This is a genomic window from Salinimicrobium catena (assembly GCF_900102915.1).
In the GTDB taxonomy this organism is placed as follows: Bacteria; Bacteroidota; Bacteroidia; order Flavobacteriales; family Flavobacteriaceae; genus Salinimicrobium; species Salinimicrobium catena.
The window spans coordinates 1-230,686 of record NZ_FNGG01000002.1 but is presented as its reverse complement, the minus strand read 5'-3'; the positions used below and the strand labels follow the sequence as shown (position 1 = coordinate 230,686).

Annotated in this window: 211 protein-coding genes, 2 tRNA genes, 2 other RNA genes and 1 pseudogene (1 of these 216 cut by a window edge); 118 read left to right on the top strand and 98 right to left on the bottom strand. The window is 44.2% G+C overall.

Annotated features, from left to right (window positions below):
* The 4 genes from BLS64_RS05700 to BLS64_RS15180 form a co-directional block, all read right to left on the bottom strand.
* Positions 1-424 carry the 5' end (the start) of a phytoene desaturase family protein gene (locus BLS64_RS05700; RefSeq protein ID WP_093112552.1) on the bottom strand. 1,010 nt of this gene lie to the left of the window's left edge, so only the first 424 of its 1,434 coding nucleotides appear in the window; it begins with the start codon at positions 422-424; its stop codon lies beyond the left edge, outside the window.
* A complete protein-coding gene (locus BLS64_RS05695) occupies positions 424-1,290 on the bottom strand; it encodes an NAD(P)H-binding protein (RefSeq protein WP_093112551.1) in 867 nt (288 codons plus the stop codon). The genes BLS64_RS05700 and BLS64_RS05695 overlap by 1 nt, the downstream gene beginning before the upstream one ends.
* 84 nt (positions 1,291-1,374) lie before the next feature.
* The gene (locus tag BLS64_RS05690; protein ID WP_143019279.1) at positions 1,375-1,599 is read right to left on the bottom strand and encodes a hypothetical protein; all 225 of its coding nucleotides are present in this window, start codon (positions 1,597-1,599) and stop codon (positions 1,375-1,377) included.
* A 193-nt stretch (positions 1,600-1,792) separates the two neighbouring features.
* On the bottom strand, positions 1,793-1,936 hold the full coding sequence (locus BLS64_RS15180; protein ID WP_176763435.1) for a hypothetical protein: 144 nt from the start codon (positions 1,934-1,936) through the stop codon (positions 1,793-1,795).
* 227 nt (positions 1,937-2,163) lie between these two features.
* On the opposite strand from BLS64_RS15180, the gene BLS64_RS05680 reads away from it, so the two are divergent.
* Positions 2,164-3,528 carry an MATE family efflux transporter gene (locus BLS64_RS05680; protein ID WP_093112548.1) on the top strand — a complete coding sequence of 455 codons (1,365 nt, stop codon included), beginning with the start codon at positions 2,164-2,166 and terminating at the stop codon, positions 3,526-3,528.
* 119 nt (positions 3,529-3,647) lie between these two features.
* Positions 3,648-3,929, top strand: coding sequence for a hypothetical protein (locus BLS64_RS05675; RefSeq protein WP_093112547.1), 282 nt, complete (start codon positions 3,648-3,650; stop codon positions 3,927-3,929).
* A gap of 58 nt (positions 3,930-3,987) precedes the next feature.
* Here the strand turns inward: BLS64_RS05675 and lpdA are convergent, their stop codons facing one another.
* The gene (lpdA, locus tag BLS64_RS05670; RefSeq protein WP_093112546.1) at positions 3,988-5,394 is read right to left on the bottom strand and encodes a dihydrolipoyl dehydrogenase; all 1,407 of its coding nucleotides are present in this window, start codon (positions 5,392-5,394) and stop codon (positions 3,988-3,990) included.
* Between the two features lie 87 nt (positions 5,395-5,481).
* Positions 5,482-5,943, bottom strand: coding sequence for an Lrp/AsnC family transcriptional regulator (locus BLS64_RS05665; RefSeq protein WP_093112545.1), 462 nt, complete (start codon positions 5,941-5,943; stop codon positions 5,482-5,484).
* Between the two features lie 162 nt (positions 5,944-6,105).
* Here BLS64_RS05665 and BLS64_RS05660 point away from each other — a divergent pair, with 162 nt between their 5' ends.
* The 13 genes from BLS64_RS05660 to ribB all read left to right on the top strand — a co-directional run bounded on the left by BLS64_RS05660 (position 6,106) and on the right by ribB (position 18,735).
* A complete protein-coding gene (locus BLS64_RS05660; RefSeq protein ID WP_093112544.1) occupies positions 6,106-7,305 on the top strand; it encodes an aminotransferase class I/II-fold pyridoxal phosphate-dependent enzyme in 1,200 nt (399 codons plus the stop codon).
* Between the two features lie 268 nt (positions 7,306-7,573).
* On the top strand, positions 7,574-8,224 hold the full coding sequence (gene deoC / locus BLS64_RS05655) for a deoxyribose-phosphate aldolase (protein ID WP_093112937.1): 651 nt from the start codon (positions 7,574-7,576) through the stop codon (positions 8,222-8,224).
* Positions 8,221-8,919 carry a purine-nucleoside phosphorylase gene (deoD, locus tag BLS64_RS05650; RefSeq protein WP_093112543.1) on the top strand — a complete coding sequence of 233 codons (699 nt, stop codon included), beginning with the start codon at positions 8,221-8,223 and terminating at the stop codon, positions 8,917-8,919. The genes deoC and deoD overlap by 4 nt, the downstream gene beginning before the upstream one ends.
* A 172-nt stretch (positions 8,920-9,091) precedes the next feature.
* Entirely contained in the window at positions 9,092-10,588 is a 1,497-nt protein-coding gene (nhaC, locus tag BLS64_RS05645; RefSeq protein ID WP_093112542.1) for a Na+/H+ antiporter NhaC, read from the top strand.
* A gap of 141 nt (positions 10,589-10,729) precedes the next feature.
* Positions 10,730-11,368, top strand: coding sequence for a peroxiredoxin (locus BLS64_RS05640; protein WP_093112541.1), 639 nt, complete (start codon positions 10,730-10,732; stop codon positions 11,366-11,368).
* A gap of 15 nt (positions 11,369-11,383) precedes the next feature.
* Positions 11,384-11,695, top strand: a complete 312-nt coding sequence (locus BLS64_RS05635; RefSeq protein WP_093112540.1) for a thioredoxin family protein — start codon at positions 11,384-11,386, stop codon at positions 11,693-11,695.
* The gene (locus tag BLS64_RS05630; RefSeq protein WP_093112539.1) at positions 11,676-11,924 is read left to right on the top strand and encodes a DUF6952 family protein; all 249 of its coding nucleotides are present in this window, start codon (positions 11,676-11,678) and stop codon (positions 11,922-11,924) included. The genes BLS64_RS05635 and BLS64_RS05630 overlap by 20 nt, the downstream gene beginning before the upstream one ends.
* 133 nt (positions 11,925-12,057) lie before the next feature.
* The gene (gene tpx, locus BLS64_RS05625) at positions 12,058-12,558 is read left to right on the top strand and encodes a thiol peroxidase (RefSeq protein ID WP_093112538.1); all 501 of its coding nucleotides are present in this window, start codon (positions 12,058-12,060) and stop codon (positions 12,556-12,558) included.
* Complete coding sequence (locus BLS64_RS05620; protein ID WP_093112537.1) at positions 12,559-12,927, top strand: diacylglycerol kinase; 369 nt, start codon at positions 12,559-12,561, stop codon at positions 12,925-12,927.
* Between the two features lie 143 nt (positions 12,928-13,070).
* Entirely contained in the window at positions 13,071-15,446 is a 2,376-nt protein-coding gene (locus tag BLS64_RS05615) for an FtsK/SpoIIIE family DNA translocase (protein WP_093112536.1), read from the top strand.
* A 19-nt stretch (positions 15,447-15,465) separates the two neighbouring features.
* Positions 15,466-16,110 (top strand): LolA family protein, encoded by a 645-nt coding sequence (locus tag BLS64_RS05610; RefSeq protein ID WP_093112535.1) that lies wholly within the window; start codon positions 15,466-15,468, stop codon positions 16,108-16,110.
* A gap of 2 nt (positions 16,111-16,112) precedes the next feature.
* A complete protein-coding gene (locus BLS64_RS05605; protein ID WP_093112534.1) occupies positions 16,113-17,567 on the top strand; it encodes an LptF/LptG family permease in 1,455 nt (484 codons plus the stop codon).
* 31 nt (positions 17,568-17,598) lie between these two features.
* Positions 17,599-18,735, top strand: coding sequence for a 3,4-dihydroxy-2-butanone-4-phosphate synthase (ribB, locus tag BLS64_RS05600; protein ID WP_093112533.1), 1,137 nt, complete (start codon positions 17,599-17,601; stop codon positions 18,733-18,735).
* On the opposite strand, the gene BLS64_RS05595 is transcribed toward ribB, so the two are convergent.
* Positions 18,732-19,361 (bottom strand): NAD(P)H-dependent oxidoreductase, encoded by a 630-nt coding sequence (locus BLS64_RS05595; protein ID WP_093112532.1) that lies wholly within the window; start codon positions 19,359-19,361, stop codon positions 18,732-18,734. The two genes, ribB and BLS64_RS05595, sit on opposite strands and share 4 nt — an antisense overlap.
* Before the next feature lie 509 nt (positions 19,362-19,870).
* Between BLS64_RS05595 and BLS64_RS05590 the strand changes: the two genes are divergently transcribed.
* Entirely contained in the window at positions 19,871-20,893 is a 1,023-nt protein-coding gene (locus BLS64_RS05590) for a helix-turn-helix domain-containing protein (protein WP_093112531.1), read from the top strand.
* 12 nt (positions 20,894-20,905) lie between these two features.
* Here BLS64_RS05590 and BLS64_RS05585 read toward each other — a convergent pair whose 3' ends face one another.
* The 3 genes from BLS64_RS05585 to ku form a co-directional block, all read right to left on the bottom strand.
* Positions 20,906-22,108, bottom strand: coding sequence for a GAF domain-containing sensor histidine kinase (locus BLS64_RS05585; protein ID WP_093112530.1), 1,203 nt, complete (start codon positions 22,106-22,108; stop codon positions 20,906-20,908).
* 94 nt (positions 22,109-22,202) lie between these two features.
* Complete coding sequence (gene ligD / locus BLS64_RS05580) at positions 22,203-24,626, bottom strand: DNA ligase D (protein ID WP_093112529.1); 2,424 nt, start codon at positions 24,624-24,626, stop codon at positions 22,203-22,205.
* Positions 24,627-25,406, bottom strand: coding sequence for a non-homologous end joining protein Ku (gene ku / locus BLS64_RS05575; RefSeq protein WP_093112528.1), 780 nt, complete (start codon positions 25,404-25,406; stop codon positions 24,627-24,629).
* A gap of 251 nt (positions 25,407-25,657) precedes the next feature.
* Between ku and BLS64_RS05570 the strand changes: the two genes are divergently transcribed.
* From BLS64_RS05570 to BLS64_RS05560, 3 genes are read left to right on the top strand one after another with little or no spacing between them, the layout of a single operon-like run.
* Positions 25,658-26,515: an SDR family NAD(P)-dependent oxidoreductase gene (locus tag BLS64_RS05570; protein WP_093112527.1), complete on the top strand. Its 858-nt coding sequence runs from the start codon at positions 25,658-25,660 to the stop codon at positions 26,513-26,515.
* Between the two features lie 26 nt (positions 26,516-26,541).
* Entirely contained in the window at positions 26,542-27,201 is a 660-nt protein-coding gene (locus BLS64_RS05565) for a flavodoxin family protein (RefSeq protein WP_093112526.1), read from the top strand.
* Positions 27,202-27,235: 34 nt separating this feature from the next.
* A complete protein-coding gene (locus BLS64_RS05560; protein ID WP_093112525.1) occupies positions 27,236-27,592 on the top strand; it encodes a phage holin family protein in 357 nt (118 codons plus the stop codon).
* Here the strand turns inward: BLS64_RS05560 and namA are convergent.
* Positions 27,582-28,655, bottom strand: coding sequence for an NADPH dehydrogenase NamA (gene namA / locus BLS64_RS05555; protein ID WP_093112524.1), 1,074 nt, complete (start codon positions 28,653-28,655; stop codon positions 27,582-27,584). The genes BLS64_RS05560 and namA overlap by 11 nt on opposite strands.
* 107 nt (positions 28,656-28,762) lie before the next feature.
* Between namA and BLS64_RS05550 the strand changes: the two genes are divergently transcribed.
* The 3 genes from BLS64_RS05550 (at position 28,763) to BLS64_RS05540 (ending at position 31,725) form a co-directional block, all read left to right on the top strand.
* Positions 28,763-29,920, top strand: a complete 1,158-nt coding sequence (locus BLS64_RS05550) for a PQQ-dependent sugar dehydrogenase (protein ID WP_093112523.1) — start codon at positions 28,763-28,765, stop codon at positions 29,918-29,920.
* 69 nt (positions 29,921-29,989) lie between these two features.
* On the top strand, positions 29,990-31,360 hold the full coding sequence (locus tag BLS64_RS05545) for a short-chain fatty acid transporter (RefSeq protein WP_093112522.1): 1,371 nt from the start codon (positions 29,990-29,992) through the stop codon (positions 31,358-31,360).
* A gap of 98 nt (positions 31,361-31,458) precedes the next feature.
* Positions 31,459-31,725: a hypothetical protein gene (locus BLS64_RS05540; protein WP_093112521.1), complete on the top strand. Its 267-nt coding sequence runs from the start codon at positions 31,459-31,461 to the stop codon at positions 31,723-31,725.
* Between the two features lie 2 nt (positions 31,726-31,727).
* Here BLS64_RS05540 and BLS64_RS05535 read toward each other — a convergent pair whose 3' ends face one another.
* The 6 genes from BLS64_RS05535 to dinB form a co-directional block, all read right to left on the bottom strand.
* Positions 31,728-32,834, bottom strand: coding sequence for a sensor histidine kinase (locus BLS64_RS05535; RefSeq protein WP_093112520.1), 1,107 nt, complete (start codon positions 32,832-32,834; stop codon positions 31,728-31,730).
* A 1-nt stretch (position 32,835) separates the two neighbouring features.
* A complete protein-coding gene (locus tag BLS64_RS05530; RefSeq protein WP_093112519.1) occupies positions 32,836-33,600 on the bottom strand; it encodes a LytR/AlgR family response regulator transcription factor in 765 nt (254 codons plus the stop codon).
* A 126-nt stretch (positions 33,601-33,726) separates the two neighbouring features.
* A complete protein-coding gene (locus BLS64_RS05525) occupies positions 33,727-34,281 on the bottom strand; it encodes a hypothetical protein (RefSeq protein WP_143019278.1) in 555 nt (184 codons plus the stop codon).
* A gap of 340 nt (positions 34,282-34,621) precedes the next feature.
* Positions 34,622-35,287, bottom strand: a complete 666-nt coding sequence (locus tag BLS64_RS05520; protein WP_093112517.1) for a DNA-binding response regulator — start codon at positions 35,285-35,287, stop codon at positions 34,622-34,624.
* Positions 35,288-35,449: 162 nt separating this feature from the next.
* The gene (locus tag BLS64_RS05515; protein ID WP_093112516.1) at positions 35,450-38,467 is read right to left on the bottom strand and encodes a DNA polymerase III subunit alpha; all 3,018 of its coding nucleotides are present in this window, start codon (positions 38,465-38,467) and stop codon (positions 35,450-35,452) included.
* Between the two features lie 16 nt (positions 38,468-38,483).
* Positions 38,484-39,704 (bottom strand): DNA polymerase IV, encoded by a 1,221-nt coding sequence (gene dinB, locus BLS64_RS05510; protein ID WP_093112515.1) that lies wholly within the window; start codon positions 39,702-39,704, stop codon positions 38,484-38,486.
* Between the two features lie 280 nt (positions 39,705-39,984).
* On the opposite strand from dinB, the gene BLS64_RS05505 reads away from it, so the two are divergent.
* The 4 genes from BLS64_RS05505 (at position 39,985) to BLS64_RS05490 (ending at position 43,967) form a co-directional block, all read left to right on the top strand.
* Complete coding sequence (locus BLS64_RS05505; RefSeq protein WP_093112514.1) at positions 39,985-40,347, top strand: response regulator transcription factor; 363 nt, start codon at positions 39,985-39,987, stop codon at positions 40,345-40,347.
* On the top strand, positions 40,344-41,561 hold the full coding sequence (locus BLS64_RS05500; RefSeq protein WP_093112513.1) for a YaiO family outer membrane beta-barrel protein: 1,218 nt from the start codon (positions 40,344-40,346) through the stop codon (positions 41,559-41,561). The genes BLS64_RS05505 and BLS64_RS05500 overlap by 4 nt, the downstream gene beginning before the upstream one ends.
* Positions 41,561-42,391 (top strand): hypothetical protein, encoded by an 831-nt coding sequence (locus BLS64_RS05495; protein WP_093112512.1) that lies wholly within the window; start codon positions 41,561-41,563, stop codon positions 42,389-42,391. Before BLS64_RS05500 ends, BLS64_RS05495 begins: the two co-directional genes overlap by 1 nt.
* Positions 42,392-42,512: 121 nt before the next feature.
* On the top strand, positions 42,513-43,967 hold the full coding sequence (locus BLS64_RS05490) for a glycosyltransferase family 2 protein (RefSeq protein ID WP_245693378.1): 1,455 nt from the start codon (positions 42,513-42,515) through the stop codon (positions 43,965-43,967).
* 53 nt (positions 43,968-44,020) lie between these two features.
* Here the strand turns inward: BLS64_RS05490 and BLS64_RS05485 are convergent, their stop codons facing one another.
* Positions 44,021-44,425 (bottom strand): hypothetical protein, encoded by a 405-nt coding sequence (locus BLS64_RS05485; RefSeq protein ID WP_093112511.1) that lies wholly within the window; start codon positions 44,423-44,425, stop codon positions 44,021-44,023.
* 173 nt (positions 44,426-44,598) lie between these two features.
* Between BLS64_RS05485 and BLS64_RS05480 the strand changes: the two genes are divergently transcribed.
* From BLS64_RS05480 to BLS64_RS05465, 4 genes are all read left to right on the top strand, one after another.
* Positions 44,599-45,708, top strand: a complete 1,110-nt coding sequence (locus BLS64_RS05480; protein ID WP_176763433.1) for an alanine racemase — start codon at positions 44,599-44,601, stop codon at positions 45,706-45,708.
* A 50-nt stretch (positions 45,709-45,758) separates the two neighbouring features.
* Positions 45,759-46,439, top strand: coding sequence for a hypothetical protein (locus BLS64_RS05475; protein ID WP_143019277.1), 681 nt, complete (start codon positions 45,759-45,761; stop codon positions 46,437-46,439).
* Between the two features lie 98 nt (positions 46,440-46,537).
* Positions 46,538-47,290, top strand: a complete 753-nt coding sequence (locus BLS64_RS05470) for a LytR/AlgR family response regulator transcription factor (protein WP_093112508.1) — start codon at positions 46,538-46,540, stop codon at positions 47,288-47,290.
* Positions 47,268-50,255: a sensor histidine kinase gene (locus BLS64_RS05465; RefSeq protein ID WP_093112507.1), complete on the top strand. Its 2,988-nt coding sequence runs from the start codon at positions 47,268-47,270 to the stop codon at positions 50,253-50,255. The genes BLS64_RS05470 and BLS64_RS05465 overlap by 23 nt, the downstream gene beginning before the upstream one ends.
* A 380-nt stretch (positions 50,256-50,635) precedes the next feature.
* On the opposite strand, the gene BLS64_RS05460 is transcribed toward BLS64_RS05465, so the two are convergent.
* The 4 genes from BLS64_RS05460 to BLS64_RS05445 form a co-directional block, all read right to left on the bottom strand.
* A tRNA-Ser gene (locus tag BLS64_RS05460) sits at positions 50,636-50,720 on the bottom strand.
* A 306-nt stretch (positions 50,721-51,026) separates the two neighbouring features.
* Positions 51,027-51,974, bottom strand: coding sequence for a cation diffusion facilitator family transporter (locus tag BLS64_RS05455; RefSeq protein WP_093112506.1), 948 nt, complete (start codon positions 51,972-51,974; stop codon positions 51,027-51,029).
* The gene (locus tag BLS64_RS05450; protein WP_093112505.1) at positions 51,971-52,402 is read right to left on the bottom strand and encodes a transporter substrate-binding domain-containing protein; all 432 of its coding nucleotides are present in this window, start codon (positions 52,400-52,402) and stop codon (positions 51,971-51,973) included. Before BLS64_RS05450 ends, BLS64_RS05455 begins: the two co-directional genes overlap by 4 nt.
* An 83-nt stretch (positions 52,403-52,485) precedes the next feature.
* On the bottom strand, positions 52,486-52,908 hold the full coding sequence (locus BLS64_RS05445) for a CBS domain-containing protein (protein WP_093112504.1): 423 nt from the start codon (positions 52,906-52,908) through the stop codon (positions 52,486-52,488).
* A gap of 191 nt (positions 52,909-53,099) precedes the next feature.
* Between BLS64_RS05445 and BLS64_RS05440 the strand changes: the two genes are divergently transcribed.
* On the top strand, positions 53,100-54,131 hold the full coding sequence (locus BLS64_RS05440) for a M28 family metallopeptidase (protein ID WP_093112503.1): 1,032 nt from the start codon (positions 53,100-53,102) through the stop codon (positions 54,129-54,131).
* 406 nt (positions 54,132-54,537) lie between these two features.
* Here BLS64_RS05440 and BLS64_RS05435 read toward each other — a convergent pair.
* The 3 genes from BLS64_RS05435 to BLS64_RS05425 all read right to left on the bottom strand — a co-directional run bounded on the left by BLS64_RS05435 (position 54,538) and on the right by BLS64_RS05425 (position 56,607).
* Positions 54,538-54,613, bottom strand: a tRNA-His gene (locus BLS64_RS05435).
* A gap of 63 nt (positions 54,614-54,676) precedes the next feature.
* Positions 54,677-55,393: a bacillithiol biosynthesis deacetylase BshB1 gene (bshB1, locus tag BLS64_RS05430; RefSeq protein WP_093112502.1), complete on the bottom strand. Its 717-nt coding sequence runs from the start codon at positions 55,391-55,393 to the stop codon at positions 54,677-54,679.
* Positions 55,394-55,434: 41 nt separating this feature from the next.
* Entirely contained in the window at positions 55,435-56,607 is a 1,173-nt protein-coding gene (locus BLS64_RS05425) for a trans-sulfuration enzyme family protein (protein ID WP_093112501.1), read from the bottom strand.
* Positions 56,608-56,727: 120 nt separating this feature from the next.
* Between BLS64_RS05425 and hutI the strand changes: the two genes are divergently transcribed.
* The 8 genes from hutI to BLS64_RS05385 all read left to right on the top strand — a co-directional run bounded on the left by hutI (position 56,728) and on the right by BLS64_RS05385 (position 65,880).
* Entirely contained in the window at positions 56,728-57,963 is a 1,236-nt protein-coding gene (hutI, locus tag BLS64_RS05420) for an imidazolonepropionase (RefSeq protein ID WP_093112500.1), read from the top strand.
* Positions 57,964-58,953: a formimidoylglutamase gene (locus BLS64_RS05415; protein WP_093112499.1), complete on the top strand. Its 990-nt coding sequence runs from the start codon at positions 57,964-57,966 to the stop codon at positions 58,951-58,953.
* Positions 58,954-59,304, top strand: coding sequence for a DUF1622 domain-containing protein (locus BLS64_RS05410; protein ID WP_093112498.1), 351 nt, complete (start codon positions 58,954-58,956; stop codon positions 59,302-59,304).
* Between the two features lies 1 nt (position 59,305).
* Positions 59,306-59,764: a GNAT family N-acetyltransferase gene (locus BLS64_RS05405; protein WP_093112497.1), complete on the top strand. Its 459-nt coding sequence runs from the start codon at positions 59,306-59,308 to the stop codon at positions 59,762-59,764.
* A 64-nt stretch (positions 59,765-59,828) separates the two neighbouring features.
* Positions 59,829-60,647, top strand: a complete 819-nt coding sequence (locus BLS64_RS05400) for an MBL fold metallo-hydrolase (protein ID WP_093112496.1) — start codon at positions 59,829-59,831, stop codon at positions 60,645-60,647.
* 96 nt (positions 60,648-60,743) lie between these two features.
* The gene (locus tag BLS64_RS05395; RefSeq protein WP_093112495.1) at positions 60,744-62,042 is read left to right on the top strand and encodes a DUF2254 domain-containing protein; all 1,299 of its coding nucleotides are present in this window, start codon (positions 60,744-60,746) and stop codon (positions 62,040-62,042) included.
* 152 nt (positions 62,043-62,194) lie between these two features.
* Positions 62,195-65,260, top strand: coding sequence for a ligand-binding sensor domain-containing protein (locus BLS64_RS05390; protein ID WP_093112494.1), 3,066 nt, complete (start codon positions 62,195-62,197; stop codon positions 65,258-65,260).
* Between the two features lie 26 nt (positions 65,261-65,286).
* Entirely contained in the window at positions 65,287-65,880 is a 594-nt protein-coding gene (locus BLS64_RS05385) for a response regulator transcription factor (protein WP_093112493.1), read from the top strand.
* 67 nt (positions 65,881-65,947) lie between these two features.
* On the opposite strand, the gene ettA is transcribed toward BLS64_RS05385, so the two are convergent.
* From ettA to BLS64_RS05370, 3 genes are all read right to left on the bottom strand, one after another.
* Positions 65,948-67,639: an energy-dependent translational throttle protein EttA gene (ettA, locus tag BLS64_RS05380; protein ID WP_093112492.1), complete on the bottom strand. Its 1,692-nt coding sequence runs from the start codon at positions 67,637-67,639 to the stop codon at positions 65,948-65,950.
* Between the two features lie 121 nt (positions 67,640-67,760).
* Positions 67,761-68,237, bottom strand: a complete 477-nt coding sequence (locus tag BLS64_RS05375; RefSeq protein WP_093112491.1) for a DinB family protein — start codon at positions 68,235-68,237, stop codon at positions 67,761-67,763.
* A 1-nt stretch (position 68,238) separates the two neighbouring features.
* Positions 68,239-68,412 (bottom strand): CAL67264 family membrane protein, encoded by a 174-nt coding sequence (locus BLS64_RS05370; protein WP_407690094.1) that lies wholly within the window; start codon positions 68,410-68,412, stop codon positions 68,239-68,241.
* Positions 68,413-68,660: 248 nt separating this feature from the next.
* On the opposite strand from BLS64_RS05370, the gene BLS64_RS05365 reads away from it, so the two are divergent.
* The 3 genes from BLS64_RS05365 to BLS64_RS05355 all read left to right on the top strand — a co-directional run bounded on the left by BLS64_RS05365 (position 68,661) and on the right by BLS64_RS05355 (position 72,441).
* Positions 68,661-70,289, top strand: coding sequence for an acyl-CoA carboxylase subunit beta (locus BLS64_RS05365; protein WP_093112489.1), 1,629 nt, complete (start codon positions 68,661-68,663; stop codon positions 70,287-70,289).
* 14 nt (positions 70,290-70,303) lie between these two features.
* The gene (locus tag BLS64_RS05360) at positions 70,304-71,938 is read left to right on the top strand and encodes a M1 family metallopeptidase (protein ID WP_093112488.1); all 1,635 of its coding nucleotides are present in this window, start codon (positions 70,304-70,306) and stop codon (positions 71,936-71,938) included.
* 83 nt (positions 71,939-72,021) lie between these two features.
* Entirely contained in the window at positions 72,022-72,441 is a 420-nt protein-coding gene (locus BLS64_RS05355) for a DoxX family protein (protein WP_093112487.1), read from the top strand.
* A 9-nt stretch (positions 72,442-72,450) separates the two neighbouring features.
* On the opposite strand, the gene BLS64_RS05350 is transcribed toward BLS64_RS05355, so the two are convergent.
* Genes BLS64_RS05350 through holA form a run of 6 tightly spaced genes read right to left on the bottom strand, consistent with a single transcriptional unit; the run spans position 72,451 to position 78,235 of the window.
* Positions 72,451-73,548: an AMP-binding protein gene (locus BLS64_RS05350; RefSeq protein ID WP_093112486.1), complete on the bottom strand. Its 1,098-nt coding sequence runs from the start codon at positions 73,546-73,548 to the stop codon at positions 72,451-72,453.
* 57 nt (positions 73,549-73,605) lie between these two features.
* A complete protein-coding gene (locus BLS64_RS05345; protein ID WP_093112485.1) occupies positions 73,606-74,562 on the bottom strand; it encodes a CPBP family intramembrane glutamic endopeptidase in 957 nt (318 codons plus the stop codon).
* Between the two features lie 8 nt (positions 74,563-74,570).
* The gene (locus BLS64_RS05340; RefSeq protein WP_093112484.1) at positions 74,571-75,605 is read right to left on the bottom strand and encodes an o-succinylbenzoate synthase; all 1,035 of its coding nucleotides are present in this window, start codon (positions 75,603-75,605) and stop codon (positions 74,571-74,573) included.
* Between the two features lie 5 nt (positions 75,606-75,610).
* Complete coding sequence (locus BLS64_RS05335; protein ID WP_093112483.1) at positions 75,611-76,291, bottom strand: metal-dependent hydrolase; 681 nt, start codon at positions 76,289-76,291, stop codon at positions 75,611-75,613.
* A 34-nt stretch (positions 76,292-76,325) separates the two neighbouring features.
* Positions 76,326-77,228 carry a 1,4-dihydroxy-2-naphthoate octaprenyltransferase gene (gene menA / locus BLS64_RS05330; RefSeq protein ID WP_093112482.1) on the bottom strand — a complete coding sequence of 301 codons (903 nt, stop codon included), beginning with the start codon at positions 77,226-77,228 and terminating at the stop codon, positions 76,326-76,328.
* Positions 77,229-77,230: 2 nt separating this feature from the next.
* Positions 77,231-78,235 (bottom strand): DNA polymerase III subunit delta, encoded by a 1,005-nt coding sequence (gene holA / locus BLS64_RS05325; protein ID WP_093112481.1) that lies wholly within the window; start codon positions 78,233-78,235, stop codon positions 77,231-77,233.
* A 68-nt stretch (positions 78,236-78,303) separates the two neighbouring features.
* On the opposite strand from holA, the gene BLS64_RS05320 reads away from it, so the two are divergent.
* From BLS64_RS05320 to BLS64_RS05310, 3 genes are all read left to right on the top strand, one after another.
* The gene (locus BLS64_RS05320; protein ID WP_093112935.1) at positions 78,304-78,747 is read left to right on the top strand and encodes a type I restriction enzyme HsdR N-terminal domain-containing protein; all 444 of its coding nucleotides are present in this window, start codon (positions 78,304-78,306) and stop codon (positions 78,745-78,747) included.
* 29 nt (positions 78,748-78,776) lie between these two features.
* Positions 78,777-79,769, top strand: coding sequence for a glycosyltransferase family 2 protein (locus tag BLS64_RS05315; protein WP_093112480.1), 993 nt, complete (start codon positions 78,777-78,779; stop codon positions 79,767-79,769).
* 92 nt (positions 79,770-79,861) lie between these two features.
* Positions 79,862-80,695 carry an OmpA/MotB family protein gene (locus BLS64_RS05310; protein WP_093112479.1) on the top strand — a complete coding sequence of 278 codons (834 nt, stop codon included), beginning with the start codon at positions 79,862-79,864 and terminating at the stop codon, positions 80,693-80,695.
* 67 nt (positions 80,696-80,762) lie between these two features.
* Here the strand turns inward: BLS64_RS05310 and BLS64_RS05305 are convergent, their stop codons facing one another.
* From BLS64_RS05305 to BLS64_RS05295, 3 genes are all read right to left on the bottom strand, one after another.
* On the bottom strand, positions 80,763-81,383 hold the full coding sequence (locus tag BLS64_RS05305) for an L-threonylcarbamoyladenylate synthase (RefSeq protein ID WP_093112478.1): 621 nt from the start codon (positions 81,381-81,383) through the stop codon (positions 80,763-80,765).
* Positions 81,384-81,452: 69 nt separating this feature from the next.
* Positions 81,453-81,665 carry a hypervirulence associated TUDOR domain-containing protein gene (locus BLS64_RS05300; protein WP_093112477.1) on the bottom strand — a complete coding sequence of 71 codons (213 nt, stop codon included), beginning with the start codon at positions 81,663-81,665 and terminating at the stop codon, positions 81,453-81,455.
* A gap of 110 nt (positions 81,666-81,775) precedes the next feature.
* A complete protein-coding gene (locus tag BLS64_RS05295; protein WP_093112476.1) occupies positions 81,776-84,100 on the bottom strand; it encodes an ATP-dependent helicase in 2,325 nt (774 codons plus the stop codon).
* Positions 84,101-84,241: 141 nt separating this feature from the next.
* Here BLS64_RS05295 and BLS64_RS05290 point away from each other — a divergent pair, with 141 nt between their 5' ends.
* The 4 genes from BLS64_RS05290 to BLS64_RS05275 are packed head-to-tail and all read left to right on the top strand — an operon-like array spanning position 84,242 to position 88,206.
* Positions 84,242-84,772: a DsrE family protein gene (locus BLS64_RS05290; protein WP_093112475.1), complete on the top strand. Its 531-nt coding sequence runs from the start codon at positions 84,242-84,244 to the stop codon at positions 84,770-84,772.
* A gap of 9 nt (positions 84,773-84,781) precedes the next feature.
* Positions 84,782-86,056 (top strand): amidohydrolase, encoded by a 1,275-nt coding sequence (locus tag BLS64_RS05285; RefSeq protein ID WP_093112474.1) that lies wholly within the window; start codon positions 84,782-84,784, stop codon positions 86,054-86,056.
* A 1-nt stretch (position 86,057) separates the two neighbouring features.
* The gene (locus tag BLS64_RS05280) at positions 86,058-87,677 is read left to right on the top strand and encodes an FMN-binding glutamate synthase family protein (RefSeq protein ID WP_093112473.1); all 1,620 of its coding nucleotides are present in this window, start codon (positions 86,058-86,060) and stop codon (positions 87,675-87,677) included.
* A 7-nt stretch (positions 87,678-87,684) separates the two neighbouring features.
* Positions 87,685-88,206, top strand: a complete 522-nt coding sequence (locus BLS64_RS05275) for a DUF7935 family protein (protein WP_093112472.1) — start codon at positions 87,685-87,687, stop codon at positions 88,204-88,206.
* Between the two features lie 4 nt (positions 88,207-88,210).
* Here the strand turns inward: BLS64_RS05275 and BLS64_RS05270 are convergent, their stop codons facing one another.
* A complete protein-coding gene (locus BLS64_RS05270) occupies positions 88,211-90,295 on the bottom strand; it encodes a M1 family metallopeptidase (protein ID WP_245693377.1) in 2,085 nt (694 codons plus the stop codon).
* Between the two features lie 92 nt (positions 90,296-90,387).
* On the opposite strand from BLS64_RS05270, the gene recG reads away from it, so the two are divergent.
* The 4 genes from recG to pheT all read left to right on the top strand — a co-directional run bounded on the left by recG (position 90,388) and on the right by pheT (position 97,016).
* Positions 90,388-92,493, top strand: a complete 2,106-nt coding sequence (recG, locus tag BLS64_RS05265; protein WP_093112470.1) for an ATP-dependent DNA helicase RecG — start codon at positions 90,388-90,390, stop codon at positions 92,491-92,493.
* Positions 92,494-92,601: 108 nt separating this feature from the next.
* The gene (locus BLS64_RS05260; protein WP_143019276.1) at positions 92,602-93,327 is read left to right on the top strand and encodes a hypothetical protein; all 726 of its coding nucleotides are present in this window, start codon (positions 92,602-92,604) and stop codon (positions 93,325-93,327) included.
* Positions 93,328-93,548: 221 nt separating this feature from the next.
* Positions 93,549-94,466 carry a tetratricopeptide repeat protein gene (locus BLS64_RS05255; RefSeq protein ID WP_093112468.1) on the top strand — a complete coding sequence of 306 codons (918 nt, stop codon included), beginning with the start codon at positions 93,549-93,551 and terminating at the stop codon, positions 94,464-94,466.
* A gap of 123 nt (positions 94,467-94,589) precedes the next feature.
* Complete coding sequence (pheT, locus tag BLS64_RS05250) at positions 94,590-97,016, top strand: phenylalanine--tRNA ligase subunit beta (protein ID WP_093112467.1); 2,427 nt, start codon at positions 94,590-94,592, stop codon at positions 97,014-97,016.
* Positions 97,017-97,084: 68 nt separating this feature from the next.
* Here pheT and BLS64_RS05245 read toward each other — a convergent pair whose 3' ends face one another.
* A complete protein-coding gene (locus BLS64_RS05245; protein ID WP_093112466.1) occupies positions 97,085-97,678 on the bottom strand; it encodes a DUF4136 domain-containing protein in 594 nt (197 codons plus the stop codon).
* 197 nt (positions 97,679-97,875) lie between these two features.
* Here BLS64_RS05245 and BLS64_RS05240 point away from each other — a divergent pair, with 197 nt between their 5' ends.
* The 3 genes from BLS64_RS05240 (at position 97,876) to BLS64_RS05230 (ending at position 99,110) form a co-directional block, all read left to right on the top strand.
* Entirely contained in the window at positions 97,876-98,601 is a 726-nt protein-coding gene (locus BLS64_RS05240; RefSeq protein WP_093112465.1) for a hypothetical protein, read from the top strand.
* A gap of 74 nt (positions 98,602-98,675) precedes the next feature.
* The gene (locus tag BLS64_RS05235) at positions 98,676-98,915 is read left to right on the top strand and encodes a putative signal transducing protein (RefSeq protein ID WP_093112464.1); all 240 of its coding nucleotides are present in this window, start codon (positions 98,676-98,678) and stop codon (positions 98,913-98,915) included.
* Positions 98,916-99,110: a hypothetical protein gene (locus BLS64_RS05230; protein WP_093112463.1), complete on the top strand. Its 195-nt coding sequence runs from the start codon at positions 98,916-98,918 to the stop codon at positions 99,108-99,110.
* 45 nt (positions 99,111-99,155) lie between these two features.
* Here the strand turns inward: BLS64_RS05230 and BLS64_RS05225 are convergent, their stop codons facing one another.
* A complete protein-coding gene (locus BLS64_RS05225) occupies positions 99,156-100,781 on the bottom strand; it encodes an ABC-F family ATP-binding cassette domain-containing protein (protein ID WP_093112462.1) in 1,626 nt (541 codons plus the stop codon).
* Between the two features lie 170 nt (positions 100,782-100,951).
* Between BLS64_RS05225 and BLS64_RS05220 the strand changes: the two genes are divergently transcribed.
* Entirely contained in the window at positions 100,952-102,385 is a 1,434-nt protein-coding gene (locus tag BLS64_RS05220; RefSeq protein WP_143019275.1) for a TlpA family protein disulfide reductase, read from the top strand.
* A 57-nt stretch (positions 102,386-102,442) separates the two neighbouring features.
* Here the strand turns inward: BLS64_RS05220 and fsa are convergent, their stop codons facing one another.
* From fsa to ffs, 3 genes are all read right to left on the bottom strand, one after another.
* Entirely contained in the window at positions 102,443-103,096 is a 654-nt protein-coding gene (gene fsa / locus BLS64_RS05215) for a fructose-6-phosphate aldolase (RefSeq protein WP_093112460.1), read from the bottom strand.
* A gap of 61 nt (positions 103,097-103,157) precedes the next feature.
* Entirely contained in the window at positions 103,158-103,964 is an 807-nt protein-coding gene (locus BLS64_RS05210) for an SDR family oxidoreductase (RefSeq protein WP_093112459.1), read from the bottom strand.
* Between the two features lie 39 nt (positions 103,965-104,003).
* Positions 104,004-104,102, bottom strand: an RNA gene (gene ffs, locus BLS64_RS05205) — signal recognition particle sRNA small type.
* An 87-nt stretch (positions 104,103-104,189) separates the two neighbouring features.
* Here ffs and BLS64_RS05200 point away from each other — a divergent pair.
* The 3 genes from BLS64_RS05200 to BLS64_RS05190 all read left to right on the top strand — a co-directional run bounded on the left by BLS64_RS05200 (position 104,190) and on the right by BLS64_RS05190 (position 107,194).
* Positions 104,190-105,257, top strand: coding sequence for a glutaminyl-peptide cyclotransferase (locus BLS64_RS05200; RefSeq protein WP_093112458.1), 1,068 nt, complete (start codon positions 104,190-104,192; stop codon positions 105,255-105,257).
* Positions 105,258-105,665 (top strand): acyl-CoA thioesterase, encoded by a 408-nt coding sequence (locus tag BLS64_RS05195; RefSeq protein ID WP_093112457.1) that lies wholly within the window; start codon positions 105,258-105,260, stop codon positions 105,663-105,665.
* 80 nt (positions 105,666-105,745) lie between these two features.
* Complete coding sequence (locus BLS64_RS05190) at positions 105,746-107,194, top strand: choice-of-anchor Q domain-containing protein (protein ID WP_245693376.1); 1,449 nt, start codon at positions 105,746-105,748, stop codon at positions 107,192-107,194.
* A gap of 57 nt (positions 107,195-107,251) precedes the next feature.
* Here the strand turns inward: BLS64_RS05190 and glyA are convergent, their stop codons facing one another.
* A complete protein-coding gene (glyA, locus tag BLS64_RS05185; RefSeq protein WP_093112455.1) occupies positions 107,252-108,526 on the bottom strand; it encodes a serine hydroxymethyltransferase in 1,275 nt (424 codons plus the stop codon).
* 110 nt (positions 108,527-108,636) lie between these two features.
* On the opposite strand from glyA, the gene fahA reads away from it, so the two are divergent.
* Positions 108,637-109,926, top strand: coding sequence for a fumarylacetoacetase (gene fahA, locus BLS64_RS05180; RefSeq protein WP_093112454.1), 1,290 nt, complete (start codon positions 108,637-108,639; stop codon positions 109,924-109,926).
* Between the two features lie 70 nt (positions 109,927-109,996).
* Here fahA and BLS64_RS15175 read toward each other — a convergent pair whose 3' ends face one another.
* Both BLS64_RS15175 and ytxJ read right to left on the bottom strand, forming a co-directional pair.
* Positions 109,997-110,167, bottom strand: coding sequence for a hypothetical protein (locus BLS64_RS15175; RefSeq protein ID WP_176763432.1), 171 nt, complete (start codon positions 110,165-110,167; stop codon positions 109,997-109,999).
* Positions 110,168-110,293: 126 nt separating this feature from the next.
* Entirely contained in the window at positions 110,294-110,689 is a 396-nt protein-coding gene (gene ytxJ / locus BLS64_RS05175) for a bacillithiol system redox-active protein YtxJ (protein ID WP_093112453.1), read from the bottom strand.
* Positions 110,690-110,909: 220 nt separating this feature from the next.
* Between ytxJ and clpB the strand changes: the two genes are divergently transcribed.
* Positions 110,910-113,507, top strand: coding sequence for an ATP-dependent chaperone ClpB (clpB, locus tag BLS64_RS05170; protein ID WP_093112452.1), 2,598 nt, complete (start codon positions 110,910-110,912; stop codon positions 113,505-113,507).
* 61 nt (positions 113,508-113,568) lie between these two features.
* Here the strand turns inward: clpB and BLS64_RS05165 are convergent, their stop codons facing one another.
* A complete protein-coding gene (locus BLS64_RS05165) occupies positions 113,569-113,754 on the bottom strand; it encodes a CsbD family protein (RefSeq protein WP_093112451.1) in 186 nt (61 codons plus the stop codon).
* A 103-nt stretch (positions 113,755-113,857) separates the two neighbouring features.
* Between BLS64_RS05165 and BLS64_RS05160 the strand changes: the two genes are divergently transcribed.
* Complete coding sequence (locus BLS64_RS05160; RefSeq protein WP_245693375.1) at positions 113,858-114,958, top strand: esterase-like activity of phytase family protein; 1,101 nt, start codon at positions 113,858-113,860, stop codon at positions 114,956-114,958.
* 5 nt (positions 114,959-114,963) lie between these two features.
* Complete coding sequence (locus tag BLS64_RS05155; RefSeq protein WP_093112450.1) at positions 114,964-115,473, top strand: phosphoglycerate mutase family protein; 510 nt, start codon at positions 114,964-114,966, stop codon at positions 115,471-115,473.
* Position 115,474: 1 nt separating this feature from the next.
* Here the strand turns inward: BLS64_RS05155 and BLS64_RS05150 are convergent, their stop codons facing one another.
* Positions 115,475-116,215, bottom strand: coding sequence for a DUF6503 family protein (locus BLS64_RS05150; protein WP_093112449.1), 741 nt, complete (start codon positions 116,213-116,215; stop codon positions 115,475-115,477).
* 109 nt (positions 116,216-116,324) lie between these two features.
* Here BLS64_RS05150 and smpB point away from each other — a divergent pair, with 109 nt between their 5' ends.
* Positions 116,325-116,786: an SsrA-binding protein SmpB gene (gene smpB / locus BLS64_RS05145; protein WP_093112933.1), complete on the top strand. Its 462-nt coding sequence runs from the start codon at positions 116,325-116,327 to the stop codon at positions 116,784-116,786.
* 2 nt (positions 116,787-116,788) lie between these two features.
* Here smpB and BLS64_RS05140 read toward each other — a convergent pair whose 3' ends face one another.
* On the bottom strand, positions 116,789-117,433 hold the full coding sequence (locus BLS64_RS05140; protein WP_093112448.1) for a protein-L-isoaspartate(D-aspartate) O-methyltransferase: 645 nt from the start codon (positions 117,431-117,433) through the stop codon (positions 116,789-116,791).
* Between the two features lie 137 nt (positions 117,434-117,570).
* Between BLS64_RS05140 and BLS64_RS05135 the strand changes: the two genes are divergently transcribed.
* From BLS64_RS05135 to miaA, 7 genes are all read left to right on the top strand, one after another.
* Positions 117,571-118,533, top strand: a complete 963-nt coding sequence (locus BLS64_RS05135) for a Gfo/Idh/MocA family oxidoreductase (protein ID WP_093112447.1) — start codon at positions 117,571-117,573, stop codon at positions 118,531-118,533.
* Between the two features lie 6 nt (positions 118,534-118,539).
* On the top strand, positions 118,540-119,430 hold the full coding sequence (locus BLS64_RS05130) for a 3-hydroxyacyl-CoA dehydrogenase family protein (protein ID WP_093112446.1): 891 nt from the start codon (positions 118,540-118,542) through the stop codon (positions 119,428-119,430).
* Between the two features lie 3 nt (positions 119,431-119,433).
* Positions 119,434-120,669, top strand: a complete 1,236-nt coding sequence (locus BLS64_RS05125; RefSeq protein ID WP_093112445.1) for a DUF1015 domain-containing protein — start codon at positions 119,434-119,436, stop codon at positions 120,667-120,669.
* Positions 120,670-120,695: 26 nt separating this feature from the next.
* On the top strand, positions 120,696-121,355 hold the full coding sequence (locus BLS64_RS05120) for a YggS family pyridoxal phosphate-dependent enzyme (RefSeq protein WP_093112444.1): 660 nt from the start codon (positions 120,696-120,698) through the stop codon (positions 121,353-121,355).
* 17 nt (positions 121,356-121,372) lie between these two features.
* Positions 121,373-122,746, top strand: a complete 1,374-nt coding sequence (locus BLS64_RS05115; protein WP_093112443.1) for an exonuclease domain-containing protein — start codon at positions 121,373-121,375, stop codon at positions 122,744-122,746.
* A gap of 65 nt (positions 122,747-122,811) precedes the next feature.
* Positions 122,812-123,642 (top strand): ion transporter, encoded by an 831-nt coding sequence (locus tag BLS64_RS05110; RefSeq protein ID WP_093112442.1) that lies wholly within the window; start codon positions 122,812-122,814, stop codon positions 123,640-123,642.
* Positions 123,635-124,546, top strand: coding sequence for a tRNA (adenosine(37)-N6)-dimethylallyltransferase MiaA (miaA, locus tag BLS64_RS05105; RefSeq protein WP_093112441.1), 912 nt, complete (start codon positions 123,635-123,637; stop codon positions 124,544-124,546). Before BLS64_RS05110 ends, miaA begins: the two co-directional genes overlap by 8 nt.
* Here miaA and BLS64_RS05100 read toward each other — a convergent pair.
* The 16 genes from BLS64_RS05100 to BLS64_RS05025 form a co-directional block, all read right to left on the bottom strand.
* The gene (locus tag BLS64_RS05100) at positions 124,543-129,783 is read right to left on the bottom strand and encodes an HYR domain-containing protein (protein WP_176763431.1); all 5,241 of its coding nucleotides are present in this window, start codon (positions 129,781-129,783) and stop codon (positions 124,543-124,545) included. The genes miaA and BLS64_RS05100 overlap by 4 nt on opposite strands.
* Positions 129,784-129,916: 133 nt before the next feature.
* On the bottom strand, positions 129,917-130,639 hold the full coding sequence (locus BLS64_RS05095) for a response regulator transcription factor (protein ID WP_093112439.1): 723 nt from the start codon (positions 130,637-130,639) through the stop codon (positions 129,917-129,919).
* A gap of 3 nt (positions 130,640-130,642) precedes the next feature.
* On the bottom strand, positions 130,643-132,214 hold the full coding sequence (locus BLS64_RS05090) for a sensor histidine kinase (RefSeq protein ID WP_093112438.1): 1,572 nt from the start codon (positions 132,212-132,214) through the stop codon (positions 130,643-130,645).
* A 72-nt stretch (positions 132,215-132,286) separates the two neighbouring features.
* Positions 132,287-132,871 (bottom strand): dephospho-CoA kinase, encoded by a 585-nt coding sequence (gene coaE, locus BLS64_RS05085; protein WP_093112437.1) that lies wholly within the window; start codon positions 132,869-132,871, stop codon positions 132,287-132,289.
* The gene (locus tag BLS64_RS05080) at positions 132,868-133,827 is read right to left on the bottom strand and encodes a YbbR-like domain-containing protein (protein WP_093112436.1); all 960 of its coding nucleotides are present in this window, start codon (positions 133,825-133,827) and stop codon (positions 132,868-132,870) included. The genes coaE and BLS64_RS05080 overlap by 4 nt, the downstream gene beginning before the upstream one ends.
* Positions 133,787-134,827: a glycosyltransferase gene (locus tag BLS64_RS05075; RefSeq protein WP_093112435.1), complete on the bottom strand. Its 1,041-nt coding sequence runs from the start codon at positions 134,825-134,827 to the stop codon at positions 133,787-133,789. The genes BLS64_RS05080 and BLS64_RS05075 overlap by 41 nt, the downstream gene beginning before the upstream one ends.
* 100 nt (positions 134,828-134,927) lie before the next feature.
* On the bottom strand, positions 134,928-135,752 hold the full coding sequence (locus BLS64_RS05070) for an enoyl-ACP reductase FabI (RefSeq protein WP_093112434.1): 825 nt from the start codon (positions 135,750-135,752) through the stop codon (positions 134,928-134,930).
* A 49-nt stretch (positions 135,753-135,801) separates the two neighbouring features.
* Positions 135,802-137,454: a DNA repair protein RecN gene (recN, locus tag BLS64_RS05065; RefSeq protein ID WP_093112433.1), complete on the bottom strand. Its 1,653-nt coding sequence runs from the start codon at positions 137,452-137,454 to the stop codon at positions 135,802-135,804.
* Positions 137,455-137,509: 55 nt separating this feature from the next.
* A complete protein-coding gene (gene porD, locus BLS64_RS05060) occupies positions 137,510-138,400 on the bottom strand; it encodes a type IX secretion system protein PorD (RefSeq protein ID WP_093112432.1) in 891 nt (296 codons plus the stop codon).
* Positions 138,393-139,604, bottom strand: coding sequence for a bifunctional phosphopantothenoylcysteine decarboxylase/phosphopantothenate--cysteine ligase CoaBC (gene coaBC, locus BLS64_RS05055; RefSeq protein WP_093112431.1), 1,212 nt, complete (start codon positions 139,602-139,604; stop codon positions 138,393-138,395). Before coaBC ends, porD begins: the two co-directional genes overlap by 8 nt.
* A gap of 3 nt (positions 139,605-139,607) precedes the next feature.
* Positions 139,608-139,934, bottom strand: coding sequence for a DNA-directed RNA polymerase subunit omega (locus BLS64_RS05050; RefSeq protein ID WP_407690093.1), 327 nt, complete (start codon positions 139,932-139,934; stop codon positions 139,608-139,610).
* Positions 139,935-139,936: 2 nt separating this feature from the next.
* The gene (locus tag BLS64_RS05045) at positions 139,937-140,764 is read right to left on the bottom strand and encodes an outer membrane protein assembly factor BamD (RefSeq protein ID WP_093112430.1); all 828 of its coding nucleotides are present in this window, start codon (positions 140,762-140,764) and stop codon (positions 139,937-139,939) included.
* A gap of 116 nt (positions 140,765-140,880) precedes the next feature.
* On the bottom strand, positions 140,881-141,756 hold the full coding sequence (dapA, locus tag BLS64_RS05040) for a 4-hydroxy-tetrahydrodipicolinate synthase (RefSeq protein ID WP_093112429.1): 876 nt from the start codon (positions 141,754-141,756) through the stop codon (positions 140,881-140,883).
* Positions 141,756-142,277: a DUF6913 domain-containing protein gene (locus tag BLS64_RS05035; RefSeq protein ID WP_093112428.1), complete on the bottom strand. Its 522-nt coding sequence runs from the start codon at positions 142,275-142,277 to the stop codon at positions 141,756-141,758. The genes dapA and BLS64_RS05035 overlap by 1 nt, the downstream gene beginning before the upstream one ends.
* A gap of 57 nt (positions 142,278-142,334) precedes the next feature.
* Positions 142,335-143,033 carry a hypothetical protein gene (locus BLS64_RS05030; RefSeq protein ID WP_093112427.1) on the bottom strand — a complete coding sequence of 233 codons (699 nt, stop codon included), beginning with the start codon at positions 143,031-143,033 and terminating at the stop codon, positions 142,335-142,337.
* A 97-nt stretch (positions 143,034-143,130) separates the two neighbouring features.
* Positions 143,131-143,790 carry a hypothetical protein gene (locus tag BLS64_RS05025; RefSeq protein WP_093112426.1) on the bottom strand — a complete coding sequence of 220 codons (660 nt, stop codon included), beginning with the start codon at positions 143,788-143,790 and terminating at the stop codon, positions 143,131-143,133.
* 226 nt (positions 143,791-144,016) lie between these two features.
* Between BLS64_RS05025 and BLS64_RS05020 the strand changes: the two genes are divergently transcribed.
* A complete protein-coding gene (locus tag BLS64_RS05020; protein ID WP_093112425.1) occupies positions 144,017-144,778 on the top strand; it encodes a 5'-nucleotidase C-terminal domain-containing protein in 762 nt (253 codons plus the stop codon).
* 42 nt (positions 144,779-144,820) lie between these two features.
* Here the strand turns inward: BLS64_RS05020 and BLS64_RS05015 are convergent, their stop codons facing one another.
* Together BLS64_RS05015 and BLS64_RS05010 are read right to left on the bottom strand one after the other, a co-directional pair.
* Positions 144,821-145,255: a response regulator gene (locus tag BLS64_RS05015; RefSeq protein WP_176763430.1), complete on the bottom strand. Its 435-nt coding sequence runs from the start codon at positions 145,253-145,255 to the stop codon at positions 144,821-144,823.
* Positions 145,224-148,319 (bottom strand): PAS domain S-box protein, encoded by a 3,096-nt coding sequence (locus BLS64_RS05010; RefSeq protein ID WP_093112423.1) that lies wholly within the window; start codon positions 148,317-148,319, stop codon positions 145,224-145,226. The genes BLS64_RS05015 and BLS64_RS05010 overlap by 32 nt, the downstream gene beginning before the upstream one ends.
* Positions 148,320-148,560: 241 nt before the next feature.
* On the opposite strand from BLS64_RS05010, the gene BLS64_RS05005 reads away from it, so the two are divergent.
* Entirely contained in the window at positions 148,561-149,472 is a 912-nt protein-coding gene (locus BLS64_RS05005) for a metallophosphoesterase (RefSeq protein ID WP_093112931.1), read from the top strand.
* Between the two features lie 178 nt (positions 149,473-149,650).
* Positions 149,651-151,699, top strand: coding sequence for a hybrid sensor histidine kinase/response regulator (locus BLS64_RS05000; protein ID WP_176763429.1), 2,049 nt, complete (start codon positions 149,651-149,653; stop codon positions 151,697-151,699).
* 9 nt (positions 151,700-151,708) lie between these two features.
* Here BLS64_RS05000 and ligA read toward each other — a convergent pair whose 3' ends face one another.
* The 5 genes from ligA to BLS64_RS15170 form a co-directional block, all read right to left on the bottom strand.
* Positions 151,709-153,700, bottom strand: coding sequence for an NAD-dependent DNA ligase LigA (gene ligA, locus BLS64_RS04995; RefSeq protein WP_093112421.1), 1,992 nt, complete (start codon positions 153,698-153,700; stop codon positions 151,709-151,711).
* Complete coding sequence (locus tag BLS64_RS04990) at positions 153,697-154,359, bottom strand: VOC family protein (RefSeq protein WP_093112420.1); 663 nt, start codon at positions 154,357-154,359, stop codon at positions 153,697-153,699. The genes ligA and BLS64_RS04990 overlap by 4 nt, the downstream gene beginning before the upstream one ends.
* Positions 154,349-155,206, bottom strand: a complete 858-nt coding sequence (prmC, locus tag BLS64_RS04985; RefSeq protein WP_093112419.1) for a peptide chain release factor N(5)-glutamine methyltransferase — start codon at positions 155,204-155,206, stop codon at positions 154,349-154,351. Before prmC ends, BLS64_RS04990 begins: the two co-directional genes overlap by 11 nt.
* 32 nt (positions 155,207-155,238) lie before the next feature.
* Entirely contained in the window at positions 155,239-155,724 is a 486-nt protein-coding gene (locus tag BLS64_RS04980) for a GNAT family N-acetyltransferase (RefSeq protein ID WP_176763428.1), read from the bottom strand.
* A gap of 117 nt (positions 155,725-155,841) precedes the next feature.
* The gene (locus BLS64_RS15170) at positions 155,842-156,012 is read right to left on the bottom strand and encodes a hypothetical protein (RefSeq protein WP_176763427.1); all 171 of its coding nucleotides are present in this window, start codon (positions 156,010-156,012) and stop codon (positions 155,842-155,844) included.
* A gap of 159 nt (positions 156,013-156,171) precedes the next feature.
* On the opposite strand from BLS64_RS15170, the gene ribD reads away from it, so the two are divergent.
* From ribD to BLS64_RS04960, 4 genes are read left to right on the top strand one after another with little or no spacing between them, the layout of a single operon-like run.
* Complete coding sequence (ribD, locus tag BLS64_RS04975; RefSeq protein WP_245693392.1) at positions 156,172-157,221, top strand: bifunctional diaminohydroxyphosphoribosylaminopyrimidine deaminase/5-amino-6-(5-phosphoribosylamino)uracil reductase RibD; 1,050 nt, start codon at positions 156,172-156,174, stop codon at positions 157,219-157,221.
* Positions 157,214-157,822: an HAD family hydrolase gene (locus tag BLS64_RS04970; protein WP_093112418.1), complete on the top strand. Its 609-nt coding sequence runs from the start codon at positions 157,214-157,216 to the stop codon at positions 157,820-157,822. The genes ribD and BLS64_RS04970 overlap by 8 nt, the downstream gene beginning before the upstream one ends.
* A complete protein-coding gene (locus BLS64_RS04965; protein WP_093112417.1) occupies positions 157,819-158,700 on the top strand; it encodes an EamA family transporter in 882 nt (293 codons plus the stop codon). The genes BLS64_RS04970 and BLS64_RS04965 overlap by 4 nt, the downstream gene beginning before the upstream one ends.
* The gene (locus BLS64_RS04960) at positions 158,688-159,308 is read left to right on the top strand and encodes an IMPACT family protein (protein ID WP_093112416.1); all 621 of its coding nucleotides are present in this window, start codon (positions 158,688-158,690) and stop codon (positions 159,306-159,308) included. The genes BLS64_RS04965 and BLS64_RS04960 overlap by 13 nt, the downstream gene beginning before the upstream one ends.
* Here BLS64_RS04960 and BLS64_RS04955 read toward each other — a convergent pair.
* Positions 159,302-159,700 carry an acyl-CoA thioesterase gene (locus BLS64_RS04955; RefSeq protein WP_093112415.1) on the bottom strand — a complete coding sequence of 133 codons (399 nt, stop codon included), beginning with the start codon at positions 159,698-159,700 and terminating at the stop codon, positions 159,302-159,304. The two genes, BLS64_RS04960 and BLS64_RS04955, sit on opposite strands and share 7 nt — an antisense overlap.
* Before the next feature lie 214 nt (positions 159,701-159,914).
* Here BLS64_RS04955 and dnaA point away from each other — a divergent pair, with 214 nt between their 5' ends.
* From dnaA to BLS64_RS04940, 3 genes are read left to right on the top strand one after another with little or no spacing between them, the layout of a single operon-like run.
* Positions 159,915-161,342 carry a chromosomal replication initiator protein DnaA gene (gene dnaA, locus BLS64_RS04950; RefSeq protein ID WP_093112928.1) on the top strand — a complete coding sequence of 476 codons (1,428 nt, stop codon included), beginning with the start codon at positions 159,915-159,917 and terminating at the stop codon, positions 161,340-161,342.
* Between the two features lie 9 nt (positions 161,343-161,351).
* Positions 161,352-161,819 (top strand): low molecular weight protein-tyrosine-phosphatase, encoded by a 468-nt coding sequence (locus BLS64_RS04945; protein ID WP_093112414.1) that lies wholly within the window; start codon positions 161,352-161,354, stop codon positions 161,817-161,819.
* Positions 161,812-162,540, top strand: a complete 729-nt coding sequence (locus tag BLS64_RS04940) for an SAM-dependent methyltransferase (protein WP_093112413.1) — start codon at positions 161,812-161,814, stop codon at positions 162,538-162,540. The genes BLS64_RS04945 and BLS64_RS04940 overlap by 8 nt, the downstream gene beginning before the upstream one ends.
* On the opposite strand, the gene BLS64_RS04935 is transcribed toward BLS64_RS04940, so the two are convergent.
* The 4 genes from BLS64_RS04935 to dapF all read right to left on the bottom strand — a co-directional run bounded on the left by BLS64_RS04935 (position 162,518) and on the right by dapF (position 165,752).
* Positions 162,518-163,198 carry a peptidoglycan-binding protein LysM gene (locus BLS64_RS04935; RefSeq protein WP_093112412.1) on the bottom strand — a complete coding sequence of 227 codons (681 nt, stop codon included), beginning with the start codon at positions 163,196-163,198 and terminating at the stop codon, positions 162,518-162,520. The genes BLS64_RS04940 and BLS64_RS04935 overlap by 23 nt on opposite strands.
* Before the next feature lie 205 nt (positions 163,199-163,403).
* Positions 163,404-164,447, bottom strand: coding sequence for an endolytic transglycosylase MltG (mltG, locus tag BLS64_RS04930; RefSeq protein ID WP_093112411.1), 1,044 nt, complete (start codon positions 164,445-164,447; stop codon positions 163,404-163,406).
* Positions 164,437-164,970, bottom strand: coding sequence for a GNAT family N-acetyltransferase (locus tag BLS64_RS04925; RefSeq protein WP_093112410.1), 534 nt, complete (start codon positions 164,968-164,970; stop codon positions 164,437-164,439). Before BLS64_RS04925 ends, mltG begins: the two co-directional genes overlap by 11 nt.
* The gene (gene dapF, locus BLS64_RS04920) at positions 164,964-165,752 is read right to left on the bottom strand and encodes a diaminopimelate epimerase (protein WP_093112409.1); all 789 of its coding nucleotides are present in this window, start codon (positions 165,750-165,752) and stop codon (positions 164,964-164,966) included. Before dapF ends, BLS64_RS04925 begins: the two co-directional genes overlap by 7 nt.
* A gap of 134 nt (positions 165,753-165,886) precedes the next feature.
* Here dapF and BLS64_RS04915 point away from each other — a divergent pair, with 134 nt between their 5' ends.
* The 7 genes from BLS64_RS04915 to BLS64_RS04885 all read left to right on the top strand — a co-directional run bounded on the left by BLS64_RS04915 (position 165,887) and on the right by BLS64_RS04885 (position 174,782).
* Positions 165,887-167,248, top strand: a complete 1,362-nt coding sequence (locus BLS64_RS04915; protein WP_093112408.1) for a S1C family serine protease — start codon at positions 165,887-165,889, stop codon at positions 167,246-167,248.
* 131 nt (positions 167,249-167,379) lie between these two features.
* Positions 167,380-168,828, top strand: a complete 1,449-nt coding sequence (locus tag BLS64_RS04910; protein WP_093112927.1) for a glyceraldehyde-3-phosphate dehydrogenase — start codon at positions 167,380-167,382, stop codon at positions 168,826-168,828.
* Positions 168,829-168,944: 116 nt separating this feature from the next.
* Entirely contained in the window at positions 168,945-170,018 is a 1,074-nt protein-coding gene (locus tag BLS64_RS04905; RefSeq protein ID WP_245693374.1) for a DUF748 domain-containing protein, read from the top strand.
* A 188-nt stretch (positions 170,019-170,206) separates the two neighbouring features.
* Positions 170,207-170,791, top strand: coding sequence for a hypothetical protein (locus BLS64_RS04900; protein ID WP_093112406.1), 585 nt, complete (start codon positions 170,207-170,209; stop codon positions 170,789-170,791).
* A 70-nt stretch (positions 170,792-170,861) separates the two neighbouring features.
* Positions 170,862-171,542, top strand: a complete 681-nt coding sequence (gene trmD, locus BLS64_RS04895; protein ID WP_093112405.1) for a tRNA (guanosine(37)-N1)-methyltransferase TrmD — start codon at positions 170,862-170,864, stop codon at positions 171,540-171,542.
* Between the two features lie 124 nt (positions 171,543-171,666).
* Positions 171,667-172,017, top strand: a complete 351-nt coding sequence (rplS, locus tag BLS64_RS04890) for a 50S ribosomal protein L19 (RefSeq protein WP_093112404.1) — start codon at positions 171,667-171,669, stop codon at positions 172,015-172,017.
* Between the two features lie 539 nt (positions 172,018-172,556).
* Positions 172,557-174,782, top strand: a complete 2,226-nt coding sequence (locus BLS64_RS04885; RefSeq protein ID WP_093112403.1) for an NADP-dependent isocitrate dehydrogenase — start codon at positions 172,557-172,559, stop codon at positions 174,780-174,782.
* A gap of 71 nt (positions 174,783-174,853) precedes the next feature.
* Here the strand turns inward: BLS64_RS04885 and BLS64_RS04880 are convergent, their stop codons facing one another.
* From BLS64_RS04880 to BLS64_RS04855, 6 genes are all read right to left on the bottom strand, one after another.
* On the bottom strand, positions 174,854-175,426 hold the full coding sequence (locus BLS64_RS04880) for a YceI family protein (RefSeq protein ID WP_093112402.1): 573 nt from the start codon (positions 175,424-175,426) through the stop codon (positions 174,854-174,856).
* Positions 175,427-175,513: 87 nt separating this feature from the next.
* Positions 175,514-175,948, bottom strand: a complete 435-nt coding sequence (locus tag BLS64_RS04875) for a MarR family winged helix-turn-helix transcriptional regulator (RefSeq protein WP_245693373.1) — start codon at positions 175,946-175,948, stop codon at positions 175,514-175,516.
* Positions 175,949-176,033: 85 nt separating this feature from the next.
* Positions 176,034-176,642, bottom strand: a complete 609-nt coding sequence (gene wrbA / locus BLS64_RS04870) for an NAD(P)H:quinone oxidoreductase (RefSeq protein ID WP_093112400.1) — start codon at positions 176,640-176,642, stop codon at positions 176,034-176,036.
* A 156-nt stretch (positions 176,643-176,798) separates the two neighbouring features.
* The gene (locus BLS64_RS04865) at positions 176,799-178,058 is read right to left on the bottom strand and encodes an aminotransferase class I/II-fold pyridoxal phosphate-dependent enzyme (RefSeq protein ID WP_093112399.1); all 1,260 of its coding nucleotides are present in this window, start codon (positions 178,056-178,058) and stop codon (positions 176,799-176,801) included.
* A 224-nt stretch (positions 178,059-178,282) separates the two neighbouring features.
* A complete protein-coding gene (locus tag BLS64_RS04860) occupies positions 178,283-179,323 on the bottom strand; it encodes a PLP-dependent cysteine synthase family protein (RefSeq protein WP_093112398.1) in 1,041 nt (346 codons plus the stop codon).
* Between the two features lie 88 nt (positions 179,324-179,411).
* A complete protein-coding gene (locus tag BLS64_RS04855; RefSeq protein WP_093112397.1) occupies positions 179,412-181,481 on the bottom strand; it encodes a S9 family peptidase in 2,070 nt (689 codons plus the stop codon).
* 92 nt (positions 181,482-181,573) lie between these two features.
* Here BLS64_RS04855 and BLS64_RS04850 point away from each other — a divergent pair, with 92 nt between their 5' ends.
* A complete protein-coding gene (locus BLS64_RS04850; RefSeq protein ID WP_256325191.1) occupies positions 181,574-181,933 on the top strand; it encodes a YbaB/EbfC family nucleoid-associated protein in 360 nt (119 codons plus the stop codon).
* A gap of 70 nt (positions 181,934-182,003) precedes the next feature.
* On the opposite strand, the gene BLS64_RS04845 is transcribed toward BLS64_RS04850, so the two are convergent.
* Positions 182,004-183,032: a threonine aldolase family protein gene (locus BLS64_RS04845; protein ID WP_093112395.1), complete on the bottom strand. Its 1,029-nt coding sequence runs from the start codon at positions 183,030-183,032 to the stop codon at positions 182,004-182,006.
* A 16-nt stretch (positions 183,033-183,048) separates the two neighbouring features.
* On the bottom strand, positions 183,049-185,448 hold the full coding sequence (locus BLS64_RS04840; RefSeq protein ID WP_093112394.1) for a zinc-dependent metalloprotease: 2,400 nt from the start codon (positions 185,446-185,448) through the stop codon (positions 183,049-183,051).
* Between the two features lie 94 nt (positions 185,449-185,542).
* Between BLS64_RS04840 and prfB the strand changes: the two genes are divergently transcribed.
* From prfB to BLS64_RS04820, 4 genes are all read left to right on the top strand, one after another.
* Positions 185,543-186,641 (top strand): peptide chain release factor 2 gene (prfB, locus tag BLS64_RS04835; protein ID WP_143019274.1). Its coding sequence is split into 2 segments (ribosomal slippage): positions 185,543-185,605 and positions 185,607-186,641, totalling 1,098 coding nucleotides; the frame shifts between segments, so codons are not numbered across the junction.
* Between the two features lie 57 nt (positions 186,642-186,698).
* Positions 186,699-187,043 carry an arsenate reductase (glutaredoxin) gene (gene arsC, locus BLS64_RS04830; RefSeq protein ID WP_093112392.1) on the top strand — a complete coding sequence of 115 codons (345 nt, stop codon included), beginning with the start codon at positions 186,699-186,701 and terminating at the stop codon, positions 187,041-187,043.
* Between the two features lie 88 nt (positions 187,044-187,131).
* Complete coding sequence (locus tag BLS64_RS04825; protein ID WP_093112391.1) at positions 187,132-187,518, top strand: hypothetical protein; 387 nt, start codon at positions 187,132-187,134, stop codon at positions 187,516-187,518.
* 72 nt (positions 187,519-187,590) lie between these two features.
* Positions 187,591-190,137 (top strand): outer membrane beta-barrel family protein, encoded by a 2,547-nt coding sequence (locus BLS64_RS04820; RefSeq protein ID WP_093112390.1) that lies wholly within the window; start codon positions 187,591-187,593, stop codon positions 190,135-190,137.
* A 111-nt stretch (positions 190,138-190,248) separates the two neighbouring features.
* Here BLS64_RS04820 and BLS64_RS15165 read toward each other — a convergent pair whose 3' ends face one another.
* Positions 190,249-190,422: a hypothetical protein gene (locus BLS64_RS15165; RefSeq protein ID WP_093112389.1), complete on the bottom strand. Its 174-nt coding sequence runs from the start codon at positions 190,420-190,422 to the stop codon at positions 190,249-190,251.
* 196 nt (positions 190,423-190,618) lie between these two features.
* On the opposite strand from BLS64_RS15165, the gene fumC reads away from it, so the two are divergent.
* On the top strand, positions 190,619-192,016 hold the full coding sequence (fumC, locus tag BLS64_RS04810; protein ID WP_093112388.1) for a class II fumarate hydratase: 1,398 nt from the start codon (positions 190,619-190,621) through the stop codon (positions 192,014-192,016).
* Between the two features lie 127 nt (positions 192,017-192,143).
* Complete coding sequence (locus BLS64_RS04805; protein WP_093112387.1) at positions 192,144-192,545, top strand: hypothetical protein; 402 nt, start codon at positions 192,144-192,146, stop codon at positions 192,543-192,545.
* Here BLS64_RS04805 and hutH read toward each other — a convergent pair.
* Both hutH and BLS64_RS04795 read right to left on the bottom strand, forming a co-directional pair.
* Positions 192,515-194,020 (bottom strand): histidine ammonia-lyase, encoded by a 1,506-nt coding sequence (gene hutH, locus BLS64_RS04800; RefSeq protein WP_093112386.1) that lies wholly within the window; start codon positions 194,018-194,020, stop codon positions 192,515-192,517. The two genes, BLS64_RS04805 and hutH, sit on opposite strands and share 31 nt — an antisense overlap.
* 28 nt (positions 194,021-194,048) lie before the next feature.
* Positions 194,049-195,578: an NAD(P)H-hydrate dehydratase gene (locus BLS64_RS04795; RefSeq protein WP_093112385.1), complete on the bottom strand. Its 1,530-nt coding sequence runs from the start codon at positions 195,576-195,578 to the stop codon at positions 194,049-194,051.
* Positions 195,579-195,720: 142 nt separating this feature from the next.
* Here BLS64_RS04795 and gcvT point away from each other — a divergent pair, with 142 nt between their 5' ends.
* The 7 genes from gcvT (at position 195,721) to BLS64_RS04760 (ending at position 201,404) form a co-directional block, all read left to right on the top strand.
* Positions 195,721-196,803, top strand: a complete 1,083-nt coding sequence (gcvT, locus tag BLS64_RS04790) for a glycine cleavage system aminomethyltransferase GcvT (protein WP_093112384.1) — start codon at positions 195,721-195,723, stop codon at positions 196,801-196,803.
* Between the two features lie 5 nt (positions 196,804-196,808).
* Positions 196,809-197,627, top strand: a complete 819-nt coding sequence (locus BLS64_RS04785) for a sugar nucleotide-binding protein (RefSeq protein ID WP_093112383.1) — start codon at positions 196,809-196,811, stop codon at positions 197,625-197,627.
* Between the two features lie 81 nt (positions 197,628-197,708).
* Complete coding sequence (locus BLS64_RS04780; protein ID WP_093112926.1) at positions 197,709-197,999, top strand: 4a-hydroxytetrahydrobiopterin dehydratase; 291 nt, start codon at positions 197,709-197,711, stop codon at positions 197,997-197,999.
* Positions 198,000-198,064: 65 nt separating this feature from the next.
* A complete protein-coding gene (locus tag BLS64_RS04775; RefSeq protein WP_093112382.1) occupies positions 198,065-198,784 on the top strand; it encodes a YebC/PmpR family DNA-binding transcriptional regulator in 720 nt (239 codons plus the stop codon).
* A gap of 38 nt (positions 198,785-198,822) precedes the next feature.
* Complete coding sequence (locus tag BLS64_RS04770) at positions 198,823-199,719, top strand: cation diffusion facilitator family transporter (protein WP_093112381.1); 897 nt, start codon at positions 198,823-198,825, stop codon at positions 199,717-199,719.
* A 93-nt stretch (positions 199,720-199,812) separates the two neighbouring features.
* Positions 199,813-200,538: an NYN domain-containing protein gene (locus BLS64_RS04765; RefSeq protein ID WP_093112380.1), complete on the top strand. Its 726-nt coding sequence runs from the start codon at positions 199,813-199,815 to the stop codon at positions 200,536-200,538.
* Between the two features lie 11 nt (positions 200,539-200,549).
* Complete coding sequence (locus BLS64_RS04760; RefSeq protein ID WP_093112379.1) at positions 200,550-201,404, top strand: pirin family protein; 855 nt, start codon at positions 200,550-200,552, stop codon at positions 201,402-201,404.
* 33 nt (positions 201,405-201,437) lie between these two features.
* Here the strand turns inward: BLS64_RS04760 and ccsA are convergent, their stop codons facing one another.
* Complete coding sequence (gene ccsA / locus BLS64_RS04755) at positions 201,438-204,728, bottom strand: cytochrome c biogenesis protein (protein WP_093112378.1); 3,291 nt, start codon at positions 204,726-204,728, stop codon at positions 201,438-201,440.
* Positions 204,729-204,856: 128 nt separating this feature from the next.
* Between ccsA and BLS64_RS04750 the strand changes: the two genes are divergently transcribed.
* From BLS64_RS04750 to BLS64_RS04715, 8 genes are all read left to right on the top strand, one after another.
* Complete coding sequence (locus tag BLS64_RS04750; protein WP_093112377.1) at positions 204,857-205,621, top strand: Rossmann-like and DUF2520 domain-containing protein; 765 nt, start codon at positions 204,857-204,859, stop codon at positions 205,619-205,621.
* Positions 205,605-206,114, top strand: coding sequence for a KdsC family phosphatase (locus BLS64_RS04745; protein WP_093112376.1), 510 nt, complete (start codon positions 205,605-205,607; stop codon positions 206,112-206,114). Before BLS64_RS04750 ends, BLS64_RS04745 begins: the two co-directional genes overlap by 17 nt.
* Positions 206,115-206,441: a DMT family transporter gene (locus tag BLS64_RS04740; RefSeq protein ID WP_093112375.1), complete on the top strand. Its 327-nt coding sequence runs from the start codon at positions 206,115-206,117 to the stop codon at positions 206,439-206,441.
* A 2-nt stretch (positions 206,442-206,443) separates the two neighbouring features.
* Positions 206,444-207,364: a geranylgeranylglycerol-phosphate geranylgeranyltransferase gene (locus BLS64_RS04735; protein WP_093112374.1), complete on the top strand. Its 921-nt coding sequence runs from the start codon at positions 206,444-206,446 to the stop codon at positions 207,362-207,364.
* Between the two features lies 1 nt (position 207,365).
* Positions 207,366-207,953 (top strand): Maf-like protein, encoded by a 588-nt coding sequence (locus tag BLS64_RS04730; RefSeq protein ID WP_093112373.1) that lies wholly within the window; start codon positions 207,366-207,368, stop codon positions 207,951-207,953.
* A 36-nt stretch (positions 207,954-207,989) separates the two neighbouring features.
* Positions 207,990-208,529 (top strand): mechanosensitive ion channel domain-containing protein, encoded by a 540-nt coding sequence (locus BLS64_RS04725; RefSeq protein WP_093112372.1) that lies wholly within the window; start codon positions 207,990-207,992, stop codon positions 208,527-208,529.
* Positions 208,530-208,584: 55 nt separating this feature from the next.
* The gene (locus tag BLS64_RS04720; protein WP_093112925.1) at positions 208,585-211,098 is read left to right on the top strand and encodes a PIG-L family deacetylase; all 2,514 of its coding nucleotides are present in this window, start codon (positions 208,585-208,587) and stop codon (positions 211,096-211,098) included.
* 108 nt (positions 211,099-211,206) lie between these two features.
* A complete protein-coding gene (locus BLS64_RS04715; protein WP_093112371.1) occupies positions 211,207-212,907 on the top strand; it encodes a sodium:solute symporter in 1,701 nt (566 codons plus the stop codon).
* 45 nt (positions 212,908-212,952) lie between these two features.
* On the opposite strand, the gene BLS64_RS04710 is transcribed toward BLS64_RS04715, so the two are convergent.
* The 3 genes from BLS64_RS04710 to BLS64_RS04700 all read right to left on the bottom strand — a co-directional run bounded on the left by BLS64_RS04710 (position 212,953) and on the right by BLS64_RS04700 (position 216,072).
* Positions 212,953-213,798 (bottom strand): DUF2911 domain-containing protein, encoded by an 846-nt coding sequence (locus BLS64_RS04710; RefSeq protein WP_093112370.1) that lies wholly within the window; start codon positions 213,796-213,798, stop codon positions 212,953-212,955.
* Between the two features lie 78 nt (positions 213,799-213,876).
* Positions 213,877-214,620 carry a 3-deoxy-manno-octulosonate cytidylyltransferase gene (kdsB, locus tag BLS64_RS04705; RefSeq protein ID WP_245693372.1) on the bottom strand — a complete coding sequence of 248 codons (744 nt, stop codon included), beginning with the start codon at positions 214,618-214,620 and terminating at the stop codon, positions 213,877-213,879.
* 27 nt (positions 214,621-214,647) lie between these two features.
* Entirely contained in the window at positions 214,648-216,072 is a 1,425-nt protein-coding gene (locus BLS64_RS04700; protein WP_407690095.1) for an ATP-dependent DNA helicase, read from the bottom strand.
* Between the two features lie 123 nt (positions 216,073-216,195).
* Here BLS64_RS04700 and BLS64_RS04695 point away from each other — a divergent pair, with 123 nt between their 5' ends.
* Genes BLS64_RS04695 through BLS64_RS04680 form a run of 4 tightly spaced genes read left to right on the top strand, consistent with a single transcriptional unit; the run spans position 216,196 to position 218,582 of the window.
* A complete protein-coding gene (locus BLS64_RS04695; protein ID WP_093112368.1) occupies positions 216,196-216,846 on the top strand; it encodes a hypothetical protein in 651 nt (216 codons plus the stop codon).
* On the top strand, positions 216,830-217,660 hold the full coding sequence (locus tag BLS64_RS04690; RefSeq protein WP_093112367.1) for a DUF3822 family protein: 831 nt from the start codon (positions 216,830-216,832) through the stop codon (positions 217,658-217,660). The genes BLS64_RS04695 and BLS64_RS04690 overlap by 17 nt, the downstream gene beginning before the upstream one ends.
* Complete coding sequence (locus BLS64_RS04685) at positions 217,657-218,190, top strand: RsmD family RNA methyltransferase (RefSeq protein WP_093112366.1); 534 nt, start codon at positions 217,657-217,659, stop codon at positions 218,188-218,190. The genes BLS64_RS04690 and BLS64_RS04685 overlap by 4 nt, the downstream gene beginning before the upstream one ends.
* 8 nt (positions 218,191-218,198) lie before the next feature.
* Positions 218,199-218,582 (top strand): hypothetical protein, encoded by a 384-nt coding sequence (locus BLS64_RS04680; RefSeq protein WP_093112365.1) that lies wholly within the window; start codon positions 218,199-218,201, stop codon positions 218,580-218,582.
* 48 nt (positions 218,583-218,630) lie between these two features.
* Here the strand turns inward: BLS64_RS04680 and BLS64_RS04675 are convergent, their stop codons facing one another.
* On the bottom strand, positions 218,631-221,333 hold the full coding sequence (locus tag BLS64_RS04675) for a cation-transporting P-type ATPase (protein WP_218124598.1): 2,703 nt from the start codon (positions 221,331-221,333) through the stop codon (positions 218,631-218,633).
* A 134-nt stretch (positions 221,334-221,467) separates the two neighbouring features.
* Positions 221,468-221,788, bottom strand: an RNA gene (gene rnpB, locus BLS64_RS04670) — RNase P RNA component class A.
* 159 nt (positions 221,789-221,947) lie between these two features.
* Here rnpB and BLS64_RS04665 point away from each other — a divergent pair.
* Together BLS64_RS04665 and miaE are read left to right on the top strand one after the other, a co-directional pair.
* Positions 221,948-223,801, top strand: coding sequence for a DNA polymerase III subunit gamma/tau (locus BLS64_RS04665; RefSeq protein ID WP_093112361.1), 1,854 nt, complete (start codon positions 221,948-221,950; stop codon positions 223,799-223,801).
* Between the two features lie 3 nt (positions 223,802-223,804).
* A complete protein-coding gene (gene miaE, locus BLS64_RS04660) occupies positions 223,805-224,386 on the top strand; it encodes a tRNA-(ms[2]io[6]A)-hydroxylase (protein ID WP_093112359.1) in 582 nt (193 codons plus the stop codon).
* Here the strand turns inward: miaE and BLS64_RS04655 are convergent.
* The 4 genes from BLS64_RS04655 to pdxH are packed head-to-tail and all read right to left on the bottom strand — an operon-like array spanning position 224,373 to position 228,517.
* Positions 224,373-225,281 carry a Ppx/GppA phosphatase family protein gene (locus tag BLS64_RS04655; protein WP_093112357.1) on the bottom strand — a complete coding sequence of 303 codons (909 nt, stop codon included), beginning with the start codon at positions 225,279-225,281 and terminating at the stop codon, positions 224,373-224,375. The genes miaE and BLS64_RS04655 overlap by 14 nt on opposite strands.
* A gap of 3 nt (positions 225,282-225,284) precedes the next feature.
* A complete protein-coding gene (gene ppk1 / locus BLS64_RS04650) occupies positions 225,285-227,381 on the bottom strand; it encodes a polyphosphate kinase 1 (protein ID WP_093112355.1) in 2,097 nt (698 codons plus the stop codon).
* A gap of 3 nt (positions 227,382-227,384) precedes the next feature.
* Positions 227,385-227,870 (bottom strand): SixA phosphatase family protein, encoded by a 486-nt coding sequence (locus tag BLS64_RS04645; RefSeq protein WP_093112353.1) that lies wholly within the window; start codon positions 227,868-227,870, stop codon positions 227,385-227,387.
* 2 nt (positions 227,871-227,872) lie between these two features.
* The gene (gene pdxH, locus BLS64_RS04640) at positions 227,873-228,517 is read right to left on the bottom strand and encodes a pyridoxamine 5'-phosphate oxidase (protein WP_093112351.1); all 645 of its coding nucleotides are present in this window, start codon (positions 228,515-228,517) and stop codon (positions 227,873-227,875) included.
* A gap of 604 nt (positions 228,518-229,121) precedes the next feature.
* Between pdxH and BLS64_RS04635 the strand changes: the two are divergent.
* Positions 229,122-230,686: pseudogene (locus BLS64_RS04635) on the top strand (hypothetical protein); the annotation flags it as partial.

Sequence of the window (230,686 nt, the reverse complement as noted above, 5' to 3'; positions counted from 1 at the left end):
GAGGTCCTAAAAGATCATTGTTGAGCTTGTCCCAATCGCGCACCAGCGGCTTAAAAAGTTTTAAATAAGCCCGCTCATCTTCCCCCAGCTGGGATGCTGTTTTGGCCAGGTCTTTATAGCAGGCGAAAGCCGTTCCGTCATCGAAGGGATGAGCATAAGCAACTTCAGGATAGATCCATTCAAGGCCGTAATCCTGCAAAGGAAGATCTCTGAAAAACGGTGAGGCCAAGCCTAATGGCAGAATAGCCGACCCTACATCATGTTTAAAACCTGGAAGGGTTAGCTCCCGGGTACGTGTCGCACCGCCCGGAGTTGCTGCCTGTTCAAAAATGGCAGTCTGCAAGCCTTTTTGCTGAAGCCTAATAGCGGCTGCAATACCGTTACTTCCACTTCCAATTATTATGGCGTCATACTTTCCAGGCATTAGGGCAAGTCTTTAAGATCAAGGTTCTCAAGGTATTCTTCGAACGTGAGGCTACCGTGCTTTTCTCCTATCATGTCGTGGGTGGTGATGTATTTAAAATACTTCAGTTTGGCTGAAACATCTTCATTGACCAGTTCGGGCAGAAACATTCCCCATTCGGCTACTTTTTCAGGCACCTTTACGATCTTTCCTCCTATTTTCTTTTCGATCATTTCAGCCATTTCCAGGCGGGTATGAATTAATGGCCCTCCTACTTCGAGTATTTCGGAACCTTCCTTAAGATTCTGAACCACTACATTTGCCAGGTCTTTTTGATGAATACTGTTGGTACGGGCACTACCATCTCCTACTATAGGAATGGCTTTTCTTTTGGCCATAATGGCCAGATCATGCAAGCCAGAGAAAAATCCTACTGGTCTAATTATGGTGTGATCTATTCCTGAGGCCTTAAGGGCATCTTCGAACATTTTATGGGCCTTGGTAATCTCATATTCAGGTGCTTCCTCTACGCCCTTTATGGAGACGTATACAAACCGCTTGACACCATTTTTGAGTGCATCATCAAGAATATTGCTGTTGGCGTAGAAATCATTCTCTAAGAAGGAATTACCCCGGTTGGTAAATAGGCTCACGCTCTTTCCCAGGGCAGAGATCACCATGGAAACATCTTTGGTGATGCCTTTTATCTCCAGATTGCCTTTACTGGCATCTGCTTCCCAGATATCATCGGTATATTCAGCAACCTTATCTGCTCCATCCTTTGAAAATACGAGCCCTCTTAAGGGGAAATTCTGCTCATGCAGCAGTTTCATCACTTCCAAACCGAGGGCGCCAGATGCCCCCGCAACTAAAACACGTTCTTCCATAGCTATTTATTACACACCTTAAAATAGTGGAATTTCAGCTATTAGAAATACTAGTTAAACTGATTAACAAAAGTTTATGGGGAATTAGGAAAGGGTCATTTTCTTTTCCTGCTTTTCGCGTTCCATTTCTCGGCTACACATCAGCTTTAATTTTTCTTTAGCTTTTGAAAGGGAGATGACTTTTCTATGGTGACAAGAAACTTTGTTTGGCGGCAGTTTTGTGATCAATTGTGAAAGCGTCCTTTTTTCAGATACGTTTAAACGGTTAAGGTGAGGTTTCATCAAGTTGTAGATCGTTCTGGCATCCATAATATAGATTTTTGGTTTACTGAACAACGGTAATTTAATTAGCTGTCATTCAAGATACTAAAAAATTATTAAATAGACCTGGAATGGAAAAGGGTGAATACGCTAAAACTACTAATTTTGGAAGGAAAATATTGGCACAAGAAAATATGGGACTCTTCGAAAAGAGCCTTAAAATACACCTATTCTCGACTTTTTATTTAGCGAATTCCATTATCACCAGCACAATTGCGGTCAAAGCAATGATCACTATCGCTCCCAGTACGATACCGACGATCACCTTTTGTACTGTGGAGAAGTCAGTGGTATAGTTGTTCCATAAATTCGTTAATGCGCTCATTGGTTAAGGTATTTAGGCGGAAATCAATTTCCTCTCATAATTTAAGAAAAATATAAGTATCTCACAATCAATAGACAGCACAAAACGATGAGAAGGTAAAATATCCGGATAAAGAACCTTTTTTCCCTATTATTGAATCATTCTTTGGGTAAACTGAAGAAGCAGCATCTTCGAATTATTACTTTTTTAGGATTAATTCCTGTCGTACTGCCTTACTTTTGCAGGGAATGAAGCAAAAGAACAAATACACCGAAGGCAGGATCTTTAATTCCCTTTTCAGCCTCGCAGTACCCATCATTCTGGCAAATATTCTACAAACCGCCTATCAGCTTATCGACACCTTTTGGCTAGGGCGGCTTGGTGCTTATGCCGTTGCCGCAGTGAGTCTTAGTTTTCCGGTTTTGTTCCTGGTGCTTTCTTTAGGTTCTGGACTTACTCTAGCCGGAACAGTTCTGGTTTCCCAGTACAAAGGAGCGGGAGACCAGAAAATGGTGGATTTCAATTCCTCCCAGACCATCTCCCTTATCTTTTTCATTTCCCTGTTCTTGTCGGCCCTTAGTTATTTTTCGGCAGAACCTCTTATGAAATTGATAGGGGCGGGACCTGAGATCCTGGCGCCCTCTGTGAGCTACTTCAAGGTTTCTTCCCTTGGCTTTGTATTCCTGTTCATGTTCTTTTCCTTTCAATCCCTTATGCGGGGGATCGGAAACGTGATGCTTCCGGTTTACATCATCTTGTTCACGGTTTTCCTTAACCTGATCCTGGACCCATTGTTCATCTACGGATATGGTCCCATACCGGGATACGGCGTGGCAGGCGCAGCCGTAGCCAGTATCGTGACCCAGGCACTATCCGCAGCCATTGGATTGTTTATCCTTCACAAAGGCAGCAGCGGTATCAGGATCAATCTAAAGGAGATGCAACCTCATTTAGGTACCTTAAAAAGCATTGTGAAACTCGGCATCCCAGCCAGCATTGAGCAATCAACCAGAGCCCTGGGAATGACCATGATGGTAGTACTGGTTACCGGATTCGGAAGTGAGGTTGTGGCCGCCTACGGAATTGGAGCTCGAATCCTGAGTTTTATAGTGATCCCTGCTCTGGGTCTGGCCATAGCAACCACCTCTTTAGTGGGACAAAATATTGGAGCCATAAAGATAAAACGCGCGGAAAAAGTGGCACGTTTAAGCAGCCAGATCGCCTTTTTTGGATTAACCGGAATGGGCCTGCTCATGTTCCTATTCGCTGAACCACTCACCGCCTTCTTTATTCCGAACGATCCAGAGGTTATTGGAGACGCCTCCCTCTTCATCAAGATAATGGCTCCAAGCTTTGGCTTATTGGGTGTGCAGCAGGTGCTAAACGGAGTTTTTAATGGGGCAGGTTTTACGAAGGCCTCCATGCTAATTTCGATCCTCAACTTATGGATCATCAGGTTTCCCCTGGCCTATCTGCTGTCTCATAAAACCTTTGTTGGATATGAAGGCATCTGGTGGTCGTTCCCCGTTTCAAATGCGATTGCCGCCATTGTTGCTTTCATCTATTTCAAACAAGGCTACTGGAAATTGCGACTATTCAAGGGCCGTCATTAAGTCATTTTCGACTTGATTCACACAGACTTAACAATAAAAAATAAATGTTGTTAAAGGTCTTTAGCATTTCTAACAAAAAAGGGAATTTAGTTAGACTGTAACCGTAAAATCAATTAGAAATGGCAAAATCAGATTCCATAACCACAAAAGATCATTCTGTCATAAAAAAATGGACCGAAGCCCGAAACGGAAAACCGGCTGTTGTTGAAAGCACAGCTAACAGCAGTGAAGGCGGTGGTTTACTAAGGATCAACTTTCCCGGTTATGCTGAAGACAACCTGAAAAACATTTCCTGGGAGGAATTTTTCGAGATCTTTGACGAGAATAATCTTCAATTCCTTTACCAGGAGGAAACCAAAGACGGAAAAGAGAGCCGGTTCTTTAAATTTGTGAGCGACTAAAAATAAAAAGCCTGAAAAATCGAATTTTCAGGCTTTCATATTTTGAGTGCTTTTTCGCTTACATATGAATAGGTCGGTTATCGGTTGCAGCAAGAGCTGCTTCTTTCACCGCCTCGGCATAAGTAGGATGCGCGTGACTCATTCTTGAGATGTCTTCAGCAGAAGCGCGGAATTCCATGGCCGTTACGGCTTCAGCAATAAGATCGGCTACACGGGCTCCAATCATATGTACTCCCAGCACTTCGTCTGTCTTGGCATCGGCAAGGATCTTTACCATCCCGTCTATATCACCACTGGCTCTTGAGCGGCCAAGTGCACGCATTGGGAATTTACCTTCTTTATATTCCACTCCTTCTTCTTTAAGCTGCTCTTCGGTTTTTCCTACTGCGGCAACTTCTGGCCAGGTGTAAACCACCCCAGGGATAAGGTCATAGTTGATGTGCGGTTTTTGTCCGGCGATGGTTTCAGCTACAAAAACACCCTCCTCTTCGGCTTTATGAGCGAGCATGGCTCCTTTTACCACATCTCCTATAGCATAGATGTTCTTTACAGAAGTCTGCAGGTGGTCGTTCACCTCTACTCTTCCGCGGTCATCGATCTTCACCCCGGCAGCATCGGCATTGAGTCCTTCGGTATAAGGTCTTCTTCCAACAGAAACCAAACAATAATCTCCTTTGAACTCTACTTCCTTGCCTTTTTTGTCTTCAGCTTTGATCACGATTTCCTCCCCATTGCGCTCAACAGAACCAACTTTGTGAGAAACGTAGAATTTCACTCCCTGTTTCTTCAGGCTCTTGGTAAGCTCTTTTGAAAGAGCTGAATCCATCGTAGGAATGATCCTGTCCATATATTCTACCACAGAAACCTCAGCACCTAAACGCTTGTATACCTGACCCAATTCCAGGCCGATCACTCCCCCGCCAATAACGATAAGGTGTTTAGGCACTTCCTTCAGTTTTAAAGCCTCTGTGGAGGTAATGATGCGTTCTTTATCAATATTGATGAACGGAAGCGAAGAAGGTTTTGAACCTGTCGCGATGATGGTGTGTTTAGCTTCAATGGTTTCAGACTCACCTTCAGTTTTATCTATGGTAATGTGAGTGGCGTCTTTAAAAGATCCCACACCCTGGATAACATCGATCTTATTTTTGTTCATCAGGAACTTTATCCCGTCTACGGTTTGATCAACCACCGACTGCTTGCGTTCGATCATTTTTTCCAGGTTCACTTTGACTTCACCCGGAATTTCGATCCCGTGCTCTTCAAAATGCTTCACGGCATCATCGTAGTGGTGAGAAGAATCAAGCAGGGCTTTACTGGGAATACACCCAACATTTAGACAGGTTCCTCCAAGACTTGAATATTTTTCTATAAGTGCGGTCTTCATCCCAAGCTGGGCGCAGCGAATCGCCGCCACATAGCCCCCGGGACCTGAACCTATAACAGCAACATCATATGTGCTCATAAATATGGTTTTTGTGTTGAATTTAAATTAAGAAAAACAAAAGTACGACTATTAATTACAATGTCCAATGCGGTTTTTGGAGACTATTTAATCGGTGCTCAGGGCCGTGGTATTTTTCACCGGACTTATCACGAAAGTACTCTGGGTACTTCCAATATGATCAAGCGCGGTGAGTTTATTGACCATGAAATAGCGATAAGCCTCCATGTCTTTCACCATTACCTTAAGGATGTAATCGTATTCCCCGCTCACGTGATATACCTCGAGCACTTCCGAAAGTCCGGCCACCTGCGATTCGAATTGGGTCACATTGCCTTTGGTATGCTGCACGAGTTTGATCTGGCAAAAAGCGGTGAAGGCCCTTTCCACTTTATCAGGTTTCACCAGTGCCACATACTTAGAAATGACCCCCGCCCGCTCCAGTTTCCTGATCCTTTCATAAACGGCGGTGACCGAAAGTCCTAATTTGTTAGACAGTTCCTTATTGGTCTTTTTACTGTTATCCTGTAGCAGGCCAAGCAGCTCCTTATCTTTGGCATCAAGCTTCATATCTGTAAATTTTTCTGAAAAAGTATTGCTTCGACAAAGTTAAAAGAAAATACATCTGCAGGATATCATAAAAACAGTTTTATTTTCAGCTTTCTGAAGCAATCATTGATTAATATTCTTTAATGTCTTTATTTTGGGTAAAACCGAAAAAATAGAATCACCATGAAATTTAAACCGGCAGACAAGATCCAGGACCTTCAATATTTTGGAGAATTTGGAGGCGTAAATCCAAGTATTTCCGACTCTTCAACTTACACCTTCCTTTCAGCCAAAACAATGTTTGACACCTTTGAAGGCAATGCTGAAGGTTGTTACCTGTACTCGCGCCATTCCTCTCCTTCTAACTTATACCTTGGAGAAGCTTTGGCCGCTATGGAAGGTACTGAAGCTGCTAATGTTGCTGCCAGCGGAATGGGCGCTATCACTCCTGCTTTGTTGCAGCTTTGCCAGGCCGGTGACCATATAGTTTCCAGTAGAACCATTTACGGAGGAACCTACGCGTTCCTGAAGAACTTTGCTCCACGGTTGAACATCAGCACTGCTTTTGTAGACATCACCGATCTTGAAAAAGTGGAAGCCGCTATCAATGAAAACACCAAAGTTCTGTATTGTGAAGCGGTAAGCAACCCGTTGCTGGAAGTAGCCGATATTCCTGCGCTTTCAAAGATCGCGAAAAAACATGGCCTACAATTGATCGTGGATAACACCTTCTCTCCCCTTGCAATTTCCCCAAAAGAACTGGGAGCCGATATCGTGATCCACAGTTTGACAAAATTCATTAACGGAAGCAGTGATACAGTAGGCGGCGTTACCTGCGCCAGCCAAGAATTCATCGACTCTCTTAGAAGCGTGAACGATGGTGCCAATATGCTTTTGGGCCCAACCATGGACAGTTTTCGCGCTGCCTCTATACTTAAGAACCTGCGTACCCTGCATATCAGGATCAAGCAGCACAGCAAGAACGCGCTTTACCTGGCTGAAAAATTTGAGGCAGACGGGCTTCGTACAGTTTATCCAGGGTTAAAAAGCCATCCGAGTCATGAGCTTTACAAGAGCATGATGAACGAGGAATATGGTTTTGGCGGAATGCTGGTAGTTGATGCCGGATCTCTTGACAAGGCCAACGCACTTATGGAACTGATGCAGGAAAAAAACCTGGGTTACCTGGCGGTAAGCCTTGGTTTCTACAAAACCCTTTTCAGTGCGCCGGGCACCTCTACTTCTTCGGAAATTCCAGAGGACGAACAAAAAGAAATGGGACTTACAGACGGGATCATTCGTTTTTCAATAGGGCTTGACAATGATGTTGAGCGAACCTATGAAATGATGAAGGGCTGCATGAAGGAACTTAACATCCTGTAATTCCGAAGTAGCTTACCAAAGGCTGTTCAAAAGTTTTTCCCTGCTTCAGGATCACCTGAAGTCAATTTGCACTGAGTGTCAGGCAATAAGGTTGAAAAATGATATTTTGAACAGCCTTTTTTATTTTTTCCGCAGCAAAAAGGGCCATTTTTAGTTATATTTGCGAGGTTTTGCCTTTTAGAAATGTGCAAAATCAGAATGCTATGACCAGAGTCATTTCAGAAGGTATTTTCTTATCACATTTTTGTAAATCAATAATATATCTATGATAGAAATTAATAAATATATAGACCACACCCTGCTGAAAGCCACCGCGACCGAAGCCGACATTTTGGAGCTTTGCAAGGAAGCGCGTGAAAATGAATTCTTTTCTGTCTGCTTGAACAGCTGTTATGTGAAACTGGCCGCGAAGAATCTTACCGGTTCAAATGTAAAAGTATGTACCGTTATTGGATTTCCTCTTGGTGCCATGTCTACGGAAGCAAAGATCTTTGAGGCCGAACAGGCGTTAAAAGACGGCGCGGAAGAAGTGGATATGGTGATAAATATTGGGGAGCTAAAATCGAAGAACCTGCAAAAAGTGGAAGATGAGATCCGCTTAATAAAGCAGGCCATTGGAGATAAGGTTCTAAAAGTGATCATTGAAACCTGTTATTTGACTCCGCAGGAGATCGTCATCGCCAGTGAGATCGCTGTAAAAGCGAAAGCCGATTTCGTCAAGACCTCTACCGGATTCGGAACTGACGGGGCTAAAATGGAGAACATCGAACTTATGAAAGGTGCGGTAAATGGAGAAGCCAAGATCAAAGCCTCTGGCGGAATAAAAAATCTTGACACAGCGCTTTCTTATATAGAAGCGGGTGTAGAAAGAATAGGAACTTCTTCGGGAGTATCAATAATAAAGGAACTTAAAGGATGAGCATTCATATAGAAGCCAAAAAAGGCGAAATAGCAGAAACAGTATTATTACCGGGAGATCCACTCCGTGCGCAATGGATCGCAGAAACATACCTTGAAGACGTTCAATGTTATAACAGGGTGAGGAACATGTTCGGGTTCACAGGAACCTATAAGGGCAAAAAAATATCTGTCCAGGGAACAGGAATGGGAGTGCCTTCCATTTCCATCTACGCTCATGAATTGATCAACGATTATAATGTAAAGAATCTCATTCGCGTTGGCAGCGCGGGTTCTTATCAAAAAAGCATAAAATTAAGGGATATCGTTGTAGCCATGGCAGCTTCGTCGACCTCAGGGATCAACCAGGCCAGATTTGAAGGAGCTGATTTCGCACCTACCGCCAACTTCGGACTATTCCAGAAAGCCATTGAAACAGCCAACGCAAAAGGTATTGAAGTGAAGGCCGGAAATGTGCTCACCAGCGATGAATTCTATGCAGATGAATTCGAGTCTTATCAAAAATGGTCAAAATTCGGAGTGCTTTGCGTGGAGATGGAAACTTCCGGACTGTACACCATCGCCGCCAAGCACCAGGTGAATGCCCTCTCTTTGCTCACTATTTCTGATTCTTTGGTGACAGGTGAAAAAACCACTACCGAAGAAAGGCAGAACACCTTTAGTGAAATGGTAGAGATCGCCCTGGAACTGGGATAGAAGATCTGCTCTTAATCGTTTAAAGAACCGGATAGCTTTAAAATGGAGCTATCCGGTTCTTTTTTGGTACAATATCAAACCAAAACCAGGCATTGGTTCAAAATGGGATTCCGGCTTTTAACTCTTTCTGAAAAATCGTATCATTACAGGCTTAAAATTATACCCCCGTTACATGGAAGACGAAAAGTTCATTAAAGACACCGAAGAAATTACTGAGAATAAAGAACTTAACATATGGGAGGCGCTTTTCCCCGTTTTTGCCCTCATAGCCATGCTCGCTTATAATGTTTTTGTCTATGGAGATGACGCCCTGAGCGGCTCCAACCAATTCATCCTCCTAATGGGTGGTGCTGTAGCCGCCATCGTAGGAATCTTCAATAAGGTTTCTTTTGACAAAATGATCGAAGAAGTAGCCCTTAACATCAAATCTACCACCGGGGCCATCCTGATCCTGTTAATGGTGGGATCTCTTGCAGGAACCTGGCTGGTGAGCGGGATCATTCCAACCATGATCTATTACGGACTTCAGATACTTAATCCTACAATATTCCTGGCCGCGACTGTAGTGATCTGTTCGGTGATCTCTGTGGCAACAGGAAGCAGCTGGACCACCTCGGCGACCGTGGGGATCGCCTTGATAGGTATTGCCGATGCACTGGGAATTTCAGTAGGAATGACAGCGGGAGCCATACTTTCGGGTGCTTATTTCGGCGATAAAATGTCCCCGCTGAGTGACACCACTAATCTGGCTCCAGCCATGGCGGGAACAGATCTTTTTACGCATATCAGGTACATGGTCTACACGACCGTACCCACGATCACCATTACACTGATCATTTTCATAATCCTTGGATTTACTTTAGAGCCTTCAGGAACTGCCGATACGGCTTCTATCCTCAATTCTATTGAAGCTGCTTTCAACATTAGCGGGTGGCTCTTTGTAGTTCCGGTTTTGGTCATCGTACTGATCATTAAGAAGACTCCGCCATTGATCGCCCTGCTGCTGGGAACTCTGTTAGGGGCCTTAGCAGCTCTTATCTTTCAACCGGGAGTGGTCGCTTCTGTAGCAGGTGCCGAAAACCTCACTTTTCAGTCTGGTTATAAAGGACTTATGAATGCCATTACCGTTGACACTGCCATCACTACGGAAAATGAACAACTGAATGACCTTTTCTCCTCAGGAGGAATGGCGGGAATGCTTGGAACGATCTGGCTTATCATTTGTGCAATGGTCTTTGGAGGAATAATGGATGCCATCGGCGCCCTGGCCACCATCAGCCGCGCCTTATTGAACCTGTTCCACACCACTTTTGGGCTGTTCTCAAGCACCGTATTGAGTTGTTTAACCCTCAATGCTACCGCATCAGACCAATACCTGGCGATCGTGGTTCCGGGGAAAATGTTTTCAAAAGCATACCGGGATAAAGGCCTCGCTCCTGAGAACCTGAGCCGCTCTTTAGAGGATTCAGGAACGGTTACTTCTGTGCTCATTCCGTGGAATACATGCGGCGCTTATCACAGTGGGGTGCTTGGGGTACCTGTGGCATCTTATTTTGTATATGCTATTTTTAATTATCTGAGTCCTTTCATGACCTTACTATTTGCGGCTTTCAACATTAAGATAAGGCAGCTCAGAGAGCCTGAGAAAGCACCGGCTTATGCTAAATAATAATTATTTATTGTTTACTTCTTATCAAATTGACAAAACCTATAGTAAAATAAAAAATAAAGATATGAGCGCCCTGTGCAGGCGCCTTTAGTTTTTATCTTTGCACCTGAAATTAATTAATAATCAAAAACAGATAATTATATGGCTTTAGTAGGAAAGAAATTCCCGAGTTTAGAGGTAAACGCTATGAACGACATGGGTGACACCTTTAAGATCAATGTATTTGAAGAAGCAAAAAAGAACGGTAAGAAAGTGTTGCTTTTCTGGTACCCAAAAGATTTCACTTTTGTGTGCCCAACAGAGCTTCACGCTTTCCAGGAAGCACTTGGTGAGTTTGAGAAAAGAAATGTAATGGTGATTGGTGCTTCTTGTGATACTGCCGAAGTTCACTTTGCATGGTTGAATACTCCAAAAGATGAAGGCGGAATTGAAGGAGTTACCTACCCTATACTTGCAGATTCAAACAGAAATCTCGCAAACCAATTAGGGATCCTTGACATCTCTAACGAGAAATATGATGAGGAAACCGGAGTGTACACTGTAGAAGGTGACAACGTGACTTACCGCGCCACTTATCTTATCGATGAGGAAGGGGAAGTCTTCCACGAAGGTATCAACCACATGCCACTTGGAAGAAACGTAAAAGAATATTTAAGATTGATCGATGCTTATTCTCACGTACAGGAGAAAGGTGAAGTTTGTCCTGCAAACTGGGAAGAAGGTAAAGAAGCGATGAACGCCAACCGTGCAGGAGTTGCTACTTACTTAAGCTCTAACTAAGAAAAGCGCACAGCGATGAGAGAATTGACAAATGATAATTTAGCAGAAGTAGTTTCTGATAATGAGACTGTGGTAGTACAATACATGGCTAGCTGGTGTGGAAACTGCAGGGTAATGAAGCCTAAGTTCAAAAAACTTGCTGCTGAAAATGAAGATGCGACATTTCTCCTGGTTGATGCAGAAAAATTCCCTGAATCAAGAAAACTGGCGAAAGTTGATAATTTACCCACTTTTGCCACCTTCAAGAATGGGGCACTGGTGAACCAGGTGCAGACCAATAAATTCGAACTTTTAAAAGACCTAGTTAATGAAGTTACCAGTAATTAGACATCTACAAAAGAACAACGAGCCGCAAAAGCTGGAAAGCACCCTTGAGGTTCTGGAATCTTTTTGTGATCACCGTTCCGTATCAGACGAAGAGATGGATGTGATTGGGGAACTTATCAGTAACATTTGCGGGGCTCTTGAAGTTCAAAAAATGATTGAAGACGGTATGTCCGAAAGAGACGCGGCAAACAGCTTCATGCAAAAAGTTCTGGGTTCTATAGATAAATAAGAATCCCTTTAAACTCAGTATCCGGAGGCTGCTTTATTAATTTAAAGCAGCCTCCGGTGTTTTATGATAATTTTAGTAAAAGCCAGTCCGTAATATTATAAATTTAATAGCTCAACCACCAATCAGCTAACATATGTCACAAATTACGTTCAAAGGAAAACCTATTACCACTTATGGACGGCTTCCTGAAAAAGGAGAAAAAGCACCACATTTCGAGTTATTAAACTCCGAACTTAACATAGCTACACTTCAGGATTTTAAAGGAAAAAGGGTGATCATGAACATCTTTCCCAGTATTGACACTCATTATTGTGCTACATCTGTAAGGAACTTCAGCGAACGTGCCAACGAAATGGACAATGTGACCGTGCTGAACATATCACGCGACCTTCCCTTTGCCCAGGAACGCTTCACCCGGGAGGAAAAAATTGCGAATGTGGTGAATTTATCCGATTTTCGTGAACGTAATTTCGGCAAAGACTACGGGCTGGAAATGATCGATGGCCCCTGGGAAGGCCTCCTGTCAAGGGTGGTGATCGTTCTGGATGAGAACGGAAAGATCCTCTACACCCAACAGGTAAAAGAAATCAATCAGGAACCCGATTATCTTGAAGCTTTAAAAGTCCTCTTATAAATGTATGATTTCATCACCGGCCGAATAAAAGGAGGTGGTTATGCTATAAAAGGTGCGTGGCTGCTGCTTAAACATGAACACAGCATACAGCTGCAGTTCGTCATAGCCATTCTGGTGACCATTGCCGGTTTTTACTTTGACATTACCACCACAGAGTGGATGATACAGCTGCTGGCCATTGGAATGGTCATGGGTGCCGAAGGTCTGAACACCGCAGTTGAGAACATTGCCGATTTTGTGCATCCCGATTTTCATGTAAAGATAGGAGTGATAAAAGATGTCGCCGCAGGCGCGGTATTCTTTGTTGCCCTCATAGCTGTCATTGTGGGTATCATTATCTACTTTCCTTACATATTCTACACCCTTTAGCTTAAAAGCTTTTTCTGCGGAAGATTTCCCGACCAGGCAGCACATGCTGCTCTGGAAGTGAACAACTTTATGAATAGATTTTTCCTTTTCTTTATATTAGATGGTCCTAATTTGTATTTTTGCTCCAAACCCGAAGTTGCACTATGGCTAAGAAGAAAGCTCCCCAGAAACAGAAACAGCCCCGTTTTACCAAGCCTTCCCTTACCCTCTCACCTAAGAACAAGATCATTTTAGGCAGCTTTTTATTCTTGTTTGGGCTGGCACTTCTTATAGCTTTTATATCCTTCCTTTTCAACTGGCAGGCAGATCAAAGCGTGCTTTCCCAACTTGGGGACAGGGAAACCCAAACTCAAAATTTGCTTAGCAAGTTCGGTGCAGGCATAAGCCACTTTTTTATTTATGACGGTTTTGGGATCGCTTCTTTCGCCCTGGCTGTACTCACTGTAACTTCAGGTATATATTTCTTTTTCAATCTCAATAAGAATGCGCTGAAAAATTTCTGGTTTTGGGGTATCCTGGTAATGATCTGGTTATCGGTTTTCTTCGGATTCTTTTCCGGTTCCAATTCACTTTTGGGAGGCACCATTGGGTATGAAATGAATGATTACCTTCAGGATTACCTGGGCTTCACCGGAACCATTCTTCTCCTTACATTTTTACTTGTGGTCTATCTGGTGGCACGCTTAAAGGTCACTCCTGAAAAAGTTCTGGCAGTATTCAGAAACACAAAACAGGAGATATCTGACGATTTTAAAGCCCCGGAAAATCGTCCTGCTCCCGCAGTGCAAAAAACTGAAGCATCTTTTAAAGATCCTTCCGAAGAGAAGCAGGAACCTTCCGAAGTCATTATAGAAGAAGAGGAAAAAGAAGAACCTTCTAAGCCACAGGCCGCAGCCGAAAAAGTGGTAATTCGCTCTGAAGAAGATCCGGACGATCTGGAAATGGAAGTCGAAACAGCCACCGAAGAAGAAGAGGTGGAAGACAATTTGAGCACCAAACTGGTGCAGGATTATGGGGAATTCGATCCTACACTGGAACTTAAGAATTTCCAGTTCCCTACCCTGGAACTGCTAAAAGACTACAATGCCAATGGCGGCGGCATCACTATCAATCAGGAAGAGCTGGAGGAGAATAAAAATCGTATTGTAGACACTCTTAAGAACTACAAAATTGATATCGCGCAGATCAAGGCGACAGTAGGGCCAACCGTTACGCTTTACGAGATCATTCCTGAAGCCGGAATTCGAATTTCAAAGATCAAAAGTCTGGAAGACGATATCGCGCTTTCGCTGGCAGCCCTTGGCATCAGGATCATCGCGCCAATCCCCGGAAAAGGGACCATCGGTATCGAGGTACCTAACAAGAATTCGACCATGGTCTCGATGCGCAGCGTGATCGCTTCGCCCAAGTTCCAAAAAGCCGAAATGGAGCTGCCAATGGCCCTGGGAAAGACCATTTCAAATGAAACCTTTGTCGTAGACCTTGCAAAAATGCCTCACCTGCTCATGGCGGGTGCAACAGGACAGGGAAAATCTGTAGGACTCAATGCCATTCTCACTTCCCTGCTCTACAGCAAGCATCCTGCGGAAGTAAAATTCATCCTGGTAGACCCGAAAAAGGTAGAACTTACCCTTTTTAACAAGATAGAACGCCATTATCTGGCCAAACTTCCTGATACGGAAGACGCGATCATTACAGACAATACCAAGGTGATCAACACCCTGAATTCGCTGTGTATCGAAATGGACGAGCGTTACGAGCTGCTCAAGGAGGCCATGGTGCGAAATATTAAGGAATACAATGCCAAGTTCAAGGCCCGTAAGCTTAACCCTGAGAATGGCCACAGGTTCCTGCCATACATCGTATTGGTGGTGGATGAGTTCGCCGATCTAATCATGACCGCGGGAAAAGAAGTGGAAGCGCCCATTGCCAGGCTGGCACAGCTTGCCCGGGCTATCGGTATTCACCTTATCATCGCTACCCAAAGACCTTCGGTAAACGTAATCACGGGTATCATCAAAGCGAACTTCCCGGCAAGGATCGCCTTTAGGGTAACTTCAAAGATCGACTCAAGAACTATTTTAGACAGTCAGGGCGCCGATCAGCTTATTGGAAAGGGAGATATGCTGTTCACCCAGGGGAACACTCTGCTGCGTTTGCAGTGTGCTTTTGTGGACACTCCCGAAGTGGAAAAGATAACCGAATTCATCGGGTCTCAAAAAGCCTATCCGGACGCCTATCAGCTGCCCGAGTACAGCGGAGAGGAAAGTGGCACAGGTCTTGATATTGAAGTAGGCGATCGGGATAAGCTCTTCCGCGAAGCCGCTGAAGTGATCGTCATAGCCCAGCAAGGCTCGGCTTCTTTGCTTCAGAGAAAATTAAAATTAGGTTATAATCGTGCAGGAAGGATCATCGATCAACTGGAAGCCGCAGGAGTGGTAGGACCCTTTGAAGGCAGTAAGGCAAGACAGGTTCTGGTACAGGATCTTGAAGGCCTCAACCAGTTACTGGATGAGTAAAAAACTATAAAAAGATAAAATGAAAAAGTTAGGATTGTTAGTGTTCGCATTTTTAGTAACCATGATGGCAAAAGCCCAGGCGCCTAATGATGCCGAAGCACTACTGGATGAAGTCTCTTCTAAGGTGGAAAGTTATGACAACATCCTCATTGATTTTAAGTACTCCCTTGAGAACACTGCAGAAAATGTGAAGCATGAGACCCGCGGAGATGTGAGCCTGAAAGGTGAAAAGTATCTTTTGAACATCATGGGTACCACCAGGATCTTTGATGGAAATAAATTGTACACCATTATTCCTGAAGATGAAGAGATCAACATCTCCTCATACGACCCAGAAGATGAGCAGAACATCACTCCCTCAAAAATGCTTACCTTTTACAATGACGGGTATAAGTCTGAAATGGGAAAGGTTGAAGACCTGAAAGGAAGAAAGATACAATATGTGAACCTTACTCCTATTGACTCCAATGCCGAAATTAAGAACATTCTTTTAGGAATTGACAAGCAAACGAAGCATATTTACAACCTGATTCAAACGCAGGATAACGGCACCAAGATCACTATTACTGTGAACAGTTTTAAGACCAATCAACCCCTGCCGGAATCATTGTTCCAATTCAGGGAAGACAGGTATAAAGATTACTACATAAACAGGCTAGATTAGAATTGAAGATCCTTGACAGGTACATACTTACCAGCTACCTAAAAACATTTTTTTCGGTCTTTGTAATACTCATGTTCATCTTTGTATTGCAAACCATATGGCTGTACATAGGAGAACTGGCTGGTAAGGACCTGGATTTTGTGATCATTCTAAAATTTTTGCTGTACTTCAGCCCAAAGCTGGTACCGCTTGTACTCCCGCTCACCATTCTGCTGACCTCGATCATGACCTTCGGAAATTTCGCCGAAAACTATGAATTCGCGGCAATGAAATCTGCAGGTATTTCCCTGCAACGGGCCATGCGTTCGCTCACGCTATTTATTTTGTTGGTAAGTGCAACAGCTTTTTTATTTGCCAATAATGTCATTCCGGCGGCAGAATATAAATCTATTAACCTTAGAAAGAACATCGCTCAGTTGAAACCTGCCATGGTCATTTCTGAAGGGGTCTTCAATGATCTGGGAGAGATCAATATCAAGGTTGATGAAAAGAGCGGAAACAACGACCAGTACCTGGAAAACGTCATTATCCATAAAAAATCTCCCCGCCGCTCCGGAAATTTTACGGTGATCAAAGCCACCAAGGGGGAATTAGTGGGCAGTACAGATTCTAATATTCTAAGCCTGATCCTTAGGGATGGAAATTATTACGACGAGATCCAAAGCAATTCACCTTCAGGGCGACTGAAAAAACCCTTCGCAAAAAGTTATTTTAAGGAATATACGATCAACATGGACCTTTCAGGGTTCAATGAAGTTGATCTCAACGAGGAGCGCTACAGCAACTCCCACAACATGCTTAAGATCTCTGAGCTCAACCAGACCATCGACTCCTTTTCCACCTCGTACAATGAAGAGGTCCAGGGACTTTCCAGAAACCTATATGCAAGAACCGGACTTAAAAGCCTGAACAAGGACCTCAAACCCACAGATACAGATACAGTAAGAGATCTGGAAGAAGGAATCCTTCCGCTTTATGAACCCTACAGGGCGTCACAGATCATCAACCTGGCTCTTGGAAATATAAATGGCGCGGTGGCCACCGTAGAGTCCAAAAAAGCGGAACTCACTATGGCTGCCAAAAGGCTCAATAAATTTGAGATCGCCTTACATGAAAAGTATGTGCTGGCGTTTGCCTGTATCGTGCTCTTCTTTGTGGGAGCGCCTTTGGGAGCCATTATCCGTAAAGGTGGAATGGGTCTGCCTATGGTGATCGCCATCCTGCTTTTTCTCACCTATCACTTTATTGGGATCTTTGCCAAGAACAGCGCAGAAGAAGGAACTATTAGTCCTTTTCTGGCCACCTGGCTCTCTACCCTTATTATGTTGCCCCTGGGAATTATCCTCACCTACAGGGCCACCACAGATCAGGGACTATTTGGGTTCAGCGCTCTTTTTGAGCCCATCAAAAAGTTGCTGAAAAAAGCGCATATCATGGGCCGAAACGAAAAGGATTAAATATCTTTGCCCTCAATTAGAATTTACAGGCATGGCCAACGAAAACCCCTTCAAATTAAACAGTATTAAAGAAGCAATTGATGACATTAGGGCCGGTAAGGTCATTATTGTTGTTGATGATGAAGATCGTGAGAACGAAGGTGATTTCCTCGCGGCAGCCGAAAAGGTAACGCCCGAAATGATCAATTTCATGGCTACCCATGGCCGCGGACTCATCTGCGCACCCCTTACCGAAAAACGCTGTAAAGACCTCAACCTGGAAATGATGGTGGGTAATAATACAGATCCGCTGGAAACGGCTTTTACCATCTCAGTGGACCTAAGAGGACAGGGAGTTACCACAGGTATTTCCGCTGCAGACAGGGCCAAAACCATAAGGTCTTTGATAAATTCTGAAACCCAACCGCAGGACCTTGCCCGGCCCGGACACATTTTTCCGTTAAAGGCTAAAGAAGGCGGAGTTCTTCGCAGAACAGGTCATACCGAAGCCGCCATAGATTTTGCCCGACTTGCCGGATTCGAACCTGCAGGAGTGATCGTGGAGATCATGAACGAGGACGGAACAATGGCCAGACTGCCTCAGCTGGTAGAGGTCGCTAAAAAATTCGACCTGAAACTGGTCTCTATAGAAGACCTTGTTGCTTACCGAATGCAGCACGATTCCCTCATCGTCAAAAAAGAGGATTTTGATATAGAAACCCGTTTCGGAACTTTCAGGCTAAGAGCTTATCAGCAAACCACAAATAAGCAGGTGCACATTGCCCTGACCAAAGGAGCGTGGAAATCTGATGAGCCGGTGCTGGTAAGAGTGAATTCCACCCTGGTCAATAATGACATCCTGGGAACGCTTACCAATGATGCCGAAAAGAAACTTGATTTCATGTTCAAAGCGGTCAATGAAGAAGGTAAAGGCGCAGTAGTTTTCATCAACCAGGAAAGCCAGTCTTTAAATCTTCTTAATCGTCTAAAAGAACTTAAAGAGATCCAGAAAAAAGGGGAAATGAAAGCCCCTCCTATCGTCATGGATACCAAAGACTTCGGAATTGGGGCTCAGATCCTTCACGACCTCGAGATCCACAAGCTAAGACTACTGTCAAACACCAAACAGACCAAACGGGTAGGAATGATTGGATATGGTCTTGAGATCATCGAGTACGTAAACTACTAGTACTCGATAATAGTTTCTTCCAGGGGCCTGCGGACTTTTTTAAGTTCAGCAAAGAAATCATCCTGAGAACGATAACCGACTGGTAAAGCCAAAACTGACTTAAGGTTATGCTCATCCAGCCCAAGAATCTCATCATATTTTGATGGCTCAAATCCTTCCATAGGGCAGGAATCTATCTCTTCAACCGCGCATACTGTCAATAAAGTTCCCAAAACCAGGTATGCCTGGTGTGTCGCCCACACCCGAACCTCATCAACTGGTTTGTTTTCGAAATCGCCTATAAGCGATTCCCTGAAAGGATGCAGAATATCATCCGGCGTATTGCGTATATCCTTTACATACTTGAAATAATTCTCAATAAAGGCTTTTCCCACCTCTTTCTCGATACAGATCACCAGGACATGTGAAGCAGTACCTACTTGGTTTTGCCCGTAAGAAGCATCCATCAGCTTCTGTTGCAGTTCTTTATTTTGAACCACCACTAGTTTCAAAGGCTGAAGCCCATATGAAGTAGCCGTTAAATTGAAGCTTTTCTTCAGGATCTTCACCTTATCATCGGGAAGGATCTTTGCTGCGTCAAATTTCTTGGTGGCATAACGCCATTTTAATGCTTTTACACTCTCCATCTACCTAATTTTAATGCAAAGATAAACATTCCTTAAGGGAGAGCGCTTCAGCTATACAATAGAAAAAATTTAAGCCGCTATAAACAGAGACTTTCCGGAAGATCTAATTCCTCTTTTTCCTATTCTTTTTTTGAAGATATGGTTGGAAGATTTTTTTCAGAAGATATCCACTCACCAGCAATACTATTAATAATTCAATTCCAATAAGCAAATAAATAACAGTCATGTCCTTCTTCATTTTCAAAATCAGAATGACTTTTGTTAAAAATCAGAAAGATTTCAGGTGAACCCCAAAAGTAGTTTAAAGCTCTGTTAAATCTTGCTGTTTTTCACACAACAATTACAATTTATAACACAACTTTAAAATAATGTTAGAAGAATATATTTTAGGTTTAGATGAACCTTAACGTTTTTACAACAAGTGTTAGCTGTATACATAGTAACTGCTCCGCAGTTGCGGTATATAATAGGCTTAAGTCCTATTTTAGCAAACCTAATATAAATTTTGAATGAAGTTATACATAAGGGCCTTACCTGTTGAAGACATAATTGGGGATCTAGCTAAAGAATTAGATACTCCCATAGAAAAAGATGCAGGAGAATTAACATTACAGCTTCCTCCTAAAATTGGAGAGGGTTTCGTACGCGGAACCAGTTTTGAAAACGGAGTAGGGATCATTGAATACTATTGCACATTTTTTCAGGACCTGGAGCTGCACTTCACGGTCAACAAAACACAACCTCTAAAATTCATTTTTTGTTCGGAGGGCAGAGTAGATCATGCCTTTGAAGAGAATCAGGAGATCCACACTGTAGATACCTATCAAAATGTGATCGTCTCCAGCAGTGGCCATAACGGTCACATCCTGTTCTTCAAGGCCAATGAGACGGTGCATATATCAAGCCTGGAGATCATCAGGGAAAAGTTCAGCAAAAGGAACAACTATGATTTTGAAGGCCTGGAACCAAGGCTAAAACAGCTTTTTGAGGATTCTGTCGCTGAAAAACTGTTCTTTTACCAGGGCAATTACAGTATACAGGCCGCAGATATCGTAGAAGAGATCAACCACAAAGAAGTTTCCGGTTTTCTCAGGTCCATCTTCCTGGAAGGCAAGGCCTACGAAATGCTTGCCAAGCAGATCAACCAGTACCATGATGATCAAAACGAGGAAAAAAGACCTACCCTCCTACGCCGCACCGATGTGGAAAAGGTAAAGAGGGCGGTAGAGGTGATTAATGAGGACCTCACTAAAAATTACTCTGTAGACCATCTGGCCAAAGAAGTAGGCACAAATGTCAACAAGCTCCAGGAAGGCTTCAAGTATATGTTTGACCTTACCGTCAATAAATACATGCAACAGGTAAAACTGGAAGCCGCCAAGGAATTACTTAGCAATACAGACCATAATATTTCTCAAATAGTCGGGATGATAGGCCTAAATAATCGAAGCTATTTTTCAAAGATCTTCAAGGAAAAATATGGCGTAAGCCCGAAATATTTCCTTCAGCCAAGGGATATAGAGCAGGATTAGAACTATTCCCCTTTATTCCTCCTCTTCAGTAAGCGGAAGTTGAATGGTAAAACAGGAACCTTTTCCTTTACCCTCACTTTCGGCAGAGATTGTTCCGCCATGCGCCTGCACGACCTCTCTGGCTATAAAAAGGCCTAAACCTGTAGAAGATTCGCCCCCGGTAGGCTCTGCACTCAGGGAGGTGAATTTTCTAAAGAGGTTTTTGAGATCATCACGCGTAAGTCCCGGCCCGGAATCAGCCACTTTAATTACGGCTTTCTTACCTTTTTTCTGAAGGCTCACCTTGATACGGTCATTGGCGCCCGAGAATTTGATCGCATTGTTCACTAAGTTATCGACCACTTCTGTGATCCTTTTTAGATCGGCATAGACTCTACAGGTTTTCCCCGCTTTAAGATTCAATTCCTGGCCCTTCTTTCTGGCCGGGGCCATGTTTGCATCGACAACGCCCCGGATCACTTCAGAGATCTCCACCATTCCAAGGCGAAGCTGCATAGAATCTGAATCTTCTATAGCCGATTCAATCAGGGAATTAATGGTATCTGCCATTCTGCGGCCTGCGTCCTTGATCTGTTTGGAGATATCGTCAATAGCAGCAGGGTTTTCTTTGTTTTCCATGATAAGCTCTGCCAGCAAAGGCATAATGGAAACAGGATTTTTAAGTTCGTGCGCGGCAGTGTTGAGAACTTTATAATGATGTTGCACGGCGCAGCGGGCTTCCAACTGTAATTCTATCTGGTTCATGACCAGTTCTGCCAGGCTCTTCAGGATCTCTTTTTCTTCGGAAGACACTTTACGCGGTTCTTTGTCTATAACACAGAGAGTACCCAGTTTATAACCTTCTTTAGTGCGCAAGGGAACCGCAAAATAGAACTGAAGCCCCATCTCTCCTGCTACCAGGGGATTTGCCAGCGTCCTGGGATCTTTTCGTGCATCTTCCACAATGTAAATATCGTCACCAAGAATAGCCGAAGCACACAGTCCTGGGTCCCGCGGAATTTCGCTCACCTCCAAACCGTGTTTGCTTTTAAACCAGATCCTGTCAACATCTACCAAACTGATGATGGAAATGGGCACTTTCAATAATTTCGCAGCAAGTTTTGTTATTCCGTCAAAACTACCATCGGGAGGAGTGTCAAGCACGCAGTATTTGTTCAGTAACTCTATCCTTGCAGTTTCCTCTTTAGTGGAACCGGTAATCTTTGGGTTCATCATCTTCCCGCAAAAATTTAAATTTTTTTAAAGATACATAATTCTTAAAGAAATCCTAATTTACAACCCTAACCTATTAACAGTCAAAACTTACCGTTCATCGAGAAAGAGTTTCTAAAGCGGTTTCTATCTCAATTCCCTTTTCCAGGACCGGAAGAAATAATTTAGGTTTCTCCCTGATCCTTTCCGGCATGGTCTTGATAGTGAAATCTCTCATGTCCAGCCCCGGTTTTACTTCTTTCCAGTCTAACGGTGCCGAAACCGTAGCTCCCGGTTTTGGTCTTGCGCAATATGCCGCCGCCAGAGTTTGCCCTTTGCGGTTCTGCAAATAATCCAGATAGATCTTTCCTTTTCGTTTTTTGACATTCCGCTCCATAGTAGTAAGATCTGGCAATTCTTCCTGTATGAAATAACACAGGATCTTGGTGAAATCACGGGCTTCCTCATAAGTATATTTTGCGCCTAAGGGAATATAGATATGAAGCCCGCTGGAGCCCGAGGTTTTCACATATCCCTTTATTCCTGCCCGGTCCAAAACCTCTTTTCCTGCCTGGGCCACCTCGATGACCTGTTCAAAAGTAGCCTTTTCTGAAGGGTCGATGTCGATCACTGTATAATCTGGATGCAAAAGACTTCCTTTCCTGGAATTCCACGGATTCAATTCGATACACCCCAAATTCGCGAGGTAGATCAAATTGGCTTCATTCTGGCAAAGCACGTATTCGATCTCCTTTTGATTGTGCTTTGAAAATATCTTCACCGTCTCCAGCCAGTGCGGAAATATTCCTGCGGTATCCTTCTGGTAAAAGCCTTCTTCCTTTATTCCGTTTGGATGGCGATGCAGGTTCTCGGGCCGATCCTTCAAAAAGGGTAAAATATATTCTGAAATTTGCAGGTAGTAATCAATGAGATCGTACTTTCTCAAACCAGAGTCTGGCCAATAAACCTTGTCAAGGTTGCTTACCGGCACAGAGATCCCGTCGATCTCCAGGGATTCACCCGATCTTTTTTCGGAAGGTTTCTGCTTTGGTGCCTCTACTACTTTTTCTTTGTTGATCTCTGCCGGCACCTTGTCAAATCGTAATCCTTTAAACGATGGATGCCGCATATTGCCAGATTTTGTCCATTCTGAAAATTTGACCTCACAGATCAGTTCCGGAAGCAGCCAGGTGGGTTTTCGCCCTTTCAAATTCAGTTTCCTTCCAAAGGGATTCTCCTCTGTGATCAGCGGCTGAAAGCGCTCGAAAAGATCCCTGCGGTCTGCCTCGCTGAAACCGGTACCGCAATTCCCAATATAAACAAGCTCCTCATCGCGATGCATTCCCAGGATAAGGGAACCAAAAGGCGCGGCAGAATCAGAATCGGTATAACCACAAATGAGCGCTTCCTGGCCTTCAAAAGCTTTTATCTTGAGCCACTTATCGCTTCTGCTTCCCGGAAGGTAATGGGAGTCGGCCTGTTTGGCGATCACGCCTTCCATGCCTGCAGCTATTGCCTGCTCAAAAAAGCTTTTTCCCATGCTCTCCACATGATCGCAATAGTACACCTGGGGTATATCTTCGATCACCTCCGGAATAAGACTCTTTCGCTCCACCAGCGGCAGGTGCATGATGTTATGGCCGTTCAGAAACAGCAGATCAAAAACGTAGTAGCGCAACTCTCCCGAAGGGTCGTTCTGGTAGTTCTGTAGTTTCTGAAACTGTGGCTTTCCTTCCTCATCCAATACCACAACTTCCCCGTCAAGAATGACATCGTGGGGAATACTTTTCAGGTTTTCGTAAAGCGGGGCAAATTTGTTCTTATAGGAAATCCCGTTGCGGGAATAAAAATCAACTTTCCCGTCCTGGATATTTGCCAGCGCCCGGTAGCCGTCCCATTTGAGTTCATATATCCAGTTCGCTTTGTTAAAGATCTCAGGCGCCTTTGTGGCAAGCATGGGTTTGATGAGCTCTGTGATCTTGAGCTCTTTTACCTTTTCTGAAGCTGCATGTTCGCTTAGATTTTCGGCATCGTAATCAAGTTCTGTAGAATATTCATCTTTTTTTTTGATCAGCAGCCACTGGTTGTCCTTCTCTCCTCCCCGCCTGGTATGCACCAGGGCAAAGGTTCCCTGGATCTTAGTACCCGAAAATGATAATTTGAGGTCTCCTTTTTTCAGCTGTTTTAAAAGATCTTTTTCGGTGCCCCCGCCAGCCGGCTCATAGGTACCTTCATCCCAGATGCTCATTTCTCCCGCGCCATAATTACCTTTGGGAATGGTTCCTTTAAAAGTGAGATATTTTATTGGGTGATCTTCGGTCATTATAGCCAGGCGCTTGTCTCGAGGATTCATGGAAGGCCCTTTTGGCACTGCCCAACTTTTGAGCACGCCTTCCATTTCAAGCCGCAAGTCATAATGCAGCCTGGTCGCCCGGTGCCGCTGAATGACAAATCTTAAATGTTCTTTATTCTTATGGTAAGTGGCTTCGGGTTCAGGGGTCTTGGAAAAATCCCTTTTTCGCTTGTATTCATCCAGTCCCATTTATGAGGCGGTTTTTTTCTTCTTCTTTTTATCAAGGCTGGCTTTCAACTGAGCCATAAGATCTTTTGCGGGAGTAGGCTTGGATTCGAATTTTTCCACTTTGGTCTTTTTGCCTCCGCGTTTGGCCTTGATGATCTTCAGCAATTGTTCGTTGTAAATGTCCTTGTACTTTTCGAAATCGAATTCTTCGGTGTACTGCTCGATCAGGGATTTTGCCATATCTACCTCCTTTTTGGAAACCTTGGTATCGGGCAGTTTAAGATCGGCAGGATCGCGGATCTCATCTGCAAATCGTATCACATGTAAAACCAGCGCATCTTTATACACTCCAATGAGACTCAGGTTTTCTTTCGCCCTCATCACAAAAGTGGCTACACCCAGTTTGCCGGTATCCTTTAAAGCATTCTTCAACAGGTTATATGACTTCTCACCATCTTTTTGAGGCTCCAGGAAATAAGGTTTTTTGAAGAGAACATCTGCAACATCCTTTTCTTCGATGAATTCCTCTATGTCAATAGTCTTGGACTTTTTCATGTTTGCCTTGTCAAAGTCCTCCTTTTCAAGCACAACGTAACTGTCATCCTCCTTGTATCCTTTCACGATGTCTTTCCATTCCACTTCCTCCCCGGTGTTTTCATTCACCCTTTTGTACCTGATGCGCGCCAGGTCACGCTTGTCAAGCATGTCCAGGTCAAGCGTTCTTTCTTCACTTCCGGAATAGATTTTAATGGGTATCGAGACCAGACCAAAACTTATGGTCCCATTCCAAATAGACCTCATAACTGTGGGTTTAGGATGTTCTTCCCTACAAGATAATGGTTTTTAGCGCAGTTTCAGAAGGATTAGTAAAGCCTTAACTCACAGAACCGCAACCCCTTAGCCAAGCGTTAATTTTTTAGGAAAAGTCCGCTAATTCTTTCTTAATCGCTTTTGAAAGTCCTGTAAAAGCAGGTAAATTAAGGTGGCAATTTTTGAAAACCACGCTAAAATATCCTCGTTAAGAGGAGTTTCAGCTTAAAAATAGATCAAATATGAACCGTCTAGAAAAAAAAGTAGCTATTGTCACGGGGGGTGCGACGGGAATTGGAGAAGCCATTTCTAAGCTCTTTGCCCGGGAAGGTGCCAAAGTCCTGGTAGTGGGCATGCCGCAGGATCCTGTAAAGGATGTGATCAATGAAATCAAGAAAGAAAAAGGAGTCGCCATTGGATATTCGGCCGATATTTCTTCTGAAGATGACGCCAAAGGCGCGGTAGAAGCTGCCGTGAAGAACTGGGGCAGGCTGGACATCCTTATCAACAACGCAGGGGTTTATCCCGAAGTGAACAGCCTGGAATCTTATTCTGTAGAGGCATTTGACAATTTGCTGAAAAATAACATCCGCACCGCTTTTCTCATGACAAAATATGCGCTGCCTGAATTGAAAAAGACCCGGGGCTGCATTGTTTCTGCAGGTTCTGAAGCGGGAAAAATTGGCCTTGCCAACGTCACTCCTTATGGAGGCACCAAAGGTTTTATGCACGCCTTCATGAAAGGAGTCGCGGTGGAACAGGCTAAAAACGGGATTCGGGCTAATTGCGTGGCTCCCGGACCTATTGACACTGCCTGGACGCACAAAGAAACCAGCGGGATCAATAAGACTATGGAAAAACAGCTCATTCAGGCTACTCCGCTTGGAAGACGCGGTACTCCCGAAGAGATCGCCAATGTTTACCTTTTCCTGGCATCAGATGAAGCCTCCTATGTCACCGGCGCGGTCTATTCTGCCGATGGCGGAGTTACTGTTGCCAAAGGTGCTGTAGGCGGCGATATACCTTCTAAACTGGCCAAAGAACCGAAAGGAAAACTAGACCTTAAGCACCAGCAGGATGGTGCGACCTCAGTAAGATAATTTAACCATTCTAAATATTGAATTAAATGCCTTTAAAAGCAATTTTTCTAAACTGTACCCTCAAAAGATCTCCCGAAACTTCCAATACTCAGGCTTTCATTGCCAATGCCGAAAAGATCTTTCATGAGCTAAATGTGGAAACGGAAAGCATTCGGGTGGTGGATCAAAACGTGAAATTCGGAAACTCCTCAGATGAAGGAGAAGGCGATGGCTGGCCCGGCATCCTGAAAAAGGTGAAAGAAAGCGATATCATGATCATCGCAACGCCCATTTGGCGGGGAGACCGCAGCGCCGTAGCAAAGATGGTAGCCGAACGTTTTGACGGGATCTGGAGTGAGGCCAATGAAGAGAACGGCCAATATCCAACCTTCAATAAGGTCGCCGGTGTCATGGTAGACGGAAATGAAGACGGTGCGAAAAAAGCCATTTCCAGCATCCTTTTTGACCTTTCAGAACATGGGTTCACCATTCCCGTGAACGCTTTTAGTTATTACGTGGGTAAGGCAGGTCCGGGGCCGGCTTATATAGAAGCCGAAGGCGACAAGCACTTTTTCACCAACAGGAACCTTTATACCATGGTCTACAACATGGTACACCTGGCCCAAACTTTAAAGGACAATAAATATACCTCCAACCTTAAAGAACTGAAGGAAAAGGCGAAAAAGATCAGCAAAACCGAAGAGTAAATCAAACTAAAAACTAACCAACCAATTTTCTATTATGCTTTCATGGCTCATCCATATCGTAGTTGATTCCCTGGTCTTACTGGCAGCTGCAAGCGTATTTCCAAAAGTAGAACTGCGCGGGTACAGAACAGCCCTTATTGTGGCCTTATTGATAGGTATCCTGAGCTTTTTCCTCAGTTGGATCCTCACCCTTATATTGAACATTGCTACCCTGGGGATCTTCTACTTCCTGGGACTTGGCTTTGTGACACGGGTACTGGCCTATGCAGTGATCATTGAGATCGCCGATAAATTCAGCCGGGATTTTAAAACTCACGGATTTGCCCCGTCTCTTTGGCTGGCAATAATACTGGCGATCGTTGGTGCCATTGTAGACGCTATTATCCTTTAGCTCTCAGATACTGTGGCGGCCATTCAATGTCGATTCCAACATTTTTAGCCGCTTCAAGAGGAAAGTAGGGTCTTCTCAAAAGTTCCCTGCCCATAAATATGAGATCTGCCTGGTTTTGCTGAAGGATCTCTTCTGCCTGATCTTCATTGGTGATCAAACCTACAGCTCCGGTCATAATTTTGGCCTCTTCTTTTATTTTACGAGCGAACTCTACCTGATAGCCTTTATTTGCAGGAATTTTTGCATTAGGAACCATTCCGCCGGAAGAACAGTCTATAAGATCCATCCCCTGTTCTTTCAGCATTTGACTCAATCTTACGGAATCGGTTGCATTCCACCCGCCTTCTACCCAGTCGGTCGCAGAGATCCGTACGAATAAAGGCAGTTCTTCCGGCCATACTTCTCTTACGGCTGAAACCACTTCTAACAAAAGCCTGCACCTGTTCTCGAAAGATCCGCCGTATTCGTCTTCCCGAATATTACTTAGCGGGGAAAGAAATTCGTGCAGCAGGTAACCATGAGCTGCGTGGATCTCCACCACCTGAAAACCCGCTTTCAAAGCCCTCTTTGCGCCCTCGCGAAAGTCATTTATCACCTTTTGAATTCCGGCTTTATCCAAGGCTTCAGGTGCCGGATTTCCTTCATAAAAAGGAATAGCAGAAGGAGCTACGGGGGTCCAGCCGCCTTCCTCCTTTTCAAGAAGCCGGTAGCCTTTCCAGGGGCTGGTCGTAGAAGCTTTCCTTCCGGCATGAGCCAGCTGAATTCCGGGGACACTTCCATGCTTTTTCAGAAACTGCACGATCTCAGCCAATTTCGTAATATGCTCATCCTTCCAGATCCCCAGATCATCTGGGCTGATGCGCCCTTCCGGGGAAACCGCGGTAGCTTCAGAAAGGAGCAACCCCGCACCTCCAACCGCCCGGGTTCCTAGATGTACCAGATGCCAGTTATTGGCAAAGCCGTCTTCACTGCTGTACATGCACATGGGCGAGACCGCGATGCGGTTCTTCAGGTCAATGGTTCTAAGCTTTAACGGGGAAAACAATGCGGGTGAGGAACTCATATTTTTTCCGTCTAAAATAAGAAACTATCTGTTAAGTCTTTATTAAGCAGCTTGCCGCAGCCTCCAACACTTTGTATATTAGGATAATACCACAAAAACCAATCATTATGAAGTCTATCCAGATACCTTTAAATAATCTCGAAAAACGAACTTTTATTTTCTTTTTGATCCCTGTGTTACTCCTTTTCTTTAGTCCTGGGCTACTGGCACAAAAATCTACCGTGGTTACCGAAGCAGGCGCGGTAAAAGTAAAAACCTTGGCTGAAAACCTGGATCATCCCTGGGGCATGGCTTTTTTACCCGATGGCCGCCTGTTGGTTACCGAACGTGCCGGCACATTGAGAATTTTGGAAAAAGACAGTGTTTTGACCGAACCTTTACAGGGTACTCCTGAAGTCTTTGCCAAAGGACAGGGAGGAATGCTGGATGTGGCTCTTGACCCTAATTTTGAAGAGAATAATTATATTTATCTGTCTTACTCAGAACCCGGAGATAACGGCACCGCCGGCACTGCCCTGGGCCGCGGGAAGCTGGAAAACGGCAGCATTTCAGATTTTGAAGTAGTTTTCAGGATGGAACCTAAAGTTGAGGGTCCCAATCACTTTGGCGGCCGTATAGTGTTCATTGATGACAATCATCTTTACCTAACCCTTGCAGAAAGGTTCAAATTTGACCCGGCACAGGATCTTTCTAACCATCTTGGAACCGTGGTGCGCATTCATCCCGATGGCACTATCCCGCAGGACAATCCTTTTGTTGGGGACGAAAACGCACAGGATGCCATCTGGTCTTACGGCCACAGGAATATTGAAAGTGCGGCCATAGATCCGGATACGGGCACTTTTTGGGTAGCCGAAATGGGTCCAATGGGTGGCGATGAGCTCAATCGTCCTGAAGCAGGAAAGAACTACGGCTGGCCGGTGGTTAGCTGGGGAGACAATTACGACGGCACCAAGATCCCCGATCCCGATACAAGGCCGGAATTTGCAGATGCGGTCATAGTATGGACACCTACCATTTCTCCTTCGGGGATGATCTTTTATACCGGTGATCACTTCAAGGAATGGCAGGGTGACATGTTCATTGGCGGCCTAACGAGTACCGGCCTGGTGAGAGTACAGGTAGACGGTGAAAAAGCCGAAGAAGTTGAAAGAATCCCCCTGAATCTTAGGATAAGGGATGTGGAACAGGCTCCTGATGGTTCGATCTATGTCTTGACCGATGAAGATAACGGAAAGGTGATGCGACTCAAGCACCTAGAATAATGGCCGTTGTGCATGCGGTCTAGCCCGAAGTAAATATTTTCTATATTTGGGCAAACCGACCAACTATTTATGAATGCTGCTCTCCTGGTAGAAAAAGGGTTTAAAAAACTCATTCCTGCCCCTTTTACCCTGGCTGTTTTGCTCACGCTGGCAACCATGCTCCTGGCTTTTTTCTTTACCGGAAACCCAAGCGTAGACAGCGCAGCCAATATTCTCACAGCATGGCAGTTTGGAATGTGGGATCCTCCCCTGCTCGTTTTTGCTGTACAAATGATGCTGATCCTGGTACTGGGTCACGTACTGGTATTAAGTAAACCCGTTTCCCGGCTCACCACTAAGCTCACTTCAGTAGTTCGCAGCAATACAAGTGCAGTGGTCGTGGTAGCGGTCTCCACCATGCTTGTGGCCTTTTTCAACTGGGGCCTGGGGCTTATTTTTGGGGCTATCATGGCCAGAAAAGTAGCTGAAACGGCCAAAATCAAAGGCTTCAGGATCAATTATCCGCTAATTGGGGCTGCAGGTTATACAGGTTTAATGGTATGGCACGGAGGGATGAGCGGAAGCGCTCCTTTAAAGGCTGCGGAAGAAGGACACCTGGCCAGCCTGTTTCCGTTAGCTGAAGATGCAGCGGTACTACATGCCTTACCTTCCTTCATTTCAACCGAAGCTACAATTTTCTCTTCCTGGAATCTGTTATTGTTTGCTGTGCTCTTAATAGTAATTCCCGCTGTGCTTTACCTGGTATCAAAAGCTGCACCGGCGAAGGAGATCGAGCTGCCAAACGAAAAACCTGTGCATCGTAATAAGATCATTGAAGGGGCCGAGCGGCTCGACCATTCTAAATGGTTGAACGCGCTCTTCGGGATTCTCTTACTGGCAGCCTTTTTCATTAGTTACTGGGAAAATATTCTCAGTGCGAACCTGACGCCCAACATGCTGAACTTTCTCATGCTGGGTCTGTGTATTCTCATGCATGGTTCCTTTGTTTCTTTTCTTACAGCCCTTGATGAAGCTATTGTGGGCGCTGCGGCCATTTTGATCCAGTTCCCTTTATACTTCGGAATAATGGGGATCATGAGAGAGACCGGAATGGTAAATGACATTGCTTTTTTCTTTGCCGGTATCGCCACCGAGATCAGCTTGCCTGTCTACACCTTCTTTAGTGCCGGACTGGTAAATATCTTCGTGCCCAGTGGAGGTGGCCAATGGGCAGTACAGGGTCCGGTGGTATTGGAAAGCGCACTTCAGCTCGGGGTGCCATTAAATAAAGCTATTATGGCCTTTGCCTACGGCGACCAGATCACCAACATGTTGCAGCCGTTCTGGGCACTCCCCCTGCTGGCAATTACCCGGCTTAAAGCAAGGGAAATACTGCCCTACACGCTCATCCTGATGGTAACCGGCACTGCGATATATATAACAGGTTTGTTACTGATATAAACCCCTTTCAGGCTAACACAAATTCAGAATTATTCACTAAATTGTAGGTAACCTGATCTGCACCTGCAGTTAACGTTGTGGCCTAAAATCATCTTATTATGGCTGTAGTAATTGTAAAACACAAAGTAGAGAATTACAAGAAGTGGGAGGGCTTCTACAATGATGATGTGCAACGGCGGCAAAATGCAGGACTAAAAGAGATCGTGCACGGCCGTAACGTGGACTCTCCAAATGAAGTATACCTGATCTTTGAAACCGATGATGCCATGAAGGCCAGGGAATTTCTCAGAGATCCCGAATTAAAAGAAGTTATGGATGAGGCCGGCGTTCTGGACAAACCGGAAATGATTATACTGGAAAAATAGAGTCAATGTAATGGTATCCTGATCACGGTTTCCACTCCTCCTTCCCCTTCAGCGGTATTGCTTATTTCAAAAAAATAATCGTTGTGATAAAGGTTTTTGAGCCGGTCATTGATATTGACAAGGCCTACGCCGTTCTCAAGCAGCTCCTCATGTTTTGATGCGATGGCTTTCCCGTTGTTAGCCACCTTTATGACCAGCCAGGGTTCTTTGGCCTTTACCGAAATAGTGATCTTTAGATCTGTATGATCATATGAATATCCGTGCTTTATTGAATTTTCGATCAAAGGCTGCAACAGCAGGGCTGGCACTTTCTTTTGCAGCAGGCTATCATCGATATCCCTGACTATGGTTAAATGGTCTGAAAAACGCACGTTCAGGATATTGAGATAATATTCCAGTGTTCGCAGTTCCTTTTCCAGGGTTATCTCGTTGTCATCTTTGCTATACAGGATCTCCCGCAAAAAGTCACTCAGGTCTGCAATGGTGTCTTTAGCCTTTTCCTTATCCACATCGGCCAGTACAGCAATGCTGTTGAGCGTGTTGAAGAGAAAATGCGGCTGTAGTTGAGAAGAAAGCATCTTCATGCGGGTATTAACCAGCTGCGTCTCCAACATGCCTCGTTGCTTTTCGGCTTCCTTGACCTGCTTCACGTAGTAGTAAGTGTAGATAATGAAGACCATGGCAAAGTAGATGAGAAAGTTGAGATGGATCACATACATAAAGCGGTGCAGACTTTCGGCTAACTGGTATTCAGCAAGAGGGATCTGACCGGTAATTATACTGAACAGGTCAAAAATAAGCCTGATGATCAAGCCTATCAAAATTGAAAAAACGGTATGAATGATTATGATCCTAACCCAGGAGTAATTTTTATGTAAGAAACGTTTGGTACTAATGGCGATGAGGCTCATATAGGTCACTACCACCAAAAAGTCGATAAGAATGTTGAAGACCAGGAAATCGAACCAGGGCTCCATGACCTCTTTTGGAAAGCTGCTGCGCAAATAGGCATACCTGGCAATAAAGACCAGGTCGAACAATGCATAGAATCCTGCCAGCAGCAAGATCAGCTTAAGATCTATGTATTTTTTAAGAGCAGAAAATCGCATTTTAGACACCCATTTTTTTCAAAAAATCCTTCTTGTTCGATTTGCTGATATGCAATAATTTGTCATCGCTCATTCTAACATCTACTTCAGAATATTCTGAATGCACCAGTTCCTTTACATAGTTCACGTTCACTATGGCCGATCTATGTATCCGAAAGAAAAGGTCGTTGTCCAACATTTCCATCAGGTTTCCTAAAGATTCCCGAAGCACACATTTTTTGTTCGCGGTATAGATCTCTGCATAATACCCCGAGGCCAGGATGTACAAAATGTTCACAGGATCAATAAAAATGGTTTTGTTCCCCTGTTTCACCGGGATCTTCACCGAGGGCGCTGACCTTTTCGTTTCTTTGGAATAGATCAGAAACAATTCCTTAATCCTTTTTTCAAAATTGACATCGGCTTCTTTCCTGGTAATGTTGAGCACTTTGTTAATGGTCTTAAAAAACCGCTGGTCTTTGAACGGCTTTAAAAGAAAATCGAATGCATCTACATCAAAAGCCCTGCTGGCATAGTTATCGTAAGCAGTTACAAAGATCACTATGGGTTTTGGAGAAGTCTCTACTTTTTGAAGCACCTCGAACCCGTTCATATCTTTCATGCTGATATCCAGAAAAATGAGATCGGGCTTTTTTTCATTGATCTCTTTAATGGCCGTTTTACCATTTGAACATTCGCCCAAAACTTCTATTTCGGGCACCTCGTCCAGCAGATTGACTATGCGCCGGCGGGCCAGTTCTTCATCATCGATCACCAGTGCTTTCATAGATCACAAATTAATCCTATACAAGTTAAGATTAATTTGCTCATTTTTGAAGCATTACCTTCAGCTTCTGAAGGTATATGGCCACCGGGAAATCTCCCGGCGGCATACATTCAGTTCCTCATGGCATCAATTGCTCGCTACTTCATTCCTTTCCGCAGCCATACTGTTTATCTTCAGCGTTTTGCTTTTACTGCCATTCCTTAATTTAATGCGGTAAAACTCCTTATCGATAAGACCGTTTTCTCCCCTGCTTACCCTCACGTTCTTCACCATGGCCCAGCCTTTATGGTCTCTGTAAAGCTGCTCACGCAGGCTGGCGGGCAAGACGATGTTTTTGAATCTTTCTGAAATAGCGCCAAGATTTCCTTCTTTATCAAAATCGGCTTTTAACTGACCTTTTTTACTACTGAAGGTTACTTCGTAACTATCATAGTTCTCATGTCTAACCTCATCGATAAAATTATCAATATCAAAATAGGCTTCCATAAAGGCTATTGGATTGGCTTCAAATTCTCCCATATAGGACTCCTTCACATTAAAAGCATAACTGTTCCCGTCACGAACCACTTCCGAAGAAAGAGGGGCAAAACCTACCTTAGCCTCTTTAAGTTCTGTAATTTCCTGGGCCCGGCTCACGCCTGCCGCTAATACAAGTACGATACAAATTATTAAAGTTTTCATAGCACACATTTTTAGAGTTATTAATCCTTTTTACAGCCTGTACACAACTGATATAAAATATTTTACAGGAATAAAATTAATAGAGACAATGCCCTTTTTGAACTAAAAAGATGTGAGGAGAGATATTGAAGTAGTCAATGCGGGTTTTACTGAAGGGATCGGAAGCACCTGTTGATCTATAGCCTATTTGGGCTTTTACTTCAGGATTTGGATAGTTGAGATCAAAATCTTGGCAGTTCACCCTGAATGCTGCGGAAATGTAAAGTAGCCGCTCCTTTTTACTCGACTTCTCCGGTACCCTACATTCCGGATAAGAACTTTCAGCAGAAGCGGCACTATTCTAAATGAGGTTGAGGTCTTTGACGATCCCTATGAGGTGAGGTGTGGTACGCGCGTTGAATTGTTCTCTCAACTCCTTAAGGCGTTTTTCCACTGCACTTTTGCTGTTTGGGGAAATGTTCTTCTGTTTTAGCCTTTCCTGGATCTCATCCTGGGTGAACCCGTTGGAAATAAAGCTGAGAATGTTGATCTCGAAATCGCTTAGTGTAAAGAGGTTCTTCTGCTGCAGGGCGTTCTCAATGGTTTCGGAATTGTATTGTTCTCCGTTGTCAAGTTTTAGGATAGCCTCTCGCAGATCTCTCATTCCATGCTGGTCTTTGCACACGTAGCCTTCGATATTACCCGAATCCCATAGGGTCTTGACGGTCTGCGGATGGTCTTCAATGCTGTTTACCAGGATCTTGAGATTGGGATCTTCCTGTTTGAGCAATGCGATCAATTCTTTCCCGGAATTGATCTTATTGTGTTGATGGTCAATTTTAAAGGAGAGGTCGCAAATGAGCAGATCGAAAGGCTCGTCTTCGAGAATGGCTTTTTTAGCCATAAGCCAGGCCTTATCACAATATTGAGCATGTTGTACGTTATCAATATTCAGTTCCTTCAACACACTGGCCACTGCGTGGTTGACGCTGTCCATATCTTCTGCGACTAATACCTTTTTAAACATTCTTGATCTTCATTAAATAGCAGATCTTACAGATCTTTTCCTTTTCCAGGATCAAATATAATTCTTCTAACCTCTTAATGATTACGGTTTCCCGTAATTTGTACTCCTTTATTTACTTCCTGCCAACAATTTAGATGAAATAGCTGTTTATTCGTTAAAATTCTAATAACCTGCCGACCTTGCCGGTAAGGGCGCATATTTGCTATCGCTCAGCTGCCGCCTGTCCAGCAAACGGGGATCGGCGGTCATTTCCTGCCGGGAAACCCAGCTTAGGTTTACAGACAAATATCCCAGCTCATCTACCACAGTGCCGCGGCAAAGAAAGACCCCTTTGCTGTAAAGCGGATATTTTTCGGCTACCGCCGGAAACTGTACCGTGTCGAACACCTCTCCTTCCGCATCAAAAAAAGTGGCAAAAGCCATGAACTTACTGGGTTGGGTAGTTACTTTCTTAACAGTGATAAGGCTTCCGTAGATCTGTACCTCCTTTCCCACATGCTTCGGAAGTTCTGCCGCGGTTACCGCATTCTTCATGGGCTCTTTTAGCAGTGCAAAATGGCCTGCGAGCGAAAACCCCAACAGGGCTATTTGATCATAAGCCTCCACCAGGGCCGAATAGGAAAATTGGGGCAGGTCAAAATCCCTGTGCTTGGGCCTGAACAGCATTTGCTGAGAGAGAGGCTGCCGGCTCTTCTTCAGTTTAAAATGCGCTTTCCACAGCAAATGATGCTTATCTATACCGGTAAAGCGGAAGGCGTTTATCTTCAGCAACAAGGTCAGCTGGTCTAAAGGCACAGGCACCCGGTCAATGAAATCGTCAAAAGAGGTAAACGGACCAAAAAATTGCCTGTTTTCAAGAATTCGCCTTATCACGTTAGTCTCCAGCCCCTTGATCATTCCCAGCCCCAGGTAAATGTGCCTCCCATGAATGCTGTGAGGATGATCGCTTTTATTGATACAGGGTGCATGCACAATTCCGCCGCATTTTCTGATCTCTGTAAGGTAGGTTTCCGCATCGTAGAAGCCGCCGCCGTTATTTAGGGCCGCCACCATGAACTCCAGCGGAAAATAGCATTTTAGGTACAGGCTCTGGTAACTTTCTACCGCATAAGAAGCTGAGTGGCCTTTGGGAAAGGCATAACCCGCAAAAGAGGCGATCTGCTCCCAGACTTCAGTGATCAACTGCTCGTCATAGCCTTTATTCCTGCAGTTCTCACGGAATTTGACCGCGATCTTTTCCTGCTCTCCTTCCTTGCATTTCTTTCCGCTCATACTCCGGCGCAGGATGTCGGCCTCTTCAAAGCTCAATCCGCCGAAAAAATGGGCTATCTTCAACACATCTTCCTGGTAGACCATCACTCCGTAGGTCTCGGGCATGATCTCGTACAGCACGGGATTGGCCTCTTTTCGCGCTTCAGGGTCACGGTGCCTTCTAATGTAGGCTTCCTTCATCCCGCCATTGGAGACCCCGGGCCGTATGACCGAGCTGGCCGCCACCAGCCCCAGGTAGTTGTCGGTCTGCAGTTTGGTGAGCAGCCCCCGCATGGCCGGTGATTCAATATAGAAAACCCCCATGCAATCCCCTTTTTTAAGCAGGTTATTGATAGCAGGATCTTTTTTAAAGACCGCCACGTTCTCTATGTCTTCAAGCCGTGCCCCCGGCTGATTCTGCCTTATGAGTTCTATCGCATCCTTGATCTTGGGAAGCCCCCGCTGGGCCAGGATATCAAACTTGAAAATACCCAGCTCCTCGGCCACATTCATGTCGATCTGGATGGTAGGGAAGTTCTTGGGCGGCAAAAAAGTAGCGGCATAGCTGTAAACCGAATGATGGGTGATCATGATCCCGCCCGAATGCACACTAAGGTAGTTAGGAAAACCTTCTATCAAAGCGCCATAGCGCAGTACCAGTTTCTCGATCTCGTCAAGATTGTCATAGCTAAAAAATCCGGCAGAAAGTTTGTCTATGTCGGCTTTTGGCAGCCCAAAGACCTTTCCCAGCTCCCGTATCACCGCCCTGCGCTTAAAAGTGACATAAGTGGCCAAAAGCGCGGTATTTTCGTACTTTTTAAAGATGTACGCCGTCACATCATCTCGGTCTTTCCAGGAAAAATCGATATCAAAATCGGGAGGGGACTTGCGCTGGGTATTGATGAAACGTTCAAAAAAGAGATCGAGCTCCAGCGGATCCACGTTGGTGATCCCCAGGATATAGGCCACTATAGAGTTGGCACCGCTTCCCCTCCCAATAAAAGGGTAATTCTTTGATCGGGCATACTGCACAATGTCATAGTTGATCAAAAAATAAGAAACAAACCCCAGGTTAATAATGGCATGAAGCTCCTTTTCCACCCTTTCATGAACTTTTGCAGAAGCATCAGGGTACCGCTGCAGGATCTTTTCTTCACAAAGCGTCTTCAGTTTCTTTTCATCTTCTTCCTTGCTTGGGCCGTACACCTGCAGGTTCTGGTTCACCCGGTCTTTACCGAACCCGTAACTCACCCGGCAGGAGGCGATCAGGTTTTTGGTGTTTTCCAGGATGTGGGCAAAATCCTCGAATTCGGCTTCCAGGTGTTCAACAGGAAACATCTGGTGCGAAAGCGAAGCCTCTTCCTCTTTTGGCAGCTTGCTCAGCAAAGTGTTTCTGTCAATGGCCCGCAGCAGCCGGTGCGCGTTGTGATCTTTCTTACTGCGGAAGGTGACGCTTTGCAGCAGCACCAGCTTATCGCGGAAGTGGCGATATTTGGAAAACTTCAGTTTTCGCAGGCTTTCTACAGAAACCCCGATGAATTCATTTTCCCTGAAATGCGCTTTTTTCAAGGCCTCGACTTTTTCAAAAGGATAAATGACATAGCAGTGCGAAAGCACTGGGGCCTCATCTTTAAAATTCTTTTTCTGATGAAGATGACTCGATAAATGTTTATTTAGCTGAATGAAGCCTTCATTGTCTCGGGCAATGCCCACATACTGCTGGGAAACCCCGTTTCGGAAGTCGATTCCTATGAGCGGAGTGATGCCATATTCCGAAGAGAGCCGCACGAATTCCAGGCAGCCCGAGGTATTATTGATATCCGTTAGGGCCAGGGCCTGCACGCCATTCTTTTTCGCCAGTTCACACAGTTCCTCTACCGAAAAAGTTCCGTATCTCAGGGAAAACCAGGTATGACAGTTTAAGAACATCTTTTTGAGCTTTAGATTATTGTTGCCTGTGGGCGTGCAGGATGGGCGGCTCCCCGTTGAAAGGGTTGTGCATCCTGCCCACACTGGTGCCGCCCAGGGTAGCCGCCCTTATCACGCTGTGATCCCCAAACCGGTTCCTTATCTTATCCATGGAATGGTACAGGTTGAGCATTGATTCTGAATCATCGAACAGGTTGATCTGGTAATTACCGCCTACCAGTCCGCTGAATTTCACCCCTATAAGCCTTATGAGGAGTCGGCGGTCATACAGCTGCCTGAAGAGTTCCTCTATCTTGGGGATCAAAATATGATCTGCACTGGTGTAGGCGATCTTTGCCTGTTTGGTATAGGTCTGAAAATCTGAATAACGGATCTTCACACTCACCGTAGCGGTCAACTTATTGCCGCGCCGCAACTGGTAGGCAAGGTTCTCTGTCATGGCCACCAAGGTAGCCTGCAGCTGCACCATGTTGGTGGTATCTTTATGAAAAGTGCGCTCGGCAGAAAGGCTTTTTCGCTCATGAAAAGGGATTATGGGGGAATCATCTATACCATTGGCCCGCTTCCAGATGGTCCTGCCGTTCTTGCCCAGCACCCCTTCCAGCATCTCCACCGGCATCTGCTGGATGGTGCCAATATCGCTCACCCCCAGGTTAATGAGGGTCTGGAAGGTCTTGCTCCCTATCAGAGGGATCTTGCGCACCGAAAGGGGTGCCAAAAAGGACTTTTCAGCCCCTTCTTCAATAAACTTCTGGTTATTGGGTTTGGCCTCTCCCGTAGCGATCTTGGACACCACCTTGTTCTGGGAAAGCCCGAAGGAAATAGGCAGCCCGCTTTCCCTGATGATCGCCTGCCGCAACTCGGTAGCAAACTTATAGGTCCCGAAGAATTTATCCATCCCGCTCAGGTCAGCATAAAACTCATCTATGCTGGCCTTTTCAAAGGAAGGAACGCGGCTTTTTATGATCTCCGAAACCTGGTGGGAATATTTGGTGTAAGTGGAAGAATCTCCTTTGATCACCACCGCCTGCGGACAAAGCTGCCGGGCGATCTTCATAGCCATTCCCGAATGCACCCCGAACTTTCGGGTTTCATAGCTGCATGCGGCCACCACTCCCCTGTCCCCCAGTCCGCCTACAATAAGAGGCCTGTGCTGTAATTCAGAATTCAGCAACCGTTCTACAGACACAAAAAACGTATCCAGATCTAGATGTATGATAGCCCTTTTCTCTTTCATTTTTGGAATAATTCCATTTTTATGGATTATTTCCAAAATTAGAAAAAAGAAAGATTCCGAAGAATAAAACGGGGTTAAAACTTTTTGAAAACAAAAAAAGATAATTAGGAGCCCTTAAAACGTTTCATTACCGCAGAAGTAGACGCATTTTCTACTACCCCATAAACATCTCTTAATTAATCAAATAATGATTAAAAACATTTTTTGGCTTCCATCATTGTATTAGTTTTGTGACCTATAGAAAAACAATTTCGGGAGTATCCCCTAAACCCCTGCAATTATGAAGATCCTTTTAGCCGAAGATGATCTCCTTACGAGAAAATCCCTCACTTATTTCCTGGAATCCAAAAAGTATGAAGTAATCCATGCTTCTGATGGAGAAATCGCATTAGATCTTTTAAGATCCCAAAGTTTTGATTTGATCATAACAGACCTGAACATGCCTAAAATAGGAGGGCTACAGCTCATTGATATCATCCGGACAGAATTATCATTAGAGACTCCTGTAATCGTATTAACTGCCTCTGGCGTGGAACAGACTGAACTGGACGCCTTTGCTATAGGCGCAAGTGAGTTCATTTCCAAGCCTTTTAGTCCCTCTGTGTTGAATATGCGAATTCAACGACTAGTCCCACAGGAATGAAAAACATACTCGTCCTAATCCTGGTATTCCTGTTCTGCCAGGTCCCACAACATTCCTTTGCTCAGACGCCAACCTCAGATTTTGAACAGGCAAAGAAAAGCGCCTATGCTCAAGATTACAGATCGGCCATTACAGCCATGAAGGGTTTAATTGAAGAGCATCCTCATAATATTGAATACCAAATATTTTTAGCCAGAGTATACAGCTGGAACCAATCATTTGAAGAAGCAATAGATATACTTGAACCGCTTGTCAAAAAAAAGGTCCGTGAGGCCCTGGAGGTAATGATCCAGATCCAGTCATGGTCCCGGCAATACGAAGAGGTAATAAAATACGCTAAACTGGCTGATTCTCTATATCCAGATTCATCATTCAAAATTCAGCAAAGCAAAGCACTTCTATCCCTTGAGGAGAACAAGAAGGCAAAAGCACTTATAGATGAAATACTGGATGAAGAGCCTAATAATAAGGAAACCAGAAAACTTTTAAGCGAAATCCTGAAAAGAAAGGAACGAAAGCTGCTAATTTCTTACCTAAACACCTCCTTTAGTAATCCAGGTTTTCGTCCATGGCATCTTGCTTCGCTGGGATACAAAACAAATTTGGGTACTATTCCTGTATTACCTCGTATCCAATACGGACAAATCTCGGGGCGAGAAGGCTTTCTTATAGAATTAGATGCCTACCCTAAGATCTATAGTAAGGGATATCTGTATTTAAATGCAGGTGTTTCTTTAGAAGGATCGGCATTTCCAGATTTACGCGGCGCAGTGGAATATTACCAAACACTCAACCCCTATTTTTCTGTTTCTCTGGGTGTAAAGTATATGCAGTTCCCAGGCAATGAGGCCTTGCTCTACACCGGTCAAATTGCTTACACCTTCAATAATGCTACCCGCATAAGCTACCGGTCATATTTGGCAGATATAGATGATTCTTCCAGTTTAAGCCACAGCCTTTCCATCAGGTTCCCTGAATCAATAAATGAAAATTTTGTACAACTGGATCTGCAGTATGGCAATCTACCCTATGAATACTATGCAACAGGTATTCAAACGAATTTAAAGAGTGCCCGAGCAGGTGTACAATATCAGTTTAGGCTAACCCAACAGATTCTGCTGCAGCCCATATTCATATATGAATATGAGGAATATTTTCCGGAGCAATATCGTCATAGATTCAACAGTCAAATTTTAGCTACCTATCGCTTTTAATGAACCTGGAACGATTAAAATATATTTGGGATTATCCTGAAGGGATCCAGTTACTACTGATAGTGCTAATCTTACTGCTCCTCTTTAGTACAGTTCTTTTCATTACCCTTATAGTTGTTAGCAGAATACGCAAAAAACAAAAAAACAGCAGGCAAAGAAGATATGCGAACCATATAGAGGAAACATTATTTGCCATTGCTTTTGACAACAGAACCCTGAAAGACCTGAAGAAAGAAAAGAATTTTATTAGGCGCTGGAACAAGAAAAAGTACAAGCAACAATTTCTACGAGAGTTAATAAAACTACATAGACTGTACGGCGGTGAGATCGCAATAAAACTGCAACATTTCTACCAGTCCTCCGGATTAATGCAACTGTCATACGAAAAGATCAGGAGCAATAAATGGTATTTGAAGTGCGATGGCATTCAGGAATTAAGTGAATTGGAGATCAAAAAATCTGCACCCGTTATTCGAAAGTACACCACATCAGAAAACGACACCTTAAAAATGGTGGCGATCATCGAGTTCCTCCATCTCGTTGGATTAGAGGGATTATCATTATTAAAAGATTACGACCAACCTCTCAATGACTGGATCCAATTGAACCTTCTAGAATCGATCAAGGAAAAGCAGATCGAACAGGTTCCCGACTTTGGATACCTCCTAACAGTGCAGAATACCAGTGTAGTCACCTTTGGTTTACGTCTAATTTCATTATTCCATCAAAATCAGCATATACCTCAAATTCGAAGTCTGGAGAATCATTCTTCCAGACACATTCGGCTACAGGCACAACGGAGCCTCCGCGACCTGGTTTATCAGCACTAAGAAGGAGACCCTACCAGAAACGAAAAATCGTTAAAATGCATATTTTATCTATGAAATGTTTATATTGTGGTAATTTTGTGTGATAATTAGCACTCCAAAGGGAGTTGATAACCATAATAATATGCCCCTAGCCATTTTATTTGCTGTTCCAGAGCATCTCAGCGACTATAATGCCTTTATGCTGCTTTTTGCTTTTTCCATCATGGCATCTTACCTCTTTCTTAGTATGGTTTCGATCTTCTCTATGAGAAATTACTTGCGGAAAAATGGCTTTGTAAATTATCAGGTGATTCTTAACTCTGATTTGGCACCTCATCTTTCTTTGATTGCACCAGCTTATAACGAGGAGCTTACAATAGAAGAAAACGTACAATCGATTCTTTCCTTAAATTATAATAACTACGAAGTCGTCGTTGTAAATGACGGCAGCAAAGACCGCACGCTTGATATCTTGATCAAAACCTATGACCTGGTACCGACAGATTTGGATTTTAAAGGAGAGCTTCCTACTAAATCTGTCCGGAGAGTATATAAATCTAAAAGTCAGGCCTTTAAAAGACTCACAGTGATAGATAAGGTAAATGGAGGAAAAGCAGATGCTCTTAATGTAGGTATTAATTACTCCAAAAATCCCTATGTAGTCTGCATTGATGTGGATTGCATTTTGGAAAAAGACGCTTTATTGAAACTTGCCAAGCCTTATCTTGAATTATCAGAAAAAAGAGTTATTGCTACCGGAGGGGTACTAAGGATCGCCAATTCCTGTGTGGCAGACGGGGGGCGTCTTATAGAAGTTAATGCACCTAAAAAAATGCTGCCTCGAATTCAGGTACTCGAGTACCTCAGAGCCTTTTTACTAGGACGAATGGCCTGGAGCAAACTGGATGGCCTTCTATTGATTAGCGGAGCTTTTGGAATGTTCGACAAAGAAATTGCCATAAAAGCCGGAGGCTACGATCCAAAAACAGTAGGAGAAGATATGGAACTGGTGGTGCGCATGAGGCGCTACATGATCGAGCAAGAACTGCCTTACAGCGTTTTCTACATCCCAGATCCAATTTGCTGGACCGAAGCCCCAGAGAGTCTGGCCATCTTTAATAAGCAGCGTAGTCGCTGGACCCGTGGCACAATAGAAACCTTGTGGAGACACCGCAAAATGTTTTTCAACCCACAATACAAGGTTCTAGGAATTCTTAGCATTCCTTATTGGACATTTTTTGAATTTCTTGCGCCCCTTTTAGAAGTAATTGGGATACTTGTGACATTGTATCTGGTGATCATTGGTCTAATCAACTGGCCATTTTTTGTTATTCTGGCTATACTGGTCTATACTTTTTCAGTAGCTCTTTCCTGTCTTGCCCTTCTCACCGAAGAGTATACCTACAGTCAATATTCCCTTAAAGACTTCAAAAAACTCATTATCGGCGCCCTTCTCGAACCTTTTATTTTCCACCCTGTGACAGTCTATGCAGCCATTAAAGGAAATTTGGAGAAACTTCGAGGTAGAAATGCATGGGGAGAAATGAAAAGAAGTGGTTTCCGTACAAAATCTGTATTACCAGCAGATCAAACCTGAGGCAAAAAAAAGCAGACCCTAAAGGGTCTGCTAATAGAAGGATATTAATCACCTTATTTGCGTAAAGACTTTGCCTCTTCGGCAGTAATTCTTTTCCCGTTATAGTAATGCACCACAAAAGCGTCCTTGAATCCGTTTCTATGCATTTCCCTTTGCAATCTTGCTGCTTCATGAGGCAGACGTGTTCTTCCCCAGGTGTATTTGGTAAGCCCTTCATGTTCATAAGAGTAAACATTTCCCAGGTTTTTCAATTGGGAATCTCCTTCCTGAAGCGGATCTTTTGAAGCAAGGATCTGGATCTTATACACCAATCCTTTTTCCCATCGTGAAGAACTCACTACATCAGAAACTTCAGAAATAGCGTCCAGTGCTTCCCCTCCTGTGGCAGAAGCCTGTGCAGTAGCATTGAAAGAAAATGCAAATAATAAAATAGTGCTTAAAAGAGTAATGTTTTTCAAAACTGGTAGAATTAAATTGTTAAAAACTGTTAATAAAAACGAAAGTATAAAAATTCTCCTACACATATCAGTAATCACCTGAATTCTCGATAAAAAGCGTCCAGAGAGGCATGAAGGTCTGTTCTATTTCTTCTGAACAATTCTTTGTATTTTTCCCACAGAAGAATTCCCATATGTTACAAATAATCCGTCCAACCCTCCTGCTCCACCGCCCCACCTGTGAAGCCAACATTAGGAAAATGGTCAACAAAGCCGAAGAGCAGAAAGTACAACTTATCCCACATTTTAAGACCCATCAATCTGCTACTGTTGGTGATTGGTTTAAAGCAGCAGGCGTCAAAGCCATCACCGTCACTTCGGTTAAAATGGCAAACTATTTCAGCAAAAACGGCTGGAAAGATATCACTATCGCTTTTCCTGTGAATATCCTGGACGCCGAGCAGATAGATGAACTCGCTGCCCGTGTTGACCTCAAGATCTTTATTAACAGTAAAGAGGCCGCGAATTCCCTGAAGGAGCAATTAAAGCATCCTGTAAAATTTTACATTGAAATAGATGTGGGCGACCATCGGTCTGGGGTAGATCCAGATGATCCTGACATTATTTCTGAAATCCTCCGGCTCAGCAGGAACTCAAATTTACATTTTGAAGGATTTTACACCCATGCGGGGCATACTTACAATGCAGCCTCTCCGGAAGAGGTTGAGCAGATCGCGGGGGCGTTTCTGAAAAAATTCCGAAGCTTAAAAGCAGAGTTTAGCGAGGAATATCCAAACCTGAAAATCGCCATGGGCGACACTCCCTCCTGCAGCATTCTGAAGGAGCTGGAAGGCATAGACAGCATACATCCCGGCAATTTCGTCTATTATGACCTGGTACAGTATGGTATAGGTTCTAATAACCTTGAGGAGATCGCCATTTGTCTTGCCGTTCCTGTGGTGGCAGTACACCCGGAACGGCAGGAGGTAATAGTGCACAGCGGCTGGGTGCATCAGGGTAAGGATTCTATCGCAGATGCAAATGGAAATACTCACTACGGGTTTGTGGTGAAATTAACGGCAGATAAATGGTCAGCTCCAATTGGAAAGGTGATCAAGCTCTCCCAGGAACATGGAGTGCTTCATCTTCCGAAGGAAAGGATCGAAAATATACAGGTTGGTGATGTACTGGGCATTCTTCCTGTTCATGCCTGTGCCACAGCTCATATGATGGGGAAGCTGTTTACCACTGAAGGAGAAAAGATTCAGATGATGCCTCGGAATCCTGAAATTTCAGGTTCTTGAGCCGGAAACAAGAAAATCTGTATCTTGTTTGCAAATTTGGTGCTTATTTTATGAAATTCAACTCCGACCTCCTGTGGTCCTTTTATTTGATCGCGGCAGCTGTTCTTTTCTTCTCTTTCGGAAATTTTATTGGCAGTTCTCAAACCGAAAAAGAACTCTCCTGCCAGCTAAAAAGAAGTGAGGAAAAGATTCAGATCCTGAATCGCGAAAATCAGCAATTATCTGAGCAACTTACCTCAAGAGGGATCTACAGTTATCCGCAGGCCGGAATAATTTCTGCCGAAGAGGAGGACCAGGTCACTCTCCTGCTCATGCTCAATGGGCAGAAGGCATTAAAAGACCTGGTGGTAAAGAGAAGTATGCTTCCCGGTTACTCTCTCCTGAAAGGTTCTGAAGCAAAAGAAACCATGCTCTCCCAAAAAATCACCTACCTTGGAAGCTTAAAGCCTCATACCCCCGCAGCGTTTGAAATGCCTCTCAAGCAAAAGGAGGCTGCAATTGAATTCATTTTTAAATCGGGAAAAAAACAATGGAAACAGATCCTGAGAGTGAGACAAAATGATAAAGGTGAAATCTTTAGCTTTTGGGTAATCACGAACGGGAACGACCTGGTGATCGATAAGCACGTAGATAAAGGCTTTCCTATGGAAAAAGACGGAAGTATTCTTCTTTGGGAAGACAGAAAAGTCAGGTATTCAGAAATTGAGATGAATTCTGTTTTTCGATTCTAACAGCAATGAGCATCTCTTCTGGAATGAATGTGAACTGTGCTGATTTTTATCAGAAGGAAAGATGTCATTAACTCAGCATTTAATTGTAGTTTTATTTTATGATCAAAGCAGTAATCATTGACGATGAAATCAACGCCCAGAATTTACTGGAGAAGACTCTTGACAGGTTCTTTCCTAATAAGTTCAACATTGTCGAAAAATGTAATTCGGTTGACACGGGTGTAGTTGCAATTAAAAACCATGAACCTGATCTGCTATTTTTGGACATACAAATGCCTGAAAAAAATGGTTTTGAACTTTTTAAATATTTCGATACTGTCAATTTTGAAGTCATTTTCACGACTGCCTACAACCAGTTTGCCATTAAGGCAATTAAACGCAGTGCCCTTGATTACCTCCTCAAACCAATTAATCACGTGGATCTCGCTGAAGCAGTAAAAAAGTTTGAGAACAGGAATAAAGAGAGCTTCGCACAAAAGAAATTATCACTGCTACTGGAAAACCTGAATGTCAACGACCAAAACGTTAGTAAAATAGCTTTTCCGACGGTGGAAGGTTTTGAACTTATACATTCTAACCAGATCCTGTACTGTAAAGCTGAAAGCAATTATTGCTGTATTAAAAAGATCGACGGCCATGTCAAGACGGCCACGAAAACATTGAAATATGTGGAAGAAATTCTTCCGGCCCACGCTTTTAAACGAATACACAAAAGCTTTGTCATCAATTTGAATTACGTGGTGAGGTACAACAAAGCTGATAAAGAAGTTGAATTAACCAATGGAGAGAAAATCCCGGTTTCTTTTCGAAAAGAAGAAGAGTTCATCAATGCCATTCTACAAAGTCAGTAAGCTTTCCTTCTTCTTTATCTTTTGGTTTAATTTAGCGTTCACTCAAAATTATCCCAGCAAAAATTATACTGCAGCCAACCAGTTGCCCAATAATGCCGTAAGGTCATTGCTGGTCGACAGTAAGCATGTTCTATGGATTGGTACTGAGAATGGGGTGGTCAAAAAGGAAAATGAAGGGTTCAAATATTTTTTTGAAGAGGATGGTTTAGCTCTTAACAGTTGCTGGGCTATTGCAGAAGACGAAAATAAAAAACTGTGGTTTGGCAGTTACGGCGAAGGCGTGAGCATTTATGACGGATTTCGCTTTAAGGTTATTTCAGCAAAAGACGGGTTGGTTCACAATGAGATCACCAAACTTTTTCCCGACGAAGACAGGATGTTCGTAGGAACCAGCGACGGTGTTTCCGTAATTGACGTAAATAGCTTTAAGGTTATTTCTTCAAAAACTTCATCCAACGAGCAACTTTTGCGAGTCCAGAACTTCTTCAAGTACAAGGATCAGGTCTATGTTGCCACTTATAATAATTCCGGGATCTTCAAAGTCAGCGTTGAGAATAATCAGCTAAACCTTATCAAGTTAAGAGATTTTCAACACCTCTACTCCGTTTTTGTGGATCAGGACAGTATATACAGCAGCCACAAAGGTTTTTTCAGAAAATATTCACTGGCTGATTTTGTGAATAAAAAAGATTCTGTCTCTGCGGAAAAGATTGGCTATTCCATTATCTGGGATTATGTAAAAAGCAATGATGATAAGATCTTTGCGGCCGCCTGGGGAATCTATGACACCAATGGCGGAATATATGAAGTGGAAAATGATCAATTAATTTCAAGGGCTACTGAATTTGATATCCTGAGCAAAGAAGTGGTTTCTTTGGCTTATGATGCCCACTTCGAAAAGTTATACGTAGGCACCAAAGATGCCGGTATGTTTGAGGTTGCTTTGAACCCTCAAATAAAATTTCACGAGATCGAAAGTCAGAACGTTCTGGGGTTCGCCAATACAGAAAACAGTTTCGCGGTATTGTTGAGCAATTCCATTTTTCTAAAAAAGGCTGAAAGCGAACACAGCATTAAACTGTCCCAACTAAAAGCATGGCAGAAAAACTACCTCAAGAACACCAAATTGCCGTTGCCAAAACATAAAGATGATTTTTATGAATTGGATTATAGCACAAAGGCAGAAGACATCAATTTTTACGACATTAAAGAATCCCAAAACATCTATTGGGTGAACACCAATATCGGCCTTTTTGCCATAAAGGAAACCGGCGAGTTGCATCGTTATTTACCCTTACATTCCGAAGAGATCAATTTTACACCTAAAGGGAAACTCATAGAGACAAATCCTTATGGCGGGGTTAGAGTTTACAGTGATCTCGATACTTTTGACTATACGCATTTTGACCAGAAAGCGCCACACACCCCCACCATGGTGGTAGGCAGTTGCCGACAGGAGAATAAAACCTATTTCCTGTCTATTTTTTCCGGCCTGTATGTATGGGAGGATAATAATTTTGAGTCCTATTTCAAAAATGACATCTGGAAAGAAAAGAAATTAAAACATATTACGCCTCTTGGCGAAAACCTGGCTATTTCAAATGAATTCGGAGATATTTTTATCGTGAATGATAAAACGACATTTAAGGTCCTTAGGAAAATACCCCGGGCTAAGATTCAGGGAAATTCCATTGCTTTTTTGAGGGAATACAAAGGGAACCTGATAATTGGAACAGAAAAAGGGCTAACCCTGTACAAGAACGGCCGATTCATTTTTTTAGACAAGGAACAAGGCCTGGTACAACCTTTACTCAGCGCAAAAGTGGTTAAAAACACATTGTACCTGGGAAGCTTAAACGGCTTCTACCTGGTGGACCTGAACGCGATCACAGATACGGAGGCATTGGTTGATCAGGTAAAGATCAAAGAGATCTCTATTAATAACAATGCAGTTCCCGTTGAGCCTTTTTTAAAAGAAGATAAAATTGATCTGGCATATAATGAAAATACCATCTTACTTAGATTTTCTACAAATGCTCACGCATATCCTCGCAAGCTTAAGTACCAGTACCGCCTAAATCCAGGTGACAAATGGAGTCCCGCATCATCAAAACCGGAAATATTCCTGCCTTTTTTACCAACAGATGATTATAACGTAGAGGTAAAAGTGTTTGACGAAAGCACGGGTTTAAGTTATACCCAACTATTATTAAAATTGGTAATACTCCCGCCATTTTGGAAAACCTGGTGGTTTTCTTTACTGATATTGAGCTTCTTTCTAGTAGTAGTCTATGGCATATACAGATTTCAAATAAACCAAACCCGGCAATTTGAAAAGCAAAAAAGTTTGATCCAAAAGCGTTTTGAAGAAACTAAAATGGAAGCGCTGCTGGCGCAAATGAATCCTCATTTTATATTCAACGCCATGAATTCCATCCAGTATTATATAATGGACAAGGATATTGAGAACGCCACCATATTCTTAGGGGATTTCGCGAAATTGATCAGGCTGAACCTGGATCACTGTAACAAACCGACCATTTTGTTGAGCGAAGAAATAGATTACCTGCAATCCTATATTCGGGTGGAAAATACCCGCTTCAATAATGCCATAAAGGTGATTACTGAAGTAGATCCAAGGATCGATTCTTACGAAACAGAAATCCCGACGATGCTGCTTCAGACCTTTGTCGAAAATGTGTTTGTTCATGCATTTCCGAAGAGTATTCCCAACCCTACTTTAAAAGTTTCTTTCAAGCTACTTTCAGAAAACGATTTGCAGTGCAAGATCGAAGACAACGGAATCGGGATCAACAATGATCCAACTAATAAATTGCACGAATCCAAAGGAGTGAACCTGGTTAAAGAGCGCCTGACTTTGCTGGGATATGATATTGATGAAACTTTAAAAATAATTTCGGCTAAAGATCAAGGCACTTCCGTAATTCTAACCCTGAAAGTTTAACGATTACTTCCAAAATCCATACGTTTACTAAACGACCCTTCTTTGCTTTAACATATCTTTTAATTTTACAAAAAAATTAGAGCAAGCAACGGTTGTCTCTGACATAGAATTTATTTTTTGTATAGTGTTATATGTAGGGGTATAATACTCATCAGGAATAAAAAACTGTTCTTGCTTTAATTTTTAAAGAACAAAACCACTGGCACATGATGTTGGTGGTTTTTTTATACTCCAGTTAGAGCTTCGCAAAAATGGAAAGGCAATGGGAAGTTATGTTCTACGGTCCTCCAGGTGATAACCTAAAGCCAAGAGAGAATTGTGTCATTCTACAGTTTTTGAAAAACAAAAAACCCGCAAATTTCATTGCGGGTTTTTTTCAGCGGAGAAAGAGGGATTCGAACCCCCGGAGGTGTGACCCTCAACAGTTTTCAAGACTGCCGCATTCGACCACTCTGCCATTTCTCCTTAGCGGATGCAAATATAAAAAGCTTTTTCGAATTCTAAAGAAGAAAAATTGGCTTTTTTCAGGCTTATTTTTCTTTCCTCTGAAAATGAGTAGGTTCCTATCTTTCCCTGTTTGAAAAAAAATAGAATTTGGCTCCTGTTTATTTCCAAATATTCATTAAAACCCTGTTAAATACTGGTTAAATGTATTTTTTACAATTTCTTTCCCGCAAAAAGCCATTATATTGAAGTCGACTAAAGCATTAGCCTATAGCAGGCACATGAGTGAGAAGTGTATCCCCCTACTTACCCTTCTCACTCTTTTTTTTACCATGGCGGCAGCTTCCTCACCGGGTCAATGGTAAAGTCATGGATCTTCCAGTGCAGGCTTCTCAATTCTTCATAGCCTCTGGCGATATCATCAAGATCTATCTTCCCTTTAGGCACTACAGCTACCTGTCCGAAGTAGACCTGTCCCGATTCCCTGAAACGTACCTTTGCCCCGGCCACCCATGGCCAGGAACGGGCAGTTTCTTCTACCTTAAGGATGATCTCATCTTCATCTGTCGTATTTAGGCGTTGCGGATACCGGTCCATGAGGTCAAATGATGCCGTTTTTACATGTTTTAGACCGTCTCTAAGAACAGAGATAGATATGAACAAAGCCGCTACGGCATCTGCCCACCAAATTCCGGCGCCCACTCCCAAAATTCCGAGAATAGCTGCCAGGGCTGTCATATAATCGGCTTTTTGAGCGCTGGCATCTGTAAAAAGCAGTTTATTGTGAAGGTCTTCGGAAAGAGGGATCTTTTTCATACCTAATATCATGGCCGGAATGGCGCTGTACAAAAGGGCGAGGATCATCACCCAACCCATCCATACCTCGTACCCAAAGAACATTTTAGAGCCTATAGTAGGATGGTCGGCCTTGATAAGGGCCATGGAGGAATCATAGACCAAAAAGATCCCCATTCCAAGAAGTGCAACCGCCCCTGTCAAAAATGAAATGGAAAAGACGCGGTGATAACCATAGGGAAATCTCTTGTTAGGAGCTTTACTGTTGATCTTACTGGAGATCAAAAATGCTATTGACGGTACCAGGCTCAAAACATCTTCCAGCCAGGCAGTTTTCATCGCCTGAGACGAGCCCAGGGAAAAATACATGATAATAACAACAGAAATGAGATAAACAAGAGTGATCCACTCCAGTTTCTTAGCCCGCTTCAGGGCTTTTTTAAGATCTGGCGGTAGTTCAAAGTCATGAATTACTTTCATGGCTGCTGTTTCTTTTGCTGAAAAATAAAATCCTCCAGGTGTTTCAAAAGCCTGTTTTCGCCTTTCGGTATCAGGTAGACATGTTCTTTATCGTATGGAACGGTCATGCCCGCTTTCTTTTTCCAGATGGTCTTTTTCGTGATGCCCCCTATCACTACATGGATCTCAAACTCTTCCAGTTGTTTTACAAGTTTGCTTTCAGACCCCTCTTTAAAGCTGATCTTAAGCCCCTCTTTTGTTGCGAACTTCCGAAGCATTTCCACCTCACTGCCAGAAAATGTACTGTCTTCCACCATGGTGAACGGTGGGTTTTCCACCACTCCCACTAAAAGTTCATTCCTGCGTGCTTCTTCAAAGGAGTTTTCAGGATCCTTGGGAAAAACGCAGGAAGTAAGGCACACCAGCAGGATGATCTTCCACTTGGTCATATTACCAAATTAGAAAATTTACCCCAGCTACAGCAGCTGTTGTACGTTAAACCTTTCAAAAAGCTTTTTTAGAAAACCAGACCTTAGCAATCTTCTTTCAGGAAGCACCTAATGACATCGGTGGTGGTGACAATCCCCACCAGCCTGTCATCGGCTACTACAGGAAGGGCGTGAAATTCATGGGAGAGAAAAATATTTCCCACCTGCTCAATCGTAGTATCAGGATCAACAGAAACCACCTTTTTTGTCATTACCTGTTCAATGCTGAACATGTCATATACGGTGGTCTCGATCCCTTCTCCATCCTCGTCTACCGCATCGGCAAAGGAGATCCGAAGTAGATCGGTGTAGCTCAACATTCCCACTATATGACCATTTTCCACCACAGGCAGATGTCTTATGTGGTTGCGCTTGAAAAGGGATTCTGCCGTAGACAATTCATCTGAAAGTTTCAGTTTGACTATGTTCCTGGTCATGATGGCCGAAACTGGTGCATTCTTTTTCATATCTCACAATTTTTCGGACGTTAATCGTTTGGCTGTCTAAAAGATACAACATAAAAGGTTACAAAAACAGTTCGGCGTGGCCGAATTCCTTCAGAAAAAAGTTAAAATCAGGGCCTTTTCTACGAACTTTTGTTTTGGGATTTTACCCGAAAAAACCATTATCTTGTGAGCTTCAATTAAAACATTATAAAATGAAGAAAATACTGGTTTTTACCATGGCGGCGAGTTTGGTGGCCTGTAAAGCCCCTAAACCAAAGAGTATTGAAGAAGCGAATCCCGTGGAATATGCAAATACCATCACTCCCGAGGAGTTGAAGGAGCATCTTTTCACTTTCGCCAGTGATGAATTTGAAGGAAGAGAAACCGGCGAACCCGGGCAGAAAAAAGCGGCAGAATATCTTAAATCCGAATATAAGAAACTCAACATTCCTTCTCCCCTGGGTGAGGATGATTATTTCCAGGAGGTTCCTTCCAGCGTTTTTACCCGTGGAAATATTAAGGACACAGAAAATGTTCTGGCTTACATAAAAGGTACCGCTTTGCCTGAAGAGATCCTGGTGATCTCGTCTCATTACGACCATGTGGGGATAGATGATGAAGGCAATATTTACAATGGTGCCGATGATGATGGTTCGGGTACAGTAGCCATCCTGGAGATAGCCGAAGCCTTTAAAAAAGCAAAAGAAGACGGATTTGGGCCAAAGCGTTCCATTCTTTTCCTGAATGTTACCGGGGAGGAAAAAGGCCTTGTAGGCTCAAAGTATTATACAGATAATCCTGTTTTTCCACTGGAGCAGACCGTTACGAATTTAAATATTGATATGATCGGCCGTGTGGGTGAAGGAAAAGAAGACGCCGGAGATTATGTGTACTTGATCGGAAGCGATAAGCTGAGTACAGAGTTGCATGAACTTAGTGAAGCGGTGAACCAGAAGTACCTTAACCTGGAGCTGGATTACACTTATAATGATGAGAACGATCCGAACAGGTTCTATTATAGAAGTGACCACTACAATTTCGCCAAAAATGACATTCCCATTATCTTCTATTTTAACGGGGTTCATGAGGATTACCACAAGCCGACAGACACGCCGGATAAGATCGAGTATGACTTACTGGCAAAAAGGGCGAAACTGGTGTTCCTTACCGCATGGGAGGTTGCTAACAGAGATCAGCGTCCTGTGGTTGACAAGCCCACAATGGCTGACACAGTCGCCGAATAAGAATTTTATTTCATCCCATATTCAAACCTCATGGAATTCAAATTCTGTGAGGTTTTTTATTTTTAAACGATCCGGATCATAGTTTGAGCTGAAAGGTAGGCGCAGCCGAAGGTCGAAGGCTACTGTAAAGAGAAATTCCCTACCTAACCACCTCGACCATTCCTCCTTTCAGTCGGAAGCTCGGTGTGACAATAAAGGAAAAGCTTGATTTTATTTTAAGAACAGTCGCAACGAATTGTCAGCCTGAGCTCGGCAGTCCAACCGAAAGGAGGAATGGTCGAAGGCCTTTTATAAGTAGAGTTTTCTCTCGAACACCTCAACCATTCCTCCCTTAGTCAGAAGTTCGGGGTGCCACTTAACAAATGCAGAAACAAAAAAAGCTCCTCGTTTTCACAAGGAGCTTTTTGGGTGGAAGATGGGGTTCGAACCCACGACCTCTGGAACCACAATCCAGCGCTCTAACCAGCTGAGCTACGACCACCATTTTAATCGGATGCAAATGTAATACATTTCCCTCCTTATACAAAAGAAAAAACTTTGTTTTTTTACTTCAGGTCAAATAATGAATCTACCGCCACGTAACGGCTCACGTTGAATCCTTCCCCATATTCGGTACCTACCAAACGGCCTAAGTCTTTGGCCCTGTAGGTAATGCTCTCCAAAAAATTACTGCTTGAGATAGGAGTCTCGGGTTCCTGACTATTCTCATCAAAGATTTGAGAAGCATAGGCTTTTACCGAGGCAACTTTTTTATCCATAAAGCCGGTCACATCAACCACCACATCTGGAGAAAGATTTTTCCATTGAATGTAGTGAAATACATTCTTTGGACGCCAGGCTTCCTGCGCATTTCCGTTATAAATGGTCTTGATCTTTCGAAGTCCGCTTAAAAAACAAGCATCGGCTACCAGCTTTGCCCCTTTTCCATGGTCAATATGTCTATCATCTATGGCATTGCACAAAACGAGCTCGGGTTTGTATTTCCTGATCACCTTGATGATCTCCAGCTGGTGAGCCACATTGTTCACAAAAAACCCATCGCTGAATTCCAGGTTTTCCCTTATTGAAACTCCCAAAATATCTGCAGCGGCCTTCGCTTCCTTATCTCTTATCTCGGCTGTTCCCCTGGTACCCAGTTCACCCCGGGTAAGATCCAGTATCCCGACCTTTCTTCCTTTTTCGATCTCTTTAGCGATCGTGGCCGAGCAGCCAAGTTCTACATCATCGGGATGTGCCCCTATTGCCAGTATATCTAATTTCATGAATTATCTTGTCTTTTTAGTTGCAGGCCAAATTTACAATTTTAGATCCGCACATCTACCATATCCTTCCGGGTCTCTTCCAGAGCCTCTTCAATATCTGCTATAAGGTCTTCAGGTTCTTCGATCCCCACTGAAAATCGCAGCAAACCGTCCTTTATCCCCTGCTCTTCCCGCTCTTCGGGTGAAAGCAAGGCATGAGAAGTCTTGGCCGGAGACAAGATTGTAGATTCCACTCCGGCCAAACTCATAGAAGGTTTGATAAGTTTCAGGTACTTCATAAAAATTGCCGAGTCCAGCCCCTTGAGTTCGAAAGATAACATCCCGCCGAAGCCTTTCATCTGGCTTTTAGCCAGTTCATGATCTGGGTGTGATTTGAGACCGGGATAATAAACCTTTTCGACAAGCTCGTGCTGCTCTAAAAATTCTGCCATCCTTCCGGCATTCTCGTTCTGCGCCTTCACGCGAAGCCCCATTGTCTTGATACTTCTTTCCAATAACCACACGGTATAATCGCTTAGACTTCCGCCAAAATTCTTTGCCAACTGAAAAATGGTATCGATCTTTTCTTCTGAAGAAACCACCGCGCCGGCCAAAATATCGCTGTGCCCGCCCATATACTTAGTGGCTGAATGGATCACCACATCAATGCCCATGTCTATAGGGTTCTGGTTGACGGGCGAAGCAAAAGTATTGTCTATCATGCTCACCAGGCCGTGTTTTTTAGCGAGGCCGGCAATGGCTTTAATATCGGTGATGCTGAGCAACGGATTGGACGGCGTCTCGATATAGATCCCTTTAGTATTTTTCCTGATCTCCTTTTCAAAGGCTTCCGCAGAAAGGTCCCTGGCAAAAGTAAAATCAATCCCGAACTTCTTGAATTCCTCGGTCACCAGATTGCTGGTGCCTCCATACAGGGTTTTCTGCAGCACCACATGATCTCCCTTGTGCAAAAAGGCCAATAAGGAAGAACTCACTGCCGCCATTCCGCTGCCAAAGATAAGCGCCGCTTCTCCATGTTCCAGAGCAGCGATCTTCTGAGCGAGCGCCTGTTGGTTTGGAGTGTTGAAATACCGCGGGTAGCGTTTTACCTCCACATCTTCAAAAGCGTAGGAGGTCGACATGTATAAGGGTGAGACTGCGCCTTTGAACTGCTTGTCTTCCAGCTCGCCGGCATGCGCGCAAAGGGTATTGATGCCCTGAGATCTTTTGGCCATGGTTAACGAATTTGATTTTTCACTAAGTTACTAAGAATATTATTAAGCAAAAGCTGCTCATATCAACGCATTTCTCTGCAGAAGCGTTTTATTTCCTACCCGGTTTTTTATCTTTACCGTATGAAATTACTTTTTAAGAACATCAAGCAGCTGCTCCAGATAAGAGACAACGCAACTATAAGCCTGAAGGGCAGCGAAATGAAAGAACTTCCTAAACTCGATGATGCCTGGCTCCTGGTGGAGGACGGCAAGATCGTCGACTTCGGAAAAATGGAGGAAATCCCCGCTTTTGAAGAGGTGGAAACAGTAGATGCCTCCGGAAAGATCCTGCTACCCGGCTGGATCGATTCCCATACTCACCTGGTCTACGCCGGAAACAGGGAACAGGAATTCGTTGACCGCATCAACGGCCTCACCTATGAAGAGATCGCCAACAAAGGAGGCGGTATTTTGAACTCGGCCAAAAAACTTCAGGAAACTTCAGAAGAAGAATTGTACGTCCAGTCTGCCCGAAGACTGGAAGAGGTGATGAAAATGGGAACCACTGCCATCGAGATCAAATCGGGTTACGGCCTCACTACAGATGCCGAATTGAAGATGCTGCGGGTGATAAAAAGATTAAAAGAAAATTATCCCATAGCCATCAAGGCAACTTTCCTGGGAGCCCATGCCGTTCCCAAAGAATATAAAGAAAACAAGGATGCTTATCTCGATCTGCTGGTTGACGAAATGATGCCAAAGATCGCCGAAGAGCAACTGGCCGAATACGTGGATATTTTTTGCGAAAAAGGCTATTTTACGGTAGAAGACACCCATAAGATCCTTGCCGCCGGCAAGAAACATAACCTTATTCCCAAGATCCACGTGAACCAGTTCAACTCGATTGGCGGCATACAGGTTGGGGTAGAATATGATGCTCTTTCTGTAGACCACCTGGAGGTAATGAACCCTGAAGATATCGAAGCTTTAAAAGGCAGCAGGACCATGCCGGTGGCGCTTCCCTCCTGCTCGCTTTTCCTTGGCATCCCGTACACCCCGGCACGTGACATCATTGACGCAGGACTGCCCCTTGCCCTGGCTACAGATTATAACCCGGGCAGCACGCCCAGCGGGAACATGAACCTGGTGGTGTCTCTGGCCTGCATGAAGATGAAGATGAACCCCGAAGAAGCGATCAATGCCGCCACGGTCAACGCGGCTTACGCCATGGGCCTTAGCGAAACTCACGGCAGCGTAACTAAAGGGAAACAGGCCAATTTCATCCTCACCGAAAAGATCCCGTCTTACGGATTCTTGCCCTACTCCTTTGGTGCAAACCATATAGACTCGGTTTATATCAACGGAAAAAAGATCTAAATGGGCGCGGTAAAGATCTATTCTGAAAAGCAGCTTTCCCGCTACCTTTCCCTAAGGAACGGGGAAACCAGGCTGGGTGAAAAAGTGCAGGTATTAAAGGCTTCGGAAAAGTTATCTGAAAATGATGCTCAATTCGTCATTTTTGGGGTTCCCGAAGATATAGGCGTGCGGGCCAATCATGGCAAACCGGGAACTTCTAATGCCTGGGAAGCCTTTTTAAAGGCTTTTCTAAACATTCAGCACAACCGTTTTTTTGACTCCGGAAAAGTTCTTGTTCTGGGAGAGATAGAATCTTCGGAAGAAATGCGGAAGGCCTCTCAGATCGACCCTTCAGATCCTAACTATCATGCGAAGCTGGGAGATATTACCGAAAAAGTGGATGAAAAGGTGAGCGAGGTGGTAAAAAAGATCATTTCCGCAGACAAGATCCCCGTGATCATTGGCGGCGGACATAACAATGCCTACGGAAATTTGAAGGGTGCCGCAGAAGCTTTTCAGAAAAAGGTCAACGTGCTGAACATCGATGCCCATACCGACCTGCGAACCACAGATCATCGTCACAGTGGTAATGGCTTCAGCTATGCCCGAAAGAACGGTTTTTTGAACCGGTATTCGATCTTCGGACTACACCAAAATTATACTCCGGATTACATTTTTGAAGAAATGGATTCTTCCGAAGGCATTCACTACAGCCTTTTTGAGAACCTTCAAAAAGCAGATCTTTCCTTTCATTTTCAGGAGGACCTGGATTTTGTAAAAGTCGAAAAATTCGGCCTGGAACTGGATTGTGACGCCATTGCCGGTTTCCCCAGCAGCGCGGTTTCTCCTACCGGTTTCTCTCTGAATGAGACCAGGGAATTTGTGCGCAATGCTGCACGGGAAAAGAATTGTTGTTATCTTCACGTATGCGAGGCCATTGCAACCGATGATTATCCAACCGGCAAGGCCCTCAGCTTTTTAGTGACTGACTTTTTAAAGGCAAAACAATAAATGGAACTAACGATCTTAGAGTGGATAGACTATATAGCCCTGGGTATTGAAGTAGTGGGAATTCTCACTATGATCCTGGGAGCTATCCTGGCCCTATGGCGCTATTTCAACAACCTGCATGAAGAAGGTAGTTCTTACAGAACCTTTAGACATGACCTGGGAAAGGCCATCCTGCTTGGATTGGAATTCCTGGTAGCGGGAGATATTATCGCCACTGTAACTTTAGATCCTACCATGAATCAGGTGCTGGTACTGGCAGTGATAGTGGTGATAAGAACGTTTCTTAGCTTATCTTTGCAGGTAGAACTGGAGGGCAAATGGCCCTGGCAGAAAAAAGAGATCGGATCCTAATATGCAGATAATTTCATTTGAATCCCAATACGCCAAAGATTTTAAAGACCTGAACATCGAATGGCTGGAAAAATATTTTTGGGTAGAACCTCATGACGAAGAGGTTTTGGGCAAACCTGAAAAATACATCATTAATCCCGGCGGACAGATCTTCCTGGTAAAAGAGGACGAGAAAATCATTGGCACCGTAGCCCTTATGAAGATTAAAGACGGAATCTTTGAACTTACCAAAATGGCGGTGACGCCGGCCGCCCAGGGAAAAAGCATTGGTCAAAAGCTGATGGTCCACACTATAGCTTACGCAAAGGAGCAGGGCTGGCAAAAACTGATCATTTATTCGAACCGAAAGCTGGAGAACGCCATTCACATCTACAAGAAGTATGGGTTTAGGGAAATTCCAATAGAACAGAACAATCCCTACGCTCGTGGGGACATTAAAATGGAGCTGCCACTTTGCTAAAGTTCTATTAATTATCCGAACAAAAGTGTGAATTTTGCTTAGTTTTAGGAAAAACGAAGCAATTATGAGATATTTTTTCACATTACTTTTCTGCAGCGCCCTGCTCTTCAGCTGTAAATCTGAAAAAGAAGAGAAGGTTGCAGAGATCGAAGAAACTTCCGAAGTTGAGCAAACCGAAATGGACCAACAAGAGGCTTCCGCTGAACAGGACATGCCAGAGATCCAACCCATATCACATGCCACCGCGGTTATTAACTGGGATGATATTACCATCTACCTGGATCCTGTAGGAGGCGCCGAAGCTTTTGAAGGCATGGACGAGGCAGACCTGGTGTTGATCACCGATATTCACGGCGATCATATGGATGTCAAGACCCTCAACGCTCTCAATTTAGGAGACACGAAGATCATAGTGCCGCAGGCGGTGAAGAAAGAACTGCCCGATTCGCTTGCTCCTAACCTGGTGGTGATGAACAACGGTGACACTATTGATCAGCAAGGGATTTCAATCGAGGCGATTCCTATGTACAACTTACGAGAAGAGGCCAAACAGTTCCACCCTAAAGGCCGCGGAAATGGTTATGTGTTGGAAAAGAACGGAAAAAGGCTTTATATAGCCGGCGATACCGAAGACATTCCGGAAATGAGGAATTTGGAGAACATTGACATTGCTCTGGTTCCCATGAACCTGCCCTATACCATGACAGTTGAAAGCGCTGCAGACGGGGTGCTGGAGTTCGCTCCCAAACAGGTTTATCCTTATCACTTCCGCGGAAAGGATGGAAAATCTGATATTCAGAAATTCAAAAGGCTAGTGAATGAAGGCAATAAGGATATTGAAGTGGTCATGGCTAACTGGTATCCTGAAGAACCTCAACAATAGTAGCCCATAATTTATATTTGAAAACCCGCTTTTTTAGCGGGTTTTCTTGTATATGCCTAAAAAACTTTCCGTAATTTTAATAGGAAAGCCGTAAGCATGAAGTTTTCATATTCCTCCATTTTTACATTTTACAGAAATATAAAAAGCAAGATCGTTTTTTACCCTACCCTGTTCGCCCTCTCGGGTCTGCTGTTCGCTTTTGTGATGATGTACCTGGAGAACAGGGGCATTTCAAGGTATTTAGTTGACAATGTACCTGTACTGGTAGTAAACAATGGGGATACCGCCCTCACTATACTCAGCGCCTGCATCACCGGACTAATCTCCATGATGGTGTTCAGCTTTTCTATGGTTATGCTTCTGCTGAACCAGGCTTCCACCAACTATTCTCCCCGGCTGTTGCCCGGCCTTATCTCCGACAGGAATCACCAGTTCATTTTAGGTATCTACCTTGCCAGCATCCTGTACTGTGTGTTCATACTGTTTTCTATTCAACCAACGGGAGATAAGTACCAGGTGCCGGGATTTTCGGTGCTGCTGGGTATACTTTTCACTGTGGCCTGTATCTATGCTTTCATATATTTCATCCACAACATTTCCCAGAACATCCAGATCACTTACATTCTTGATAAAACCTTTCTTTCGGCCAAGGAAACTCTTGAGAAATTATTGAAGCACGAAAATGACCTTTCAACCGATTTTCCAGACACCGATAACTGGAAAGAATACCATACCGAAAAAAGTGGTTATTTCCAGGATTTTTCTACCCAGTACCTCTTGGACTTTTGCAAGGAAAAAGAGGTGAAACTGGAGATACTCCCGGTGAAGGGAATCTTTGTTTTACAGGGAATCCCGGTCTTTAGGTGCAGTAAAGAACTCTCTGAAGAGGAGGTTGAAAATGTACTGGAAAGGTTCCATTTTTCTCGTGCAGAACTGGTTTCAGAAAATTACATCCTGGCCTTTAAACAGATTACCGAAGTAATCGTCAAAGCCATGTCGCCGGGGATCAATGACCCGGGAACCGCCCTTAATGCCATTGATTACTTGACAGAATTATTGCAGCTTAGAATGCTTAAGGCCGACGAGACCTTTATTTCTGATGACAATGAAAATTACGTAAAGGTAAGGAGCGTCAACTTTGACGAGCTGCTATACAATGTCATGGCCGCCATTCGCACCTATTGTAAACAGGATATTATCGTGGTTCAGAAAGTGGGAACCATGTTCTATTATCTCCAAACCCAAAAGGTACAGAATGACAAGTACTACAAAACCTTATCAAGGGAAGCAGAAAGGATGCTTGAAGACGCAGGAAACGTTCTGGACAACCACGCAGATCTGGCGATCCTGAGCCATATTTCCCATAAACTCCAGTTACCTCAAAGAAAGGAATGATCTTCTAAAGGAACAGTCAATCACATGATATTCAAAGCTGTTTTCCGGAATAAAATCTTAAAATTATTATAAAACTTCCATTGAAAGAGTTAGTTTTATCACCTAATCGTCTTAAAAAATAAGATAATCAGGGCGCATCTAGGTTCTAAAGCATGATAAAACCTTTACTTTTCATTTTCTTAATTTTTCTTTCTTTTGGTGTTCAGGCCCAGGATCTGAGCTTACCTGTTCCGGATACTTTGAAAGTTTCGAATATTGCTCAAAAACAAGGACTTTCCCAGTTAAACGTGTTACAATTCGATTTTGATGAAAACGGCTATTTATGGGCCGGAACTGAGGACGGATTAAACAGGTTCAACGGGTACGAAATGACTACCTTTACCCAGAATTATTTAGATGGAGATGGACTGACCGATGATCACATTAGGGGTCTTTTTTATTCTGAAGATACGCTTTGGTTGGGAACCAATACTCACTCGCTCCAGGCTTACATCCCTTCACAGGACAAATTTCTGCATTTCAAGGATGATGACATTATTGCTGCAGATCCGTCGCTTAGCTACGCCCATGGTGTCTATGAGATCAACCAGAAGTTCCTACTGGTAAGTACCTTGAAAAATTGCCTGTTAATAAACAGAAGTTCCGGAGAAATTTTCGCTGTTTCCTTACCTGATACTTCAGTGAATGATTATGTAGTAAGCACCTTCAAACATTCAGAAAACAAAATATGGCTGGGCACCTATTTCAACGGAATTGTAGAACTGGACCTGGACAGCAAAAAAATCACAAACCTGCCACACTTTGATATTCTTGACAATAATCCCGTTCATGCCTTTCAGCAGAGAAAAACAGATGGCATTTTGATCGGAACTCAAAAAGGGCTTTTTATGTATTCATTTTCCTCTGAAGACCTGAAAGAAAATAAACAACTCGGTTCTGAAGCTGGAGTTAGATGTTTCTTTGATTGGAACGAAGAATTCTACTTGCTCGGGGCTACAAATGGATTGATGTTTCTCAATAAAAGCTCACTTGAATTCAAACCGGTTTTTCTTGCGGGTCTTAATAACCAAAAACATTCTCCCGTGGAGATTCTGCAGATAAAGAAGGATCCTTCGGGTGGGATATGGATGGGCTCTCAAGGAAAAGGCTTGTTCTATTATCATCCTGCACGACAAAAATTCACTCCAAAGCGCATCACTCTTCCAGATGAACCTGAAAAGGAATACATAAGCATCTTTAACTTTTTAAGAGAAGGAAACGACCTGTGGATGACTACCACTTTTGGATATGTAAAACATAATCTGGATGCTGATACTTATGAACTGTACCGTACAGACAGGTTGGGTTACACTCTGGTGAAAGACGAACAAGAACAGATCTGGGGCGGCGGATTTGATCAGGGGCTGGAAAAATACAACCGGAATAAAGATGTTTTTGAAGAGGTCACTCCGCTAACAGGCATTCCTGACCGGGATGTAGCCGAAATAATTCCGCTGTCAAAGGACAGTATGTGGGTAAGTACCTGGTCATCGGGCATTTTTTCCGTAGACCCTGCTACACTTGAATCCCAACCCGTTCAGATCAATGGTAAGGACCTGCACAGGTCACGTGCTTCTTTTAAAGGTCCTGACGGCACTCTGTGGTTGGGTGCAGATGACGGGCTCTACCGCCTTTGCAAAGGAAAGACCACAAAGTACGATCACGATCCTTCTAACAGCCAATCTTTAAGCAATAACAGGGTTTTCAGCATCACCCAAGATAAAAATCAAAATCTGTGGATAGGTACTGCCAAAGGGCTGAATAAACTCGATCTTCAAACAGACAGGATCACCCGTTACCTGGAACAGCCGGGCCTTCCCAACGATTTCATTTATGGCGTGCTGACCGATAACAATGATGATGTATGGGTAAGTACCAATAGAGGCTTGTCAAAGCTGGATCACGAATCGGAAACCTTCACTAATTTTACAGAGCAGGACGGGCTTCAGAATAATGAATTCAATGGCAAGGCTGCCTATAAAGACAGTTTGGGCTACCTGTATTTTGGAGGCATGAACGGGTTCAATGTTTTTCATGCAGACAGTATTCCCGTGAACCAGCACGTTGGAAAAACCATAATTGAAAACGTGGAGCTTTTTGGAAACCCCATAGCTCAGAACCTGATCTATACCGATACGCTTTCTTTTGATTATGATGAAAACGTGATCACTTTTAACTTTGCTTCCCTGAATTTTTTGCTTCCGGAGAAAAACAGGTACAGGTTCAAAATGCTTGGCTTTGACAAAGACTGGCGTCCTGTAACAAAAGAACGTACTACCACTTACACTAACCTGAATCCCGGCACCTATACCTTTCTGGTCCAGGGCAGCAACAGTGATCTATTATGGGGAGATCCAGATAGACTGTTCCTTACCATAAGGGCACCCTGGTATGCCACCACCTATTTCAAAATACTTTTGCTGATGGGGACCTTGCTGCTCATCACTTCTGTTTTCTTTATAAGATATAACCGAAAAAAAGCAGAAAATTTGCGCCTGCAGAAAATGGTTGAAGGCAGGACCGCTGAACTCAGAAAATCCAATCAAGATCTTGGGGAAGCAATGAATCTCGCAAAAGAGCAGAAAGACAATATTGCCTTTTTAATGGAGGAGCTTAATCACCGGGTGAAGAACAACCTTCAGCTAATTGCAAGTCTCCTGGAAATTCAGAAAGAAAGCATAACCGATGAACTTGCTAAGAATAATCTGGAGGCCGCTCAAAACAGGCTATTCACCATTGCCACTATTCACGACCTTCTGAATGACAAAAGACCCGGAGAAAACTTCAAGCTCGATCTGTTCATTTCAACCCTTGCCAATGAACTGGTAGATTTCATGGATGCCTCAGTAAACCTGGAATTTCATCTTGTTCCTCTTGAGGTACATAAGAAATGTATCACCCCACTGGGGATCATAATCAATGAACTGGTCACCAATACCCTCAAACACGCGTTTCCAGATAATAAGGAAAACAAAAAGATCACCATTTCCCTGTCACAGGAGGGGTCTTATGCCACATTAAAATATCACGACAATGGCATAGGCTTTCAATCTAATCAAGAAAAGGCAGAGGATTCCCTGGGTCTTAACCTTATTGAAAATCTTGCGCTGCAGCTCAAAGGCAGTATGAAGATCAAGGAGGAACAGGGAACAAGCATCACTATTAAATTTGAATGTTAGTCAATATTAATTAAGCACCTTTGGTTATGAATAAGATTTTAATGATTGAAGATGAGATAATCATTGCAGAAAGCCTGCGGCTTTTCTTAAAAAAGAACAACTATGAGGCAACAATAGCTACAAATGGTGCAAAAGCTATTGAAACTTTACAGAATGAAAACTTCAGCGGTGTTATCTGTGACATCAACCTTCAGGAGAAGAGAAATGGAATAGAAATCATTCAGAATTACCATGATCTGAACCGGCATGGACCTGTAATTTTCCTAACTGCCTATTCAAACCCGCAGGTTATGGAAGAAGCAGAAGAAGTTTCTCCCTATGCTTACATAATAAAACCTTTTAACAATCAACAATTACTTACAACACTTAACCTCGCTATCAAGAATCAATTTACCTTGTCACCATCTTCTACAGATACCAGTCTGGCTGAGCAATTAAGCAGGCGGGAAGTGGAGATCCTGCAACTTTTGGCAACAGGAAAAACCAATAAGATTATTGGCAGTGAACTTTTCATTTCCAAGCATACCGTGGATACCCATGTGAAAAATATAAAGGAAAAGCTCAATCTCAATAAAAAAGGAGAGCTCATCAGGTTTGTTCTGGCAAACCGTCTCGCCTGAGAAAATAAAAGATCCCCTACCAGTTTGCATCAAATCGATAGGGGATCTTTCTTTTAAAAAGCCTTAATTACCTTACCAGTTTCTTATACTTAATCCTTTTTGGAGTAATATCTCCGCCAAGTCTCTTTTTCTTATTCTCCTCATATTCAGAGAAACTGCCTTCAAAGAAATACACTTCAGAATTTCCTTCAAAAGCCAGTATGTGCGTACATACCCTGTCCATGAACCAGCGGTCGTGTGAGATGATCACCGCACAGCCTGCAAAGTTCTCCAAACCTTCTTCCAGTGCACGCAGGGTGTTCACATCAAGGTCGTTGGTTGGCTCATCCAGCAACAGTACGTTTCCTTCTTCTTTTAATGTCATGGCAAGGTGCAGTCGGTTCCTTTCTCCTCCGGAAAGCTTGCTGACCTTTTTATTCTGTTCGCTTCCGCTAAAGTTGAATCGGCTCAAATATGCCCTTGAATTCACCTGCCGGCCGCCCATCATGATGAGTTCCTGCTCATCACTGAAGTTTTGCCAAATGGTCTTTTCAGGATCTATGTTCGCGTGACTCTGATCTACATAAGCGATCTTGACGGTCTCTCCTACTTCAAAAGTTCCTTTATCTGGCTGCTCCTGTCCCATGATCATTTTAAAAATGGTGGTCTTACCGGCCCCGTTCGGCCCAATGATCCCCACGATCCCTGCCTGCGGCAGCTTGAAGTTAAGATCATCATACAGCAATTTGTCTCCAAAAGCCTTGCTTACACCTTTAGCCTCGATCACATTCGTTCCCAAACGCGGACCGTTTGGAATATAGATCTCCAGCTGTTCATCCATTTTCTTCTGGTCCTGGCTCATCAGCTTATCGTAATTGTTGAGACGGGCCTTTTGCTTGGCATGACGTCCTTTGGGAGCCATTCTTGACCATTCCAGCTCGCGCTCCAGGGTCTTTTGGCGTTTGCTGGCCTGCTTTTGTTCCTGTGCCAGGCGCTTTGCCTTTTGGTCAAGCCAGGAAGAATAATTTCCTTTCCATGGGATTCCTTCTCCTCTATCAAGTTCCAGGATCCATCCCGCTACATTGTCAAGGAAATAACGGTCGTGCGTCACAGCGATCACTGTTCCCTTATATTGCTGAAGGTGATGTTCCAGCCACAATACAGACTCGGCGTCAAGGTGGTTGGTAGGCTCATCGAGCAGCAGCACGTCGGGCTCCTGCAGCAGCAGGCGGCAAAGAGCTACCCTTCTTCTTTCCCCTCCGGAAAGGACTCCGATCTTCTTATCTGGTTCAGGGGTGCGCAGGGCATCCATGGCGATCTCCAGTTTCGTGTCGAGTTCCCAGGCATTGCTGGCGTCTATCTTATCCTGCAGTTCTGCCTGCTTGTCCATAAGCTTCTGCATCTTGTCAGGATCCTCATAGACTTCGGGCAGGCCAAACATGTCATTGATCTTGTTGTATTCTTCCAGAATCGCCACAGTTTCGGCAGCGCCTTCCTTTACTACCTCAAGCACCGTCTTTTCATCATCAAGCTTTGGCTCCTGCTCCAAATATCCAACAGAATATCCGGGGGCAAAAACCACATCACCCTGGTAGTTCTTTTCCTCTCCCGCGATGATCCTCAAAAGAGTGGATTTTCCAGAACCGTTAAGCCCCAGGATCCCGATCTTCGCTCCGTAGAAAAAGCTTAAATATATGTTCTTTAAAACCGGTGTGTTCGCTCCCTGATAGGTCTTGGTAAGACCAGACATGGAGAAGATCACTTTTTTATCGTCTGCCATAAATTGTGTTTTTAAAAAGTATTTAACCTGAAAGCCACTCAATTAAGTGTTTCTTTCAGAAGTTTGGATCAGGCAAATATCACAATTTTAGTACTCATATTTGCTTCGGAAAGTCGAAAATTTAAGAGGAATGCAGTCCCAGGTGTCTTAACAGGATCAAAAGCTGTCCGCTGTGATAAGAAGTATGCTCAATGACCAGCAGGACCTCCCTAAAAAAGTTATGTTTTCCTGAAGGTATCGGCTGTAAAAGGTTCTTTTCGGGTGATATTATAAGATTCGCAAGTTCCTCCCTTTCCTGAAAATAATTAGTTTTCACCTCTTCCCATTCAGCTTCATCATTTGGCGCCTGTTCCTTTGGCCAGTAAGCCTCAGGCCAGGCCGGAGCCGAATAATCCTTTTGGGTACAGTAATCTAATATGTCCTTTTGTGTGAATCTAATATGACAGAAGAGCTCGTAAAATGAATAAGGAAGGTCTGCGGGTCTCTTTCCTGTTTCAGAAAAGGGGATCTTTTCCAGCATTTCCTCTATAGGCATAAAAGCCTCCCCTCCCTTGAGGTGGCTTACAAGCTGTTGTTTTAAACCTACAGAGGGATCCATTTTAAACTCTTCCTTTTAATGCATTGAACGCCCATGACATCACGAAAAAACCTATTCCCACGGTGGAGAATCCTATTGCGTAATCTCTATATTTCAGCACCCCAAGTAAAACCAGGGCTATTCCTATTAAAAGGGTGAAAAATGATGCCCAGGCAAAAATTCCATTCTTGTTCATTCCCATTTTTGGTCCTTGTTAGTTGATTATAAGTTACAAAAAACTGTGGAGCCGGCCCCTCGTTTTTTCGGGTGCAAAATTACCCTTACACCTGCGTTGTTTTCCTAATAAATATCAGGTTTTTTAATCATTTTTTGAAATGAGCGATAGTCGAGTGGTTTTTGTATTTTAGCAACCATTCAAAAAAATAATTCCTGAAAAAGTGCTTTTTTAAAAGGTCTTTTTCAGAAAAAGTCTTGATCAACCAAATGGATATTCAATTTAATAAGAACGAGGATCATAATAAATTACTGGTTTCTGACCTCAAGAAACGTCTCAAGAAGGTAAAGCTGGGCGGCGGCGAAAAACGCATCGAGAAACATCATTCCAAAGGAAAGATGACCGCCCGTGAACGTACAGATTACCTGCTGGACGACCCGAACGAAGCCATCGAGATAGGTGCTTTTGCCGGTGACGGCATGTACGAGGAACACGGCGGATGCCCCAGCGGCGGAGTTGTGGTGAAGATAGGGAAAGTGGCCGGCAAACAATGTATCATTGTCGCCAACGATGCTACGGTAAAGGCCGGTGCATGGTTTCCCATCACGGCCAAAAAGAACCTCAGGGCACAGGAGATCGCCATGGAAAACCGCCTCCCCATCATTTACCTTGTGGATTCGGCAGGGGTTTACCTGCCCATGCAGGACGAGATCTTCCCAGACAAAGAACACTTCGGAAGGATCTTCAGGAACAATGCCGTAATGAGCAGCATGGGCATCACCCAGATCTCTGCGGTTATGGGCAGCTGTGTGGCCGGGGGAGCTTACCTTCCTATTATGAGCGACGAGGCTCTTATCGTGGACAAAACGGGAAGCATTTTCCTTGCCGGAAGTTACCTGGTAAAGGCGGCCATTGGAGAGTCTATTGATAACGAAACTCTGGGCGGTGCTACCACGCACAGCGAGATCAGCGGGGTGACCGATTATAAGGCCAAAGATGATAAGGATGCGCTGGATACCATCCGCGGACTTATGGACAAGATTGGTGACTATGACAAAGCCGGGTACAACCGCAAGAAACCTCAAAAGCCGGCTAAAGATCCGAAAGAGATCTACGGAATTTTACCCAAGCTTCGGAACGAGCAGTATGACATGCACGAGATCATCGCGAGGCTCGTAGATAATTCGGAATTCCAGGAATATAAAGAAGGTTACGGACAGACCATCATCTGTGCTTACGCCCGCATAGACGGTTGGGCTGTGGGCATCGTGGCCAACCAGCGCAAGATCGTCAAAACCGCTAAAAAAGAAATGCAGTTTGGTGGGGTGATTTATTCAGACTCTGCCGATAAAGCCACACGCTTCATCGCTAACTGTAACCAGAAAAAGATCCCGCTGGTATTCCTGCAGGACGTCACAGGATTCATGGTGGGCAGCAAAAGCGAACACGGCGGCATTATTAAAGACGGCGCCAAAATGGTAAATGCGGTGAGCAATTCCGTAGTGCCAAAATTCACCGTGGTCATAGGTAATTCTTACGGTGCCGGAAATTACGCGATGTGCGGAAAGGCATATGATCCACGGCTTATTTTCGCATGGCCAAGTGCAGAACTTGCCGTAATGGGAGGCACCCAGGCCGCGAAGGTTCTGGCGCAAATAGAGACCGCTTCGCTGGAGAAGAAAGGCGAAAAAGTAGACGCCGAAAAGGAAAAAGAGGTGTTCGAAGAGATCAAGGCCCGCTATGACAAGCAGACTTCAGCCTACTATGCCGCTGCCCACTTATGGACAGACGCGGTGATCGATCCGCTGGAAACCAGGAAATGGATCTCTACCGGAATAGAAGCTGCCAACCACGCTCCCATTGAGAAAGATTTTAACCTGGGTGTGATCCAAACCTAAAAAGCATTTTTAGAATGAGATATTTTTTGCCCCTTTTTAGCCTTCTGTTGTTAGGTTTTCTGCCAATCAAGGCACAGGTCCTAACCCATAAGGATTCCTTTACGGAAGCAGACACCCTACGTGGATCCCTGCGCCCGGAAAGGAATTATGATGTGCTGAAGTATCACCTTAATGTGAAAGTGGATCCTGAAGACAGATACATTTCAGGTTACAACACCATTACTTTTAAAGCCGAAAAAAACCTGCCCGTGATGCAGGTGGACCTTTTTGAAAACATGCAGGTGGATTCAATTCTGTACAGGGGCAAAAAAATGAATTTTGAAAGAAAGTTCGATGCGGTGTTCATCGATATGGCTCCGCAAGTTCCTAAAAATGCGACCGATTCTCTTCAGTTCTTTTACTCCGGAAATCCTGTAGTGGCCAAAAATGCACCTTGGGACGGAGGCTTTGTTTTCGAAAAAGACGAGGAAGGCAATCCGTGGATCGCTGTGGCGGTTCAGGGAACAGGTGCCAGCCTGTGGTATCCAAACAAGGATCATCAGAGCGATGAGCCCGAAGAAGCCCTTATTGAGATAGCAGTGCCTAATGGACTGATGAACGTTTCCAACGGCAGGTTCCTGGGGAAAGAGGTACTTGAAGACGGTTATACCCAGTGGAACTGGAAAGTAGAATCACCTATCAACAACTACAACATCGTGGTGAACATTGGAAATTATGTTCACTTCAGCGATAAGTATAAAGACCTGGACCTGGATTATTACGTACTGCCCTACCATCTTGAAAAAGCGAAAAAGCAATTTGAGGAGGTGAAAATCATGATGGATTGTTTTTATGACAAGTTCGGAGCTTATCCTTTTGAAAAGGACGGGTTCAAACTCGTGGAAACTCCTTACCTGGGTATGGAGCACCAGAGCGCGGTCGCCTACGGAAATGAATTTAAAATGGGTTACCTTGGGAAAGACCTAAGCGGAACCGGCATCGGGTTAAAATGGGATTTCATTACCATCCATGAGTCGGGCCACGAATGGTTCGGAAACAGCATTACCGCGGCAGATATTGCCGATATGTGGATCCACGAAGGTTTCACCACCTATTCTGAAGCAGTATACATAGAATGCCGTTGGGGCAAACAGGAAGCTTTGGAATACCTGAAAGGCATCAGAAGCAATATTGGCAACCAGAATTCCATTATCGGGGAATACGGGGTAAACAGTGAAGGTTCGGGTGACATGTACTACAAGGGTGCAAACCTGCTCAATACCATAAGGAGCATTTATGACGATGATGATCTCTGGTGGAAAACTTTAAAGGATTACACTGAAATCCACCGTCACCAGATCATCGATACGCAAACCACAGAAGATTTCTTCAACAAAGCTATTTCTACAGACCTTTCTCCGGTCTTTGACCAGTACCTGCGTTACGCCAAGATTCCGGAGCTGCAGATCAGAAAAAAAGGCAACTCACTTGCCTATCGCTGGCAGGCCGATGTGGAAGATTTTAAAATGCCCGTTGATATTTTTATCAATGGTAAGGAAGTTCGTTTGTTGGCTACCGATGAATGGCAGCAATATTCGGGAAAGATTGATTCCCTTGACGAGGTAAAGATCAATGAAAAGGAATTTTATATTGATTTTTCCAAACTATAGCCACAGCTGACCTTTCAGAAAAAGAAAAATTACATATAACCGTAATTTTCAGTAACTTATAGTAATAAAAACTTTGAGTTACGATGACGATAAAATCACTGAACAAGTGGGCCAATGCGCACACTTATTATCCGCTTGACTTGCTGCGAGTGGCTTTGGGGATCTTCTTTTTTATAAAAGGACTGCAGTTCATTTCTCAAACCCACATGCTGACCGAACTTATAGCACCCCTAAAAGGCTTTGGAGGGGTGATGCTGATCGTACATTACATTGCACCGGTACATTTAGTTGGAGGGATCTTGATTGCGGTAGGACTGCTTACCCGCTGGGCGCTCATTGTACAGCTGCCTATTCTAATTGGTGCAATCCTGATCAATTTTATGGGAGTAATGGATGTTGGAAACCTGATACTGGCCATTGTAGTGTTGTTGGTCACTACCTTCTTCATCTACTACGGCTCCGGAAAGCACTCTCTGGATTATTATTTTAAAATGGGATCTTAAAAAGGTTCTTCAGGCCATACGGCTTTTCAGCGTATTGGTCCTGTGGATCTTTCCGTTTGGGGTCTCTTCGAACTTTTCAACGAGATAGATCTTTTTGGGAAGTTCGTATTTCCCCAGTTTATTACTGGCTTTAATTTCCTTTTCGAGGTTTTTTAAAGCCGTTTCAGAAAAATCGCTTTCTACCATCAAAACCAGTTTTTCGCCCAGGGCAGGGTCTGGTAAGGAAGTGATGAAGAACCTGTGAGCGATGATGGGCGCCAGCTTGGCCTCTATTTCTTCGGGATGCAGTTTTATTCCCCCGGAATTGATCACATTATCTATACGGCCTTTCCAAATAAAGGTTTTTGGCGAAAGGATCTCCACAACATCGTTGGTCACCACCGGCTCCTCTGCCAATTGAGGCGCTGAGATCACCAGGCACTCCCGGTCATCGGTAGAAATGGAAACGTTCGGCAGGACCTGAAACGGAATGGGATCTTCTTTTTTTCTCTTCGGATTAACCCTCCTCGCCGCAATATGGGTAACGGTCTCGGTCATTCCGTAGGTTTCATAAACTTCCGTGGCAATGCCCTGTACCAGGTCTTTTTGGGTAGCCGAAACGGCACCGCCGCCCACGATCAGCTTTCTTATGAGGTGCAGCCTGCTTAAGGAATTGTCAAGCTGAAAAGGGGTCATGGCGCAAAAATCATAGATCTTAAAAACCCTGTCCAGCGGATTGGCTTTAGGCAGGACTAGGTCCAGGTGCCACCCCAGAACCATCGCTCTTACCAGCATCATCTTGCCCGCAATGAAATTTGTGGGTAGACAATGTAAGGCTGTCGTGCCTGCAGGCAGATCAAAAAATCTCCCCGTGGCTTTGGCACTATTGATCATGAACTGCTTTTTGATCCTGATCTTCTTAGGAGTACCGGTAGAACCGGAGGTCTTTACCTCAACATAATCCTTCTCATTGAGCCAGTCAAGCAGAAAACTTCCAGCCTGCCCTTCATACGGCTCCCCTTCCTTGATAAGGCTGTATGCCACCGAAGCAAGTTCTTCATTGGTGTAGTGCAACTTATTAAGCCTAAAGGATGGATGGGTCTCGGGTAGCCTCATGTTTTTTAGCATAACTTTAGTTGAAGTTTAACTTCTTAGAAACTAAAGTTACCAAAATGCCTACAAAAACTAAATTTCTTCTGAATAATTTATGCTTTCAGGCCGGGTAACTCTCCCAAAAAGTCTTTCTTTCCAGTTCGTCCACCGGTAGGTCTTGGCCATTAGAAAAAGGAAGATCGGATAGACGATCAACACCGGGACAATAATATCAAAACCGGCTGTGGGTTCAGAAACATCTTTTAGAATAGAGTGGGTCTGGAAGGCGGTCCAGTCGGCAGTGATCAGTAGGGCCCCTATCAGGTTGTTCCCAAAATGGAAGCCCAGGGCCAGTTCCAGGCCTTCATCCATCAGGGTCATGATTCCCAGGAGCAGCCCGGTACCAATGTAATAGATCATGATGACGTAGCCCAGCTTTTCCACTTCCGGATTCCACAGGTGCAGACTTCCAAAGAGCACAGAAGTGACGATCAAGGGGAACCACTTGTTCCCTGCCATGATGCCTAGTCCCTGCATTAAATATCCGCGGAAAAGGTATTCTTCAAAACTGGTTTGCAAAGGTACCATGATCACTGCTATGGCTGCCAGGATAAGAAAAGGAACCAGGTCAAAGTTCCAGAGAAAATCTTCGGGCCTTAGATTATAATCAATGATGGTGGCTACAATGGTAAAAACAGCAATGATCCCAAAGCCGAAGAAAAACCTGCCCCAGTCCACCTTCTTTCTTGAAGTAGTGGCCTCCACAAGCGGTTGCTGGTGCAGCAGTCTTATGACCAGGAGCAGCGCTCCCAAACCTACGGCGAACATAAGCAGTAACAGGAAAAAAGCTACATTAGAATCCAGGGTTTGTAACACCTTCATCATATCTGAAGACTCTGTCATGGTGAATATCTCCGGTCCCATTTCCAGGATAATAGCGGCCATAAGCGGAAGCCCCCCAATTATCTGCCAGGCGATGAATACTATGATCATCCCGATCAAATACCGCCACCAGTCTGTTTTTGCTTTAAAAGCCTGTTCTATAAACATTGTTTCTTCTATAGGTTAAAGTTCCAATCAATTTGAGGTCTGTACCATAATTCTCCCTTTTTTACCTCCAGGGGAGAATCAAAGTTATTCGTATAAAGTCCGCCGGTGCCAAGACCCTGCGGCATGGGGTTGTTTTGTTCAAAAGTGTACTGCGCAATGGCATTTAGACCTACATTGCTTTCCAGGGCGCTGGTGATCCACCAGCCCGTTCCCTGCTCATCTGCCAGCTCTATCCACTCTGTAGTTCCTCTAAATCCGCCTATTAGACTGGGTTTAAAAATTAGGTACTGTGGTTTTATGGTTTGTAACAGTTCGCGTTTTTTCGTTACAGAAGTGATTCCTATCAATTCCTCATCAAGCGCAATGGGTATGGGAGTTTTTTCACAAAGAGAAGCCATCACTTCCCACTGCCTCTGCTTCACCGGCTGTTCAATGCTGTGCAGCTCCAGTTCGCTGAGCCTTTTTAATTTTTCCATGGCTTCGGAAGGGGAAAAAGCGCCGTTGGCATCTACCCTTATCTCCATTTCTTCTGAAGGAAATTCCTTCCGGATGTAGCGGAGCAGATCCAGCTCTTTTTCAAAGTCTATGGCCCCTATCTTCAGCTTAATGCACCTGAAGCCCTGTTCGATCTTCTGAACGATCTGCTCTTTCATAAAAGCCTCCTCCCCCATCCATACCAGTCCGTTGATCGGGATAGCTGCTTTACCCTCGGTAAATTCCGAAGGAAAGAGCAAAAAGGATGTCTGCGCATGCAAAGACCTGAAAGCCATCTCCACGCCAAACTGAATGCTGGGGAACTCCCTCAGCTTTTCCCACAGCTTGTCGGGCCCCAGTTCGATGTTTTCACAGACCCACATCAGCCTGTCTTCATAATCTGAGCGGTCATCAAAACTAAGGGAGCGCAGAATTCCGCACTCCCCTATTCCTATGCTGTCCTCGGTCTCCAAGATGAGAAACCAGGTCTCCTTTTGGGTCATGACTCCCCGCGACGTACCGCTGGGACGTTTAAAATTGAGAATGTGTTTTTGATAACTCGCCTTCATATGAATTAAAGCTCGATGCTTTCCCCTATTTCGAGAAGCATCAGGTCTTTTCCTTTTTCGTAGAATTTTCTCTTGGCCTCCTCGTGGTCTATTTCAATGAAGCCAAAGGTATCGTAGTGGCAGCCCAGCACCTTGTCACACTCCACAAAATCACTCGCTATAATAGCATCTTCGACTCCCATGGTAAAGTTGTCGCCAATGGGCAAGATAGCAAGATCGAGTTTGGTCTGTAGCGGGATCAACTTCATATCCATGGTAAGTGCGGTATCCCCGGCGATATAGATGTTCTTGTGCTCCCCTTCTATGACAAATCCTCCGGGCTGACCTCCGTAACTTCCGTCGGGAAAGGAGCTGGTATGGATCGCGTTCACATATTTGAGATTTCCGAATTCAAAGCTCCAGTTCCCGCCATGGTTCATGGGGTGCACTTCCAGACCCTTGTTCTCATAATGCGTGGTAATCTCGAAATTGCTCACTATTACCGCACCGGTGCGCTTGGCGATCGCCTCCGCATCCAGGGTATGGTCCTGGTGCGCATGGGTAAGGAGGATATAATCGGCTTTTAGCTCATCAATATTTACTTTTCCTTCTAATTTTTCGTTGCCGGTAATAAAGGGATCCACCAAAATGTTGATGCCTTTTATTTCAATAAGAAAGGTACTGTGGCCGTAGTGAGTAATTTTCATATTCGTTGGTTTTTAAATTCTGTTCTTTTTCAAGTTACAGTATCTGTCCGAGACCAAAAAGCACAGCGAGCAAAAAGGTGCTCAGGGCCAGTTTTTTCAGTTCCGGATCCAGTTGTTCCTGATCCACTGTTTCCATCACCCTCTTTAAATGCTTTAAGATTGGTATGAACGCAAAGAAATAAAGCAGGTCATTGATTCCTGTGAAAGTGAGTGCTGAGAACATCACGATAGAGAAAACAGCCGCAATGATGAGTATATAATGGTACTTTTTGGCATTCTCTGCCCCCATTTTTACCACCAGGGTATTCTTTCCAGCCCTTTCATCAGCTGCCCTGTCCCGCATGTTATTCAGATTTAGAACTCCTGCACTCAAAAGTCCGATAGTAAAGGAAGGGAGCAGCACTTCCCAGTTCCACTCAAGGGAATAGAGAAAATAACATCCGTAAACCCCCACCACTCCAAAAAACAGGAACACAAAAAGGTCTCCCAGGCCTTTATAGCCGTAGGCAGAATCCCCTACAGTGTATTTTACCGCCGCCACAATGGCTGCAATACCCAGCACCAGGAATAACAAAATGTAAGAAAGGTTTTCTGAACCAAAGGCAATGTAGATGAGCGCTACTGCAAACAGAAAAGTAATTATAGCCGTAGCAACCATTCCCCAGAACATTTCTCCTTTGGTGATGAGTCCGCTTTGCAGGGTACGTTGGGGGCCGACCCGCTCATCATTATCGGTGCCTTTTACAAAATCACCATAATCATTCGCGAAGTTGGAGAGAATCTGAAAGCCAAGAGTGGTCGCCAGTGCCAGACTAAAGATCACGCTGTGAAACTCTTCCTGTGCCACGGCTATGGAACTCCCCACCAGTATCCCTGAAATGGAAAGAGGTAGGGTTCTTAGTCGGGCTGCACTGATCCAGGTTTGAAAATTTGCCATTTTTATCGCATTACTTTTACCAGCAGTTCTTTCAACAGGTCTCCCTGCGCCACATTTGCCGCACCTACGCCCTTGCTTTGCACATCCGCCTCACGCAGGTATGAGATGGCCCGGCTAACATGTTTCATGTTATAGTTCTTGGCTGCTGTTGTATAATCGCTCACAAAATAAGGATTTACCTTTAATACTTTTGCCACATTCATCTTTGATTTATCTCCAAGGGCATGGTACTGCTGCAGCTGAGAAAAGAAGCCGTACAACAGAGATACGGTAACCACCATTGGATTGTCTTTTGGGTTCTGCGAAAAATAGTTGATGATGCGGTGCGCCTTCAGGTCATCACGCATGCCTATTGCCTTTCTCAACTCAAAATTGTTGAAATCCTTGCTTATCCCAATATTCTCCTCAATGATCTCGGGATTGATGTTGGTGCCTTCGGGGCAGATGAGCCTTAGCTTTTCAAGTTCGTTATCTATCTTGCCAAGGTCAGTTCCCAGGAATTCCACCAGCATTTGTGAGGCCTTGGGAGCGATCTGATAGTTCTTTGCCTTCAGCGTGCTTTGGATCCAGGTCGACACCTGATTCTCATACAGGCGTTTACTTTCAAAGATCACCCCATTTTTGGCGATCGCTTTATGCAATTTCTTTCTCTTGTCGAGCTTCTTGTATTTATAACAAACGACCAGCACCGTAGAAGGCTGCGGATTCTCAGCATAATCTGTAAGCTGTTCAATGGTCCTTGATAGGTCCTGCGCCTCTTTTACAATGATCACCTGCCTTTCGGCCATCATGGGAAATCTTTTTGCATTTCCTACTATATCATCAACAGATACATCCCGTCCATAAAGCACCATCTGGTTAAAACCTTTTTCATCTTCCCGCAGCACATTTTCTTCAATGTAACCTGAGATCTGGTCAATAAAATAAGGTTCCTCCCCCATTAAAAAATAGATAGGCTTAAGCTCTCCTTTTTTTATGGTGGTGATTATATTCTTTACGTCATCCATTAATTTCTGTCTTTTTGGTGGGGCGGAAATCCGGGGCAGAATTTATTGAAAAAATCCTATTTTTGGCCATGCATTCACTCAATTTCCCGAATTACAATTTCCGATTCAAAAATAGCGAAAATAAAATAGCCGTTTTTGATGTGCTTCGAAAAAAGTTCGTCCTTCTCACCCCTGAAGAATGGGTGCGACAGCATGTGGTGCATTTCCTGCTCAGAGAGAAGAAGCTGCCTAAAACCCTTCTCAATGTTGAGAAACAGCTAAAGGTGCATGACCTTATTAAGCGTTATGACGTTTTGGCTTATAATCCCGATGGTTCCATTCACCTGGTGGTGGAATGCAAAGCGGCCTCTGTGCCTATTACCCAGGAAACATTTGATCAGATAGCCCGATACAATCTGGCTCTGAAAGCGAACTACCTCATGGTCACCAACGGCCTGGAACATTATTTTTGTCAGCTGGACTATGAGGCCGAAAAATATCATTTTTTGCCCGATCTTCCCTCGTGGAAATGAACCCGCAATTTTTCCGTTAATTTGCAGCAGTGAAAGTCGCAGTAGTCATACTTAATTGGAATGGAAGAGCTTTACTCGAGCAGTTCCTGCCTTCAGTAACCAAATTTTCCCCGGAAGCCGTCATTTATGTAGCCGACAATGCTTCGGAAGACGATTCCGTAGAATACCTTAGATCGCACTTTCCTGAAGTTAAGATCATCCAGAACGAGGTCAACGGCGGTTTTGCCAAAGGATATAACGATGCGCTGAAGCATGTAGATGAAGACATCTTTATTCTCCTCAACAGCGATGTCGAAGTAACGCCCGGCTGGATCCCGCCGCTCTTAGCTGAATTTGACAAAGATCCCCAAACGGCTGTTCTGCAACCCAAGATCCTGGATTACCGCAAGCGGGAATATTTTGAATATGCAGGGGCGGCCGGAGGCTTCCTGGACAGCCTAGGCTATCCCTATTGCCGGGGAAGGATCTTTGAGACCCTGGAAAAAGACCATGGACAATACGATGACACTGAAGAAGTGTTCTGGGCCAGCGGGGCTTGTATGGCCATAAGAAAGGAAGCTTTTTACCGGGCAGGGGCGTTTGACGAAGATTTTTTTGCCCACCAGGAAGAGATAGATCTTTGCTGGAGGATCAACAACCTGGGGCTAAAGGTAAAAGCTGTAGGTTCTTCCAAGGTTTATCACCTGGGAGGCGGCACCCTTCACTCCATGAACCCTAAAAAGACCTTTTATAATTTCAGGAACAGTCTTTTCAACCTGCTTAAAAATGCTCCCGGGAAAAAATTTTTAATGATTATTTTGCTTCGGATGGTACTGGACGGGTTGGCCGGAACAAAGTTCCTTTTAGAGCTAAAACCCTCACACACAGCAGCTATCATTCAGGGACATTTCAGTTTTTATTCGCATTTCAAAAAGATCCTGAAAAAAAGAAGGAAAATTCCGCAGAAAAAGAAATATTTCCACATTAGGTCCGTTGTATTGGCTTATTATTTGATAGGAAAGAGAAGATTTGGAGATCTTTGAAAGATTATATTAAAGTCAACATATAATTTCGTGGAGAACCAAGTTTTTGTATTTTTGAAACGTTTAACATTTAATCACAACAATTAAGAATTATGAAGAAAATCATGCTTTTATCGGCCACCGCAGCCCTCCTACTTTCTTCTTGTGTTTCACAGAAGAAATATGCCGAGCTTGAAGCCCAACAAAAAGAGACTCAGGACCAGCTGAACACTGCTACTGTGAAGCTTAACTCTTGTCTCGATGAAAAAGAAAGATTGAACCAGCAAATAAACCAGTTGAGCAACCAAAACTCTGCTCTTTTGAACAACGTTGGAGATCTTGCTACCCTGTCTAAGAAAGAGGCAGAAAACCTGGAGCGTTCTTTAGAAAGCATCAAAGAAAAAGATATGAAGATCCAGCGCATGCAGGATGCTATCACCAAAAAAGATTCTGTAACTCTTGCATTGGTAACCAGCCTTAAAGGTGCACTAGGAAACCTTAATGATGAGGATATCCAGATCAATGTTGAGAAAGGTGTTGTTTACGTTTCTATTTCAGACAAATTGTTGTTTGAAAGCGGTAAATACAATGTTTCTGAGCGTGCAAAAGAAGTACTTGGAAAAGTTGCTACTGTAGTGAAGAACAAGCCTGAGATCGAATTTATGGTTGAAGGTCACACAGATGACAAGCCTATCCGTAACGCGGTTCTTCAGGACAACTGGGATCTTTCTGTAAAACGAGCTACTTCTGTAGTACGTGTGTTACAAGAAGAGTTTGGTGTTGAGCCTCAAAGAATGACTGCAGCAGGAAGAAGCTACTACATGCCGGTTGCTACTAACGAAACTGCTGAAGGTAGAGCTAAGAACAGAAGAACACGTATCGTGATCCTTCCAAAACTTGACCAGTTCTACAACCTTATCGAGCAAGGAATGAAAGAAGCTAAATAAGCTACTTTCTTTAAATACAAAGAAACCCGGCCAATGGCCGGGTTTTTTATTGCTCTAATTTCAGTTTCTACAAAATGTCGACACTTCCTTTTCCTTCACGAATCACCTCAGGCTCAGGAGTGGTAAGGTCGATCACCGTGGAAGGCGTATTATCTCCGTAACCGCCATCTATCACGATATCCACCAGTTTATCCCATTTTTCATGAATGAGCTCTGGGTCTGTAGTGTATTCCAAAACCTCATCATCATCGCGAATAGAAGTTGAGATTATCGGATTTCCCAATCCGGCCACCAGGGCACGGGAGATGTTATTATCGGGCACTCTGATCCCTACCGTTTTCTTCTTTTTAAAGACGGTCGGAAGGTTATTGTTCCCCGGAAGCACAAAAGTGTAAGGACCGGGCAGGCAGCGTTTCAGGATCTTGAAGGTCTGAGTGTCTATCTGCCGAACATAATCAGATAAATTACTCAGGTTCTCACAGATAAAGGAAAAATTGGCTTTTTCGAGTTTCACCCCCCTTAGCTGCGCGATCTTTTCAAGCGCAGCATTGTTGGTAATATCACAGCCCAGGCCGTAAACCGTATCGGTGGGGTAAATAATGACTGCTCCGTCTCTAAGAGCGTCAACGACTTTCTGGATCTGTTTTGGACTTGGATTTTCTTCGTAAATTCTGATTAGTTCTGCCATGCTTTGGTTTTTATAGAATTGAAAAAATAAGAATTTATTGACGTTTTTAATAATCCTGAAGAGGAATTATTAATCTGCCCGCTCTACTTCACTTTCGAGCTTAAGCACTTCAGCGCCATTTTCCTGTTGAATGAACAAAGCTTTATTGCCCGGTTTTCCTTTCCGGGTAACTTTTGTTCCTTTGATCGTGTGTGTGATTTCATGGTCAAATGTGTCCTTGACCTTTCCCGTAGCAGTTCCTTTTCCCCATTTCCAGGTAACAGTAGTACCTTCTCTTATCATATCCCATAACTTTTTTTAAAATTAAAGACAAGAGTGGAGCTAACCTAAAGAATAACAGAAACTTAACTGTTAACCAGGAGCTATTTGAAAAAGGTTTACTCAGTTGAATATCAGGATAAAACCTTGAGTTTGGCGAATTTGAGCAGCAGCTTTTTAATGCCGCCGGTCTCAAAGTTGATCTCGGCTTTTTTGTCCTGGCCTACTCCGTCTATGCTCAGCACCTTTCCTTTTCCGAAACGCAGGTGCTCTACCTCGTCTCCCGCTTCCAGTTTTATTGCCGGTGCCGCATCTGCGACCGGAGTTCGACTTTCTCCAGGACGAAGCTTCCTTAGCTTCCGAAGCTGTTCATCTGTGGGTTTATGCGATGGCGGCGGAGTGCCATTAACCGGTTTGGTTTGTCGGTATTTGCTCTTGTCCACCTCCCCGAAAATGTCGGTGTCGATCAAGGGTTTGTATCGGTAATCATCCTGAGGGATCATATAATCCAGGAACTTATCATCGATCTCCTCGATAAAACGACTGGGTTCGGCGTCCACCAGTTTCCCCCAGCGGTATCGCGATTGGGTGTAGGTTAGGTAAGCCTGTTTTTCTGCCCGGGTAAGGGCCACATAAAAAAGTCTGCGCTCTTCTTCCAGTTCAGAACGGGTGTTCATGCTCATAGCCGAAGGAAAAAGATCCTCCTCCATCCCCACAATGTACACGTACGGAAATTCCAGGCCTTTGGCAAGGTGAATGGTCATTAACGCCACTCTGTCCTCATCGCCGGTATCCTTATCCATATCTGTTGCCAAAGCCACATCTTCGAGAAACTCCGTTAGAGAACCGCTAGCATCTGCCAGTTCTTTTTGGCCTTCCACAAAATCCCTGATCCCGTTAAGCAACTCCTCGATATTTTCAATTCGGGCAATGCCTTCAGGAGTACCGTCCTTTTTCAGTTCCTGTAGAAGGCCGGTCTTTTTAGCAACTGTTTCGGCCACCATAAAGGCATCTGCTTCCTGGTTAAGGATCTGAAAATGCTTGATCATGTTGGCAAAATTTTCCAGTTTGCTCTTGGTGCCGCGGTTGATCTTGAGGTCTATCTTATCCAGGTTCTCGATGATCTCAAATATGGATCTTTTATAATGGTTCGCTGCAATGGTAAGCCTGTCCACCGTGGTCTGGCCAATTCCCCTGGCAGGGTAATTTATCACCCTTTTCAGGGCCTCCTCATCCTTCGGGTTAATGATGAGTCGCAGGTAAGAAAGCACATCTTTGATCTCCTTCCTTTGGTAAAAAGAAAGGCCTCCGTAGATACGGTATGGTATATCTTTTTTCCTAAGAGCGTCTTCCATTGCCCGGCTCTGGGCATTGGTGCGATAGAGGATGGCAAAATCGTTATTCCTTAACTGCTTTTCCATTTTGTTCTCAAAAATGGAACCGGCAACGAACCTTCCTTCCTCCCCGTCGGTGAGCAATCTGTTCACCACGATCTTAGGCCCTTCATCATTTGCCGTCCACACCACCTTATCCAGCTTGGTCTTGTTCTTGTCTATGACTGAGTTCGCCGCTTCGACGATGTTCTTTGTTGACCGGTAGTTCTGCTCCAGGCGATAGGTCTTCACATCCTCATAATCTTTCTGAAAGTTCAAAATGTTATTGATGTTCGCTCCGCGGAAGGCATAGATACTCTGGGCATCATCCCCTACTACACAGATGTTCTGAAACTTATCTGAAAGAGCTTTTACAATGAGGTACTGAGAGTGGTTGGTATCCTGGTACTCATCTACCAGAATATACCTGAAGCGGTTCTGGTATTTCTGAAGCACATCGGGAAACCTGTTGAGAAGTTCGTTGGTCTTCAGCAGCAGGTCATCAAAATCCATGGCGCCGGCCTTGAAACATCTGTCCACATATTCCTTGTATATCTCCCCCAGCCTTGGCTTTTTTGACATGGCATCGGCCTCCATGAGTTCAGGGTTCTGAAAATAAGCTTTTACCGTGATCAGGCTGTTCTTGTAGGAGGATATGCGGGAGTACACCTGCTTGTATTTGTACACATCCTTGTCAAGCCCCATTTCTTTAATGATTGCTGAAATGAGCCGCTGTGAATCCTGGGTGTCGTAAATGGTAAAATTGGAAGGATAGCCAAGTTTGTCGGCTTCAAACCGAAGCATTTTAGCGAAAATGGAGTGAAAAGTTCCCATCCACAGGTTCTTGGCTTCGCTATTTCCAACGATCTTGGCGATACGGCTTTTCATTTCCCTCGCCGCCTTATTGGTAAACGTAAGCGAGAGGATATTAAAGGCATCCACCCCCTGGCTCATCAGGTAGGCGATCCTGTAGGTAAGCACCCTGGTCTTCCCAGATCCTGCACCGGCAATCACTATCATCGCCCCGTCTTTCTGCAATACAGGGGCCCTTTGCGCATCATTTAATTCGGCTAAATAAGATTCCAATTTCCAATAATTTTTGAAGGCTGAAAGGTAACCAAATTGACCTAAAAAGGAAACCCGATTCCCCTGGTTTTTTAAACATGCATTAGCCGTAGTATATAATTTTAATATCTTTAAAATCCTGTACTCAAATTTTTACAGATCATGAGAAATCTGCTTTGCCTCCTGAGCATTATAATAACCACAACGGTTTATTCACAAGAACCCGGAAATGTCATTTCGGAATACGGAAAAACCTTCCACGTACCTTCACCTGATTTCAAGACTGATACGACTTCAGTCTTTAAGGTGGTTTTTGATGTCAACAGAAGTTTTGATCCTTCGAAACCAAATAATCTCATGGAAACCGCAGCCAGGTTTTTAAACATGCATGAAAAAGAAGGGGTAGATCCCGAAAATATGAAACTGGCGCTGGTAATCCATGGAAAGGCAGTACAGGATGTCCTGAAAGATAAATTTTACGACAAAAAATTTTCCGAAGTAAAAGAAAACCCTAATTTACCTCTCATTGATGCACTGGCTAAAAATGGGGTGGAAATAATTCTTTGCGGCCAAAGTGCTGCGCATTATGAGGTAACCCCCGAAAAAGTGCACGATCAGGTGAAATTTGCGCTTTCTGCCATGACAGCTTTGGTACAGCTGCAAAATAATGATTACCAACTTATTAAATTTTAAAAATATACCATGAAAAAATATTTCTTGTTTCTAAACCTTCTATTCACCGGCATGGCGCTGGCGCAAACCTCCATTCCCGAGAAGGAATTTGAAAACATCGAAGACGAGGTTATTGAATGGCGCAGGGATTTTCATCAAAATCCCGAACTTTCCAATCGGGAATTTGAAACCGCTAAAAAGATCGCTGCCCATCTTGAAAGCCTTGGAATGGAAGTGAAGACCGGAGTGGGTAAAACCGGCGTAGTAGGAATTTTGAAAGGAAAAGAAAACGGCAAGGTGGTCGCCTTACGTGCCGACATCGATGCTCTGCCGGTCACCGAAAGAAATGAGCTTCCTTTCAGGTCGGAAGTGGAAACTGAATTTTTAGGAACCACCACCGGAGTGATGCATGCTTGCGGGCATGATACCCACACCGCTATCTTGATGGGAGCTGCGGAAGTTCTTAGCCAGAACAAAGACAAACTCAACGGTACTGTAAAGTTCATTTTTCAGCCTGCTGAAGAAGGGCCGCCACCGGGAGAAGAAGGTGGTGCTGCTCTTATGATCAAGGAAGGTGTTCTCAAAAATCCTGATGTGGATGCCATTTTCGGATTGCATATCAATTCAGGAACACCTGTGGGTACCATTCGGTACAAACCTGAAGGGACAATGGCAGCCGTTGAGCGATTTGTGATCAATGTGCAGGGAGAACAAACCCATGGTTCTGCTCCCTGGAGCGGCGTGGATCCTATCGTCATTTCTGCCAAGATCATTGACGGGCTACAGACCATCATCAGCAGGGAATCCAAGCTTACCGATGGCGCTGCTGTGATCACGGTAGGCAAAATTACCAGCGGGGTACGATTCAATATCATTCCTGAAAGTGCCGAAATGATTGGCACCATCAGGACCCTGGACCCGCAAATGAAAGAACTAATTATTACCCGCATGCGCGAAATGGTTCCTGCCATTGCCGAAGCTTACGGTGGGACGGCTACTATCGAGATCCAGAACAACACCGCCATTACCTATAACGATCCAGAACTGACGCAGCAAATGCTGCCGACCCTTAAAAAAGTAGCGGGGAACGACAAAGTTGAACTGCAAAAGGCCACTACAGGTGGTGAGGATTTTTCCTTTTTTCAGGAAGAAGTTCCCGGATTGTATTTCTTTCTTGGCGGACAGCCTCTGAACAGCGCCGACCCTGCCCCCCATCACACCCCCGATTTCTACATTGATGAAAGCGGATTATTGCTGGGGGTCAAAGCAATGTCCCAATTAGCAATTGATTATCTAAACCAGTAGTATGAATGAAGTAGTTGAGCTCATAAAAGATATTCCGTGGTACCTGTGGGTGTTGATCGTCCTGGTCCTTATTGCCCTGTATGATGTTTTTATAAACAAGAAGCACACCATACTGCACAACTTTCCGGTTGTAGGACACCTGCGCTATTTGCTGGAGAGCATCGGGCCCGAACTAAGACAATATATAGTCGCGGGAAACCGGGAGGAACTGCCGTTCAACCGTATTGAACGCGGCTGGGTCTATGCTTCTTCCAAAAATGAGAACAACTACGAAGGCTTCGGGACAGACCAGGATATTTATGAAGTAAATTATGTTTTCATCAACAATGCTGTCATTCCATATAAGATTCCGGAAAAACACCACAACGTACAGGACCCTTATTTTGTAGCCTGTGCCAAGGTCATGGGAGAACATCACAAACGCAGGAGGCCTTTTAGACCGGCTTCGGTGATCAATGTCTCGGCGATGAGTTTCGGGTCACTTTCGGCTAAAGCAATAGAATCGCTCAATCGCGGATGTAAATTATCTTATGCTTACCATAACACCGGCGAAGGCGGACTCTCCCCTTACCATAAAACGGGGGCAGACATCGTCTTCCAGGTTGGAACGGGATACTTCGGGGTAAGAAACCCTGACGGTACTTTTTCCATGGAAAAGATGGTGCAGATGTGTGAAGAATTTCCGCAGATCCGTGCGATCGAGATCAAACTTTCCCAGGGAGCAAAACCCGGAAAAGGTGGTGTTCTTCCTGCTTCCAAGATCACCCGGGAGATCTCTGAGATAAGACATGTGCCCATGGGCAAGGATGTGCTCTCCCCGCCTAACCATAGCGCCTTCAGCAATATGGAAGAACTGGTTGACTTTATTGAAGATATCGCTGAAAATACAGGGCTGCCGGTAGGGATCAAAGCCGCAATAGGCAAGCTTGATGAATGGAAGGAACTAGCCTCTATCATGAAAGAGACCAACCGCGGACCTGATTTCATCCAGATAGATGGGGGCGAAGGCGGAACCGGTGCCGCACCGCCAAGTTTCGCAGACCATGTCGCACTGCCATGGGTATACGGTTTTACCGATGTGTACAAGATCTTTCAGAAGGAAGATCTTACCAACCAGATCGTTTTCATTGGAAGTGCCAAACTCGGCTTTCCCGCAAAAGCCGCGATGGCCTTTGCCATGGGTGCCGATGTGATCAATGTGGCGAGAGAGGCCATGCTAAGCATTGGCTGTATTCAGGCCCAGAGCTGCCACACCAACACCTGCCCTACGGGTGTTGCTACGCAGAACAAGTGGCTGCAGGCCGGGATCAATGTAAAGAACAAGGCAGACAGGGTGAACTACTACTTTAACAACTTCAGAAAAGAGCTTTTGGAGATCACTCACGCCTGCGGTTATGAACACCCGTGCCAGTTCACCATGGATGATGTGGAGATCAACCTGGGAGACAGGTTCATTGCCAAAACCCTTGCGGAAACCTTTACCTACAATAAAACAAAAGTTCCCTTTGATAGTGTTGCTACTTTGGTAGGATGTCCTAACTTAGGCGGCTCATACAGGAAAGGACAGGAAACCGATGTGAAAGAGGTCGAAACCGAAGACACCTCAGTTTCTGAACAATAACTAACCTATGTCAGAAAATACGATCCTCCAGATGTTGTTCTACTTGCTTCCGGCAGTAGTTATAGGCATTGTTGCCTTCTATTTTTTCAACCTCCATGTTAAAAATGAGGAAAAACGCCGAAGATTCCTGCTTCACAAAGAGAATCAGAAACAGGCTCTCCCCCTCCGCCTGCAGGCCTATGAGCGTATGACTCTTTTCCTGGAACGCATAGCTCCCTCCAGCCTGCTGGTAAGAGTGAAGCCGGGAAAAAGCTCAAAAGGGGATTACGCATCGCTACTAATCAAAACCATTGAACAGGAATTTGAACACAACCTGGCACAGCAGATCTATATTAGCGATGAATGCTGGAATGTAATCAAGGCTTCAAAAAATGCCACTATCGCGAACATCAGAAAAACTTCAGAAAAGGAAGAAATCGAGGATGCGGCACAACTAAGGCAGCATATTTTAAATTCACTTCTGGAACAGCAGCCGCCCAGTGAGACCGGCTTGTCTTACATTAAGCGTGAAATAAAAACCCTTTGGTAGAAGTTTAATTTTCTACTTCGGCATTTATACCGAGCTCTTTTTCCAGTAAAGTCCTGTCTTCAGGCAGCAGATCACTGGTCTGGTAAACCTGCTGCAGCAGATTTTTAGCAAAATCTCTGAACCTGTAGGCGTGATGTCCGCTTGCCTCCATGAGATCACGGATGTTTTCACTGCTGAAGGCATTCAGCTGGAAAAGATAGCCAAAGGCATTCTTCCGCAGCTGAAATCGGTAATAAGGCGCAGTGTAGGATCTTAATTCTTTCAAATATTCCTCTTTTTGAGAAGTATGGAAATCGGGCGTGGCGATACTGAGAGCCAGCCATAACGTTCGCAGGTTCTTGTCTGAAAAACCTTCCTGACCTTGCATTTTCGAAAGGTATACTGCACGATCTTCGGGAAAATTCATCCATAGATTGAAAAGGGCCGCTTCCCGGGTCAAATAAGAATCATCAGTAAGCAGGGATTCATAAGAGGATTTTAGTTCCTGCGGAATTTCGTTCAGGGAAAGAGCTATAGCCTGCCTCACATAAAGATTGTTGGTAGCAAAAGACTTTTTATAAAGGTCCAGCACTTCTGAAATTTCCTCCAAAGCCAGCTGGTGAACAACTTCCTGCCCAATATAATCGTTCACCGGAAAATCAAGAGCCTTTTCCAAAAGTTCTTTTTTAGACTCCAGCGGAAGTTGTTTCAAGGCTGCGATCTCAAGATAATTTCGGATGAATTCAGACCGCTTCAGCGACTCCAGGGCTTCAGATCCCTGAAAAGCCGATTGCTCAAGCCAGTTTTTTCTGAAATTGCCCAGATCCATTCCGGAAGCTTGTTCAACTTCAGCTAAAAAATCCTGGGTGGTGACATTCTGATAAGCGTGTTTCTCCAGGTAATTTTTGACTCCCGCGTCAAAAGCCTCTCTGCCTACCAGTTCTTTCAAAATGTGAAGCGCCCACGCCCCTTTTTGATAGAAAGTAAGCGAGCCGGCTTTTGGGTTCAGCAGGGCCTCCCCTTTTCCGGAGTCGCTCATTTGTTTCAGCTCTTCTGCACTCTGAAATAATTTCCAATAGTAATAATCCTCTCCAAAAATTTCCCTTTCCGCGAGCAAAGCGTAGTAAGTAGCAAAACCTTCCTGGAGCCAGTGATGTTCTCCCGAGACCGCGGTCACCATATCCCCGAACCACTGGTGGGCCAGCTCATGCGCATTCACCATCACGTAATTGCGGTCATGAAAGCCAATTGAATCGACCAGGAAAAGATCTGAAAAAATGGTGGTTCCTGTATTTTCCATTCCCGAATACAAAAAATCCTGCACGGGGATCTGTTTGTAATTTTGCCACGGATACTTCACCCCAATCTCTTTTTCAAAGAAATCCATCATCATTTCGGTGTGCCGGTAAGTTGGCTCCACATATTGCTCTTCGCCTTCAGGATAGAATAGCTTTAGTGGAACTCCACTATCTGACTCCCGCTCCTCTACTTCGTAATTTCCCGCTGCCACAGCCAGCAAATAGCTGCTCATGGGCTGTTCCATGTCAAAATGCCACCTGGTAAGGCTGTCGTTAACAGCTTCCGAAGACTGTAGAACTCCGTTAGCGGTAAGAGTTTTTCCCTTCTTATAGATAAAGCTCAGGTCGAATTCCACTTTCTCATTAACATCATCAAAACTGGGCAGCCAGTTTGACGTGTACTTCCCCTGCCCCTGCGTCCATACCTGGTATTCCTGCTCCTCCCCTTCGGGTTTGTTTTCAATGAAATACATTGACTGCGTAGGGTTTGCGCTGTAGGTTATCTCCAGCACATTGTCTTCAGATCTTTCCATTTGCCGTGTGATCCAAAGCCGTTTTCCGTCATTTTTGAAGGGCACCTCTTTCCCATTCAATAAGACCTTCTGAAATTCCATTTTCTGAGCATCTACAAAAACAGAATCTGTTGGCTGCAAAACATCAAAGGTATAGGTGAGATCTCCTGAAACTTCACCTTTTACAGGCATTATCGAGATCTCAGCTTGTAGGTGCTTAAAATCTGTTACCGGTTTTTCCTGGGCAAAGGCGAATCCGGCGAAAAACAGCAAAAAATGGTTTAAAAACAGCTTCTTCATGTTCCAAATATACATTACATCCGGAAAACAGAGCCTTCGGCCTAAAATCGAATTTTTGAAGCTGCTTCAGGCATTTTTTTTATCTTCGTTTCATGAATCCCAGCCTGCTGCAGACCCCTATTGATTACCTTAAGGGTATTGGCCCCAACCGTGCCGATATTCTGCGGAAGGAAATAGGAGTTCATACCTATGGCGATCTATTAAACTTCTTTCCCAACCGCTACCTTGACAAGACTCGATTTTACAAGATCAACCAGTTGCAGCGCAATAGTGCTGAAGTGCAGGTGGTTGGCAAGATCGTCAACATTAGAACGGTGGAACAAAAAAGGGGCAAAAGACTGGTGGCTGATTTTATTGATGACACCGGAAAGATGGAACTGGTCTGGTTTAGGGGACATAAATGGATAAGAGAGAACCTAAAGGTGAATACCCCTTACGTCATATTCGGAAAAACCAACTGGTACAACGGCATTTTTAGCATGCCCCACCCGGAAATGGAGCTCGTGGAAGAATACAAAAAGAACCTGAGAACGGCCATGCAGCCGGTATATCCTTCTACGGAAAAACTGGCAAAATCAGGCATCACCAACAGGGTCTTCAGCAAATGCATGCAGCAGCTTTTTATTGAGAGTGGCGGTAAATTCTACGATCCGCTACCCGCAGACCTCAGAGAAGAACTGCATTTATTGCCAAGGGCAGAAGCCATTTTTAACGCACATTTTCCGAAGAACCAGGAATTACTGGCAAAAGCCCAGTTCAGACTGAAATTTGAGGAACTGTTTTACATTCAGCTGCAGCTGCTAATGAAGAATCTGCTTCGGAAGAAAAAGATCAAAGGATTCCCTTTTGACGAAGTGGGAAAAAATTTCTCCGAATTCTATGAAAAACATCTGCCTTTTGAGTTAACTAACGCTCAGAAGCGGGTGATAAAGGAAATACGGCAGGACCTGGGGAGCGGTGCCCAGATGAACCGGCTGCTGCAGGGAGATGTGGGCTCGGGAAAGACGATTGTAGCCTTAATGAGCGTACTGCTGGCGCTCGATAACGGTTTCCAGGCCTGCCTCATGGCTCCTACCGAAATTCTTGCCACCCAGCATTACAACGGGATCTGTGAACTGGTGGAAAACCTTGGGATCAGCGTTAGGCTACTGACCGGCTCCACTAAAACGGCAGAAAGAAAAGAGATCCATGAAGCACTTAGAAACGGAGAACTGCATCTGCTGATAGGCACCCATGCCCTGCTCGAAGATAAGGTCCAATTCAAGAACCTGGGGCTTGCCATAATTGATGAGCAGCACCGTTTTGGTGTAGCGCAACGAGCAAGGCTCTGGAAAAAGAATCACCTGCCGCCACACGTGCTGGTCATGACCGCCACCCCTATTCCCCGCACTTTGGCCATGAGCCTGTACGGCGATCTGGATGTTTCTGTGATCGATGAACTTCCACCGGGTCGAAAGGATATCAAGACCGTTCACCGGTACGACACCAACAGGTTAAAGGTTTTCGCCTTTTTAAAGGATGAGATCAAGAAGGGCCGCCAGGTGTACATAGTTTATCCGCTGATCCAGGAATCTGAAAAAATGGATTATAAAGATCTGATGGACGGCTACGAGAGCATTGCCCGCGAATTCCCCATGCCCAACTACCAGATTTCCATCGTGCACGGCCAAATGAAACCTGCCGATAAGGATTATGAAATGGACAGGTTCGTAAGAGGGGAAACCCAGATCATGGTAGCCACCACGGTAATAGAAGTTGGGGTAAACGTACCAAATGCCAGTGTAATGATCATTGAAAGCGCCGAAAGGTTCGGGCTTTCTCAGCTGCACCAGTTGAGGGGACGGGTGGGCCGGGGCGCCGAACAAAGCTACTGCATCCTCATGACCGGCCACAAACTGTCAGCCGATAGCAAGACGCGGCTCGAGACAATGGTGAGTACCGGCGATGGATTCGAGATCGCCGAGGTAGACCTAAAGTTGCGTGGACCGGGAGATCTCATGGGCACCCAGCAAAGCGGGGTGCTCAACCTGAAGATCGCAGATATTGTCAAGGACAATGACATTTTAAAGACCGCCCGCTATCATGCCTTGCAGCTACTCAAAGAAGATCCCAACCTGGAACTGGAGAAGAACAAGGTAGTGCGATTCACTTATTCCCAGCTGGTTAAGAAGAAAAATATTTGGAACTACATCAGTTAGTTCCCGACACGTCGATTTTTCCTACACTCTCATCGAAAAACCATTTTCATATGTTTTAAGAGCAGGTTTTATATATAATTTAGATTCCATAACCAATCTTTAAAATTTATGAAAAGAATTACACTTTTATCAGCCATAGTGTTAATGTATGGCTGCAGCATGGAAACTACTGAAGATTTTAGTACGCTAAATGCTTCAGCAAAAGCTCAGAATAGCGAAGAAGAGAATTTTATTGTTCCCGAACTCATTTGTGAAGGCGAAGAAAGCACTTTCGTCTTTGAATTTCCTGAAAAACCAGGAAAAACAGCTTTAAAGGTTCAACTATACGGAGATGACCCTTCAACAACTGAGGAAATTGAGGAATGGTACAATATTTTTGATGAACAAATTGAAGGATCCGGACCTGTAGATTTCTACTATACCTTTGAAGAAGCAGGAGATTATTCGATCCGCTACCAGATCGGCGGAGGAGGCTTTACAGAACTTATGGTGACCGTGGAAAACTGTGGCTGCGAAGAAAGCTTTAATTATGAAGGTGCAGGAGACACTTATACCTTCATTTATACTCCCGCAGAAGATATGGAGGATGCTCACCTAACATTTACTTTTGCACAGTCCGTTTCAGTTGAAGGTTTTTCGGAGAATTGGACCTGGCACGGTCAAACTATGCAAAGCAACGTGGAGCTTGAAGCTTGTGTACCGCTGACCTGGAAATTAACCCTACAAAAGAAATGTGATGGAAGTACTCCAAACAATAATGTATGGACAGACTTTAAGGTGAATGACGTTTCCAAAAAAGGCGACCTTTCCAATATTGTGCAAAGTTGTCCATAAATATTAGGCAATGCATTAAATTTCAAAGAGGACTTCGGTCCTCTTTTGCATTTTAGCCATTTTTCAACTGGGGGAAATCCCCCAATTTTTATCAAAATCATATTTTTTAAGATGATTTTTGTACTTATTTTCCTTCAATTGTCTGATCGGTAATATCAGCCCTGGATTTGATGTCTATAATTCAGTAAATTTAAGTAGGCAACCAAATAAAAATCAGCATTATGGATTCAACAATCAACATTAGGTGGATCATGAGTTTAATGCTCATGTTCTTTTTTGCATCAGGTTATGCACAAGACGAGGAAAAAACTTCTATTGGCGAAGTGGTTTATGAAGAGTATCAGGAAAACGGAATTGATGAGGCTATCAGCAAATACAAAGATCTTAAGGCCAATCAGGCAGACGATTACACCTGGAATGAATGGGAACTCAACAACATCGGCTACCAGATCATGAATGACGATAATGATCTTGAAGCCGCCGAAAAGATCTTCAGCCTTAATATTGAGGAGTATCCCAAGGCTGCGAATCCGTATGATTCTTATGCCGATTACCTGCTGGAAAAAGGAGATACAGAAAAAGCAAAGGAGTACCTTAAAAAATCTATCGCGATAGCCGAAAAATCGGATATCGAAGATGAGCAAACCCGTATCCTTTCTGCCTCAAAAGGTAAACTGGCCAGATTGGAAAAAAAGGACAAACAGCTTGATTTTCTGGTGGGCGACTGGAACATCGATGCGACCGGCTATCAGGAAGGAAAGGAAGCAAACAAAATGAAGGGAAAGGATAAAGTGGTCTATGATGAGAATGCCAATGCGATAATTTTTCACCATTTTGATGATCAGCAACAGTCAGAAGGTATGAGGATCCTGGCTTATGACGCCGTGGATGACGAGTTTGATGTAGCTTATTTGAGCCCTTCCAGCTTGCAGGGAATTCAGATGTCGAGCATGAAGATGAAAAACATTGGGGAGAACAAGTACGAGTTCATGGACCATTATACCACCCGCAACGGGAAGGAAATGATGATGAGACATGAAATGGAACGGATCTCTGACAATGAGATCAAATGGGTCATCTTTGAAAAATCAGAGCAAGGAGACTGGCAAAAGGTTTATGCTATGAACATGACAAAATAAGCGCATTCTGTAGGTATATAAAGTGGAAAGGATCCAGGTCCTTTCCACTATTTTTTTGCGCCGCATTAAAATTATGCCAATACCATTGGTAATGCTATCTTTGCAGCTGGAAAATTTGATTCAATGAAAATTTCATATAACTGGCTTAAACAATTTATCAAAATTGATCGCAACCCCGAGGAAACAGGAGAACTACTTACCGATCTTGGGCTTGAAGTTGAAGGCATTCAAAACTTCCAGAGCGTAAAAGGAGGTTTAAAAGGTGTGGTAGTGGGAGAAGTTATTTCCTGCGAGCAGCACACCAATGCAGACCGATTAAAAGTTACCACTGTCAATATTGGAAACGGTGAGCCTGTGCAGATCGTTTGCGGGGCGCCTAATGTGGCTGCAGGACAAAAAGTACCTGTTGCAACCGTAGGGACTACCCTGTATGATGAAAAAGGAAGCCCCTGGGAGATCAAAAAAAGCAAGATACGCGGGGAAAGCAGCCACGGTATGATCTGTGCCGAAGATGAGCTGGGGCTTGGAAAAAGCCACGATGGCATCATGGTGCTTGAGGATGACCTTAAACCGGGTACTCCAGCATCAGAGTTATTTGAAATTGAAGACGATCACGTTTTCGAGATCGGGTTAACTCCAAACCGCGCCGATGCCATGAGCCACTGGGGTGTGGCCCGTGACCTTAAGGCCGGACTACAACAACAGGGGGACATTCAGGAATTGATCACCCCTTCGGTGAGCAGCTTTCATGTGGACAGCCGCAACCTGCGCATCCCTGTGAAGATCGAAAATTATGAACTGACTCCCAGGTACTGCGGGATCACACTTTCTGATATCAAGATTGCCGATTCTCCAAAGTGGCTGCAAAACAGGCTCAAGGCCATCGGGATCACTCCCAAGAACAACGTCGTTGATGTTACAAACTACGTGATGCACGAGTTGGGACAGCCGTTGCACGCATTTGATGCAGACAAGATCACCGGTAATGAGATACAGGTAAAAACCCTGCCTGCCGGCACAAAATTTACCACGCTTGATGAGGTAGAACGGGAACTGCATGAAGAGGATTTGATGATCTGTGATACCGAAAAACCTCTTGCCATCGCCGGAGTTTTTGGAGGTCTGGGCAGTGGGGTGACAAAGAACACCAACAAGATCTTTATTGAAAGTGCCTATTTCAATCCGGTAACGGTGAGAAAGACAGCTAAACGTCACGGGCTTAATACCGATGCATCCTTTAGATATGAAAGAGGAATCGATCCAAACATCACAGATTACGCTATCAAACGCGCAGCGCTTTTGATAAAGGAGCTCGCAGGCGGAAACATCACCAGTGACATAGATGATCACTACCCTAACAAAATTGAAGATTTCCCGGTATTCCTTACCTATGATAAGATCAACACCCTTGTGGGACAGAACCTGGAGAAGGAAACCATAAAATCCATACTCACTTCTTTAGAGATACGGGTGAACAATGTTACCGAAACCGGGATGGGGCTTACCATTCCGCCATATCGCGTAGATGTAAAACGCGAGGCCGACGTGATCGAAGAGATCCTTAGGGTATACGGTTACAACAACATTAAATTCGGGGAAAAGATCAACGCTTCGGTGGCTAACTCCTCTCGTTTTGAAGATTACAAGCTTCAGAACCTGATAGCCAGTCAGCTTGTCGGCCAGGGCTTCTATGAGACCATGGCCAATTCTCTTACCACTCCTGCCCATAATGAACTCAGCGAACAGCTTAAGGAGGAACATAACGTTAAAATGCTGAACCCGCTTAGCCAGGATCTTTCGGTATTGAGACAGTCCTTATTGTTCTCCGGATTAGAGGCGGTAAGCTACAACCTGAACCGCAAGCGCAGTGATCTGAAATTCTTCGAATTCGGAAAAACTTATCACCAGTATGAGAGCGGAAAGACGGAAGCCAAACATCTTTCGCTTTTCATCTCGGGCAACAGGGCTGCAGAAAGCTGGAGCCAGGCATTGCAAAAAGGAGATTTCTTCTATCTGAAAGGAGTAGTGACCGCTGTTCTGGAAAGACTGGGAATAAGTGAGCTTAAATCTTCTCCTGTTAAAAACGATATTTTTTCAGAAGGAATGACCTTCAGCTCAAATAAAACAAGGCTGGTAGAATTTGGAGTGATCAAAAAGAAGATCCTTAAGAATTTTGACATTGTCCAGGAAGTGCTTTATGCCGACTTCAAGTGGGATGAAGTGATAGAGACCGCAAAAGCTCAGCAGAACAAGTTCAGGGACATCTCCAAGTTTATGCCTGTTCGCAGGGATTTTGCATTGTTACTGGATAATTCTGTAACCTTTGAAGATATTTACAACATCGCTTATAGGACAGAGCAGAAACTGCTTAAAAATGTAAATCTTTTCGATGTTTATGAAGGCAAGAACCTTCCGGAAGGAAAGAAGAGTTACGCAGTAAGCTTCATCATTCAGGATGAACAAAAAACCCTTACCGATAAGCAGATCGATAAGATCATGAACAAACTTCAGCAGAACTTTGAAAAACAATTGGGAGCCGAACTTCGGTAAACCCTTCAAACAAGAATAGAAAAAGCCATCTTAGAGATGGCTTTTTTCATTTGGGGATTTTCTGATTTTTACTTCGGAAACGCCTCAAAAATAGCATTTACATACTGTCTTAATTCTTCTTCAAGATTGTTGGGCGTGACCACATCATTCGCCCTGCCACGCCAAATGATCTCATTGGTACGGCGGTCAATAAGGTCAATGACTATGGTTCCTTCCTTGTACGGTATCTGCTCAATTGCGGTCCCAGCAATTCGCGGAATGGTAAAATAGTTATTATACGCATAGTTCCTGTAATATGGACCCACGTAATATCCGGGACGATAATAGCTGTAATTGGTGTAAACCGGAGTGGCGTTCACGGCCACTTCTTCGTCCATCATTAGGTGATAATAAACCAAAAGATCGGGCTGGTTACGGTCAAGACGGTAATCCTGGTCCTGCATATTTTCATTGATCTCATCAATTACCACCTCATTTACATATCGGTTATCAAACGCAGTGGTCTTAATTGTATCCTGGTTAGGTAGAAAAGCATAGCTGGAAAAAGAATCCAGGTCTTTTGCGGTCTTTTTATTCGTATTTACTTTAGGACCACAGCTCACTAAAACAATGCTGAGCATTAAAAAAAGTATAGAATATGTCTTCACTTTAAAGATTTTCATTTTTCTCAATTTTTATTGGTTCTAATTGAAGATAAGAATTAAAGAAGGAACTTAAATTGCGAATTAAGCTGTTTAATGGTTTTTTAACCTTAGTTCGGTAGAATTAACATCCCTAATACATCATAACTCACATAAATTCAGGATTTTGCATGTTCTCATGTTATTGTTTATTTTAGGAAATTCTAAAGAGGAGGAATATGCTGTTAGAAAGAATAAACCTGCAACGAAAACTGGAAAGTTTTCGGAAAAAAGAGATCTCTGAGGCAAAGCTTTTGGAGGAGGTAAAGGAGATCCTGCACCGGGAAAAAGATCATGAATCTGCCATTTTAAAACGGCTTCGCGAGGGAGAACCATCGGGAACAGATGGTAATGACTTTGATTTTGACCTTTTGGAGAGCGGCCGAATCTTCCACATCTCCCAGATAAAAAAATTGTGTGTCAATTACAGACTTCGTTTCCTTAACAGCAAGTTCTTCAAAGGAGAACTTCCGGCAGAAGCTGTCCTGGCCGCCAAAGAACTTGAGAAGAAGCATCGCACTACCCTTAAAGGTTATCATATGATCGCTCCCGCCAAATACTTCAGGCTGGAAAATGCAGATGACCCCATGCTTTTTGCACCAATAGGCAATGGCTATTTTTACCTCGTCCATAAATGGGGGAAGGATATTCAACCATTCAGAAAGCTGGCCATGTGGCCCCTGAGGAACCTTGAGACCTTGATCATTTTCAGTTTTTTTCTTAGCTTTTTCCTCACCTTCGGGATTCGGGAGGTATTTTTCAGCAAATTTCAGGAAACCTCGCAGTTCCTTATCCTCTTTATGTACACCTTTAAATCTACTGTTGCCCTGATCTTTTTCTACGGAATTAGTCTTGGAAAAAACTTCAGTTCCGGCAACTGGAACAGCAAGTTCTACAATGCTTAATGTTAAACTGAGACTAAAAGCCCCTGTGGGTTCGATGACAATTTGTTATTTTTAACAGCAAAAGCATTTACATTATGAGTTCAGAAGAAGATTACAAAAGAGTCTATACAGGCTCTGAAGTGAACGTGCAATATCTGCAGGAACTAATGGAAAAGGCCGGCATCCACACCAGGGTAAGAAACGATTTTGATTCGGGCTTAAGAGCGGGGTTTGGAGGCGGATTGCCGGGACAGGTTCAACTGTTCGCTATTTCCTCACATTATGAAGAAGCTTTAAAGATCGCCCAGGCCACGTTTCCCGAAAATAAGTCGTAAATGAACCGTTCCCCCAGAAATAAATATTTCACCCTTCTTATAGGAATTGCATTTTTGGGGTATGGAAGTTACAGGCTCATTTCTTTTTACCTTGGGGCCGATTACAATACTTTCAGAATTATTGTTGACATCATCCTGGTGCTGCTGGGGGCCTGGGACATTTACAGGTTTATCAAGATCTCCCGAAAAAAATAAAGGCCTCAAAAGAGGCCTTTTATAGATCTGATCTTTTTCCGATTATTATTTAGCGTACATTTTCTCACGCTGCTCCTTGATCTTTTTATCGCTCATGTACTCATCGAAACTCAGGTAACGATCTATCGCTCCGTTTGGAGTAAGTTCGATCACCCTGTTAGCTACGGTTTGCGCGAACTCATGATCATGAGTGGTGAAAAGAACCGTTCCTTTAAAGTTCTTTAAAGAGTTGTTGAAAGCGGTGATAGATTCCAGGTCCAGGTGGTTCGTAGGCTCATCGAGCATCAACACATTGGCTCTCATCATCATCATTCGGCTAAGCATACAGCGCACTTTTTCACCTCCCGAAAGCACTCTGGCTGTCTTAAGGGCTTCTTCCCCACTGAAGATCATTTTCCCAAGGAAACCACGTATATATACTTCCTCACGCTCCTCTTCGGTCTTGGCCCATTGTCTAAGCCAGTCCACAAGAGTAAGATCGTTATCAAAATATTCTGAGTTGTCTAACGGCAGGTAAGACTGATTGGTAGTGATACCCCAGCTGTATTTACCAGAAAGCGGCTGCTGTTTCCCGTTGATGATCTCGTAGAAAGCCGTGGTGGCACGGGAATCTTTAGAATAGACCACAACTTTATCTCCTTTTGCAAGGTTGATATCTACATCCTTGAAAAGCGTCTCCCCTTCTATTGAAGCCGAAAGGTTCTCGATGTTGAGGATCTGGTCTCCTGCTTCCCGTTCTCTTTCAAAAATGATCGCAGGATACCTTCTGCTTGAAGGTTTGATATCTTCGATGTTCAGCTTTTCTATCATCTTCTTACGTGAAGTGGCCTGCTTTGATTTTGCCACGTTCGCGCTGAATCGCTGTATGAACTCCTGCAGCTCCTTCTTCTTCTCTTCAGCCTTCTTGTTCTGCTGTGCCCGCTGACGTGCCGCTAATTGCGAAGACTCGTACCAGAAAGTATAGTTACCGCTGTAATGGTTTATCTTTCCGAAGTCGATATCTGAAATGTGGGTACACACCGCGTCAAGGAAGTGACGGTCGTGAGACACCACGATCACAGTATTTTCATAGTTGGCCAGGAAATTTTCTAACCAGCTAATGGTTTCGTAATCCAGGTCGTTGGTAGGCTCATCCATGATAAGCACATCAGGATTTCCAAAAAGCGCCTGGGCCAAAAGCACCCGCACCTTAAGCTTATTGTCAAGGTCACCCATTAAGGTGTAGTGATTGTCTTCCTTTATCCCCAGGTTAGAAAGCAAAGCCGCAGCTTCACTGTCGGCATTCCAGCCGTTCATCTCTTCAAATTCTACCTGCAGCACTCCTACTCTTTCCCCGTCGGCATCGCTGAAGTCTTCCTTTGCATAGATCTCATCCATTTCCTTTTTGATGTTATACAAAGGCTTGTTCCCCATAATGACAGTTTCCAGCACAGGGTATTCATCATAAAGATTGTGGTTCTGCTCCAAAACAGACATTCTTTTCCCAGGCTCCAGGTGCACATGTCCCGAAGTAGGCTCTGACTTGCCACTAAGTATCTTTAAAAAAGTTGATTTTCCGGCTCCGTTGGCACCAATCACACCATAGCAATTCCCTTGAGTGAAGGTGGTATTTACCTCATCAAACAACACTCTCTTCCCAAACTGGACCGATAAATTTGAAACTGTTAACATAGACTATTTTCTGAAATTTTTGCAAAAGTAGCCATTTAAGCTTATTCCTTAAAATATTAACTTTTTTAAATTCATATTTAACTCCGAGTTAACAGCTTACTCTGCGTTCTCAGCATAATTTTGCTTTCCCGTAATTTTTTGGCCCTCCGTACCCTTTGGAAAAGTTGAAAGTGAACATATCTTCTGCTGCCTTACCTGTAATTATAATACAGGTGTTTTTTTTACTTTTCTCAAGTTGCGAAAGCTCTTCAAATAAGGAGAACCCAAAGACCTATGTAAGTGGTGAGATAGTAAATCCCACCTCCAATTACGTGATCTTCCAAACTGGTGGTGAAATCCTGGATACGGTTTACCTGGATGCTCAGAATCGATTCTCATATCAGGTGGATAGTGTCCAGAATGGCCTGTACCTTCTACAACACCGTCCGGAGACGCAGAATTTCTATCTCACTCCCGGAGACAGTCTCTTGCTTAGAGTAAATACACTGGCTTTTGATGAATCCCTGCACTTCAGCGGAAGCGGTGACGCAGAAAATAATTTTCTTGCAGAAATGTATCTGAGCGATGAGAGCAATTCTGAACTCCTGCTTTCTTTTTATGAGACCGATCCTTCCGAATTCAAAAGAAAAACAGATTCCATAAGGTCAGATAGGCTGAATGCTCTGGACAGGATGAAACAGAAGCACAAGTTCTCCAAAGATTTCGTTGAGCTGGCCGAAAAGATCATCAATTACGAATCCTTTGACCTGCAGGAGCGGTATATCTACCTGTTCAACAAGTACAAAAAAGGTTCTAAAGAAAAGCTTCCTGCAGACTTTGACGATTACCGTAAACAGGTAAAGTTCAATGAAGAGATACTGCAATGCAGCCCGGGCTACAAAAGATTTATAGATAATTACCTTATTAACCGTTCTTTTAAATGGTGCGCCAAACAGGCTTTTGATTACAACGACTGCTCCAGCCTTACAGATGCCGAAAATATCAAAAGCAGAATAAGAATGGTAGATGACCTGATCCAATTACCCGCGCTGCGGAAGCATTTTATTTCCAAACTCGCATCTTTAGGAGTCATCATGGCCAAATCAAGAGAGGAGATCCTGGAAATTATTGACCTGGTCGAAAAAATTGGCTATTCCCAGGAAGGTTTAGATGATCTCAAGCAGCTTGGCTCCATCCAGTTGGCCTTTCTACCGGGTACCACCCTTGACCGGGTTTCTCTCATAGATACTCAGGGCAACACAGTAAATTTTGAGGATATCATAGAAAAACCCACCATCATTTTTCTCTGGTCTATCTACAGCAATCAACACAAAGAAGACCATAAGCTGATCAGGGAGCTTAGAAAGAAATACCCGGAAATCAATTTTGTGGGAATAAACTTTGATGTTGGCGAAGTACCGGCCTGGAGGATCGCGGTGAAAAAATACAACTACAACCAGGAGCAGGAATTTCAACTTGGCCCCACCCGGATCGAAAAAAGGTTCTTCAGATATTATCTCAACAAACTCCTTTTCCTGGATCCTTCAGGCAAGGTGATCATTGGTGATGCTTTTATCAATTCCCCCGACTTCGAAAATCGGATCCTTGAATTTCTCAACAGATAAAAAAAGCCTTTATTCCGAAGAATAAAGGCTTGAGTTAAATTAGCCCTAAATAAAAAGTTAGTTTCCCTTCTTATGGTCTGCAAGGAACTTCTCCAAACCAATATCGGTCAATGGGTGGTTCAATAGTCCCACGATAGAAGACAACGGCCCGGTCATCACATCGGCACCGATCTTAGCACAGTCGATCACGTGCATGGTATGTCTTACTGAAGCAGCCAGGATCTCAGTTTCAAATCCGTAGTTATCATAGATCATTCTGATCTCTGAAATCAGGTTCAACCCATCCGTGGAAATATCATCAAGTCTTCCTATGAAAGGAGAAACATAAGTAGCTCCCGCTTTAGCTGCCAAAAGTGCCTGTCCAGGTGAAAAAACCAGGGTACAGTTGGTCTTGATGCCTTTGTCGCTGAAGTATTTAATTGCCTTTACCCCGTCTTTGATCATTGGCACCTTCACGATGATCTGCTCATGAAGTTCGGCAAGCTCTTCCCCTTCTCTCACAATGCCGTCAAAGTCTGTAGCAATAACTTCAGCGCTCACATCCCCATCTACAATATCGCAGATCTTCTTGTAGTGTTTAAAAATGTTGTCTTTTCCGGTAATTCCTTCCTTGGCCATCAAAGAAGGGTTGGTAGTTACCCCGTCAAGAACCCCAAGTTCCTGGGCTTCCCTTATCTGATCAAGATTGGCGGTGTCAATAAAAAATTTCATAGTGTGTTGTGTATAAAAATTAATGTTCCTGAAAAAGCTGATTTTTCAGACCTCTGCAAAACTACAATTTATAATGTTTCAAGAGTAATCTCTCGTAGACTTTGTCGGGCAGGATACGTTTTAGCGCCACCGAAAACTTCTGCAGCGGCTCCCCCACCTTATAATGTATACGGGGATTCTCTTCCCCAATGATCTCGTAAATAGCCTTCGCCATTTCAGAAGGATCTTTTCCTTCATCCACATGCTGGTCCATCAGTTTCAGCGTATTCCCGTATTGTTTCTCATAAGGCGACCCCTCGATGATTGGAGCGTGGTATCTTCCGGCAGCTATATTTGTCGCGAAATCCCCCGGCGCTACATTGGTCATTTTAATATTGAAATCCTTGAGTTCCATCCTGAAGGCTTCGGTAGTGATCTCAAGGGCTCCTTTTGAAGCTGAATAAATTCCGCGGTAAGGCAAACCCATATAACCCGCAATAGAAGTCACGTTGATAATAAGGCCTCCCCTGTTCTTTCGCATTGACGGAAGCACCGCCTTGATGACGTTAAGAGGTCCGAAGTAATTAGTATCAAAGGCTTTTTTGATCTCTTCGTTCGGAGTTTCCTCAATGGGCCCGGTAATGCCCACGCCGGCATTGTTGATTAGCACATCGATCTTTCCTGCTCTGGAGATCACTTCAGAAACCGCTTTTTCAATGGTTTCGGGGCGGGTGACATCAAGAGCTATAAGAGGAAAATCAGACTTCCGGTTACCCGGATTCCTGCTGGTGCCAAATACGGTAAAATCTTTTTGCTGAAGGAAGTTCGCGATGGCTTCTCCTATTCCTGAAGAAGCACCGGTAATTAGAACCACTTTGTTTTCTTTCATGCTGCAAAGATGCAACAAAATTTCACGAGCAGAAACAAAAAATGGCAAGCGACCCACATCACACCGCTACGACCGCTTACCCTTGCTGCGTTCCCGCCCTGGGGGATTCAGCAGGAGCTGGTTGTGTGGGACTTGCCGGGGCAAATATACAACCTTTCACTCTTTTTGCAAGCATTTTCTAAACTGAATTAAATAATTTACCTTGCTTAAAAATCCTTGTTATAGATGAAAATTGTTAACTCCCTGTTGTTCTTATTTTTAGGCCTCGCCCTTTTTTCCTGCGGAAATGATCATGAAGATGAAACCGCTGATTATTCCCTTGAAATTTTGGAAAACAAGTCCGAATTTCAGCTGGGAGAAAGCATTCAGGCCAGCGTAACGGCTGCAGGAAATGCCGGAATTGACTCGGTAGTTTACTTTTTGGGAAATCAAAGACTTCAGAAAACCACGGGCCAGGCTTCCCTTACCCATACTTTTCAGAATGAAAAGCTCGGAAAATGGGATCTCGTGGCTAAGATCTATTCCGAAGGAAAAAACAGGGAACTCAGAAGAGTGATCACCTTATATAACGACACGCCACCAATTGCCTACACTTATGAGATCGTGAACTCCTACCCTCACGCCACAGACGCCTATACACAGGGGCTGGAATTCTACAACGGTGAACTCTATGAAAGCACCGGCCACTACGGCGAATCTTCGCTGAGAAAGGTTGACCTGGAAACCGGAGAAGTACTGAAAAAGATCGATATCCCCGCCACTTATTTCGCTGAAGGTATTACCATTTTGAACGATAAGATCTACCAGCTTACCTGGAAGGAGGACATTGGTTTCATCTATGATGTAGAGACCTTTGAAAAACTGGAAGAATTCGCATACAACCAAAGCGAACAGGGATGGGGGTTAGCGAACGACGGGCAAAAACTCTATAAGAGCGATGGTACTGAAAACATCTGGATCCTTGATCCCGAGACCCTGAGAGAAGAAACTTTTATCCAAACCCTTACCCACAGAACCATTTCTACCCAGCTAAACGAACTGGAATGGGTAGAAGGAAAGATCTACGCCAACACCTATCAAAAGGACGGGGTGGCCATCATCAATCCTGAGAATGGGGCAATTGAAGGGATCATCAATTTCCAGGGCCTAAGGGAAAAACTTGGCAATACTGCAGATCTTGATCCTGTGAACGATGTACTGAACGGGATCGCTTACAATCCTGAAACCAAAAAGCTTTACGTGACCGGTAAGGACTGGGATACGTTGTTTGAAGTGATCATCAAGGAAAATTAAATGGTAGTTCCCGCCGAAATATATGTGCACAGGCGAACGGTCTCAAAAGAAGACCTTGACGACCTCCACCATGTGAACAATGTGATCTATGTGCAGTGGATACAGGATATCGCCAAAGAACACTGGGAAGTGCGCGCATCTGATGACCTCAAAAGTAAGTTTATTTGGGTGGTCATAAGGCATGAGATAGACTACAAGAAACAGGCATTTTTGGGAGATGAGATCCTGATCGAAACCTATGTTGGGGAAACAACTTTTGTCACTTCAGAAAGGTATGTGAACATCAAAAATGCAAAAACCGGGGAGGTTCTTGTGGCGGCAAAATCCATGTGGTGCCTGCTTGATGCCGACACCAAACGTCCAACGAAGATCACAGAGGAACTTAGAACTGTTTTTCACAAGCAATGAGAACTGCCTCTGCCCTTCTCCTTCTACTTATCCTGGTTCTTTGGAGTTCCTGCAGATCTGATTTCGAAACGGTGGAAAGCATGGGAAATCTGGAATTTTCCAGGGACACTGTTTACCTGGATACCGTCTTCACCGGCCTCAGCTCTTCGACTCACACTTTAAAAGTTTATAATCGCAGCAATGAAGATATCCACATTCCGCAGATAGCTTTGGGCCGGGGCGAATCTTCTGCATACCGACTCAATGTTGATGGCCTGCCGGGAAAGTCATTTTCAAATGTGGAGATCATGGCAAAAGACAGCATTTACATCTTCATTGAAACCACTGTAGACCTGCAGGAGACAGATCAAAAGGAATTCCTGTATAACGATGCCATAGAATTCATTTCTTCCGGACATCGGCAGGAAGTACCGCTGGTTACCCTGGTTAAGGACGCGATCTTCCTTTTTCCCGATAAAGATGAAGAAGGTGGTATCGAAACCATCCCGCTGGGAGTTGACGAACAGGGCGAAGAAATAAGGGCAAAAGGCTTTCTGCTTGGGGAGCAACATCTCAACTTCACCAATGAAAAAGCTTATGTGATCTATGGCTATGCTGTGGTGCCTTCAGGAAAGACCCTTACGATCAATGCCGGTGCGAGGATTTACTTTCACGAGAACAGCGGGATCCTTGTTTCCGATGCCGCTACCCTTAATGTGAAGGGATCTTTAAGCGAAAACCGGGAAAATCCAATTAACGAGGTGATCTTCCAGGGAGATCGTTTAAGTGAGGAATTTGAGAACATTCCGGGACAATGGGGCACCATCTGGCTAAAAAGAGGCAGTATCAACAACTCTTTTCATCATGCCACCATCCGTAATTCCACGGTCGGGATACTCGCGGAAGGAGATCAGCAAAGGACAGCTCCCCTGCTGCAGCTGAAAAACACGCAGATCTATAATTCGGCTGTAAATGGTTTACTCGGAGTGGGCGCGGGAATTTCAGCAGAGAACCTGGTGATCAACAGCAGCGGACAGGCCTCTGTACACCTTATCGGCGGATCTTATGAGTTCAAGCACAGTTCCCTTTTGAATTACTGGAATGAAGGCTTCCGGCTGTTCCCGGCGGTGCTCCTTGAAAATGAGATCATTTCCGAGACCAACGTGCGATCGATAAACCTGGAAAAAGCCCTTTTTTCCAACTGCATCATCTTCGGAAATGAGAGACAGGAACTGCTTTTCAACCGCAACGAGAACGCTGCTTTTAATTTTGAGTTCAGGAATTGCCTCATCAAGTTCGAAGATCCTTCAGGAGAATTTACAGAGGACCCATTGTACGATTTCACAAGTGAAGCTCACTACAGCGCCATCATCCTGAATGAAAATCCGTTCTTCTGGAATGTGGATAATGATGATTTCCGCCTGCAGGAAGGTTCTCCCGCAATTGACTCCGGAAACCTTCCTACCGCCAATGAAGTGCCCTTTGACATTCTTAACGTGAGTCGGCTTCCCGATCCTGATCTCGGGGCTTATGAATGGGTGAAGAAATAGAAAAAGCGGTCAAAATTGCTTTTTGACCGCCTTTTTCCCTTAGATCTTTTTAGAAGTTTAGAACTTGAAAAGAGGTTTTCCGTGCATCATTTCTGAAACTTCTTTGCCTATGGCTTCCAGTTCGGCTTCATTTTCAAAGTTGGTGATCACCCGGTCGATAAGGTCAACAATAGTAGCCATATCTTCCTCTACCAGTCCGCGGGTAGTTACCGCCGGCGTCCCTATCCTGATCCCTGAAGTGACAAACGGAGATTTGTCATCGAATGGCACCATGTTCTTGTTTACGGTAATATCGGCTTTTACCAGAGCTTCCTCAGCTTCTTTCCCTGAAATATTCTTGTTGCGAAGATCGATCAGCATCATGTGGTTGTCCGTTCCGCCGGAGATCACTTTATAATCTTTTGCTATAAAAGCCTCAGCCATGGCCTTGGCATTCTTTTTCACCTGCACCATGTAGTGAAGGAACTCGTCTGTAAGCGCTTCTCCAAAGGCAACAGCCTTGGCTGCGATAATGTGTTCCAAGGGTCCTCCCTGGTTTCCGGGGAAAACGGCACTGTTGAGCAGCGTGGACATCTTTTTTAGGTTCCCGTTCTTCAGTTTCTGTCCGAATGGGTTATCAAAATCTTTCCCCATCATGATGATCCCGCCACGCGGTCCTCGTAATGTTTTATGAGTGGTAGAAGAGACCACGTGACAGTGCGGAAGCGGATCGCTCAGAAGCCCTTTTGCGATAAGTCCTGCGGGATGCGCGATATCAGCAAAGAGAATAGCTCCTACCTTATCGGCTATTTCCCGGAAACGTTTATAATCGATCTCTCGTGAATAGGCCGAAGCTCCGGCGATGATCATTTTAGGCTTTTCCTTTTCGGCGATGCGCTCTACTTCATCATAATCGATAAGGCCGGTCTTTTCATCTACTCCGTAGAAAACCGGATTGTATAATTTTCCGGAGAAATTCACCGGTGAACCATGAGTAAGATGCCCTCCATGAGAAAGGTCAAAGCCCAGAAATTTATCCCCGGGATTCATGCAGGCCTGGAAAACAGCAGTGTTTGCCTGTGAGCCTGAATGTGGCTGCACGTTAGCGTATTCAGCATTAAAAAGCTCCTTCAGGCGTTCTATGGCCAGATTTTCCACTTCATCAACCACCTCACACCCGCCGTAATATCTTTTGCCGGGATACCCCTCGGCGTATTTGTTGGTAAGGACCGAACCCGCTGCCTCCAGCACCTGATCACTTACAAAGTTCTCGCTCGCAATCAATTCCAGTCCATCAAGTTGTCTTTCCTTTTCTTCAGCAATTAAATCAAATAATTCTGTATCCCGTCGCATATGATTTTTTTACGTTAAATAATCCTCAAAAATAGCAAATACATTCGGTTCTTTAATAGAAAATAATATATTTGGTTCGAATTGATTTTAACAAAATACCAACATTTATTATGTCTATTACAGCTAACGATCCTAACCGAAAAACCTGGCTGGAAGTACCTGCGAATTCTGATTTTCCTATTCAGAATATTCCCTTCGGCGTATTTCTGACCCGGGATGATGTGATCACCATTGGCACCCGAATCGGGGATACTGCCATTGACCTGGGAGCACTTCATCAATTAGGATATTTTGAAGGAATCCCGCTGACCGATGATATATTTTTACAAGACACTCTAAACGATTTTATTTCTGACGGAAAGAAGACCTGGCGCCTGGTAAGAAACCGCATTGCCGATATTTTTGATGCCAACAACGCCTCATTAAGAGATAACGAGGAACATCGAAAAGTGGTTCTTTTTACTCTTGATGAGATCGAGATGCAAATGCCGGTACAGGTGGGCGATTATACCGATTTTTACTCCAGTAAAGAACACGCAACGAATGTGGGGACCATGTTCCGGGATCCCGATAATGCCTTATTACCAAACTGGCTTCACATTCCTGTGGGTTACCACGGAAGAAGTTCTTCTATCATTCCAAGCGGAATTCCGATTCACAGGCCACAGGGACAAACAAAAGCAAAGGACGCGACCGAACCAACTTTTGGGCCTTCGCAAAGAGTGGATTTTGAACTGGAAATGGCTTTCATCACTACAGATGCCAACCATTTGGGAGAGCCTATTCCAATTGAGGAAGCCGAGGATTACATTTTTGGACTGGTACTTTTCAACGACTGGAGTGCCCGCGATATCCAGACCTGGGAATATGTACCGTTAGGCCCGTTCTTAGCGAAAAACTTCGCTTCTTCCATATCTCCATGGATCGTTACCCTTGATGCCCTGGAACCGTTCAGAACCGAAAGCCCGAAGCCCGAGAAGAAATTATTGCCTTACCTTCAGTACGAAGGCAAGAAAAGTTTTGATATCAACCTGGAAGTTTTCCTCAAGCCTGAGAACGGAGAGGAAAACAAACTCGTCCAGTCCAATTTCAAATACATGTACTGGAACATGAGTCAGCAGCTCGCACACCACACGGTAAACGGTTGCCCGGTGATCTCCGGAGACATGATGGGATCGGGAACCATTTCTGGACCTACCCCCGATTCTTACGGTTCTATGCTTGAGCTTGCCTGGAAGGGTGAAAAACCGATCAAATTGAAAGACGGCAGCGAAAGAAAGTTCATTGAAGATAACGATACCGTGATCATGCGCGGATATTGTGAAAAGGGAGATTACAGAATTGGTTTTGGAGAGGTAAGCACCAAGTTGCTTCCTGTTTTTGAACCAAAGAAGAAATAAGTTTTCAACTTTATTCCCATAAAAAAGAGCCACAATCTTGTGGCTCTTTTCATATCATTAAAACTCAATATTAACGGCGATCTTCATGTCGTCGCTGCTCATGACGCTCCCGCTCCATATCGCGTTCTCTTTCGGCGTCTTCTTTTCTTTGCTTATCACGATCACCCGCAGCCTGTTGCTGTGGCTTTCTTTGTTGTTCGCTCTGCTGTTGCCGTTTTTCTTCTTCTCTTCTCTTTTCCATAATTCGGTTTTTTAAATTAGACTAATTTGTCTTCTAAAGATAGACAAAGAATCACTTCAAAATCCTGTAAGTCAATTTATTAACTCGAATTTAGCTGTTTAACATAAAGAATTTCCGTCAGAAAAATCAGAGATGTTTCTTGAGATCCTCCACATCTATTGACTGGTGCGAAGCGTGGTGCACTACCTTCCCGTCTCTTAGAATAATGAGCTGCGGACTTTCGTGTCTCACGTCAAAACGATCAGCAACCTGGTTGGAGATTTCCCGGTTGGCAAGCAGGTCCAAAAAATACATTTTATGATCCTCTTCATGAAGATCAAAGTTGCGTTCAAAATTGTTAAGCACCATTCGGCTGATCCCGCAACGGGTAGAATGTTTGAAGATGGTAACGCATTTCTCTTTTGATTCAGATTCGATTTTATCCAGCTGCTGTGAATCAGTAAGCGAATGCCAGGGCACCTCCCTGATCTCATCTTTAGATATATCTCGCTGACTTTTAAATACTTTATCAAATAATCCCATGATTTCTTCTTTTCATCAAAAATACCATTTATCTCGCGGAAAGCATTGTTCTCTATTCCTAATTTTTAACTAATACCTATCAGCATTACTTCAAAAATGGCTAACTTTATATAAGACAAAAAGTCAGAAAAATCTGATGCCAATCGGTCGTTTTGTCTGCCCCTCCCCGCTGGTACATGAATTGCTAAACTTCAGAAAAAGATCCTAATACACTAAGACTATGAACTTGAACAATTTTACTATAAAGTCCCAGGAAGCCATTCAGCAGGCACAACAGCTGGCACAGGAAATGGGACATCAGCAAATAGAGAACGAGCATATTTTCAAGGCTATCATGATGGTAGATGAGAATGTGACGCCATTTTTGCTGAAAAAGCTCAACATCAACGTGGGACTTTTTCAGCAGATACTTGACAAGAGCCTGGAGAGTTTTCCGAAGGTAAGCGGAGGCGATATTATGCTTTCCCGGGAAGCTTCACGTATGCTGAACGACGCTTCTTCCGCAGCAAAAAAGATGGGAGATGAATACGTTTCCATAGAACATATCATTTTAGCCATTTTTAATTCTTCAGGAAAAGCAGGACAGATCCTGAAAGATCAGGGAGCGACCGAAAAAGGGCTGAAAGCCGCTATCCAGGAACTGCGAAAAGGAGAAAAAGTGACCTCTCAAAGCGCCGAAGAAACCTATAATTCCCTGAACAAATACGCCAATCACCTCAACAAGCTGGCCGAAGACGGAAAGCTGGATCCGGTGATAGGAAGGGATGAAGAGATTAGACGAGTTTTACAGATCCTCTCCCGAAGAACCAAGAACAATCCTATGTTGGTGGGTGAACCGGGAGTGGGTAAAACTGCTATCGCCGAAGGCCTGGCCCATAGAATCGTGGCCGGTGACGTGCCCGAAAACCTGAAAGACAAGCAGATCTATTCCCTGGATATGGGAGCTTTGATAGCCGGGGCTAAGTACAAAGGAGAATTCGAGGAACGTCTGAAGGCGGTGATCAAAGAAGTTACTTCCAGCGAAGGGAGCATCGTGCTCTTTATTGACGAGATCCATACTCTGGTAGGCGCCGGCGGCGGACAAGGAGCCATGGATGCCGCGAACATCCTGAAACCTGCACTGGCCAGGGGAGAACTCCGAGCCATTGGTGCCACCACCCTTGATGAATACCAGAAATATTTTGAGAAAGACAAGGCGCTGGAAAGACGTTTTCAAAAGGTAATGGTAGATGAACCAGATACCGAGAGCGCAATTTCCATCTTACGCGGGATCAAAGAAAAATATGAGACCCACCACAAGGTCCGTATAAAAGACGAGGCCATTATTGCCGCTGTGGAGCTTTCACAGCGCTATATCACTAACCGTTTTCTACCCGATAAGGCGATCGATCTAATGGACGAAGCAGCATCAAGACTGCGGATGGAGATCAACTCCAAACCTGAAGACCTTGACGTGCTTGACAGAAAGATCATGCAGCTGGAGATAGAAATGGAAGCCATTAAACGTGAAAAAGATGAGGCTAAACTAAAATCGCTAAGAGCAGATCTCGCGAACCTTAAGGATGAGCGCAATGAGCTGCATGCTCAATGGAAAAACGAAAAAGAGGTGGTAGACAATATCCAGACAGCCAAGTCAAACATTGAAGAATACAAACTGGAAGCCGAAAAAGCGGAAAGAGAAGGTAATTATGGACGTGTAGCCGAATTGCGCTACGGAAAGATCAAGGAAGAGCAAGAAAGGTTGGCAGAACTGCAAAAGCAGTTAGAAGAAAACCAGCAGGGAAAATCTCTTATCAAAGAAGAGGTGACAAACGAAGACATTGCTGAGATCGTAGCCAAGTGGACCGGAATTCCAGTGAAAAAGATGCTGCAGAGCGAACGTGAAAAATTGCTGAAGCTGGAAGACGAGCTGCACAAACGGGTGGTTGGCCAGGAAGAGGCTATTCAGGCGGTAAGTGACGCGGTGAGAAGAAGCCGTGCCGGCTTACAGGATCAGAAAAAGCCTATCGGTAGCTTCCTGTTCCTGGGTACTACCGGGGTTGGTAAAACGGAATTGGCCAAGGCTCTTGCCGAATACCTGTTTGACGATGAAAGCGCCATGACCAGGATCGACATGAGCGAATACCAGGAGCGTCACGCGGTGAGCCGACTGGTAGGTGCGCCTCCGGGTTACATCGGTTATGAGGAAGGCGGACAGCTTACTGAAGCTGTGCGTAGAAAACCCTATTCGGTAGTGTTACTGGATGAGATCGAAAAGGCCCACCCCGATACCTTTAATATTTTACTGCAGGTGCTTGATGAAGGGAGGTTGACCGATAACAAAGGAAGACTGGCAGATTTCAGGAACTCCATCATCATCATGACCTCTAACATTGGTTCACACCTCATCCAGGAGAAGTTCGAGACCGTAAAAGACCTGGATACTGCCATGGAAGGCGCAAAAGTGGAAGTGCTGGCATTGCTGAAACAGAGTGTAAGGCCGGAATTCATCAACAGGATAGATGATATCGTGATGTTCACTCCGCTAACACAGAAGAACATCCGTCAGATCGTGGGACTTCAGCTGAAGGGAGTGAAAAAGATGTTGGCAAAACAAGGAATCACTTTAGACGCGACGGAAGAAGCTATTGCGAATCTGGCCCAGAAAGGATTTGATCCGCAGTATGGAGCAAGGCCGGTAAAAAGGACGATTCAACGGGAAGTACTTAATAAGCTTTCCAAAGAGATCCTGGGCGGAAATGTCGCTACAGACAGTATCATCCTGCTAGACGCCTTTGACGATGAACTGGTCTTTAGAAACCAGGAAGAGATAGCCTGATAGAAATTGAGCAAAACAAAAACGGCCGGGAAAATTTCCCGGCCGTTCTATTTTTAGAGAGCTACCATCTTTCGATCTCTCTTTTGAGTTCTTCTTTATCTCTGCCGGTCCTTTCCTGTAAACGGCCCAGCATTTCATCAAAACGGCCTTCAGAGTAGGTCATATCATCATCTGTGACCTGCCCATACTTTTGTTTGAACTGGCCTTTGATCTGTTTCCATTTTCCTTCTAATTGATCATCATTCATAACTCTTGGTTTTATGGTTAAAAAAGAAAATTACTTCATTTTTATTTCAATAGCTGCTAAAAATGTCCCATTTTGGTCTTAAGAATTTGTTATTTTTACCTGCATGAAAAAGATGATTTTCCTGGCCCTTATGGCCTGTTCCCTAGTAAGTTGTAAGAGTTCAAAAATTGGTGCTACAGATAATCTCCAGCTCAGGTATCTGGATGATCACGTGATCCCTGCCGATCATACTGCCGGAAAAACCCTTGTAGGAGGACTTTCCGGAATTGATTATCATGACGGCAATTATTTCCTGGTAAGTGACCAGCCTGGAAATCCAAGATTTTACACTGCCCAGATCCATATTTCAGGAGAACAGATCGATTCCATTTCTTTTTCCGGGGTAACCCGAATCAATACTGATGCTGAAGCTTTGAAAAACGAGCACCTTGACCTGGAAGGGATAGTTTTTGACGCCGAAAAGCAGGAATTCATCCTGAGCAGCGAAGGTTCTATAAAGAATCAAAAAGATCCCATGATCTTCAGAACCACTCCAGAAGGAAATTTTAAAGAGGCTTTTGAAATTCCGGATAATTTTAAAGCCAAAAGCAGCAAAAAACCTCGCGGCAATGGCACTTTTGAAGGCCTTGCCCCATCCTATGACGGAAAGGGGGTGTGGATGGCCATGGAGCTGCCGCTAAAGACGGACGGGCCAAAACCTAAACTTATCAAGACAGAATCTCCTGTAAGGATCACCTATTTTGACAACAAAACAGGAAAACCTACTCGACAATTTCCCTACAGGCTTGAACCTATAGCCAAGATCCCCTGGCTTTATTTCGCGGTGAACGGGGTGACCGATCTGCTGGAGTACGCTCCCAATAAGTTCCTTATCCTGGAACGCGGTTACGCCAGCGGCCATGGCAGCAAAGGAAATACCGTGCGTATCTTTGATGTGGACGCCAGCCTGGGCACTAATACGCTTGACCGGAATAATCTTGGAGTGACCTTTTATAACCCGGCGAAAAAGAAACTCGTCTTTGATTTCAAGTGGGTGAAAAAGCATCTTTCCGAAGAGATCATTGACAACATTGAAGGCATCACTTTTGGCCCTGAGCTGCCAAACGGCAACAGGAGCATTATTCTAATTTCAGACAATAATTTCAATACCCTTGGAGAACAGCTCAACCAGGTGATCCTCATGGAATTCAAACCTAAAAAATAAACGATATGACCACTTTTCTGATCCTTGTTTTTTCACTATTTTCTTTGGGAACACCCTCAGGAGAAACTACCCAGGAAGCTATGACCACTTACTACTTTATTCGTCATGCAGAAAAAGACACCAGCGACCCTCAGGACAAGGATCCAAAACTAACCGAAATCGGTCTTGAAAGGGCAAAGAAATGGGCAGAAGTGTTCAAAGAAGTGGAATTTGACCTCATCTATTCTTCCGATTTTAACCGTACTCGCACTACCGCCAAGATCATCGCAGAGTCGAAGGAAAAAGAAGTGGATATTTATGACCCTCGAAAGTTGAATGACGCGGAATTTCAGAAAAGATCAAAGGGCAAAAAAGTGCTGGTGGTAGGCCACAGCAACACCAATCCGCATTTCGTGAATCTCATCCTGGAGGAAAACAGATACAAGGACATTGATGAAGCCGAAAGCGGCAGCCTTTTTATAGTTCACGTTTTCCCGAACGGTGCAAAAGCCAGCGAAGTACTTTATATCAACTAGATCACTTCACCTCCACGTTCAGGATCTCATTATTGATCTCTGAAATTTTCATGAGTTTCCCTTCTTCATAAAGGTCGTCCAGATCCTCAAGAGGTGTGGAAAGATCGTCGGTTTTGTAATTGTCATAATTTACAAACCGGATCCCTTCTATTTTCCTTGGATCTTTGGCTACCCTGAAACGGATCCCGCCATCGTTAACATAGAAACGGTAAGCAAAATAATCTATAGTGAATTCTTCTTTATTGACCCAGTACATGTATACATCCTCATGGTCGGCCCCTCCGCCTTCCTGTGCAAAGGTCACTCTGATCTCGTAATAGGGTTTTCCCGAGATAGTGTCCTGCCCTACCAGTTCTTTTTGAACTGCCGCGTCATGTAAACCGTATGGCAGCTGCACGAAATAGTGAACAGAATTAACACTATTTGCATACAGGGTCGCAAGCGAATCAGAAATCTTCACCTCCTCTCCTTCCCGGTACCTTTTTAGTCCCTCATTATTGAGCACATCTTTCACCTCTCCCAAAGAATCCTTGAAACTGCGGGTAAATTCATAAAGTCCGCCATTTCGGTCACTGGTGTAGGATCTGTTTCTAAAGGTAAATTCCACATGCGCATTTTTATAGCGTTCTCCTCCCGCTTTTTCAATGGTTTTATCAATAATGGCATCGGCAGTAAGCTCTTTCTCTTCATTGTTACAGGAAGAAAAGATGATCAGCAAAAGTAGTAAGGCAAATTTTTTCATGGTATCTATTTTCAACGGCGTAAAAATACATAATTCCTATACTTCGGAAAATTCCGAAGAATTACTTAAAACCCTCGTAGTTTACCGAAAGCTTTTTACTTTTGTTGATATGAAGAATAAGAACAACATCAATATCAAAAACCGGAAGGCGAAGTTCGAATACGAGATCCTGGACACTTATGTTGCGGGGATCAAACTGGCAGGAACCGAGATCAAATCCATCAGGGAAGGCAAAGCTTCCATCGCCGAAAGTTTTTGCGAATTTTCAAACAACGAGTTGTTCGTCATCAACATGACCGTGCAGGAGTATTCTCATGCCACCTACTTCAATCATGATCCTAAACACGCGCGCAAACTGCTGCTCAACCGGAGGGAACTGAGAAAACTGGAAAAGGAGGTGAAGAATTCCGGGTTAACTATTGTACCCTTAAAGCTTTTCATTAACGATCGCGGACTTGCAAAGATGCAGATAGCTCTGGCCAGAGGTAAAAAACTTTACGATAAGCGTGAAACGCTAAAGGACAGGGAGAATAAACGACGCCTTGACCGTATTCAGAAAGAGTACAGATAGATCTAATTCTTGTCTTCCAGAAGAGGCACGAACCTGAATTCCCCGAACTCGGTCTTCTGGAATTCTGTTTTGGATTTTCTTTCTATCAAGGTCATCACCTGCGAATCTTTTCCAACGGGAATAACCATTCTGCCACCAACCTTTAACTGGCTCAGCAATGGCTTTGGAATAAAGGGCGCGCCGGCAGTGACTATGATGCGGTCAAAAGGAGCATAATCGGGAAGGCCTTTGTAGCCGTCACCAAAACCCAGGTAACGTGCTCTGTAACCCAATTTTGAAAGGAAAAGCTTTGTTTTTTTAAAGAGCTCCAGCTGCCGCTCGATGCTGTACACCTTGGCTCCCAGCTCACACAGCACAGCGGTTTGATAACCGCTTCCCGTCCCTATTTCAAGAACCATATCACCTTTTGAGACCTGCAGCACTTCGGTCTGGAATGCAACGGTATAGGGTTGTGAGATGGTTTGGTCGGCAGCAATTGGAAAAGCCTTGTCCTGGTAAGCATGATCCTCAAAGCTGCTGTCCATGAAAAGATGCCGGGGAATGGCCTTTATGGCATCCAAGACTTTCTCGTCCCGAATTCCTTTTTCGGCAACCAGTGCTGCCAGTTGCTGCCTCTTTCCCTGATGTTTAATAGTATCTTTTCGCACGCCTCCAGAATATGAGGCCCAAAATTACATAAAGATTCAGTTTTGATAAAGAAAAAAAGCAGCTCTGCGTTTATTAGCCCTAAATTGGCATTGGCTTTAGGTCAAGAAATATTATTTTTGTTCAAAACGTGAAAAGTATGCTCAAAGCTGGCGTGTTAGGCGCAGGACATTTGGGGAAGATCCATCTTCGCCTGTTGCAGGAATCAAAGAAATTCGAACTGGTAGGGTTCTACGACGTGGATGAAACCAACGGCCGAAAGATCGAAGACGAATTTGGATACACCTATTTCCACAATCTTGATGACCTAATCGCCGCGGTAGATGTTGTAGACGTGGTCACTCCTACCCTGTCGCATTTTGAGACCGGAAAAAAAGCGATCACGGCCGGGAAACATCTTTTCATAGAAAAACCCATTACCAATACTGTTGATGAAGCTGAAAATCTCGTGGCTCTCGCTAAGGAATACGGCGTAAAAGGACAGGTTGGTCATGTGGAGCGGTTTAACCCTGCCTTCATGGCCGTGGCTCCAAAAATTGACAACCCCATGTTCATCGAAGCCCACCGTTTAGCGGAATTTAATCCGCGGGGGACAGATGTTCCTGTGGTTCTGGATCTCATGATCCATGACATTGATGCCATCTTGAGTGTGGTTAAATCTGAAGTGAAGAGTGTGACCGCCAGCGGAGTTTCGGTGATCAGCGAAACGCCAGATATCGCCAACGCCCGCATCGAATTCGAGAATGGTTGTGTGGCCAATCTCACCGCCAGCAGGATATCACTGAAGAACATGAGAAAAGCCCGCTTTTTTCAGCGGGATGCCTACATCTCGGTAGATTTTCTCGAAAAGAAATGCGAGGTAGTAAAGATGAAAGACGCACCTGAGCAGCCGGGAGATTTTGACATGATCCTTCAGAATGCAGAGGGCGTAAAAAAACAGATCTATTTTGACAACCCGCAGGTGAGCCTCAACAACGCCATTCTTGACGAGCTCGAGTCCTTCGCCAGCGCGATAGAACATGATACTACACCGGTCGTGAGCCTGGAGCAAGGTACACAGGCCCTGCGTGTAGCCAAACAAATAATCAACTCTTTTAACTAAACCAAAATGAAGAACATTGCAGTTATTGGTGCAGGTACCATGGGTAACGGAATTGCCCACACTTTTGCCCAATTCGGATACAAAACAAAACTCATAGATATTTCTGAATCTTCTCTCGAAAAAGGGATGAACACCATTTCTAAAAACCTGGACAGAATGGTTTCCAAGGAGAAGATAACCGAAGAAGACAAACTTAATACCCTCAACAACATCAGCACTTTCACCAAGATCTCTGAAGGTGTGAAAGGTGTTGACCTGGTGGTGGAAGCCGCCACAGAAAATGTGGAGCTTAAACTTTCCATTTTTGAACAGTTGGACGAACTTTGTGCTGCGAACACCATTTTGGCCTCTAACACCTCCTCTATTTCGATCACCAAGATCGCTTCTGTGGTTTCCAACCCTGAGAGAGTGATCGGGATGCATTTTATGAACCCGGTGCCGGTAATGAAACTGGTAGAGATCATTCGAGGGTACAACACCAGCGACAAAGTGACCAGGTCTATCATGAACCTGTCAAAGAAATTACAGAAGGAGCCTGTTGAAGTAAACGATTATCCTGGATTCGTGGCCAACCGCATTCTTATGCCCATGATCAACGAATCTATCGAAACATTGTACAACGGCGTAGCCGGCGTACAGGAGATCGACACTGTGATGAAACTAGGAATGGCACACCCTATGGGGCCATTACAATTAGCCGATTTTATCGGGTTGGACGTGTGCCTCTCAATCTTAGAAGTGATGTACAGCGGTTTCAAAAATCCAAAATACGCGCCTTGTCCGCTATTGGTCAACATGGTGCAGGCAGGAAAACTAGGGGTAAAATCGGGAGAAGGATTTTATGACTATTCAGAAAGCAAAAAGGCCGAAAAGGTCTCCGGTCAATTCTCTTCATAGATTTTGGCAAAGATAATTCCATTCAGGGCGGTAAGGCCTTCCCGTGACAAGGTGGGCCTTGTTGCCTCCCGTTCCTACCAGGATTATTCGGTAGAAGAACTCAAATTTCAGCTGGAACACAACCCCTTCTCCTTTCTGCATATCATCAATCCGGGTTATAAATTTCAGAAGGAAATTTCGGGCACCAAGCGATTTCAGCTGGTAAAGAACCGCTACCTCGAATTTAGGGAAGAAGGCATTTTCATTCAGGATGAACTGCCTTCCTACTACATTTACAAAACAATCTCCCGGGATCAGATTTACTGCGGAATCATCGCCGCTACCAGTGTAGACGACTACGACAAAAATGTCATCAAACGTCACGAAGACACTATTTCTCAGAGGGAAAATCTCTTTAAGGATTATTTGCAGACGGTAGGCTTTAATACAGAACCTGTGCTGCTCACTTATCCTGACAGTGAAGTAATTAACAAGATAACCGATGAAGTGCGGTCGCAAAGGCCTGAATACGAATTTTCATCTCTTAATCGTGACACCCATTACCTGTGGGTGGTGAACGATCCAAAACTTACAGAACAAATAAGGGAAGAATTTGAAAAAATGGACTGCGTCTACATTGCCGATGGGCATCACAGATCGGCTTCCTCTTCGCTGCTGGCTGCAGAAAGCCGCGAGAACAATCCGAAGCATACGGGGGAAGAACCATATAACTACTTCATGAGCTACCTTATTGCCGAAAGCAATCTGAGGCTCTATGAGTTCAACAGGCTGATCACCGACCTAAACGGCATGAGCAAAAAGGAATTTCTCATGCAGCTTGATGAGTGGTTCAGGATCGAGAACCGCGGCAGTGAGCTGTACAAACCCTCTAAAAAACATCATTTTTCGATGTACCTGGACGGGGAGTTCTATTCGCTCTACCTTCGCAAGACCATGTATGAGTTCACAGACCCGCTTAGCGCGCTGGACCCGTACATTCTTTTCGTAAAGGTGCTGAAGCCGCTTCTGGGCATTGAAGATCCCAGGAATGATCTCAGGATTTCGTATCTTCCGGGGAGGCAGGAATCTTTCGAGGTTAAAAAAGCGGTAGACGAAGAGCATTTTGCAGTAGGCTTCGGAATGCTTCCGCTTACCATTGAAGAGGTAAAACAAATTGCCGATGCCGGCCTTACCATGCCTCCGAAAAGCACATACATAGAGCCAAAATTAAGAAGCGGACTCACTATTTATGAATTTTAGAACCTTCCGAAGGAAAAGGACAGAAAATGAGCATTTCAGAAAACATTAAAAAGTTCAAGGCTGAAATTCCTGAAGATACCACGCTGGTGGCTGTTTCCAAAACCAAGCCCAAAGAAGATATTTTAGAGGCATATGAAGCCGGGCATAGAGTTTTTGGGGAGAACAAGATCCAGGAAATGACCGAAAAGTGGGAAGAACTACCCAAAGATATCCAATGGCACATGATAGGTCATGTTCAGCGTAACAAGGTGAAATATATGGCTCCTTACGTGAGCCTCATTCATGCGGTAGACAGCCTGAAACTTTTAAAGGAGATCGAAAAAGAAGCCAAAAAGAACGACCGGAGCATTGAGTGTTTGCTCCAGATAAAAATAGCCGAAGAAGAAAGTAAATTTGGAATAAGTGTTGATAAAGCAAAAGAGATCCTTTCTTCAGAGACATTGCAGCAAATGGCTCATGTCAAGGTGGTTGGATTGATGGGAATGGCAACTTTAACAGAAAATCAAGAAAAAATCAGAAAGGAATTTCGTTTTTTAAAGACTACCTTTGAAGATTTGAAAAAGGATTTCCCCTCTCTACATATTTTGTCCATGGGAATGAGCGGTGATTATCAGCTCGCCCTTGACTGCGGAAGCAATATGATAAGAGTGGGAAGTGCCATTTTTGGAGAACGTAATTATAACTAATTATTTAAAGACAACTTTTGTATTCGATTGTAGACATAGAAACTACCGGCGGAAAGTATAATGAGGAAGGGATTACCGAGATCGCTGTCTATAAGTTCGACGGACAAAAAGTTGTAGACCAGTTCATAAGCCTTGTAAATCCCGAGATCCCTATTCAGCCGTTCGTGGTGGGATTGACCGGGATCAACAACGAAATGCTTCGCAACGCGCCCAAGTTCTACGAGGTGGCAAAACGCATAGTGGAGATCACTGACGGGACCATTCTGGTAGCTCATAATGCCAAATTCGATTATCGTATTCTCAGAACAGAGTTCAGGCGGCTCGGATTTGATTTCGAACGCGAAAGTCTTTGTACAGTAGAGCTTTCAAAAAAGCTTATTCCGGGACAAAATTCTTACAGTTTGGGAAAACTGGTGCGTGCATTGGGAATTCCGTTAAGCGACCGTCACCGGGCCAGTGGCGATGCACAGGCCACGGTCAAGTTGTTCAAGATGCTTTTGGCAAAAGATTCAGATAAAGAGATCCTGAAAAACTCCGTTCGCAATACGCCAAAGAACCAAATGGACACCAAGCTCATAAGGTTAGTAGAAGAACTGCCCTCTATCACGGGAGTTTATTACCTGCACGACCCTGAAGGCGAAATAATCTACATTGGTAAGAGCAAGAACATCAAAAAAAGGGTGAACCAGCATTTTACCAGTGAAAACAGGAAAAGCCGGGAGCTCCAGAAAGAGGTGGCATCTGTTAGTTTTGAAGCTACGGGAAACGAGCTCAACGCCCTTTTGAAGGAGAATGAAGAGATCAAAAGGAACAAGCCAAAGTATAACAAGGCCCTTACTAAAACCATCTTCTCTTATGCCCTTTATCAATCCACAGATGAAGATGGCTACATCAATCTAAAGATAGGAAAGGCAGATGGCCGTAAGAAGAACGTGACCACGTTCACCAATATGCACCAGGCGAAGGCCATGATGCAATCCATCGTCGAAGAGTATTCCCTGTGCCAGCGTCTTACCAGTATAAAAACGGGCACCGGAAGCTGTTTCAATCATAGTTTGAAGGCCTGTAATGGTGCCTGTATTGGCGAGGAACCTGCAGAGGAATATAATGCGCGGGTAAGGGAAATGCTTGATAAATACAGCTACACCAATAAAAATATGCTGGTAATAGACCGCGGAAGGGATGTTGATGAAAAAAGCGCGCTGCTAGTGGAAGAAGGCCAATTCAAGGGTATAGGTTATTTCAATCTCAACTACCAGCTGAATAACATGGACATCATCAAATCTATTATCACCCCAATGAAAAGCGACCGTGATGCCCAGCACATTATTCAAAGCTATCTTCGAAAGAACAACAAGCTTAAGATCATTACCCTGGATACTGTAGAATAAAATTTCCCCACTTCAAAAGGTGAGTTTCTATAAAATCTCTATTTTTACTCTATAGAATCAACCTTTTGGCAACAGATCCTGAACCATCACCCTGGCAACGTAAACTTCATGAGATAATCTATGAAGCCGACACTACTGCTGGAAAGGCATTTGACCTGGTCCTGCTTTTTGTAATTCTTCTCAGCATTGTAGTGGTCATGCTGGAAAGCGTGAAAAGCATCAATGCCGAATATTTCGAGTACCTCTACATCACCGAATGGGTCATTACCATCATTTTCACCGTGGAATATATTCTGCGGATAATAACGATAAAAAAGCCGAAAAAGTACATTTTCAGCTTCTATGGGATCATAGATTTCATCTCCACCATCCCAACCTACCTTACTCTTTTCATGGGAGGATACAATGTTCTGCTCGCCGTGAGAGCTTTAAGACTCCTGCGAATCTTTAGGATCCTGAAGATCGCCCGTTACATTGGAGAAGCCAATAAACTCTCCATAGCACTAAAGCACAGCCGGCCAAAGATCCTGGTCTTCCTGTTCGCGGTAATAATCATAACCATTATTGCAGGCACTGTAATGTACCTGGTAGAAGGAGAAGAAAGCGGCTTTTCTAACATCCCGTTGAGTATTTACTGGTGTATCGTTACCCTTACCACGGTGGGATTTGGAGATATCGCGCCGGTCACGCCCCTGGGAAGGTTTATCGCCTCTTTTATCATGATCACCGGTTACGGGATCATAGCTGTTCCTACCGGAATCGTAAGCGCAGAATATTCAAAGGCCGGGGAAAAGACGGTACCGGTGAACACCCAGGTCTGTCCTTATTGCGCCGAAGACAAACACATCGATGGCTCTGAATACTGCCATAACTGCGGAAATAAACTGAATGAATAAAAAATACCTGATCGTTGTAGTTGGACCGACGGCTATTGGAAAAACCTCCTTAAGCCTCAGCCTTGCCCGAAGTTTCTCAACTGAGATCATCTCAGCCGATTCCAGGCAGTTCTTCAGGGAAATGAACATTGGTACCGCCGCCCCTACTCCTGCAGAACTTTCTGAAGCAAACCATCATTTTATACACCATCGTTCCATAACAGAAGAATATTCGGTAGGCGATTTTGAGCGTGATGCCCTTGAGAAACTGGAAGAGCTGTTCCAGACTCACCGGGAAGTTGTGATGGTTGGCGGCAGCGGACTTTATGTTGATGCCGTGACCAAAGGTCTTGATCATTTTCCGGAAGTTGATCCGCAGATCAGGAAAGATCTGAATACCCAGTTAAAAGAGGTAGGCATCGAAAGCCTTCAGGAGCAACTGAAAAAGCTTGATCCCGACTATTATTCCGAAGCAGACATCCAAAATCCGCACCGGTTGATCAGGGCGCTGGAAATTTGCATTGGCACGGGAAAACCATACTCCGCCTTCAGAAAAAATACCACTGCAAAACGCTTTTTTGAACCTGTCTATATCGGACTGACAGCTGATAGAGAAATAGTTTATGACCGAATCAACCGCCGGGTAGACCTAATGATGGAAGAAGGTCTTTTGGAAGAAGCAAAAAGATTATTTGAGCAGCGAGATCTAAATGCGCTGAACACTGTAGGGTATAAAGAGATCTTCAGGTACCTTGACGGCGAATGGAGCCTGGAAAAAGCTGTGGAAGAGATCAAGAAGAACACCCGCAGGTTCGCCAAACGCCAGTTCACCTGGTTTAAGAAAAACAAGGAGATCAACTGGTTCGAATATACCACTCCCCATGAAGAGATCGTCGCTTTTCTGAAAGAAAAAATAAAAGATTAGTCATTTTTGATGATCGCCCGCCTAATGAATTTTCCGCTGTTCGTTTCCAGTTCTACAGTGTAAACTCCCGACTGATATTTTCGCAGATCAATCGAATATGGTTTTTCCCGGGGTGAGCCTTCAGAGAAATTTCGTGCCAGCAGAAACCGCCCGCGCATATCAAAAACATTAGCCTGTTCAATTTCAATATCAGCAGAAGAATAGATCTCGACCAGCCCATTTCCCGGGTTTGGACTAATGATTACGAAATGGCCCGGATCTTCGGGTTCATCAATGATCAATTCGCAGTTTCTATCCGGATCTTCCACAGTTACCCGTATCTCACAATTTCCCTGATCGTAAGGAGTGGTATAGGAAAACTGAACCACCTGTGAACCAATATCGGCGCAGGTGAATTCCTCCTTACTTACACTGTACTGCACTGTACCTGTACCTCCTGAAAAAAGCGACCGCGGATCAATTACCGCACGCCGTTCGGCATTGAGTTGCAGGGTGATCTCTTCCACGCAAATAATGTCAGCCTCTTTATAAGCTTGTATCGTGATCTCTGTTTCACAAGAGCTTTCATTTCCCTCGGTATCCACGACTGTATAAGTCACCGTCTGCGTTCCCACGTCAGCAGTTGAAAAAGAGGTTTTAGAAAGAGATCTGGAAATAATTCCGCAGTTGTCTTTGGAGCCGTTATCTAATTGTTCTGGGCTAAGGGTGGCTGTTCCCTGCTCGTTCAGAGTTAGAGTAAATGTTCCCACACATTGAGCCTTCGGAGGTTGAGAGTCGATGAGGTCCAAAGAAAAAGAACAGCTTGTGTTTTGCCCTTTTGCAGTAGCATTAAGGGTGATTTCCGTTTTCTCATAGACCAAAGTTCCGGGTGCAGGTTCCTGGCTTATCACGGCATTCTCCATATTCACTGTTGCTACGGAAGAAAAATCCTCCATCACATACCCACAGTTTTCCCCTATCTCCCTCAGCTGTTCATCGGGACAGCTAAGGCTAAGGATCTCCTCCGCGGATAGATGTAGCCAGAAACTACACTCAGCTCTATTTCCTGAGGCATCTGTTGCTGAAAATGTAATGGTTTGTTCCGCCAGAAGTAGTGTACCCGGTGCAGGTTCCTGCAGCAGACTGACTTCTCCGCAATCATTTACAGAAATATTTCCGGTAAGATCCGGAAGAACATAACCCTCTTCAGCATTCCAGGTCATCACGGTGTCTCCAGGACAGGTAATTTCAGGCGCCAGGTTATCTTCGACATTCACAGTGATCTCACAAAAGTCCGTATTATCATTAGCATCTGTCGCAGTGAATCGAACTGTTGTTTCTTCAGAGATCCCTGTTCCCGGTGCAGGTTCCTGGACAACTTCAGCATCTATACTTGTGGAAATTTCTGCAGTAAGATCAGGTAAAACGGTTGTGCAAGCCGCACTCAGTTCCAGCACCTGGGATGACGCGCAGGAAGTGATCTCCACCGGATCAGCAGTCTGCTCGGTAAGATCCAGAGCAAACTCGCAGAAAGTCTCATTTCCGGCGGCATCTTTAGCAGTTATAAAGATCACCTTATCTGTAAAGATCCTGGTCCCCGGCGCCGGATCCTGCACTAGTTCAAAAGCGCAATTATCAGTGGCTTCAGCTTCACTCCTGAAGTCGGGCACCTCAAAACCTTCTGCCGGATCAAATGAAAATCGCTTGTCTGCCGGACAGGTTAAATCAGGATTAAGCTTATCGGCTACACTTACAGTGATCTCACAAAGATCAGTATTCCAATTTGCATCTGTAGCGGTAAAACGGACGGTAGTTTCTTCAGAGATCACTGTTCCCGGTGCGGGTTCCTGGGTAATTTCAGCGTCTATGTTTGTAGTGATCTCTGGAGTAAGATCAGGTAAAACAGCTGTGCAAGCCGCACTCAGTTCCAGCACCTGGGATGACGCGCAGGAAGTGATCTCCACCGGATTAGCAGTCTCCTCGGTAAGATCCAGAGCAAACTCGCAGAAGGTCTCATTTCCGGCGGCATCTTTAGCAGTTATAAAGATCACCTTATCTGTAAAGATCCTGGTCCCCGGCACCGGATCCTGGATCAACTCAAAAGCGCAATTATCAGTGGCTTCAGCTTCACTCCTGAAGTCGGGCACCTCAAAACCTTCTTGCGGATCAAATGAAAACTGTTTGTCTGCCGGACAGGTTAAATAAGGACTAAGCTTATCGGCTACACTTACAGTGATCTCACAAAGATCAGTATTCCCATTTGCATCTGTAGCGGTAAAACGGACGGTAGTTTTTTCAGAGATCACTGTTCCCGGTGCAGGTTCCTGGACAACTTCAGCATCTATACTTGTGGAAATTTCTGCAGTAAGATCAGGTAAAACAGCTGTGCAAGCCGCACTCAGTTCCAGCACCAGCGATGACGGACAGGAAGTGATCTCCACCGGATCAGCAGTTTCCTCGGTAAGATCAAGTGAAAACTCGCAGGAAGTCTCATTTCCGGAAGCATCTACTGCGGTTATGATGATCAACCTATCAGAAAAGATCGTGCTTCCCGGCACCGGATTCTGGATCAGTTCAAAAGCGCAATTATCAGTGGCTTCAGCTTCACTCCTGAAGTCGGGCACCTCAAAACCTTCTGCCGGATCAAATGAAAATCGCTTGTCTGGCGGACAGGTAATTTCAGGATTAAGCTTATCGGCTACACTTACAGTGATCTCACAAAGATCAGTATTCCCATTTGCATCTGTAGCGGTAAAACGGACGGTAGTTTTTTCAGAGATCACTGTTCCCGGTGCAGGTGCCTGGACAACTTCAGCATCTATACTTGTGGAAATTTCTGCAGTAAGATCAGGTAAAACAGCTGTGCAAGCCGCACTCAATTCCAGCACCAGCGATGACGGACAGGAAGTGATCTCCACCGGATCCGGAGTTTCCTCGGTAACATCCAGGGCAAACTCGCAGGAAGTCTCATTTCCGGAAGCATCTACTGCGGTTATGATGATCATCCTATCAGAAAAGATCGTGCTTCCCGGCACCGGATCCTGGATCAGTTCAAATGTGCAATTATCAGTGGCTTCAGCTTCACTCCTGAAGTCGGGCACCTCAAAACCTTCTTGCGGATCAAATGAAAACTGTTTGTCTGCCGGACAGGTAATTTCAGGATATAACCTGTCTACCACATCAACAGTGATCTCACAAAAGTCCGTGTCGGCATTAGCATCTGTCGCAGTGAATCGAACTGTTGTTTCTTCAGAGATCACTGTTCCCGGTGCAGGTTCCTGGGTGATCTCAGAAAAAATATTTGTCTCAACTCCACTTCTCAGATCGGGAAGTATAGCGGAACAATTCTCCTCCAAAACCAAAGTTTCAGCACCAGGGCAAGTGGTAATTTCTAACACTTCTTCGGGAGTGAGGATCACCTGAAAAGTACATGTAGACCTGTTCCCGAATTCATCTTCAGCAATAATGGAAATTTCAGCAGACTCGTTTAAAATAGTTCCGGGAGCGGGGTTCTGCTCTACCCTCACTTCAGAACAATCTTCTATTACCAGATCCCGAGTATAATCTGTCAAAAGAAAACCTTCAGAAGCCAATACCTCCTGCTGATCTCCTGGACAATTGTCAATGGCCGGTGCGGTAGCATCCCCTACCGTAATAGCAAATTCACACGTAGCAATATTTCCGGCAGCATCTTTAGCCTGATATATTACAGGGAACTCTCCCACTCCAATTGCTTCACCAATCGCCGGGCCGCTTATCAAAGTTAATTCTACCTGGCCAGAATCATCTGTGGCTTTCGGCAAGTCATATTCTGCATTGGCCGTGCATTCAGTTGGACCTGCGGCTAAATTTACATCCTCAGGACATTGGATCTGAGGCGGCTCCAGATCCTCATTTTGAAGAACGATTATGGTAAACCTGCAGATAGATGTATTTCCCGTGGCGTCTTCCGCAGTAAATTCAATAATATGTTCTCCAACAGAAAAATTGCTGCCCGAAGGCAGTCCTGCAGTTTGACTTAGTTGTGCCCCGCAAAGATCGGTTGCAATGGGAGCATCAAAAGTAACTATGGCAGTATTTTCACCCGGTGGAAGATCTACCAGAATAGGTGCGGGGCAGGCCACATGAGGCGCTTCTGCCGCATCTATGGAAGGAATACGTTCATAGATCTCCAGGTCAAACTCCAGTTTTGAAGGAACATACATGCCCCAAAAGGACCCGTCAAAGATCTCGGAGTTGTTGATATATAAGTGACCACAATCTTTCTGAGCAAGATCAACTGGAAAATCGAGCTGCTCAAGGATGATACCGGTAAAAGAATCATTAGGATCAAAAATCTTCACGAAGAATTCTTCATTTTTCACCCCGTCAGAAATGTCTTTTGCCAGACTTGAGATCTCGACAAGCCCCAGGTTGTCAAAATTGATGAATTCACTAAAATTGACCCTGCTGCCATATTCTATGACGTGAACAAAATCCAACGCATCAACGATCACACTTCCGGGAGAAATAATGTCTGGCAACCTGCCTAAAGCGACCAAATCCTTATCAAAGATGAGAGTTCCGGTATTCCCGCTTCCTGCCTGACTCACATATATTTTTCCTTCGGAATTCACCGCGATTCGAAGCGGAATGTCCACATTTTTTGTCTCCCGCAGTATCGCCTTGGAATTTTTATCATAGATGCGGACCCTGCTGAAGGTGCTGCCCTGCTCCGGACCTTGCTCGCCGTCATAATATTCCGCAACAAAAACCTTATCTCCAGATACATCCAATCCCAGAGGCCTGTAAAAGGAGGTAAAAATGGTCTTTTCTGGCAGGTAATTCCCCGCAGCATCAAAAACCCTGATCTTTCCGTCATCGGTAAAAGTACTACCGCTGGCGATGTAATCGGCAACATAAATGAACCCATCTTCATCTACAGCGATATCCCGCGGACTATCAAGAAGGTCGCCTGAAATAAGGTTTTCCTGAATCAGATTTCCGTCAGGATCTCTTTTATCGATCCCGTTTTCAAGAGAAAGGGTATAAATGTTCTGGTCGCTGTCAATAGCGACAGCCAAGGTAAGATCTTCAATGTTAAGGCTGCTACCGGAAACGGTAGGCAGGTCGGCCTTTTGGACCCAGGTATAATCAGGAGAAGTTTGTGCCGTCGAAACAGCTGTGAAGGTGAGGTTAATAAGCAAGGCGATCGTCGCGACCCGAAAAGCCTGACAATAACACGAAAAATTGTAATGATTTCCGGGCCACCTGCTCATTATGTGTACGTTACACATAAATATAGTTAAAGCCCAGAAAGAGCAGGTGAAGGAAATGTTAATGCTATACAAAACATTATCACGACATTACCTGCCGTGACAATGTTCTGCTAGAAACTGAAAGATCAGGTTTTTAGCTCTGAGCTTCTTCCTTATTTCTAATTACCAACCTGAATCCTTCCCCATGAATGTTGAGGATCTCTACGTTCTCATCTTTCTTGAGATATTTTCTAAGCTTGGCAATATAAACATCCATACTTCGGGATGTAAAGTAGTTATCGTCTCTCCAAATCTTGGTAAGAGCCAATTCACGAGGCATAAGATCGTTTTCGTGAAGGGCAAGAAGACGCAGCAATTCGTTTTCTTTTGGGGAAAGTTTTGATGGCTCTTCATCTTTATAAGTTAAGAACCTTAATTTTGAGTTCAAGTGGAAATCCCCGATCTGGAACTCGAACTGCTTGCTGTCCGCAACGCTGTCTGTCGCTTTACGCTGCATGATCGCCTTGATCTTCATGAGCAGCACTTCGCTGTCAAAAGGCTTGTTCAGGTAATCATCAGCCCCTACTTTGTATCCTTTAAGCACATCCTCTTTCATGGCTTTCGCGGTAAGGAAAATGATCGGGATCTCTTCGTTCTTTTCCCTGATCTCTTTGGCCAGGGTGAATCCGTCTTTGTACGGCATCATAACGTCAAGGATACAAAGGTCAAAATCGTCTTTTTTGAACTTTTCGAATCCTTCCATTCCGTTCTTGGCATGAGTGACCTCGTAGTCATTCATGGCCAGGTAATCTTTTAAAACCGTTCCGAAGTTCGGATCGTCTTCAACAAGTAAGATTTTCTTATTTTCAGTTTCCATAAATTAAGATATTAGTGGTAATTTAATTATAAATGTACTTCCTTTTCCTTTTTCGCTTTCCACGCTGATATTCCCTGAATGGTCGTCCAGGATGCGCTTCACATAAGCCAGGCCGAGACCATGACCTTTTACGTTGTGAATATCACCGGTATGTTCGCGATAAAATTTCTCAAAGACCTTTTTCTGAACCATCCTGCTCATTCCGCTTCCCTGGTCTCTTATCTTCATCACGATATAATTCTTCACGTTCTCTGTGTAGATGTCGATCTTGGGTTCGTCTGGTGAATATTTCACCGCGTTATCCAGAATGTTCACTATCACATTGGTAAAATGGGTAGGGTTAGCCAAAATCGAGGATTTAAGCGCCCCAAAATGGGTTTGAATATAACCCTGCCGGTCTTCAACTATTAGTTCGATATGCGTAATGGCCTCTTCTATCAGCTCATGCAGGTCCAGCCGCTCTTTTCTTAGGTCCAGTTCGTTCTTTTCCAGCCTGGAGATCCTCAACACATTCTCTACCTGCGCATGCATTCTTTTATTCTCGTCCCGTATCATTCTGTGGTAATGGGAAACCTTTTCGGGATCGTTCATGACCTTCGGATTTTTTATCGCATCCAAAGCCAGGTTTATAGTAGCTATGGGAGTTTTAAATTCGTGGGTCATGTTATTTATAAAATCGGTCTTTATTTCTGAGATCTGTCGTTGTCTTATTAATTGTGATAACGCGCTGGAATAGGCGATCACGATAATGAGGGTAAAAATGATAGAAAGTGCAGCCATCAATGTAATGGAGGACAATACTACCTGCTTCTTTTCGGTGAAATTCACAAATAACTGGTAATCGTTAGTACCGTTATCATTAGCGAACAAAGGTACTCTGTATGTTGTTTTCGCATCCAGCTGAAAATCTTCAGACCTTACCTTGGTTGCCAGTCCATTCCCGTAAACTCCGTACTCAAATGAGGTGTTGAGGCCTCTGTTCTTCAGCTCCCTTTCAATAAGGCTTTCCAGGTGGCCTTTGGAAATACGTTTGTGGATGGGGATCTTGCTGGTATACTCACTCACCGTAGAACGAATAAACTCCTTCTCCACATCTTTCATCCTGAAGATGCGGTTTATCCTGCCGGGGGTCGATAGCGAATTTTCGTTCAGAGTATCATTTTTAACCAGCTTGGAAACCTTCTTATTGATCAACTTTTTGAAATGTATCGTATCAATAGAAGCATCCAAAAAAGCCGTTGAAAGTTTATAATCTTCCTCAATGATGCCGTGCGAATAAACATACACCTCGTTAGAGAATTCATCGCGCTGCACCTGAAAGATCTCACTCATTATTGAACTGTCGGGTTGAACACCCAGACTGTCCACAACGTCCTGTAACGCAAAATAGTAGTTTTCAAGTTCGTTATTCTCAACTTCATTGGCTACCCTGCGTAATATTTGTTTGGCGTTAAAAGAAAACTGTTCTTCTTTACTTTCAACGGTGTTTTTTATCCAATAACCCTGAACAAATATGATTCCTATAAGGGAGAGGCTCATGAGAACCACCAAAAGAAAAAATATCTTTTTGTTCATACCCCAAAAGTATGATTTTAACATTTAGCCTTTTAACCATTTAACCAAAAGTTAACAAAAGAAACCCAGATTCTATGCGCCATTCAGCATCATTTGATGAATTTTTCGCACTTCCCGACGGGTTTCAGCGAGATCTATATTACTAAGGATGAAGTCGGCCATTTTAGCCTTCTTTTCATCGGGCCACTGGTTGTTCATTCTCGCCTGGATCTCTTTCCGGGTACTTCCGTCGCGGGCCATTATACGCGCTATCTTTACCTCGAGTGGAGCAGTGATCATGAGGTTCTTATCACACTTCCTATACCCCCCTTTTTCAAAAAGGATTGCAGCTTCGTAAATCACATATACACCTGTCTGAATTTTCTTCCACTCCTCAAAGTGTTTTCCTACAGCAGGATGTACAATGGCATTCAGCTTTTCCAGAAGTTCTTTATCGGAAAAAACTCGGCTGGCGAGGAGTTTTCTGTTCAACATGCCGTTGTTGTAGGCTGCTTCCCCAAAGAGTGAAGTGATCTGTTCACGTACCTCTGGATCAGAATTCATCAACTTTTTAGCTTCATCATCTGCGATATACACCGGCACACCCAGTTCCCGAAACATATTGGCCACTGTGGTTTTCCCACTTCCTATGCCGCCTGTGAGCCCGAGCACTTTCATTTTTTGATGATGAACTGGATCCTTTTCTCATTTACCCGAAGATTACTGGTAAAAGCGGGTTTCTTGACAACCTGCGGAATAAGGAAATCCTGTTTTTCTTCCAGTTGGGAAAAATCGGCAATTACCCTGAAATCTGATGCATTAACCTTATTGTAATCTTTGAGAGCGACTTTATAGAAGAGCAGGGTTTCTTTCGGAAAGATCACCACATTCAGGTTATTGGGCACGTTGATAAGCTCGATCGGGATCTGTACACTTCCTTCTGTAAATTTCTCCACGTCTACGGAATAGTTCAGTATCGGTTTGTAAACAGTTAGGTTCTTATAACCGGCGGTATCGATCCTTACCGTGCCCGCAATGTCTTCCTTGACCTTTTTCAATTCGATCTTTTCGGTATAAAGCCTGGTAAGCGTATCCAGAAGTACGTCAGGCCCGGTCACCCTTACCGAATCTGGTGTAAGCTGAAGGGCGTCTGTAGCCGAATATCCCGCGGCATACTCCACTCCTATCCTGCTCACCACTGGTAGTTTCATCTCTTTCTTTTGCTGGTAGTTAATGGTAAGCACATCCTTCACAAAATTGCTGTCTTCAAAGTCTATAGACAATTGCGAAAGGATCTCTTTTCGGTTTTCATCAATGAAGTAAAGAAGCCTTCCGTCCTCCTGAACTGTTTTGGAAACATCTACAAATAAGGTGGGCGGAAACAGAGAGAACCAGGCTATTTTGAAACCATTCTCTTCCATCTGCAGCTTAAGAGTTTTGGGATTTTCGGGAGACAGCAGCTTGTCCGGCGGGATGTTGATATAGCTCACCGGAATATCAACGATCTCGTTGTACTGTTTGGAAAACTGAACGAAGATCCAGATCACAACGGCAAAAAACAGGAAAAAGAAAAAGGAATTAAAATTAGTTTTTCTAAACCGGTTCTTGGTTAAGGTCTTCAGTCTTTTTACCATTTTGAAAAAATAAGCTCGGAAACCTCTTTTCGGGGGCTTCATTAAAAAACCTAAGATAGCAGGTAGAACGGCAGAAACCAAGTCCGTAGCCAAAAAATTGCACCAGCACGGCCCACACAGAATAGGCTGCGATCTTCACACTGGTGTTAAGCACCAGGGAATGAACGAAAACCGCCAGCAGGTAAAGCAGGTACAAATTGAACAGAAGCGGCCAGCCCAGCAGCAGTAATAATACACTTATGATTGCCCCTGCGGAAAAGACCGTGGGAAACCAGAAAGTGATCTTGGCCGTATCCGGATGCCATTTGTTGAGAATAGGCCGCACCAGACCGAATTTATACACCTGTAGATAGAACTTATTCCAGTCTATTCTTCTTTTATGGTAGACATAAGCTTCCGGAAAAAGAGCCGTGTCAAATCCGCATTTTTGAAGCCTTAGGGCAAGATCTGGATCTTCACCGGGGTGAATTCTTCCAAAACCTCCGGAAACCTCAAAAGCTTCTTTTGAAAGTCCCATATTAAAACTGCGCGGCTGAAACTTTCCCACCTGGTTCTTTCCCCCGCGGATTCCGCCGGTAGTAAGCAAAGAGGTCATGGAGTAATTGATGGCTTTCTGCACGGGAGAAAAATCGCCATGCGCGGCATCGGGGCCTCCAAAACAGTGTACAAAATGCTGTTTCAGGGCCTTATCTACTTCAGTAAGATAGTAAGGAGGCAAAATGACGTCTGAGTCCAAAATGAGAAAATAGTTGCCTTTTGCCTTTTTCATTCCAAAGTTCCTGGAATCGCCGGGACCGGAATTCGGCTTTTTGTAATAACTAATGCTAAGCACATCTGTGAACTGCTCTACTATATCTTCTGAAGGGTCGCTAGAACCGTCTTCTACAATGACCACCTCAAAAGGGTCATTAAACCTGAGTTCCTGCATGCTCTCCAGGAGTTCCTTTATCTCAATTGGCCTGTTGTAGACCGGGATAATGAAAGAGTAGGTAATGTTCATAGCACAAATGTATTAAGAAAAATGCCGTGCAGGGCCAAAAAAATAGGAGGCTGTGAAATTTGCATTTCACAGCCTCCAGGTATTTGAAGTTTGAATTAGCTTACTCTTCCTGTGATTTCACAAAAGCTTCCATTACCTGCTGGCTCACTCCCATGTTGGAGAAACCACCGTCATTATAAAGATTTTGCAGGGTCACCCTTTTGGTAAGGTCAGAGAACAGGGTGATGATATAGTTGGCGCAATCCATCCCGGTAGCGTTTCCAAGCGGCGACATCTTATCTGCATAAGCGATAAAACCGTCGAAACCTTTCACTCCTGTACCCGCGGTAGTCGGAGTTGGGGACTGGGAAATGGTATTTACACGCACATTCTTTTCTTTTCCGAAGAAATACCCGAAACTACGCGCAATAGACTCCAGGTATGCTTTATTGTCGGCCATGTCATTGTAATCTGGAAACACCTTTTGAGCCGCGATATAAGAAAGCGCCATAATGCTTCCCCACTCGTTCATCGCGTCTTTTTGGTAAAGGGTCTGCATGGTCTTGTGGAAAGATACCGCAGACACGTCCCAACCTTTAGTGGTAAAATCGTAGTTCTGATTGGTGTAGTGGTTTCCCTTTCTCACGTTCACCGACATCCCGATGGAATGCAGCACGAAATCCAGCTTTCCTCCAAGAATTTCCATTGCCTTTTCTACAAGGTTCTCAAGGTCTTCCAGGTTGGTAGCATCGGCAGGAATGATCTCAGCCCCTGTCTTTTCAGCAAGATCTTTGATGTTTCCCATTCTCATGGCAATTGGCGCATTGGTAAGCACAAACTGTCCGCCTTCCTCGTGTACGCGCTCAGCAGTTTTCCATGCGATCGAGTTTTCATCCAGGGCACCAAAGATGATCCCTTTTTTTCCTTTTAATAGATTATAAGACATGGTATAATTTTTTGGTTTCTGTTAAGCGGGTAAATATAGTAAACATCTTTTAATTGAGAAGCGCTTTTGCGTGGGCCACGGCAGAATCGCTGATGTTCTTTCCGCCCAGCATCATAGCCAGCTCTTCCACGCGGGCATCACCCTTCAATTCCACGATATTCGTGATGGTGCTGTGCGCAGCGTCTTCCTTGAAGATCTTGAAATGGGAATCTCCTTTTCCTGCGATCTGCGGAAGATGGGTAATGGCGATCACCTGCATGTTCTTACCCATGTTCTGAAGGATACCGGCCATTTTTTGGGCTATGTCGCCCGAAACTCCGGTATCTATCTCGTCAAAGATGATGGTTGGCAATTTGCTGTAGGTGGCCAGGATACTTTTTACGGCTAACATGATACGCGATAGTTCCCCGCCCGATGCCGCTTTTTTGATATCATTAAAACTTCCGCCTTTGTTGGCAGAAAGCAGCCACGAAAGCCTGTCCTGCCCGTTCGGGAAGAACTCCTCCTGCCGCTCCAGTTCGATCTTCAGCTGAGCGTTGGGCATGCCAAGATCGGCCAGGATCGCTCCTATCTCTTTAATGAACTTCGGAATGATCGCCTTTCTTGAAGCACTAATTTCTGAAGCCTGCTTCCTCAACACCTCTTTCTGTGCAAAAATAGCTTTTTCAGCTTTCTTTATAGCTTCTTCAGCATTTTCTGAAACTGAAACCTTTTGCTCCAGTTGTTGCTGTATCTCCTGAAGTTCGGCCACAGTGGACACCATGTGTTTCTTCTGCAGATTGTACAACACCTGAAGTTTCTCGTTCACCTGTGACAGTTCTTCGGGGTTAGCCTCCACTTTTTCGAGGGAAGATTCCAATTCCGTAGCGATATCATCCAGCTCAATGTTCACGCTTTGCAGCCGCTCAAAAAGCTGACTGTAGTTTGTCGAGATAGATGCGATCTTCTGCAGGTTATTTTTAGCCTCCCGTAACGATGCCGCAGCTCCTATCTCTTCCTGCTGAATGAGGTTGACGGCACTACCCAGTTGCTCGGTAAGCTGCTCCACATTACTGAGCTCCTCGTAACGTTCTTCCAGCTCTTCCTGCATTCCCGGCTGCAGTTTAGCCTGCTGAAGCTCGATGAGCAGAAAAAGGTTGTAATCGTATTCTTTTGAAGCCTGCGCCTGCTCCTCTTTTAAATCCCCCAACTGTCTTTCACGATGCTTCAGTTCTTTCAGGGAGGCCTGATAGGTTTTAATTTTTTCAGAATTTCCGGCCAAAGAATCGATAACCATGAACTGGTAATCATTGTCTCCCAGGCTCAGGGTTTCGTGCTGACTGTGAATATCAAGCAGCCGCTCTCCCAGTGCCTGTAACGACGACAGGTTGGCCGGGGTATCATTTATAAAAGCCCTTGATTTTCCCGAAGGTAGGATCTCTCTCCTGATGATGGTCTGGTCTTCGTAATCAAGATCTTCTTCACCAAAAAGAGACTTAAGATCGTAGGCAGCAATGTTAAAAGTGCCTTCTATCACGCATTTTTTTTCAGGATCGCGAATGGCGCTGAAATCGGCTCTTTTCCCCAGGAGCAGGGAAAGAGCACCCAGCATGATGGATTTTCCGGCTCCGGTTTCCCCCGTAATAATGGTAAACCCCGACTGAAGGTTCATCTGAATGTCTTCAATGAGGGCGTAATTTTTTATCGAAAGCGTTGTTAGCAAGAGAAATAAATTTTGGTAAAGATACGTGAGAAATCATTCCGAATCAAAGCGGAATTTAGTACCTGATGTTGCTCCATTTTTGAGAAAAAGTAGGCGCAAGAGAATTAAGCGCATCCACCACCTCTTTAATGGAAACGGACGGGCCACCGCTAAATACCTGCTGCACCTCATCGGCCTTGGCATCAAAAAAGGTACGTACCAGCAAGGAATTCGGTCTGCGGTCGTTCATTTTGTCGAGGTCAAGAATGGCAGTTGCGATAGCTTTTTTTCCTTCTGAGGGCGCCATGTGCATCCGGTCCAAACCTTCCCGATGATAGCTATACATCGCGCTCCTGTAACCCGAATAAGAATTTGATAACAGATCGGTGATCAGCTTGTATCTTGAAGCATTCCCATCCATGGCTTTCCAGCCAACACGGCCGCCCTGCTGGGCTGTATTCACGATCTGGTTGGCAGTTTCGTAATAGGAAGTTCCTCCCTGTTCAGAAAAAGTATCGGCATCCAGCCCAAGAATGGTGTACACGTAGAACGTCACTACCGAGATCAGGTTAGATTCATATTCATTGGGGTTAAAACTGAAGGGAGCATATTCTGAATAAGTAAAGCCTAACTGCTCATCTTTAAAATTAAAGACCGGGCTTACCATAGTAGAAGCAAATACCGGCCGCGAAGATTGCACCTGAATGGTTCCTGTAAAAGAATCGGCCTCGTAGCTGGAGATGTTGATGAACATGCTGCAGTTAATACGTTCGTGCGGCAGGAACTGCCTGTTTGTCCACTTGGTCTGGTTGATGAATTCTGTAAGTGAGTTTTGTAATGTCTTAAAGACCGTTACATTAGTCCTTCCCGTTTGTTCGGCGTTCACTACAACCTGGCAGTTAAGTTCCTGCCCAAAGCCAAGGCTACTGAATAAAAAAAATGCCGCGAGAAGGAACAGTTTATTCATTTAACAACAGGATTAGTTCGTTTATGATGTCTTCGGCAACCTCTTTCTTAGACTTTAGTCCAAAATCGGCTTTTCTGCCATCCTTGAACAAGATACTTATTTTATTGGTTTCAGACTTAAACCCGGCGCCTTTATCATTCAAAGAATTTAGAACAATGAAATCCAGGTTCTTTCTTTCCAGTTTTCCGAGGGCGTTCTCCTGTTCATTTTCAGTCTCCAGAGCAAAACCTACCAAAGCCTGTCGCTTCTTATTTGCTCCAAGAGAAGCTAAAATATCGGGCGTGCGCTCCAGTTCCATTTGCAGATTCTCATCTGCCTTTTTGATCTTTTGACTGGCGATGTTCTTTGGTCTGTAATCTGAGACGGCTGCCGCTGCAATGGCCGCATCAACCTCATCGTAATGCGCAATGGCGGCTTCATACATCTCCTGTGCGCTCTGCACCCTTACAAGCTTAATCTCCTTGTGCGGATTTTCAAGGTGGGTAGGTCCTGAGATCAGGATCACCTCTGCTCCAGACCTGTATGCCGCCGCTGCCAGTTCATAACCCATTTTTCCGCTGGAATGGTTACCTATAAAACGTACAGGATCAATAGCTTCGTATGTGGGTCCGGCAGTGATCATCACCTTTCTTCCCTTTAACGGAAGATTTGCAGAAATATGGTCTTCAATGAACTTTACGATCTCTTCGGGTTCTGCCATTCTTCCCTCTCCCACAAGTCCGCTCGCCAGTTCGCCTGAAGTAGCGGGAATCATGATGTTCCCAAAAGAAGTAAGCGTTTCGAAACTTTGTTTGGTAGAAGGGTGCTTATACATGTCGAGATCCATGGCAGGTGCAAAATACACTGGACATTTGGCCGAAAGATAGGTGGCAAGCAGAAAATTATCGCTGTTGCCGGTAGCCATTTTTGAAAGGGAATTAGCAGTGGCCGGCGCAATGAGCATGAGATCTGCCCAGAGGCCAAGGTCAACATGATTGTTCCATAACCCGTTATCGTCCTCTTCTCTCGTAAAGGAGGAGATCACCGGATTTTTAGATAGTGTGGATAAGGTAAGAGGAGTGACGAATTCGCGGGCCGCTGGGGTAAGGATCACTTTCACCTCTGCCCCGGCCTTCACGAACAATCGAACCAAAAAAGCTGTTTTATAAGCGGCAATACCAGCGGTAACGCCAAGCAGTATTTTTTTGCCGCTTAATACAGACATTTTTTATTCTTCGCTTTTGGTGTTGCGATAGTAGATCTTGTCTTCCAGCCACTCCTGTACCGCTAAAGCATGTGGCTTAGGTAGTTTTTCGTAGAACTTGGAAACCTCGATCTGCTCCTTGTTCTCAAAGATCTCGTCAAGGCTGTCGTTGTAAGTAGCAAATTCATCTAACTTCTCCAACAACTCCTTTTTGATCTCGGAGTTGATCTGAGTAGCCCTCTTGGAAATAACTGAGATGGCTTCGTAAATGTTGTTAGTAGGCGCATCTATTGAATTCTTATCCAAAGTAGTGGTGTTCACCGGCGCATCAGTCTTCTTTAAATCTATCATTGTTACTTCTCTTGATTATAATTTTGTTCTTTTTCTGTAATATCTGTAAAAGCAGCCTCGGCTTCAGAAACAAATTTTCCTTCGGGGTAGTACCGCAGGTAATCCTGGTAATACTTACGCGCTTCCTTAAGCCTTTCGGGCATGGCATAAGCATAACTGTTGATGGCATACTGGTAAGCCGAATCAAACTTGTAGTAGTAAGCCTGCTCTCTGAAAGGAGAGCCTGGATATTCCAAAATAAAATTGTTCAGGGCGGTAATAGCCGCTTTATAGTTACGGGTATGGTGGTACTGCTTAGCGATCTCGTAGGATTTTTTCTCAAGTTTTACTCGAAGCTCTGTAACCAGCTCATTGGCTTCTTCCAGCTTTTCACTCTCCGGAAAACGGTTGATGAAAGCCTGTAGCTTTTCGATGGCCTTATGAGTTTCTGTCTGGTCCAGGTCATACCTTGGTGAAAGAAAATAATAACTTTTTGCTCCTTTAAAAGCAGCTTCTTCAAGTTTTTCGCTTTGCGGGTAAGTCTCCACAAAACGTTCGAACTGATAGCCGGCAAGATAATGGTCACCCAATTCGTAATAAGTATCGGCGTACATGAACATCAATTTCTGAGCCTGTGGTTTTCCACGGTATTCAGGAACGATCTGTTCAAAAATACGGAGCGCCTTCTTGAATTTTCTGCTGGTGTTTCCTTCTCCTGCCTTTGCTTCATTGTACAATTCCTCTGCAGTGGAATATTTTAAACCGGTATCGTCACTTTTCAGGACCTTTTGATACTGGCTGCAGGAAGTCGCCACTAAAACAATGCTTAAAAGGAGGATTATTTTCTTCATTCTATTATTTAACATCTGGCAAAAATACTCTTTTCTGCCTTATTATAAAAACTTTAGTTCCCGCAGGGTTTTCAGGGCCTTTCAGCGTTTATCCCGAAAAATCGAGACAAAAAAAATCAAAAATTATCCACAAAGGAATTGATCTTTCCGGTCAATCCTTCAGTTGCTTTTACCAGCGGCAATCTTAGGTTATTTTTGCAGATGCCGTGCTTGGCAAGCAGCGCTTTGATCCCAACCGGATTTCCTTCAGCAAAAATGAGATCTATAGAAGGTGCTATGTCGTAATGCAGTTTGTAAGCAGCATCCACTTCCCTATCCAGTCCCAATCTCACCATTTTGGAGAATTCCGCAGGAAAACCCTGTGCGATTACCGATATCACCCCGTGCCCTCCGGCCAATACCATAGGCAAGGTGATCATGTCATCTCCTGAGATCACCAGGAAGTCTTTCGGTACCTGGCTTATCAAATTCATTGCCTGTACCATATCACCGGCGGCCTCTTTGATCCCAATGATATTATCCACATCTTCAGCAAGGCGTTTTACCGTAGCCGGAAGTATGTTAGAAGCCGTTCTTCCCGGAACGTTATACAAGATCACAGGTTTTGCAGACGCAGCGGCCACGGCTTTATAATGCTGATAGATGCCTTCCTGAGAAGGTTTGTTATAGTACGGAGACACTGAAAGTACAGCATCAAAAGCCGAAAGGTCTGTGTTCTTTAACTCTTCCACAACCTTAGACGTACAGTTACCTCCTACTCCAAGAACCAGCGGAATCCTTCCATTATTCTCCTCCACCACGGTAGCTATTACCTGTTTTTTCTCTTCAGGAGTCAAAGTAGCGCTTTCTCCGGTCGTGCCCAGCACCACCATATAATCTATACCATTGTCTACCTGAAAATTCACCAGGTTTTGCAATGCTTTCACATCCACCTTCAAGTCATCTGTGAATGGCGTGATCAAAGCGACGCCGGTTCCCACAAATTTTTCCATTATTCTGAGTTGTTTAAAATTTTCAAATATCTTTTTAGTTCCGCGATAAAAACATCCACTTCTTCAAACCCTGTAGAGATCAACATATTAAAGAGTCCGGCAGAACTTAGACCTTCTTCCCTTCCTACCTTTAGACCGGCATTGGCCACTGAAACGAGCAGGGCCGCCAGTTTATTGTCAGCTTCGGTATAAGAGATAAGCACATCCATTTTTTGCCGGGCAAAACCGGTGATCTCCCCGTTACGGATCTTGCCATTCCAGCCCAGATCCTTTCGGGTAAATACCAGCCCCTGAAAAACATCTCCCTTCTGCCCTTCGTCCTTGCAAACCACCATTTGAAAATCGGGATCACGCAAGCCCAGGTCCGTCTTTAGCTTCAGGAATTTTTCCTTTAGGTCTTCATCGTCCCTGTCAAGGATGACACCTATTCTCTGGCTCTGTTTTTCTTCCCCGGCCAGGGATCTCTTAATAGCTGCCGCCATTCTTCTTCTGGCAACTCCAATCTTTAGATTTGAAAGCATAGGTTGCAAAATTAGGTATTAAAAAAACACAAACAGAAGAGAAGAAAAAGAAATTCTCTATACCAGGTGCAGAAGGCGCAATTTTTTCTCTGGGGTTACGAAGAACAGCAGCGATAGTTTAATAGCTGCAAACCTGATGAGCGTCCCCACGATCTCCACGCTAAGATCTGGAAAATAGAACACTTCCATATCCCTGAAGACATCGGCGAAGATAAAAGAAATGGTAAGACACATGAAGAAAACAGATTTCTTCGAAAATGAATTGAGATAATAAATGAGGGCGGTAATGGCCAGGATAAGAATGTTCAGGTAATAAATAATATAATAAGAGAACAGGAAGCCGTCAGACAGGCTGCGTTCCAACTCCAGCACATGAAGGGAAAGCAAATAAGCATAAATAGCGACCACTGCTACAAAATACAATGTCATGAACCTGCTGCCCTTTTCATATTCTGTATGTTTAATGGCTTCGCGCACCAGAAAGATGTAGCACCCAATCCAAAGTCCTATGCCTATGTAACTAAAGAACCAAACCGGATGAAAAAAGCTCAGAATATTGGCAGTGACCAGAAAGAACAGAAAAGCATAGAGATTGTAATTTCCTGAAGGAAGTTTTTTATAGTAATAGGCAAGCAATGGCAGGATAAAAAATAATTCGCCGGTCTTTTCCAGCCAAAATTTCTCCTGAAAAATACCAGTAACACTCGCCGTAACAGCCCCTATCACGAGTAAAGCAAAAAAGTATTTTTGTTTCATGCTTCAGAAATTACCGCAAGATAGGAAATTCGTTCAGCCATTGCCGAATTCCTTATTTTTTTAGATTAAAGGGTGATTAAATCGATAAAATGCGCAATCAAAAATAGGGGACTTCTGAGGATCGTCTTCTGTGTAAGCCGTGCTCAACAAGAGCATAATAAGTGATCACGTGGAACAGCGGATAGAATACATTCACACTAATATCAGAAACCACGTACGTCTTAAAAAACAAGGAGAGTTCAGAGACCAGCAAAGAAGCCGATGCCAACATCAGCCAAAGTGAAGCGTAATGCGATTTCAGGAGATAGGCGGTAAAGGTAATGGCCAATAAAAGAGTCAGCAGAAAAAGGAACAAATAAGCCCGGCTTTCAAAAACAGTAAGGACCTCAGCCATTAATTCTGCCATGGTATAGAAAAGGAATCCTAAGAACCCATACATGATTAAGAGAGACAGCCATTCTACGAAATGCACTTTGGACCTTGGGAAACCGGTTATAGCAAAACCGTACAGGATCAATATTCCTATTAAAAAAGACATGAGCGCCAAAGGATGAAAACTGGACATCCCGTGAATAAGAAAAATATCTCTAAGGTAGAAAAAGAACAATGCCAGCACCAAAAAAATGAACCAGTTCCTGGCTTTATACCGATAGTACAACACTAAAATAGGCACCAGAAGATAATTGGCTCCAAGAGTAAAGTAGTGAAGATCGAACAGGGATCCAATAATGAATACCGCCGCGATCAAGATGAACACTAAGAAAACTTTCTGGCTTGTCCTCACCCCTAAAAAATTAAAACTGTTTGAATTAATGCAGTTTAGATCCTCTAATTTCTGCTGAAAAATATGATTTTTTTAATACATATTTAACTTCTGACTTAAAAAAAGTAGGAAAATCCTTCGTTGGGAAGAGAAAATTGAGCAGGAGCATTCCTAAAAAATAAAAAACCATATTTTTGCTGCAGTACCCATTTCAGACCTTATGAAAAAGCAGCTGATTCTTCTTTTCCTTAGCGCGATCCTCAGTGTTTCCTGCAAAAACAGCATGGTATATGAGGTTAGCCAGGTTTCAGGAAGATCTATACCCGTAAGCGATTCTATTCCCGCGCATGATTCCATTTCTGAATTCATCCAGCCGTATAAAGAATATATTGACCGGGAAATGAATGCCGTGCTGGCCTATTCACCGAAAGATCTGGTCAAAACCGACGGGGAGCTTAATACGGCCTTGGGAAACATGATGGCCGATGCTGTTATGGAACTGGCGAATCCGGTTTTTAAGAAACGCACAGGAAATTCCATTGATATCGTGCTCCTTAACCATGGAGGCATACGCTCTTCGGTTGAAAAAGGAGATATTACCACCCGGACAGCCTTTCAGCTGATGCCTTTTGAAAATGAAGTGGTGGTCGCCAAAATGAAAGGTTCTGCAGTAAGAGACCTGGTACGATACCTGATAGATGCAGGAGTAGCCCACCCGATAGCAGGATTGCAACTGGTTTTGAACAGCAACAACGCTATAGAAAAACTACTGGTGCAGGGCGAACCTGTTCAGGAAGAAAAGGACTATTTCGTAGCGACCAATGATTACCTCCTGCAGGGCGGGGATAATATGGTTTTCTTCTCCAAAGCTAATGAAGTGACCTCTTTGAACTACAAGATCAGGAACCTGCTAATCGATTATTTTTCAAAACATGATATTATAGCCCCGGTCAAGGATCAAAGATTTATCAGACTAAAATAAATATCACAGGGAGTAAAAACATCTTTTCCCTTCTTCTCAAAGTCAGCGAAGATAAAATTTCTTTTCTTCCTGTACGCCTGTTGCTCCAATGTCTTCCAGGACCCTTATTAAATTCTTGGACATTATAGGCTTGCTAAAAAACCCGGAAACATAGGGGTACTTCTTTTTCTCTCCTGAAAATTCTTCAATAGCAGAAGTTAAAATATAAATCCTGATCTTCCTTTTTATTTCAGGACAGAAATTTTCAAAAGCGTCCAAAAATTCCCAGCCGGTCATTGAAGGCATATTGATATCCAGAAAAAGGACACACTCCCTGTTTTCAGGAAGGCAATTTTTCTTTATGAAATAGAGTGCTTCCTCAGGATCATTAAAAGAGCTAATCGCCGCCAGTGGGTCTATTCTCTTTATGTTTAATTCGCAAATAAGGTTGCTGGTGGCATCATCATCAACCAGGAAATACTGCCGTTCTTTTTTCATCTTCAATGATTTGAGTCCCTTCATTTTTGAATTCCAGAACAAAACGGGTTCCTTCATTCACTCTACTATATACATTTATTACTCCCCCCAGAAGCTCTACCTGGGTCTTGACCATAAAAAGCCCCATCCCCTTGCCTTCAACATGATTATGGAACCTTTTATATAGGCCAAAAATTTGGTTCCCTTTTTTCTCCAGATCAATACCCATTCCATTATCGCAGAATTCGAAAATGGTCTTATCATTACCTTTTCTGCTATTTACCTCTAAAACCAACTCAACCCCAGGCCGCCTATATTTTATACTATTAGAGATCAGGTTTGAAAATATGCTGTGTAGATAAGATTTAGGCGCATTGAATTCAGGAACTTCGGAAAAATTGGTACGAATCTCTATTTTATCCTGATCTAAAGCCCGAGAAATTCCTAAGGTTATACTTTCCACTAACCCCTCAAGACTCACTTTCTCTTTCTTTTCACTCATACCTACTTTCACCTGAAGGATATCATTCAGATCGGTAATTACAGAATCCAACCTTTTAACATTGGATATGACTTCCTGAAGTAGCTGTTGCTTAAGATCTTCTGAATAATCTCCTGAACTGATCAATTCACCCAATCCCAAAATATTGGCAACCGGGGCCCGTAAATTGTGAGAAACTATATAAGAGAACTGTTCCAGACCTTTATTGGCTGTGACCAGTTCGTTAGTGTAGTTTCTTAGATTTTGGTTCAATTCCAGCATTTTATCATTTGCTTTTTTCCTTTCGGTAATATCTGAAGACACTCCTATAAAGCCTCCAAATTTTCCGCTTTCATCAAAAAAGGGAGAGTCCGTTATTAAAGCAGGAAATGCAGAACCATCCTTACGTCGCACGAAGAGCTCTCCAGACCAGGATCTACCCTGTTTCATGGCATCCAGAATTTCCTTACCCTTCTCACGGCTTTTTGAAGAGAGGGTAAACCTGAGAATATTTCTACCCAGAACCTCTTTCCTACTCCAGCCATACATCTCAGTAGCAGCCTTATTCCAGTAAGTGATCAAACCCTCATTATCTGTAGCGATGACTGCCTGTCCTATTTTGTCTAACAAATTGGCCTGAAAAAGATTGTCCTTCTCAGCTTTCACCCGATCGGTAATATCTATTCCCACACATTGCAATTCCTCTTTTTGGCTGGAAGAGTAAGCCAAAAATATCATGTCCCATAAAGTGGTTTTTACCGTATTATTAATTCCTGGCTTATCTACTTCTACCTGGAATACCTGTCCCGGATTAGCAAGACATTTTTTAGAAACTTCTGCAAGACGATCATGGTGGTAATTCATAACTGAATCTAAACTATTCTCACCAATAAGATTTCCACCATAGATCCAAGCATAATCTTGAAAGAATTTTTCATTACAGTAGGAGTATTTCCCTTCCAAGTCTATTCTAATCACATAATTGGTTTGTGACTGAATGATTCCTTTATGTCGGGATTCGCTACGCATCAGCTTTTGCATAGCTTCTTTGCGATCTGTGATATCCTGGATAGCCCCAACCATACGCACCGCTTGACCGGCTTCATTTCTTACTATAGTACCTTTCTCCAGTACATGCGCATAATTCCCGTTTGATCTACGGTACCGGTATTCTACCTGCCAAAAGTTCGTGGTTCCCTCTAATATTTTTGTCAGTTCGCTGTAAACATGAGCATCTTCAGGATGTACCTTTGCAAACCATGAATCAATATTTGTCGGCGCTAAATCCTCTGAATAACCAAACAGCCTACTGTAATTGCTGCTCCAGAGAATTTCCCCGGTAAGGCAATCCCAATCGTAAATGGCGTCTGATGTTGCTTTTGTCACCAACTCATAACGCTTATTACTTTCTACTAAATTCTGCTCTACTTCTACCCTATCCATTATATCAATCCCTACGCCCTGGATTTCCACAGGGGTTCCTTCAGCATCGGTAAGACATACGAAATCCCAAATTGTAAATTTTTCACCCCCTTCTTCCTGTAGTTTTTCAATTTGCGCCTGCACCACATTATTAGGCTGGGAGAGGCACTTGTAAAAAATATCTTTAAGTTGGGAATGAGAAGATTCTTTGACAGAACTTAAGGCCGGTTTTCCTATGAGGTTTTGATCAGAAAAGATCCATTTAAAATCCTGAGTAAATTTTTCATTACAATAAGAATAATTTCCTTCCAGATCAACCCTTATAAGGTAGTTTGTTTGGGATTTCAGGATCCCCAGGATCCTGCTTTCATTTGTCACTAATTTTTGACTGTTCAGTTTCTCTTCAGTAATATCCTGCACGGTTCCTTCAAATACTCTTCTACCAGATTCTGTAAAAGACAAAGCTCCTCTTTCGTGCACCCATTTTATCCTTCCATCTGGAAGAATGATACGATATTCGAAATCCATGCTTCGTAAACCGGCCACTGCGGCATCATTTTCAGAAAGAAATCTTTCCTTATCTCCAGGATGTATGGATTGTACAAAGGATTCAAAAGTTGGAGTATAGCTATCCTTGTTTCTCCCCCATATCCTGTAGACCTCATCTGTCCAGAACAGATCATGGCTTTCCATGTCCTTCTCCCAATATCCAAGTTTAGCAATGCGCTGGGCGGTCTGAAGTTTAGAGCTTTTCTCCCGAAGTTGCTGCAGAACCACCTCTTTCTCAGCTTTAAAAAAATATTTTTTCCGGATCTTCCGTACACTTATGGGCAGTCGATAAGGCCGGTCCAGAAAAATGTAGTCATCGACCCCTTTTGAGAGAAAGCCGATAGCCTCTTCTTCAGATCCTTCATCTATAAGCAGAATCAACGGAATGTCCAATCCATTTCGCTGCATTATAATAAGAGCCAATTCTGAATGATTGAAACTTGCGGTATGGTCAATCAAGATTACATCTGCAGGATCTTTTCTAAGTTCATCATCAAAATCTTCTATGTTGGTTACGATCTGCGTTTCCAACATTTTCGCCTTGTCACCGAAAACCTGGTTAAAAAGAGCCAGCTCATCTATAATTCCGGAGGTAAAGTAAAGAAACTTCACTTCTTCTGTATTCCTTTCCATAATCGACAATAGGTAGAGGTTTATCGTTCATCAACACAAAACAGGCTGTAAATATAGCACTTAAAGATTTATATTAACTTTTTATTAAGACAAAAAACATCAGGTTTTCCGAATAAAAATCCTGCATTAAAACCATGCCTTCTAAAAATTAATGTACATCTATTACCGCCACCTTGCCAAAACCTTTATTTTTGTCTTGATAACTATCATTCTGTTTCAGAAGATAACCTCTTATTTTAGCATGAAGAGAAGAACCTTTTTAAAACAAAGTGCTGCGGTAGGAGCACTTGCTTCGATCGGAAGTTTTGGACTTTTATCTTTTTCTTCGGAGGAAAGAAAGAAACACATCACCATTCTTCATACGAATGATACCCATAGTCATATAGAACCTTTTAGTGCTGATCATGCGCAATATCCTAATATGGGCGGAGTCGCCAGAAGGTACAGCCTGATAAGCAGCATAAGACAGGAAAATCCTAATACTTTATTGCTTGACGCCGGAGATATCTTCCAGGGCACTCCTTATTTCAACTTTTACGGCGGGGAAGTGGAATTCAAGCTCATGTCAAAAATGGGTTATGATGCCGCAACTATTGGAAACCACGATTTTGACAATGGTATAGACGGACTTTTGGCACAAATGCCACATGCCAACTTTCCTTTTTTGAGCGCCAATTATGATTTTTCAAATACGATCCTTGAAGGTAATGTTAAGCCATACAAGGTATTTAAGAAAGACGGAGTAAAAATTGGTGTTTTCGGAATTGGCATTGAGCTGCAAGGGCTGGTAAGCAAAAAGCTCTACAAGGAAACTAAATATCTTGATCCTGTAGAGATCACGCAGGAAACTGTTTCCAGGCTGAAAAATGAAGAAAATTGCGAGCTTGTCATCTGTCTTTCTCATCTGGGATATAAGTACAGAGACGAAAAGATCAGCGATGTGCAACTTGCCCGCAGAACAAAAGATATAGACCTCATCATTGGCGGCCACACCCATACTTTTTTACCCGAACCCACTGTAGTCAAGAACAGCGAAGGAATTGACACCATAGTTAACCAGGTAGGTTGGGCCGGAATTAACCTTGGCAGGATCGATTTCTTCTTAGATGATAACGGTAACAAAGCAGGCAACGGCCGCTCCATTAGCATCTAAAAAGCCGCTTTTAACCCTTTTTTAAAGCTTTTCGGTCAAAGAGGAAATTATTTTATAGCTTTACTTGTGTCCCCTCAAAATCCCCCCATGACCGATCTAAAGTTCTTCAGGAACTTTGGCAAACTCAGTCTGTGCTAACTTACTCAATTTATTCCGAATGCGTGCAAAGCCACACCGAATGAAAAACAGTGATCTTAAGAGATATTGCTTTCTCCTGTTATATCTTCTTCTGTTTTTTGGGCCTTTACACTTAAGAGCGCAGGAAGAAGGAAAATCTCATTCCCTACGAGTAGGAGTCTACAACAATCCTCCCAAGATCTTTGTCAATGAAGAAGGTAAGGCTGACGGGATTTTTATCGATCTCCTGGAGGTGATCGCCGAAAGAGAGGATTTTGAGCTGGAATATGCGACCGGCGACTGGAATGAGCTCAAGCAAATGCTGTCTGAAGATCGAATTGACCTGTTGCCAGATGTTGCCTATTCGCGGGAACGGGATTCCCTTTACAACCTGAACACAGTACCTGTGCTGAGTTCCTGGCTTGAAGCCTACACCCTTAAGAATGCCGAAATCCGTTCACTGGCCGATTTTAAAAACAGAAGGATAGGAGTGCTAAAAGGTTCCGTACAGGAAGAATTTTTTGACGAATTCGCTATTAAGAACCTCAAGCTTGACTTTAAGAAGGTCACTTATGATGATTACCCCTCTTCCATTGAAGGGCTTTATCAAAAGGAGATCGACGTACTGGTGGCCTCACGTTTCCTTTACTTCACAAAGCACATCAACGGAGAGATCACCTCGACCGGAATCATTTTCAGGCCTTCAGAATTGCATCTCGCCTTTTCCAGAAGCCTTGATCCCGCTGTGGTCTTCAAGATCGACCGGCAACTTTCGGCCCTAAAGAATGATCCAAGATCAGAATACTACTCGATAATACATTTTTGGTTTGACCCTCCCGAAAATAAGAGCCTTCCATCGTATTTTTGGTGGATCCTATATATCGTATTATTTCTGCTGTTAAGCATCATAGGTTTTCTGTTCTTGCTCCGTTACCAGGTAAAGCTCAAGACACAGGCTCTTTGGAAAAGGAACAGGCAACTCACTCAGGCTAAGGAAAAGGCTGAAGAACATGAGCGACTCAAGACAATATTTCTCCAAAACATGTCTCACGAGATACGAACGCCCATGAACGGGATCATCGGGTTTCTGGAACTGCTCAAAGAACCTAACCTGGATTCTGATACCCGCACGAAATATATTGACATCGTCATCAAAAGCGGCAAGAGGTTGCTCACCACCATCAACAATATTATCGAGATCTCCAAGATAGATACACACCAGCTAACAGTGCATCCGGGTAGGGTCAACATTCCCGAAGTAATGGAATTTTACTATAATTTCTTTCTTCCGCAGGCAAAGGAGAAAAATATAGAATTAAAGCTTTTTCAGAACCTTGATGATAGCGATGGAATTATAGAGACCGATAAGTTCATTTTTGATAACATTCTCACAAATCTTATTGGCAATGCCATCAAGTTTACAGATCATGGTTACATTGAAATAGGGAATTACAAAAAAGGCAAAGACCTGGTTTTTTACATAAAAGATACCGGAGTAGGCATTCCTCCCGAGAGACAAAAGGCCATTTTTAAACGTTTTGTACAGGCAAACCTCAGCATTACCCGTCCGCATGAAGGGTCCGGCCTCGGCCTTGCTATAGTCAAAGCTTACGTGAAAGCTCTGCAGGGTAAAATCTGGCTGGAATCTGAAGAAAACCGGGGCACTACCTTTTTCTTTACCTTACCGTACAGGCCCGTAGATAAAGAGGCGGTGTCAAACAACAATAATCACGACCAGGAAGTTACCAGCAAGCCTCTTGACATTTTAATTGCTGAAGATGACAATATTAGTTTCCTTTTCATTAATCAGATCCTAAAACGTCCCGAAATAAAAATAACCCGGGCAAGATCTGGAAAGGAATGCGTTGAGCTACTACGGAAGAATCCGAACATTGACCTGGTGCTCATGGACATTAAGATGCCCGTGATGAACGGGATCGAAGCCACAAAAGAGATCAGGACCTTCAACCAGACCGTACCTATTATCGTACAAACAGCCTACACTTCTTCAGGAGACAAGGAAAAAGCCCTTGAAGCAGGATGCAATGACTATATCACCAAACCCATTGACAAGGAACGCCTGTTACAGCTCATAAGGAAATACACCTGAAAAAGCATTTTATTCTACCATTTTCAGGAAGTCCTCTTCACTGATTATGGGAATCCCTAAACTTTCGGCCTTGGCATGTTTGCTTGGCCCCATATTCTCACCGGCCACAACATAAGCTGTTTTGGAAGAAATGGATCCGGAAACTTTTCCGCCATTATCTTCGATCATTTTCTTCAGGTCATTCCGCGACATAGAAAAAACCCCCGATACCACGAACGACTGTCCTTCAAGCTTATTTGTCTGGTTCGCCAGTTTTTCCGCAGAGATGGCCAGTTGAAGTCCGTACTCTTTTAGGCGCTCTACGGTTTCATTGTTTTCTTCGGAAGAAAAGAATTCCACCACGCTTTCAGCTATTCGGCTGCCTATCTCATCTATATTCTCCAGTTCGGTTTGTGTGGCTTTCCGAAGAGCATCAATGTTCTTGAAATGCGCGGCGAGCTTTTTTCCTACGGTTTCCCCCACATATCTAATTCCCAGGGCAAAAAGCACCCGCTCAAAAGGGATCTCCTTTGATTTTTCAATTCCTTTGATCAGGTTATCGGCAGATTTCTCGGCCATGCGTTCCAATGGCAGGATCTGCTCCTTCTTCAGTTCGTATAGATCTGCATAATTTCCTATCAATCCTTCGTTCACAAGCAGAGCCACGGTTTCCCCTCCCAGCCCTTCAATATCCATGGCTTTCCGGGAAATGAAATGCTGAATCCGCCCAATGATCTGTGGCGGACATCCATTGGCATTTGGGCAATAATGCTGCGCCTCGCCTTCATTCCGCACCAGCTCTGTACCGCATTCGGGGCAGTTGATGATGTATTTCGTCGGGTTAGATTGCGGATCCCTCTTTTTGAAGTTCACCCCCACGATCTTAGGAATGATCTCCCCTCCTTTTTCCACGTACACCTCATCTCCCTCTCTAATATCGAGCTTTTCTATCTGGTCGGCGTTGTGCAGGGAAGCCCTTTTTACGACCGTACCACCCAGTTGTACCGGCTCCAAATTGGCTACCGGAGTAATGGCCCCGGTCCTCCCTACCTGGTAGGAGATCTTATTGAGCCTGGTGGCAACCTGCTCGGCCTGGAATTTATAGGCCATTGCCCAGCGAGGTGATTTGGAGGTATGGCCCAGTTCTTCCTGCTGGTGCAGGTCATTCACCTTTACTACCACCCCGTCTGTTTCATAGGGCAGGTCATGACGGTGAACATCCCAGTAGTTGATATACTTAAGCACCTCATCAAGATCCTTTGCTAAAATAGCTTCATCAGGGACTTTAAATCCCCATTTTCGCGCTTTCTCCAGGCTTTCGAATTGTGTTTTAATTCCGAGTTTATTCCCTTTCAACCCGTAAAGCAGGCAATCAAGCGGCCTTTTAGCCACTTCGGCACTGTCCTGCAGCTTAAGACTGCCCGAAGCCGTGTTCCGCGGATTGGCATAAGGTTCTTCCCCTGCCTCTACCCTGGCTGCGTTAAGGTGCGCGAAACCTTCATATGGCAAAACGATCTCCCCGCCTATCTCAAATTTTTCGGGATAATCTCCCTGTAGCTGAAGAGGCACAGACCTAATGGTACGAACGTTGTTTGTGACATCATCTCCTTGAATACCATCACCACGAGTCACAGCCTGCTTAAATTTTCCATTTTCATAGGTAAGGCTGATCGATGCCCCGTCATATTTCAGCTCACAGGTGTAATTCACTTTGCCATCAACCATTTTCCTTATCCTCTTTTCCCAGTTCTCCAGGTCTTCCTTAGAATAGGAATTGTCCAGGGAGTACATTCGGTGTTCATGCACCACGGTCGCAAAGTTCTTAGTCACGGCGCCTCCAACTCTTAAGGTCGGGGAATTTTCATCATAGAATTCCGGATGTTGTTCTTCCAGCTTTTGCAGCTCCTTGAGTTTCTGATCGAATTCATAATCAGAAATTTCAGGTTTGTCCAGAACGTAATACAAATAATTGTGGTGGTGCAGCTCTTCGCGCAGCCTGTTTATCTTTTCCTTTGGGTTCATATGCTTTCAAGTCGGTCATTGTAAAAGGCGATTCGCGAAGAAGCCCCTTTCACAGAAAATTCTATTTCAAAAGGAGAAGCAAAAGCCGCGTCTCCCGTAGGTATCCAGTCTTTTATTTCTTTATTGATGATGATGAAAAGGCCCTCATCGTCTCCGGTGGCACAAAATCGCGAGTAATCGCCGGAAAATTTCTGAAGCCCGAACCGGTCGTTCAGAAACCGAAATTTTTCCTCCACCTCGGCCGTTGCCAGTCCCATTTCACTAATGCCAAGAAAATTTGCTTCGGAAAAACCTTCCGCAGCAGAAAAAAGATCTTCCCTTGAAATCAGTTCCACTATGTTCTTGTCGGCATCATAAAAGTAAACCGACCGTGCCTTCCAGGCCGGGAACTCAACGATCTCATTTTCTTCGTCCTTCAGGATCTCTACCCGCTCCTTAAGCCAGTCATGCGCAGGTTCCACTTGTTTCGGCGGAATGTGAACAGCAAAATGATAAGGTGTAGCTGAATCCTGCTGCCGAAATTCAAGCAAACTGTAGCCAATTTCCACCTGAAATGAACCATCTTTCACATTTTTGACCGGCAGGCCAAGAACGTCTTCATAGAAATCCTGTTGCTCTTTGAGTCGGGAGGTGTACAGGGTTAGAAATTCAATTTTCATGTTTTATTCCTTTTAACATTCGGTTGACCCCGAAAATATCCTTTTTTAAAGAGGAAAGGAAATCTTTTTTTCGCAGTAAGGCTTCGGTTTCCTTCCCGAGGTACTGATTGATCTCAAAATATAAAGCTCCGGAAGGTTTTAAAGCCCCGGCGGCCAAAGCGGTTATTTTCTCATAAAAAAGCAGCGGATCAGCGTCTTTGACGTATAAAGCCGAAGCCGGTTCAAAATCGAGCACGTTCTTCTGCATCTCCTTTTTTTCAAGCTCCCGCACGTAAGGCGGATTGGAGACGATGACATCATATCTCTTCGGAAGCCTTTCAGTTTTGAGAATATCCTGCTCCAAAAAATCCACTTGAACTTCATTTTTCAACGCGTTCTCACGGGCCACTTTCAAGGCTTCAGATGAAATGTCCATAGCCGAAACTTTTGTATGGGGAAGATTCTTAGCCAGGGAAATGGCAATGCAACCGCTTCCTGTCCCAAGATCCAGGATCTCAAGCTCCTTATTTTTTTGCTCCTGAAGGTCATTGAGGATCCACTCTACAAGTTCCTCGGTTTCGGGCCGCGGGATCAGAACATTTTTGTTCACCCCAAATTCAAGTCCGAAAAAATGAGTTCTTCCTGTGATGTATTGTACCGGCTCATGCTGCTGAAGTCTTTCCTGGGCATCAGTAAACTGCTGCAATTGACCTGGAGTTAAAACCTTTTCAGGATATAGAGCTATTTCAAGCCTGCTCATATCAAGAAACTCCTCAGCAAGAATAGTGAAAAAGGAACCTGCCTCCTCCTTCGGATATATATTCCGAAGAGTGTCAAAAAACTGCTTTTTAAGTTCGCTTACTGTCATTGTTTAAATGTGAACAATGGGCGATTTCGTTTTTAAAGATCCTTTATCATCCACATGGTACAGTTGTAGTGACCGGTATCTCCAAGTGGTTTTTCAAGGGAATTAAAGCCCGTCCGTGCGTAAAGCTTCCTGGCGCTTTCCATGTAAGGCAGGGTTTCCAGGTAACATTTTTCAAATCCCTGGCTTCGGGCAAAATCAAGGCAGGTTTTCATCATTTCTGCGCCTACCCCACGGCCGCGTGCCTGCGGCAGAAAATACATTTTTTGCAGTTCACAGATCTCTTCTTCCCCGCCCTGTAAGGGCGCGATCCCTGCACTGCCTATGATCTTCCCTTCTTCCTCGACCACAAAATAGCTCATGCGCGGCGCATCATAAGTGGCATACATATCATTTAGGGATACGTCCTCGTAGGCAGTTCCAACTTTAGGAACGCCCATCTCGACCAGGACGCTTTGAATAACTTTCTTTACCTCAGGGTTATCCTGCGGCTTAATTTCACGGATAGTATATGTGCTCATCAAAATATTTTCAATGAGCGTAAAAGTACTATTTACACCCGTACCCGGCAACAGGCGTACGGGCAAAACTTAAGAGGGTGAATAGCTCTTCCTGAAAAGTGTTATTAGAATTTGGGGCTAATCCACGCTAAAAATGACGCTCCACAATGCCTTTATCAAGTCATACTTTAGCTCAAGCCATAATAAAAAGCCTAAAAAGGCAAAAGCTATGGCGATCAGGAAGAGTTTATCCATCCAGTAGAAGATCTCCTTTTGGAGAAAACTCCAAAGTGTTTTATCGTTTCTCATCTCTCACAAACATAAAGAATTTTCTTACATTTTTATAATTTTTATCCGACAAAAATAACATTTTTATCGATGAACTACGTTTTTAAAAGATCAACTTCCTCATAGTATTTGAATTACGCATCTCTTCATCATTCCCTCATTTATACCTATTTTTGTGCAGTGACCACGCAGGAAAAATATATGGACCGCTGCATACAACTGGCCAGGAACGGCCTGGGCCGCACCTACCCCAATCCTGTGGTGGGCAGTGTGATAGTTCACAAAGACAGAATAATCGGGGAAGGCTGGCACCAAAAGGCCGGAGAGCCACATGCAGAAGTGAATGCCGTAAACTCGGTAAAAGATAAAAACCTGCTAAAGAGCTCTACCATTTATGTAAGCCTGGAACCCTGCAGCCACTACGGAAAAACACCGCCCTGTAGCAATCTTATCATTGACATGGGAATAAAAAGAGTGGTGATAGGCACCATCGATCCTTTTTCGGAAGTTGCAGGAAAAGGAGTGAAAAAACTGATGGATGCCGGTTGCGAAGTAGTAGTGGGAGTACTGGAAGAAAAATGCAGGGAACTCAACAAAAGGTTCTTCACCTTCCACACTAAAAAAAGACCTTACATCATACTAAAATGGGCTCAGTCGGCTGACGGATTTTTGAGTCCGTTACCTTCCACCGGGAAAGACCGGGAGCCCGTCTGGATCACTAACCGCTACTCCAAACAGCTGGTGCATAAATGGCGTGCCGAAGAAGAAGCCATAATGGTAGGCACTCGAACCGCAATAGAAGATAATCCAAAACTGAATACCCGGCTGTGGCATGGCAGTGATCCCGTACGTATTGTGCTGGACAGGCAGCTTAGAGTTCCTGCCGAATCTTTCCTTTTTGACAACAGCATAAAAACTCTGGTGCTGTGCGAAAAGGTTTCTTCGGAAAGATCTTCGGAAAATGTCATTTTTGAGCCTGTAGATTTTGAGAAGGATCTCACCACACAAATCTGCGAGATCTTGTGGAGAAACAAAATCCAGTCGGTCATTATAGAAGGAGGAAGACAAACCCTGCAGACCTTCATAGATGCCGAAAAATGGGATGAAGCCCGGGTTTTCACCGGAACGGTACAGTTCAAGGAAGGTACCGGCAGCCCGAAATTTTCAGGGAAGCAAATTTCAGAAGAAAACATCGCTACAGACACCTTAAGGATTTACATCAATGATTAAGAATATAATTTTCGACTTTGGGGACGTTTTTCTCGACCTGGATAAAGCCGCTACAAAAAGAGAGCTGGAAAGGTTGAATATTTCTGAATTTTCAGAGGAAATGCTTATCAATAACCTGCAGTATGAAAAAGGGCTTCTCTCTTCAGAAGAGTTCATCTCCGCCTACTGCGAGTCCTTTCCGCAGTTGTCGGCCCAAAAATTCACAGATTCCTGGAATGCCATTTTGCTGAAATTTCCCGAGCACCGCCTGCGTTTCTTGCAGCAGCTTTCTAAAGAAGGAAAGTACAAGCTCATCCTGTTAAGCAACACCAACGATATTCATATTGACTGGGTAAAGGAGAATATCGGCTTTTTTGAAGATTTCAAAAATTGCTTTGACGCCTTTTACCTGTCACAGGAGATCAATTTAAGAAAACCCGACAAATCCATCTTTGAGTACGTACTGAAAGAGCAGGACCTCAAACCTGAAGAGACACTTTTCATTGACGACACTCCTGAAAATACCGCGGCGGCGGCAGAAATGAACATTCACACCTGGAATATTGATCCGGCAACAGAGGATGTGGTTCACCTTTTTCAGGTTAAAAAAGAGCTGTTTTGATCTTTCTGTTGCTCAGCGTCCTTTCCTCGAGTGTGATCTTCGTGGTGTTCAAATTATTTGACCGTTTTAAGATCAACACCCTGCAGGCTATCATTTTTAATTATTTCATCGCGTTTTCCTCGGGCCTGCTGATAGACAACCAGCCGCTGAACCTGGAAAAAATCCCTTCGGAAGCATGGTTCCCCGGGACCATAATTCTCGGCTTCTTGTTCATCGCAGTCTTTTACCTGGCCGCGCTCACCACCCAGCGAAGCGGACTTTCGGTAGTTTCGGTGGCCACAAAAATGTCGGTGGCCATTCCGGTGCTTTTCGGAATTTTCCTGTACAATGAAAGTACCGGTCTTCTCAAAGTTTCCGGAATATTACTGGCTCTAACAGCTGTGTATCTTACCTCCATCAAAAAGAAGGAAGGCATCACCATCAGAAAAAGGAACCTGATCTTTCCACTGCTGGTGTTCTTCGGAAGCGGGATCATAGACACCACCATAAAATTCCTGGAAACCACTTATGTCGCCGAAGCAGACGTAGCGCTTTTCACCTCGACCATTTTTGCGATCGCCGGAATTATAGGAACAAGCATTCTCATATTTCAGGGAATACGAAAAACCTTAAAATTGTCCTGGAAAAATGTTGTAGGAGGAATAGCGTTGGGTGTACCTAATTTTGGATCTATTTATTTCCTGGTGATGGCATTAAGGACCAATGGTATGGAAAGCTCAAACGTATTCCCCATTAATAACGTGGCCATCGTAATGACCTCTACCCTGCTGGGAATCCTGCTTTTCAAGGAAAGAATGCTGCCTAAGAACTGGCTGGGAATAGGGATCGCTATCGTAAGTATAATTTTGATCGCAAGCGCTGAGCAATGGATGAACTAAAAGACACCTACAGGACCATCACAAAAGCTTCAGAAGAAGTGCTTTTTAAAGACAAGAACAGCAAATTCTTTGGCTACGCGTTCCCGGTAATAAACGAAGAAGAGATCAAAGAACACCTGGAAGATCTCAGGAAAAAGCACCACGCGGCCAGACACTGGTGCTATGCCTGGCAATTAGGCAAGGAAGACTACCGGTACCGGGCCAACGATGACGGGGAACCATCAAATTCTGCAGGCATGCCTATTTACGGGCAGATACAGTCTTTTAATGTCACCAATATCCTGATCGTGGTGGTACGATATTTCGGAGGAGTAAAACTGGGGGTGGGTGGATTGATCAATGCCTACAAGACTGCCGCTCAAATGGCGTTGGAGGCTTCTAAGATCGTTACGCGCACCATCGATCTCACATTCGAGATCTCCTTTGACTATCCCGAGATGAACAAGGTAATGCGGGTTATCAAAGAGAATAATTTAAATGTGGTTGACCAGATCCTGGAGCTTGATTGTAAGATCATCATTATGGTAAGGAAAAAGGAAGCCGACAGGATCTATGAAAAATTCGATGCTACCTATAAGGTAAAGATTACTCAGCTAGAAGATCAATAACCAAGTTTTTCCAAAATATACTGCGGACATTTGATGGGTTTATTTTTTTTCATGTCCATAAAAATGAGGGTGGTTTCTGCTTCTGTAAGTAATTCCTTATTCTCGTTAAAAATTTTATAAGAAAACTCTATTCTTACACCCGGTTTTTTAAGAAGAGTAGTCTCGATTTTAAGAAGGTCATCAAATTTCGCCGATCTTTTAAATCGGGTTTTCAATTCGTAAACCGGTAACATAACCCCTTCTTCTTCCATTTTTTTATAGGAGATCCCAATTGCGTCAAGCCAGTCAATTCGGGCGATCTCAAGATATTGAGCATAGTTGCCGTGGTACACAACTCCCATTTGATCGGTTTCGGCGTAACGAACTTTAACATACGAATTATGGCTTTTCATGATTTTTTAATGGGATTATTTGATTGGGTTTTGTACTTTCATCAAGTGAACGAAGTATGCTAAAAATTTTGTTAATTTTCAAGAGGCAGATCGTTTTTTTTTTACATAATTTGTTCACATATTTGTTGCTCTAATTAACCCGGGAGAAAGAAACTTTTCTCTTTTTCTTATGGAAGTCACTACTAACAAGCATCTTAAAAACTTAGAATCAGGAATGTCAGAAACTGCGCAATCAGTTTGGAACAGCTGTCTAGCTTTCATCAAAGATAACATTACCCCCCAGGCCTACAAAACCTGGTTTGAACCTATACAGGCAGTTAAACTAACTGATAAAGCACTGAGCATTCAGGTACCTTCCAAGTTTTTTTATGAGTGGCTGGAGGAGCATTATGTAAAACTTCTGAAAGTTTCTTTGAACCGTGTTTTGGGAGACCAGGCAAAACTGGTGTACGTGATAAGGATGGAGAATACCTACGGGAACAAACAGCCTTTCACCGAAAAGATCCCAAGTACCAACAGGTCCAACATGGCTTCGCAGGAAGTTGATGTTCCCATCAAGAACAAGAACCCTGAGTTAAAGAACCCATTCATCATTCCGGGTATCAGGAATGTGAAGATCGAATCGCAGCTTAACCCCAGCTATAACTTTGATAATTTCCTTGAAGGAGATTCCAACAGGCTGGCAAGATCTGCAGGTCTGGCTGTGGCCAACAAACCGGGGGAAACCTCTTTTAATCCGCTGTTGATCTTCGGTGGAGTTGGACTGGGAAAAACACACCTGGCTCATTCCATAGGGATAGAGATCAAGGATAAGTACCCGGAGAAGACCGTTCTTTATATTTCCGCGGAAAAATTCACACAGCAATACATTGAATCCGTAAAAAAGAACAATCGCAACGATTTCATTCATTTTTACCAGATCATTGATGTGCTGATCGTGGATGACATTCAGCTGCTTTCGGGAAAGGCCGGAACACAGGATGTTTTCTTCCACATTTTCAATCACCTCCACCAGAACCGTAAACAGGTGATCCTTACCAGTGATAAGGCCCCGGTAGACATGCAGGATATAGAACAAAGGCTTTTATCCCGTTTTAAGTGGGGGCTTTCCGCAGAACTGCAACACCCGGATACCGATACAAGGATCTCGATCATTAAGAACAAGCTGTACCGCGATGGGGTTGACATGCCCGAAGAGATCGTGGAGTTCCTGGCCAATAATATCAAAACCAATATTCGTGAATTGGAAGGCGCGATCATTTCACTTATCGCCCACTCCTCTTTCAATAAAAAGGATATCACTTTAGATCTTGCCAAAAAGATCGTGGACAATTACGTGAAGAACACGAAGCGCGAGGTTTCCATAGATTATATCCAGAAAGTGGTGAGCGAATATTTCCAGATGGATGTGGATACCTTGCAGTCAAAAACGAGAAAAAGACATATCGTACAGGCGCGTCAACTGGCCATGTTCTTTGCCAAGAAGTTTACAAAGGCATCTTTGGCCAGCATAGGCTCCCAGATAGGCAAGAGAGATCACGCCACCGTGCTTCATGCCTGTAAAACTGTGGATAACCTGGCTTCAACAGACAAGCAGTTCAACAAATTTGTTGACGATATCAACAAGAAACTTACTCTCTAAAACAGGATTATGAAAACCAGGGTTTTGATGGTGTGTCTTGGAAACATTTGCAGGTCACCCCTGGCCGAAGGCATTTTGCGCTCAAAAGTGGATCCTGAAAAGGTAGAAGTAGATTCTGCCGCCACCAGTAACTATCATATTGGAGACTCGCCAGACGAACGATCGGTGGCCGTTGCTCAAAAGAACAACCTCGATATTACGTACCAACGAGGAAGACAATTCACCGCCGAAGATTTTGAACTTTTTGACAGGATCTATGTGATGGATATTTCCAATTACAGAGATGTGATGTCATTGGCCCGGCACGAAGAACACCGGCAAAAAGTTTCTCTCATCCTGAATGAGATCTTTCCCGGCGAAAACGTAGAAGTACCCGATCCTTACCAGGGAGGCCCCGAAGGTTTCCATCGAGTTTACGAAATGCTCGAAGAAGCCTGTGAGGTGATCGCAAAAAAATTAGATTCAAAAAGTGAATAATTCTTTCTCTGCTTCCGGAAAATTATACCTCATCCCCACCACCCTTGGTGACAGTGATCCTCTGGAGGTTTTACCTGCTTCGGTGCAAAGGGAAGTAGAAAGAATAAACACATTCATCGTAGAAAACGAAAAAACAGCAAGAAGAGCCATAAAGAAACTGGTTCCTTCTAAGTCTCAACCTTCTTTAAATTTATTTCTGCTGAACAAGCATACCGATCCTGCAGATATTCCCGGATTTTTAAAACCGTGTAAAGAAGGAGTGGATGTAGGGCTTTTGAGTGAAGCCGGCTGTCCCGGAGTAGCCGATCCCGGTGCAGACATCGTCAAGATCGCGCATCGCGAAGGGATAAAAGTGGTACCCATGGTAGGCCCCTCCTCTATTTTACTGGCCATGATGGCTTCAGGGATGAACGGGCAGAATTTCGCATTTAATGGCTATCTTCCCATAGATAAGGCAGCCCGAAAAAATGAGATCAAATCGCTGGAAAGGCTTTCACAGGAAAAGGATCAGGCGCAACTTTTCATTGAAACCCCTTACAGGAACAACAAAATGCTGGAAGACCTGGTACAGTATCTCCATCCTGCCACAAGAGTCTGCGTGGCATGCGACATTACATTAAGCACTGAATACATTGTGACAAAACCCATTTCTGAATGGGCTAAAACAAAAGTGGACCTTCATAAAAGGCCCACTATCTTTATACTGCAGAAGGAGTTTTGATCTTCGCTTTCGCCTTCCTGTCCGGCACAACGAAAGAAGTATCATAACCTGCAAATCTTTTGATGTAATATTTTATTGAAGTTCCGAAGCCGTCATTAAAACCATTGGCTCCCCAGCTTCTCAGGTATTTTTTCACATTTCCGGGGCCCGCAAGGTGAGCCGCAGCAAGGATACCGGACTCTGTGATCTTAATCCCGTTGATCACTTTATCCTGAAAACGCGCGATATCTCGTCTTAAGATCCATTTGTTTCTTGAAGCATTTGCGTAGAACGCCGCTTCCTGAAGATCTGGTCGTTCCAGGAAGAGATTCACATCTCTTATACCGATAAGTCTTAAGGTACCTTTCCCGAACTGGTATTTACCCATATATCCAAACTCATTGATGATCTTGTAATCCCCTCCGGATTCTTTGAATCCCAAGGCTTCCTTGAAAGCGAGATAAGATTTTCCTAATTCGGGATAATAGCGGTCGGTGGGCTCAAAGATGTCAAATTGAGGCGCCTCGGGCACGGTGAAGTCCAGCACCTCATTCGCGGTGGAAAATTCGGCTGCAAGCCTTTCTTCCGCCTCAAGGGCTTTTTTCGTTGAGAAGCTGTAAAAAAAGATCGATGCTCCTAAAACTGGTAAAACCGAAAATTTTGCAATTTTCTTTTTCATCCTGATTTATTTTGTTTGGAAATGGTTAAGAAACCATCCCAATTCGGCCGACAAATATAGGTTAAATTTTAAAAACCTAATTCTCAGACTGTTAAACAATTCTTAAAGCAATTTTTGCTGTTTTAAAGCCTTTTAGACATAAAACGTGCCAAAAAATGAAAAGTTGTTTTCAGTATAAAATTTTAAAGCTCAGAGAGTCAGAAAATTACCGGTTGATCTTTTGTTTGTTGATCCATCTCACGTATTCCCTTTTATTCGCATTATGCTGCGCCAAAGTTTTAGAAAATTTATGATATCCAAAATTCTGAACATCGGCTACGAAATAGAAATAATCGTGGTCTTCATAGTTGAGAACGGCGTCTATGGAAGAAATGTCGGGCATGGCGATAGGCCCGGGAGGAATTTCTTTGTATTTATAGGTGTTATAAGGAGAATCAAGTGTTAAGTCCTTGTAAAGCACCCTTTTGATGATCGTATCAAAATTCTGATATTTATCCTTCAGAGCATAAATTACAGTAGGATCAGCATCGAGTTTCCAGCCATTATTAATGCGGTTCATGTATACCCCGGCCACTCTTTTTCGCTCATCAACCTTGGCGGTCTCCTTTTGAACGATGGAAGCCACCACCATGACCTCATGCGGGGTCAAACCTATCTCTTCGGCTTTTTCCAGCCGCTGCGGAGTCCAGAATCGTTGGTATTCCTTTTGCATTCGCTCCCGAAATTCTTCTGCGGAAGTATTCCAGAAAAACTCATATTTATTCGGGATGTACATACCCAGGGCATTTCGCCTGTTAAAGCCGTGGGAATCCAAAAAAGCCGAATCCTTCAGCTGTTCGAGGATCTGGATACTGTCAGCCTCTATTTGCGAGGAGATCCTTCCGGCGAGATCTTCAAGTCTTTCCTGATTGTTGAACGTTACCCACACCGGAACATTTCGGCTTCTTAAGGTATTGATCATTTCATTATTGTTCATTCCCTTCTTCAGGATAAAACGCCCGGCTTTGATATTCTGGGTATAACCTTTTTTACCGGCCACCAGGTCAAAGTCGGCAGGATCTTTCAGCAAAGGCTTTAACTGCTCCCTCACCTGGGCGTAAGTAGCATTGGTAGGAATATATACATCCACCTGTTCTTCAGAAAAGGTGGTATTAGGCGAAAAGATCACGTCATAGACATAATAAGAGAATCCTCCTAAAACGATTAGCCCTAAAAGGGCAATGGCTAATAATATTTTTTTAATGTACATTCTCGTTGATCAACTGGTATAATAATTCATCTTTATAAGAACCGTTCACCCGGATCCAATCCTTCTTTTGAGCGGTAATCTTAAAACCCGATTTCTCGAATAATAGTTTGCTGGAAACATTTTCCATACCAACATTGGCATAAACCTGGTGCAGTTCCAGGTGAGTAAAACAATAATTGCAGACCATGGCAAGAGCTTCGGCACCAAAACCTTTTTGTCGGTTGTTCCTGCAGTTGATAATGATACCTATGGCCGCACGCCTGTTCTTTGGGTCGAAATCAAATATATCTATCAATCCGACCGGAGAGCCGTTCTTCTCGCAGATCATGAGCCGCAGTTGACGTACTTCATATATGTCACGATGGGAATTTTCCAGGTATTGTTTCAGGATGTAGCGTGAGTAAGGGGTACTGGTGGAACTAACCTCCCAAAACTCCTCATCATTTTCTACTGAAAAGAGAAATTCCAGGTCTTCCGGTTCCAGCGCTCTAAGGTCAACTTTTTCTCCCTTTAACGTCAACATGAGATCTCTCCTTTAAAAACCTGTTTTGCGGGCCCGGTAAGCCAGATATTTTTAAAAGCTTTTCCCTCTGGCTCGAAGGAAACGAAAAGTTCTCCCCCCGGTGTCAAAAGTTTGATCTTTTTCGCGCTTACCTTTCCGGTCGCAAAAGCTGCAAGTGCTACCGCAGTTACCCCGGTTCCACAGGAAAGGGTTTCATCTTCCACTCCTCTTTCATAGGTGCGGACACGTAAAACAGCTTCCTCTGAAGGTTGAGAAAAGTTTACGTTGGTACCACCGGCCTTTTTATATGCTTCGGAATACCTGATGGCTGCCCCCTCTTCTTTGATATTGAGCGAGGCAATGTCTTTATGAAAAACCACGTGATGCGGGGAGCCGGTGTTAAGAAAAACTGCGTCCTCCTTTTCCTCTACCCTCTCCACTTCAGTCATTTTTAAGCTTACCAGGTCACCTTCTATAGTAGCTTCATGCAATCCATCAATGGCTGTAAATACAGTTCTGTCTTTAATGATTCCGAGGAAATGCGCAAAGGCAACAATACACCTTCCGCCATTGCCGCACATGGAACTTTCCCGTCCATCAGAATTGAAATATACCATCTTAAAATCCACTCGGGGTTCATCGGCATCCTCAAGCAGAATAAGGCCGTCGGCACCTATGCCAAATTTTCGGTCACAGAGGGTTTTTATTAAATTGGTATTGTTTTTGGAAATAATATTTTGTCGGTTATCAACCATGACAAAATCATTCCCCGTTCCCTGGTATTTATAAAATGAAAGTTCCATCAGGTGAATTTTGAGGGATCAAAGATACAATAAAAGAGAAAATCAGAAGGTTTTAGGAAGGTAAATCAGTTGGATTTACCCTGCTTCTGGAATCGATAAAATGTTTAACAAATACAATTAAATAATAGAAAAACATGAGAAAACTTTTCAGCTTATTATTGGTTTCTATTATGGGAGGGGCTCTCACCCTGGGCAGCTACCTGCTATTCATTGAAGAGGAGCCCGTTTATGTAGAAGACAAAGGGAGCATTCCCGCCTACACCCCCGTTAATTTTGAAGCCGTACCCGGCTCTGCAATGGCCGATTTTACCGAAGCAGCCGATAAATCTGTGCATGCCGTGGTTCACGTTAAAAATATTACCGAAACCCGGTCGCCCTTTTCAAGTCGCGCCGGTACCGCCCTGCAGGGTACAGGTTCCGGAGTGATCATTTCACCGGACGGATACATTGTTACGAATAATCACGTGATCCAGAATGCCAGCAAACTGCAGGTAACTCTCAACAACAACGAAAATTACATGGCCCAGGTAATAGGGTCTGACCCGACTACTGATATTGCCCTCCTCAAGATAGAGGCCGAAGACCTGGACTACCTGCCTTTCGGGAACTCCAACAATGCTCGAATCGGGGAATGGGTGCTGGCAGTAGGAAACCCGTTCAACCTTACCTCTACGGTAACGGCAGGGATCATCAGCGCGAAATCCCGTGACCTGGGGATGGACAGCAACGTATCTTCCTTCATACAGACAGACGCGGCCATTAATCCCGGAAACAGCGGAGGTGCCCTGGTCAATGTACACGGAGAATTGATCGGGATCAATACCGCCATCACTTCCCAAACCGGAAGCTATGTTGGGTACGCTTTTGCCGTGCCTTCCAACAACGCCAGGAAGATCGTGGAAGACATCCTTGAATTTGGAGATGTACAGCAGGGAATCCTGGGAATACGAGGAAGCCAGGTTTCGAGACTTCCGGCTGAAATAGAAGTAAACACTACCGAAGGGGTCTATGTTGCCGAGGTAGAGCAAGGAAGCGGTGCAGATAAAGGTGGAATTAGAGAAGGCGACATCATTAACCAGATCGACAATGTTGAGATCAGGAAATTCTCAGATCTTAAAGGTTATATAGGTTCAAAAAGACCGAATGATGTAGTGCAGGTGAAGGTGCTTCGCGACGGGGAAGAAAAAACCCTTCGGGTAAAACTTACCAAATATGAGGTTTACCAGATCAAAGCCATTGGGCTCGAAGTGACCAACGCGTCTTCTGAAGATCTTGCCAGGAACAAGGTAAAGAACGGGGTTAAGATCACCCGTGGTCTTACTCCGCAAATGCAAAGTGAGCGACTCACCGGCACCCTCATAACCGCCATTGACAATATCCCTGTAGAGGATATTGATGATGTAAAGGAAGTGATGGCCAGAAGAAACTCTTCAGATCCAATTAGCGTGACCTTTGTAGCGCCTAATGGGGAGAAGCAAAAATACGTTTGGAGATAAATATTTCCGTTCGGAAAAACGCAAAAGATCCCGCCCAGAACTGGGTGGGATTTTTTTATGTAAATACCTTTACGAAAACGTTTGAAATATATATTTTTGCTGCGATTTTAACATACAACACAACTTGTAAAATGAATTCAATCGAAGTTTACGAAAAGGAATTGGCCTTTCAGGCAGATCGTCGCCGTGCAGCCGTACAGTTCATCAAAACTGTTAGTGACCTGTGGTACGACAAATCAATTGAGCTGGTACTGTTCAGAAATCAATTGATAGACCGCAACGTCAGTGACATTCTTGATTTGCACGAATATGCGGGAGAGTTCGTTCAGAAACCAATTTCAATTTTTGATTCCGTAGAGATCGCAGAGGCTATTAAGACCCTTGATTTTCCATCTGCCAAGCTGGACATTGGAAAGCTTACCTATGAATATCACTTAGAGGATCAAAAATATGCTAACGCCACTGCTTTTGTTTCCGATAAACTGAAGGATGCTAAAAAATCAGAAGAGATCACGCCAAAAGATGTGGTGCTCTATGGCTTCGGAAGAATTGGGAGACTATTGGCCAGAGAGCTCATGACTCGTACCGGAAAAGGAAGTCAGCTGCGTCTTCGTGCCATTGTAACCCGTGGGAATATAGACGATACTGTTCTTGAGAAAAGAGCCTCTTTACTTAAGAACGATTCAGTTCACGGAGATTTTTCAGGAACGGTTTCCTATAATGCTGAAAAGAAGTGCCTGGTGATCAATGGCACCACCGTTCACATGATCAGCGCCAACAATCCTGAAGAGATCGATTATACAGAATATGGTATCCAGGATGCTTTGATCATCGACAATACCGGCGCTTTCAGAGATGAGGAAGCCCTTAGCAGGCATTTAACTTCAAAAGGAGCAAGTAAAGTGTTACTTACCGCTCCCGGAAAAGGAGTGCCTAATATAGTACACGGGGTAAATCATCTAGAATACAATCCTGATGAAGTTTCCATCTTTTCGGCAGCTTCCTGTACTACCAACGCTATCACTCCGGTTCTTAAAGCCGTTGAGGATTCTTTGGGTGTAGATCACGGACATTTGGAAACCATTCACGCCTACACCAATGACCAGAACCTGGTTGACAACATGCATAAGAAATACAGAAGAGGCCGTGCGGCTGCCCTTAACATGGTAATTACCGAAACCGGCGCCGGAAAAGCGGTTTCCAAGGCCCTACCTGTTTTTGAAGGCAAACTGACTTCCAACGCCATACGCGTACCGGTTCCTAACGGCTCTCTTGCGATCCTGAATCTCGCGGTAGAAACTCCTACTTCAAAAGAAGGTATCAACGATATCATCAAACATTATGCTTTAGAGGGTGACCTTGTAGAACAGATCAAATATTCAATGGACAATGAACTGGTTTCTACTGACATTGTAGGTTCTGCGCAACCGTCTATTTATGACAGCAATGCGACCATTGTAACCGAAGACGGGAAAAATGTAGTGCTTTATGTATGGTATGACAATGAATACGGGTACAGCCACCAGGTTATAAGGCTGGCAAAGTATATCGCAAAAGTGAGAAGGTTCACCTATTATTAATATCACGCTTATTAAAACCTTAAAAACCCATCCCGATTCGGATGGGTTTTTTATTACTTCCTTAACTCCCCGAGACAGGAGAAAGTGCGATTTTTATTATTCCAAAGCTGCCTGTTTTGAAAAAGAAATGGAAAATCCTGCTTGGAATTGCTATTTTATTAATCATAGCAAGGCTTTTGCTGCCTTACTTCCTGGAAAAGTACGTCAATAAGACCTTAAACGATATTCCGGGTTATGAAGGCGGAGTTTCAGATATTGATGTCGCCCTCTATCGCGGTGCCTATGTGATTGAAGATCTTTGGCTGGACAAGGAAAATGCTACCCTTGATGCTCCTCTTCTGAATTTTCCGAAATCTGATATTTCTATCGAATGGAAGTCCCTGTTCAAAGGGCGAATAGTGAGCGAGATCGTGCTGCATTCGCCCGAGATGAATTACATCTTTGAAGATCAGAAAAAAACCACTCCCGAAGGCAAACCAGATGTAGGAGACTGGACCGATGCACTTACTGATCTGGTTCCCATTAAGATAAACCACCTGGAAGCCCACGACGGAAAGATCAATTTTGTGCAGTTTTCTGCCGATCCCAATATCGACCTGGTATTCGACAACATATTCCTGTATGCCACTAACCTTCAGAACGTGCGCCGCACCGATACCATCCTCCCTTCTACCATCAATGCTACAGCCACTTCGTTTGGAGGGGGAAAGGCCTCACTTGACGGAAGGATCAATGTTATGAAGAAGATCCCCGACATGGATGTGGAATTTGCGCTTAAAAAGGCCGATGTCACAGCCCTTAATGAAATGTCAATAAACGCAGTGGGTGTTGATTTTGCCAGCGGAACTTTCGAACTGTATTCAGAAATGGCTATTGCCGATGGTTACCTAAAGGGCTATTTAAAACCAATGTTCATCAACACCGAATTGATAGGGGAAGAAGACCAGGGGTTCTTTGAAAAGATCTGGGAAGGCTTTGTAGGGGTTTTCAAGTTTCTCTTCAAAAACCAGGGGACCGATACCCTGGCCACCAAAGCGCCATTAGAAGGAGATCTGAACAACATCGACACCGGAGTTTTATCAACTATACTCAACATTTTTAAGAATGCCTGGATCAGCGCCTTTACTACAGACGTTGATAAAGACATCAACTATCAAGAGGCCGTCAAAGAATCAAAAGAAGGGGATTAAATTCTCTTAAAATTTTATGATTTTCAACTGTGCAAAAAGATCATTTTCTTCTTAGTTTTGCACCCACAATTTGATCGAGCGCATGATGAAAGCCAGGCAGTTAGGTGTGAAAAAAAAGTGAAATTTTTCTACAATAAGCCCTTACCTCTCTCGTTCTGATAGTGATAAAAAATTAAACCCCAAACCCTATGAAAAAACTATTATTCTCCTCCATTTGTGCCCTCTTCCTGACCGCTTACGGAACTGCCCAGGTCTCGACCGAAACTACCATTGATGAGAAATTCGCTGAACTCATCGAGAATTCCAACAACTTTAAAGGATACAAAGTAGTAGACACAGGTGAACTTACCACCTTACAGAACCTTACCTCTAAAAGGATCGCCGAATTAAAAGAAGAGATCGCTGCTTCAAAAGAAGCCAGTCTCGCTTATAAGCAGAAGATCGCGAAGCAAAATACCGATATGGAAGCTCTTGAGGCAAAATTGAACCAGGTTACTGCCGAAAAAGATGCGATCACCTTTCTTGGTTTCCCTTTTAGCAAGACCTCATATAAAAGCACTATGTGGGGAATAGTCGGGATCTTAATTCTTGCGCTGGCTCTTTTCATCGTACGCTTCAAAAAAAGCAATGTAGACACTAAAGAGGCTAAAAAGAACCTTGCTGAACTGGAAAAAGAATTTGATTCTTACCGCGCAAAAGCCCTTGAGAAAGAGCAGCGTTTAGGTCGTTTGCTACAGGATGAGAAGAACAAACAAATGAAACTGGCAAAATAATTAGGAAAAAGCTGTAATTGAAATTCCCGCTCTGCGTATTTTTGCATTTTAGCCAAAAGCCTCCTTTGCCATGCGAATTGATATAATCACTGTTGTTCCCGATATTCTGAAAAGCCCTTTTGAAGCCTCTATTCTAAAGCGGGCCATAGAAAAAGGATTGGTGGAGATCCACCTTCACAATCTTAGGGACTACGTGACCGACAATTATAAGCAGATCGATGACTACCAGTTTGGCGGAGGCGCCGGGATGGTAATGATGATTGAGCCCATTGACAAATGTATCTCTGCGCTAAAGGCCGAAAGAAACTATGATGAAGTGATCTACATGACGCCCGATGGGGAGACCCTGAAGCAGGGAATGGCTAACGAACTGTCACTAAAAGAGAATCTCATTATCCTTTGCGGACATTATAAAGGAGTAGACCAGCGAGTACGGGAGCATTTTGTGACCCGGGAGATCTCTGTGGGAGATTTTGTATTATCCGGAGGAGAACTGGGAGCCGCGGTGTTGTGTGATGCGGTCATAAGGTTGCTGCCGGGAGTTTTGGGGAATGAAACCTCTGCCCTTACCGATTCTTTTCAGGATAATTTACTGGCTCCGCCCATTTACACCCGCCCTGCCGATTATAAAGGATGGAAAGTTCCTGAAATCCTGACATCCGGTAACTTTCCGAAGATCGAGGAATGGCGGGAAGAACAGGCTTATGAACGTACTAAGAAACTACGGCCCGATCTATTAAAGGATGAGTAAAATAAATTCCGATCCAGGCATCGGCAGATAAAAATATTTTCATAATTTTGCACTCGTTTCCGAACCAACCTCTGGCGAAAACCGTGAATGTTGTTTTGGACTTTACTTTTAAACCATATTAGAAATGGAATCGTTAGTTAAATTTGTACAGGACGAATTTGTAACAAAAAAGGATTTCCCTGAATTTTCAGCCGGAGATACCATCACTGTTTATTACGAAATTACTGAGGGCGCAAAGACCCGTACTCAGTTCTTCCGCGGAGTTGTAATTCAGAAGAGAGGAACCGGAGCTTCCCAAACCTTTACCATTCGTAAGATGAGCGGTACTGTAGGAGTTGAGCGTATCTTCCCATTGAACCTTCCGGCGCTTCAAAAGATCGAGATCAACAAGCGTGGTAAAGTTCGTAGAGCAAGAATCTACTACTTTAGAGAACTTACCGGTAAGAAAGCTCGTATCAAAGAAAGAAGAAGATAATATCCTTCAAAGATATTCCTTAAAAGCCCCAGTTATGGGGCTTTTTTATTGCTCAACATTCTGCGGGACAATTTTAGCTTAAATTTAGGAATTACTTGAGCGCCAAGCACTTGCGTCAACGAATCTTTCTTCGTATATTTATAAGTGAATTTTAAAAGATTAGGAATGTCGCAAGGAATTCTCTTTTAAAGTTCATGTAGAGTAACGATCTTTACATAGGTTTTTATCTTTTGAACCATAAGTTTAATTGGTAAAAACGTTTAGAAGCAATTTACACACACTCTTTTGGGACATGTAAATTGTTTCAGATGAAATAACAACTTGCCTTGAGATGATGAAAAGTCTCAAACAGAATGTAAAAAGTTCAGCAACCATTGTTATTTCATTAGGAAGCCATTTCATTATAATGTTATAGTGAAATGGCTTTTTTTATGCCAGAAACAGTAGTTTTTAGGTGCTTCTTCGGCCTTGCACCTATGAAAAAAGCTTTAAAAATGGTAAATTGCACGACCTTATTATAAAATAATACCCACCATAATATGACACAGAAAACCAAGATTATCTATACCAAGACCGATGAGGCTCCTGCCCTGGCAACATATTCATTACTTCCCATTGTACAGTCTTTCACAAAAGCGGCTAACGTAGACCTGGAAACCAAGGACATCTCCCTTGCTGGAAGGATCCTTTCCCAGTTTCCCGAAAGGCTTTCAGAAGACCAGAAAGTTTCAGATGCACTTGCTGAACTGGGAGATCTTGCCAAGACCCCTGAAGCAAACATCATTAAGCTTCCTAACATTAGTGCCTCCATTCCGCAGTTGAAAGCGGCTATTGAAGAGCTTCAGAAAAAAGGATATTCCCTCCCAAATTACCCCGATGAGCCGAAAAATGACGAGGAAAAAGCGATAAAGGCCAAGTATGATAAAGTAAAGGGTAGCGCGGTGAACCCTGTGCTTAGGGAAGGAAATTCAGATCGCCGGGCACCAAAGGCGGTAAAGAACTACGCGAAGAAACACCCACATTCCATGGGAGAATGGAGTTCAGATTCCAAAACCCACGTGGCTACTATGGGAGAAAATGATTTTCGTTCTAATGAAAGGTCGGTCACTCTTCCAGATGCTACAACCGTAAAGATTCAGCTGGTTGGAAATTCCGGAGAAACCACAATTCTAAAGGATGACCTTAAGCTACTAAAAGGTGAGATCATTGACGGAACCTTCATGAGCAAAAAAGCTTTGGTAAAGTTCCTGGGTGAGCAGATAAAAGATGCTAAAGACAAAGGCATTCTTTTCTCCCTTCATATGAAGGCTACCATGATGAAGGTATCAGACCCTATCATCTTTGGCCATGCGGTAAAGGTATTCTTTAAAGACGTTTTTGAGAAGTATTCTGAAGAATTGAATCAAGCCGGAGCTGATCCTAACAGCGGACTTGGAGATGTGCTGAGCGCTATTAGCAAACTTCCGGAAGATAAGCGGAACGAGATCGAAAAGGCCATTGAAAATGACCTTCAAGAAGGTCCGGACCTGGCTATGGTGAATTCAGATAAAGGCATTACCAACCTGCATGTACCAAGTGATGTGATCATTGACGCCTCTATGCCGGCGATGATCCGTACTTCTGGGCAGATGTGGAATAAGAATAACGAAACCCAGGACACCAAAGCAGTAATTCCGGACAGCAGCTATGCCGGAGTTTACCAGACTACAATTGAATTCTGTAAAAAGAACGGCGCTTTTGATCCTACCACAATGGGTACTGTGCCTAACGTGGGATTAATGGCCCAAAAGGCTGAAGAATATGGATCTCATGACAAAACCTTTGAAATTCCGGAAGACGGAAAAGTACAGGTGATCACCGCCAACGGAGACCTGCTGATGGAGCATACCGTTGAAAAAGGTGATATCTGGAGAATGTGCCAGACCAAGGACGCGCCGGTGCAGGATTGGGTCAAACTTGCCGTGAACCGCGCAAGAGCGACTAACACCCCTACCGTTTTCTGGCTGGATAAGAACAGGGCTCATGATGCCGAACTGATCAAAAAAGTTAACGAGTATTTGCCGCAGCACGATACTTCTGGGCTTGATATAAGAATTCTTTCTCCTGAAGCAGCTACGCAATTCACCCTTGAACGCCTTAAAGCCGGAAAAGACACTATTTCGGTTACCGGAAATGTGTTGAGAGATTACCTTACAGACCTTTTCCCTATCCTGGAACTGGGAACCAGCGCGAAAATGCTTTCTATCGTTCCTCTTATGAACGGTGGAGGATTGTTCGAGACCGGAGCCGGTGGTTCTGCGCCTAAGCATGTTCAACAGTTCGTGGAAGAAGGGCATTTGAGATGGGATTCCCTGGGAGAATTCCTGGCCCTGGCCGTTTCTCTTGAACATTTAGGAGAAAAATACGGAAATGAAAGAGCGTTAGTTCTTGCTGATGCATTAGACAAGGCAACTGAAGAATTCCTGGAGAAGGACAAATCCCCATCCAGAAAGGTGAATGAGCTGGATAACCGCGGAAGTCATTTTTACCTTGCTTTGTACTGGGCACAAGCCTTAGCCGAACAGGATAAAGACGAGGAGCTAAAAGCTCATTTTTCAAAAATAGCTGAAGAACTGAAGAAGAACGAGGACAAGATCCTTCAGGAGCTGATCGATGCTCAGGGATCAAAGGTAGACATTGGCGGATATTACAAACCTGAAGATGGCCTGGCCAGTAAAGCCATGAGACCAAGCGAGACCCTGAACAGGATACTTGCAGGTAAATGACTTTTACTTTATTAAAATAGAAAGGGCCGGAAAATTTCCGGCCCTTTCTAATTCATAGCAATTTTTCTTTATTAAAACTTGAGATTCACATCTAATACAAAGTTGTTATTAATGGTGTTGTCCCCAAGATTTGAGAAGAAACTTCCGGAACCGTAACGGATACCATACTTGGTCCTGTCTATCACCACCTTTGCGGTAGCAGTACCTTCTTCCACCTGCATGTTAAAAGTCACCGGCTCTGTCTTTCCTTTAATGGTAAGGTCTCCTGTCACCTCATACTCATCACCCTCTAACGGCTTAACTTCAGTGATCACCAGTTTTGAAGTGGAGAATTTGTTCACTCCGAAGAAATCGTCATCGTTAAGGTGATTTTCAAGCTTGGTCTTGTATTCTCCTGTGAGATCGGTCACCACGATAGTGTTCATATCCATTACGAATTCTCCCCCCGCCAGCTGACCTTCTTCTGTAAGGTTTAAGAATCCCTCCTTCAGCTGAATGTTTCCTGTGTGCGTCGCACCGGTGATCTTCTTACCTGTCCACTCTATCGTGCTTGCCTCTACGTCTACCTGCTTTTTAATGGTAGTGAATGAAAGGGTTGTAAAAATAAGAACCGGGGCTGCTGCGCTCATTAATCTGTTTTTCATTTTTCTCTGATTTTAAAGTTAATTTTGGTTTCTATCTAGTATTCGTCTATACATTAGTTGTATAGACAAATGTTATCGTAAAATTTTTTATTCTTTCAATTTTTGTAAAAGCTCTACTAAAGCATTCACTTCGTTGGGGGTCAGATTGCTCATCAATTGTTCTTCTGTTTTGTCTATAACCACGTCAAGTTCCTTAAGCAGCTCCAATCCCTCCGAAGTAATCGTCAATTCGATCATTCTCCTGTTGTTGGGACAAATGATCCTATCCACCAGGCCTTTTTTCAGCAGTTTGTCTACCAGCCTGGTCGTATTGCTCATCTTGTGTATCATCTTATCATTGACACAGGCCAAGGAAGCAGGCTTCCCCTTCTGCCCCCGCAGGATACGCAACACGTTGAATTGCGCTATTGAAAGCTTATAAGGCTTAAGAGCTTCAGAAAGATGGTCCTGCACCCACGTGCCGCTTAGGATCATTTCAATGACCGCCGTACGCGTTAAAAGTGATTGATCTTTATTTTCCATCGCTCCCATTGCTGTAATTACAACATTTGTATGTACAAATATATTATTGTAAACTTAATTCCACAAATAATTTCAGGAAAAAATTTTATTTCCTTTTGATAATAAGGTCTGCGATCTGAAGGGTTCTTTTTACCTGATGATTGACTGCCGCCTTGATCTGTTCATTAAGGTGATTTTTCCCTGCGGTCACACTAACTCCATAAGGATTACCACCGGCTTTGAACATGACTTCATCTGTATAACCCGGGGTTACGACTAAAGCTCCCCAGTGAAACATTGTCTTGTATAACGAAAGGAGTGTAGACTCTTGTCCACCATGAAGATTGGCTGCACTGGTCATTCCTGAAACCACTTTATTAGCCAGTTTGCCCGACGACCACAAACCTCCTGTCATATCCAGGAATTGTTTGAACTGGGATGGTAGATTTCCATAACGAGTAGGTGCGCTGAAAATATAAGCATTTGCCCACTCCAGGTCATCCATAGTGGCTTCCTCCACGTCTTTGGTTTCTTCTACATGTTTTTTCCAATCTTCGTTTTCCGCTATTGCTTCTTTGGGAGCGGTCTCTTTGACCTTTCGCAACCGCACCTCCCCTACGCCGGCTTCCTTGGCTGCTTCAACCGCCCACTGAGCCAGTTGATGATTGATTCCTGTTGAACTGTAATAAATAACTACAAGTTTTACATCTTTCATAACTGTTTGATTTTATGCTGATTTCTGCTATTATAAATTACGATTCACTGAGGTAAATTTTATTAAACTTATTATAAACCTGGATAACCCTCCTTTCTGAAAAGAGCAAAAAAAATCCCCGATCTCTCGGGGACTCTTTAAAATCATTTTCAGATCTTATTTTTCCATTGCAGCAGCTACGCCTGCAGAAAGTCTTTTGTAAGTACCATTTTCAAGACGCTCGCGTATTGCGGCAAATGCTCTAAGTGTTTCCTCCACGTCTTCAAGGGTGTGAGTTGCGGTTGGGATCAATCTAAGCAAGATAAGTCCCTTCGGAATTACCGGGTACACCACGATTGAACAGAAGATTCCGTGATTTTCCCTTAGGTCCTTTACTAAAGCCATAGCTTCAGGAATACTTCCTTTAAGGTAAACCGGAGTCACACAACTTTGGGTAGTTCCAATATCAAAACCTCTTTCTTTAAGTCCCCTTTGAAGGGCATTCACGTTCTCCCATAGCTTCTCTTTAAGCTCTGGCATGGTACGAAGCATCTCCAGACGTTTCAATGCTCCAACAACCAATTGCATTTGAAGGGATTTCGCAAACATTTGGGAACGCAAATTGTATTTCAAGTAGTCAATGATCTCCTTATCGGCTGCAATAAAAGCTCCCGTACTCGCCAAAGATTTGGCAAAAGTAGCAAAGTACACATCTATTCCATCCTGAACTCCCTGCTCCTCTCCTGCTCCAGCACCGGTAGCTCCAAGAGTTCCAAATCCGTGAGCGTCATCAACGAACAGACGGAAATCGTACTTTTCCTTAAGCGCTACGATCTCTTTAAGTTTCCCCTGCTCTCCACGCATTCCGAAAACCCCTTCAGAGATCACCAGGATACCTCCCCCGGTCTGCTCTACGATCTTCTCTGCTCTTTGCAGGTTCTTTTCAATACTCTCCAGGTCATTATGCTTATAGGTGAATCTTTGCCCCAGGTGAAGACGCACCCCGTCAATGATACAAGCGTGCGCATCTACGTCATAAACAATAACATCCTTCTTTGAAACAAGGGCATCAATGGTAGAAACCATCCCCTGGTACCCAAAGTTCAGCAAATAAGCAGCTTCTTTACTTACAAATGATGCCAATTCATCCTGAAGTTTCTCGTGCAGATCTGTATGCCCGCTCATCATCCTGGCTCCCATTGGATAGGCTGAACCGTATTTTGCGGCAGCTTCGGCATCCACCTTTCGCACTTCCGGATGGTTAGCCAATCCCAGGTAGTCATTGATACTCCAGGTAATGACATCCTGACCTCTAAACTTCATTCGGTTAGAAATAGGACCTTCCAGTTTTGGGAAAACGAAGTAGCCTTCGGCCTGTTCTGCCCATTTTCCTAATGGTCCTTTATCCTTGTATATCTTGTCAAATAAATCTGCCATTTTATAATTTTTTTAACTTACTGCAAAAGTAATAAATTAATAACAACCTCATAATTTGTTTTCCCTCAGAACGCTGAAAAACACCTCTTCATACATAATTTAACACTAAATCCTTTTTCAGAAATCAGGGCAGAAAGATCTACTTAAAAGGGAAAAATTTAAGAAACTATTCCCGCATAAGCAGTGCCAAAAAAACTTGGAGAGGTAATGTAAGCTGAAGAAAGCTATTTTACGAATTCGATCCTGTTGGTGGTCTTTTCGTGTTTGCTGTCAAAGAAGCCCTGTTCGTTCATCCACTCGTCACTGTAGACCTTGCTCATGTAGCGCGAACCATGGTCTGGGAAGATAACAACCACCCGACTGTTTTCGTCAAACTCTCCTTCTTCGGCAAGTTGCTTCACCCCCTGTACGGCAGCACCGCTGGTGTACCCTACAAAAAGACCTTCGGTCTTGGCGATTTCCCGTGCAGTATGGGCACTGTCCTCATCGGTCACCTTGATGAATTTGTCTATGCTTTCAAAATCTGTGGCGGTTGGGATAAGGTTTTTTCCAAGGCCTTCTATCCTGTACGGATAGATCTCCGCAGAATCGAACTCCCCGGTTTCATGGTATTTCTTCAGCACAGAACCATAAGCGTCAATTCCAATAATTCGGATATCGGGATTCTGTTCCTTCAGGTATTTCGCAGTTCCAGAAATGGTTCCGCCGGTTCCGCTACAGGCTACAAGGTGAGTGATCTTTCCTTCGGTCTGTTTCCAGATCTCAGGTCCTGTAGATTTGATATGAGCTTCGATATTAAGCTCATTGAAGTATTGGTTGATATATACCGAACCCTTTATCTCGTCGTGCATTCTCTTTGCAACCTGATAATATGAACGAGGATCATCTGCCGACACGTGCGCCGGACAAACATAAACCTTTGCTCCCATTGAGCGCAGCATATCTATCTTATCTTGTGAGGACTTGGAGCTTACCGCAAGGATGCAGTCATAACCTTTTATGATGCTCACCATTGCGATACTAAAACCAGTATTACCTGAAGTGGTTTCAATAATGGTATCCCCGGGTTTAAGAATGCCTTTTTTCTCGGCTTCTTCTATAATGTAAAGTGCAATTCTATCTTTGGTGGAGTGTCCGGGATTAAAGGCTTCTACTTTGGCGAAGAAATCACCTTTGAAATCCTGAGTGATCCTGTTTAACTTGATAAGGGGGGTGTTACCTATTAACTGCAACACGTTATCGAATACCTGTAAATCCTCTCTCATAAATTGAAGTTATCTACAATAATCCTGCTTGTTAGGAAATCACCAAACACGATTACAAAACGCAGCAAATTTAAGTCAAATATTTTAATTATTGGTCAATTCCTTCCAAATCCAGCAGAAAAGCATACTCTTCGGCGACCTCTTTGAGTGCCTCAAAACGCCCGGATGCACCTCCGTGTCCTGCCTCCATATTGGTGTGGAACAGCAACTTATTGTCATCTGTTTTAAGCTCTCTTAACTTGGCCACCCATTTGGCAGGTTCCCAGTATTGCACCTGCGAATCATGAAGCCCGGTAGTGACCAGCATGTTGGGATAATCCTGCGCCACCACGTTATCGTATGGGGAGTAGGATTTCATGTATTCATAATATTCCGGAATATTTGGATTTCCCCACTCGTCATATTCGCCCGTGGTAAGAGGAATGGTCTCATCAAGCATAGTGGTCACCACATCAACAAAGGGCACAGCAGCGATGATCCCGTTATAAAGTTGCGGGGCAATGTTCGCAACCACGCCCATCAGCATCCCCCCTGCAGAACCTCCGCTGGCATAAAGATGCTCTGGAGAAGTATATTTTTCACTGATCAAGTGTTTTGAGCAGTCCACAAAATCGGTGAAGGTGTTTTTCTTTTTCAGCAGCTTTCCTTCCTCATACCAGTTCCTGCCCATGTACTCTCCTCCCCTAATGTGGGCGAGCACAAAGATGAACCCCCTGTCCAGAAGACTTAATCTGGCCGTGGAAAAATAAGGGTCTATGGTAGAACCATAAGAACCATAGGCATATTGCAACACCGGATTTGTTCCATCCTTCTTCAGACCTTTCCTGTGCACCAGGGTCATTGGAATTTTCTCTCCATCACGGGCTGTAGCCCAGATGCGTTCAGAAACGTAATTCTCTTTTCTGAATTTCCCTCCAAGCACTTCCTGCTCCTTTTTCACCTCCTTTTCCCGGGTCTTCATGTTGAAATCTACAACCTGCGTGGGAGTGGTAAGGGAATTATAGGTATAGCGAAGGATGTCTGTGTCAAAATCAGGATTGGTTCCGGTATAGGCGGTGTAGGTTTCGTTATCAAAGGGAAGGAAATAGCCGTCAGAACCATCCCATCTGCTTATGTAGATCTTGTTAAGACCATCACTTCTTTCGCTCACTACCAGGTATTCCTTAAAAAGGTCTATGTCCTCCAGCAGCACTTCGTCACGTTGGGCGATCACATCAACCCAATTCTCCTGGCCGGTTGCCGTCACAGGAGTTTTCATCAGCTTAAAGTTTGTAGCCCCGTCTTTATTGGTAAGTATATAAAAATGATCCTGGTAATGCGAGATACTGTATTCCACTCCCCTTATCCTGGGCTGTACCACCCTGAAGGTTCCATCGGGATCATCGGCATCAAGGAACCGGTATTCAGAGGTAAGCGTACTATCAGATCCTATAATGAGGTATTTGTCAGATTTTGATTTATACACATACGTATGAAAAGCCTCATCTTCCTCAAAGAAAACCAGCTCATCCTGCTTTGGGTCTGTTCCAAGCCTGTGTTTATAGATCTTATCACTCCTAAGCGTTTCCTCATCTTTACGGGCGTAAAAAAGGGTTTTATTGTCATTTGCCCAGGTAGACCCGCCGGTAGTGGTCTTGATCTTCACCGGAAGTATCTCCCCGGTTTCGAGGTTCTTGATCTGTATGGTATATTTTCTGCGGCTCACGGTATCCACGGCAAAGGCAATGAGCTTGTTGTCGGGACTAACATTGAGGCCGCCAAGACGGTAATAATCATAACCTTTTGCCATCTCGTTTACGTCAAAAAGGATCTCTTCGGGGGCATCTAAAGTTTCCTTTTTCCGGGAGTATATCGGGTAATCCTTCCCGGTTTCATAGCGGGTGATATACCAGTAACCATTGAGTTTATAAGGAACAGAAGAATCATCTTCCTTGATGCGCCCTTTCATTTCCTCAAAAAGGTTCTCCTGAAGGCCCTTTGTATGGGCGGTCATTTTTTCGTTATAGTAATTTTCCCGGTTCAGGTAATCGATCACTTCAGGATTGTCCCTTTCCCTTAGCCAGAAATAATTATCTATCCTTCCATCTCCATGCTTCTCAAGCTTTACGGGTGATTTTTTGGCTTTTGGGGGAATGATCTCTTTTTCGGCAACTTTCATTTTCTCAATTTTTAACCAGCGACAAAGGTAAGATTTCTAATAAAGAAAACTTAAAACACGGCACATCGGTTAAGCGTAAGGTCTATTTTGGTATTTTTGTTGTATTACAATTTAAAAAGAATACTATGTTTGGAGATATGATGGGCATGATGAATAAGATCAAAGAGACCCAAAAGAAAGTTGAGGAAACCAAAGAACGATTAAATACCGTCCTTCTTGACGAGCAGTCCAGCGACGGTTTGCTAAAGGTCACCATCACCGCCAACAGGGAGATCAAGAGCATCAACATTGCAGACGAACTGTTGGAAGACAAGGAGCAGCTGGAAGATTACCTGATCCTTACCCTTAACAAAGCCGTTAAGAAAGCCACCGAAGTGAACGAAGCCGAACTGGCTGCCGTTGCAAAGGAAGGCATGCCCGACATTCCGGGAATGAACGATATGCTGAAGTAATTTATCAGCCCAAAAAAAAAGGTCGGTCAAAAAACTGCATTTTTGACCGGCCTTTTTTTGTTTTCTGCTGTTACAGCTTTACCGATCGCAGCACTTCAAGAAATCTCTGGTGCATTTCTTCGGAATAGTCTAAATGGGTCACGATCCTTAATTTACCCTGCCCCATGTTGCTGATCCTTATCTTTTCTTCCTGAAGCTTTTTCATGAACTTAGCTTCATCTGAAGCATTCTGCAGGTAAAATATTACGATATTGGTTTCTACCGGCTCCACTTCGTTCACGTAAGCCTGTCCCCGCAGGACCTCTCCGATCTCTGAAGCTCTTTTGTGGTCCTGTGCCAATCGCTCCACGTGATTATCCAGGGCATAGATCCCTGCCGCAGCCATAAACCCTATCTGCCGCATACCGCCACCCAGAACTTTTCTTACCCGCATGGCATTTTTCATGACCTTTTTATTCCCAATAAGCACAGATCCCATGGGCGTCCCCAGGCCTTTTGACAAACACACAGAGATGGTATCGAATATCTTCCCGTAATCTCTTGGATCTTCTTTCTTTGCCACCAAAGCATTGAAAAGTCGGGCCCCATCCAGGTGCAATCCCAGGTTATGCTTATCACATACCTTTTTGATCTTTTTGATCTCCTTCAGGTCATAACAGGCTCCCCCGCCTTTATTGGTAGTATTTTCCAGGCAAACGAGAGTCGTCAGCGGGCTATGGTAAAAATCGGGTGGATTGATATTTTCCTCCACCTGTTCGGCAGTGATCATTCCGCGGTCCCCGTCTACAAGTTTACAGGAAACCCCGCTGTTGAAGGAGGCTCCGCCGCCTTCGTAATTGAACACATGCGCCCATTTATCGCAGATAAGCTGTTCTGCCGGCTGAGTGTGCAACTTAATGGCGGCCTGGTTAGCCATGCTTCCGGTCGGGAAGAACAGAGCCTCATCCATCCCGAACATTTTTGCCAGTTTCTGCTCCAGTTCATTTACCGTCGGGTCCTCTTTATATACGTCGTCTCCCACCTCTGCGCTCATAATGGCCTGCAGCATGCCAGTGGTAGGTTTGGTCACCGTATCACTTCTTAGATCTATTTCTTTCATATTGATTTTATTTAAATTATCCCTCACACATAATGCTTCCAATCGGCGAACCATCAGGAATTTTAGGTGCTATGGGTTGTACTTTATAGGCAGCAGGATCTCTGCGGAAGTTCTCTATCTCCAGCAACATCTGCTGGTGGATCACATTGGGATTTCTTTCAAGCCAAGCCTCCAGGTCGTTGATCACCTTATTGGTTTCAGCCTTTACCTGCGGAATGGAATTATCATTGACGGCCAGGGCCATCAAATGCTGCAGCACATTAAAATTGATGCTGTTCTGCACTTTTTGAAGGTATTCATCTTTTTTTGTTTTCTGAATGGTTCCTGAAACCAGCTTTTCAAGTACTTCCCTCAGGCCGGGTTGATCAGGATAGATCGCATTTTGCTGCACCAGCCTGGCAGCCCTTTCGGGATGCAAAAGCAAACTTAGGGTAAATTCACTGGCTGTAGCCGCTGCGCCCAGGGCATCAAAGGCCACTCCTGTATTTGATTGAAAAGATTCCCTACTTCTAGCGTATCGGTAGGCACGCGGCGGGAAAAGATCAAGTTTTTCTTTTGGAATGGCCAGCACTTCCGCAGAAAGCGTGTGCAACACCTCCTCTAAAGCCTCTTTTTGAAGCCGCTTTTCCAGCACCTGAAAAGTATCTTCCTCCCCTCCTTTTACGGCATAATTATAATCCAGCCCGCCAATTAACTTAACAGCCGCTTCAGTTTGATACCGGTGCAGGAAATACAATGGAACAAAAACATCTTCCAGCACAGAGAAAGGCTCATTGGTCCTAATATTATCTTCGGAAAAATTCTGAATAGCCACTTTTCTCACTTCCAAAACATCTTCCAGCTCCTCAACTGCGCTTTTTCCGTTATCCCATAAATGGGCATTGACATGCGCTCCTCCCGAAGCACGGGCATCACTATCTGTAATGAATTGCAATCCATTCGCTGTTGCTTCGGAAATAACCTTGTTCAAAAATGCCCTTTCCGAAATATTTTCAGGAACATCAGCGTAGCTGTATTTCACCGTCACCTTGTCCCACTCTCCAATGCCGGTATCGTAAGCTTCAGTCATATCGATTTTTCCATCTTTCAATCTAAACTGAGGGTGAGGATAATCCATCACTGAGGCACGGGCATTCACACTGGCCGCGAAATTGTGGGCAAAGCCAAGGGTATGACCTACCTCGTGGGCAGAAAGCTGCCTGATCCTGGCCAGGGCCATCTCCAGCATCTTTTCATGGTTCTCATCATTTTCTTCAAAAGGTTTGTTTATGAGAGCCTGGGCGATCAAGAAATCCTGCCGAATGCGCAGACTTCCCAGGCTTACATGGCCTTTTATGATCTCGCCCGTTCGCGGATCTACCACACTTGCTCCATAACTCCATCCCCTGGTTGAACGGTGAACCCACTGGATGACATTGTAGCGAACATCAAGCGGATCGGCGTCTTTGGGCAAGATCTTCACCTGGAAGGCATTTTTATAACCAATATTCTCAAAGGCCTCATTCCACCAGCGGGCTCCATCCAATAATGCCGATCGCACCGGTTCTGGGGTTCCCGGATCAAGGTAGTAAACAATAGGCTCTACCGGTTCGCTCACAGCTGCACCTGGATCTTTCTTCTCAAGCCTGTGGCGAATGGCAAACCTTTTTAAAATAGGTTCGTGAACAGGAGCTGCATAATCGTAATACGCAATAGGAATAGCCCCGCTGCGAGGATCGAAGATCCTCTTTTGGTAATTGTCATCAGGTAGTTTCACAAAGGAATGATGCTGTAGTACAGAAAGGCTGCTGCGGTCCGGCAAAACTTCTCTTAAGGTCGAACTTTTGGCTTCCCCGCTAAAAGTCAGCAGGGCTTCAAATTCAACATTTTCGGGAAAAGCCTCTGTGCGCTCCAGGGAAAGCGCGCTTCTGGTTTTATCCAGGCTGAAGTTTCCATGCTTGCCACGGCTTATCTTTTGAGATACCCCATGGGCATCCTGCAGCAGGAAGGGGGTTAGATCAATAATATAGGTATTAACCTTCTTTTCCTTGATCTCAAATCCGTAAAGCACTGAAAACGAGAAAGCTTCCTCCACGCTTTTTTTCTCCTGTAAATTATCTGTTAGCGCCCTGTATTTTTGATTGGGCTGCACCAAAAGCAGTTTGTTGCCTGCTTTCCTGAATTCCACAATCACTCCGTCGCCCAACTGCCCCCTGTCCAATCCGACATCGTTAGAGCCCACGCCGGTGGTAAGAAAATGGGTGTACAGGAACGGCTCGTTCAGGTCTTTTACTTCCAGATATATCTTGTCTTCTGAACCGTCGTAGTAAAAATCGAAGAAACCTTTATATTTTTCCAGATCCTCCTTATCTGTGATTTGAGCGTGGAGGCTAAAAGAAATGAAAAAAGTAAAAAGAAGGTAAAAATGTAGCTTCATGGGACGGATTTTAAGGAAAGCTAAAACTATAAAATATTCGTAAAATAGTTTTCAGGAAACCCCCGAAATTCTATTTTTGCTTAAAATCTTACCTATGGTCAATACAGACACTATTAAGAACCTCAAGGATCGCCTGGTTGCGTTAAGGAGGTATCTTTGACGTTGATGCCAAAAAAATAGAGATAACCAACCTGCAGGAGAAGACCCTTGCTCCCGATTTCTGGAACGACCCAAAAAAAGCCGAAATTCTTGTTAAAGAGCTCAACGCTGAAAAGAAGTGGGTCGATGATTATGAAAAGGCAGTCACGCTTGTAGATGACCTTGAAGTCATTTATGAATTCTACAAAGAAGGAGAAGCCACCCAGGAAGATGTTGATGAACGCCATGAAAAGTCGTTGCAGCTCATCGAAGATCTGGAATTCAAGAACATGCTTTCTGAAGAAGGAGACAGCCTTAGCGCCGTTCTACAGGTAACCGCCGGTGCCGGGGGAACAGAAAGCTGTGACTGGGCCGAAATGCTGATGCGCATGTACTTAAGGTGGGCCGAAAAAAGAGGTTTTAAAGTACGGGAACTGAACTTCCAGGAAGGTGAGGTAGCCGGAGTCAAAACCGTGACCCTGGAAATAGAAGGGGAATATGCTTTTGGATGGCTCAAAGGCGAGAACGGAGTGCATCGACTGGTGCGCATCTCCCCTTTCGATAGCAACGCTAAACGACACACTTCTTTTGCTTCGGTCTATGTATATCCGCTGGCCGACGAATCCATAGAGATAGAGATCAACCCTGCCGATATTTCCTGGGAGACCATGCGTTCATCGGGTGCGGGAGGTCAGAACGTCAATAAAGTGGAAACCGCCGTACGATTGAGGCACGCCCCTTCAGGGATCGTCATAGAAAATTCGGAGACCCGCTCACAGCTGGACAACAAGACCAAAGCCATGCAGTTGTTGAAAAGTCAGCTGTACGAGATCGAACTTCAGAAGCAACAGGCACAGCGAAGAGAGATCGAAGATTCAAAAATGAAGATCGAATGGGGCTCCCAGATCAGGAACTACGTAATGCACCCATATAAACTGGTCAAAGATGTGAGAACGGGAGAAGAAACCGGGAATGTGGACAGCGTCATGGACGGTGACATTGACAGTTTCCTTAAATCCTATCTCATGATGATGGGTCAAAAAGTTGAAGAATAATTGTAAATTCAGGGGCCGGAAATTCTCCGGCCCTTTGAAAATATAAATACGAGATAAATGCTAACTATCTATCACAATCCGCGTTGTAAAAAATCAAGAGAAGGTTTTGAACTGGTAAAAGAATCAGGGCAAGATTTTGAAGTACGTGAATATTTAAAAGAACCTGTCACTGAAGAGGAACTTTCAGAACTTCTGGAGCAGTTGGGAATGGCTCCCATAGAGCTGGTGAGAACCGATGAAAAGATCTGGAAAGAGAACTACAAAGGGAAAGACCTCAGCGATGACGAACTGGTTAGAGTGATGGTTCAACATCCAAAATTGATCCAGCGGCCTATAGTGGTCAAGGAAAATAAGGCTGTAGTAGGCAGGCCGGCTACTAAAATTTCAGATTTGCTTGGTTAACAAGTTTTTACACAGAAAAAGGAAGATTTAACCTTGGATTAACCTGCTCAATTCCCTATCTTATTTACTTTTAACCAAAGTATCTAACATGAGATTGAACAGGAAATACCGGTTATTGATCGTCTTTACCATTTCTTTTATGGCAACTGCCGCTGTGGTAGCCCAGAACATCACTCAACATGATCCTGACAAACAGCTAAGGGAAGCTGCCCGGGAAGCTACGCAGTACTGGGAAAAAGAATTAAGCCTTACTGCCAAACAGGCCAATTTGATGGAAAAGAAGATCATTGAATTCGCCATTAAAAAGAACAAGCTCATCCAGTCTAAAATGCGGGAAGAGGCCAAAACGAAACGTTTACGCCGGCTGCAGGAGCTTGAGTACAAAGACATGAGAGACATTCTCACCGGCCCTCAATACGAGCGGTACCTCTCCCTTTCCAAAGAACGCATCCGCAAACAGAACAGGAGACACTAAATTTTTGTTGAATTTTCATGATCCCGGTTTAAACCCTTTGTTCTTTTTCTTGTCCAAGAACAAAAAACCAGTATGATCACGAATCGACCCTGGCAGCTATGGTGTAGCGCCTTTATTTTTCTATTATTTTCTTCTTTTAATCTTCTTGCGCAGCAGACTTCCGAAATGCCTCGCTACACGGTAACGGGAAAAGTTACAGATGAAGGCGGCATTCCTTTGGAATATGCGACCATTTCATTTCAAAGTACCAGGAATCCGGAACAACTTACCGGAGGGATTACAGATCCGCAGGGAAATTTTGCAATAGAGGTACCCAGGGGCACTTATAACATCAACATTGAATTCATTTCTTTTGAACCCAAGAATTTCGCAAACCGTCAGATAAATTCTGACCTGGACATGGGCACCATCGTTTTAGGAATGGCCGCCGGGGAGCTGGATGAGGTCGTGGTAACAGCCGAAACCACTCAGGTAGAGGTCAGGTTGGACAAGAAAATATATAACATTGGGAAAGACCTCACCACAGCCGGGGGAACCGTGGCCGACGCCCTGAACAACGTACCATCGGTTTCTGTAGATATAGAAGGAGGCATCAGCCTTCGTGGAAATGAGAACGTTCGAATCCTTATCAATGGAAAACCTTCGGCAATGGCAGGCTTCGGTAATACCGATGTGCTGTCACAGCTTCCGGCCGAAGCTATTGAACGTGTAGAGGTGATCACTTCCCCTTCAGCAAGATATGACGCCGAAGGTACCGCCGGTATACTAAACATTATCCTCAAAAAAGAGAAAACCCTTGGCTTTAACGGCTCAGTTTCAGCACGAGTAGGACACCCAGACCAGGTTGGACTTTCAGCAAATGTCAACTACAGGACCAATAAATTCAACCTTTTCAACACTACCGGATTCCGCTATTTCGACGCCCCGGGTATGGCATATTCCGATACCCGTTATTTTGAATACACCGATGCTGATGGAGAGCTGGTCACTCCTTCTTTTGACCGGCTTATTGAGGACAGGCAAATGGATAGGCTGAATAGAAATTTCTATACCAGCCTGGGAATGGAGTATTATCTCACCGACAGATCTTCTATTACCGCGACCGGTTTCTACAGGTATGGCGAGGACGAAGACCTTACTACAAATAACAGTTTGGCATTTAAGGACGGTATGCTGGAGACCCTGAGAAAGGAAAACCAGATAGAAGACGATAACAGTTACCAGATCGCCCTGAATTACATCAATAAATTCAATGACAGCGGACACCAGCTTACGGCCGACCTTCAGTACGAAAGAGACGAAGAAACCCAAAATGCGAACATCAATGAGGTCATCCTTTCCAACACCACTTCAGAGCCTGCCCCCTTCTACCCTCTTGAAAGAACTTACACGGAGGAATCTCAGAATGAGATCCTAATCCAAACAGACTACGTTAAACCTATTGGGGAAGACGCGCAGTTTGAAGCCGGATACCGCGGAAACTTTGAAGAAGAGATTACAGATTACCAGCTGCTGTTAGAAAACAGACAGACTGGAGATCTTGAGTTAAGCCCTCTGACAAATATATTTACTTACACCGAGAACGTGAATTCCCTTTATTCTCAATATGGAAATAAATTTGGAGAATTTTCATTCCTTTTGGGGTTAAGACTTGAAAACACTCAGCTGAAAGGAAAGATTGAATCTGAACTTACCGAAGAAGAACTGCAGGAAGAATTCGGGATACCTATTGATACCGATTTTGACAATAACTACCTAGGGTTATTTCCTACAGTGAATCTTATCTACGAATTGGGAGAGCAGGAAAACGTTACTTTGGGGTATAACAGGAGGATCAACAGGCCTCGTGGCTGGTTCATTAATCCATTTCCGTCGAGAGCCAGTAGAACTAACATTTTCCAGGGGAATCCAAATCTGCAACCCGCTTATTCAGATGCCTTTGATCTGGGGTATTTGAAGAGATGGAAAAAACTCACTTTGACCTCTTCAGTTTATTACCAGTACGAAACCGATTCCTTCGAAAGGGTCGAACAAATATCGACTGTTGAAGATGATGAAGGAAATAACAATGAAGTTATCAGGACCATTCCAATTAACCTGGCAACCAACCAGCGGGTGGGGGCTGAAGCAGGTTTACTCTATAACCCGGCGAAATGGCTGCGTTTGAACGGAAGCGTGAACTTCTTCCAGTTCGATACCGAAGGAGAATACAATGGAGTGGACTATAGTGCCAAAAATACCAGCTGGTATGGAAGATTCAGTTCAAAAGTAACACTGCCAGCAAAGATAGACTGGCAAACAAATGCTTTCTATCGCGGAGCTTCGGAAGGAGCACAAACCGAAAGACAGGGTATTTTCATGATAGACATGGCCATGAGCAAGGAATTGTTCAATGACAAAGCCTCTTTGACCCTTAACGTGCGAGACCTGTTGAATTCGAGAAAAAGAGACGCTTATACCCTTACCAAAAGCTTTGAAAGGAACAGCGAATTCCAGTGGAGACAAAGAAGTATCACCCTCTCTTTTACCTACAGGTTCAATCAGCAAAGAAACGAAAGGGAAAGAAGAAGAGGAGAGAACGGAAACGAAGATATGGAAGGAGGAGAAGGAGAATTTTAATTAGTTAATGTTGTTGGTTAGCTCTGAAAAAGCCGTCGTTATTGACGGCTTTTTCTTTTTCTCGATTTTGAACAGGGCACAAAAAAAAAGGACTTTTTCAAGTCCTTTTCTTTATGCTTTTTCATTCTCCAGGCGTTTCTTCTCTTTACGCTCATCCATCATTTCTTTAACCGCCCCTCCAATCCAGTAAGGAATGATTGCAGTTAGGAACAACATTACCCAAAACCCGATGAGTAAGATGATGATGAAGGCTAAAAACCCCAGATATTGATCAAATTCAAACATGATTTCCTTGATTTTTGAATCTTTGCCAAAGATAGAAACTCTGCCAAGTTATCACAACAGTTTTTATTTTATTTTTCACAAGCCTCCCGTGATCTTCAGCTTTTTAAAATAATAGCTTGAAAGCCATTAATTTTATGGCAAATTTCTCCCTGAAATTTTCCTGAAACTGTAAATTTGTATCAAATAATTAACCGTTATGGACTACAGAATCGAAAAAGATACCATGGGGGAAGTCAAAGTCCCTGCCGATAAACTTTGGGGAGCACAAACCGAGCGCTCCAGGAATAACTTTAAAATTGGTGCCCCGGCAAGCATGCCGCTGGAGATCATTTACGGGTTTGCCTATCTTAAAAAAGCTGCGGCTTTTACCAACTGTGAATTAGGAGCCCTTACCGTAGACAAGCGTGACTACATCGCTAAAGTTTGCGATGAGATCCTTGAAGGCAAGCATGACGACCAGTTCCCATTGGTCATCTGGCAAACAGGAAGCGGAACTCAAAGCAATATGAATGTGAACGAGGTGATCGCTAACCGTGCTCATCAACTGGCCGGGAAAAAAATTGGGGAAGGCGAAAAGACCCTGGCTCCCAATGATGATGTGAACAAATCGCAATCTTCAAATGACACCTTCCCAACAGGGATGCACATTGCGGTTTACAAGAAGATCGTGGAAGTGACCATTCCGGGAATTAAACAACTAAGAAATACCCTGAAGAAAAAGGCTGACCAATACAAGGATGTGGTAAAAATAGGGCGTACCCATTTCATGGATGCCACTCCCCTCACCCTTGGCCAGGAATTCAGCGGTTATGTTTCTCAGCTTGACCACGGACTGAACGCCCTGGAAAATACCCTTCCGCACCTTTCTGAACTGGCACTAGGAGGAACAGCTGTAGGAACCGGGTTGAACACTCCAAAAGGATATTCCAAAAGGGTAGCAGAATTCATCGCGAAGTTCACCGAACTTCCGTTCATCTCTGCCCCTAATAAATTTGAGGCCCTTGCTGCGCATGATGCTTTTGTTGAAACCCACGGAGCGCTTAAAACCCTGGCCGTATCTTTGAACAAGATCGCGAACGATATCAGGATGTTGGCTTCGGGGCCAAGAAGCGGGATCGGAGAGATCATTATTCCTGCGAACGAACCGGGCTCTTCTATCATGCCCGGAAAAGTAAACCCTACTCAGGTGGAAGCGCTTACTATGGTTTGTGCCCAGGTGATTGGGAACGATGTGACTATCAATGTGGGTGGTATGCAGGGACAATTTGAGCTGAATGTTTTCAAACCGGTGATGGCTGCCAACATTCTGCAGAGCGCCCAGCTTTTAGGAGATGCCTGCGTATCTTTTGAAGAACACTGTGCCGCGGGGATCGAACCTAATCACCCAAGGATCCAGGAGCTACTAAACAATTCCCTGATGCTGGTAACAGCATTGAACACGAAGATTGGTTACTACAAAGCTGCCGAAATAGCCAACACGGCACATAATAACGGAACGACCTTAAAAGAAGAAGCAGTTAACCTTGGCTATGTGACTGCCGAAGAGTTTGACGAATGGGTAAATCCAAAAGATATGGTTGGAGGCCTCAAATAGGATAGATAACATCATCTTTATAAAAAAATAACCCTCGAAAAAACAATTTTTGAGGGTTATTTTTTTGGATTCCCTTTTCAGGTTCAAATTAATTCTCCTATTTTCACCACCTATTCCCTTACAAACAATGATCAACACAATAGAGCTGGAATTCGCCACTATCAGAATTTACGAAAACCTTATAGTAACCGAATGCAATGAAGGAGTCCTCCTGGACGTACCAAAGAACCGCAAGGTGCTGGAACTCGCCGGCGAGGTATTCAACAATGAAGCTTTTGGATATATCTCCAACCGCATCAATTCATATGCTGTAGATCCCATGGTATACAGGGAAGCAGCTGCTCATCCTCAACTTAAAGCAATAGCCGTTGTTTCTGAAAATGAACTGGCACGCAGCAGCGCCAAACTGGAAAAGCAGTTCTACACCAATAAGAATCCTTTCCAGATCTTTAGCTCCTTAGAAGAAGCTAAGATCTGGATAAGGGAGATCATGGCCCATCAATCCAAAAAGGAATCGGCCAACTGGTAGTTCTCTAAAAATTCTTTTGACTTTTTAATGAAGGGAGCCATGACAACATCCTCCCTCACAAGGGGAACTTCTGCTCTGAACTCTGCCACCATTTTCTCAAGGAATTCCGAAGTTTTATGAGGTTGGCGGTAAGAAAGCGCCTGTGAGGCATTGAACAATTCAATAGCCAGTACGGTAGACACGTTATCAAGCACCTTCAGCAATTTAGTAGCCGCATTGGCACCCATGCTCACATGATCCTCCTGCCCGTTCGAAGACACTATTGAATCCACACTTGCGGGAGAACAAAGCTGCTTGTTTTGGCTTACAATACTTGCAGCAGTATACTGCGGGATCATGAACCCACTGTTAAGTCCGGGAGCGTCCACCAAAAATGCCGGTCCTCTTAATCCCGAAACCAGTTGATAGATCCTCCTTTCAGAAATGTTGGCAAGTTCCGCCATTGCGATCGCCAGGTAATCCAGTGACAATGCCAGAGGTTGTCCATGGAAATTCCCCGCGGAAATGATCTTATCAGCATCCACGAAGATATTTGGATTATCGGTCACCGAATTGATCTCGGTCTTGAAGCATTTGTGTACAAAGCTCAGGGTATCTTTTGTCGCTCCGTGTACCTGCGGAATACACCTGAAAGAATAAGGGTCCTGGACATTTTTTTTGCTCTGTCGGCCGATCTCACTTCCCTCCAGCAAATTCCTGAACCTTTCAGCTGTTTTTACCTGTCCCCTGTGAGGCCTTACCAGGTGTACCAGCTCATCAAAGGGTGACATGTTACAATCATAAGCGTCTACAGACAATGCACCTATGACATCTGCCCACATGGATAGACGGTAAGACTGAAGAAGCGCGTAAATTCCGTGTGCGCTCATGAACTGGGTACCGTTCAGCAGCGCCAGGCCTTCTTTAGACTGGAGTTTTACCGGCTCCCAGTTAAATTTCTTCAAAATTTCTTCGGAAGGAACTATTTTGTCCTCGTAGTAAACTTCACCTTTTCCTATAAGCGGAAGCGATAAATGTGCGAGTGGCGCCAGGTCTCCCGAAGCTCCTAAAGATCCCTGTGAATAAACCACTGGCAACACATCTTCGTTGAAGAAGTCAATAAGCCTTTGCACCGTTTCCAGTGAAGCTCCCGAATGCCCGTAACTAAGGGACTGTATCTTCAGCAGGAGCATAAGCTTTATCACCGGTTTGGAGATCTTCTCCCCTGTTCCGCAGGCATGAGATTTCACAAGGTTTTCCTGAAGACGGGTAAGGTTTTCTGAAGTGATTTTGACATTGCACAAAGAACCGAACCCGGTGTTGATCCCGTAGATAGGGGTTTTGTTCTCTTTCATCTTATCATCGAGATACTTTCGGGCTTTTTCAATGTTCAGCACCGCCTCGTCGCTAAGAGCCAGTTTCTTTTTATTATCGATAATGTCTTTGATCTCCTCCAGGTCTATGACCGAAGAACTTATGTAATGATGATCTTTCATTTAGTAAATTGGGTATTTATGGTGTAGGTTAATTTTTATTGTTCTTTTGGGTTTGAAAGAGGTCGAGTATGGCCGCTCCTGTACGTGCGGCGATATCGCCGGCCACTACCCCTTCATAACTAAATTTTTCGGCAGCCAGGTCTCCCGATCTTCCGTGAAGGTAGACTCCCAGAATAGCCGCGCTCAGCGGACTGTAGCCCTGGCAAAGCATGGCCGTAAGAATTCCGGTTAGCACATCCCCGCTGCCTGCTGTAGCCATCCCGGGATTCCCTGAGGTGTTGATGAAAGTTTCTTCAGCAGTAAGCGTAAGGGTGTAAGCACCTTTAATGACCAGGATCAAATTGTGCTTTTTGCAAAGCTGTCGCGATCTCTCCAGTTTTTCAAAATCATTGGACCATTCCCCAATAAGACGTTCCAGTTCTTTTGGGTGTGGCGTGAGTATGCTTCCTTCCGGCAACAATTCAAAAAGTTCTTTATTTCGCGAAAGTATGTTTAGGCCATCGGCATCAATGACAATGGGTTTCTTATTTTTCCGAAGCAATTGCTCCATCGCTTTCTCCGTCTGCTGATCTGTTCCCACGCCTACTCCAAATCCAGTGGCGGCGGGTTCCAGCTCATACTGAATATCGGTCAGGATTTTGTCGTCGGGATCTGTGATCACCATTGCTTCCGGCAGTGCAGTTTGCAAGATCTCATATCCGCAGGCAGGAGCAAAAATGGTGACCATTCCGGCACCTGCTTTTAAAGCTGCTGTACTTGCGAGACAAATGCTGCCTATTTTACCATAACTTCCTCCTACCATTAATGCATGGCCGAAGGTTCCTTTATGGGAGAATTTATTACGGGGTCTGTAAAGAGCTTTTGCCTCCTGTTTCCCTATAAGCTGGGCCACCCCATCAGTCTTTTGCAGGTATTCCCTATCAAGACCTATATCCAGGATCTGCAGCTCACCTATATTTTCCGCAGTATCGGGAAGAAAAAAAGAGAGTTTGGCTGACTGAAAGCTGATCGTATAATTTGCCTTGATAATGACACTTTTGGACGGCATAGGTTCATCGGCCATTAAGCCCGAAGGCATATCAACGGCCAGCACGAAAGCGCCGGAATCGTTAATGTGCCGTACCAGGTTTTCCACCCAGTCCACCAGGGGCCGGTTAAGGCCTACTCCAAAAATGGCATCCAGGACAAAATCTCCAACGTTGATCTCTGGAAAGTCATCTTCAGACTTCAGCAGCACGGGCCACTTTTTAGTCATGTTCTTGACCCGGTCGTAATTGATCAGAAAATCCTTTGATCGCTGGTCGCTGTAGTTCACTATGTAAATGGTGACATCGTAACCCTGCTCCAGCAGCAGCCTTCCTATGACCAGGCCGTCTCCTCCGTTATTTCCTATTCCGCAGAATATCTTCACGGGAATATCGGCACCTTCCAAACGTTTATGGATCTCCTCGAACACCAGGGTCGCCGCTCTTTCCATGAGATCATTAGAGGATATCTGCTGTTTCTCAATGGTTAGGCGGTCTGCCTCTCGAAGTTGATTGGCCGAAAAGATCTTCATGCTCCTGGTAACCTTTTAAAGTTTTACAAATATAGAATTTCCTTCATGCCCTGCTCCCGGTTGAGGAAATTCTTCGAAAAATTCTTCTCAAAAGGCGTTATCACTCCTGAATTTAATAAATTTGCTCAAATTAAATTCAAAAATGAAAAATACAGCCCTTTCTTCTACCCATATTGCACTTAATGCTAAAATGGTTCCTTTTGCAGGATACAATATGCCAGTATCTTACGAAGGCGTAAACGCCGAACATGAAACTGTACGCAAAAGTGTGGGAGTATTTGATGTTTCCCATATGGGAGAATTCCTTATCACCGGAGAGCATGCTCTTGAACTTATTCAGAAGATCAGTTCTAACGATGCCTCAAAACTGGTTGACGGGAAAGCTCAATACAGCTGTATGCCCAACAATAACGGCGGGATCGTAGATGACCTTATCATCTACAGGTTCAATGAAGAAAAATATTTGCTGGTGGTGAACGCGTCAAATATCGAAAAGGACTGGAATTGGATCTCTCAGCACAACACGATGAACGCCACCATGCGCGATCTTTCTGATGAATATTCGCTCCTGGCCATTCAGGGACCAAAGGCAGCGGAAGCCATGCAGTCTCTTACCGATGTGGATCTTTCCGCCATTAAATTCTACACTTTTGAGGTGGCGCCTTTCGCCGGAGTGGAAAATGTCATTATTTCAGCAACCGGATATACCGGTAGCGGCGGTTTTGAAATATACTGCAAAAATGAAGATGCACAAAAGATCTGGGATAAGGTCTTTGAAGCAGGTGCTGACTTCGGGATAAAGCCAATAGGTTTAGCAGCCCGTGATACATTAAGGCTGGAAATGGGCTATTGTCTCTACGGAAATGACATAGATGACACTACTTCTCCTATAGAAGCCGGCCTTGGCTGGATCACGAAATTCACAAAAGACTTCATCAACTCTGAAGCTCTCAAAGAGCAAAAAGAACAGGGACCTAAAAGGAAACTGGTTGGTTTTGAACTGGATGAACGCGGAATTCCTCGCCAGGGCTATGACATTGTAGACGACAATGGCAAGGTTATTGGCGTGGTAACATCGGGAACTATGAGTCCTTCTCTTGAAAAAGGGATAGGTTTAGGATATGTTCCTACAGAAGTTGCCGCCCCGGGAAGTAAGATAAACATTCAGGTACGTAAAAAAGCTCTTCCTGCGACGGTGGTAAAGTTACCATTTTATAAAGGATAAGTTTTTTGAAAAAAATATTGATCTTAGGAGCAAGCGGCTTTATCGGCAATGCCTTGTATAAAGAGCTATACCCTTATTTTGACACGCACGGCACCTATTTCACAGACAATGCTTTCTACCAAAAGAACCATAAGTTCCATCAATACGATGTGGAGCGGGAAAGTATTAGCGTTCTGTTGGAAAATCTGCGCCCCAACATCATCATTTCTGCCTTGCGCGGAAATTTTGATGCGCAGGTGCATGCCCATTTTGAGATCATAAATTACCTGCTTCAAAATAAAAATACCAAGCTCATTTTTCTTTCTTCAGCTAACGTTTTTGATGCTTTCACCAATTATCCTTCATATGAATATGACAAGACACTTTCTCAAAGCGTCTACGGAAGGTTCAAGATCAAGATAGAGAACGCCCTGCTTCGGTTACCCAATACAAAGTATGTCATAGCCCGACTCCCGATGGTCTACGGCGCCAATTCCCCACGGGTACAGGAGATCAAAAAACAACTGCAGGAAAAGGAAGCCATTGAAGTATTTTCTAACGTGGTGGTTAACGCGACCACCGAAGCAAAACTTACCCAGCAGTTGCATTATATCATAAATCGCAACCGGCAGGGAGTTTTTCACCTGGGCAGCAAAGACCTTATTCATCATAATGATCTGGTAACCGAGATCTGCGAGGCGCTGGGAGAGAAAAAACCATTATTGATGAATGTGTATGATTCTAATTTTGACCGTTTTCTCGCGGTCATTCCCAAGGATAACCTCCTGCCCAAGAATCTGCAGATCTCTGTACATGAGGTAGTGACCAGCAGCATGGTGAGCTGATGTTAATCTTCTACTAAAAACGATCACCCCCGATCTTCTCTTAGTTGGCTTTCTTAACTTTAAGTAGAAAACCTTATGAAGATGAAAAAACTAACCGAAGAAGAGATCTACAAAAAACTGGAAGATCTGCAGGACTGGGAATTTAAAGATGAGGCCATTCACACCAGCTTCAGGTTCGAGGATTTCAAAGAAGCATTCTCTGTTATGACGCGCATCGCTTTTGAAGCTGAAGCCCAGCAACATCACCCGGAATGGTTCAATGTCTACGATCAATTGCAAATTTCCCTTTCTACCCACGATGCCGGTGGGGTAACCGAAAAAGATTTTACCCTGGCCCATTCTATTGAGAAGATCGTGGGAAACGAAGAATAATCTGTTTTTCCTGCTTTTGAGAATGGATGTTTTTTCTATTTTTACGCTACATTTAAATCAAGCTAATGGGAAGAGCATTCGAATTCAGAAAAGCGCGTAAAATGAAGCGTTGGTCGGCTATGGCCAAGGCTTTTACCCGCATAGGAAAAGATATTGTAATGGCCGTCAAGGAAGGCGGACCAGATCCCGACACCAATGCAAGGCTTCGGGCTGTGATACAAAACGCCAAGAGTGTCAACATGCCCAAAGATAATATCGAGCGGGCCATAAAAAGAGCTTCAGATAAAAGCCAGGGAGAGTACAAAGTCGTGCTGTTTGAAGGATACGCTCCGCACGGGATCGCTGTGCTGGTAGAAACAGCTACAGATAATAACAACCGCACCGTGGCAAACATTCGTTCCTACTTCAACAAATGTGACGGAAACCTGGGAACTTCAGGCTCTGTGGAATTCATGTTTGACCATACCTGTAATTTCAGAATAGCTTCAGAAGGCGTTGACGCCGAAGAACTGGAACTGGAACTCATTGATTTTGGAGCCGAAGAGGTTTTTGAGGACGAAGATGGCATTTTGATCTATGCCCCATTCGAAGCTTTCGGAGCGCTTCAGAAAGAACTGGAAAGCCGCGGTATAGAGATCATCTCTTCAGGATTTGAGCGTATTCCGCAGGTGACCAAAAAACTATCTCCCGAGGATGCGGCCGATGTGGAGAAGCTCCTGGAAAAACTTGAAGAAGACGATGATGTACAGAATGTATATCACACCATGGAAGAAACAGAAGAATAAAACAACAAAGGCCGGCAAAACCGGCCTTTAATTTTCTAATGCAGAACGAAAAACACCAAAGTGCCATAAAGGCGTCTTATTTCAGCATTTTTGGCAATGCCGCCCTGGCTATTGTCAAGGGAGTCACGGGTTTTTTCGGAAATTCTTATGCGCTTATCGCAGATGCCATTGAATCTACCACCGATGTTTTTGCCAGCCTCCTGGTGCTTCTGGGATTGAGATATTCTGCCCGGCCTGCAGATGAGAACCACCCATACGGCCATGGCCGGGTGGAGCCGCTGGTCACCTTTGCCGTCGTAGGATTTCTTGTAGTTTCGGCTACAATAATTGTTATAGAGAGCATAGAAAATATCCAGACGCCACACAAAGTTCCCAAGCCCTACACTTTACTCGTATTGGGAGCGATCATCATCATCAAGGAAGTTTTCTATAGGTTCATCAATAAAAAAAGTGACGAGACAAAAAGCACTTCTTTAAAAGCCGATGCCTGGCACCATCGCAGTGATGCCATTACTTCACTTTTGGCCTTCGTTGGAATTTCAATAGCGCTGGTAATGGGTAAAGGCTATGAAACAGCCGATGACTGGGCAGCCCTTTTCGCTTCGGGCTTCATCCTTTTTAACGCTTACCTCATCATGCGGCCCGCCCTGGGAGAGATCATGGACGAGCATTTATATGATGATCTAATTGAAGAAATCAGGGAGATCTCAAAACGGGTTCCCGGCGTGATAGAAACCGAAAAATGTTTTGTACGCAAGACCGGGATGACTTTTCATGTAGACCTGCACGTGGTAGTGGACGGGGAGCTTACCGTGAACAAAGGCCACGAGATTGCTCATGACCTGAAGAACACCTTACTGGAGGAACTTCCTGATATCGCCGATATTCTGATCCACGTAGAACCGCACAACCTGGAAGAGACCAGGAAAGACTAGCCCCATTTCATAAAAAAATGATAATCTGCAGGGGCTTTTCTCCAGGGCCGCGCCAATTTTCTATCTTTAAAAAGAATTAAGAATAAGAATTTAATGGACGTAAAATTAGCCGTTCTAATCGACGGAGATAATATTCCTTCAGCTTATGTGAAGGAAATGATGGAAGAGATCGCAAAATATGGAAACCCCACCATAAAACGAATTTATGGGGACTGGACCAAGCCGCATCTCGCAAAATGGAAGAACGTACTGCTGGAAAATGCAGTAACCCCTATTCAGCAGTACGGCTACACTCAGGGAAAGAACGCAACAGATTCTGCCATGATCATCGATGCCATGGACATACTCTACTCGGGAAAAGTAAACGGATTTTGCCTTGTTTCCAGCGACAGTGATTTTACCAGGCTGGCAACCCGCCTACGGGAAGCAGGCATGAACGTAATAGGTATTGGCGAGAAAAAGACTCCGGATCCATTCATCGTGGCCTGCGACAGGTTCATTTACATTGAGATCCTGAAGAACCAGGCCAAAGAGAGCAGTAAGGAAAAAGAGACCAAAAAGAACGAATACGACAAGATCACTCCAAAGGTGGTTAAGCTGATAGCATCTACCATCTCTGATGTTGCCGATGATGACGGCTGGGCATTTCTGGGAGATGTGGGAAGTTTGCTTCAGAAAAAACAACCGAATTTCGATTCCCGGAATTATGGGTATCAGAAACTTACCCCCATGATCAATTCCATCGATAAGTTCGAGATCGAGTCAAGGGAAAACCAACGCGGAAAATACAAGCTCATATACGTGAGGAATAAAGATTAAAGGAATTTACTATGAGGACTATAAAGAATATTCACAAGGCTGAATATCGGCCAATCGCCGATCTTATCACCTACTCTCCCATGCCTACCAGAAGTGTAAGGAGGATAGACCCGTTTTTGTTCCTGAACCATCACGGTCCTCAAAAATACGAGCCCGGGAACAACGGATTGCCATTCGGGCCGCACCCGCACCGGGGAATGGAGACCGTCACCTTTATTCTGGAAGGGGATATTGCCCATAAAGATTCGGGTGGCAATGACAGCGTTATTGAAAGCGGTGGCGTACAGTGGATGACCGCGGGCAGCGGCTTAATTCATTCTGAAGTGTCTTCAGAAAAATTCAAAACAGAGGGAGGCCCGCTGGAGATCCTTCAGTTATGGGTGAATTTACCGGCAAGGCTAAAAATGACCAAACCCGAATACCGCGGCTTGAAAAAAGAGGAAATACCTCAGCTCTCAACAGATGATGACAAGGTAAAGGCTCAGGTCATTTCGGGAGAATTGAACGGCACAAAAGGCGCCTTCAACACCCTAACCGAAGTTCACCTAAGCACGCTCTTTTTTAAACCTGAAGGAGTTTTTAAAACTGAAGTTCCGGTTACGCACAATATTCTGTGTTACGTGATCAAGGGCGAGATCAAGGTCAACGGAGAGATCATACAGGCCCTGCACCTGGCAGAATTCAATAATGATGATAAAAACCTTCGCTTAGAAGCACTTTCAGAAAGCGTGGTACTCTTCGGACACGCAGAACCTTTCAACGAACCAGTGGTAGCCCAGGGGCCTTTTGTGATGAACACCATGGAAGAGATCAATCAGGCATACGAGGATTACCACCAGGGAAAGATGGGAGATCCTAACCATTAAAAAAATCCTGCCTAAAAAGGCAGGATCTCTATTTTATACTTTATTCTTCTTTTTGGGTTTCTTCTGCAGAAACTTATCGGTAAGCCTGTTTCGGTTTCCCTTTTTGTAATATTTGGTAAATCTTAAATAAGAGATCAGTCCTAAAAGTGCCACTATTGCCACGGAATAGTAAACAAAGTCCGGGGTGATCACCTTATCTCCGCTGGCGTATGAATGCAATCCGGAAAGGTAGAAATTCACTCCAAAATAGGTCATCATAATACTCGCGAAAGAAACTACGGCCATGAAGTTGAACAACCATCGGCTGCGCAAACCGGGTACGAGCCTCATATGGATCACGAAGGCGTAAACCATGATACTTACCAAAGCCCAGGTTTCTTTAGGATCCCAGCCCCAGTAACGTCCCCAGCTTTCATTGGCCCACTGCCCTCCAAGGAAGTTCCCGATGGTAAGCATTACCAATCCTACTGTCAATGCCATTTCGGTAATGATGGTGATCTCCTTGATGGTAAGATCCATCTTCTTCTTGTTCTTCTTGGTGGTAAGGATCATGAGGATCAAGGCCACGGCTCCCAGGATCATTCCCAGGGTGAACGGCCCATAACTTCCCACAATGATGGAAACGTGGATCATCAGCCAGTAGGAGTCCAATACAGGCTGCAGGTTCGCAATAGAAGGATCCATCCAGTTCCAGTGGGAGATCATCAGGATCATTGAAGTTACAAAGGCTGTCGAGGCCAGGGTAAGATCACTCTTTCTTCCGAAGAAGATCCCGAACAGCATAGTAGCCCAGGCCACATAAATCATGGATTCATAGGCATCACTCCAGGGGGCGTGTCCCGAAATATACCAGCGGGCAATAAGACCGGCGGTATGAAGCAAGAACAGAACTATGATAGCTATTTTACTCACCTTTATTAAAGAACCAATGATCTTGTTGTCCTTGAATATCTGGAAGAGCACAAAGATGAGCATGAGCACCCCTGCCAGCATGTACATCCAGAACAGGTTCCTGAAAATATCGTATTTATTGTACAGGATCTCTGTACGTATCTTTTGTTTTGACGGAATTACTTCGCTCCCGAACTTTCTCTGGAAACCTTTGATGCTTTCCAGCAACTCATTTGCCTGGGCATAATCTCCGGTTTCCTTGGCCGTACGCAGCGCACCAAAGTACATGGGCAGGATCTGCCTGGTGTATACAGAATCCATTCCTTTGAAACCGGCTTCGGCAGCTTCAGGGAAAGAAACCCATTTATTGTTCTCATGCTCCGGAATAGGGAAAATTCTCAAGATCTTCCCCTGCAGCGCATTGTACAACAGGTTTACCCGTCGATCTGTCTCTATAAAGTCCTTCTGAAACTGGTTTGGAACAGCTGCCTGATAAGCGCTTTCCAGGTAAGGACTTAGTTTGTAGTTCCCGCTGGTATCAAAAAAGCTGGTAAGCGCGATATATTTCTGATCTTCGGGCACTCCCGCAATATGCCTGATACTGTCGTTGCCACGCTTCACATTGATGAGCGGCACGTTGTACCACATGGTAGGATTCTCGGTCATGGAAATGATGACCTGGTCTGGAGACAGCCCTTCGTATTCGGCACTTTTGCTCAGCTTCCGAAGCAATTCCGATGAATACGTGTTCACAGGCTTCATTCTACCTCCGGCATCCTGTACAACCAGTTCCCCGAACTTGGCCGCATGCTCCTTAGTGACCACATTGGCCTTAATGATGGAATCAATACGTTGCTTTGGAATGGTGAAGGAAGCATTTTCATGTTCATGTGCTTCTTCTTCGGAAGCATGATCATGCCCGTCGTCCTGGGAATGAGTTTCTGTCTCTTGCTCCTGTCCTGCCGGTGCGTACTGTGCAAAACCTGAAGCAGAAATAAAGAACACCACCACAAGGGCAGCAAGTTTTGCTTTCTTTTTCTTCACTTTTTTAAGCATTTTTCCAAGTTGTCCAAAGCGCGAACCGCGGTCAAAAAGAATCCAGATCAGCCCAATGTATAATAAGGTGTAACCAATGTAAGTGATCCAGGTTCCCCAGAAATCATGGTTAACCGAAAGCACGGTCCCTTTCTCATCGGGATCAAAAGAAGCCTGGAAAAAACGATATCCTTTGTGGTCTAGCACATGGTTCATGAAGATCTCGTAATCAAAGGTCTTGGCCTCATCGATCACCGTAACTTTACTTTTGAAGGAAGAATAGCTTTTCTCTGTTCCCGGATATTTTGCAGCGATGAAATCGTTCAGCTTAATGGCAAAAGGAAGCTCATATGCTTTGGATCCGTAACGCACGTAGAGCTCGAGTCCGCCGAGTTCCAGTTTTTCAAAATCATTGATCCTTCCCTGGCCGCCCAGTAATTTAACGGTCTCAGACTCACCTTTGGTCGTCACCCGTACTATGGCTGCATCCTGCTGCCCGTCTGTCTTTTCTTCGGTTGGAATGATGTCATAAACTCCTTTAACTACAGGATCGGGCAATACGAACTGCATCCCGGCCATGTTATAAAGAGAACGCAGCATCAGGGTTTGGGTAGTATCTTTTTTGACCTCTCCTTGTAACTGATCGGCCATGCGCATATAAGTTCCTTCGAACGGAGAGGAGATGGAATACTCGCCATCTTCGTAAATAATATTAATGGCACCTTCAGTAGGTTTGTTCAGTGCGAACAGTACATTGTGGATACTGGTTACTTCTCCTTCCTTAATGTAATGATCATGACGGTCACCCCCGCCGGCTTCCACGATCTTCAGGTAGTTTTCACCTTCAGGGTCCTCTACAAGACCTTCCTCGGCCCCGTGGATATAGTCCAGGATCTCGAGTTTTACCGGTTGTCCGTTATAATCTGTGTTGAATTCAAATTCGTTCGAAGCCCCGGGAGCGAGCAGAACCTCATTCTCTACCACTCTTCTTCGAGGCTGGCCATTGATCTCTCCATCCATGTAAGTGGTTAAAAAGGTCTTTTCTGAAAGGAAGGTATTCTCTGTAGCGCCTTCCCTAATTGGCATCATTCCTTCATAACTAATGTAACGTGTCACAAAAGCCCCTATCAAGATCAACAGGAAGGCAAGGTGCAACAGAAGAGATGACCATTTTTCTCTTTTATAAAGCTGGTAGCGTTTAATGTTTCCGGCAAAGTTGATCACGAAAAAGGCCATGATGACCTCGAACCACAGCGCATTGTAGATCCACACCTTCGCGGTTTCTGTACTGTACCAGCTTTCTATGAACGTTCCCAATCCCAGCGCTACGGCAAAAACCACAAATAAAACAGCCATTAAGCGGGTGGAAAAGAGAATGGAGGCAATTCTTTTTTGCATGAAAAGTTGTGTTTAAAAACGCTTGCAAAAGTAAGCATTTTTAAGGATTTAAGTTTTTTTTAGGACCGGAATTTCAGGAAACAAGGTGCAGCAGAAGGAGTGCCGGTTTTTTTTAATAATTTTGCCGCATGATCAACCTTGTACTTTTGGGATCAGGGAACGTGGCCACACACCTCTACAGAGCTTTTTCTGCTTCGGAAAAAGTGCAGGTGGTACAGGTGTATAACCATTCAGAAAATGGCCTGGCGGAATTTGAAAAGGAAACGCCGGTGACCACTTCTCTTGATGAGATCTTTAAAGCCGATGTTTACCTGCTTGCCCTGAAGGATGATGTCATTCCGCAGATCTCTCGGGCTTTAAAAGACCGTGAGGGGCTTATCGCCCACACCTCTGGGGCTGTGTCTTTAGCTGCTCTTGATGCCTGTACCAGGGCCGGAGTGTTTTATCCGCTGCAAACTTTTTCCAAACAAAAAGAGCTCAACTACTGCGAAATCCCTTTTTGCCTGGAGGCGAAAGATCAAAAAGACCTTGATCTACTGAAGATTCTGGCAGGGGAAATTTCAGGCAAGGCTTACGAGATCTCTTCGGCACAGCGAAAAAAGCTGCATTTATCTGCAGTTTTTGTCTGCAACTTTGCGAACCATTTATACACTATTGGAGAGAATATTTGCCGGGAAAATGAGATGCCGTTCGAGATCCTGCAACCGCTCATTCAGGAAACCGCGAATAAAGTGAAGACTTCCTCCCCTTCCGAAGTGCAAACGGGTCCTGCCATAAGACATGATGGTTCTACGATAGAAGCCCACCTGGAGTTACTAAATGATCCTGATCAAAAAGAAATATACCAAACCCTTACCCATGCAATCCAAAATTTCTATGGAAAAAAATTATAAAGAATTCCTCTCCCAGATCACCACTTTCATCTTTGACGTTGACGGGGTGCTCACCGACGGCTCCCTGCAAATAAGCACCAATGGTGACCTTTTAAGGACCATGAACATCAAGGATGGCTTCGCCATGAAACATGCCATGCAACAGGGTTTTACGGTCTGCGTGATCTCGGGCGGGTACAATGAAGGAGTTCGCCACCGCCTTAAAGGACTTGGCCTTACCGACATCTATCTGGGCTGCCCCGATAAGGTAGAACAAATGGAGGAATTTTTGGATATCTACGACATCAAGCCCGAGCAGGTATTGTACATGGGTGACGATATTCCAGATTACTATGCCATGCAAAAAGTTGGACTGCCCTGCTGCCCGCAGGATGCCGCTGCCGAGATCAAGGAAATTTCCCGCTATGTCTCCCATAAAAAAGGGGGAAAAGGCTGTGTAAGGGAAGTGATCGAGCAAGTGATGAAAGTCCAGGGTAAATGGCTTGAGGACTAGATGAACTGGGTTTTCCTCATAATCGCCGGACTTTTTGAAGTAGGATTCGCGACCTGTCTGGGTAAAGCCCGGGAAACTTCGGGAACAACAGCAATACTCTGGATGGGCGGGTTCTTTATTTGCCTCGCCATTAGCATGACCCTGCTTTACAAGGTAACTCAAGCCCTGCCTATAGGTACAGCCTACGCGGTGTGGACGGGAATCGGGGCTTTTGGTACTGTATTGATCGGGATCCTTGTGTTCAAAGAACCGGTTCATTTCTGGAGACTGTTCTTTCTTTTTACGCTCATCGCTTCCATCATAGGGCTAAAATTCGTTTCTTCCTGAGCATGAAGTGGAGGCCCTTCTTTCAGCTTATAAGGTTCCCCAACCTTATAATGATCATTCTCACTCAAGCTCTGGTAAAATATCATCTTTTTGAACCCTTCGGAATAGATGTGACGCTGAGCGACCTTGATTTCGGTCTGCTGGTATTATCCATGATCTGCCTGGCAGCCGCCGGAAACATCATCAATGACCTTTACGATCGCAGGGCAGATAAGATCAATAAACCTCACAAACTGGTGATCGGCACCCATTTTTCTGAAAAAACAGCTTACAACCTGTTCTTTTTATTTAATATTATTGGCGTTGGAATTGGTTTTTACCTGGCAAACCTGGTAGGAAGGCCTTCATTTGTCGCGCTTTTCATTTTGCCTTCTGCCTTTCTTTATTTTTACGCGACCCAGATAAAGAGTACCGTGCTGGTGGGCAACCTGGTAGTAAGCATCATGGTCGCCATGATCATCGTGATGGTTGGCATTTTTGACCTGGTGCCGGCGATCACTCCGGAAAACAGGCTGACCCAAAAGGTCATTTTTTCGATCCTGATAGATTATGCCATTTTCGCCTTTCTCCTGAACTTCCTCCGGGAAATGGTCAAGGACCAGGAAGACATCAGGGGAGATTACAATGCGGGATACCAGACCCTGCCGGTGATCCTGGGAAGGGAAAGGACCAACAAGATCATATTTCTGGTGGCCCTGCTTCCGCTTGCCGGGGCTCTTTACTATATTTACAATTATCTCAATGACAACAGGCTTGCGTTGCTATATGCTCTGCTCTTTGTGGTGGGGCCTTTGCTGTACTTCCTGGTGAAGATCACCTCGGCTGAAAGCAAAAAACAGTACCATCATTTAAGCCTGCTGTTAAAACTGGTACTCGCCGCCGGACTCATATCCGTAGGCTTGTACCGCTTTATACTCTTATAATATGTTACAGGAAAAACTGAAAGACCATCATATCATCCTCGCTTCCGGCTCACCGCGCCGCCAGCAATTCTTTAAAGAGCTGGAGATCGATTTTGAGATAAGGCTGAAGCCGGTTGAGGAAGTATACCCTTCAGAGCTTAAAGGAATAGAGATCACCAACTACTTAGCTGAATTAAAGGCCGCTCCTTTTGAGGGGGAACTTAATACGGGTGACATCCTCATCACCAGTGATACGATTGTATGGCAAGAGAACAAAGCCCTGGAAAAACCGAAGGATCCGGCGCAGGCGCTGGAGATGATCAAAGCCCTCTGCGGAAAGACCCATGAAGTCATTACTTCAGTTTGTTTCAAAACTCCCGAAAAGATCAGAACGGTTCATGCAGTTACGAAGGTAACCTTCAGCAACCTGGAAGAGGACGAAATAAGGCATTATATAGACCGCTACCGGCCGTTTGACAAAGCAGGCGCTTACGGGATACAGGAATGGATAGGGCTAATTGGAGTAGAACATATTGAAGGCAGTTATTTTAATGTTGTTGGGCTGCCCACCCACCTGGTCTATCAAACCCTATTAGAGATCGCAGAATAGCACCATCTTTTGATATCTTTGCCTAAAGTTTAGAAAATGAAAGAGCTCTTCCTGGAAAATCTCAACCAGATCATTTATACCGCCGTAGTAATCCTGGTGCTGTTGATCATTCAAAGCATCATGAAAAAGGCCGCACACCGCATTGGGAAGCAAAGTGAGATTCACGTGACCCGGATAAGGTTGATGTTCAAATACATTAACATTCTGGTGACCATCATCGCCATTTTCCTGCTGGCCCTCACCTGGGGCTACGGCGCAGAGGATCTCGCCTTGATATTTTCATCGGTCTTTGCCATCATAGGGGTGGCCATGTTTGCTATCTGGTCTATTTTGAGCAATATCACGGCCGGGATCATCCTCTTTTTCTCTTTTCCGTATAAAATAGGCAGCAGGATAAAGATACATGATAAAGACCTGCCTATTGAAGCGGTCATAGAAGATATTAGGGCGTTTCACCTGCACCTGCGCACACTTGACGGAGAGCTGATAACCTATCCTAATAACCTCATTTTACAAAAGGCAGTATCCCTTGTCGCCAAAGAGACTTCGGCCGATGAAGGCAAAGATGCGCTATAAAGGCTGCTCAAATTGGGAATCTTTATATATTTGAGAGATTTCAAAGACCATGATCATGCGAAAGGTTTTAAGCCTTCTTCTTTTTATTGTTTTTTCACAGTTACAGGCACAACAGCCTGAAAAATGGAATTCTTCTGAAATTTTCCAGGAGATCAAAAAGCTGAACTTCCTGGGTTCTGTCCTTTATGTGGCCGCACATCCCGATGATGAGAACACCCGCCTCATCTCCTATCTTAGTAACGAACTCAACGCCCGCACCGCCTATTTATCGCTCACTCGAGGTGATGGCGGACAAAATCTAATAGGGCCGCAGCTTCGGGAAATGCTTGGCATTATTCGTACCCAGGAACTGCTCGCCGCCCGAAAGATCGATGGCGGAGAACAATTCTTTACCCGGGCAAACGATTTTGGCTATTCTAAAAATCCTGAAGAAACGCTGCAGATCTGGAACGAGGAGGAGATCCTGAAAGATGTGGTAAGGACCATCAGAAGTTTCAAACCCGATATTGTTATCAACCGTTTCAAGGCAAATTCTGCGGGAGAAACTCACGGCCACCACACGTCTTCAGCCATTTTGAGTCAGCGCGCTTTCAAACTGGCCGGGGAATCGGAAGCTTTTCCGCAACTGGCGCAAAGTCTTGGAACCTGGCAACCAAAAAAGCTGTTTTTCAATACCTCTCCCTGGTTCTATGATTCTCAGGAGGCATTTGAAGCCGCCGATAAATCCAACTTTCTTGAAATGGATACCGGGGTGTACTATCCTTTAAAGGGCATGTCCAATACAGAGATCGCTTCCCTTAGCCGCAGTCAGCACCAGTCGCAGGGGTTTGGAAGTACAGGCACAAGAGGGGAAACTCCCGAATATATAGAATTGATAGGCGGACAGCATCCCGAAGGTTCCGAAGCGCTTTTTGCCGGGATCAACACCACCTGGAGCCGAGTGGAAGGCGGTGAGGAGATCGGGCAGATCCTGAAAAATGTCGAAGAAAACTACGACTTTAAAGATCCTTCGGCTAGCGTTCCTCAATTAGTAAAAGCGTATTCGCTAATTTTAAAGCTGAAGGATGCCCACTGGAAAAAAATAAAATCCGCAGAGATCACGGAGATCATTGCTGCCTGTGCAGGGCTATACCTGGAAGCGGTTTCCGAAGAATCCCTGGCCACTCCTGGAGAAGAGATCAACCTCAACCTGGAAGCGATCAACCGCAGCGATTTAAACATGCAACTTTCCGAAGTAAAGATCCTGCCGGCAGGAAGGTCTGTTGCGCTGAAAAACCCTCTGCAGAACAATGAGCCCTGGCTGGAAAAGGTTTCCGCAGTTATTCCGGAAGAAACAGAATACACCAGCCCTTACTGGCTTCAGAAAAAAGGAAGCCTGGGCATGTACCATGTTGAAGCCCCTGAACTTATCGGCCACCCTGAAACGCCGCGCCAAGTGCAGGTGGAATTTCAGGTACAAATAGATGGACAAAATATACCTTTCCGGAGAAATGTTGTGTACAAGAAGAATGATCCTGTTAAAGGGGAGACCTACCAGCCTTTTGAGATCGTGCCGCCAATATCTGTCTCCACTGCAGATGATGTCCTCATCTTCGCAAACCACGCTCCCAAGATGGTCCCGGTAAGACTGCGAGCGATGAAAGACTCTGTTACGGGCACCCTCAAAATAAAACAGCTAAGATCCTGGAAGATCGAGCCTGTCTCCTACTCTTTTGGGCCACTGCAAAAAGGAGAAGAAATAACTTTCACTTTTGAGGTCACAGCGCCCGATTTTCAGAATTCTGCGCTGCTGCAGCCGGTAGCAATTGTTGATTCTGAAGAATTCTCCAAAGAGGTGGTTAGGCTGGATTACGAGCATATCCCAATGCAGACGATAGTTCTTCCTGCGGAAATCAAACTGGTAAAACTGGATGTTCAAAAAAATGGGAAATTAATAGGCTATCTTGAAGGTGCCGGCGACGCGGTTCCCCGCGCCCTGGAGCAAATGGGATATACCGTAGATCTATTGACTCCTCAAGACATCTCTTCTGGCGCCTTGAAAAAGTATGATGCGGTTGTATTGGGAATAAGGGCCTTCAATGTGGTGGATGCCTTACAGCAAAAAAACGCGGAATTGTTCAAATACGTCCATGACGGCGGAAATCTGATCGTACAGTACAACACCAGCCGCGGACTGGTCACCAAGGATCTGGCGCCTTATCCGCTACAATTGTCTCACGACAGGGTCACTAATGAAGATGCAAAAGTGGAGTTTTTGAATGAAGATCACCCCGTTCTGAATTTCCCGAATAAGATCACTTCTGAAGATTTTGAAGGCTGGGTACAGGAGCGTGGCCTTTATTTTCCAAATGAGTGGTCGTATGAGTTCACTCCGGTGCTTTCCATGCACGATACGGGTGAAGCTCCAAAACAGGGCAGTCTTTTGATCGCGCCTTATGGAAAAGGAAATTATATCTACACCGGCCTTAGTTTTTTCAGGGAATTTCCTGCCGGGGTACCGGGAGCATTCAGGCTTTTCGCCAATATGCTTTCGCTTAAAAATGCAACTCAAACCAAACCTTCGAAGTAATGAGCCTTCCGGAGAAATACCATTGGAAAAAATCTTATACCATAGTGCTCCTTGCCAATGCGGGGTATATTTTCCTTTTTTACCTGCTAATGACCTATTTCGCCTGATATGCTGCTAATTGACTGGATCGTCCTTATAGGCACCCTCGTTTTTATAGTTGCTTACGGCGCATACAAGACCCGTGGCAGCAAAGATGTGCAGGATTATATCCGCGGTGGAAATGAGGCAAAATGGTGGACTGTAGGCCTATCAGTAATGGCTACGCAGGCAAGCGCCATCACCTTCCTTTCCACCCCGGGACAGGCTTTTCACAGCGGGATGGGCTTCGTGCAGTTCTATTTTGGACTGCCCATTGCCATGATCATCATTTGCCTGGTGTTCATTCCCATCTATTACCGCCTGAATGTTTATACGGCCTACGAATACCTCGAATCCCGTTTTGACCGAAAAACCCGCATTCTCACCGCACTGTTGTTCCTTACCCAGCGCGGACTCTCTGCCGGGATCACGATTTTTGCCCCCGCAATCATCCTTTCGGCCGTGCTTGGATGGGACCTCACCACCCTCAACATCATCATTGGGGTGCTGGTGATCATATACACGGTCTCAGGTGGAACAAAGGCTGTGAACGTCACCCAAAAACAGCAAATGGCAGTGATCTTCTTCGGAATGATCACGGCTTTTATTCTCATTATCCAATATCTGCCTGAAGAGATAAGTTTTACAAAAGCACTGGAGATCGCCGGAAGCAGCGGAAAGCTTGACATCCTGGATTTCTCTCTGGATCTTGACAACAGGTACACCTTTTGGAGCGGGATCATTGGCGGGACTTTCCTGGCGCTTTCCTACTTCGGGACAGACCAGAGCCAGGTGCAGCGCTATCTCTCCGGAAGGTCTGTACAGCAAAGTCAGTTGGGGCTCATTTTCAACGGACTCCTAAAAGTACCCATGCAGTTCTTTATTTTACTGGTAGGAGTAATGGTCTTTGTTTTCTACCAGTTCAATGACTCTCCGCTGAATTTTAATCCGGCAGCGACCAGGGCCGTATCACAATCTGAACTGGCTTCAGATTACCGGGAACTGGAAGCAGACCTGGAAAAGATACAGACTGAAAAACAGCAAAAAACACTCTTATATGCCCGGGCCGAAGATTTTTCAGCAGGAAAACAGGAGGAATTCCAAAAAGAGATGCTGGACCTTAACGATGCCGAGATCCAGACCAGGGAAAAAGCTGTGGAGATCATTTCCAAAGCCGATGAGACCGTGGAAACGAACGATAAGGATTACGTTTTTATTCACTTTATCCTGAACAACCTGCCAAGAGGATTGATAGGCCTGTTACTGGCAGTGATCCTTTCAGCAGCCATGTCCTCTACCGCGTCTGAACTTAACGCATTGGCTTCAACCACAGTTATTGATCTATATAAAAGGAATGTAGGGCCGCGTACCGAAGCACATTTCGTAAAAGCATCAAAATGGTTCACTTTAGGCTGGGGCATCATTGCCATTGCGGTAGCCAGCATCGCCGACCTTTTTGACAACCTTATACAGCTGGTCAACATTATTGGTTCCATTTTCTACGGAAACGTGCTGGGAATATTTTTGCTGGCCTTCTTCATAAAATACGTAAAAGGCCATGCAGTGTTCATTGCAGCTTTGATTACGCAAGCGATCATAATTGGGATCTATTTTATGGAGATCATGCCATACCTGTGGCTGAATGTTACCGGATGCAGCCTGGTTATAGCTATCGCTCTTATCCTGCAGTCTTCAGAAAATAATTTGCTGACCACAAGGAAAGCTCCATAAAAAAAGCGGCTCCAAAAAGCCGCTTTTTCAATGTTTTTAGAAGGATCAATTTCCTTCCCACTCCTCAATGGACTCTTTGTTCATTTTTACGTAATCCTGGTTTCCGGCCTTTTCAGCAGCAGCAAGAGATTTCTTAGCCGTCGCTATAGCTTCCTCCTTCTTCCCAAGTTCTGCTTCAATAAGAGATTTTCTCCTTAATACCCAGTAAGCTGCGGGATCACCCATCTCTACAGCTTTGGTGATCCATTCATAAGCCTTTTGCAGGTCTTTTTCCTCATCATGAAAATAAACAGCTGCAGCAAAATAATCGCCGGCCGAGGGACCTTTCATTATCTTGTCAATACTTTTCATCGCTATCTCGTCTGTTGGCAGGTCGATCTTGAGATTTGCGACAGTGTTTCCCCAGGCGAAGATCAGTTGTGCAGAATCATTCTGCAGGTCATCGAACAGGATAGTGAAGTTCTCTACTTCAATTGGCACCTCCTGAACTTTGGCCGTGGTTTTTAAAGCCACCTTTGTCTCATCCCAGTTCTGAGGAAGCCCCCAGTTGTTGGTATCGGTGTAAAAGATCACTTCCCATTCATTTTCGTCGGGAATGGTGTAAATGGCATAAGTCCCTTTTGTTAGTTCCTTACCTGCGATCGTAACCTTTGTATCAAAGGCAATGGTGGTATTGTTGTTGGCCCCGGTTCTCCACTTTTGCCCATAAGGCACAAGATCACCAAAGATGGTACGGCCTCTCATTGCCGGGCGGGAATATTTAAGGGTGAAGTTGGTTAACCCAACCTGTTGTTCAACAGTAGCAGCAGGGCTTGGCACCGGAGTTTGGATCTGCCCGCTAACAGTAACACAGAAGAGGGCTGCAAAAAAGAAGAAAGCAATGTTTTTCATAATATCTATAGTTGGTTTTAACCAAATATAGATAATTATTCAAAAGATTTTTAGATTCTTAAAGGACTGAGTCAAAAATCAAGAAAACAACTGTCTTGCCCGCTCAAGATCTTCAGGAGTATCTATCCCCACTCCTTTTACATTGGTTTCGACCATTTTGATGTTCTTCCCGTATTCGAGATACCTGATGGCTTCGATCTTTTCAGCAGCTTCAAGTCCCAGCATTGGCAGCCTCTGAAAATCTAGCAAAGCCTGCTTGCGGAAAGCGTAGATACCTATGTGCTTAAACCAGGTCACCCCGGCTTCCTTCTCTCTTGGATAAGGTATAGGCGAACGGGAAAAATAGAGTGCAAAGTCCTCTTTATTGGTAACCACTTTTACGTGGTTCGGGTTTTCGACGTCCTTCCATTCTTTTATGGGCGCCTTCAGCGAGGCCAGGTCGATCTTTTCGGCATCTTGTCCGCGGAAAACATCCAGTACTTTTTCAAGACTTCCCATATCTATCATAGGTTCATCGCCCTGCACGTTAACCACGATATCTACATCCATGTCTTCCACTGCTTCGGCGATGCGGTCACTTCCGCACTGGTGCTCCTTCTTGCTCATGATCGCTTTGCCCCCGTTCTCAGTAATCTCAGAATAGATGATATCGCTATCGGTCACTACGTAAACTTCTTCAAATAATCCGGTGTTTTTGGCCGCTTCATAGGTGCGCAGAATAACGGTCTTTCCGTTAAGGTCCTGCATGAGCTTGGCGGGAAAACGGGTGGCGGCATATCGGGCCGGGATCATGGCGATTATCTTTAAAGGAGTAGTATTCATAAATGTCATGTTTAGAAATAGGAAAGATCAGGTGGCGAAAAAATCATCTTTGAACCCTATCAGGTACAATTTATCTTTTGCCCGGGTCACCGCGGTATACAACCACCGCAGGTAATCTTTGTCAATGCCGTTGGGCAGGTAAGGCTGTTCCACAAAAACCGTGTTCCATTGGCCACCCTGTGATTTATGACAGGTCATGGCGTAAGAGAATTTGATTTGAAGGGCGTTGAAATACTTATTGTTCTTCACCTTCAGGAATTTCTTGTATTTGGACCTTTCCTCTTCGTAATCTTTCATCACTTCCTGATAAAGCTGGTTCGACTCTTCATAGGTCAGGGAAGGATTGTTGCTTTCCAGCGTGTCGAGCATCACCACTGTCTCAATCGGGTTCATATTCGGGTAATCTACCATCTGAGCTTTGATCTCGGCAAACCTGAAACCGTAGAGCTCCTTTATCGCGAAGATCTCCAGCACCTTTATAATATCGCCATTTGCAATGAAGCCGGCCTCACTGTTAGGTTTAATCCAAAAATAGTTGTTTTTGACAACCATAAGGTAATCGCCTGCCGATATCTCCTCCTCCTGAAAAAGAATCCGCGAACGTATTTGCTGGTTATACAAATTCGCCCTTTTATTGGACCTTACGATTATAGTGGTATCCTCGTGCCCCAGGTTGCGGTAGGAATCTTCAATAGCTTCCATGATCTCATAACCGTCTATTAGCCTCACCACATCCTTCTTTTGAGTAAGCTGAAATTTGAACGAATCATAGAATTCTTCCCGCAAGGCTTCCCGAATTAGCGTGGCATTCAACAGAATGTCGCTTTCCTCGCTTTGCCGCACCACTTCATCCAGCTCAATGTGCATTACCTCCTTTAAATAGGAGTTCTGAAGTTTTTGCTCTTCAAGCGCGGGGCTTACTTCCAGTTTGACCGGCGGCAACTGGGCGGTATCTCCAATGAGCACCAACTGGCATTTATGACCGGAATATACATATTGAATTAGATCATCGAGTAAAGAGCCGTTCTCGAACATTTTAGCGTCGTTGTTCACATCAGGGATCATGGAGGCTTCATCAACTATAAAGATGCTGTTACGATGCTTGTTGGGCTGCAACACGAACTGCACGCCCGCGCCTCCTTTTTTCTTCGGAAAATAGATCTTTTTATGAATGGTAAAGGCTTCCCTGCCCGAATAGTTGGAGATCACCTTTGCAGCCCTTCCGGTAGGAGCCATTAGCACCCCGCTTTTTTTCACTTTCCAAAGGTTCTTGACAAGAGAACTAATGATGGTGGTTTTTCCCGTTCCGGCGTATCCCTTCAGCAAAAAAATAGAATCTTTTTTTTCATCGACCACAAAGGAAGAAAGTTGCTGCAAAGCGATATCCTGCTTCAACTTTGCGTCAAATTTCAGATCCTCAAGCAATAAGTCGTAAAAAGACTTTACGGTCATTCTCTCCATATACCAAATTCCTCAAAGCCCAAAGATAGCAAGGTTTTTTTCGGAAGAAACTTTTACGAATAAAAAAAAATTGTAGATTTGCGGGGAACACTTAATAAACTTAAACTGCAACGCATGAAACTTGTCATTCAGTTAGTTCTTTGGATTGTGATTGTTTTCCTGGGATACCTGGTATTTAATTCGATCTACGAACCAATTCAATTTAATAAAGTTAAAGAAAAGAGATACGCCAAGGTTATCGAGAACCTTAAAGATATCAGAGATGCCGAGTTGGCTCACCGTACCATTACAGGAAGATTTGAAGGAAACTGGGACAGCCTGGTGGCTTTTATAGATACAGCGCAGTTCACTCTAACCCAAAGACGTGACTCCACCGTTCTTGATGAAGAATACGTGAAGACATACGGGGTTGACAAGTACAAGGAGATCGTGATCACCGATACCCTTGGGTACAGATCGGTTAAGGATTCCCTTTTCAAAAACAGCAACCGCTACAAGACCATGATGAATGTTCCAATCAAAGGCGTGAATGCCAAGTTTGAACTTGACGCGGGCACCATTGACAAAAACGGTACACAAATTCCTGTTTTTGAAGCCAAGGTTGCCAAAGCTGTAGTTCTTAATGACCAGGACAGAGATCTGATCTTGCAAGAAAATGAAATGGTATCTGTTGATAATGTGAACGGAGCGTTCATCAGCGTTGGCTCTATGGAAGAGGTCAATACAAGCGGGAACTGGCCACTAAAGTATGGGGACGCAGAATAAGGAACCAAATACACAAAAAATAAAATTGTCCATTCAGGTTAGCCTGAATGGACTTTCTTTTTGTGCCTTATCATCTCCCGAAAAAAAGATCATCTTTTTCAAAGAGATCAGCTTCCCCAGAAAATTAAATCCTTCGGGAGTATTACAGCAAATAGAGAAGTTGTACTACGAAGAGGAGTTTCTAAAGGACGGGGATTTTGACGTCATCGTTCAGTATTCTAATGAACTTTATACCCTGGTGCCACAAAAATTCTTTGATGAAAAGAACGCATCAGACTATCTGAAGTTCAATACCCGCATACTGGAAACCGATTATGTCGCACACGATCTTATAGAGCCTGCCGGGATAGTTAATGTGTATATCCCCTACACCAATATCAATAATTTCTTTTTTGAGAAATACGGGGAATTCGAGTACAGGCACTGCATTACCACCCTGGCCGAAAATTTCATTAAGGAGAGCACTTCCGAAAACCAAAAAACCAAAGTGTTCGTAAACTGCTACCCCCGAGGATACGACATCGTGGTGGTCAAAAAAGGACAGCTGCTGCTCACTAATTCCTTTACCTGCCACACAAAAGAAGATTTCATATATTACCTATTATTTACTGCAGAACAGCTTGAGCTGGACCCTAATGAATTTGAGCTTATTCTGGTGGGAAAGATCACGGCAAATTCAGATTATTACCAGATCGCCTACCGCTATATCAGAAATATAAGTTTTCTCAAGACCAGCTTTGGTTATATTTTTGCAGTTGACCAGGAGCCTCCTAAAGGCTATATGCACTACACCCTACTAAAAGCATTTTCATGAGGATAGTTTCAGGAACCCTGAAGGGAAAGAGAATAATCGCACCAAAAAAATTACCCGTACGCCCTACAACCGATTTTGCCAAGGAAGCCCTTTTCAACATCCTGAACAACCAGTACCATTTTTCAGCTTTAAAGGTGATCGACCTTTTTAGCGGCACCGGAAACATTTCCTATGAGTTCGCTTCCCGAGGGGCAGAAGAGATTATCGCCGTGGACGGACATTTTGAATGCGTAAAGTTCATCAATAAGATCTCACAGGAGCTAGATCTCCCCATAAGGACGGTCAAAAGTGATGTTTTTAAGTACCTTAAAGCTACGGGAGAAAAGGCCCATATCATTTTTGCCGATCCGCCTTACAATTTTGAAGAGGATAGCCTACAGCAAATTGTGGAAACCGTTTTCTCAAGAGAGCTGCTGCTTGAAGGTGGTTCGCTTATCATTGAGCACCACAAGAAAATAGATCTTTCCTCGCTAGATCATTTTTCAGAAGTCCGCAAATACGGTAATTCAGTTTTCAGTTTTTTTGAGTAACTTAAGGTATGGACCAACCAAACCACACAGTAGAACTGGATTTCTCGGTTCTTCAGTTCTATGATTATTATGTCGTTTCACGGCTAAGGGAAGATGTGGTATTTGATCGCCCGCAGGTCAAAGAACTGGTGGAAGTTTGCAATCATTACTTCGAGGATCGGCATTTTGTGTACATTTCCCAAAGAGTTCATAATTACAATGTCAATCCAACCATTTATCTCAAGCTCGAAGAGGCCAGGCATCTCTGCGGAATCGCCATTGTAAGCCAGAAGACATCAGCGCTCAATATGGCGGCCTTTGAAAAGAACTTCGCTAAAGTGCCTTTTGAAGTGTTTTTAGATCTGAAAGAGGCGCAAAAATGGGCAAAACAAATGCTGAAGGAAAGACGCTGACAGCAGAAGTGATTCTTAACCCTTTGTTGTTTTTGAATAAAGAGTGATTTAAAATTCTTCGGTTCCTGTAAATTTTCTTCTGATCATCTTTTCTACAAACACTATGAGAAATAGAGCTAGGCCAGCCAGCATTATTCTCACCCAGGAACTGAGTCCTATGGGGGCTGAGTGAAAGAGATTGTTCATAAAGGATGTATGAATAAAAATCAGCTGTAGTACCAGCATTGCAAACGCTCCATAGTACACCCACATGTTAGAGAACCACCCAATCTCTTTAATTGACCTTCTTAAAGAGCGACAGTTAAAAAGATAGAAAGCCTCCATAACAATAAAAACAGTGGTCGCGACGGTTTGAGCTTTGGGAAGGTCGGCTCCTATTGAGATTTCATACCGAAATAAAATAAAAGCCGCTAACATGATCAAGGTACCTACCAACAGTGTTCTAAAAATCAAAGGAATAGTGAGGATGGGCTTATTGACCGGGGTAGGTGGTCTATCCATGATACCTGGTTCTTTAGGCTCAAACGTAAGCATGAGTCCCAGCAGGACTGCGGTTGTCATATTTATCCATAAGATTTGTACAGGAGCCAGAGGCAGCCGGGTAGCAAAAATGATACTGGCAAGTATCACCAGGGCCTCTCCCAGGTTGGTGGGCAGGGTCCAGACTATGAACTTGGTGAGATTATCCAAAACTCCCCGCCCTTCCTCAACAGCTGCTTCAATTGAAGCGAAATTATCATCGGTAAGAATCATATCAGACGCATCTTTAGCCACTTCTGTGCCTGCCATTCCCATAGCAATTCCAATGTTGGCTTGTTTAAGTGCCGGCCCGTCATTAACCCCGTCTCCGGTCATTGCCACTACCTTATTCTTAGCCTGCAATGCCTTAACCAACCTAAGTTTTTGATCAGGGCTCACCCTAGCAAAAACCGACACTTCTTCTGCTACCCCGGGCAGTTCCTCATCCGATATTTTTTGTAGTTCCACACCGGTCAGAGATTTTAATCTTCCATTTTCAGTTTTGCCCCTTAATCCCAGTTGTGCAGCTATGGTAGCGGCCGTAAGGGCGTGATCGCCGGTGATCATTTTCACTCCTATTCCTGCCTGTTGACAAAGCTTGACAGCATTAATAGCTTCTTTCCTGGGTGGATCGATCATGGCCTGGAGACCAATAAAGATCATACCTTCTTTTACATCATCATGACTAACCCTGGTTTTGGAGGGATCGAATTCCTTAACAGCAAAAGCCAGGACCCGAAGGCCGCCTGAGGCCATATCTTCGGCGGCTTTTTCCACCTTGATTTTATCTATTGACGCAGATTGCCCCGTGTTGTCTGCCATATAAGAACAGGCCTTCAATACGGCCTCAAGAGACCCTTTCATAAACAGGATATTCTTTTCGTGTTTATGAAGAGTGGCCATGTACTGATTTTCTGACTGAAAAGGAATCTCATCTATCCTGGGGTAATAATGATCTATATAATGATCTTCTATACCGGCCTTTTCTGCGGCACTTATCATTGCAGCTTCTGTAGGGTCTCCTTCAGAAATCCAGCGACCCTCCACCTCTTTGATCCTGCTATCGTTACAAAGAACTCCTCCTCGCAGAACAGACTGCAGAGCGGGTTTATTGTCCATTCTTACCTCTTCCCCTTCAAACAACACCTTGCCTTCAGGCTTGTAACCTATTCCTGTAATTTCAAACAACTCTCCCCCGGCCATTATTTTTTGAACAGTCATTTGGTTCTCAGTAAGGGTTCCCGTTTTGTCTGAACAGATCACGTTGGTGCTCCCTAGAGTTTCCACGGCCACCAGTTTACGAATAATAGCCCGTCTCTTAGCCATTTGGGCAACTCCAATGGCAAGCATGATGGTTACAGCAGCCGGAAGACCTTCGGGTATGGCCCCTACCATAAGAGCCACGGCTACCATAAAGGCATTGGCCAAACTTTCTCCGTTTAGATAGGCTACGACCAGGATCAAACCGGCAAGGCTAAGGATCACCCATAACAGTACACGGCTAAAATTTTTGATCTTTAAGGTTAGCGGGGTGTCCAGTTCCTCTGCAGTGGCAATTGACTGGTTGATCTTTCCTACCTCTGTACGATCTCCCGTGCTTACCACAATACCCTTTCCCGTTCCATAGGTAACCATTGTGGTAGCAAAGCCAAGATTTTTACGGTCCCCGATGATGGCCTCAGCATCAACGAGTTCAGTGCTTTTTTCAACAGCCACCGATTCTCCGGTAAGTGCCGATTCATCAACCTGCAGGTCTTTGATTTTTATTAATCGCAGATCGGCCGGCATTTTATCTCCTGATTGTACCATCACAATGTCCCCCGGAACTAACTTAACACTGTTTATCATCATCTGTTTTCCGTTGCGTATAACGGTAGAGTTAGTGCTCATGCTTTTCGAGAGGGCGTCTATAGCTTTTAATGCTTTTGTCTCCTGTATATAGCCTATTATGGAATTAATCAGCACCACGGCAAAGATCACAGCAGCATCAAGGTATTCGCCCAACAACAGGGTAACTCCGGTGGCAGCCAGTAAAATGTAAATAAGCGGCTGGTGAAACTGAAGCAGAAAGCGTACCAGGCTGCTCTGGCGCTTTTTGGTAGAAATCCGATTTTCGCCGTAACGTTCTAATCGGGTTGTAACCTCCGCATCAGAAAGCCCTTTTTTAAGATCGGTATCCAGTTCCCTGGCGACCAGATCGGGTGTAACAGTATGCCACTCCACTTTTCGCATTTCCATATCAATTTTATAAGAACCAGGAGGATATCGGGAAATAAAGGCTTAAAAATCACCTTTTAAGATCATCATTATTTTAAAGTAAAGGCCTTAGATAGGGATATTTAAGATACGGAATTTTAAGAAGAAAAATAAAAAGCAGACCTGTAAGCCGGATTCTGTTCTCTGATCCCGAAAGACCAGAGCCCTTATCATTTATCTGAAGCCTTTGTTACCAAAGACCTTTAGCTGCCTACCCTCCGGCAACGGACGGGCGATCCTTAACAGCCGGTATACATGGCATTGCACCGCATAGAGTTTACCTGATTTCACTACAGCATTACCTGTACATTCTTTCTGTTGCACTTGTCCTCCCTCCCAAAAGGAGGTGATGGGTGTTACCCACTATGCTGCCCTGTGGTGTCCGGACTTTCCTCTCCAAAATAATTCAGAGCGATAAGGCGGTCTGCTTACCGACAAAGGTACTTAGAAAAAGTACTTTTGTTCTATTTTTTCATCAATATTCAGATTAAAAACCATGCCACATGTGAACACTTAGCTGTGGATAAAAAGGAAGGAATTCCTCCCCCTTTCGGTTTTGTATTTTTATATTTGTCTTTTAAATTTTCTCAATGGAACATTTTGTAGTATCGGCCAGAAAGTATCGCCCCCAGACTTTTAAGGATGTGGTGGGCCAACAAGCTATAACCAACACGCTGCTAAATGCCATTGAACACAACCACCTTGCCCAGGCCCTTCTTTTTACCGGTCCTCGAGGGGTTGGAAAGACCACCTGCGCCAGGATCCTGGCGAAGAAGATCAACCAGGAAGAGAGTCAGGATCCAAATGAGGATTTCGCGTTCAATATTTTTGAACTCGATGCCGCGTCCAACAACTCTGTTGATGACATAAGGAATCTTATAGACCAGGTAAGGATACCCCCGCAGGTTGGAAAATATAAGGTGTATATCATTGATGAGGTGCACATGCTCTCGCAGGCGGCCTTTAATGCTTTTTTAAAGACCCTTGAGGAACCGCCAAAACATGCCATATTCATCCTTGCAACTACAGAGAAGCACAAGATCATTCCTACTATTTTGAGTCGTTGCCAGATCTTCGATTTCAAGAGGATCACCGTGCAAGACGCAAAGGAATATCTTGCGTATATCGCCCAACAGGAAGGTGTGAGCGCAGAAGATGACGCCCTGCATATCATAGCCCAGAAAGCCGATGGAGCGATGAGGGACGCGCTCTCTATCTATGACCGCGTAGTGAGCTTCAGCGGAAAAGAGCTCACCCGGCAGGCAGTGACCGAAAACCTGAACGTGCTGGATTATGATACTTATTTGACCGCGACCGATCTTATCCTCCAAAATGACATTCCCCAGCTGCTTTTGCAGTACAATGAGATCCTGTCACTTGGCTTTGACGGACATCATTTTATTGCCGGCCTTGCCTCGCACTTCAGGAACCTGCTGGTTTGCCAGAATCCGAAGACCATCAACCTGCTGGAAGTGGGAGATAATACCAAAGCCCAATATTACGAGCAGGCCCAAAAGGCTTCGGCCCAATTTCTACTGAAGGGAATAGAGCTGGCCAACGAATGTGACCTGCAGTACAAGAGCAGCCGCAACCAAAGACTATTGGTGGAGCTATGCCTGATGCAGCTTGCCTCTGTCACTTTTGGCGGAGAAAAAAAAAACGATAATTCGTTCATAATCCCTCCCTCCCATTTTTCACAGCCCCCGGTACCTACCCCGGCTATGAAATTGTCACCCAAGGAGAAGGAGGTGATCACCAGTAATGAATACGGAAAAGGAGCCTCGGCCCCGCCGCAGGAAGCCCAGCTTCCCCAAAAAGGCAGCGCGACCTCAGAAAATTGCGCCCCGGAAACGGCAGTAAAAGAACCGGAACCTGATATATCTTCCCCTTCTCCTGAAGCGGAAAAAGAGCCGGCTTCCTCTCCAACTTCAGAAGTAACGCAAACAAGTGGACCTTCCGCAGAAACGGAAAACAGGATCACCAAGAAGAAAGTTTCCGGGCTTTCTCTAAAAAGCATTCAGAAGAAAAAAGAGCTGGAAGCACAGAAAAGGGAGGCTCAAAAAGAACAGGTGATCGAAAAGAACGGCGAGTTCACCGAGAAGGAAATGCAGGAGGCCTGGCAGGAATTCGCTGCCCAGCAGATCGAAAAAGGGGAAAAGATCCTCGCTTCGATCATGCAGACAGATACCCCGGTGCTGAAGGGAAAGGATATTTGCATCGAACTGCCAAACGAGACCATGAAATTAGAACTGGAGCGGGTACAGTATTATTTAATGGGATTCTTAAAGGACAAACTTCAGAACACTCACATTCAGCTTAAGGTAAAGGTAAATGAAAAGGCGGAGAAAAAATTCGCTTTTACGCCCATTGAGAAATTTCAAAAACTGCAGGAGAAAAATCCGCTTTTAGAAAAGCTACGAGCCACATTTGATCTAGATATTTAAGACATGCTTGGACTAAAATTACCGACAGACCCAAGATGGGTGAACATTGTAGAAAAGAACATTGAGGAGATCCTTACAGATCATGCCTACTGTGAACAAAAGGCAGCATCAACGGCGATCTCACTGATCGTAACCCATCCTGAATATTCTGAACTGGTCACGGCAATGACCGCTCTCGCCAAAGAAGAAATGAGCCATTTCAAAATGGTGCACGACAAGATCCTGGCAAGGGGCTACACTCTTGGAAGAGACAGGCGCGATGATTATGTGGTAAAACTGATGACCTTTTTCCCAAAAGGAGGCAGCAGGATCACCAATCTTATTCACCGGTTACTTTACGCCGCGCTAATTGAAGCCAGAAGCTGCGAAAGGTTCAGGCTGCTTTCAGAAAATCTGGAGGATAAGGAACTGGCCAATTTTTACCGAAGCCTGATGGTGAGTGAAGCCAACCATTACACCATGTTCCTCAACTTCGCCCGAAAATATGGTGACCGTAAGGAGGTGGATAAAAAATGGCAGGACCTACTGGAGTTCGAAGCAGAGATCATGAAAGACCTTGGGAAGTCCGAGACTATGCACGGCTAGCCTCTTCCTTGCTTTCCTGGTAAAGTGACCTGATGATACCATCTGACAGTCCGATCTTTGGCACGTATATTCTGCGGGCCCTGGTCCATTTCATGGCAGAGAGATAGATCTTAGCGGCCGGCACGATAACATCGGCCCGGTCCTGATTAAGGTTGAGCTCTGTGATCCGTTCCTCGTATGTCAAGGATTGTAGTAACTGATAATAAGAACTCAGGTACAGAAAGCTAAGAGGTTTTCCATTTGCCTTTCCGCTGCTTTTAAAGATGTTATTGATGTTTCCACCTGACCCGATAAGGTCAATTTTCGTGTATTCTTTAGTTACCTTTTTGATCCAGTCTTCCACTTCATTCCACACACTTTCAGGAACCATCTTGTTTAACAGCCGAACTGTTCCCAGCTTAAAAGATCGTGATGTGATGGTTTTGCCGTTAGAGTACAGGGTAAATTCTGTACTACCACCACCTACATCGACATAGAGATAGGTCTTATCTGTCTGAATAAGAGCATGAAGGTCGGTCGCGGCGATAATGGCCGCCTCATCCTTTCCGTCAATGATATCGATCTCGATACCGGTCAATTCTTTGATCTTTTGAGCTACAGCTTCCCCGTTTTCAGATTCCCTCATAGCCGAGGTCGCACAGGCCCTGAATTTTTCGATCTTATGGGAGCGCATCAACAGTTTAAAAGCCTGCATCGTATCGATCATCCTCCTGATATTCTCTTCAGAAATCGCCTTTGATAGGAAAACATCAGCCCCAAGCCTGATTGGCACCCGCACAAGAGAAGTTTTCTTGAACATCGGGTCTCTACCTTCCTGTTCCGTAATAGTAGAAATGAGCAGTCTCACGGCATTGGAACCTATATCTATGGCGGCATATTTCTTCTGAACGATCAAATCTTATTCTTTTTCAAGTTTCTTTAAATAGTAATCATATAGAGCGAACTGGGACCTTAACTGAGGCTTGTTGTTCCTGCGGTATGCATTGTCCTGTTTAATAGACAATACTCGGGCCTTTACATTATCACTCCAGCAGATCTCAAAGGTCTCGATGATCTCTTTTTGTATATCACTGTCGTAAATAGGACAACTCACTTCTACCCGGTAATCAAGATTACGGGTCATCCAGTCTGCCGAAGAAATGTACACCTTCGGTTTCCCGGCATTTTCAAAAATAAAGATCCTGGGGTGCTCCAGGTATTTATCAACGATACTTATTATCTGGATATTTTCACTCATGCCCTCCACTCCCGGTATAAGGCAACATATTCCGCGAACTATCAGCTTAATTTTCACCCCTGCCCTGCTGGCTTCATACAATTTATCAATAAGCGCAAAATCTGAAAGGCTGTTCAGCTTCAATCTTATTCCTGCCGGTTTTCCCGCTGTGGCGTTCTCAATTTCAGTAGAAATGAGCTTGATCAAGGCGGTTCGGGTATAGTGGGGTGAAACGATCAAATGTTTATACCTGCTAACCTTGTAGTTAACTTCAAAGAAGTCAAACACCTTGTTCACCTCTTTTAGGATTTCCTGGTCGCTGGTAAAGAGTGTAAGATCTGTATACACCCTGGCGGTAGATTCATTGAAATTACCGGTGCTTATGAATCCGTATCTTTTGATCTTGCCCTGTTCCAGCCGCTCTACCACGCAGGCTTTACAATGCACCTTTAGGCCTTTTACTCCAAAAATAAGGTTTACGCCTTCTTGCTGCATCTGTTCGGCATAGTTAATATTGGCCACTTCATCAAAGCGTGCCCTTAGTTCGATCTGCACCGTAACTTTTTTGCCGTTTTTGACAGCATTTATCAATGAGCTGGCTATGTGGGAGATCTTGGCCAGACGGTAAATCGTGATCTTTATAGTCTTAACTGCAGGATCAAGAGCTGCTTCCCTTAAAAATTTTACGGTATAGGAAAAGGACTGGTAAGGGGTGTGCAGTAGAAAGTCCTTTTCGGCTATGCCTTTGAAAAGGCTGCCCTGTAGTACGAGCCCCGGCATCGCTAAGGGCTCGTATGGTTTGTACAGCAATTCTTCACTCCCAAGACTGGGAAAATTCATATAATCACGGCGGTTGTGATACCTCCCGCCCGGAATGATACTGTCTGTTGCGTCGATTTCCATTTTACGCATCAGGTACTGCAGCGTATCCTGCTCAATGTTCATGTCATACACGAACCGCACCGGTTCACCCTCTATCCTTTCCTTAACGCTCGCCGAGATCTTTTCAATGAAAGATTTGCTCAGGTCACTGTCAATATCCAGTTCTGCATCCCTGGTTATCTTGATCATATGGGCTGTAATGCTCTCGTACTCGAAAATATTGAAAATGGAATGCAGGTGAAACCTTATTAAATCATCCAGAAGTATTACATATTGTTTTTCACCTTCCTTTGGCAACACCACAAAGCGTTCTATGCTCCTTGGTATCTCAATAAGCACATATTTCTTCTCTTTCAGGGGTTTGTTGACCAGCGGAGAATTTCCTTTTTTGGGAGCCGGTTCTTTCATGATCATCTTCACCGCCAGGTAAGCCGCACTGTCTTTCAACCTCGGAATTTCGGGAAGATCATTAAGGATAATGGTCACCAGGGCCGGACTCACCTTTTGTAGAAAGAAGTTCTTCAAAAATGCCTGCTGCGATTTAGGCACCTGCTTTTCATTGATGATGTAAATATTGTGATCCTTCAGTTTATTCTGAATGGAATCCAGGATGCTGAGACTTTCGCTTTGCTGATCGATCACTATCTGGGTGATCTCCTCCAGCAGTTTGTTGGCCTTGATCCCCCCCAAGACGCTTTTACCTCCCTTTCCGGCGAGATCTATGCGTTTGATCGTGGCATATCGTACTTTAAAGAACTCATCAAGGTTATTGGAAAAGATCCCGAGAAAGCGCAGTCGCTCTATCAGCGGAACGGTCTTATCTGCAGCTTCCTGTAAAACACGCGCATTAAATTGCAACCAGCTTAGTTCCCTGTTGATATACTGATTTTCTTCCATAGATTACCTTAAGTTCTTCGGAAATAAATATAAGATTGTTTTTCCGTCTTTGAGGTTTTTCCAGGAGTCGGTTTCAAATTCAAGAACAGTAAGACCTGTGGTAGGGATATTATCAAATTCCTGATCTCCCAAATGATTAACCACACTGGTCATGGCTGGATTATGACCAAAGACCATCAGGTTTTCAACAGAATCATCACAGGTTTGGATGGTCTTTAACAATTGGGAGCCGTTGAAGGTGTAAAGCTCTTTCTTGACATGGAAATCACCATCGCTAATGTTGAGCTTATCTTTAAAGATCTTCGCAGTGGTTAGCGCCCTTACCGCGTAACTGCTCCAAAGGATAAGAGGTTCATCCCTGGTAGCCACGTAAGCCTTTGTCACAAGATCAGCATCTTTAAAACCTCTTTTTTTAAGGGGCCGCTGGTCATCGGGCAGGTTTTCTTTCCAGGAGGATTTTCCATGTCTTACTAAAATAAGTCTTTTCATGATCAAGGTGCTAAGCGGTCCATCTTCCAATTATCATTTTCTTTGCTGTAGTAGATCCTGTCGTGAAGCCTGTTAGGCCTGCCCTGCCAGTACTCGAATTCCAGGGGAATTACCTTGTAACCTCCCCAATAAGGTGGTTTGGGCACCTCCTTTCCCTCATATTCAGCTTCCAATTTCTCCAGGCGTTTTTTAAGGAATTCCCTGGATGGGATGATGGAGCTTTGAGCTGAAGCCCATGCTCCTAACTGGCTGCCCCGGGGCCGGGACTGAAAATATTCCTGAGCCTCTTCTTCGGAAGTTTTTTGCGCTATTCCTTTTATGATCACCTGTCGTTCTGAGGTTGGCCAAAAGAAAGAAAGGCAAACTTTAGGATTTTCAGAGATCGATTTTCCTTTTTCTGAAAGGTAGTTCGTATAGAAGACAAAGCCTTCCATATCATATTCCTTTAAAAGGACCACCCTTGATTTAGGAAATCCGTCAAGACCGACTGTGGAAACAGTCATGGTGTTGATCTCTTCTACTTCTTTATTTGTTTCAGTTTCTCTTATCCAGTAGTGAAAAAGTTCGAACGGATCTGAGGGGAGTTCGTCCTCAAGCAACTGGTGCTTTTGGTACAATTTTCTGTAGTCGTGAAGCTTGTTTTTCATATTGCCAATTTACAGGAATTCTTACAATTTCTGAAATTTATTACCTCTATAAGGAGCTGAAAATATTTGTAAGAATTGATTTTTTCAGTTAATCAATTTCGGCTCAGTATCCCATCAAAAAAACAGTAAAGAATCAGTTAAAGATCCCTCAACATCCTGTAAGGAATTCCTTCTAAACAGCCCAAAATTTTCTGTCTATAATATTGTTAAAAACCTAAAATTTTATGCCAAAATACTAGTCTTAACGAACTGTTAATGTGTATTTTGTCCGTTAAACCTCACACTACATCTAAAAGATTTGAATTTTCTTTTTTTAACAGATTTAAGCGCTAATTTTACTTTGCAGAAGGTTCAAAAACCTTTGCCAGAATTGCCCCACTACCCCCCAAATATCTAGTGGATTTTGTAAGAAAACAAAGAATGTCTTCAGATTATCCTTCCCTGCGGATAATATGAACTTAACCAAAAAACCAACAAAAAATTGAGCAGTCACCTTTTGATGTTTTTTCCCTTTTAAAATTGAGGAAGGTCATTGTAATTCAAAACATTTTCGACTATGATTTGGAAAACTACTCTAGCTAAAATTTTCCTCCCCCTTAAAAACGTGAAAACAACTTTTCACCCGGGGAAGCTTTGGGAAAATTCAAAACCATCAGGATTTGGCATCCTGATGAGCTTCTTATTTACAGCTTCTTTTGCTGTGAACGCACAGACTTCAGGTACTATTGAAGGAGATGACTGTATCACTTTTGACAGTTGCCCGGGAGATCAAATTGTCTGTGCCAACAATTATGATGAAAATGGCGTTTTGGGTGCGTATGTTTCCTGGGAAAACCCGGTTGTGACCCAAACCTGTACTAACAACGGGAGTGAAGGAAATTTCCAAATGCTGTTTGAACTTAATGAGCAACTATTAACAGAAGAATGCTGGGAATTTAATTTCATTTCCAGGGTAGGAGGAAATGGAGGACATATTAAATTATTTTCAGGAGTAGATACTGACGGTGACCAGAAATCTAAAGTAGTTACTCCATTTTTAATGCTCAATCCCGGTTCACAAACTTCTTTTGATTTAAATTATAAGGCGCCAAAAGGAAATGAAGACTATAGTTATACAATTGAACTGTTTCTGGTAGACCTAAACGGAAATGAAATTTCAGCAGGAGATGCGATTACCGTTACAGAAAACCAAAAACGATATATTTTTAATACTCCTAACACTACTAGTGGTATTTACAGACTGAAATATGTGTTCACCTACGATCCGTTAAAGGATAAACCCTCTAATGCCAATACAGGGGACACCCTTATTGCCGTAAATGGGATGCTCTATGATGATGGCTGTACCGGCGGTATAGATTTCACAGTTACGGCACCACAACAAGGATTCTACCCTGTAGGATCACATGACCTGCAGTATGTAGCCACATATACCTCACCCAGTGGGGAAGTTAAACAAAAAACCTGCTCTTTTAATATTACCGTTACAGCTCTTGAAGTCCAATTCACAAACGTAACTCCGGTAGCCTGTGACGGCACCGGCGGTTCTTTCACCGCTACAGCCAGCGGAATCAATGGAAGCGGAACTCCTCCTTATGAGTATAGCATTGATGGCGTTAACTTCCAGGACAACGGGAATTTTAGTGATTTGTCCGAAGGCTCATATACGGTATCGGTAAACGATGCCACAGGTTGCTCTACTCAGGCCGAAGTCATCGTAGATAAACTTGCAACCGTTACAGCAAATATTTCAGGTAACGAACTACTGACCTGTGCAAATCCATCTATTACTTTAGATGCAGGAGGATCAACTGTACAGGGTACTGCTTCTTACTCCTGGAGTACGGGAGCAACTTCCCAGACAATCAATGTTACAGCGGCCGGTGACTATTCTGTAACAGTAACCGATACCAATAGTGGCTGTAGTGATACCGCTACAGTAACAGTAATAGAAAATATGACTCCTGCGGTGGCTACCATAACAGGAAATGAAACTTTGACCTGTGATGTGACTTCAGTGACCCTGGATGCTTCCGCTTCAACTGCAGATGGAAACTTCACTTACCTGTGGAGTAACGGATCTACCGATCCTTCCATTACAGTAACTGAACCAGACACTTATTCGGTTACAATTACAGGGGAGAACGGATGTGAGGATACTGCTTCTGT

Coding starts and splice junctions, on each gene's coding strand:
- hutI (WP_093112500.1), top strand. CDS start 56,728: ATGAAATTACTTTTTAAGAACATCAAGCAGCTGCTCCAGATAAGAGAC.
- BLS64_RS04765 (WP_093112380.1), top strand. CDS start 199,813: ATGGACGTAAAATTAGCCGTTCTAATCGACGGAGATAATATTCCTTCA.
- BLS64_RS15170 (WP_176763427.1), bottom strand. CDS start 156,012: ATGAGAAACGATAAAACACTTTGGAGTTTTCTCCAAAAGGAGATCTTC.
- BLS64_RS05190 (WP_245693376.1), top strand. CDS start 105,746: ATGGGAAATCTGGAATTTTCCAGGGACACTGTTTACCTGGATACCGTC.
- BLS64_RS05640 (WP_093112541.1), top strand. CDS start 10,730: ATGGCTTTAGTAGGAAAGAAATTCCCGAGTTTAGAGGTAAACGCTATG.
- ku (WP_093112528.1), bottom strand. CDS start 25,406: ATGAGGTCTATTTGGAATGGGACCATAAGTTTTGGTCTGGTCTCGATA.
- BLS64_RS05015 (WP_176763430.1), bottom strand. CDS start 145,255: ATGAAAAAAGAACGGCAGTATTTCCTGGTTGATGATGATGCCACCAGC.
- ribB (WP_093112533.1), top strand. CDS start 17,599: ATGGCCAACGAAAACCCCTTCAAATTAAACAGTATTAAAGAAGCAATT.
- BLS64_RS05305 (WP_093112478.1), bottom strand. CDS start 81,383: ATGGCAGAACTAATCAGAATTTACGAAGAAAATCCAAGTCCAAAACAG.
- BLS64_RS05390 (WP_093112494.1), top strand. CDS start 62,195: ATGATAAAACCTTTACTTTTCATTTTCTTAATTTTTCTTTCTTTTGGT.
- BLS64_RS05255 (WP_093112468.1), top strand. CDS start 93,549: ATGGATTCAACAATCAACATTAGGTGGATCATGAGTTTAATGCTCATG.
- BLS64_RS04740 (WP_093112375.1), top strand. CDS start 206,115: ATGAACTGGGTTTTCCTCATAATCGCCGGACTTTTTGAAGTAGGATTC.
- BLS64_RS05030 (WP_093112427.1), bottom strand. CDS start 143,033: ATGAAACAAAAATACTTTTTTGCTTTACTCGTGATAGGGGCTGTTACG.
- BLS64_RS05300 (WP_093112477.1), bottom strand. CDS start 81,665: ATGATAAGAGAAGGTACTACTGTTACCTGGAAATGGGGAAAAGGAACT.
- BLS64_RS05345 (WP_093112485.1), bottom strand. CDS start 74,562: ATGTTTATAGAACAGGCTTTTAAAGCAAAAACAGACTGGTGGCGGTAT.
- glyA (WP_093112455.1), bottom strand. CDS start 108,526: ATGCGACGGGATACAGAATTATTTGATTTAATTGCTGAAGAAAAGGAA.
- BLS64_RS05405 (WP_093112497.1), top strand. CDS start 59,306: ATGCAGATAATTTCATTTGAATCCCAATACGCCAAAGATTTTAAAGAC.
- dapF (WP_093112409.1), bottom strand. CDS start 165,752: ATGGAACTTTCATTTTATAAATACCAGGGAACGGGGAATGATTTTGTC.
- fsa (WP_093112460.1), bottom strand. CDS start 103,096: ATGAAATTTTTTATTGACACCGCCAATCTTGATCAGATAAGGGAAGCC.
- BLS64_RS05120 (WP_093112444.1), top strand. CDS start 120,696: ATGAGCATTTCAGAAAACATTAAAAAGTTCAAGGCTGAAATTCCTGAA.
- gcvT (WP_093112384.1), top strand. CDS start 195,721: ATGAAAAATACAGCCCTTTCTTCTACCCATATTGCACTTAATGCTAAA.
- BLS64_RS05515 (WP_093112516.1), bottom strand. CDS start 38,467: ATGTTCTTAAACTGTCATACCTGGTTTTCCCTGAGATACGGAACTTTT.
- BLS64_RS05455 (WP_093112506.1), bottom strand. CDS start 51,974: ATGAAAGTAATTCATGACTTTGAACTACCGCCAGATCTTAAAAAAGCC.
- BLS64_RS05280 (WP_093112473.1), top strand. CDS start 86,058: ATGAATGAAGTAGTTGAGCTCATAAAAGATATTCCGTGGTACCTGTGG.
- BLS64_RS15180 (WP_176763435.1), bottom strand. CDS start 1,936: ATGAGCGCATTAACGAATTTATGGAACAACTATACCACTGACTTCTCC.
- BLS64_RS04845 (WP_093112395.1), bottom strand. CDS start 183,032: ATGAAAGAAATAGATCTAAGAAGTGATACGGTGACCAAACCTACCACT.
- BLS64_RS05680 (WP_093112548.1), top strand. CDS start 2,164: ATGAAGCAAAAGAACAAATACACCGAAGGCAGGATCTTTAATTCCCTT.
- BLS64_RS05130 (WP_093112446.1), top strand. CDS start 118,540: ATGAAGAACATTGCAGTTATTGGTGCAGGTACCATGGGTAACGGAATT.
- BLS64_RS04865 (WP_093112399.1), bottom strand. CDS start 178,058: ATGGCAGATTTATTTGACAAGATATACAAGGATAAAGGACCATTAGGA.
- BLS64_RS05155 (WP_093112450.1), top strand. CDS start 114,964: ATGACCACTTTTCTGATCCTTGTTTTTTCACTATTTTCTTTGGGAACA.
- BLS64_RS04695 (WP_093112368.1), top strand. CDS start 216,196: ATGAAACTTGTCATTCAGTTAGTTCTTTGGATTGTGATTGTTTTCCTG.
- BLS64_RS04875 (WP_245693373.1), bottom strand. CDS start 175,948: ATGGAAAATAAAGATCAATCACTTTTAACGCGTACGGCGGTCATTGAA.
- BLS64_RS04715 (WP_093112371.1), top strand. CDS start 211,207: ATGCTGCTAATTGACTGGATCGTCCTTATAGGCACCCTCGTTTTTATA.
- nhaC (WP_093112542.1), top strand. CDS start 9,092: ATGGAAGACGAAAAGTTCATTAAAGACACCGAAGAAATTACTGAGAAT.
- BLS64_RS05035 (WP_093112428.1), bottom strand. CDS start 142,277: ATGCTTTCAAATCTAAAGATTGGAGTTGCCAGAAGAAGAATGGCGGCA.
- BLS64_RS05235 (WP_093112464.1), top strand. CDS start 98,676: ATGAGTTCAGAAGAAGATTACAAAAGAGTCTATACAGGCTCTGAAGTG.
- BLS64_RS05260 (WP_143019276.1), top strand. CDS start 92,602: ATGAAAAGAATTACACTTTTATCAGCCATAGTGTTAATGTATGGCTGC.
- BLS64_RS05100 (WP_176763431.1), bottom strand. CDS start 129,783: ATGAGCAGGTGGCCCGGAAATCATTACAATTTTTCGTGTTATTGTCAG.
- BLS64_RS04990 (WP_093112420.1), bottom strand. CDS start 154,359: ATGAAAATTGAATTTCTAACCCTGTACACCTCCCGACTCAAAGAGCAA.
- BLS64_RS05150 (WP_093112449.1), bottom strand. CDS start 116,215: ATGAAAAAATTTGCCTTACTACTTTTGCTGATCATCTTTTCTTCCTGT.
- BLS64_RS05590 (WP_093112531.1), top strand. CDS start 19,871: ATGAAGTTATACATAAGGGCCTTACCTGTTGAAGACATAATTGGGGAT.
- deoD (WP_093112543.1), top strand. CDS start 8,221: ATGAGCATTCATATAGAAGCCAAAAAAGGCGAAATAGCAGAAACAGTA.
- hutH (WP_093112386.1), bottom strand. CDS start 194,020: ATGAAAGATCATCATTACATAAGTTCTTCGGTCATAGACCTGGAGGAG.
- BLS64_RS05450 (WP_093112505.1), bottom strand. CDS start 52,402: ATGACCAAGTGGAAGATCATCCTGCTGGTGTGCCTTACTTCCTGCGTT.
- BLS64_RS05675 (WP_093112547.1), top strand. CDS start 3,648: ATGGCAAAATCAGATTCCATAACCACAAAAGATCATTCTGTCATAAAA.
- BLS64_RS05225 (WP_093112462.1), bottom strand. CDS start 100,781: ATGTTAACAGTTTCAAATTTATCGGTCCAGTTTGGGAAGAGAGTGTTG.
- BLS64_RS05090 (WP_093112438.1), bottom strand. CDS start 132,214: ATGAACAAAAAGATATTTTTTCTTTTGGTGGTTCTCATGAGCCTCTCC.
- BLS64_RS04900 (WP_093112406.1), top strand. CDS start 170,207: ATGAAAAAACTATTATTCTCCTCCATTTGTGCCCTCTTCCTGACCGCT.
- fahA (WP_093112454.1), top strand. CDS start 108,637: ATGTCTATTACAGCTAACGATCCTAACCGAAAAACCTGGCTGGAAGTA.
- ligD (WP_093112529.1), bottom strand. CDS start 24,626: ATGGGACTGGATGAATACAAGCGAAAAAGGGATTTTTCCAAGACCCCT.
- BLS64_RS05565 (WP_093112526.1), top strand. CDS start 26,542: ATGCCTTTAAAAGCAATTTTTCTAAACTGTACCCTCAAAAGATCTCCC.
- BLS64_RS04925 (WP_093112410.1), bottom strand. CDS start 164,970: ATGTTGACGTTAAAGGGAGAAAAAGTTGACCTTAGAGCGCTGGAACCG.
- BLS64_RS05570 (WP_093112527.1), top strand. CDS start 25,658: ATGAACCGTCTAGAAAAAAAAGTAGCTATTGTCACGGGGGGTGCGACG.
- prmC (WP_093112419.1), bottom strand. CDS start 155,206: ATGACAGTAAGCGAACTTAAAAAGCAGTTTTTTGACACTCTTCGGAAT.
- BLS64_RS05310 (WP_093112479.1), top strand. CDS start 79,862: ATGAAGAAAATCATGCTTTTATCGGCCACCGCAGCCCTCCTACTTTCT.
- BLS64_RS05385 (WP_093112493.1), top strand. CDS start 65,287: ATGAATAAGATTTTAATGATTGAAGATGAGATAATCATTGCAGAAAGC.
- tpx (WP_093112538.1), top strand. CDS start 12,058: ATGTCACAAATTACGTTCAAAGGAAAACCTATTACCACTTATGGACGG.
- wrbA (WP_093112400.1), bottom strand. CDS start 176,642: ATGAAAGATGTAAAACTTGTAGTTATTTATTACAGTTCAACAGGAATC.
- BLS64_RS05230 (WP_093112463.1), top strand. CDS start 98,916: ATGAACCGTTCCCCCAGAAATAAATATTTCACCCTTCTTATAGGAATT.
- BLS64_RS05285 (WP_093112474.1), top strand. CDS start 84,782: ATGAAAAAATATTTCTTGTTTCTAAACCTTCTATTCACCGGCATGGCG.
- BLS64_RS04675 (WP_218124598.1), bottom strand. CDS start 221,333: ATGCGAAAAGTGGAGTGGCATACTGTTACACCCGATCTGGTCGCCAGG.
- BLS64_RS05445 (WP_093112504.1), bottom strand. CDS start 52,908: ATGAAAAAGAATGCACCAGTTTCGGCCATCATGACCAGGAACATAGTC.
- BLS64_RS05275 (WP_093112472.1), top strand. CDS start 87,685: ATGTCAGAAAATACGATCCTCCAGATGTTGTTCTACTTGCTTCCGGCA.
- BLS64_RS05370 (WP_407690094.1), bottom strand. CDS start 68,412: ATGAACAAGAATGGAATTTTTGCCTGGGCATCATTTTTCACCCTTTTA.
- BLS64_RS04690 (WP_093112367.1), top strand. CDS start 216,830: ATGGGGACGCAGAATAAGGAACCAAATACACAAAAAATAAAATTGTCC.
- BLS64_RS05045 (WP_093112430.1), bottom strand. CDS start 140,764: ATGAAGAAAATAATCCTCCTTTTAAGCATTGTTTTAGTGGCGACTTCC.
- BLS64_RS05365 (WP_093112489.1), top strand. CDS start 68,661: ATGGATATTCAATTTAATAAGAACGAGGATCATAATAAATTACTGGTT.
- BLS64_RS05470 (WP_093112508.1), top strand. CDS start 46,538: ATGATCAAAGCAGTAATCATTGACGATGAAATCAACGCCCAGAATTTA.
- BLS64_RS05475 (WP_143019277.1), top strand. CDS start 45,759: ATGAAATTCAACTCCGACCTCCTGTGGTCCTTTTATTTGATCGCGGCA.
- BLS64_RS05635 (WP_093112540.1), top strand. CDS start 11,384: ATGAGAGAATTGACAAATGATAATTTAGCAGAAGTAGTTTCTGATAAT.
- BLS64_RS05210 (WP_093112459.1), bottom strand. CDS start 103,964: ATGAAAGAAAACAAAGTGGTTCTAATTACCGGTGCTTCTTCAGGAATA.
- BLS64_RS05520 (WP_093112517.1), bottom strand. CDS start 35,287: ATGTTTAAAAAGGTATTAGTCGCAGAAGATATGGACAGCGTCAACCAC.
- BLS64_RS05400 (WP_093112496.1), top strand. CDS start 59,829: ATGAGATATTTTTTCACATTACTTTTCTGCAGCGCCCTGCTCTTCAGC.
- BLS64_RS04780 (WP_093112926.1), top strand. CDS start 197,709: ATGAAAAAACTAACCGAAGAAGAGATCTACAAAAAACTGGAAGATCTG.
- BLS64_RS04945 (WP_093112414.1), top strand. CDS start 161,352: ATGAAAACCAGGGTTTTGATGGTGTGTCTTGGAAACATTTGCAGGTCA.
- BLS64_RS05660 (WP_093112544.1), top strand. CDS start 6,106: ATGAAATTTAAACCGGCAGACAAGATCCAGGACCTTCAATATTTTGGA.
- BLS64_RS04685 (WP_093112366.1), top strand. CDS start 217,657: ATGAGGATAGTTTCAGGAACCCTGAAGGGAAAGAGAATAATCGCACCA.
- BLS64_RS05490 (WP_245693378.1), top strand. CDS start 42,513: ATGCCCCTAGCCATTTTATTTGCTGTTCCAGAGCATCTCAGCGACTAT.
- BLS64_RS04720 (WP_093112925.1), top strand. CDS start 208,585: ATGCGAAAGGTTTTAAGCCTTCTTCTTTTTATTGTTTTTTCACAGTTA.
- BLS64_RS05530 (WP_093112519.1), bottom strand. CDS start 33,600: ATGAAAGCACTGGTGATCGATGATGAAGAACTGGCCCGCCGGCGCATA.
- smpB (WP_093112933.1), top strand. CDS start 116,325: ATGAAGAATAAGAACAACATCAATATCAAAAACCGGAAGGCGAAGTTC.
- BLS64_RS04795 (WP_093112385.1), bottom strand. CDS start 195,578: ATGAAGATCTTTTCGGCCAATCAACTTCGAGAGGCAGACCGCCTAACC.
- BLS64_RS05320 (WP_093112935.1), top strand. CDS start 78,304: ATGCATTCACTCAATTTCCCGAATTACAATTTCCGATTCAAAAATAGC.
- dnaA (WP_093112928.1), top strand. CDS start 159,915: ATGTCAGAAACTGCGCAATCAGTTTGGAACAGCTGTCTAGCTTTCATC.
- BLS64_RS04935 (WP_093112412.1), bottom strand. CDS start 163,198: ATGAAAAAGAAAATTGCAAAATTTTCGGTTTTACCAGTTTTAGGAGCA.
- dinB (WP_093112515.1), bottom strand. CDS start 39,704: ATGAAAGAGAAAAGGGCTATCATACATCTAGATCTGGATACGTTTTTT.
- ppk1 (WP_093112355.1), bottom strand. CDS start 227,381: ATGGAAGAAAATCAGTATATCAACAGGGAACTAAGCTGGTTGCAATTT.
- BLS64_RS05070 (WP_093112434.1), bottom strand. CDS start 135,752: ATGTCTTATAATCTATTAAAAGGAAAAAAAGGGATCATCTTTGGTGCC.
- BLS64_RS05240 (WP_093112465.1), top strand. CDS start 97,876: ATGCTGTTAGAAAGAATAAACCTGCAACGAAAACTGGAAAGTTTTCGG.
- holA (WP_093112481.1), bottom strand. CDS start 78,235: ATGGATGACGTAAAGAATATAATCACCACCATAAAAAAAGGAGAGCTT.
- BLS64_RS04840 (WP_093112394.1), bottom strand. CDS start 185,448: ATGAAGCTACATTTTTACCTTCTTTTTACTTTTTTCATTTCTTTTAGC.
- fumC (WP_093112388.1), top strand. CDS start 190,619: ATGGACTACAGAATCGAAAAAGATACCATGGGGGAAGTCAAAGTCCCT.
- BLS64_RS05010 (WP_093112423.1), bottom strand. CDS start 148,319: ATGGAAAGGAATACAGAAGAAGTGAAGTTTCTTTACTTTACCTCCGGA.
- BLS64_RS05340 (WP_093112484.1), bottom strand. CDS start 75,605: ATGAAGGCGAGTTATCAAAAACACATTCTCAATTTTAAACGTCCCAGC.
- menA (WP_093112482.1), bottom strand. CDS start 77,228: ATGGCAAATTTTCAAACCTGGATCAGTGCAGCCCGACTAAGAACCCTA.
- BLS64_RS04805 (WP_093112387.1), top strand. CDS start 192,144: ATGATCAACACAATAGAGCTGGAATTCGCCACTATCAGAATTTACGAA.
- ccsA (WP_093112378.1), bottom strand. CDS start 204,728: ATGCAAAAAAGAATTGCCTCCATTCTCTTTTCCACCCGCTTAATGGCT.
- lpdA (WP_093112546.1), bottom strand. CDS start 5,394: ATGAGCACATATGATGTTGCTGTTATAGGTTCAGGTCCCGGGGGCTAT.
- BLS64_RS05525 (WP_143019278.1), bottom strand. CDS start 34,281: ATGAAAACTTTAATAATTTGTATCGTACTTGTATTAGCGGCAGGCGTG.
- BLS64_RS05080 (WP_093112436.1), bottom strand. CDS start 133,827: ATGGTAAAAAGACTGAAGACCTTAACCAAGAACCGGTTTAGAAAAACT.
- BLS64_RS05495 (WP_093112512.1), top strand. CDS start 41,561: ATGAACCTGGAACGATTAAAATATATTTGGGATTATCCTGAAGGGATC.
- miaA (WP_093112441.1), top strand. CDS start 123,635: ATGAATAAAAAATACCTGATCGTTGTAGTTGGACCGACGGCTATTGGA.
- BLS64_RS05665 (WP_093112545.1), bottom strand. CDS start 5,943: ATGAAGCTTGATGCCAAAGATAAGGAGCTGCTTGGCCTGCTACAGGAT.
- BLS64_RS05415 (WP_093112499.1), top strand. CDS start 57,964: ATGGGCGCGGTAAAGATCTATTCTGAAAAGCAGCTTTCCCGCTACCTT.
- BLS64_RS05550 (WP_093112523.1), top strand. CDS start 28,763: ATGAAGTCTATCCAGATACCTTTAAATAATCTCGAAAAACGAACTTTT.
- BLS64_RS04980 (WP_176763428.1), bottom strand. CDS start 155,724: ATGAGCACATATACTATCCGTGAAATTAAGCCGCAGGATAACCCTGAG.
- BLS64_RS05620 (WP_093112537.1), top strand. CDS start 12,559: ATGTATGATTTCATCACCGGCCGAATAAAAGGAGGTGGTTATGCTATA.
- BLS64_RS04770 (WP_093112381.1), top strand. CDS start 198,823: ATGCAGAACGAAAAACACCAAAGTGCCATAAAGGCGTCTTATTTCAGC.
- BLS64_RS04665 (WP_093112361.1), top strand. CDS start 221,948: ATGGAACATTTTGTAGTATCGGCCAGAAAGTATCGCCCCCAGACTTTT.
- BLS64_RS05050 (WP_407690093.1), bottom strand. CDS start 139,934: ATGATAGATTTAAAGAAGACTGATGCGCCGGTGAACACCACTACTTTG.
- BLS64_RS04855 (WP_093112397.1), bottom strand. CDS start 181,481: ATGAAAGTTGCCGAAAAAGAGATCATTCCCCCAAAAGCCAAAAAATCA.
- BLS64_RS04885 (WP_093112403.1), top strand. CDS start 172,557: ATGACACAGAAAACCAAGATTATCTATACCAAGACCGATGAGGCTCCT.
- BLS64_RS05005 (WP_093112931.1), top strand. CDS start 148,561: ATGAAGAGAAGAACCTTTTTAAAACAAAGTGCTGCGGTAGGAGCACTT.
- BLS64_RS04970 (WP_093112418.1), top strand. CDS start 157,214: ATGATTAAGAATATAATTTTCGACTTTGGGGACGTTTTTCTCGACCTG.
- BLS64_RS05630 (WP_093112539.1), top strand. CDS start 11,676: ATGAAGTTACCAGTAATTAGACATCTACAAAAGAACAACGAGCCGCAA.
- BLS64_RS04860 (WP_093112398.1), bottom strand. CDS start 179,323: ATGAGAGAGGATTTACAGGTATTCGATAACGTGTTGCAGTTAATAGGT.
- bshB1 (WP_093112502.1), bottom strand. CDS start 55,393: ATGAAATTAGATATACTGGCAATAGGGGCACATCCCGATGATGTAGAA.
- BLS64_RS05535 (WP_093112520.1), bottom strand. CDS start 32,834: ATGCGATTTTCTGCTCTTAAAAAATACATAGATCTTAAGCTGATCTTG.
- BLS64_RS05465 (WP_093112507.1), top strand. CDS start 47,268: ATGCCATTCTACAAAGTCAGTAAGCTTTCCTTCTTCTTTATCTTTTGG.
- BLS64_RS04960 (WP_093112416.1), top strand. CDS start 158,688: ATGGATGAACTAAAAGACACCTACAGGACCATCACAAAAGCTTCAGAA.
- BLS64_RS05395 (WP_093112495.1), top strand. CDS start 60,744: ATGAAGTTTTCATATTCCTCCATTTTTACATTTTACAGAAATATAAAA.
- arsC (WP_093112392.1), top strand. CDS start 186,699: ATGCTAACTATCTATCACAATCCGCGTTGTAAAAAATCAAGAGAAGGT.
- BLS64_RS05560 (WP_093112525.1), top strand. CDS start 27,236: ATGCTTTCATGGCTCATCCATATCGTAGTTGATTCCCTGGTCTTACTG.
- BLS64_RS04745 (WP_093112376.1), top strand. CDS start 205,605: ATGGAAAAAAATTATAAAGAATTCCTCTCCCAGATCACCACTTTCATC.
- BLS64_RS05270 (WP_245693377.1), bottom strand. CDS start 90,295: ATGAAGAAGCTGTTTTTAAACCATTTTTTGCTGTTTTTCGCCGGATTC.
- BLS64_RS05500 (WP_093112513.1), top strand. CDS start 40,344: ATGAAAAACATACTCGTCCTAATCCTGGTATTCCTGTTCTGCCAGGTC.
- BLS64_RS05195 (WP_093112457.1), top strand. CDS start 105,258: ATGGTAGTTCCCGCCGAAATATATGTGCACAGGCGAACGGTCTCAAAA.
- BLS64_RS04700 (WP_407690095.1), bottom strand. CDS start 216,072: ATGACCGTAAAGTCTTTTTACGACTTATTGCTTGAGGATCTGAAATTT.
- BLS64_RS05425 (WP_093112501.1), bottom strand. CDS start 56,607: ATGGCCAAAAGATCTCAGGGCATCAATACCCTTTGCGCGCATGCCGGC.
- coaBC (WP_093112431.1), bottom strand. CDS start 139,604: ATGTCTGTATTAAGCGGCAAAAAAATACTGCTTGGCGTTACCGCTGGT.
- BLS64_RS05160 (WP_245693375.1), top strand. CDS start 113,858: ATGAAAAAGATGATTTTCCTGGCCCTTATGGCCTGTTCCCTAGTAAGT.
- BLS64_RS05410 (WP_093112498.1), top strand. CDS start 58,954: ATGGAACTAACGATCTTAGAGTGGATAGACTATATAGCCCTGGGTATT.
- BLS64_RS04735 (WP_093112374.1), top strand. CDS start 206,444: ATGAAGTGGAGGCCCTTCTTTCAGCTTATAAGGTTCCCCAACCTTATA.
- BLS64_RS04915 (WP_093112408.1), top strand. CDS start 165,887: ATGAGAAAACTTTTCAGCTTATTATTGGTTTCTATTATGGGAGGGGCT.
- BLS64_RS05585 (WP_093112530.1), bottom strand. CDS start 22,108: ATGATGAACCCAAAGATTACCGGTTCCACTAAAGAGGAAACTGCAAGG.
- ettA (WP_093112492.1), bottom strand. CDS start 67,639: ATGGCAGACGATAAAAAAGTGATCTTCTCCATGTCTGGTCTTACCAAG.
- recG (WP_093112470.1), top strand. CDS start 90,388: ATGAATCCCAGCCTGCTGCAGACCCCTATTGATTACCTTAAGGGTATT.
- BLS64_RS04730 (WP_093112373.1), top strand. CDS start 207,366: ATGTTACAGGAAAAACTGAAAGACCATCATATCATCCTCGCTTCCGGC.
- BLS64_RS04910 (WP_093112927.1), top strand. CDS start 167,380: ATGAATTCAATCGAAGTTTACGAAAAGGAATTGGCCTTTCAGGCAGAT.
- BLS64_RS05355 (WP_093112487.1), top strand. CDS start 72,022: ATGACGATAAAATCACTGAACAAGTGGGCCAATGCGCACACTTATTAT.
- rplS (WP_093112404.1), top strand. CDS start 171,667: ATGGAATCGTTAGTTAAATTTGTACAGGACGAATTTGTAACAAAAAAG.
- BLS64_RS04680 (WP_093112365.1), top strand. CDS start 218,199: ATGGACCAACCAAACCACACAGTAGAACTGGATTTCTCGGTTCTTCAG.
- kdsB (WP_245693372.1), bottom strand. CDS start 214,620: ATGAATACTACTCCTTTAAAGATAATCGCCATGATCCCGGCCCGATAT.
- namA (WP_093112524.1), bottom strand. CDS start 28,655: ATGAGTTCCTCACCCGCATTGTTTTCCCCGTTAAAGCTTAGAACCATT.
- BLS64_RS05290 (WP_093112475.1), top strand. CDS start 84,242: ATGAGAAATCTGCTTTGCCTCCTGAGCATTATAATAACCACAACGGTT.
- BLS64_RS04710 (WP_093112370.1), bottom strand. CDS start 213,798: ATGAAAAACATTGCTTTCTTCTTTTTTGCAGCCCTCTTCTGTGTTACT.
- BLS64_RS05595 (WP_093112532.1), bottom strand. CDS start 19,361: ATGGAGAGTGTAAAAGCATTAAAATGGCGTTATGCCACCAAGAAATTT.
- BLS64_RS04645 (WP_093112353.1), bottom strand. CDS start 227,870: ATGAAAAGACTTATTTTAGTAAGACATGGAAAATCCTCCTGGAAAGAA.
- ytxJ (WP_093112453.1), bottom strand. CDS start 110,689: ATGGGATTATTTGATAAAGTATTTAAAAGTCAGCGAGATATATCTAAA.
- BLS64_RS04750 (WP_093112377.1), top strand. CDS start 204,857: ATGATCAACCTTGTACTTTTGGGATCAGGGAACGTGGCCACACACCTC.
- BLS64_RS05440 (WP_093112503.1), top strand. CDS start 53,100: ATGAAGAAAATACTGGTTTTTACCATGGCGGCGAGTTTGGTGGCCTGT.
- BLS64_RS05540 (WP_093112521.1), top strand. CDS start 31,459: ATGGCTGTAGTAATTGTAAAACACAAAGTAGAGAATTACAAGAAGTGG.
- BLS64_RS04825 (WP_093112391.1), top strand. CDS start 187,132: ATGAGATTGAACAGGAAATACCGGTTATTGATCGTCTTTACCATTTCT.
- BLS64_RS05000 (WP_176763429.1), top strand. CDS start 149,651: ATGAAAAACAGTGATCTTAAGAGATATTGCTTTCTCCTGTTATATCTT.
- BLS64_RS05695 (WP_093112551.1), bottom strand. CDS start 1,290: ATGGAAGAACGTGTTTTAGTTGCGGGGGCATCTGGCGCCCTCGGTTTG.
- mltG (WP_093112411.1), bottom strand. CDS start 164,447: ATGTACATTAAAAAAATATTATTAGCCATTGCCCTTTTAGGGCTAATC.
- BLS64_RS05165 (WP_093112451.1), bottom strand. CDS start 113,754: ATGAATGATGATCAATTAGAAGGAAAATGGAAACAGATCAAAGGCCAG.
- BLS64_RS05360 (WP_093112488.1), top strand. CDS start 70,304: ATGAGATATTTTTTGCCCCTTTTTAGCCTTCTGTTGTTAGGTTTTCTG.
- BLS64_RS04820 (WP_093112390.1), top strand. CDS start 187,591: ATGATCACGAATCGACCCTGGCAGCTATGGTGTAGCGCCTTTATTTTT.
- BLS64_RS04955 (WP_093112415.1), bottom strand. CDS start 159,700: ATGAAAAGCCATAATTCGTATGTTAAAGTTCGTTACGCCGAAACCGAT.
- BLS64_RS05200 (WP_093112458.1), top strand. CDS start 104,190: ATGAAAATTGTTAACTCCCTGTTGTTCTTATTTTTAGGCCTCGCCCTT.
- coaE (WP_093112437.1), bottom strand. CDS start 132,871: ATGAAAGTGCTCGGGCTCACAGGCGGCATAGGAAGTGGGAAAACCACA.
- BLS64_RS04880 (WP_093112402.1), bottom strand. CDS start 175,426: ATGAAAAACAGATTAATGAGCGCAGCAGCCCCGGTTCTTATTTTTACA.
- porD (WP_093112432.1), bottom strand. CDS start 138,400: ATGAATAAACTGTTCCTTCTCGCGGCATTTTTTTTATTCAGTAGCCTT.
- BLS64_RS05245 (WP_093112466.1), bottom strand. CDS start 97,678: ATGAAAATCTTTAAAGTGAAGACATATTCTATACTTTTTTTAATGCTC.
- BLS64_RS15175 (WP_176763432.1), bottom strand. CDS start 110,167: ATGGAAAAGAGAAGAGAAGAAGAAAAACGGCAACAGCAGAGCGAACAA.
- pheT (WP_093112467.1), top strand. CDS start 94,590: ATGAAAATTTCATATAACTGGCTTAAACAATTTATCAAAATTGATCGC.
- BLS64_RS05615 (WP_093112536.1), top strand. CDS start 13,071: ATGGCTAAGAAGAAAGCTCCCCAGAAACAGAAACAGCCCCGTTTTACC.
- BLS64_RS05020 (WP_093112425.1), top strand. CDS start 144,017: ATGAAAAAGCAGCTGATTCTTCTTTTCCTTAGCGCGATCCTCAGTGTT.
- BLS64_RS05375 (WP_093112491.1), bottom strand. CDS start 68,237: ATGGATCCCTCTGTAGGTTTAAAACAACAGCTTGTAAGCCACCTCAAG.
- BLS64_RS05690 (WP_143019279.1), bottom strand. CDS start 1,599: ATGGATGCCAGAACGATCTACAACTTGATGAAACCTCACCTTAACCGT.
- BLS64_RS04775 (WP_093112382.1), top strand. CDS start 198,065: ATGGGAAGAGCATTCGAATTCAGAAAAGCGCGTAAAATGAAGCGTTGG.
- BLS64_RS04725 (WP_093112372.1), top strand. CDS start 207,990: ATGAAAGAGCTCTTCCTGGAAAATCTCAACCAGATCATTTATACCGCC.
- BLS64_RS05505 (WP_093112514.1), top strand. CDS start 39,985: ATGAAGATCCTTTTAGCCGAAGATGATCTCCTTACGAGAAAATCCCTC.
- BLS64_RS05545 (WP_093112522.1), top strand. CDS start 29,990: ATGAATGCTGCTCTCCTGGTAGAAAAAGGGTTTAAAAAACTCATTCCT.
- BLS64_RS05350 (WP_093112486.1), bottom strand. CDS start 73,548: ATGCTAAAAAACATGAGGCTACCCGAGACCCATCCATCCTTTAGGCTT.
- miaE (WP_093112359.1), top strand. CDS start 223,805: ATGCTTGGACTAAAATTACCGACAGACCCAAGATGGGTGAACATTGTA.
- dapA (WP_093112429.1), bottom strand. CDS start 141,756: ATGGAAAAATTTGTGGGAACCGGCGTCGCTTTGATCACGCCATTCACA.
- trmD (WP_093112405.1), top strand. CDS start 170,862: ATGCGAATTGATATAATCACTGTTGTTCCCGATATTCTGAAAAGCCCT.
- BLS64_RS05480 (WP_176763433.1), top strand. CDS start 44,599: ATGTTACAAATAATCCGTCCAACCCTCCTGCTCCACCGCCCCACCTGT.
- BLS64_RS04760 (WP_093112379.1), top strand. CDS start 200,550: ATGAGGACTATAAAGAATATTCACAAGGCTGAATATCGGCCAATCGCC.
- pdxH (WP_093112351.1), bottom strand. CDS start 228,517: ATGAAAAACAAGCTTCACGACTACAGAAAATTGTACCAAAAGCACCAG.
- BLS64_RS05075 (WP_093112435.1), bottom strand. CDS start 134,827: ATGAACATTACCTACTCTTTCATTATCCCGGTCTACAACAGGCCAATT.
- BLS64_RS15165 (WP_093112389.1), bottom strand. CDS start 190,422: ATGTTTGAATTTGATCAATATCTGGGGTTTTTAGCCTTCATCATCATC.
- ligA (WP_093112421.1), bottom strand. CDS start 153,700: ATGAACCCAAAGGAAAAGATAAACAGGCTGCGCGAAGAGCTGCACCAC.
- BLS64_RS05610 (WP_093112535.1), top strand. CDS start 15,466: ATGAAAAAGTTAGGATTGTTAGTGTTCGCATTTTTAGTAACCATGATG.
- BLS64_RS05135 (WP_093112447.1), top strand. CDS start 117,571: ATGCTCAAAGCTGGCGTGTTAGGCGCAGGACATTTGGGGAAGATCCAT.
- clpB (WP_093112452.1), top strand. CDS start 110,910: ATGAACTTGAACAATTTTACTATAAAGTCCCAGGAAGCCATTCAGCAG.
- BLS64_RS05095 (WP_093112439.1), bottom strand. CDS start 130,639: ATGGAAACTGAAAATAAGAAAATCTTACTTGTTGAAGACGATCCGAAC.
- BLS64_RS05335 (WP_093112483.1), bottom strand. CDS start 76,291: ATGAAAATTACTCACTACGGCCACAGTACCTTTCTTATTGAAATAAAA.